The following is a 230,686-nucleotide window of genomic DNA, read 5'->3' on the forward strand; positions in this document are numbered from 1 at the left end:
GGTTGGGAGCGGCAAATGCGTTTGATCAGGAAATGATGCGACGCAAACACAGGATTGTCCGCTCTGGTAACAGACAGATTCTGTTGCAAGACCTTTTCTTGCCTTGCAACAGTCTTCATCAAAAGAAAGATTAATGTTCAGGATTTTCAGTTTTTCCTGTTTAAAAAGCAGTCTCTAATAGTCCAGAGTCTTCTGTTTTATCAGGGTTAGTAAAGTCACTTTCTTCACTGTTCCCAGAATTCTCTAAAAGATTAGAGCTTTCTTCATCGCCAAAACCAGGTAGGCTTTCTACTATGTTATCTAAAAGTCCAGAGCGTCTGCGAACCTCCTCAGGGCGTTGTAGGCTTTCTGCTATGTTATCAAAAAAGGCAATAACCGCGTTCAAGTCATCTTCATCTGCTGTGTCATGCTCATTTGTTTCTGTGTGAGTTGCCGGGACTTCGGGTTCGGATTCAAGTTTCGCTTCGGGTTCGTCTTCGGCTTCGTCTTCAGAGGCAGTCTCAGAGATCATTGGTAATAGAGCTATGGAACCTTTTGGCATGGAGCTCATTAAAGCTACCGTAGTTCCTGAAGCTTGTCCCACTATTTTATTTGTAAGGTGTTGTCTCTCACTTGTTTCTGGTTTTTTCTGTAGGTCGTCCTGACTGTTATCGGAGTTTTTTTCTTCATTCTGTTTTTTTTGTATTTCCTGACCTTTTTTTATAACTCTATTCATATTTTGATATTCATCATAAAAATGTTCAAAATTTATGCATTTAGTTAGGCAGGCTGCTAACGTACAGAGTCCGGTGATGATGATGCCCCCTCCCAGTAAGGCAATTGTTTTTTTTGAATGAACCATATCCCTTACTTCATTGCCTAACTTTGTTATCTGCTCTTTTAGTTCACCAGACTCTTTTGTAAAGCGCTCTATAATTTTTTTTATCTTGTCAGGCAATGATAAATTGCTATTGGATAAATGGTTCGTAATGCTTATTAAGGTTCCATTAGGTAGACTTGTTTTCCATGTTGAAGAGCCTGAGGGCTGAATGGATTTGGTGAATGTCATCTGAAAATTAGTACTTTGAGCATTAAACCCGGATTTGTAGAGATGACTGCTTGCAGGCATGACCCCTTTTGTCTTAGTGACGGAAATAATCGACCTGGTTGACCCGGATGTCATCAGGTAGAGGGTTTTAGACAATATAGGGCTGCTCACCGACTTTAGCCTTTTCAGGTGCAGTGTTGGGGTTGTGGCAATGTTTGTATAAGACTGTAGTTGAATGCTTTTCTCTCCTTTATCAGGTTCTTTTTGTGTGGTGTAAGCATAATGGTTGTCACCAATAACCAATGAACCTGAAGCGGGAGTATACGATGCAGTTATTGTTGCGCTTATCATTGAACTCGCCGGAGATTGAATGGCAGGCGCAGAGTATGACCAGTCAGCTAGTGAACAAAGCGTTGCACTGGTAATAGCAATGACCAGAGGCTTTTTAAATGAATGTGATAATTTATTTATTATTTTTTTTGAAGTGCTGCTTTCGTAACATAAGGCTTTCATAAATAAATCCAAATTCAGATAGCTTGATAAGTTGAGAATTGCTTTATCTTTTTGGCTCTTAATGGCTTCCGAACTGTTGAATTTTCAGAGTTTTTGATATGCCCTGTTGCACAGGCCTCGTGAAAAACTGCTACACACAGTGAGGCAAAGTTCGTGCCGGTCAGGACACGCTCTGGTATGGATTAAGCAACAGTTTGGAACCCCATAAGAACCGATATTTTTTATTTTTAGGAAAGCAAATAAACAGCAATGCAAAGATAGTTTAAACCGATCGTTTTGCTAGTTTTGTTTGCATGTTTTTAGTGCGGTCTGAACCGGTTCAGATGTTTTAAAGGTTTACGGTCTGAGTGTCGTTTTTCAACGAGTAGATATATACAGTCGGTCAAACAGCCAGGCTTCTGAATCCTGGTTGACTTTATACAGGGCGGCAGGCCGGTTGCTGCCCCTTTTCAGTCTTCCCGTATCAATCAGTAAGTCGCCCTGCAGGAAGCGGTTACGAATAGATCGCATAGGGGGAGCCTTGTCCAGCACAGCTGAGAAAACGCCGTGAATGTCTGACAGTGTAAAATGCTCTGGCAGTAGATAAACGGGCAGTGATGAATATTGAATTTTGCTTTTCAATCGATCAAGGGCCTGTTGGACAAGGCGACTATGATCGTAAGCCAGTTGTCCTTTGAGGGCTTCTGCGTCGGATGGCAACCATTGTGCAGAGGGAGCAAGTTGTTCACTGTCGCTGCTGTCAATCAGGGCATAGTACACAATGGTCAGGGACCAGCCTCTTGAATCCCGCTGGCTGTCACCCAGGGTGACAACTTGCTCAATATAGCCGGGCTTTTTGTTTGTCAGAAGTTCAAGCTGGCGATAAGCCGTGTCATCAAGGCTCTGGTCTCTGACCGGGTCGATTTTGCCTGCGGGCAGCATCCATTCAGGCTTGTTACCGTCTGCTTGTATACGCCGGGCGAGTACATTCAGCCTGCCTTTGACAAGTCGGAAAGCCACTATGTCGACTGAAATAAGTGCCGTGTTCAGGCTCATATAAACTCCGTTGATATCAGCAAGTTAATCTTCATATACCTGAGTGTTGCCAGTCATTGTCGGCTTGACAGGATAGTGAACCTAATTCACTATGTTAGTGAACTATATTCATTTTGTCACCCTGAGGTTATCCATGGTTGAAATTGACGCATCTGACATCATTGCCGCCTTCGACGTGGATGCCCAGAACTGCTTTACCCCGCTGTGTCCTGATGAATTGCCAGTGCCAGGTGGGAATACCATTACCGATGCGCTGAATGCACAGGCAGAGCTGGCACACTGGCGGGTTGGGTCGAAAGATGCGCATCCAGTGTCTGCCATCTGGGTAGCCAGTAACGAGAACCCTCAGCTGACGCCTTTAAGCAATCATGCCAACTCAGACACGTACTGGAATCTTCATGCGGTACCGGGTACCTATGGTTTTGAGTTGCTGGAGGGGTTGCCTGCAGTCACGGATTATGATTTTTTTGTCTGGAAAGGTATTGAGCCCGACCTTCACCCTTATGGCGCCTGCTATCACGATCTGGCCGATACCCGAAGTACCGGTGTGATTGAATTTCTGCGTGACCGCAATACCCGTACTGTTCTTGTGGGAGGTCTGGCGCTGGATTTCTGCGTAAAAGTGACGGTTCTCCAACTGCTGCAGGCACAATTCAGGGTGATTGTTAACCTGTCTGCAACCCGAAGTCTCTCCGAAGCGACAGAGCAGCAGGCGATAACGCAGATGCGTGAGGCGGGTGCAGAGTTTATTAATAGTCTGGACGAGCTTGTTTTTCGCTCGCAGCAATTGATGGAAGCCTGAATTTGATGATTGATTGCACAGCCGGTGCTACCAGGCCGGAGCCTGTAAAACCAATAATTACCTCGCTGCTGGATACTGACCTCTACAAGTACACCATGCAGCAGGTGATGTTCAGTTGTTACCCGAATGCCACGGGTAAGATGAGTTTCCGTTGTCGTTCGGGACGGCTTGATCTGGATTTGAAAGAGCTACGTACCCAGATTGATTCACTGGCTGAACTGTCACTGACCGAAGAGGAATTGCTCTGGTTAGGTGAGCTGCCCTTTATAACGCCTGAGTTTGTTAGCTGGCTGCGACGGTTTCGGCTTGACCCGAAAACGGTTCATATTGCTGAGTCCGGCGGACATGTGGATATTACTGTTACCGGCAACTGGGCAGAGATTACGCATTTTGAAATCTTTATTCTGGCTATTGTGAGTGAGCTTCACTGCCGTCGTCATTTTCGTGGTAAACCTGAGCGTTCAGGGGAGCTGCGACTGCAGACGAAGATTCAACAGTTTAAAGCTGACCTGGGCGATCAGGCTGATTTTAATCTGGTGGATTTTGGTACCCGGCGCCGTTTCTCCGGTCAGTGGCATGAGCATGTTGTCAGAACCCTGCAGAAGGCGCTGCCCTCGGCATTTGCGGGTACCAGTAATCTGCACCTTGCCCGAACCCTTGGTCTCAAGCCTTTTGGTACCATGGCTCATGAATGGCTGCAGGCGCATCAGGCGCTGGGGGACAGTTTGTCTGATTTTCAACAGGATGCCCTGTTCACCTGGCTGGATTATTACGGTGGTCAGCTGGGGGTTGCCCTGACCGATACCATCAGCATGAAGGCATTCCTGCAGGACTTTGACCACAGCCTTGCCACCGCTTATGCCGGTATCCGGCATGATTCCGGTGATCCTGTTACATGGGGCGAGCAGGCGCTGGCGCACTATGCCAGCCTGGGTATTGATGCCCGTGACAAGACACTTGTGTTCAGTGACAAGCTGGATTTTGATACGGCAGTGATGCTTTACCGGCATTTTTCAGGTCGGGTGAAAGTCAGCTTTGGTATTGGTACCTACCTGACTAACGATATGGGTCAGCCTGCGCCGAATATTGTTCTCAAGCTGGTGGAGCTGAATGGTCAGCCTGTCGCCAAATTGTCTGACAGTCCGGGCAAAGTCATGTGTGAGGATAATGAGTTTATTGCCAGACTCAGGGCTTCTTTCCTCAGAAAATCAGCATAAGATTATGAAAAATCAGCAGTTTCAATAAAAATAGTTATAACTGATGGTTGACGGGCAGGGGTTAAATGTGGAGAATGCGCAGCATCAAGACGACGGGGCGATTCGCTGAAACGGCAAATCGCAAATCGATCCGTAGCTTGCATTATGGTGGATCCTGTCGGTCCCCCCGCAATGATCAGCTGTGAACTCCGCCAGGCCCGGAAGGGAGCAACGGTAGCAGTGACATCATGTGCCGGGGTGTGGCTGGCAGGGTTTGCCTCCAATCTCGACCTCCAATCTCGAGTTGACCCTCTCTCTGCCTGTCAGGCGCTTTGATTCACGTTAAACTATTTTTTATTGATGCGGTCCGATGGCTGATGCTTCTGTGCATGCATTTACCCTGAATGTTGATCAGTGACTGATAGTGCATTCTTATGGCATCTTCGTTAGCATAGGTTTCACACATTTCTATTACTGGGTATTGACGCTTTTCAATGAGCTATCAGGTTCTTGCTCGCAAGTGGCGACCTCGTTCTTTCAAGGAGCTGGTTGGGCAGACGCATGTTCTGCAGGCTCTGGTGAATGCACTGGATCAGGATCGCCTGCACCACGCTTATCTGTTTACCGGTACCCGAGGGGTAGGTAAAACCACCATTGCCCGAATTCTGGCAAAATGTCTCAACTGTGACGAAGGGGTGAGTTCGACGCCCTGCGGACAGTGCGCCGCCTGTTGTGAAATTGATGACGGACGTTTCGTTGACCTGATTGAGGTGGATGCGGCATCCCGCACCAAGGTGGAAGACACCCGGGAGCTTCTCGATAACGTTCAATATGCCCCGACTCACGGACGCTACAAGGTGTACCTGATTGACGAGGTACACATGCTGTCGGCGCACAGCTTTAATGCGCTGCTGAAAACTCTGGAAGAGCCGCCTCCCCATGTGAAGTTTTTGCTGGCCACCACGGACCCACAGAAGCTGCCCATCACGATTTTGTCCCGTTGTTTGCAGTTCGGCCTGAAGAACATGACGCCGGAGCGCATTGTCGGGCATCTGGAAAATGTTCTCGGCAGTGAACATATCCCCTATGAAACCTCGGCACTCTGGCAGCTGGCGCGTGCGGCTGATGGCAGTATGCGGGATTCCCTGAGTCTGACGGATCAGGCCATTGCCTTTGGTAATGGACGGGTTTCTGAAGGTGAAGTCAGCTCGATGCTGGGTACCATTGACCAGGGGCAGGTCATGAAGATGGTCCGGGCGTTGTCGACTGCAGATGCCGGAAGTGTCCTGAAAGCGGTTGCTGATCTGGCGGAGCATGCGCCGGATTATATGGCGGTACTGAATGATATGCTGTCGGTACTGCACCGGGTGGCTATTGCCCAGGCGGTTCCTGACGCGGTGGATAACAGTCAGGGTGATCGTGAACAGGTGTTACAACTGGCGGGCAATATGCGGGCAGAAGATGTCCAGCTGTACTACCAGATTGGCCTGGTGGGTAAGCGTGACCTGCCGTTAGCGCCAGAGCCAAGAAGCGGCTTTGAGATGGCGCTGCTGCGTATGCTGGCTTTCCGTCCTGAGCCGGTGCGGATTGAATCCGGCGCTGCTAAACGCTCTTCTGTTGATGTCGGCAGCCCAGTTTCTGAGTCCTCTGAAGCGGCGGAACCCGAGCCTGCGCCTGCTTCTGAATCAATAGCTACAGAATCAATAGCTGCAGAAGCAACGGTTGCTGAGCCCATTGCACAAGAGTCTGCTGTTGACGCTGTTGATCCTGTGCAACCTGCAACGGTACCATCGGTTCTGCCGCAGCGGGAAGCTACCCCTACCGCAGAGCCTGTGCCGCCGACCCCGGCCGTGGCAGTGAACCCTCTGCCAGAGGATTTTTCACCTTCGCCCGCTCCGGCGGTCGTTGAGCCGGTTGTGCCAGCAACATCGCAGCCTGTTCCGGAGGTGGGGCAGGAGCCACCTTTTTCTGGGCAGCCGGACTATTTGCAGGAGGTGCCGCCGCTTGATGATGATCAGGCGGGAGACCCGGGTTTTCAGGCTGACTATGTGCCTGCTGTCACATCTGGTGCAGAGCCGGATGACCGGGAAGATGACGATGTGCCTCCGCCGATGTCAACCTATGAAAGTTATGCGGCCAGCATGGATTTGCAGAATCTGTCCATGCCTGAGCCTGCGGCTGTGCCGCAGGTGGTCGATGAGGCTCCGGTACTGCCTGATCCTTCCGAGCGGGTGTGTCTGACCGATCTGGATGCCCTGAGCTGGATTCCGGTTTATCGCAGTCTGCCGCTGGGTGGTGTTACCCGGACGATTGGATCCCATTGTGAATACGTTGCACACAGCAGTGGTCGTATAGACCTGCGTCTGGATGAAGGGCGCAGTACGCTCTACAACGATACCCATCGTGAACGTATTGAAAAGGCACTGTCAGACTATTTTCAGCAACCGGTGCGTCTGCAGGTAGAGGTGGGCGTTGTACAGACTGAAACACCGGCAGCCTGGCGTGAACGAAAAATTGGCGAGCGTTTGCAGCAGGCCCGCGACAGTATATACAGTGATGCCAATGTGCAGTCACTGGTTGATCAATTCACAGCTGTTGTTCTGGACGACAGCGTTCAGCCCGTAGGTAATGTCATAAAGTAGCGGTTGGTAGCTATGACGGGCGATTGTATTTAATCACACGAACCTGAATAAGGAGTCACTATGTTCAAGGGTGGTATGGGCAATCTGATGAAGCAGGCCCAGAAAATGCAGGAAGATATGCAGCGGGTTCAGGAAGAACTGGCCAATGCTGAAGTTCAGGGTGAATCCGGTGCCGGTATGGTAAAGGTCACTATGACAGGACGCCACGATGTTAAGCGTGTCGAAATTGATCCGAGCCTGATGGAAGAAGACAAGGAAATGCTGGAAGACCTGCTGGCGGCGGCAGTAAACGACGCTGTTCGTAAGGTTGAGAGCAATAACAAGGAAAAAATGTCCGGCCTGACAGCAGGCATGAATCTGCCTGATGGCTTCAAGATGCCATTCTAATCGAGAGACAGGTCATTTATGTTCAGTCCTCTTATCAGGGAATTGATGGAAAGCCTGCGCTGTCTGCCCGGGGTTGGTCCCCGTTCTTCCCAGCGGATGGCCCTGCATCTGCTGGAGCGGGACAGGGAAGGCGCCCTGCGGCTGGCCAGGGCCTTGCAGGAAGCTGCTGAAGGTGTTGGTCGCTGTCGTGACTGCCGAACCCTCTGTGAAGATCATCTGTGTGAAATCTGCACTCATGCGGGACGGGAGTCGACAACGCTTTGTGTGGTTGAAAACCCTTCTGATGTCATGGCTTTCGAGCAGGCAGGTGGTTACCGGGGGCGGTACTTCGTGCTGATGGGGCACTTGTCGCCTATTGACGGCATAGGTCCGGATGATATTGGAGTGACTGACCTGATGCAGCTGGTGGAAAAGAATCAGGTAACCGAAGTGATTCTTGCGACAAACCCTACTGTGGAAGGTGAGGCTACGGCTCATTATATTGCTGAACAGCTGAAGCGCAGAGACGTCGAGGCTACCCGTATTGCTCACGGCGTACCACTGGGTGGAGAGCTGGAGTATGTTGATGGTGGCACTCTGGCACATGCGCTGGCAGGTCGCCGTAAGTTGCTGACCTGAGTGGCCGTCTGAAAGGTGATGGCTTTCACTGGTACTCGTGAAAGCCATCACGCCTTTAAAAAATGCTTTCCCAATCCTTTCGTTGCCAATCAAAATCTCGGCGTCTGCAATCTCCTCAAGTGGAATAATATCTCCGGCTTTCAGTTCAAGCATGAGCAGTTTGAGGACTACTTCTGAAAGAAGCTGGTAAAAATGAACGGTTGAGCTAGCTTTACCAGCTTCTCTTTTTACAGGCGGCAGAGGTGACATTGGATAGCTTTGCAGGGTTCAGGCGCAGCGGTTGTGTGGCTTTGTTTTTATGGGTTATTGGTGTCGGGCTGATTATTCCCTGTGCCTGCGCTGACCTTATTGCCACGGTAAGAGAGGATGGCTTGTCACTGTTTCGGTCGTTAAGCCGGCTGGATGTCGGGCTGGGGGATGCCAGCCAGTTATACGAAAGTTTGTTGCGCTCCGCCGGGAACCTGAATGGATCGTTATATATGCATCAATGGCTGAATACTGACGTGGTCGGTAGCCATGCTGATGCCATCCGTAGCCGATTGCTTGCGGGTGGTTCTTTGAGTGGCCCCGACGCGTTTGGTATTCCTGAAGTGGTTTTTTTCTCGCTTAGCCGGTGGCGGCCGGTTCTGGTGATTCGGCTGAATCGTGCTGGTGAGGTCAGTCGTCGCAGTTTTCTGGTGAATCGGTTTGGCGTGTTTCCTATCCATTCCCTGCAAGGTTCAGGCTATCCTGTGCCGACAATGCAGCTGCTTGAGTTTGAAGGCGTGTGGTATCCGATTCTTGCCGGGACTCAGGATCATGGATTTAGCAATATTGATAACTATCTGACGGTGCTGTGTACCCGAATCGAACAACAGTTTGGCAGGGTCTGGGAGTCGCTGGATAGTGAACTGTACGGTCTTATCCGCTGGAGTCGTCGTCTCAGGTTTGCTTTGGCCTCACTTCCCCGGTTTGCCTCTTCGCCGTCTTCGCAGCAGCAGGCTACCATTGGTCGGTGGGTCGACAATTTCCGGTCGGTTGTGAGGAGTATGCAAAACATTGGCTCTGTTGATCCTTTTCTTGAGCTGGTGCAGGGGGCAGGTGTGCCTGACAGGGTGCTTTCGCAAAATCTGTCGCTTGATAATTATGACTTTTTTGGCCGGGTGCTGGCAGGTCAGGCTGATGGCTTTGAAACCTTTAGCAGTCATTCTGAACTGACAATCAGTCAGATGCTGGTTATGCATATGGGGACAACCCAGAACCAGAGGAGTGATTCCGGTCAGGGGTATTCGGAACCGTCAGCCCGGGGTGTGCCGATTGTGTTCAATGGAGAATCGGTCATTATTGACTTTGACGGTACCAGTTATCTGCACCAGCTGTTGCTGGTGCTTCATATGCGATGCCAGCTGCTCCAGTTTACCCGACAGGCTGTGCTTACCTTTCTGACCGGAATGGATGCAGAGCTTCGGCAAGGGTTTATCCAGGAGCAAAGGGTATTAATCGACAGTGTTCATGCCCTGATCCATGCTCTGGGCAAGATTGGCTTTCCCCAGTACTGGGGGAGCAACTATTACAGGACTGTCCTGCTTATGAGTGGTGATGTTGTGTTGTTTAATAGTGATCAGTACGCGCCCCTTTCGGGCTGGAAAGACCAGCCTTCTGGTCAGAAAGGTTCTTAACATTTTGCTCGTTTAAGAACCGGGCGTAATCTTTGCGTGTTTTGTTCTTTCTGTGTTCGGTTGCTTGTTTTTTCTGTGTTTCACTGTTGTCTTTTGCCTGGTTGATGCTTTGCTCCAGTGCGCTGTCGGCGGGAGCGTTATCTTCCAGAAATTGGGAAACCATTACGTTGGCCGGGATCATGCGTCCGAGCTTTGTAAGGTAGTTTTCGAGACTCTCTGTTAATTCCTGTACGAGTTCATGATGGACTTCTCTTTCTGTTTTTCCAGTTTGGTCGATCTGGTTATAAGTGGACGGGCTGTAATGGGTCACGTAAAACTTGGCTACCGCAAAGAGGGGGTTGTAGGTGTATTTTTTTGTCAAGTCGTTCAGTTTTCTTTTTGTGTCATTCATAACTGTATTGCGCAAGTTTTCCAGACATCTTTTGTTGTCATCATCAAGTTGTTCAACCCCGCAGGTGTTAAGGCTTTCGTGCAGTCGCTGAATCTGGGGGTAGTCGCAGGGTGTCGGGTCTCTTAAAAGAAAATCGCTACACAATACCGTTGCCAGCTTTTTTTCAATGTTATGAATCAGTGACGTGTCAACCTGCTTGTCCTTTGCCCAGAGGGTAAGCAGCATAAGATCTTCCGGATCAGAAAAACTATTCAGGCAATCCTGGCAGGCTTTAGCGACTCCGTGATGTGGAATGGTGTCGTCTAATCCCAGCTCGGCAATGCGATGTTCTGCTGTAGCAAATTCCTGTCTGGTTATGGATTCACCACCGTCATGCGCTTTACAACTGTCGGCGAACCTGACTGTGCCGGTGCGGCTGGTCAGTCTTTTAGCAGGCGGAGTTTCCAGTGTGCCGGAAGCCAGTGCGTCAGAGGCACTGCGCTTCAGATTGATTTCGGGTGTGTGCGTGGTGGTGCCGGAGCCGGATGCCTCCTGCCATTCGGGGCTTGTAGCCGCTGTGAGTCCCTGTGGGGTATTTGAAGAGTGTCCTGAGCAACCCTGCATGATCTGATCCTTTCTTTAGGTTTTGTTTGATTCTCAGACCCATGTTTAAAGGCAGGGTTCCCTTTTTGTTGGTGTGGCTGACGGGGTTGTTATGGGAAAGGCTGTTATGCAGTATTTTCTAATCCCAAAATATTCGTTGCGTTTCCCCTTGTTCTTTACGCAACATTTATTGCAACGGCATTCTCCGGAATAAAATAGGCCAGTTCCATCAACAGGCATCAGGTAACAGTCTTTTAAATCTCCACACTTGAACTCAAACGCCTTGAGAAGTTTATTTCGCTGAACCAAAGAGAAAAGTTTTTTGAATGGCTTGCGGAACTCCTCTGGCGCTATTGGATCAAGAATCTCTCTCATATGGGTATCACAAGGTACTTTTCCGTCTTTCACGTGATACATGGTTTCAAGATTATGGCGAATAACAGGATCGCCCTGACCTGACCCCAATTTTACTTTGACCCCAATTTTACTTGCAAAAAATACTCAGCAGATGCAACATTACTAAGCTTCAAGCAAGCAATTCAGACTGTGGCTAAATAGTAGAGTTCATTATATTATGACAAGTGTTGGAATTATCATACCTTATTTTGGAAAATGGCCATTCTGGTTCAATTTGTTTCTAAAATCCTGCGAGCCAAACAAAAACTTCAACTGGATTTTTTACACTGACTGTGGAGTGCCTAAGTGGTATCCGGAGAATGTTACTTTTATTGAAATAACCTTTAATGAATATAAAAAGAAAGTATCTGAATCATTAAATATTAACTTTAATCCTGAAAGAGCATATAAAATTTGTGATCTAAGACCTGCATTTGGGCACATTCATAAAAAAGATATAGAGGAATATGATTTTTATGGATATGGAGATATTGATGTCATTTATGGTGATTTAAATATATTCTTCACAGAAGAAAAATTTAAAAAATTTAATATATTATCATCACACTACAGAAGACTATGTGGTCATTTGTGCTTATTTAAAAATACTGAAGAAGTCAGGAGTATTTATCTACAAATAAAAAATTGGAAAACACAAATGGAGGATAAGCAGCATTTTTCCGTGGATGAAAAAGCTTTTAGCGATCTATTTGTACATCATAAAAATCTACCACCTTTCATACGTAAATTTACAAACAAATTCTATAAACTAGCAAAAACCGTTTCATTTGAAGAAGCATATAGCACACCTAATGCAAAACTGCCTTGGCACGATGGTACTAAAGTCTACCCTGAAGTGTGGCACTATAACAAAGGTCACCTGACTAACTCAAAAGATGGGGCAAGAGAATTCGCATATTTACACTTTATGTCCTGGAAGCAAAATAACTGGGATAAGCTGGAAAATATAGTATCAAACATTAACCCGCTACTTTCTGATAGTTGGCATATAAGTAGTTCGGGATTTCACAAATAACACCTGATGCTGTCATTGGAATTGATAACTAGTGCAGCTAAGCGCTAAAAACCATGCATGAAAAACCTTCGTCATCCCTGCGAAGGCGGGGATCCACTGTTCGTGGTGGATTCCCACCTTCGTGGGAATGACGGAATTACGGAAGTTATTTTGGGACTATGCCTTAAAGCGAACCAGCAGCCTTGATGAGTTGTTACCCTGGCTCTACTTGAAAGGGATCTCCACAGGGGATTTTCAGGAAGCCCTACAGAGTCTTCTGGGTAGTCAGGCTGAGAATCTGTCACCAGGCATCATAAGTCGTTTAAAGACCCGTTGGATTGAAGAGTACAAACAGTGGAACCAGCGAAGGCTGGAAAACAAGCACTACGTGTATGTCTGGACTGACGGCGAAGATGGTGTTCGAGTAGGAAATGACTCTGATCAGGAGGCCGCCTGATCATGCTCTCAAACTCTCAAACACTAGATTTGACTATATCTCGTTTTTTGATCTTACTTGCAGAAAGCCGGTTCACAGAGTATTAACTTCAGAACTGAACAGAGCCTGACCCAATAGCGCAAGCTTGCTTTGCCAGACACGATAAAACAAAGGAGTACATAATGTATCTTGTACTTATCCTAATGGCCGTTGTTGCTTTCGTGGTGATTGCAACCTCGCGCCTCAAACTCCATCCCTTTATAACGTTATTGTTAGCTGCTTTCATAACAGCCCTGGCTGCAGGCATGCCGCCAGGTGAAATTGCACCAACCATTAGTAGTGGTTTTGGTGGCATATTGGGATCCATTGGTATTGTCATTATTTTGGGTACATTGATCGGCACAATTCTTGAGAAAACAGGTGCAACCATAACCATGGCTGATACTTTTATCAGCATGCTTGGTAAAAAGTACCCCAAGCTGACCATGTCAATTATTGGTTACATTGTTTCCGTGCCTGTTTTTTGTGATTCAGGTTACGTTATTTTGAACTCTCTCAAGCGCTCTCTTGGCCAGCGTCTAAATGTGTCTGCCGTTGGCATGAGCGTTGCACTTGCTACAGGGCTTTATGCGACACACATTTTTGTACCTCCTACACCAGGGCCAATTGCCGCAGCAGGAAACCTGGGGCTGATGAATAATCTGGGTTTGGTTATTGGATTGGGTAGTATCGTTGCTGCATTTACTGCCATGGCTGGTTTATTATGGGCTAGCAGGGCAACAACAACGCTGACATGCGAAGAGGATTCGGAAGAAGTAGTCAGTTATGCGGAACTTAAAGCTCAATATGGTGAACTACCATCTCCAACCAGAGCTTTTGCGCCAATTCTGGTTCCAATTCTTTTGATCTGCCTGGCTTCAGTGACTAATTATCCGAGCCACCCTTTTGGTGACGGGACTGCTTTACAGGTTGTTTTGCAGTTCCTCGGCTCACCGCTCAATGCCCTAATGATAGGCCTTGGTTTGGCTGTGAGCTTAATTCGCGGAGAGAAAAGGGTTAGCCAATTCACTGACTTGATCAGCAGTGGAATTCTTGCCTGTGCCCCCATTTTGTTAATAACGGGTGCTGGTGGTGCGTTTGGCCGCGTATTGTCCTCAACTGATATTGGTACATTCCTTGGTGAAGCCCTATCCGGCCTCGGCATCGGAATATTCATGCCGTTTATTGTGGCTGCTGCTCTGAAAACCGCTCAGGGATCTTCAACTGTCGCTTTGGTAACAACATCGGTGTTGGTGGCTCCTATGCTCGGAGATATTGGTCTGGCCAGCGAGATGGGAAGAGTACTTACTGTGTTAGCCATTGGTGCGGGGGCTATGACAGTGTCTCATGCCAATGACAGCTTCTTCTGGGTTGTGTCTCAGTTCAGCAAGATGAGTGTTGGAACTGCCTATCAGGCACAGACTATAGCTACTTTAGTTCAGGGGCTGACGGGGATTGCCGTCGTTTATATCATGAGTCTGGTATTGCTCTAAAGCATTGGACAGGGTGGGCTTATAATCCACCCTGTCAGGTAATTCCCCTAAGCTCAGTATTCATGCAGGTTTTAGAGAGCGTAACTTAATAAGCCTCCGGCTATGCCGGAGGTCAGTTAACTGTAAAAAGTGACAGATTCTGAAGAAAAAGAGGATATTTTCGTACGAAAGGTTGACCCGTTCTATGGCTTAGAACAGAAAAAGCAGCGTAGTTTGCACAAGAAAGTGACTCTAAAGTCATTTTTTCGTACTACATACACTGCTCTTTTATAAAAAGATTCTGGTCGGAGCGAGAGGATTTGAACCTCCGACCCCCACAACCCCATTGTGGTGCGCTACCAGGCTGCGCTACGCTCCGAACCTTTGCTATACAGCATGCAAAACTGCCGTCAGCGGGCTGTATATTACCTTTCCGGCTGTTAATTGCAAGCCTTATGGCTGCATTTGCCTTGGCGCAGTAATCACGTAGGATAAGCACAATCTCTGAACCCTGTAACCAAGGATGCACTATGAGAACATTGCTGAGCCAAAGATTGCTGAGCCAAAGATTGCTGAGCCAAAGATTGCTAAACAAAAGACTGCTGAACCGTATACTGCCGTATTCAATGGCTCTGACCGTGGCTTTTATGGTCAATGGGGTGGCGGCCAGCCCGGTTGAACCGTCGGTGGACAAAAATAAAGATGAGGCTGTACGGGTTCAGATGGAAACCAGTAAAGGGAATATTGTCATCCAGCTGGATGAGAAGCGTGCGCCCGTAACGGTTAAAAACTTTCTGGGCTATGTTGATGATGGCTTTTACGACAATTTGATTTTCCATCGAGTCATCAATGGTTTTATGATTCAGGGCGGAGGCATGGATAAAGCTATGAGCCAGAAGCCAACCAAATCTCCCATATACAATGAATCATCCAATGGCCTTGCTAATAGACGCGGTACCATTGCCATGGCCAGAACATCAGCACCACACAGTGCGACTTCTCAGTTTTTTATCAATCTGGAAGACAATAATAGTTTGAACTACCGTACAGGTCAGCCTGGCTATACCGTTTTTGGTGAAGTGGTTGAAGGGATGGACGCAGTTGATGCCATTGCCAAAGTAAGAACCGGTCGTAAAGCCGGACATGCTGATGTTCCAGTGGAGCCCGTTACTATTGTAAAAGCTCAACGGGTCCAGACAGCGGAAAAGAGTGAACCCCCGGTAAAATAAAGTCTCGGTAAAATAAAGTGTCATGAGCGAGAAATGTACTTTTCTCGCTCTTTTGAATAAGAAAAAACTGTCTTGGAGTCTCGCCCCGAAATTTTTTATACTCCCGCCTGTTTAAAAACAAACGTTCTAACTATGAGAAATTCCATGTTTCGATTTATGAAACATATCGGCTGTTTGTGTCTGTTCATTGCCCTTTCAGGCTGCGATCAGCAGGAAAATGTTCAGATGCCTGTCTTTGATCTCGTCGATCAGCACAAAATGATGGCGCTGGTCAATGAGCATAACTGGACGCTGGTCGATGTGCGCTCCAGTGACTGGTTCAATGGCTGGCCGTCTGATAATACCGGGGTAGGAGGCCACATTCCCGGAGCCCGTAATTTTGATCTTAACTGGTTGCTGAATGAAAGCCATGAGCTGAATAAAGTGACTGAAAGGCTGTTCCAGAGTAAAAGGATGCGCAAAGCGCCGGGGATTGTTATCTATGGCTCTGATCAGTATGAGGCGCAAATTCTGGCAGACTGGCTGGTGGCTGAACAGGGGTTTGAAAACTCAGACATTCGCATTTTCCCTTTTGGTTTTTCAGGGTGGCTCAAATCCGGTGGTGATGTTGAAACCATGCCATCCTATACCCGTCTGGTGCCGCCTGTCTGGCTTGAAAAACAGATGCAGAAGCCTCAGCCACCAGTGATTCTGGATGTTTCTTACGGTTCAGGCATTCGATACCGCCTGACCCATATTCCGCAGGCTGTTCATGTTGATACGTCATGGATTGAATCCAGGCCTCTGTGGAATGTGGTTCCTGAAAATGAACTTCAACAGACGTTAAAGCATCTTGGCATCTCGCAGAATAAGCAAGTCGTCGTTTATGGCCAGGATATGACCGCCGCTGCAAGAATGGTCAGTGTGTTGGATGCCATGGGCGTAAACGATGTACGACTCCTTAACGGAGGTTTAAAAGCCTGGATTGAACAGGACAATGCTGTCCAGTCTGGCTGGGTGACACCTGAGCCAGTCGAAACATTTGGAGCTGCGGAATTCAAAGATGTGTGGGTGGATACAGAAAGAGTGAAAGCAATTCTGAATAATGACTCTGAACATCTGATTAGCGTTCGTTCATGGCGTGAGTTTACGGGGGAAAACAGCGGATACAGCTATATCAACGCTAAAGGGCGTATCCCCGGTGCTGTATGGGGGCATTCGGGAACCGATCCCTACAGTATGCAGGATTATATTAATCCGGATGGCACCTTAAGAGAGATTCGGGACATTGCCGCTTACTGGCAGCAACTATCTCCAACAGAAGAGACTGTTATGGCGTTCTACTGTGGCACAGGCTGGCGAGCCAGTTTGTCCTGGTTTGCAGCCCGTTTGCTGGGGTATGAAAACGCCAGAATATACGATGGTGGCTGGATGGAATGGAGCAGCGACCCCCGTCGTCCAAGGGAAGCAGGTTAAGCGGTGAAGGATTTATTGAAACAGCGGTTAAACCGACTGGCGCAGCAAAACCATCGTGAGCTTATGGTGATCAGCGGTGAACAGGACTGGTGCCTGCGCACCGTTAACGCATTACTGCCATGCCTGCATGAAGAGCAGGGGCTCCGGCTGGGCCTCTGGTTGGGCAAAGGTGCGCCAGATACTGTTCCTGCTATTCAGGCTGGCAAAGCGACCAGCTGGTTAGGTCGGGAACGGCAGTTTGTGGTGTTTAACGCCTGGTCCGGGTTTGATGTTGATGCTTTTGGTGCTATCAGTGGTGTCGTTAAAGGTGGTGGTGTGATGTTTCTGCTGGTTCCTGTTCTGGATCAGTGGAGCCTGCTGGAAGACCCAGAGCATCGTCGTATAACTGTCTATCCGGAAAATGAGAACCGGGTAACAGGAAGATATATCCAGCGCTTGGCCGGACTGTTGGCTAAATCCGAACACTGTAGCCTTATTCAGCAGAATAAAACACCGGTCTGGCAGGCATTACCCAACCCTGATATTGAGACAGAAACCCGGGATAGCTGTGGTTATTGTCAGACACAAGAACAGGCGCTGGCAGTTGAAGCCATTAAAAAGGTGGCAACAGGTCATCGCCGTCGTCCATTGGTGCTGACGGCAGATCGCGGGCGTGGAAAAAGCGCGGCGCTGGGTATTGCGGCGGCGCAGTTACTGAGCCATGGGTTAAACCGGATTGTGGTCACAGGACCTTCGCTGGCATCTACCGAACAGGTGTTTCAACACGCTGATGAATGCCTTGGAAACGACAGTCTTTCCCCAGGTACGTTTTCCAGGGGTACGTTTTCCAGAGGAAGAGTGCAGTGGCAGGACAAGTCGGTTCAGTTTATGGCACCTGACGAAATTGTCGGACACCCCGTTGACTGCGACCTGATGCTGGTGGATGAAGCGGCTGCGTTGCCAGTTCCTTTGCTTGAGTCCCTGCTACGACAACAGTCGCGTATTGTTTTTTCTTCGACGATCCACGGTTATGAAGGTACCGGACGTGGTTTTGCCATACGCTTTCGTAAAAAACTGGATGCTATAGCGCCAAAATGGCGAGCTTTGCATATAAAGCAGGCGATTCGCTGGGCAGACCATGACCCGCTGGAACAACTGGTTTTTTCCAGCCTGTTGCTGAATGCCAGACCAGCCGAAGATCATCAGGTTGAAGGCGCAACGGCTGAACAGTGTGAGTGGGTTCGCTTTGACCGTGACCAGTTAATGCACGATGAGCCGATGGTCGCTCAGGCGTTTGGGCTGCTGGTGCTTGCCCACTATCGTACCCGGCCTTTTGACTTACGACATTTTTTAGATGGTCCGAATATAGAAGTTTATGGTCTTCTGTATCAGGGCTGTCTGACAGGAACGGTTCTGGCAGCAAGAGAGGGAGCGATTAACGCATCGATGCAGGAACCGGTCTGGCTCGGACAACGGCGGGTGCGTGGGCATCTGATTCCCCAGTCATTGAGCAATCATGCCGGGATTCCGGAAGCGATCAGACAAAAAGGGTTACGAATCCTGAGGATTGCTGTTCATCCGGCAGTCCAGAGAAATGGACTGGGAGCCGATATGCTGAACCGTCTGGCACAATCTGCCAGTGACAAGGGGTTTGATTATCTTGGAACCAGTTTTGGTGCCACCTCCGGTCTGCTGAGTTTCTGGCAGAACAGTGGTTACCTGCCGGTACGAACCGGTTTGCAGAGAGAAGCGGCCAGTGGTTGTTATTCGCTGATGATGTTGCAGGCTCTTTCGGAGGCAGGCAGAGAACTGCTGGGGGAAGCCCGTTCCCGCTTTTACGACAACCTCCTGCTGCAGCTTCCCGAAAGCCTTAAAGTGATGGACACTGAACTGGTCAGGCAGTTGTTCAATGGTGCTGGTAACTTCATTTCAGCTGACCTGTCTGAACGAGACTGGCAGGATATTGCTTCATTCAGTCACGGGCAGCGCCTGTTTGAAAGCTGTCTGCCTGCTATTCGGAAATTATTGTTGAATGGGCTGGTTTACCCTGATAGCTGCTCTAATAGCTGCTCTAATAGCTATGAACAGGCTTTGCAGGTATTGACGATGAAAGTGTTGCAACAGCAGAGCTGGAGTAGTCTGGCGCAGCATGAGGGGCTTGCCGGTAAAAAACAGGTTCTGGCCCGTCTCCGAAGTTGTGTTGGAATGCTGGAAACCGCCTTGAAGCACTGATTTATAGCACTGACTTGAAACGCCGATGTCAGCCGCCGTTCTTTTTATCCGAAACCGGACGTTTACTGGCGACTGAAGAGCTACTACTGTCGTATGCCTGATGGATGCGGTAGGTAATGGCACAGACATCATTGGGCAGGGATTTAAGAATGGCGTTTACGCCGCCAGCATTGCGGGTCCAGGTAAAGTCTCCCTGTTCCCGGATAACTTTCCATTCCGGGTTTTGTTCTTTAAAGGCTGAACAGCTGTTTTTAAAAGTGGTGTTGACGACGCTGTACGCCAGACAGCTGCGGCCAAATTTTATAAAGGTGGTGTTTTTCCAGACGCTATCCCGGTCATTACCCCAGGTGGCCATGACATTAAAACTGCGGTCATTAAAATAGCCCGTAGAAGCTACGCCATTGCCGATTCTAGTCATATCACTAAACTCGGTTTCAATGGCTGTATCACAGCGATTGAAACCCGCTTTATGGGCAAGGTCCAGTAAATCCGAGTCTGTGGCAAATAACGGCGTGGCATATAAAGGAAGAGTGGAAAACAGCAAGCCGATCAAACCTGTCCTTGACATCGGTGTGTCCTCTGTCGTTTTCGTCAGCGTATCAAGTCAATAAAAAAGCTTCAATGAAGCGGATAGAAAATTCCTATTGTGACACTGGTGTCAATCATCATATAGTTCGTTCAGAGAATAAGATTCATGTATCAGGAGTTACTCAATGAATCGCTTTACCGTATTTGGTCGCCCTGGCTGTGGTTTCTGTGTTCGTGCTAAACAGTTGCTCGAAGATAAACAGCTGCCCTTCCGTTATATTGACATTCATGCCGAGGGGATCAGCAAGGCTGATCTGGAAAAAACCGTTGGCAAGCCGGTTGAAACCGTTCCGCAGATTTTTCATGGTCAGAAGTATATTGGCGGCTGTACCGATCTGGAAGCGTACCTGAGAGATGAGCTGGTTGATGCCTGAAGGGCGTTAAATCCCTTCGGTCTCAGGCGTAGCGATAAATACGCGACACAGGATTATCACTGATCCGCACCAGTCGCGCATCGCTGCGCTGTAAACGCTCCTGTCGTGTCATCGGGTCAAACGGTTTGATGGGTTTGAAGTCCGGCAGAGGTTGTCCTTTCTCCAGCTGTACAAAGACCGGGATGGGCGTATTGATCTGCCCCGGAAACTGTTTTTTTGACTCAGGGTTCATCTGTCGCTCAGCTTCAATCGTGTCTGGCCACTTCAGGTTTGCCCGCAGGTGAGGTGCCAGCAGTCGTTTAATCACCACAATTTCCGAACCGGGCAACTGCTCCAGTAATGTGATGTCGCGCTCAATGGCAGCGGATGCCATATATTTCTTACGCAGGTGTTCGATGGCTTCTACCGATGTTAAACGAACGGTGCCACTGTGATTAGCAGCCCAGCTGAAACTGATGCGTCTGGGGGGCTGCTGAAACAGTTTCAGTTGCCGGTAACTCTGCACAAAATGAATATGCTGAATTTGCAGTCCTCCCAGCATTCCGTCCCTTAACTGATCAGATGTCTCTTCAATGGCTGCAATATCATCGCCGTAAAGCTTACGGTATTCCCCCATCGCAGCCTTGAACCGGTCTTTTGCCTGGTTCAGTTGTTGCCCCTGAACAAGCGATCTGGCTGAAATACCAATAACGCCGGGAAGACGAGCCGTTTCCTGTTTGTTTTGTTCCGAACTGTAGGTCAGACGGGTAGTGACACTGGCAGCCAGTGTCCGGTCATTCAGAGCGTCAGTGTCGTCTTCCTGCATGACCCAGGCGGGCAGGTCGTGATCATTTAACACGGCTTCACGGAACTGACGATTGATATCAACCAGTTCGATCAGGGTATCTCTGACCGCCATCCGGGCGGCTGTTTTTCTACTCATGGTGCCAGCCTTTCAATGCTCCACCGGGTGTCGTTTGTACGGGTATACTGAAAACGGTCATGCAGGCGATTGGGCCGTCCCTGCCAGAACTCAATCGTTTGCGGCACCACCCGGTAACCGCCCCAGAAGTCAGGCAGAGGTACTTTTCCTTCTTTGAACTTGCGCTTCATTTCATCCAGTTTCAGTTCCAGCATCTTGCGACCCGTAATGACCGAACTCTGATGGGAAACCCAGGCACCCAGCTGACTGCCGTGGGGGCGGCTGGTGAAATACTTCAGGGATTCAGCCGTGGATATTTTTTCTGCTGTTCCCTTAATAATGACCTGACGTTCGAGCGTGACCCAGGGGAACATCAGGGCAACGTGAGGGTTTTCGGAAATCTCCCGGGATTTGTTGCTGGAATAATTGGTAAAGAAAACAAATCCCGATTGATCAAAGTATTTCAACAGAACGGTTCGCAGACTGGGAACACCGTCTGCTGTGGCAGTGGCAATACTCATGGCATTAGGTTCCGGCAACTGTGCTTCCTGCGCCTGCTGAAACCAAAGGGTGAACTGTTCCACCGGATCGGTATTCAGGTCTTCTTTGGTGAGGCCTGCCTGAGTGTAATTCTCTCGAAGGTTACTGATATCCATGTTCGTACTTCTGTGAGGATTTTGAGGGATTGCATTAATGGAATTGTATAACAGGTGCCGGGTACATGAAATGCTCTGTCTGTGACGCGATACGATAGAAAAGACAGCAAGCACTCTACTGAAAAAGACCGATCTGTTGACCTTTGGGAACTCTGAGTGACGAAAAACGATCCTTTTCAAATAACAGAATGATCAGGGACCCTCCGTAAGCGAAATGACCTAACTTATCGCCTTTTTTAACCGGCACCGAAGTTTTGCTACTGATGTCTTTATATTTTTTCTCAAAAACAACCGAACCGACCGTGTTTAAGCCAACTGGCACCATGGCGACATAACCAAAATCCTGTGTTTTGATGACGAAGTAACCGTGAATGAAATGCTCAAAAACGCTGAAGTCGGCGAAATATCCCGCACTGCCTTTGTTAAACAGGGTTGGAGTATCCTCCATGCCAAAATACTGCTGGGAAACCTTCTCTTTTGACTCCTGCACTTCCCCGGATACTGGCGCATGATAATGGTGGTAAGTTGTTGGCAGCAAGATACACGAAACAGCAGTACCACCAACAAAACGGTCGGAAAATTGTGAATGATTCAACAGCTCCATGACGTTAAGTTGCGCATGCCCCTTCAGTGGTATTTTAGCGTCAGTCGTCAAATCGGAATTGATGATATTTAACACACAGTCAGTCGGCGCAACAACGACAGTATCATCATCGATTGCTGCAACAGGCCGAACCCCGGGCTTAAGATTGCGGGTAAAAAATTCATTAAAGGATTGAAAACCACCTTGTGGGACCACAAAGTCTTCCATATGCACAGACGGCTCCTTCAACCATTTCTCTACACCGTGCGCCGAGGCTTTGCTGTCCAGAAATTTGCCGCGTTCAACGACGAAATTTTTTGTCCAGCTCAAACCCGGCTCCTTCCTGACAATGCTCAGGCCATAGGGGTTTTTGTAGTAAAACCAGCGAAAACCTCTGATATACTCAAGGCCGTCGTTTATCCCGGGAAGAAAGTAAAACCAGTCGTTGAAGTAAGTGTACAGATCCTCCATGCTTTTCCCTTGCCAGGGGTTAGGGGTGCCATCCGGTTTCGGCTGCAAATTCCGGAATGCCAGATCCATATTCTCACGAAAAGCTTTGTCTGTATTATACAAATTCTTTAACTGCTTAACGGGCTCTGTGTCGTGCTGATCATCCACTGCGCTGTATACCGACGTCGTTAAAACAAGGCTTGTTAAAACGCCTGAAACTATTCCCCGTCTAAAGGCAGAAGCACAGTGGCTTCTGCCTTTACTGCACTTACCTTTCCCAGTAAGTCTCTTCCAGAGAGTCTTCACGCTCAGGCAAAGCCCGTGACAGGCGTGGAGAACTTTGCGCCAGCACTTCATAGCTGACCCGGTTCGCATATTTGCAGACCTGGGAGAATGATGAATAGGTCAGCCATGGTCGTTCGTGTTTGCCAGAGGTCGGCAGGACTTCACGATGGAAATGGTTGGCTGCAATATCATGAATCACCGCCGACAAAGCACCATCACCAGCACCATTGGTATTCCTGATTTTTTCCGGTCCACCCATATAAGGGCTGATGTGGGAGTAGATTTTCATTGGTTCATCACAATCCACACGACGCAGAGGGCGGCTGAATTCGAAGCGGTTGAAATCACTGATCCCGGCAGAACGGATAGGGTTGTCGGTTTCCCGTGCCAGAGCCGTTTCGGTGTAGCCACAAAGATAAAGCCCTTCAGGGCCGGCAGTCAGCAACGTCATATCGGCAAGTTCCAGAATGGCTTCGCAGGCCAGTAACGGGTCGGTTTGCCCGGTCAGAGCCTGAGCTTCTTCCTCATTCATGGCGACCAGGGTGACATGGTCACGGATAAATTGCTTCAGTGGTTCACGGATATTTTCAACCAGCATATTGGTACCCAGGGTAAGCGCCACAGGAATACCATGGTCGCTGGCAATCTTCGCGGCTTTCAGGGTGGCATGATAAATCGGCAGACTCTCGTCGCCCAGGGTATAGGCACACAGAACCAGAGCCGAACTTCCGGTAATCACCTGTTCCGGAATAAACGTATGACTCAGGTCGTTCATTGAGCCGGGGCTGATGGCAAAGGTGCGCTCTCCGTCTGGCGTAATCAGTGTGTAGCATCGTCCGATGGCGCCTTCTACCGGTTGCAGATAGGCCATATCGACTTTACTGCTGGTATTGCACAAATACCCGTAGGCATAGTCGCCAACCCGGATATTCTGGCTCATGACCCCAAACTGAACGGAACGGTCGTCGGCAAGAATTGAGTAGTTATGCAGAGTGTTGCCAATGGTTCCACCCGCATACTGGTTATCAATGGTGCCAGATTGTTGCAGGAAGCTGTACAGACGGTTGGCAGTATCATTATCAACCCATTGTGAAGCCGCTTTGGTCAGACCAAAGTCAGCAAAAACTGAGTCGTCTACATGAGCATAGATGTCAACCATGTTCTGGTCGATGCCACAGATGTAGGTATTAACGTGTCCGAAAGTGGTACTCTCACGGTCAAAGCGGTTATCGGCGTTGACAGGAAAATAGTGTTTGATTTTGCGACGGCCAGGAAACTTCATAAAGGTGGGATAAAACAACTGTAAAGAAGAGTGCGCGGATTATTCATTAAAAATTGTACAAATTCCAGCCATTCTTACCGAAGTGGGGCAATTTCGGGAAATCTTTGAAGCGGCCGATGATCTGGATCAGGCTATTGAACAGGCTAACCGTTTGCCGTTTGCCGTTTGCCTTTCAGGCGGCAGTGTTCTCTGATCATCAGCCAACGATTCTGCGCGCCTATAAACGACTGGATGCTTCGGCGGTCATGGTGAACCAGCATACTGCCTTTCGCAGCGATGGTATGCCGTTTGCCGGTTTAAAGCAGTCAGGTCTGGGCGTGGGCGGCATTCATCATGCCTTCAGGGAGTTGCAGGTGGAAAAAATGATGGTGATCCATAGCCCGGAACTTTAAGTGGGTTAAGGGCTCGTCAGGGGTTTCATTATTTCAAATAAGCAGCTAGCTTGTTCTGGCAGCGAAGCCTGTGCTGAATTTTCGTCATTACTTTCGATACAGATGCAGGCATAATCAGAATAGGCTTCATAACCTTTTGATCAGGTATGGAAAAAATTTATGACAAGAAAGTACGTGTCTCTGGTATCCGCGCTGGCAGCCGGAACGTTGGCAGCCGTGCTGACAGGTGGATGTACAGTGACCACTGAACGAGATACAGCGGAAGTGACTTCATTAAAAGCGGATACATTAAAAGCGACTACATTAAAAGCGAATATATTAAAACCAGCGAGTGAACAATCAGCAGTCGTTAAAAGCCCGGTCGATAACCGCGATTATCGCTACGTTGTCATGGACAACGGACTCAGGGCGCTGCTGATATCGGATCCTGACACCGACAAGTCTGCCGCTGCGGTCGATGTGAATGTTGGTAGTTATCAGGACCCGGACAACCGGCTGGGGCTGGCGCATTTTCTTGAACACATGCTGTTTATGGGAAATGAGAAATATCCGGAGGTGGATGGCTATTTTGAATTCATCCGCGCCAATGGTGGCAGCGCCAATGCTTACACCGCAGATGTTCGTACCAATTATTACTTTGATATCAATAATGACAACCTGAGATCGGCCCTGGACCAGCTGGCCCAGTTCTTTGTGTCTCCGACCCTTGATCCGGCTTATGTGAACCGGGAGCGAAATGCCGTTGATTCTGAGTACCGCCTGCATGCCAGGGAAGATGGCTGGCGCCTGTTTATGGCACAGAGTGCTACTTCAAACCCGGAACACCCGAAGAGCCGCTTTACCATTGGTGATCTGGATACCCTGAATAACGACGATGGTAAGTCGCTGTGGCAGGATTTGAAGAGCTTTCACGACACTTACTACGTCGCTCCCAGTATGGGGGTAGTGGTTTATGGTCCTGAAACCACCGAACAGCTTGAAACCTGGCTGAAAGAGTCCTTTGCCGATGTACCTGACGGTGGCGGAGTCAAGCCGGACACTCATATCGGCGTGCCGCCTTATGCCGCTGACCAGCTGGGCGTTCGAATCAACCTTGTTCCTCTGAAAGAAACCAGGGTGCTGTCTCTGAGTTTCCCGATGGAAAGTCTGCACCCGTTCTACCACAAAAAGCCTATGGGTTACCTCGCCCGTATTGTTGGCTATGAAGGTGAGGGCAGTCTGCACAGTCTGTTGAAAGAGCAGGGACTGATTGACTCTCTTGCCGCTTACTCCAGTGATGTGCCGGGTGAGTTTGGTGGATTTAATGTTCGTATGGAGCTGACGCCGAAAGGGCTTAAGCAGGTGGATGACATTACAGCGGTGGTGTTTGATTACCTGGACCTGATTCGCCGGGAAGGCATTCAGGAATGGCTGTACGACGAAACCCGTCAGATCTCCGAACTGGGCTTTCGTTATCAGGAAGGCCGAAGCCCACAGCAGACAGCCACCAGTCTGGCGTCACGTATACACTATCTGCCAGCGTCTGACCTGTTGAATTCAACCTATCTTTACGACGACTTTGATCCGGAACTGATTGAGCGCCTGATGGCAAACCTGACTCCGGAAAATGTTCGCCAGACGGTGATTGCCCAGGGGTTGCCAACGGATCAGGTTGAACCTTATTTCGACACCCACTACAGCATCAGGCCGTTGTCGGATAAGCTGCTTAAGCGCCTGAATAAACCAGAGGTTCATAAAGAGCTGACCATTCCGGCTCCGAACCAGTTTATCGCTACTGACCTGGCACTGCGCACCAGCGATAAAGCGGACGAGCCTACACAGATTATCAGTGAGAGAGGGCTGGATGTCTGGAGCATGACCGACAGCAGTTTTCAGGTGCCAAGGGCTTCTGTACGCCTGAAAATTTCTACACCAAAAGCTTCAGATACCGCAAAGGATCAGGTGCTGTTGCAACTGTATCGTACCCTGCTGTCGCGCAGTCTGAATGAATACGGTTATCCTGCCAGGGAAGCGGGTCTGAACTATGGGCTGAGTACCAGCCGTGAAGGCTTGACGGTTGCCTTGTCCGGTTATCAGGACAAACAGGCGTACCTGCTGGAAACCATTTTGAAGGGAATGGATCAGTTCAGTCTGGTGCAGGCGGAATTTGAGCAGGAACGTAATCGATTATTACGTAATCTCAGGAACAAGGCATTTGTCACGCCTTACCGTCAGGGTATGGATCGGGTGAGTCAGCTGTTGTATCCAAACTATCGCAGTGATGAAGAAATGCTGGCCGCTGCTGAAGCAGTAACGTTTGCTGACCTGAAGCAGTATGCCAGTGACTTCTACAACTCCGTGCATATCAGCATGTTGATTTATGGTAATCACTCCCGCAGCGAAGCCATGAAGCTTGGTCAGCTGGTGGAGTCTTATGTCCTGAACGACAGTAACCGTGGTGAACGTTATGATCAGCCGTTTAAAGTCCTGAAAGACGCAAACCTGCGTGAAGCGGCGAACTTTGATCATAATGATGCCCTGTACATTAAATACGTGCAGTTTGATACCACGGAAAATCGTGAGCGGGCGAAATACTCATTGCTGGGTCGTTTGCTGGCAACGCCGTTCTTTAATCAACTGCGGACAGAGCAACAGCTGGGGTACATTGTCACGGCGTCTGCCCGACCAGTAGAGCGTCATCCGGGACTGGTGTTTATTGTGCAGTCCCCCGTGCTGGGACCGGATGGCATTGAACAGCGGGTGGATGAGTTTCTGGCAGGGCAGGTTGAGCGTTTGAACAAACTGAACGATGCCGAGCTGGAAGATTATCGTCAGGGGCTGATCGTAGACCTGACTAAACGTGACACCAACCCGGACGAACGCGCTGGTCGTTTCTGGCAAAGCCTCGACGGTCGTGAAGCGGACTTCAACTATCAGCTGGATATTGCTGAGGCAGTGAAATCCATCAAAGTTGAGGATATCCGGCAGGCGATGACTGAACTGCTGAAACAGCAGGGTCAGATTGTGATTACTTCAAAGGGCAAGCAGAAAGACAGCTGATGTCGTTTTTTGTCTGATCACCAGGCTGGAACTTACCAGCCTGGCTCCCTTTAGGTTATGGAAACGGTTCCTTGTTGGAAAAATTGTTGGCTATTGAGATGCCTTGTCACTGTTTATAAAAATGACAGGGGTTTGCTGTTGTGGCGGATGTTCAGTGCTGGTTTCGTTAGGGCTGTTTTCTTCTGGCTGAGGGTTTGCTGCAATTACTTCGGTTAGTTCTTCTTCAGAAGAGGGAGGTTGTCTTATAAGGTTGGCCGCTATTTGAACAATGAATGCAAAGGCGGTAGTTATTTTATTTACTAAAAAGGTCATTAACTCCATTACGACACCCTCCTGATGTAATGGCGGATGAGTGACGGATACGTAAATAGTCCGTCGCAAGGGATTTATTTCAATGTTACCGGTAGGTGGTATTATACTTTCAATATTTTGAGTGCTGAGCGTTATATGCATTCTGTTCGAAGGAATATAGTGATCCAGCATGAAGTAAATTGTCAGTTGACTGTTATCAGATGAGAAAGAAAAATTAAAGGGGTTCAGAATGAAATGGTGTCTTGTACTAATGAGATTTGATCGTAGTACTTCCATTCCGCTCAACATTTGGCCGAAGGATTCTTCTGTATTCTGAAAGGTATGTGCAATAACAAATCTTTCAAATTTAATATATGTATCTCCTGGTGTTACTTCTCTATAGATACTTCTTGTTAGCGCCTGCTTTTGCGTTGAATTAAGAGCTTCATGGGCTGGCAGGATATAGTTCAGTCCGGCTTCCGGGATTCTTTGTGTGGAATGATTATTTACTGTTGTTACTGAAAAATAGGAAATAGGGTTCCATGGAATCGCCTGAGAAAAGGCATTCATTGTACGGTCAATAGTGTCGGGTGAAAGAGGGGTAATTTGCCCTGCTCCATTGGGGGCGGCTGTGCTTTGAAGTGATGCAGTTAATACAAGGCTGATTATTTGGCTGCCATCCGGAAGCATTGCGCCGAGTTCGGGATGCCAACGGGTGAAGGCTCCGTTATTAACCTGCTGCTCAGCAATTTCGGCAGCACGGGTCATTAAGTTAGAAAGTGTCATGCTTGAGGGGGCGTTGACTCTTATGTTGACCCGAAGGGTATTGCTATTGTTTTCAGCACTTGCACTTGTACTTGCACTTGGAATGTGGTGAAAATTAGGATGACTTAATCTCTGATAGATAAAGTTCAAGTATCGGGATATTGTAGTAGAACCTACATTATTCAATCCGCTAATGTGATAAACCGGTTGTTCTTGTATCTCGGTTACATCGTTGGAAGTTATTTCCTCTACCATAAAGTCGGTATTCTTATTTATTTCTTTGATTAGGAGGTCGAGGGCTATGTTTAAACTGGTGCGCTTAATCTCTATGAAAAAACTGATATCAGATTTAGTAACTTTGTAATGATCAGCATGAATGCTCTTGGAAATTATACAGAGTAAAATAAAGCAGAGTGCTGTAAAGCTATTCATTTTTAAATACCTTATATTATGTGTCATAACTGCTCCAAAAAGAGTGTGAGAATAACTGAAAATATTTTTGAATGATATTTCAGAATAGCTATGTAAGTTTTACTCTTTTTTTAAAAGTGAATTTTTTTGGAAAGTAACTATACAAGAAGTAACTATACAAAAAGCTCATTATAAAAATACAAACGATTATTTGTGCATATATTTAACTTCAGGTATGCCAGATCAAAATAGATAAATTTTTGCTAAAAAGCAAAGAGAGTAAAAGCAAAGAGAGTATCAGCAAAGAGAGTATCAGCAAAGAGAGTATCAGCATCCAGTATGAATTGCAGTATGAATTGAATCTTACGACTTTGGATTCCTATTTTAAGATATTACGATGAGTGGTTTGAAATAGCATTGCCTGTCTCATATAGTGAGTGGATAGTGATAAGACAGTTTGGTTTACCTCAGCAGGGGAAAGAGTCTATGAGCGAGAAGGTTGAGTTTCAGGAGCTTGATACCGTCAGTGGTCATAGGATTGGGGTCGTTACGCTGAATGCCCCAAAAAGCCTGAATGCGCTTGATCAGGAGATGATTAATGAACTGCATCGCCAACTGTTGAGCTGGCATAACGATGAGGGCATTGTCTGTGTCTTTCTACAGGGAACAGGAGACCGGGCTTTTTGTGCCGGTGGTGATGTCAGGGCGGCTCGTGAGTCTGCCCTGATAAATAACAAGGCCTCTGTTCAGGCTTTCTTTGAACAGGAATACCGGCTTGACCACCTGATACATGTTTATAAAAAACCCGTTATCTGTTGGGGGCATGGCTTTGTGATGGGGGGCGGGGTTGGCCTGATGGCTGGTGCGGATTTCCGGGTAGTGACGGATACCACCGTGATGGCTATGCCGGAAATCACCGTTGGTTTGTATCCGGATGTCGGGGGCTCCTGGCTGCTGGGGCGTATGCCAGCAAAAACTGGCCTGTTTGTCGCCCTGACCGCCTGCCAGTTAAATCCGGCAGATGCCATGTATCTCGGTCTGGGTAACCGTTTTGTTGATCACGCGTTTCGTCATAATGTGCTGGCCTCCTTACAACAGGCTGACTGGCAGCAGGATGCGTATCAGGCCACTTATAACGTGGTTCAGGAATACGCTGACCAGAGTGCTGGCTGGCTGCCATACTCCAAGATTCGCGAGCACCGGGACCTGATCAAAAAAATGATGGGCAAACCATCGCTGCCTGGCATAATGGCTGCGCTTGAAGCTCTGGAAACCAGTGATGAATGGCTGAGTAAAGCCCGGAAGACAGCTTTAAATGGCTCTCCTTTATCCATTACCCTGACTTATGAGCAGCTTCAGCGTACACGTCACTTTTCTCTTAAAGAAGCTTTCCAGAGTGAACTCACCCTTTCTGTTAATACCGTCCTTCAGGGTGATTTCTGTGAAGGTGTCCGGGCGCTGCTGGTGGATAAGGACAGGCAACCGAACTGGGAGTACGCCACATTGGCTGACATTTCCAGAGAAACGGTTGATGCCTTCTTTGTTCCCGACTGGGAGACTCACCCTTTAGCGGATTTGTAGTTAGCTAAGTGCTAAAAACCATGCACGCAACACTTTCGTCATCCCCGCGAAGGCGGGGATCCACTGATACGCGGGAATGACTGTTGTATGGATATAAACGCTTGCCAGCACCTGGCTCTCCCAAACCTAACAGATTAGTGCTTCTGAACCACTTCCAGAATTTTCTCCGCCACCTGATGCTCACAGCCAAAATCATTCCAGTCCATAGTGATCAGGGGCGTGTTCATGGACGCACAGATTTGTGGCAGGATGGCTTCGTGATAGTTATGGATATCACGGATGTATTCAAAAGGCGTTCCATCTTCAGCCTCACGAGCGCGGTATTGCAGACGCTCGTAGGCTTTTTCCGGCGTTGTGTGCAGATAGACCACGGCACTGATACGTGGGTACTCTTTCAGGCGCTTCTGAATTTCACAGTAATGCAGCATAAACTCAGTGTCTGGCTGGTCCATGCTCAGAAAGTTAGCCTGGGTAAAGATCAGGTCAGAGTACAGGGAGCGCTCAATCAGATAATTGCGATGAGAGGGCAGACTCTCAACAATTTCTGCCCGGCGCTGGGTAATGTACGACTGAAACCGGATTCGGTTTCCTGAAACTTTTGGGTTTTTGGTGAATTCACCCAGCAGGCGAGAAAACTCCGGGTCTTCAGCCGGCTCCTGAATGGGGTCCCAGTCCAGCGCTTCAGCCAGTTTTGGTAGCAGGGTTGATTTACCGGCTGCGATATTGGCTTCTACTGCAACAAAATGATCGGTCTGTGTCATCCGGGAACCTGGTTTGGTTGTCATATAATCAGGACGCGAACGATAAAAAATTGTCGACAGTGGTTCAATAAGTATTCAGACCAGTCATTAAGGCTGTTTTGACTATTGTACGGACCGTTCAGGTTATATTCCGGGAATGCCGATGGGTCCTGGCAGGTCAGGAACCAGACAGCACCCAGTCAGAGTGAGTACGATGACGGACAGAATCAGGTATTTCATGGCAGGCCTAAAAGGTCAGTGGTTTGATGATAACGTCGGCTGAAGAAAAATTTCCGCCAGCATGCATCCGGCACTGCCCCCTCCATAGGTCTCTATGGTGGGGATATCAAAGACCAGAAACTGATCACTGAAGCTGTTCAGTACTCTGAGTTGTTCGTCATTCAGGGACTGAAACGCCGTTCTGGATAACACGATAATGGCTTTGTCCTGATCATTTTTCAGTTGCAGCAGATTACCGGCAAATTGTCTGGTTTGATCAGCCGTGATATCGATCACTGTTTTGTCAGACAGCGCCTGCCAGACCTGTTGACGATGTTGCTGCTCGCTGATGCATTCACTGCACAGGACGGCAAAACCGTCACCAATACTCAGCATCATACGGGTGTGGTAAACAGGCTGATCGTAAAAAACGGTCCTGAAGGCCAGCAGTTTATAACCCTGCCTGTCTGCAAACTCCTGAAGCAATGTCTGGTTGGTACGGGGAGAAAGCGCAGCAAAAATAATCTTTTTGTCACGGTCCAGAACCATGCTGCTGCCGCCATCCAGCGACTGGTTGGCTGTCATACTTTTCAGAACCTCGTCATTATACTGGCTGGAAATAGCTTGCTGACTTAATGCCTTTTGCAAAGCTGTGATACGAGATTTCTTTTTCCGTTGATTGGCCAGCATGGGAAAGAGAGTAATGAGCGTATTGCCTGTCGAACCACACTGGATGTTCTCAGGGCAGGGCGCTGGTAACGAAACAAACCAGTTGTTGGGAAACACCGAGTCGGGGGTGTCGGGGGCACGATAGGCAGGTAGCTCAATGACGTGTACATGATGGCTGTGCAACTGCTGTTTAACGGCTGTGTATTCCTGAAGGGCTTTTTTTTGCATATTGGTTGATCCTTCCGGTTTTGTTTTACGTATAACCGCAGTCGCGAATGTTTGACTGTCAGCTGCAAAGTGGTTAGGAGGAACCATAACAACATAGGATGTCAATTGATCAGCAGGGTAGCCAGGTTGTAGAAACATGGCGGAGAGGGTAAATAAACCAAAAAGATAGATCTGTTTCATTTTTAATGACTCTGATCATCACGACTATCAGGAGATTACTAGGCAAGATAGACGTAATCATATTAATGGCGTCAGGTTTTTATAGTATTCTCAGTGAGTTATAAGTAACGGGGCGGCTACGTTTCTGTTTCTGCTGTACCTGATAACCTAATTTTTAATTGTAATTATTCTCATTTACGTGTAACCTTGCCGCCACTTTTTTTCTTTCCTCTGGTCACTAATAATTCCACTCATAACAGACCGGAAGGTTCAACTGCTGGCAACTTTGCCAGCTGTTTTGCGGTTGCTTGTTTCTTCTGTCGATGACCGCAGTAGTGGAGATTTAAATGACATCGATCCTTGGTGAGCTTCAGGTTGGTGATTCCGGTCAGGTTACAGCTTTTCGGAACGCGGGAGCTGCGTATCGTCGCAAACTGTTAGCGATGGGCTTAACGCCGGGTGTTCAGTTTACGGTTTGTCGTATTGCCCCTCTTGGGGATCCTATCCAACTTCAGGTTCGTGGCTTTCAGCTGAGCGTTCGCCGTGATGAGGCGGCAGTGGTTGAGGTAAGCCAGATATGAGTGACCATGTTTTTGCCATCGTCGGTAACCCAAACTGTGGTAAAACCACGGTTTATAATGCACTGACAGGTGCCAGCCAGCGGGTTGGTAACTGGCCTGGTGTGACCGTAGAGCGCCGAAGTGGTTATTACCAGCATCAGGGACTGGATATTGAAGTGGTTGACCTGCCCGGCACCTACTGTCTGGACGTGGTTGATGATCAGGTGTCAATGGATGAGCGGATTGCCCGGGACTTTGTTCTGGAGCGCAATGCAGAGCTGGTTCTCAATGCCATTGATGCCTCTAATATTGAACGCAATCTCTATCTGACGACTCAGCTGCTGGATATGGGGCTGCCGGTGGTGGTGGTCCTGAATATGATGGATGTCGCTGCTGACAAGGGTATGGTGATTGACCCGGAAGCATTGTCCAGCACCCTGGGCTGTCCTGTATTGACCATGGTGGCCAGCAGGAGCGAAGGGGTTGCTGATCTTAAAGACCGGTTGAATGAGAATTTCAGGACAACCCTGCCCGCAGCAAAACCACTGTCTCTTGGCAAAGCCATTGAAACGGCAATTAACCAGCTTGAAATCGCTGCCTCTGGGTATCTGAACGATAAAACGGTCTCGCGCTGGTACGCCATAAAACTGCTGGAAGACGAAACCAGTGGATTATCCGGTTTGTCAGAATCAGTGAAACCAGAGTTGTTGAACCAGGGGCGCCGCCTGCGCGACACCCTGGAACAGGAGCAGGGGGCGGAAATTGATATTCTCGTGGCTAATGGGCGTTACGATGCCATTGGCAACTTGATGAAGAAGGTGATCAAGCAGCGCGGAGTCTTGAATCATAAGCTGAGTGAACGCATTGACCGGGTGGTTCTGAACCGGTTCCTGGGGTTGCCGGTCTTCTTCGGCGTGATGTACCTCATGTTCATGTTCTCCGTGAACTTTGGCAGCGCCTTTATTGATTTCTTTGATATTTCTGTTGGTACCATCATGGTCGGTGGTGTCACCCATTTGCTGGAGGGCATGAGTGCGCCGGGGTGGTTGATCGCCGTGCTGGCCCAAGGGGTGGGTGGCGGTATACAGACCGTATCCACCTTTATTCCGGTAATCGCCTCACTGTTCCTGTTTTTATCTGTGCTGGAAGACTCGGGTTACATGGCAAGGGCAGGCTTTGTTATGGACCGGATGATGCGTTTTCTGGGCTTACCCGGGAAAGCCTTTGTTCCCATGCTGATTGGTTTTGGCTGTAATGTCCCGGCCATAATGGCAACACGCACGCTGGATAACCAGAAAGACCGTCTGCTGACCATTGCCATGGCGCCGTTTATGTCCTGTGGCGCCCGGCTGCCGGTTTATGCACTGTTTGCAGCGGCATTTTTCCCGGCAACAGGTCAGAATGTTGTGTTTATCCTCTATCTGGTGGGAATCCTGGCGGCAGTGGTGACGGGGCTGATTCTGAAGGGCAGCCTGCTCGGTGGTGAAACAGCACCCTTTGTACTGGAACTGCCCAACTACCACATGCCATCCCTGAAGCAGGTGCTTCTGCGCACCTGGGATCGCCTGAAAACCTTTATCGTGAATGCGGGTAAGGCGATTGTGATGGTTGTGGTGGTTCTGAATACCCTGAATTCGCTGGGAACGGATGGCAGCTTTGGTCATCAGGATTCAGGTTCGTCCGTACTCAGTTATATTGGTCAGAGCATTACGCCTGCCTTTAAACCCATGGGCGTTGAGGAAGATAACTGGCCAGCCGCAGTAGGCATTTTCACGGGTGTGCTGGCAAAAGAAACACTGGTTGGCACCCTGAATTCGATGTACTCCTCTATCGCTGATGATATGAATGGGGCTGAAGGCGGGGATGAACCCTTTGACCTGATGGCAGGTATCTCACAAGCCTTTGCCTCAATTCCTGAAAACCTGGCCGGTTTGACCGGCTCATTCTCTGATCCTCTGGGCATGAAGGTCGGCGACCTGCACGATCTGGAAAGCGTTGCACAAGAGCAGGAAGTCGACATCAATACGTTCGCGGTCATGCGCACCCTGTTTCCCGGGGAAGCGGCGGTGATTGCCTACCTTTTGTTTATTCTGCTTTACACTCCCTGTGTCGCAGCACTGGGTGCCATTTACCGTGAGGCTGGCACAGGCTGGACGCTGTTTGTTGCAGGCTGGACCTTATTTCTCGGCTACTCTGTTGCCACTCTGTACTATCAGCTCTCATTGCTGGCTGTTCAGCCAATGGTGACATTAGGCTGGGTGGCTGCCCTGGCGACGGTCATGGCTATCTTTTTTGTTGCTATGCGTCGGGCAGGACGTAGATGGAATGATAATCAGCAGGTAACGAAGCAGGGTGTGAGAACTGCAAGGAATGTTCATGCTCATAGCCCTTCGTGATTATCTCAGTGACCAGGGAATAGTTTCCCTGGCTGAACTGAGCCAGCGGTTTAATGTCAGCCCTGATGCCATGCGTGGCATGCTGTCCCACTGGATGCGCAAAGGTAAATTGATACGTGAACAGTCTGGTTGCGCTAAAGGCTGTGTCAGCTGTTCACCTGAGCAGCTGGAGATGTACCGCTGGATGGAGACCGGGGCAGACAGTATTCCTCTGTGTCAGCTGAATTGACCGCTGTCTTCTGATAAACGTCTTTCCTGTATACGAACACGGACGTTCGGTACAAATCATTCGCCTTAATTTCCTTAATGCTTTCCCATCCCGGCAATCTGAAAGTGTGGCTGACGACGGTACAATGTGCAGTCAGTTGACGCTTTAAATAACCATCCATCTGCTTCATGGCTTCTGGAAACAAATAGCAGGTTACCAGCCCGGGGTCTGTTAGCTGAGCGGTAAAAAAATTCTGCTTCAGTACCCTTACGTTGGCTTTATGAACCGTTAATACCCTTGCCACCAGATAAGGGATCGTTGATTGCTCATAGCCTGTGATGGAGTGGTTTGGGTATCGTCTCCCCAGCATCAGCAGAAGTGTTCCCCAGCCACAGCCAAGCTCATAAATTCTTCCGTCCACTGATTCGGGTAACAACGGTTCCATTGTCAACCGGACTTTACGGCTGGTTGGAGTAGGCGTAATGCCCAGCCTTAAAGACCAGAAGACAATCGAGGCGGTTATGGCAAACGCCAGTCCAGCCAGCAGCCAGATGATCCCGTCAATCATTGAGTGTCCAGATAAAACAGTTTGCCCCGGACACTGCGGCGAAAGTCCGAAGGATTCAGTTGATAGTGTTGCTTAAATTGTCGGCTGAAGTAGTCCGGGTCATTAAAGCCGGATTGCAGGGCAATTTCAGTAATCGACAGGTCGGTGGCTTTCAGCAGCTCGGCACAATGGTTCAGGCGCAGCTGTTGCAGATACTGAAAGGGTGACATGCCGGTTGCCTCACGAAAGCGACGGTTCAGGGTGCGTTGGGTCAGGCCGGTGACAGCCAGCATATGCTGGCTGTCAATATCATCATTGAGATGCTGCCGTAGCCAGTCCTGCAGGTTCACAATGATTTCATCCCCGTGGCTGGTGGTGTGATCATCAGCATAATGGGTCTGTTCGAAAGGGCGGCGGATTTCGTGAGAAAACTGCTGGGCCACCCGGTTGGCGATATCCCGCCCCATGGCGAGCTTGATAATATGCACCATCAGGTCTGCCACGGAATTAACGCTGCCTGCGCAGTAAATCCGTCCAGCCCGGGTGATCAGGTGATGGGGTTTAAACAGAACTTCGGGATAGTGCTTGCGCAGCCGGTTGAGATAATACCAGTGAGTCGTTGCAGGCTGGTGATCCAGCAGCCCGCTTTCTGCCATCAGTGCGACCCCGGTACCTGCAACACAGAAGGTAGCGCCATGGCTGTATTGTTCCCTGATCCAGTCAATGGTTTCCCGGGAGCGCCTGACAATTGGCATGGGGTTGCGCCACAGTGCCGGGAGCAGTACCAGGTCAGCCTTTGAGGAAGATGACAGGTCCATCGAAGGTGTCAGTAGAATGTTGCCATGGGACAGCACCGGAGTGCCGTTGTTGCTACATAACTGTACGTCGATAGACGTTTTTTTCTGTTCCATCCGGCTGTACATGGTGGCTGCTGCCAGCATTTCCATAGGCAGACTGATGCTGGTGGTGAGCATGTGTTCCAGCAGAGGAACCCTGACACGGTGTAACCTGAGTGAATCTGAGACCATTGCGGATAAGCTTTACTGGTAGAGTGGCTAAATTGTCGGATTATTTGGCTGATTTGTCCAGATGACATTGTGACAGTACCATTACACTAAAGCGACATAGTGAGAGTACTGTTTTTTGCGTATCTGCCATTCAGGCAGTCAGCCGGAAGCAGGTGTCAGCATTCAAGGTGGCAGGAGTTTTTGAGTGTCCAGATTACCCGTTATCGTTGCCCAGGGTGGCGTCAGTCCGGCAGGACGAAGCTCCGGTTTTCATGGTTATCGACGTCTGGTGGTTGACCGGCTGGGGGCTGTTGAGCGTCAGCAGACCCTGAACGCAATCGCCCGTCTGCGAGGGCTGGACAACACAGTGACCGAGCAGGACATTCTTTCCGGTACCCTGATTCGTCAGCTGGAAGATAACCTGTTTGATGCCGACAACCTCTACCTGCACAATGCCCTGAATGTTCAGGAAGGCTCTGAGCTGATCCTGCCAGTCCGTCGTCTGCCCGCTTTACCCGAAGGCTGGGTGACAGAGCCTCTGGCTGATGGCAAACACGTTCGTGTCCGGGTCACTGCGACGCATAAAATGATGTTGCCGGGCAGCAGGGTTTCACCGGTCAAGGCGGCCGGGCAACTGCCGTCTGGATTTCAGCCGGAAAAACTGTACCAGTCCCGTCACCATCCCCGTTCACTGGCCATGACCGTATTCGGTGCTTCCGATGCGGTGCTGTCCTCAGGACTCGACTGGGCAGGTCTGAAAGGTTTGCTGGCACCGGAAGAGATGGCGGTGTATTCCGGCAGCGCTATGAGTCAGCTGGATTATAACGGCAACGGTGGCATGATGCAGGCGCGCCTGCTGGGCAAACGGGTGACGTCCAAACAGTGTCCGCTGGGCTTTTCAGAAATGTCAGCGGACTTTATCAATGCCTATATTCTTGGTTCTCTGGGAGCCACCGGCACCAGTATGGGCGCCTGTGCCACCATGCTGTATAACCTGCAGCTGGCGGTTAATGATATTCGAAGCGGGCGTCGTCGTCTGGTGGTGGTTGGCAACAGTGAAGCGCCGGTTACACCTGAAATAATGGACGGTTATACCACCATGGGCGCACTGGCAACGGATGCAGACCTCAGGGGGCTGGATCAGCTGATGGACAGCGAAGATCCGGACTGGCGCCGTGCCTGTCGGCCGTTTGCTGATAATGCGGGCTTTACCATTGCAGAGTCTTCCCAGTTTCTGATTTTGATGGATGATGAACTGGCTATGGAAGCAGGCGCAGAAGTACTGGGTGCTGTGGCGGATGTTTTTGTTAATGCCGATGGCTACAAAAAATCCATCTCCGCCCCGGGAGCCGGTAACTATCTGACGGTTGCCAGGGCGGCTGCACTGGGTCGATCCATTCTGGGCGAAGAGGCACTCCGCCAGCGCAGTTATGTTCAGGCACATGGCACTGGTACGCCGCAGAACCGCGTGACCGAATCGCACATTCTCAATGAGACGGCAAAGGTCTTTGGCATTGACCAGTGGGCGGTGTCTGCTGTGAAAAGCTACGTCGGACATTCAATCGGTGTGGCCGGCGGCGACCAGATAATGTCAACCCTTGGGGTATGGGACCAGGGGATTATTCCGGGTATTCGCACCATCAACCATCTCGCGGAAGATGTTCACGCTTCACACCTGAATATTCTTACCGACCACCATGATGCGGGTGTCAACGGTATAGACATGACACTGGTGAACGCTAAAGGTTTCGGTGGGAATAATGCCACCGCCCTGATAATGAGCCCTGACGTGGTCCTGTCGATGATGCAGAAAAAGCATGGTGAAAAAGCGACGACTGCATGGGAACACCGTCAGGAAAACACCCGTGAACGCCAGCAGGAATACGAAGATCAGTATCAGCAGGGAACCATGACGCCGATCTATCAGTTTGGTCAAGGCGTCCTGAATGGCGACGAGCTGGACTATACGGATCAGAAACTGTCGGTACCCGGCTATGGTCGTGCAATGAACCTGAATCTGGAAAACCCATACTGGTAAGCCAGCAAACTCCTCCCCGTTACGAGGCTGTCGCAAAAGGGCTGCGCTTGCCAATACTGCGTTAAAAAATGGCTCAAAATGCTCATTTACTCGGTGTAAACTGCGCTTTTTCGCCATTTTTTGCCTTGTCTTGCCTGCGCTCGCTGCCTTTTGCGACAGCCTCTTACCTGCCTGGCGACGGGGTGCCTCTCTTTTCTTTCTCGACTTGCCTGTTTTTCTAAGCCCTTTGTAAAAGCAAAGGCTTTCAGTTGATTTTATTGGCCACTCAAGCCATTCTCATCGAGTCATTGTTGTATCGTTACATAGATGCTGCACATTCAAGGCGTAGCAGGTGTTTTGGTGGACAGAAAGGAGAATCACATGCTCATGAGTCGTCTGGGAATAGCCCTGGTTTTAGTGGGAGCTGTAGGTATACAGCCGCTGGCTGCCCGGGCTGATGCCGGGCGTGTGGATATCAGCAGCGCCACTCAGTCCAGTCTGACGCTGTATTCTGACAAGGCATTTGTACGTCATTCACTGTCTACCCTGCCTTCTGAACAGGGCAGCCTCACAGTGTCGGGGCTACCTCAGGAATGGGATCATGACAGTCTTGATCTGAGGTATCGGGAGAGCGCCGGCTCAGTGACTCCGGCTCAGCTGGTCTGGCAGCCGGATGGTTTAGACCGGGATGCGATTTACCGGGGAATGGTTGGAAAAACGGTTGAATTGCTGGGTGGAGGCCTGAATGTTCCGGTACAGGGCACAATGCTGTCTTACCATTCTGGTCTGGCACTGGTTCAGGGAACAAATGGACGACAGTATCTTGTAGACTGGAGCGACCCGCAGGGCATACGGGTCGCTGGTCGTGATGCTATGGTCGCTGATAACCGGCTGGTTTCAGGTATTACCGCATCGTTTACACCTGCACAGGTTAAACAGCTGAAGGCTGATAATCTGCAATTGTCGTATGTGACACCGTCATTACGTTTTAGCAGTCATTATCGTATGACAGTGAATGACACCGATAATGCCCGGCTGGAGCTGAGCGCCCTGCTGAATAATTACAGCGACACCAGCTACAACCGGGCGGATATACGACTGGTTTCCGGTGACACCGGCAGGAGCGTTGCCTATGTCCGCAACAGACAGGTGATGATGGAAGCCGCCCCGGCTGCCATGGATTCAACCGGTGAAAGGGTGGGCGAAATGCTGGTGCAGAAACTGCCAAAAGGCACCCGGCTGCCTGCGCGCTCCAGTCAGCAGCTCAGCCTGTTTCATAAGGATGCGCTGAAGGTAGAAAAACTGTATGCACTGGATGTTTACGGACGCTCTTTCAGTGGTCGCAATAAGGTGGCTGAAAGACCTCGTTTGACTTATCGTTTCAAGGCGGAAGCCGATCTGCCTGCTGCACCGATTAAGCTGTTTGAAGAAACCAGTGATGGTGCAGTCATCATCGCCGGTGAAAGCTGGCTGACGCAGACAACATCCGGTGACTATGCCCATTTGACCATGGGAGAAGCCCTGGCTGTCCGGGTTGAGCGTAACTTGAAAAATTCTCAGCAACAGGAAAAAAACCTGAAGAACCAGTGGCAGGCTGTTATTCGCAATGATCAGGATGTCGACGTTAAGCTCACGCTGATGGAGCGTGATTCGGGATTGTTAAAAATCAGTGATGTAACAGGTGCCACCCTCGAAGGTGCGCGCACTCTTACCGTTAAAGTGCCTGCCAAAAGCTCTCGGGAGATCAGTTATCAGGCGACCTACCGACTTTAAGGCGGTTACCTCCGGCACTTCCTGTTATGGGGCATTGCTGTTATGGGGCATTGCTCTTATGAGGTATAGTATTCCGAAACACTGGGGCAGGTGGCTGGGTTCAGCTATTTGCCTTTTTCTGCTTTTAAATCCACTGCCTGTTTTTGCCCAGTTTCAGTACAGGTATTGGCTGAAGATTATCTTTGATACTGAAGATCAAATAACCATTCCTTTCAGGCTCAGTAGGGGTACAGACCGGGGAGCTGACTCTGCTCCTTCTGAGTCAGTAGCAAGCCGCCTCAGCAACCCGCAGCGGCAGTGTCTGGAACATCGTGGTAATGCCTGTGGATGCGTCAGAACAGCCCCCATTGCTCAGCGGCACGAACCCGTGTCTCAGTTAGAAGAGGTGAGAGTTGAAGGCCATTTCACAATGCCTGACGGAGCCTCTCAAACCCTCCAACTCCTTCCGGAGAATAATGCGTTCCACCAGGAGCGGTTGATGACAGGTGATCAGATAAACGCCCTGAATCAACAGATTGCCCTGATGGCACATATCCTGGCCGGGCTGAGAAAGAGAGAGCATAGGCAACTGTTCAGCGCAGAAACCGCGAAGATGTCCTATTGCAGTCCTGCAAAAGCTTTAAAGTCATGGTATTTTCGTTGTGGTTTTGGCTTTTGCACAGCCTTATGGTGGCTTCCGGGTGCCCTTAGTGGGGCTCCGGGTGCTTATGCAGGTTCCTGTATCGGTTCTACCATCACTGGTTACGCCCTTGCCTTTATAGCCGGTTACCAGAAGCTTTCGAATTGGTTTGTGGGTATTACTTTGCATCACGATGGCACCCGGCTATTACAGGAGGATGCTGAGCTACTGCGAAGGGTTATAACACAGCTTGATGGGCGATCGCGGTTGTATTCACTTCGGTTTACCAGTCCGGAAACCGCCGAGTTGCGCTTTCAGGTACTTTTGGCAGATTCTATCAGGTTGAGTGAGCAGGCTCTGGTGTATATGGGTTTATCAGGTCATTATCAGACCGTTTCAGTCAACGCATCTGAAGATGCCCCGCTAACTCCTGTTAATGAAATTATATTTATGGAAACCAGTTTATAAACAGAATGAGCCGGAGATATGTCAAAGTATAAGTCTATTGTCGTTTTAACAGGTGCAGGTATTTCGGCGGAATCCGGTATTCGTACCTTCCGCGCCAGTGACGGCTTGTGGGAAAATCATCCAGTTGAAGAAGTTGCCACGCCTGAGGGTTACTACCGCAATCCGGCACTGGTACAGACTTTCTATAACCAGCGCCGCCAGCAGTTGAGTGAAGTTGACGTTAATCAGGCGCATCTGGCTCTGGCTGATTTTGAGAAAACGTTTGATGGTGAATTTCTTCTGGTGACCCAGAATGTAGACGACCTCCATGAACGCGCGGGCAGTCGTCACCTGATTCATCTGCATGGTGAGCTGTACAAAGTACGGTGTCAGGATACCGAACAGGTTTTTGAGTGGAAACAGGATGTAACGCTGGAAACGGAATGCCCCTGTTGTCACAAACCGGGTAACCTGCGCCCTCATATTGTCTGGTTTGGAGAGATGCCTCTGGAGATGGAACGGATTTACGACGCGCTGTCACGCTGTGACCTGTTTATCTCAATTGGTACTTCCGGCAACGTCTATCCGGCTGCCGGTTTCTGTCAGGAGGCATTGGCAGCTGGCGCTCATACGGTAGAGCTGAACCTTGAGCCCAGTGAAACCCGTGATGCATTTCTGGAAGCGGTGCATGGGCCTGCTACCCGGGTTGTGCCGCAATATCTGTCCCAACTTCGCGGGGATGACGATGGTTCTTCTTAAGAGACGACAGAAGCTGAATACGAACCAGTATTGAATCGTATTCAGCATCCAGTCTACAAAGTTGAAATGATGTCTATGAATCACACAACTCAGGTGGTTTGATTACCAAAGACTGTTTCAAACATCAGACTGCAACCGGAACGCCTGAGTACAGGTCGCTGACAATTTCCTTACAGGTTTTAATTTCTTTAATCAGGCTGACTGCCGCACTAACAGAAATAAACCCTTTGTCCAGTCTTCCTTTAATGAATCCATCCAAAAACGTCTGGGTAATTTTTTCTACAATGGCTTCGTTATCTTTCAGCTCAGCGGTTTGATTTTCCATGTAATCAGTAACTGACTGGGTTGTCAGGCAGCGCTCATGACCGTAAGCCGTTTTTAATGTTACTGTTTCTTCAGATTCGAATTTGATGATTGCGTCTTTGGTGATTTGAGACGCCGGGCTCTCTTCGCTTGTAATAAATGCAGTACCAACAAATACACCTTCTGCACCCAGGGCAAAGGAAGCCTTAACGCCGCGCGAGTCAACAATACCACCGGCTGCTAATACAGGGATATCAACAGAGTCAGCAATAACCGGAACAATGGACATCGTTCCGAGAGTATTCATTGGCGCAGAACCGCCTTCATCAAATCCGGTTGCTACGATCACGTCTGCTCCGGCACGTTCAGCCAGCTGCGCTTGTTCAATGGTTGGGTTCACCGGTCTGGCGATAACCTTCATACCATAGTCTTTTAATTTCTTAACTGCACTTTCAGTTACATAGCCAGCTGCAACAACGTGCATGACTTCTTCTTCAATTGCTACCTGCAGGCAGGCATCACCGAAGAAGTCAATTCCGTCAAATGGCAACACATAGTTAAAAGCAAATGGCTTGTTCGTGAGTTTCTTAATCTTCCTGATTTGAGTACGCATTCTTTCAGCGGTTTCCTCAACTGAGGTGACTTTTGTATCGTAGCCGCCATTAAAACCGTAAGTGCCAAGGCCTCCTGCTTCAGATACCGCCGCAACCATCTCGGCAGATGTCACCCAAAGCATTGGTGCCTGGATAATGGGCTTTTCAATATTAAGAACTTCACAAATCCGGTTTTTCATAGTAGAACCTTAAATTTCTGGTCAGATTAAACACTTTAGTAGTTAGATAATGTCTAACTAACTAGTTAAATAAAAAAATCAATAAGAATTACAAAAAAACTTAATGATCTTTTGTAATTTCTATCAAAAATTCCATAAACTGATTTGCTTCCCTGTCAGTTAAAACGTCACATATCTCAATGGCCAGATCTTCCTGGGCCAGTGACTTATATCTGGCTACCTTTTTGCCCTTATCAGTCAATTCAATGAAGTGTACTCGCCCGTCATTAGGGTCTTTTTTTCTATAGATACAGCCTGCCTTATGCAGCTTATTGATGATTTCGGTTACTGATGGCTTTGTAATGTTCAGTAGTTTTGCAAATTGACTGGTGGTCAGGTCAGGCGTTTTGTCGATTGTCTCCAGGTAAAAAAATTGTTTGGCCGTTAAATCAGCCGCACCCAGATCTTCAATGACCTGAAATGCGCACTTAGCATGTTTTTCCATGAAAATGTGCAATATTTCACTCAGTTTCTTCTGCTGCCTCAAAAATTAACCTCTTTCAATATAGTTAGTTTAGTCCTAACGAATAATATAGCTGATTTTTATGACTGTCAACCGCTAATCTGACAAGTCCATACCACCCTGTTTTCTGACCACCATAACGGGCATAGCAGGCTGGATACCAGAGCAAGGGCGAATGACGTGCAAAAGCGGGCTATTGCGAGGGCTTCAACGGTCAGCTCCTCATGACTCTCTTTTCAGATGGCCTCTTAGAGTTCACTTTTAAAGCGTAAACCGGTCTGCTGTTCTATCCTGATGTCCTTTGTTGGTCTGGGAACCTGGTTCAGGAAGTAGTAGTTTGAGATCGTTGATTACCCGTTTCATGCCTGAGATTGAAGTCTATGGTACCCAGCCTGTACCGGAAAATCTGCGGCAAGCAGGTAGTTATGACCTGTTTGTGATAATGACCAATTTTCTGGTCAATCCTGCCTCTATTTATTCTGCGGCTCTTGGCGTAGCCGGAGGTTTATCGTTTATCGCTGTGGTCATTACCCAGGTGGTCGCTCTGTTTGTTGCCATGGTCGCCCTGCTGGTGATGGCGAGAATGGGGGTGGATTACGGTTTAACGGGACAAATGGCCTGTCGAACAGCCCTTGGTGTCAGGGGAGGGCGCTGGCTGACGTCGCCATTAAGGGCAGTATGTTCGGTTTACTGGTTTGCTTTTCAGACCCTGGTGAGCAGTCTGGCGCTGACTGCCATCTTGTCAGAGTACTTCGATATAATTCTGCCACTGACAACGGTGGCTCTGCTTTTTGCCGTTTTACAGGTGGCGGTGGCGCTGGTGGGCTATCGCTGGTTGCAGGGGGTGTTTAGCAGAGCTTTGCCGCTGAAGATTCTGTGTCTGATAATCATTGTTGCCTTGCTCTGGAAGCAGCCCTCTGCGAGTAATAACTGGTTCCACTTACCGGCAGGCAATGACTGGCTACTGGTAATGCTCTGGTTTAATGCTGTTGTGGGCAGCATGCTCACGAATGTCACAGACTCTGCCGACCTGGTTCGTTATGTAAAGAACCGCCGGTGTCTGTGGGCAGGAGCCATGTCCGGGGCGTTATGTGGCGTAGTATTAGGTGCAGGACTGGGTGCCTGGCTGATGATGGTGGTAGGGGGAAGCGCTGACAATCTTTACCACAATGTTTTGCGCGCTGAGCCCGGTCTGCTGATGGTGGCTGCCATTGTTGTCCTGATCGTAATGGATAACTGGACGATTAATGTCATCAATCTGTATACCGGTGGTTTATCGCTGAGTCATACACTGGAGCCCGTGAGTCGTTTTACCTGTACGCTGCTGATCAGCCTTCCTGCCATCTGGCTGTCTGGCACGCCCGAGGTGATTCATAATTATCTGCAAATTATGGAGAAAGCCGGAGTTTTGTTTTCTGCGATTGCCGGTGTACTGCTGGTGGATTATTCCTGCAGAAAATGGCAGTTGAACGTTGATGCCCTGTATCAGGTTAATGGGGAATACTGGTATCAATACGGTTTTCGGATCAGCGCACTGCTCATTATTGCTCTCGCATCACTGGCAGGGTTTTCGGTGCCGGATAGCTGGCCGCTGCCCCTTATTGTCCTTCTGCTATCAGCAGGCAGTTATCGCTTAATGCTGCATTGTGAAGCACGAAACCATTTGGTAATAAAAAGATAATTGATATTCTATTTAGTTATTATTTAATAATAATATATTCCTTCAACTTATATTTAGCTGCGATATTATTGCCTTATTTTATAAAAGTCATTATCAACGACTATGGGGTAATAAAATGGCTAAGGTTTTCGCAGACAACTCCCTCTCTATAGGCAATACACCGCTGGTTCGATTGAATCGTATTGCGGGTGATCATGAGATTTATGTAAAAATTGAATCACGCAACCCCGCTAACAGCGTTAAGTGTCGTATTGGTGCCAGCATGATATGGGAAGCGGAATCTTCCGGTAAACTGCGCGAAGGCATGGAGCTGGTTGAACCCACCAGTGGTAATACCGGTATTGCCCTGGCCTTTGTTGCGTCTTCCAAAGGCATTCCTTTAACCCTGACTATGCCATCGTCCATGAGTCTGGAGCGTCGGAAAGTGATTAAGGCGCTTGGCGCCAGGATTATTCTGACTGAACCGGCTAAGGGTATGGCTGGTGCCGTGGCAAAGGCTAAGGAAATCGCAGACTCTGACCCTGAAAAATACTTGTTGTTGCAACAGTTTGAAAACCCTGCCAACCCAAAGATCCATGAAGAAACCACCGGCCCGGAAATCTGGAACGATACCGATGGTGAGATTGATATTTTTGTTGCAGGTGTCGGGACTGGCGGCACCATTACCGGGGTGTCGCGTTACATCAAGGAGATTCGGGGTAAGAACATTACTTCAGTAGCCGTAGAGCCAACTGCATCGCCTGTTATCACCCAGACGCTGACTGCTCAGGAGGTGAAACCTGCCCCTCACAAGATTCAGGGTATTGGTGCTGGTTTTATTCCCGGTAATCTGGATCTGTCAATGGTTGATCAGGTTGAACAGGTCAGTAATGAAGAGGCCATAACCATGGCGCTCAGGCTGATGCGTGAAGAAGGTATTCTTGCCGGTATTTCCAGTGGTGCTGCGGTGGCGGCTGCCCTGAAAGTAGCTGAGGAGCCGGTTCACAAAGGTAAGAAGGTGGTTGTGATACTGCCGGATTCCGGAGAGCGCTATTTGTCGACCGCTCTTTTTGAAGGTGAGTTTGACGAGCAGGAACTGGTTCAGTAATGACGGTTTGATGACCGCCCCTGCCCAAGCTTGCTGATCATGGTCAGCAAATTCATTTGTTTCCCACTTTACTTGAATCTGCAACGTGAAGTGGGAACCTTCCCCGACCTGGCTTTTCGCCGCAATACTTCTGCCCATAGCTATTTTATTCTGTTTCATCATTCACTCATTTATTCCTTTTCGCGCTGTGCAGCAGGGCATAGAATACGTTGCTAGTTACTCTTTTAATTAAATGGCCATGAGTGAAACATTGCGCTGACATGATAAAAAGTCAGAAGGAGTTGAGTTATGGGGTTTGAAATCACTGCTATTGCGTTTGTTCTGCTGATTGCGGTACTCATTGCAACTGGCGTCAGGATGGTTCCCCAAGGTTATAACTACACGGTGGAACGGTTTGGAAAGTACACGAAAACGCTCCCGCCAGGCCTGCATGTTATCGTGCCGGTGATTGACAGTGTTGGTAACAAGATGAATATGATGGAGCAGGTTCTCGATATTGCCCCGCAGGAAGTGATTTCATCGGACAATGCCCAGGTGACGACGGATGCTGTGTGCTTCTTTCAGGTACAGGATGCGGTGAAAGCGTCTTATGAGGTTAACGACCTCCCCAAAGCCATGCAAAATCTGGTGATGACGAATATTCGTGCAGTGCTTGGTTCCATGGAGCTGGACGAAATGCTGTCTAACCGGGATCGCATTAACGGGCAGTTGCTGGCTAAAGTCGATGAAGCCACTGACCCCTGGGGGTTGAAAGTAACCCGTATAGAATTACGCGATATAGCCCCCCCAAACGATCTGGTAGAAGCTATGGCCCGGCAGATGAAAGCGGAACGGGACAAGCGCGCACAGATTCTTGACGCTGAAGGTGCCAGAGAAGCGGCTATTAAAGTAGCAGAAGGTCAAAAGCAGGCTCAGATCCTGCAGGCTGAAGGCGAACTGGAAGCGGCCAAGCGTGAAGCTGAAGCCCGGGAGCGGCTGGCCGAAGCCGAAGCCAGGGCAACTGAGGCGGTGTCCCGGGCGATTGCCAGTGGTGATCAGCGGGCGATTAATTACTTTGTTGCACAGAAGTACGTTGAGGCTCTGAAAGAAGTCGGAGCCGCTGATAACAGCAAACTGATCATGATGCCACTTGAGGCCAGTGGTGTGATTGGCTCTCTGGCAGGAATCAGGGAACTGCTCAGTGAAGTATCGGGTAATAAGCCGTCCTGAGCGGTTGGTTTTCAATAACAGATTAACGGCACTATCATGATGGAATTTCTGTCGTCTATACAACCCTGGCACTGGTTGATTGTGGGTTTTCTGTTCCTGGGGCTGGAAGCCCTTGGAACCGGTGGCTTTTTGTTAGGTACCGCGCTGGCCGGGTTATTACTGTCCGGGTTGTTGTGGTTTTTTCCTGACCTGAGCTGGAGCTGGCAACTGGTGTGGTTTGGCTTGGGTAGCCTGATGTTTACCGTGGCGTACTGGAAGCTGTTTCGTCGCGTGAATGAGCGATCTGACAACCAACAGCTTAATAATCGTGCAGCTCAGCTGATCGGAAGGGTGGTGGAAGTCTCTGAACCCCTGACCCATGGTCAGGGCAGGGTACAGATTGGTGATACTCTCTGGAAAGTGAAGGCCAGTGAAACGATTGAAGCCGGTACGCAAGTCGTTGTCATTGGGGCGGATGGTATGACTTTGCTGGTAGAACGTCACGGTCAGTCCTGAAGTCCGGATCATCATAGGCTGTTCAGGTGTACGACTTGCCCGTTTATTAATGACGGGGCAGGCTGTATTTCTTTTGAATTCGCAGGTTAGCAGGCATCGCGCCTTATAGCTTTATTACTGATGATTTTGTATTTGCGCGCAGCGCTTCCAGATAGTCTTTCCACCACTGTGGTGTAACCCGCCAGTGTATTTTCTGTGTTACTTTTTTAGACTTCAGTCTGGCGAAAATCAGGATTCTGGATTGTGAAACGACCAGTAGCCACTGGTCATCTTTATCGAATTCCAGCTGGTCTGGTTTGACCAGAGTTCTCAGCCCATCCTCTTTCCTGAGTGACTGATGGAGTTTCCAGCGTTGCATATCTGACCGGGGCTTCAGTATCGTCAGACGGTCTGCATCTGTTTCAGTGACACCCAGTAAGCTGGAGCGATGAGTGAACTGAACATCGGAAGGTGCAAAGCGGTGGTCATTCTGGATATATTTGTCAATTCTCTGTATTAAATTGCATCCGGTGCTATAGCATTGATGAATTTCTACTGGCTGACCTGATAGATAAGGTGATATGGCAATAAACTGACCATTAGCTGTCATGGCGAGTTTACCGGCAATAATATCTGGTTTGAGCTGGTTAACAGGTATGAGCTGACCTGAGTCTGAGTCGAAATAAAACCGATCCAGCGGGTGTTTTATGGGATGTTGATGGCTGGCGACCACGAAGTCTGCGGCAGATGTTCTGGTCACTGCAATTCCATGGAGAGCCTGAGCATAGTTATTTTGTGTTATGAGGCCCACTTGTGTCTGGCTGGTTGGCTGTTCAAGTTCGCCATTAAGTTGATCGAATTTCCAGGCTGTCAGCCAGGTTGGCATGCTGGAGTCCATTGAAGAAAGAACCTCTTCGGTATCGAATTTGACCAGCTTCCCCCTGGCTCCCAGCGTAAAAAGATGTGTACCTGATGAGCTGAAAGCTGTATTGCAAACTCTGTAGAGTTTGTCACGATGGTCGGAGGTAGATTGTACGGAACTGGAGCTGGGTGAAAGACGGTTCAGTTTTTCAGTGGGAAAAAGCCAGGCATGGTACATATCCACTTTATGGTTAAGTGCATCTCCACCTGCAATCCATTGTTTGTCGGGAGACAGAGCCAGTGCACAGTATCCAGTGAGCATACGTAGGTTGTGACTGCGGTTCCACTCCCAGCTACCTCTCCTGTCGGTCATAAGAATTTTTGTAAGGTTACCCGTTTTAAAACTGACGATGATTTCGGAAGATAAACTGAATGTTGCGCTGGCAATCACTGGTGCTGGCTTGCCTGTAAAATCTTCTGCTTTGGAAAAATCCATGTGCGTGTGATAGTAAAATGTGTCAGGGTCTGGTGGGTATAAAGTTTTCCATTGTGCGGGGCTTAGCCCTGTTCCACTCAGGGTTGTGAGAGTTACCTGTTGGTGATGGCGGTCAAACCCTTTAAGAGCGGTGTTATCATCCGGATCGTCAGGAGGATTACCATAATAGGTGAACTCAGCACCTGAACTTTCCGGAGAAAAAGCCAGCTCAAGATAATGGCAGCGTGATTCAGAAAAACTCAGGGTTGAAGGATGTTTCAGAAAACGAAAACCTTCTGGAGGCGTTTTCAGAAGCAAAGTGTCTTCAGGGTCATCGCTGCAGAGCATTGTCGTTATCACTTTTTCAGCTCCGGCCGGAACATGACCAAAATCGATATGCGGGTCAAAAGAGAACGTTGCCAGCACAGGCGCATTAAAAAAAACGCCGCTTAATACGATCAAAGTGCGAAATCGCCTTTGCATGCTTCAGCCTCTAACCAGTCAGAATGCTAAAAGTAGCAGGGTGTCAGTGGTTGCCTGCAAAAGTCTGCTCAATGGCACCGAACAGAGATTGTCCATCCGGAGTAGTGATTTCAATTCTGACCCTGTCGCCAGGCTTTAAATAGGGAGTTTGAGGCTGACCGTTGGCGATGATTTCCAGCATTCGCTGTTCGACCAGACAGCATGAACCGGTGCTTTTATCTTTGTTAGACACTGTGCCTGAACCAATAATGGTACCTCGTCCAAGTGGACGGGTTTTTGCGGCATGGGCTATCAGTTCGTGAAAGTTGAAGGTCATATCCACTGCGCAGTCAGGGTGTCCAAAAGGCCGGTCATTCAGGTAGACCTGCATGGGCAGGCTGAGTTTGCCCTCTTGCCAGTAATCACCCAGTTCATCCGGGGTAACTGCTACCGGGCCAAAGCTGCTGGGGGGTTTGCTCTGGACAAAACCGAAGCCTTTGCCCAGTTCATCCGGAATCAGGTTGCGCAGTGAAATGTCGTTACAGAGCGTCACCAGCATAATATGCTGGTGTGCTTCCTCCTTACTGCACCCCATAGGCACATCGTCGGTAATGATGGCAAGCTCTGCTTCAAAATCAACGCCCCAGTCCGGATTGGCAGTGATAGGGTCACAGGGGCCTAACAGGTTGTCGGAGCCCCCCTGGTACATAAGTGGGTCAGTCCAGAAACTGTCTGGCATAGGAACGCCACGGGTCTTTCTTGCCAGCTCTACATGGTTGACGTAGGCGCTGCCATCAAGCCATTGAGTCGCTCTGGGTAAAGGTGCGCTGCAACTAGGGGTGTGAAAACGTTTAGCGTTGTCAACCTGTCCAGCGGCATTGATGCGCTGGTGACGCTCTTGCAGGTCGGGCAGGAGCGTTTCCCAGTTATCCAGACATTCCCGTAATGAAGGGGCAATATCCGTGATGCGGAAAGCCCGCTTCAGGTTTCTGGATACTATGTGCAATTGGCCGTCACGACCGGATTTATAGCTGGCAAATTTCATTTATTCGTCCTGTCAGTCTTTATCAGTTGAGGCCGGGCTTTTCCATGAGTCGGCATAGGCTTTGATGTCAACCTGCTCTGCCTGCGTTGACAGTGACAACGGTCGGCGGGTGTCGATCATAACCGCCACTTCGTTAGTGAAGGTTTGCGGGTCTTCCATGCTTTTTTTCAGAGCCTTGGGGTGTGGTCCGTGAGGAAAACCACAGGGGTGAAAAGTCACCATACCGGCATCTATGTGGTCACGGCTGAAGAAATTACCCTGGTGATAAAAAATCACTTCGTCAAAGTCATCATTGTTATGGAAAAAGGGGACTTTGAGAGCATTCGGGTCTGTTTCAATGGGGCGGGGGCAGAAGGTGCAGACAACGAATCCCTGACCGACAAATGTCGTATGCACGGAAGGGGGTAAATGATAGCGGTGACTGGTGAGCGGTCTTATATCCCGCCAGTTCAGCCTGATCACTGTGTTGGTTCCGTGCCAGCCAACGGCGTCAAGAGGGTTAAAAGGGTAAGTGAGGGTAGAAATAGCATCGAGCCGTTTGATGCGAACCTGCCACTCGTTTTCATCCTGCTGAGCCTTGAACTGGTTATTGATTTCGGGATGATCCAGTACGGCAGGGTCGTAAATAGCATTATATCCAGTGATGCCCTTGTCTGGCAGACGATAACAGCCGTCTTTGTTTTCCACCATCAGCATGGCAATGGGTACTGACGTTTCGATACGCCACGCTGTCCCCCTGGGTATAACCAGATAGTCACCTTCTGTAATAGACAGGTGTCCATAATCGCAGAAAAACTCGCCCTGACCTTCGTGAATAAACAGTAGCTCATCGCCATCACTGTTGCGCACCAGGTGTTGCATAGATTGTGACAGGCACCAGAAGCGAATGGTTGTATCCCGGTTATAAAGGAAGGGTGAGACGGACCAGGGGCATTCCTGTGTGCTGTCCAGTTGGGACAAGTCCAGGGCATGGGGGCGTAGCGGGCCTTCAAAATGGCTCCAGGCTGTTGGTGGGTGGCGGTGATGCATCTGTGTAACCGGGCCGTAAAAACCCTCGCGGCCAAGCTCCCGTTCATAAGTCCCTTCAGGAAGATCGCAGTGCGCCTGTCTGGAGCATTGGCCTTCCCGCAGTGGCAGGTGTATCCATGGTTTATGACTCATTGATGCGCTCCGGTTGCTGTCTGTAACGGTGAGAGGTGTATAAGTCTTATTACTGTTATTTTTTATTCCGGGTTCTGATTGTCTCTTGCTGATACTTTTGCAAGATTCTTGCTCAAACACTCAACCGTATGGTTCCATATGGCCGAGTACTTATGAGATATAGACGATAGTGTTATGCTTGTCATGATTTAATAGCTTAAAACGACGGATGAATGTGGTAAAGCTACTTAAGACAACGCTGTTCTATTTGAACCAGCAATTGTTCAGGTTAACCTGGCTTTCCATTGTGGTACTTTTGTGCGCGCTGTATTTTGGCAGCTGGTTTTTAATGGAACTCTCGGGTGAGCAGGGACTGACAGAACCCGGAGTCTGGTTTTATTATTTCGTGACGACAGCGACCACCATTGGTTACGGTGATTTAAGCCCGCAGACCATGGGTGGGCGGATGGTGGCTGCTATTTTCATGATGCCGGGGGCTGTGGTTGTTTTTGCTGCATTTCTGGGCAAAATGTCCACTACGTTTGTCAATCTCTGGAGGAAAGGCATGCAGGGGAAGGGCGACTTTTCCATGTTCGATGACCATATTGTCATACTTGGCTGGCATCCCGAACATACACCACAGATGGTCAACCTGATTTATGGAGACACCCGGAGGGTTGCTCGCAAGGTCGTATTATGCGCAACAGATGAAATGGAAAACCCGTTTCCGGATACCGTTCACTTTGTTCGTGGTGAAAATCTGCATAGCGAAGACCTGCTTAAACGCTCAGGTATCCGGACTGCGTCCCGGATTATTATTTACCGGGGCAATGACGATAAAACCCTGGCGTCCTGCCTGACTGTGGTGGCAACGGGAACGAAAGCCCATATCGTTGCCAGGTTTGACACTCAGGGTATGGCTGACCTCCTTAAATCGCACTGTCCCCAGATTGAGTGTCACTCCGATATCTCTATGGAAATGCTGGTACGTTCCGCACAGGATCCGGGTTCTTCCCGTATTCAGGAGCAGTTGTTATCCACGCTGGAAGGGCCGACCCAGTTTTCTATTTCTGTGCCTGATGGCTTTGGAGCGGTCAGCTTTTCCCGGCTGATGAGCTACTTCAAAACAGAACATGAGGCCATGATTCTGGGCGTTGCTGACAAGGTGACTGGCGATAACCTTAAGTTAAATCCTGAAAGTGATTATCAGGTGAGGGGCCAGCAGGTTCTTTATTATATGGCTGCCGAGCGAATTCATTCCGGTGATGTTAACTGGGGAAATTGTCAATAGTTCTTTATCTGGGGGGCTGAGGTTCGCAGACCCGGTTACACATAGATGACGGATTGAGTTTCAGGTGGTAAACCTGAAACTGTGTGTGTTTGGGTGGCAGCCGCATTACAGTCGTTAGAAAGATCCTTAAGGTGAATTGAATACGCAAATAAAGCCCCCCCTTGCAGAGGTCGGAAACGATGCACAATACGACCATCGAATTCCAGCTCAACAATAGATGGCTCGGAAGCAATAAATTTTTCTACTCCCATGTTTTTTATCGGTTTCCCAGTTTTATGATTTATTTCGAAAAATTCTAATGTAAAACCAGCATTACAAAAGAATAAAACTTTCCGGTAACTTAACTCAGGGTCATCAGCTTCGAAGGAATGATAATGATAGCCATGGGCCGATTCACAACGGAGTAACCATGAACTTCCAAGACTCAAGAGTCTGGAATCACTATTCGATATATTCCGATCAGACCTGACCGAAGTGGACTTAATAAATTCTTCATTTAATATCGAACCCAACAGGCCTTTATTTCTCAATTCGTTGAAGCTTTCGATGAGCGAGGATACTAACACCTTAGACGCGACCGGTGAAACCGGTAATTTAGTCACTCTTGCATATTTTCCTACAGCCAAAGCTTTCTCCTGATAAGACGGTTTTCTCATTCTAGTTCTGAATGAGTTCCTCATGATGGAAACAGGTTAAATCATACTGGATGAGGTTAAGATAGCCGTTGAGTTGGGTGGTTGTAGATTTTTATTTGCGCCCTGAATCCTGATGAATCTACCCTCCTTAAAATATCCAATCATATTCGAGGTTTGCCAAAATGCTCGGAACCTCTCAACCAAATTAGTGGGTAAGAATCCACTAAACGTTCACTGCCGGATTTCTGCGGAACGTAACTGATTGTCTGGAACAGATCATAAGGAGGCGTGTACTATTGATCATTGGAAAATGATAAACGGATAATGACAGTTCAATGAAGTCCAACCTGATTACCCGCGCCGGTAAAGAAGCCCTTCAGAAAGAGCTCGACTGGCTATGGAAAGTCAAGAGACCACAGGTAACCCAGGCTGTTTCCGAAGCTGCGGCACTGGGGGATCGTTCAGAAAATGCGGAATACAAAGAAGGCAAACGCGAACTCAGAAGCATAGATCGTCGGCTTCGTTTCCTGACTAAAAGGCTTGAAACGGTAAAAGTCGTAGACTATTCACCCGAGCAGGAAGGTAAATGCTTTTTTGGTGCCTGGGTTGAAATAGAAAATGAAGACGGCGACATTTTGCAGTGTCGTATTGTTGGCTCGGATGAGATTGATGTCAGTAAAGGTCATATCACCATTGACTCGCCCATGGCAAAAGCACTGATTGGCAGGCAGGTAGATGATGAGGTGGTGGTAAAAACACCGGAGGGGGATAAAATCTGGATTATTCTTAATATCCAGTATCAGGCTTTTGATCGGGGGTGATTGTCTTGTAGAAGATTGTCTTGTAGAAGATTGTCTTGTAGAAAGAAGTTTCTGGCGTTTTGTCGTATAACGATCAGCTGTATTTTTACTTAAACTTACTGATACAGGTATGCCATGAGAGCATAATCGTGTATTGTTTTCCGCCTTTTCTGTCTGGCATTTATTCGGTACTTGGATAGTAGTACCTTGATTTTGGTACTTAGAGCCCGTGAAGCGATACAAGCAAACCATACTGTCTAATTTTTTCGTGGCTATTAATGCAGAAAGCACTGACACCAGTGAAGGTGACTATCATCTGGTGGAAGCGAATCTGGATATTGAGTCCCGGGATGATCGCACTCTGTGTACGGAGGTGCTGCATGGAGAGTATCGCTATGAAGTGTTGACCAACCATCTGCTGGTCGGTGCCTGTCCGATTTGTTCTGCCATTCTCCAGCGTCGCATCAGTAATATGCCTCTCGAACGTAAGGCAGGAACTACCAGTGCGTTTGAAGACATCGAAGAGGAAGTGCCTGAAACCCAGATGGCATTGTTACTTGAGAATAGTGGTGATGACAAAGAAGAAACTGACACTGAATGCAGCAGTGAGAAGACTTCACCACAGTTTGATCTGTTTGGTTAAGTTCGGCAGGAAAAAACCGGAAAGATAATCAACCTTTCCGGTATATTTCTTTACTGAGCGCGCTTACGGGCAGGCAGGATGTCTTTCAACTTGTTATGCATCGCACGCAGAGTGTTTTCTGTTGTTTCCCAGTCGATGCAGGCATCAGTCACAGAAACGCCATACTCCATGTTGTCGCTGATTTTCTGAGCTCCCCAGCCAATATTGCTCTCTACCATCAGGCCAACAATGGACTCATTGCCTTCTATAATCTGGTTGGCGACATTTTCCAGAACCAGAGGTTGCAGACCGGGATCTTTGTTAGAGTTGGCGTGGGAGCAGTCCACCATTATATTGGGTTCGATACCGGCTTTATTCAGTTCCTGTTCACAGATGGCCACACTGACGGAATCATAATTTGGCTTGCCGCCTCCACCACGAAGAACAACGTGACCATATGGATTACCCTTGGTTCGGGTCACTGCTACCTGACCATTGCCGCTTATACCCAGAAAGCGGTGGGGTTTTGATACCGAGTTCAGCGCATTAATGGCGACTTCCAGGCTACCATCGGTACCGTTTTTGAAGCCGACCGCAGAAGAGAGACCGCTGGCCATTTCACGGTGGGTCTGTGATTCCGTTGTACGTGCGCCAATGGCTGACCATGCCACCAGATCCTGAAGGTACTGTGGAGAAATAGGATCCAGAGCTTCCGTCGCGGTTGGCATACCTATCTCGGCAACATCCATCAGGAGTCGCCTGCCAATATGAAGACCATCAGCGATTTTAAATGAGTCATTCAGGTAAGGGTCGTTAATCAGGCCTTTCCAGCCCACGGTGGTTCGTGGCTTTTCAAAATAGACCCGCATTACCAGATACAGTGTATCACCCACTTCTTCACTGAGAGCTTTCAGGCGCTGTGCATAATCCAGCGCCGCATCAACGTCGTGAATTGAACAGGGGCCAATAACAATAAACAGTCGGTGATCTTTACCGTCGATGATATCCCGAATCACCTGGCGACCTTCGGAAACCGTGCGGGCTGCAGCCTCACTCACGGGTATTTCCTGCTTAAGCAGCTCTGGAGTAACCAGTACTTCCTGGGATTCAATATTAAGATTTTCAATGGGTAATGGGGTCATAATGCTCTAGTCCGGGGCTTTTATCTCTTTTACTCCCTTATTAGGGGGGTAAGTACCGACCAGTCAGTGTGTCTGATGACAGTAAAATTGACATAGCTTGATGGACGGTAGCCCGCCACTGTAATTCATGTGGTAGGATGGCTGCAACTTTTTCTGAAAAAGTGAACTGGATTTCACTTTGACATTTTTGTGTCACAGCACTGTAACCGTTAAATCAGGTATCGAATACCAAGAACGAGAAGGATACTGGCAAGAATGATCCTCATTGCCTTATCTGGCAGATGTCGTCCAATGCGGGAGCCCAGATAAACAGCAGGTAGTGACCCGACGAGCAAAACGCCTAGCAGGGCAAAATCAACATTGCCCAGCCAGATATGCCCAATCCCGGCGACCAGTGTTAACGGAACCGCGTGGGCTATATCAGTACCTACGACTTTTACAGAAGACAATTTCGGGTAGAGGATAAGCAATATGGCTGTACCCAGTGCTCCGGCACCCACGGATGAAAGTGTCACGAGAAGGCCCAGAAGTGCGCCCATCATAACGGTCATTTTCAAACGTTGCTGATCAGACCGCTGCACATTATCTCCGAATGATATTGAAAGCAGCCGGTTGCGAAAGAAAAGTACTATAGCTGTCAAAGTAAGCATAAAACCAAGGCAGGTTGTTAAGATCAGGCTATAATGATCGCTCCCGGCAAACATGTATTTCAGGATGATAACGGTCGCGATGGTAGTAGGAATACTACCTGCACACATGGCTTTGACCAGTAACCAGTCCACGCTTTTCTGGCGGTGATGTGTCAGCACTCCACTGCCTTTGGTCAACGCGGCATACATAAGGTCGGTACCGATGGCGATATGCGCCGGGAAACCAAAAACGAGCAGTAGCGGAGTCATCAATGATCCGCCTCCGACACCGGTTAAACCGACTGCAAATCCCACGCTGGCACCTGCTGAAATGTAGAGTAATGCGTCCATGAAATATGGTCTAAAGTTATAAGTAGCTCAGGCGATGTTTGAAATCATGATAATAAATGCATGATTTGCTGGTAACTGTAGCGACCGGCTTGTATTCTTGAAAGTAATTAAATGCTATTCGCTTATGCCGTATAGTACTAAGAATACAAAATAACTTTTTCACGCTATAGGTTTAGTAAGCTTGACCGGAGGCCATAAATGAAGCTGCAACAACTGCGCTATATCTGGGAGGTCGCTCACCATGACCTCAATGTTTCAGCCACAGCGCAGAGCCTTTACACTTCCCAGCCCGGTATCAGTAAACAGATTCGATTACTTGAAGATGAACTCGGTGTTGAAGTGTTTGCCCGAAGCGGCAAGCATTTAACGCGAATCACCCCGGCAGGCGAAAAAATCATTGAAACCGCCGGTGAAATTTTAAGGAAAGTTGAGAGTATCAAACAGGTTGCCCAGGAGTTCAGCGATGAACGCAAGGGCAGTCTTTCAATAGCCACAACGCACACTCAGGCTCGTTACGCCCTGCCTGACATCATTAACCGGTTTATTGCCCAGTACCCCGATGTCTCCCTGCACATGCATCAGGGAACGCCGATTCAAATTGCCGAAATGGCTGCAGATGGCACTGTTGACTTTGCCATTGCAACAGAAGCGCTGGAACTGTTTAACGATCTGGTAATGATGCCGTGCTATCGCTGGAACCGCTGTATTCTTGTTCCAAAGGATCACCCTCTGACACAGGTGTCGGAGCTGACCCTTCAGGATGTTGCCCGCTATCCTCTGGTGACTTACGTCTTTGGCTTTACCGGGCGTTCAAAACTGGATGAAGCCTTTATGAATGAAGGGTTGTCACCAAGAGTTGTGTTTACTGCCACCGATGCGGATGTGATTAAAACCTATGTGCGTTTGAATCTGGGCGTCGGCATAATTGCCGGTATGGCTTATGACCCGGAACTGGATTCTGACCTGGTGCCTCTTAATGCCAGCCACCTGTTTGAACCCAGCGTCACCAAGATTGGCTTCCGCAGAGGAACCTTCCTGCGTGGGTTTATGTACGATTTTATCCAGCAGTTTGCTCCACACCTGACGAAAGAAGTGGTTCAGGACGCTATTTCACGTCACAACAAAGCGGAAGTGGAGGAATTGTTTTCCGGTGTGCAGTTACCGAGCCATTAAGGCCAAGCCATCCGGTTCATTAATCAGGTTCATCAATATGGTGTCAATGTAGTGTCAATATAGTGTCAATTATAGTGTGGTGATATCAGACTCCGGCGGCTTTCAGGCCGCCGTTTTTTCGAGAATATCCTTTACCAGCTTGAAATAAATGGTGTAGACCTCTGTTTCCTTGCCTTCCTTTTCTACGATAAAGAAGGGCGCTTTATCGACCTGGTAGTAATCTGCCAGCAAAGCGCCTTCGCTGCCAGCGTCGTTTTCTACATAATCTGCAAAATGATCAATCTGGTTGATATAGCCGGATTCTTCCAATCGTTCCTGTACATCAATGCATTTCTGGCAGTGGAATCCGTCTGCCATTAATTTTTTTACCATTGTTATACGCATAGCGGTATTTTCCAAAAAAGTAACCCCTTATTCTTCCAAGTCCATTTTAATACCAATTCGACCAATCCGCATTTATGCTAGTCAGTGATGCTTATCAGCATCCGAAAAATTTTCAGATATTAAGAAAACTGGCCAATCGTACAACGGCTGACTAATGACGCTGACTCCGCTCAGGAATCAGCGCCTTCTATCACAAAGCTAATGCTTTCAGGCAATCTCGTGAAACTTCTGTAACACCTCAGACATCAGCTGAATTTTGTGCAGAACAGGTTGCAGCCTTGCGGGCAGCTCTTCATCTCTGGCATCGGCGAGAGCCTGAACGTCTTCGGAGACTTCAATCAGGTAGGGGAGAAAGTGGTCGGCCTGGACGTTAAAACCGGAGTCCTTCTGGAAAATAGCTGAAAATTTGCCCTGGTCGTCCTTTTTGTATTGCTCGATCTGTTCATCAGCACGCAGTGACAGTGTATAGATCTCTTTCAGGGATTCGTTGAGTTTTTCCTGCAGAGCCAGCGCTTTGGTGTTTGGGGTCATGGGATAACCTGATACTTCATCAAACAGGACATTATACCGCCTTGCCTGCTGGATTAAAAAGCGGGCAGAGCCTGCGAAAGTCTGAAACCTGAACTATATAACTATGGGTTTTACTGGATGCGCTGAGGATGAAAATAACTTTTCTGTGTGAATGGGTGCTGTGTTTCTGGGTCTTTGTCCTCAGTTCTGCAAGCGGTTTTGCTGCCCCGTCAAAGACTCTGGTTCGGGGATTGCCAGACCAGCCGAAACAGCTGCACCCCCATTATTTTGGTGGCAGTCCCGGCGCCCAGGTGCTTAAAGACCTTTACGAAGGGTTAATGGTTCAGAATCCTTCTGGCGAACCAGTTCCCGGTATGGCAGCAAACGTTGATATCAGCCCAGACCGAAAAACCTATCGCTTTACCATGAGGGAAGGCATCCGCTGGTCAGACGGCTCAGCTGTGACAGCAGAGGATTTTGTTCGTAGTTTTCGTACTCTGGCTGATCCGGAAGTCAGGGCCACCTATCGCTGGTACCTGAGGACAGGGCAGTTCAGCGGTGCCGATGAAGCCTTGGCGGGGAATATCAAGGCTCTGGGTGTGAAAGCTGAGAATAATCAGTTAGTTCTTCAATTGCAGCAACCGGTTCCATATATTCTCGAACTGCTGACCTTTCCCAGTTTTCTGCCTGTGGCAAAACAGCATCATTCTGATAAACCAGTCAGTAATGGTCCTTACATGCTGATCAGTGAAACGCCCGGAAAAACCATCAGGCTGAGGAAGAACCCACATTACTATGGCAAGGAGCAGGTGGCGATCCAGGAGGTGACTTACCAGATTCAGCCGGATGAATTGAAGATGCTGGAAGCTTTCAGGGAAGGCAGCGTCAATATTACCAGTCACCTGACAACGTCTGCCCAACTCATAGCAAGAACAGAACATCTCATTCGAGCCATGGAAAATGAGTCTCTGGCCACCACCATTCTGGTGCCAAACCAGAAGCACCCTCTGCTGGCGAATGCCGATTTCAGAAGGGCGTTGTCTCTGGCGCTGGATCGTACTGCACTGGTTAACAGTAACTACCCTGACAGTCATGCTCGCCCTGCCTGTAGCTTTACTGCGCCCCTGACTCGCGGGTTCAGTCCGGACAAAAAACATTGCCATTTACTGTTGAGCAGCGCTGACAGACATCATCAGGCCGGAACTCACATGAAGAATACAGGAGTAAACCCTGGTCAGGTCGCGCTGACGGTGACAACCACGAAAAAAAATGGCTCAGACTGGCTGCTCAACCAGATGGTTACCCAGTGGCAGGCAGTACTTGGCATTCAGGTAAAAGTCCGGCTTCTGAACTGGAAGGATTTTACCAGAGCATTGGCTGACAGGGATTATGAGCTGGCATTGTTTAGCTGGCTGGCCGGATATAACGACGCAACCGCATTCCTGCTTCCGCTTCAGAATGAAAAGGGATTCGGACCTTTTGTAAACCCCGATTACCAGAAGCAACTTGAGCTGGCTGCAGATCAGTCCAGGCAATCGGACAGACTGCCTTATTATCAACAGGCTGAAACCATTCTGGCTCAACAGCTACCCGTTATTCCTGTGATACACCCAACGTTTGTGCAACTGGTGAAGCCAGCGGTAGGAGGTTACTACACCTCGAATCCGGAAGGCTGGGTACACACACGTTATCTGCGTCTGTTAAGATGATTTGTGCAGTCGCGCCCATAACAATACGCGCCCATAAAATAATAGGGGAGAACACTTATGCCCTGGCCGGACTACTCCACTGTGACACTATTGCTATTGAAGTCTGCCACGGTCATGGGTGTCAGTCTGATGCTGGCCTGGTTATGCAGTCGGGGATTAAAGAAAGCGGTACAGCATTTTGACAGCACATCCAGTCACTGGGATGACACCTTTGTCAGAGCTGCCAGACCCGTTTTGACTATTGCTGTGTTACTGCTGGGTGTCAGTCTGATGGCTGACTTTCTGCTGGATTATATTCAGCTGGAAGACACCGAGCTGGTGGGGCAGGTGCGTCGTATTGTTCTGATCGTACTGATCTATTCACTGTTAATTCGCTATCTGCGACTGGTGCGCAACAGTTTCTATCAGCCGAACCGTCGTGCGGTCAGAATGGACAAGGCGACGCTGGAATTTATGATCAAGCTGTTGCAGATCGCCCTGACTATGGCGATTGTCCTGACGCTGTTACAAAACCTTGGGGTCAGTATCAGTGGTCTGCTGGCTTTCGGTGGAGTTGGAGGACTGGCTGTTGGTCTGGCAGCAAAGGATATGCTGGCTAACCTGTTTGGCGGACTAACCATTTATATGGACCGACCCTTTGTGGCGGGTGACAAAATCAGCCTGCAGGATCAGAAAATTGAAGGTTTTGTTGAGCATATTGGCTGGCGTCAGACTCGTATCCGGGGTTATGACCGAACTCCGGTGTATGTTCCCAACGCACTGTTTACCAATCTTGCCGTTGTTAACCCGTCCCGAATGCAGAACCGGCGTATTAATGTCACCATCGGTCTTCGTTATGAGGACTTTTCCCGGCTGAACGATATTATTCATGATATTGATGCTTATCTTGCACAACATAAAAATATCGACCAGAGACGCGATGCGCTGGCACGGTTTACGGATTACGGTGCTAGCTCTCTTGATCTGCTGGTTCGATGCTTTACCCTTGATACGGACTGGACAGACTACATGCAGGTTCGACAGGATATTCTGATGGGAGTCGGGGAGATTGTTACTCGTCACGGAGCGGAGTTTGCATTTCCGACCCGCACTCTGGATGTGCCCGAAGGTACGGTCATTTCGAAAAGCTAGTTCGAAAAGCCAGTTCGAATAGTTAGCCTGAAGAATTAGCCTGAAGAGCTTTTATTGTACAGAAAGTGTCTTCTATCTCTGTCATCTGCCTGAGCTTTGATGCAAATCATGCCATAGACCGTCACAACCTCTGTTAATACCTTCTCTCTGTTGTATTATCGCTGCCATTGTAGAGCCTCCTGGCTGGGCTGAATCTGGCAGAGTTAAGGCACTTTTTCTTATTGACCATGATCCATGTCGTCTGCCAGGTCAGGTAGCGGCGTGGTTCGATGTTGGACTCTCAGTTGAACGTTTTTATTAAATTTGCAAAACGCTTTCTTGCAGCCGTTGCTGTGCTGCTTCTTCTTTTACTCACAATATTGACGATTGGGTTTCGTGTCGATTTGAATCCCTGGCGTGACAGTATTGTTGGCATTGCTAACGATGCCCTGCCTTATCATCTGGCTCTTGATGGTGATATGGAAGCCAGGATATCCCTGCAACCCTCAGTCCGGCTTACGGATATTCGCCTTGCTCCGCAAAATGATCCTGAATCGGCAATGGTGAGCATCGGGCTGGTAAGTGCCAAAGTAGGGGTTCTGCCTCTGCTGTTCAATACGGTGGATATTGATCATATTCTGGCTGAAGACGTAGCCATTCGCCTGGAAAGAAACGGGCAGGGCGAGGCAAACTGGGAAATCGCAATCGACGAAGCTGTCAGCGTGCAGGCAGGTACCAATAATTCCAATCAGAACCCCTCTGAAACTTCAGGTCTGCCATCAAACTTTGAGTTAAGGATTGACCAGCAGGTAGCCGTTCAGACATTGTCCTTTGTTTATATCGACCAGCAGGATGACATAGAGTTTGATGGCCGTATGGATAACCTGACTCTGTCGCTGGATGATCAGGACGACCTGATCATGAATGCGGTCGGGGTGATGCAGGGAACTGACTGGTCAGTGAATGCAAAAACCGCGTTCAGTCAGTATCTGAGCGGCAAACCGGGCAGTATTGAAGTGGAAGCAATGCTCGACGATGCCCGCTTTGCTGTTACTGGTCAGTTGAATCCGGCAAAAGGGCAGGACTCTCATTTTGCACTGGAGATCAGTGTTTCCACTGAAGGTGTGCTGGAAACTTTTGCGGGCAGTGAAGTGGCAAGGCTGGCTCCAATATCCGTCGATAGTCGTGTAGCTATAGGCGTAGCGTCTCTGCTTCTCGAAGACATTGATGTACAGCTGGCAGACAGTGATTTGTCCGGTCGTCTGGAAATACGGCGTGGGCAGCCTCCTGAGGTCAGCGGCAATCTATTTATGAACCGGCTTGATTTTACACCCTGGTTAGAAGAAGCAGATAAAGAGGCTTCTTCTGAAAAGGCTTCTTATGAAGAGGCTCCTTTTAAAGAGATTAGCGCTGAAGGCAGTGAAGTCGAAAATGCGACTAATGCTTCGGAACAGCAGGATGATGAGCCTGAAGAAGAGGTTCTGCCACTGAATCAACTGGTCTATAACTGGTTGAACAGTGCAATGGTTAACCTGGACATGGCAATAGGTGAAACGGTTGGCCTGCCGGTATCGGTGTCGAACACTCAGTTCAGGGTAGAGATGGCAGATGGTCGCCTGAAAGCACCGCTGTCTGTTGCTATTGAAGGCATTGAGCTGTCCGGACATTGGGAGACGACAGCCAGTGAACGAAGTATTCGTTCACACGCAGAACTATCGGCGACGAATGCGAATATCGGGCCTCTGATGGCTTTATTGATGGATTCGTCGGCACAGGGGCAGGTGGATGCATTTTCCCTGAATGTTAATTCAAGAGGGCGGTCGATTGCCCGGCTGATCCGGAATGCCCATTTGCAACTGCAGATGAAAAACGGACATTTGCTGGTCAACAATAATGAAGACTGGCGGGTAAGAACTGCCCGGGCCAGCGTGGGATTAGCACAGAACACCGAAGTATTTGTAGATGCTGACCTGCTGGCGGTACCGGTTGAGGTCATGATGCAGGCAGACCCATTGATTGCCATGCGCCGGGGCAAAGACTGGAACCTTGATCTCAAGGTCGACAGCCCCGCCTTTACAGCCAGTGCCAAAGGGTTTGTCTCAGAATCCGGGTTAGATGAAGACAGTCAGTTTGCCATTGAAATGAATGCTCCGAAGCTGGGCGCCCTGTCGAACTGGTTAGGCGTGAAGCCAACTGTTGCCGAACCGATGCGTTTTCGTGGCAACCTTCACAACCAGAAAGCTTCTCTTGGTATTCGTTTAGCTGAACTGGTGATTGGCGATTCGACGGGTAAGCTGGATATTGAATGGATTCGAAAAGAAGACGGTGGACTGGCAAAAATTGTTGCACGACTGCCGAAGCTTGATATTGATCAGCTGTCAGGTTTTATTCCTGAACCGGAAACTGCAGAGGCTGCTGCAGGTAAAGAAAATAACAGCCAGTCTCAGGATGGGTTCAGACTGGATGTACCACTGCTGGCTGACGAGATTTACATTGCCGATGCCGATATTGACTACCGTATGGACCGGTTGCTGGTAGCCGGGCAGACTCTTAGAGACCTGAAGTTTTCCGGTTATATTCGTGGCGGTCGGCTGAACCCCAGCCCGTTGTCGGCTATTTATGCAGGCTCCTACTTCTATGGTGATCTGGCTCTGGATATGCGTAACCAGAGCATTGAGTCCGATTTTAACCTCATGGTCGACCGCCCGGACTTTGGGCGTATGATGACTGAACTGGGCGTTATTGATGATATTGATGTCACTCTGGATAAAGCCAGCTTTAACCTGAAACTGCGTGGTAAAACCATTGCTGAACTGATAAAGACGATTGAGCTGGAAGCGACACTGACAGGTGGCCGCCTGGGGTTGAATGATGCCAGTGGGAATGTGTCCGATGTGTTGTTGAATACAGGTACTGTCTCTGCCAGGCCAAACCTGCGCACAACGCTGAAAATGGATGGTGAGCTGAAAGAGATGCCAGTGACGTTTGAAGTCAGCTTCAATCCTCTGAGTCGTCTGTTAACCAGTCGCAAAAACGTTAATATGCAGCTGTCGACGCATATTAACGAGATGAGCTTTATGTCCTATGCCATGGTTAACCTGCCAATTGAGAGACGAAGAGCCAGGCTGGGACTGATTTTCAGGACGCCATCCCTGACAAGACTCAACCCTCTGCTGGATGTCGACATGCCTCCCTATGGACCCGTCACCGTCAATGGACGTTTTGGCATGACACCAACTGGCTTTGAAATGGCGCAGTCAAAAATCACCGTGGGTGACAGCGAGCTGGAAGGGCAGATGGTGTTGAATACGCAAGGCAAAGCGGAACTGGATATCCAGCTGACGGCACCTTCCATTCAACTGAACGATTTTAAAACCGGAGACTGGACAGCCTGGTCGTCAGAAACAGACGATAACAATGTAAACACTTCAGAAACACCGGAACAGCTGACTCCCGAAGGTGAAGAACCTTCATTACTCAATGCCGAGACCCTGCAACGGCTGAATATGGATTTCCGACTGGATGTTGATGAGGTGTTATCGGGCGAAGATCAGCTGGGTACCGGGAAGTTATATCTGCAGCTTCAGGACGGTGATTTATCTCTGAACCCTCTGTTTATTGCCCTGCCGGGTGGTGAGATCAATGCCAGTGGTCATCTCAGGGCTCAGCCAGAGGGATTTGCTATCGGTTTGAAGGCCAATGTTGATCGTCTGGATTATGGCGTACTGGCAAGGCGCATTGACCCTCATACGAAGATGCAGGGCGATGTCAGCTTCAGGATGGATATAGAAACCGTCGCTGAAACGCCGGAAGATCTGTTCAGTCATGCTCGTGGGGATTTCGGCTTTGCGGTATGGCCAAGAGATTTCGAAGCCGGGATTATTGATCTGTGGGCAGTCGGCCTGGCAACGGCTGTGTTGCCCAGGCTGGGTCCCGGCGATCCGTCACAGTTGAACTGCGCGGTTGGCACTTTCCAGCTTGAGGATGGTCAGATGAAAGACAATGTACTGATGCTGGATACATCTAACATGCAGGTGCTGGGACACTCTGATATTGACTTTACGGATGAGAAAATCAATCTGGTGCTGGTACCAAGAGCAAAAACCGCACAGATATTTGGTTTGTCCCTGCCGGTCATGGTCACTGGCAGTTTTAATGACTTTGGTTTTGGCATACCGTCCGGAGAGCTGATAGTGACGACGACCCGCTTTATTACCAGCCCGGTAATCGCCCCTTTACGCTGGATGCTGGAACAGCCATTGGAAGAGAACGGCAGCAACCTCTGCACCCAGATGTATAACCAGTCTGTGCAACCTCCGAACAAGTAATGCTTTATGCACCCGGGCCTGGAGTTTGGGTGCATTAACTAAGAGGCTGTTTCAAATTTCATTCACATTGTCATCATTAATATCGATATCAAAACTGTACTTTTCCGCTTCAGAGCGAATTATTGCTTTCAGCTCTTTAGCGCCTTGTTTTTCTTCAGGGGTTCCATTTTGTAGTACATTTTCGAGGCACACAGAAGCATCATATAAGACAGCTTCCTTTCCTGAAGGGGTGGTTTTGGTGTAGGACTCTTCCAGGTGCAGCCTGGCTATCTCAAAATTCATGGTTGCCTTCAATTGAGTAGCCTTTTGTTTTTCATCCTGATTGCCATTCCTAATGCTATTTTGCAGGGAAGTTAAAGCATCATGCAAAAGAGCTTTTTGCACAGAAGGCATGGCTTCAATATCGAATTTTTCCCATTTTAGTTCGGCGAATTTCATGTCGAAACTAGCCAGCAGTTGCGTAGCTTCACTTTTTTGATCCGGATTGCCATTTTCTATTAGATGCTGCAGGCAGTCAGAAGCGTCGACTATGAGAGCTTCTCGCTGCCTGATGCCGGTTGTATTATTCCCTTCCTGCCAGTTCAGTTTCGCTAATTCCAGTTCTGCAGATAATTGCAGCTGAGCTGCAACAAATTTTTCAGCGTTGTTGTCACCCCTTAATATAGGACGCAAGTCTTTTAGTACCTGTCTTATCAGCCTTTTGCGTCCGGCAAAGTTGGCTTCAGTTCTGAACATGTCCATGTTTGACCTCGCCGTTTCAAGGGCTGCGCTGCACATGTACGGTGGAGGGGTATTTATTGCATCCATAGTCTGTCCTTTATATTCCATGCCAATTTTTACGATTATCAGGTTTGATCAGGGTGATGTGTATTAAGTTCAGACTTGTTAGATATACTGACTCAAAATGTAACTGCCTCTGACCAGAAGGCGTTGAAAACAACCGGGAAAAATGGGGCTTGTTCATAGTTGAATGAAGGCTGAATGAAGGCTGAATGAAAGTTGAATGAAAAATCCGGTTGATTTATCATTGATTGCGAATGATAATAATTCTCATTATTAGTAAGGAGGTTGTTATGGCACGCTGGCAAGACATCACCCTGCAGGGGAATGAACACTATCGGCTGAGAGACTGGACTTCTGCTGAAGGCACTTATCTTGAGGCTGTAAAAGCCATTGAAGCCGAATGGTTTGTAAAACTGGAAGATATTTCACTATTGATGGGGTGGATTGCCAATATGCACAACCTTGGCTGCCTCTATGAGCAGACCAAAAAAATCCAGCAAGCCAGTCACTACTACCTGATGCCTTATCGCAGAATTTTACTGCTTATGAAAGAGGACTGTTTTTCCATAGAATTTCAACACTCATTGCTCTATGCAATGCGCACTGTCGCGAAGGCTCTCCTGAGTTTTTCCCAGCGTTATCCGGTCTGTAAGTGCTGTGAAGGCAAAATGCTTGAGATCAAAAACTGGCTGGAGCAATACCCTCAGCCAGAGGTGATGTCTGCCTATTATTTATCGATGGAAAGAAGTGATCTGTTTTCAGGTAAAAGCACAAGCTATAACAGCAAACAGTCACTCCACTGACCGGATTCTGAAAGGTTCACTGTGAGTCGCGGTTACGTAACTCTTACGTCTTATGTCGTCATTATCACAAATCAGAAAAGCTATAAGGGGCAATTGAAGAAACATCTGGACGAGATGCCGTGTTTCTTCAATACTGGTATGCGTATCAGGACAATCATTTACCCCGGATAGCTCCGGATGAGCATTGCCGGATGAGCTTTGCCTGATGACAGATAGTCTGGCCAGACAGGCAGTTCCCTTAAGTTAGTCACTGCCGCTTTGAAAGTCGGATTTACTCCATATTTTCTCCACAATAAAAAGCAGGTAAATGAATATGATCTATGAGCGTCCCGGTCACCCTGACTCCCTTGTGACTTTTAAAACCCGTTATGAAAACTACATTGGTGGAGAGTGGGTGCCTTCTGCAAAGGGCAGGTACTTTGAAAACATCACTCCGGTAACAGGAGAGGTGATATGTGAAGTGGTCCGATCGACGGAAGACGACATCAACCTGGCTCTGGATGCCGCTCATGCCGCTAAAGCGGGCTGGGGTAAAACGTCAGCCACTGAACGATCCAATATTTTGTTAAAAATTGCCGATCGCATTGAACAGAATCTGGAAAAGCTGGCGGTGGCAGAAACCTGGGATAATGGCAAAGCCGTCAGGGAAACCCTGGCTGCTGATATGCCCCTGGCTGTGGATCATTTTCGCTACTTCGCTGGCTGCATTCGTGCACAGGAAGGCAGTACAGCAGACATTGACAACACGACAGTGTCTTACCATTTTCATGAACCACTGGGCGTTGTCGGACAAATCATTCCCTGGAACTTTCCGCTGTTGATGGCAGCCTGGAAACTGGCTCCGGCTCTGGCGGCAGGAAACTGTGTCGTCCTTAAACCGGCAGAACAGACACCCGCCTCGATTATGGTTCTAATGGAACTGATTGGTGATCTGCTGCCGCCCGGCGTTGTGAATATTGTTAATGGTTTTGGAGAAGAAGCCGGTCAAGCCCTGGCGACCAGTCAGCGAATTGCCAAAATTGCCTTTACCGGTTCAACGGCAGTGGGTTCGCATATTCTCAAGTGTGCTGCAGAGAATATTATTCCTTCCACGGTCGAGCTGGGTGGTAAGTCGCCCAACCTCTATTTTGAAGACGTTCTCCAACAGGAAGACGAATACCTGAGCAAGTGCATTGAAGGGGCGGTTCTTGGCTTTTTCAACCAGGGTGAAGTCTGTACCTGTCCATCGAGAGTTCTGATTCAGGAGTCCATCTACGACGAATTTATTACGAAAATTGTTGAACGCTCAGGGCATATAAAACGGGGTGACCCCCTGGACACTGAAACCCAGTTAGGTGCCCAGGTTTCTCTTGAACAGTTCGACAGAATCATGAACTACCTGGAAATCGGCCGTAATGAAGGCGTTCAGTTCCTGCTGGGTGGTGACAAAGCGGATATTGGCAAGGGTTATGAAAAAGGTTTTTATATCCAGCCTACCCTGATGAAGGGCAGCAATGATATGCGGGTCTTTCAGGAGGAAATCTTTGGTCCTGTTGTCGGCGTGACCACCTTTAAAGATGAAGCCGAAGCCCTGGCGCTGGCCAATGACACCCAGTATGGGCTGGGTGCCGGTGTCTGGACCCGTGATGTCAATCGTGCTTTCAGAATGGGGCGTGGCATTGAAGCCGGTCGGGTCTGGACCAACTGTTTTCATCTATATCCGGCACATGCCGCCTTTGGTGGCTACAAGAAATCCGGTGTAGGACGGGAGACGCATAAACAGACACTGGAGCATTACCAGCAAACAAAAAACTTGCTGGTGAGTTATGACATCAATCCGCTGGGCTTCTTTTAAACACTGGTTAAAGGTTTTGTCTCATCTTATCAATGATGAGGCATGACCTTTATCGGTTATTTACCGAACCAGCGCCTTTACAGAACCCTGTCGTGATGGTGTTATACCAATAGTCTCGTCAGGAACCTGTAATTTTCGGTATGTCTCCTCTGACAGTATTCTGCCATCGAATCATCACCACTCTCGCTCTGGTGTGGTTGACACTATCGGGTCATGCACTGGCCGCCCCGCTTGAGTTTCATCTGTCGGGTGTTGATGGACGTGAAAAAAAGAATGTTGAACTGCACCTGCAAGCCCTGCCAGAGATGACAGCGGAAGCGTTCCCACTTTATAAACACACCATCAAAGAAACCGTACAGCATGCCCTGGAGCCTTTTGGCTTTTACGGTTCAGTCGTTGACTTATCGAGCCCGTCAGATCATTCAGAGACCGTTGATATCCAGATTGAACCGGGAAAGCCCGTTCTGATAAAAAGCGTCAATGTGTTGCTTGAAGGCGATGCCAGAATGGAAAAAAGCTTTAAAAGGCTGTTAAAAGCATACAAGTTAACGCCGGAACAGGTGTTTGAACATGAAGACTATGAAACCTTAAAGCGAATGCTTATGACACAGGCGCAGCTGATAGGTTTCTTTGATGCCCACTGGGTGGTTGCGATGGTCGATGTCAATCCGGCTGAATACAGTGCCGATGTTCATCTGACACTGGACTCAGGCAGGCGATATCGGTTTGGTGAATTGCAGTATGTCGGTGAAACCAGTGCGACACGCCGACTGGTGGAAGCCATGCTGAATTTCGCGGAAGGCGATGCCTATGATGCCACCAAACTGGTCAAGCTCTATAACGACCTCTCGGCCTCCGGTTATTTCAAACACGTCGATGTACAACCATTACGCGATAAGGCTCAAGCCTGCTCCATACCCGTAAAAATTGATGTATCTCCCAGGCGCAGCCATGAAATGGAGGTCGGCATCGGTTTTTCTACAGACGAAGGCCCAAGGATTTCTCTGGGCTGGAACAAACCCTGGGTAAACGACCGTGGTCATAGTTTCAATGCTGATACCTACCTGTCTGCCAAGCGTACCGAACTGAGTACGAGTTACCAGATTCCCAGGGGCAATCCTCTGCTGGATTTTTATAGTCTGCAAACCGGTTATCAGCATAAGAACCTTGAAGACACTAACAGCAGGCTCTATTCAGCGGCTTTACATCAATGGCATAAAGTGCCTGATGGCTGGAACCGTGACTGGTTTATACGAGTCGAGGCTGAACATTATAACCAGGCCAGCGACAGGGATAACAGCCTGCTGCTGATTCCCGGACTGGCCCTGAGTCGCAGAAACGCCATTGGCAGCCTCAACCCGATAAGGGGGACTGCCCATGACCTTAAAATAGAGCTGTCCCCGGGCATTTCTGGCTCCGGAAGCCGTTTTATAAAAGTCTGGGGACGGACAAAATGGCTGGATACCTTTGCCAGCCGCCACCAATTACTGGCGCGATTTGAACAGGGTGCCACCTGGGTGCGCAGCGTATCGGACCTGCCACCTTCACTGCGCTTTTTTACCGGCGGTGACCAGACGGTGCGGGGTTATGACTATGATACGATTGCTCCAAAGGACAGCGATGGCAAGTTAACCGGTGGTCGTTATCTTTCTGTCGTCAGTCTCGAATACGCTTACAAACTGGTGGACAAGTGGTGGCTGGCTCTGTTTACGGACTCCGGTATCTCGACCAATGATTACGACGATGCCTGGAAAGTCGGTTCCGGCCTGGGTGTAAGATGGATTACTCCACTGGGACCTCTGCGTGTGGACCTTGCTTTTGCGGTCAGTGAACCGGGGTCTCCCTGGCGGCTGCACTTTACGATCGGGCCTGTACTGTGAAGTGGATTATTAGCGGGTTATTTGCAATCATCGTTCTATGCTGTGTAGCGGTTTCGTCGCTGTTACTGACCAGCGTGGGCAACCGCTGGCTCTGGCAACTTGCCTGTGAACAGCTGCCATCGCAGTACGGAAAGCTACAGGGTGAGCTGATGGAAGGGTCTTTACTGCGAGGCTGGCAGTTCAGAACACTGTCATGGCATCGTTCTGACTTGAAGGCTGACCTTAAGATAGATATCCACCAGCTGTCGTTTTCATTGTCGCCTGAACGTTTATTACGTGGTGAACTGTTTATTGAACAGCTTTCCATTGAACGCATTGAAATAGATAATCTTTCAACTGGTCAGGATAAAGAGCAGGAGGCTGGTTTTTCAGGTATTGAAATACCGTCGTTTACCATGCCGCTTCCGGTTGAGATCAAAACACTGAACATTCGTGAGCTGGGCTATGTTCAGCAGGACGATTCTGAGGAAAAGAAAGTCTGGTTGTTCCAGGATATCGGCTTATCCGCCAGAGCAGAAAAGCAGACCTTCAGCATTCAGCAGTTTGAAGTCACTCACGACTCTGCCAGTTTGCATGCCAGCGCCAGCATCACTCTGTCTGCTCCTTATCCTGTCAGCGCACAGTTAGCCTTTTCGCCAGGTGCCTTCTCATCAGGCGTCTTTTCGTCAGGCATCTTTTCATCAAGCGTCCTTTCATCAAGAGCTGTACCCCATGACAAGCTGTTCTTACCTGATGCAAGTGTTTCGGTATCCGGGTACCTGACCGATTACCAGATTGAGTTCATCAGCCAGCCGGGTAAAGAAAAAAACAGTACGCTATTACTTAACGGTGGGCTATCGGGCAGCCTTGAGCAACTTTTTATTCACTCTCTGGACGCTCAATGGCAACAGCAGGCAGTCAGTGTCAGTGGGCAATTAAGCTGGCAACACGGCATTAAGTGGCAGGGAGCATTGACCTTCAGGGATCTGAATCCGGGGCTATGGCTTGCGGATTATCCCGGACAGCTGTCGGGTACTGTGTCCAGCTCTGTGTCAGCTGTAGATCAGGAATGGGAGGTTGAAGCTCAGCAATTACAGGTGTCAGGTTTGTTACGGGGGTTTCCGGTCGCTCTTTCAGGCCATCTCATGGTAAACAGTAAGGAGACTGTCAGGGCTGAATCGTTGCAGCTTAATATAGGGAGCAACCGACTGAAGCTGAATGGTTATATTGATCAGGGCTGGAATTTGAAAGGCGTGATTGACGCACCTGAACTCACGGAACTCTATCCACCATTAAGCGGTAATCTGTCGGGTGATTTCGAACTGACCGGCAGTAGGGATTTGCCCAATGTTGCTTACCGTTTAATGGCAGAACAACTGGCCATTAACAAACTGGTGATAAACGGACTTCGGTCAGAAGGCGAGTTAAAAGATCTCAAGGCTTTGGATAATCAGGCTCATTTGCAGATTGACTCTCTGACTATTGAGCGACAGAGTTTACAGGCTATTGAAATAGCAATTACTGGCAATCCCGAGACACACCAGCTATCTGCAAAAACAGAGGGCAAGGTACTATCCAGCCATTTGCAGCTTGAAGGATCGCTATTGGATAAACAGTGGCACGGGCAGGTTAAGGCATTTGAAACCCTATCGTTGCTGGGGCAGTGGGATTTGCAGAAAGCTTTTACCCTCAGGGCGACACAGCAGGAGATTGAATTCCAGCCATTTTGTCTGATCTCTCCGCCTGCCAGCCTCTGCCTGGGTAAAGGTAAAGCAGGTAACAGACAGGCAAATATTAACTTTGAGCTGAAACAGCTGGACGTTGCGCGGTTTACACCTTTATTGCCTGAAGGCCTGCAATGGCAGTCTGAACTGAATGCTTCGGGTAAAGTCGTGTTGCACGAAGGCAAGCCTTCTATCAACCTGAGTCTCCGCACACCCGGAGGTCAGCTGAGTGTTGCTGCGTTACAGGGCGAGTATGACAAGCTGGTGCTTAATGCGGTGTTGGGTGACGATCAGTTAAATGGCAAACTTGAATTTGAGTCCCCACAGCTGGGAAATGCTGACCTCAGCATAAGGGTAACAGATATTGAAAAATCCCGTTTACTGGACGGACAGCTTACCATTGACCACTTGTTGCTTGAGATATTTCAACCTTTTATACCGGGTACCCATCATCTGAGTGGTGTCGCCAGGGCCGGTTTACAGATGCGAGGTTCTCTCCATAACCCATTACTGAAGGGGGAGGTTGTCATCAGTGAGGTTGCCCTGAACAGTGAGTTCTGTGACATAAGCCGTATAAACAGCAGAATGCAGATTCGGGGAGACAGTGCAGTTGTCAGCAGTCAGTTGCAAGTGGGAGAGGGCCTTGGAGACATTAATGGAACCCTGTCGTGGAAAAGAGGTCAGTTCACCGGGCTTCTGCATCTGACTGGTAATGAGTTGCACTGCTCCATCTCTGGGTTTGGTGATATATGGGCGTCTCCTGACTTAAGCTTCAACCTGACGGATACACCACTTTTAAGTGGTACTCTGGCCGTTCCCAGAGCGCGCATTGAAATCAGAAGTCTTCCGGAACAGGCAATAACAAGATCGGACGACGTAAGAATTGTTGGTCGTACTGAAACCAGTGAAGAGCAGGAGGCTTCGCCCATTGCTTTGAACACCACCATAGAGCTGGGCGACGATGTTCGTATTCTGGCTTATGGTCTGAGTTCAAAGCTTGCAGGCATGCTGACCCTGATACAGTCTGATGGACAACCGTTATCCGGTCAGGGCAGCGTTCAGCTGGTAGGCGGGCGTTATCGCTATCTTGGGCAGGACCTGATTATCAAACAAGGGCTGATTATTTTTCAGGGACCATTGAATACCCCCTTTTTAAACCTTGACGCCATACGTAATCCTGAGGCGACTGAGGATAATGTTATCGTAGGGGTTAAGGTTACTGGTCCAGTCAGAGCGCCAGGCTGGTCCGTCTACTCAACCCCGACAATGCCCCAGCAGGAACAGTTTTCCTATTTGCTGCGGGGGCATGGTATCCATGCTGAGGGTGAGGGTGTGCAATCCATTCTTCTGGGCATGGGACTTGGAGAGTTAAGCCAGACGGCAACAAAGCTCGGAGATCAGCTGGGCATCAAGGATTTCAGTGTTGATACCTCGGGATCAGGGGAAAATACTCAGGTATCTGTCGGAGGCTATATTGCGCCGGGGCTGCGGCTTCAGTATGGCACCGGAGTATTCAACTCGGTGAGTGAAGTCAAGATTCGGTACGAGGTAATCCCCAGAGTGTATCTTCAGGCCGTGAGCGGACTGGCGCAGGCGCTGGATGTGTTTTACCGGTTTGAGTTTTGATTTGCAGGTCTGTTAAGTCTGGGGGATGATGGCCGAAATAATAACCGAAATTATTACCTGGCTTTGCTTATGTATGATCTGCCTCTGAAAATCTGGCTTATCACTTGAAAGCCAGTTTTTTTCGTCTGCCGAAAGGTTAAAGGAATAATCCATGAGTGAAGAAAACCAGCAGAAGACCTTATCTGCCATCATTAATCCGGTGGGTACAATGCAGGTGCTGTCAAATCGTGAGGTACAGAAACTGCAGGATACCAGCCAGAAAGGGTTGCACCGCCTGTTCAGACAATGCTGTCTGGCCGTTCTTAACGGCGAACACGAGAGTGACTGTGCCGAAGAAATGATGGGAATGTATCAGGATTTTGATATCCGCATCATTCAGGAGCAGCGGGGGTTGAAGCTGGAGCTTATCAATGCACCGGCAGAAGCTTTTGTGGCAGGCAAACTGGTTCGCGGAGTACGGGAAAATCTGTTTTCCGTGTTGCGGGATATTCTCTATGTCTCATCCCATATCAGCGATGATCCCCGCTTTGACGGCGATAATGGTACAGATATTACCCACATGGTGTTTGAGATTCTGCGTAACGCCGGGGCGTTTATTACCAAACAGGTGCCGGATACTGTAGTCTGCTGGGGAGGACATTCGATTGGTCGCGAAGAGTATGAGTATGCGAAGAAGGTCGGCTACCATCTGGGGTTGCGCTATCTGAATATCTGTACCGGCTGTGGACCGGGCGCAATGAAGGGGCCAATGAAAGGTGCTTACATTGCTCATGCCAAACAGCGGGTAAAACGCGGTCGTTTTATCGGTCTGACCGAGCCGGGAATTATTGCTGCCGAATCCCCCAACCCTATTGTTAATGAACTGATTATCCTGCCCGATATTGAAAAACGGCTGGAAGCCTTTGTTCGCTTTGGGCATGGCGTTGTTGTATTTCCGGGAGGGCCGGGTACCTGTGAGGAAATTCTCTACCTGCTGGGTATCCTTCTGAATCCCGCTAATAAAAACATGCCTTTCCCATTAGTCTTTACCGGCCCTGCATCGGCAAAAAGCTATTTTGAAGATATTGATGCCTTTATTGGTAAAACCCTTGGGGCAGAAGCTCAGCAGCGCTACCAGATCATTGTCGACGACCCACTGGAAGTAGCTAGAACCATGCGTGACGGGCTGGAAGCTGTCACCCGCTACCGTCGTCAGCACGGTGACGCCTACTACTTTAACTGGTTACTGACGATTGACGAACACTTCCAGAAACCGTTTGACCCTACCCATGACAATATGGCTGCCCTTGAACTAAAACTATCCTTGCCTCCCCACGAGCTGGCTGCCAACCTGCGTCGTGCTATGTCCGGTATTGTTGCGGGCAACATCAAGGAAGAGGGTGTGATCGCCATCCGGGAAAACGGACCGTTCCAGCTCAGTGGCGATCCGGAACTGATGCAGGAAATAGATGCACTGCTGCAGTCGTTTGTTGATAACTATCGCATGAAACTGCCGGGCAGCCACTACGAACCCTGTTATCAAATCGCTCAATAAATCGCTCAATAAATAGACCAGGAACAAGCCCGGCGTTTCTTAAGCACCGGGTTTTGTTTATCCTCCTTACTTTTCCAGCTTGAGAAAGTCTGGCATACCCATATCAGGCTGGTTTTTCGTTTCATCAATATCATGCCCTTTCAAGTCAGTTCCATAAATAGCAATACCCGTCATAATATCTATTGAGGGATTATCAGGCTGGCTTTCTTCATCATTAACATCGTGTTCTTTCATCCCGGTTTTCTGACTGGTAACCATTGCGATAGTATTTTTTCCGGTTCGCATAAATCTGACACTGTCTCTTGTTTTTCTCAGGCGACTGTGCTTGTTTTTAGGACTTTCATCGTAATGCCCCTTATGTATTACAAACGGAGAGGTAAAAGGCTTTTTGTCGTCATCGTCGTCATCACCCGCTCCAGAAGAGCCACCCGTTCCAGAAGAGCCACCCGCCTCACTGATTGGGTATAGCCCTCTATTACCGCTTCCTGATGTGCCATAGCCTCGACGTTGACTCACTGTGTTTTTTTGGGAGGTTTCTGTATTACTGTTTTTGGAGCCAGTACATTTCCTGATGCGGGATACGCCCACTCCAACAGGCTGCTTTAACGATTGCACTTTAACACCACAGCCGATAGTAAGATGATTTAAACTGCCTCCATTAAATGTAATGACAACGTTTTCTTTTTCATTCGCAGCGTCCTGATCTACTTTAATTTCATGAAATTCTGGAAAGGTATGACTGGTTGCTTCGTTTATCTCCCCATCCGGCAAGACAGGATGTCTAAGACAATAAATACTGTTTTTCTGATCACAAAGATGCCACATAGAGGTAACTGCTCAAAATTGACTGGCAAATCAACCTCTACAGGTCAAAGAAAGTTATCCTGATCTTTCGTATATTTCACCGTATGCACCTGCCTGACTCACTATTCTCCAGTACAGACAATGAACAGTTGCGTTCATTCGTCAAAAACCTTCTCGACACGGTCGAGAAGCAATCTGTGCAAATTGAAAGGCAGCGCGTTCAGATCGAACAGCTGGTCGAAGAGAACGAACAGCTTCGAGCAGAAATTCGCCACCTGAAGAAGCACAAGGGCAAGCCTAAAATCAGGCCTAATGTCTCGGACAAGGGCGATGATCAGGAAGACAGCTCTTCTGCGGAAGACACTGATCAGGCTGCCGGGAAAAGTGACACTGATCGTCCGCCGAAAAGTAAACGACCACGATCACAAGAAGCCGGTGAAACCGCTGCACCACCAATGACTGTTGACCGAGAGGAAATCTGTTCAATCGCTGCTCCCGGTGAGAACTGGCGCTTCAAGTGCTATATCGACTTTTTCCATACTGAGCTGGACTTGCGTTTTGTCACTACTCGCTACAGGCGTGAGTATTACACAACTCCGGAAGGCGGGGTGTCAGCCCCGCTACCTGATCATGTGAAAGACCGTTTTGGCGACAACCTGAAAGCCCATCTGCTGGATTTTTATCATTCATGCAGTACGACACAGCCACTACTGCTATCTTGGCTGCACGACCATGGATGCTCAATATCAGAAGGTTCCCTGAGCAACATCCTGACGAAAGGCCATGATATTTTCCACCAGGAAAAAGAAGAATTGCTGGAAGCAGGGCTGACTTGCTCTGATTATCTCCAGGCCGACGACACAGGTGCTCGCCACCAAGGAAAAAACGGCTACTGCCTGTTTATCGGCAACCCTTATTTTTCCTACTTCCATAGCAGCGACAGTAAGAGCAGGATTAATTTCCTGGGCTGTCTGCAAGGGCAGCAGCGGCTTTATCTTCTCAACGACGTTGCCATTGACTACATGGAGAATCAGGTTGATGTGTCGAAGAAGTGGATCACTGCGCTATCCGAATGCGGCGAGAAGCGTTTCTCAACAGAAGAAGAGTGGGAGAGCTTCCTTAACAGCATTGGTTGTGCTGCCCCGCAACAAAGGCGCTGGGCGACAGAGGGTGTTTTAAAGGCCGCATTGATGCTCAATCATCGCCTTGAGAACCTGATTATCCATAGCGATGGAGCCCGGCAGTTTGATACAGCCTTTCAGCATTCGCTGTGTTGGTACCATGCGGGAAGAAACATGGACAAGCTGATACCGGCCAATGACCTGGAACGAGCCGCCCGTGACACCGTGCAGGATCAGTACTGGTGCCTCTACGACGACATTGAGGCCTACCAGAAAAAACCAACGGACAAGGAGAAACAGAAGCTCTACCAGGAGTTTGATCGTTGGGTAACACAGCGGGTTGACTACCCTGCCTTGCAGGCTGAGTTGGGCAAACTGATGGTTGTCAGGGAAGAGCTGTTATTGGTTCTTGAGTATCCGTGGCTGCCACTGCACAACAACCTGAGCGAGAGGCAGATCAGAGAGTATGTGAAACGGCGAAAGGTTAGCGGTGGTACCCGGAGTAAACTTGGGAGGAAATGCCGCGACACCTTTGCCAGTTTGAAAAAGACCTGTAAACAACACGGGGTGTCCTTTGCCAACTATCTCAGGGACAGGCTGACTGGAACCAATCTGATTCCGCAGCTGGGGCATCTCATCCTGAAGGCATCAGGCTATCAGGAAACGGTTCTTGCCAATGGAATATGAGCAGTTACACATAGAGCGATCCACAGGAACTACGTCGATAGGAAGTTCACCTGTATCAACATCATCTTTTTGATGACTTAACCAGGAAAAAACAGTAAATACCGGTTTTAACGACACAACTTTTAACGACGCAACTTTTAACGACGCAAGCCCCTCGGCCAGATTTAATAATTTATGATTCCATTGAAATAATGCTTGTAAATACTGCTTTGCCTGTAAAACATAAATTCCTGTCATGGAACCATCAACCGAGCCTCTCAGGTGATGCCCATTAACAAGAATATCATCTGCAACTTCCTGTGAACCCGATATCAACAGTTGAAAATTATTGCCTAAATTAGAGCTTTCAACTGTATTGATAATGTCTTTTAGATTGTTCCCGGCTGGCAACGGAATAAACTCATTTGATGGTAGAGATGACACCGAACCTGACTGTGCATAAGCTTCACTGATAAAATTTGCCGAACATAAACAGAAAAAAGCAAGCAGAGGCTTGAAAAAAGAAAATCTCATCATTAAATCCATCGACGACCGTTTTGCACACATTTCTGCGTTATCAAGCCAATATAGTCACCAGTTCCTCAGTACTCAATTTTAAAGGGCTGTGAAATTTTTCTTTTAAAGCGTGATAGGATTGATTCAGATAACTGGAGACTGTCGTGAACGAATTCCCCGATATTACTGATGAACTGCTGATCAAGCTGGCAGGTAAAAAAGCATTCGCCCTGGGACAGGTCTGTTTTGAGCAAGGGGCTGTGGCTGCATTGAAAACCCGTGGCAAAAAGACCACAGCGACAGTACCAGCCACTTCAACTAACCAGGGCGGGCAGGTTAATCTGCACTACACCCAGAAAGGTATTGAAGGCAGTTGCGACTGTCCTGAATCTGATGGCATAGATTTTTGCGAACACTGCGTCGCGGTGGCGCTGGCACTGCGAGCCCGGCAGTCAAAGCCGACTCTCAAAAAGAGTGCAAAACCGGACGAGGTTTTAATCCACTATTTTGAACGGCAAAGCAAGGAGGACTTGCTGCAAACCCTCGTGCAGGTCATTAACGGAGACAAGGCACTTCGACAAAAGTGGCTATTGAAGGCGGATAATGCTTTGGGGCGTCTGGATAAAAATGCCCTGCGAAAACGCATAACGTCCGCCATACCGTTCAAACGCAGTATCCAGCGATACCACCGTGTCAGAAAATATTTTGCCGATATGGAAAAGGCATTGGCTACTTTGCAGGAACCTGTTCAGTTGCTGCCTGCTGAGCAACAACTGGAGCTGGTAGACTATGCTATTGAGCGTCTGGACAAGGCAACAGACACCATTGATGATTCCGGAGGTTACCGGTTTCCGACAATGGAGCTGTTGCAAGCTATTTATCGGTCGGCATTCACTAAGGTGTCATGGACAGAGCAGAAAAAAGCTGAGCATCTGGTACAGTTATTAACCATTAATGAGTACGGCTTTTACGGCTCTGTCCCTGACGACTATGTTGGGTCGATAACCCCTGAATGTCTTGATCTGTTCTATGCTGTCGTTCGTAAACAGTGGGATGCCCTGCCACAGTGGCAAGGTGGTGACTGGTGGGAAAAACGACAGTATTCAGTCCTGCAGCGTGTCCTTGAACAAACGCTGGAACACAACAATGACATTGCTGGTCTGATTGAGCTGCGCCAGAAAGTCGCTGAAACCCCTTCGGATAACATCAAACTGGCTGAACTGAACCTGCAATTGCAGGATTATGTCCAGGCTCAGGCGTGGCTCGATAAAGTTCAGGGAAGCCCTCTGGCGGACAGCGCCAGGGCTCAGAAAATACAGCAGGAAATATTGATTGGTACTGGCTAGCCGGAGTTAGCGCTGGAACAGCAGTGGTGTGCTTTCAGAACCCACCAGGGTCTGAAGGAGTATCAGACCCTGAAAGCAATGGCTGTACGGTCTGGTGACCAGAGAAACTGGTATCAAAAGGCTGAAGCCTTGCTTGAGCAAAAAATATCAGCCCTGAATGACGGGTATTTTGACCGCTATCAGAAGCAGGATTTGATTAGCCTGCTGGGCTGGATTTATCTGGAAGAAGAGGACTCTGAAAAATTATGGAACCTGATTAAACAGACTTCCAGTGATTTGGGTATTGATCCGAATTTGCTTCACGTTGCTGGCAGACGCTCAGTGGATTCTCCGCAGAAAGTCCTGTTGTGCTATCGTCGTATAGTCCATTCTAAAGACTGTAACCATAAGACCAGATGACGATAATAACTATGTGCAACACTCACACAACATGAAGACAGCAACGGTAAGGGGCAATCATTTTGTACGACATCATCGGCGACATCCATGGCTACGGCACAGCGCTGTCAGAACTCCTGAAAAAGCTGAACTACACAGAGCAAAATGGTGTTTTCCGACATCCTGAACGAAAAGTGATTTTTGTAGGGGATTTTATTGACCGGGGCCCGGAGCATAAAAAAGCATTAACCATCTGTCGCAACATGGTAGAGCAGGGGTGTGCGCTGGCTGTGATGGGAAACCATGAGTTCAATGCCATTTGTTATGCGACACCTGATCCTGAGAAGACAGGGGTTTTTCTGAGAAATCATTCAGAGTCAAACCGACAGGCACATCAGGCCTTTCTGGATGAATACCCACTGGGTTCAGCGGAATATAAGGATATGATTGACTGGTTCCGCACTTTGCCACTGTTTCTTGATTTAGATGCACTACGTGTAGTGCATGCCGTTTGGCACCAGCCAAGCCTGAAGGTTATACAGCCATGGATTAATGTTGATCACTGTCTGTTGACCGATGCTTATGTTCAGGCATCAAGGCAAGGAAGTGATGTTTATAATGCGGTTGAAAATCTTCTCAAAGGCATCGAGTTCAAACTGCCGGAAGGGTATAGCATTAAAGACCAAAACGGAAAGGCTCGCACCGAAGTACGCCTGAAATGGTGGGACGAGCAGGCAAACCGACTGCCTGAAGCGGCAACCAATGCGGGTAATGTCGATTTACCTGAGATGGATTTGCCCGGAAATATCTACCGCTACAAAGATTCTGTGCCGCTATTCTTTGGGCATTACTGGATGCCGGGAACCCCTGAAACACTCAGTCCTAACATAGCCTGCGTGGACAGTGAAAATGGTAGGCTGGTGGCTTATCGCTGGCAGGGAGAGAAAATACTTAACGACGATCACTTTGTGTGGGTTGATTGGGTGGTGTGATGTCATCAGAAAAAAAAGCACTCGTAATGTCGCTCCATTCATCAGTCACATGTCAAAACACTCAAAGACAGAGATTTTGAACTGCATATGACAATGGATAACAGCCTTTCAGAGAGCTTACTGTCTCGATCAAACTCACTTTAAATAGAGTGCGATATTCAGATACATGGGCTGCTTTTTGATAAATTCCCTCATTTCAGGTGCTATTTTTTTCATACTTTTGCTGATTTGTCCCCGCATAGCTTTGATAACACCATTTTCGTTACTGCCGTCTTTGTTCATTTTGTCTAGCTCTTCGTTTAGCTTTTTTATAGCCCCGACAACAGCCCGATATAAATGGCTTGTAGCGTAGTAGTGTCCTCCATGTCCTTTCTTAAAAGGATTCCAATCAGGATCTTCGCCATCACCGCCTCCAGCGGCTCCCGTGCCATCGCCTGACTGGAATGAGGCGGATTTTTTTTTATGAAGCCTGATTTTTGGTGAAGTGTATTTTTTTTTGCCGGTGCGATATTCGCCGTTGGTCGTCTTGCCGCCTCTTTTCGGACTTTCGACTACCTTGTTAACAGGTATCGAGTTTAATTTTAAACCTGCAAGCCAGGGGGCCACGGTCTCATCGAAACTGGTAAAAGAGGGGTTCAGTACCGAATCCAGAGTAAGTCCGTCAAGGTCAGATGACTTGCAGTTCGGTATACCGGAATCACCAGTGCGAATATTAAACCGGCGATCCGCTAGAAAACCTTCACCAACGGTGACAACGCCAGAAAGCTGGCACCCGTTGATGGTAGAGTTCAGATAGGTGTTATCTATTGAAAAATCGAACGCCAACGCATTATCAGATTTCATGATAAAAAAAGTCTGACCCTGAAAGCCCGGAGCTGCAGACACGGTGGTATACGCTATTTCATCGGAATGATGATCAGGTTGAGGCAGGGAGTCTCCAGAATCAGCAGTTTTAATAATCAGCGGATGCCTGGCATCCATCAGGTTTACGACTCTGTTATGCTCACTGCCCGGAAGAATATAAATAACGCACTTACCAGCTTCTTCTACAGCGAAGGCCCCACCTTTACTTCCTTCGGTGTTTGCATCATTTACTGCCTTTCCGTATGACCTGCACAAGGCCTCACTCTCCCTGAAAGTGATATCGTAGGTAGCTGCAGAACTTTCTGCCGGGAAAATATACTGTAAAAACAGAAGCAACCCTATTTTCTTAGTTTGTAGCTGAGTTCGTGAATATTTTCTGCTCAAAGCGTGCCTCGTAAGTTAAAGCCGGGTTGAAATACTTAACCCTTCACATTAATGATTTGCCGCAGTGTGCGCACGACTTCTACCAGGTCGCCCTGCAAGCTTATAACCTTATCGATGTTTTTGTAGGCTCCGGGAATTTCATCCAGTACCCCTTTGTCTTTGCGGCACTCAATGCCCCGGGTCTGGTCTTCAAGGTCTCGGACAGAGAAAGCTTTTTTAGCGGCAGTTCGCGACATGCTCCGTCCGGCACCGTGGGCGCAACTGCAAAATGCTTCGGGATTGCCTTTGCCACGAATGATGTAGGATTTAGCTCCCATAGATCCGGGAATAATGCCCAGTTCGCTGTTTCTGGCCCGGATAGCTCCTTTACGGGTAACCCAGACCTGCTGCCCATCGTGAAGTTCCTGCTCAACAAAGTTGTGGTGGCAGTTAATGGCCTCATCCATGATCGTAAATGGTTTCAGATGTTTACATAGAACCATCAGAATATTGTTCATCATGTGTTCACGGTTCAGCAGGGCGTAATTTTGCGCCCAGGCCACGGCCTCAACATAGTCATCAAAAAAGTCTGAGCCTTCTTTCAGGTAGCCAAGATCTCTGTCAGGCAGGTGAATCTGTTGCCGTTCCATATCCTTACGAGCCAGCTGAATAAAATATTGGCCAATCTGGTTACCAATGCCCCGGCTTCCGGAGTGCAGCATAACCCAGACGTTGTCGTGTTCATCCAGGCAGAGTTCTATAAAATGATTGCCAGAGCCAAGGCTGCCCATCTGACGTACAAATTTATCCCGGCTGCCTCTCTGGATAATACTCGGGTGTTTTTCCAGAATCCGTTGCAAACCTCTGGCAACCAGTGAATTTCCGGATAGTTGCGCCTCTTTATGTTCTCTGCCAGCTCCAAGGGGAATCACCTTTTCAATACCGTGACGAATCGGCAGAAGGTTATCCGGCAAGTCAGTGGCTTTAAGAGTTAACTGAACCGCATTCATTCCACAGCCAATATCCACCCCGACCGCAGCGGGAATAATCGCGTCAGTGGTGGCAATAACAGAGCCAATTGTTGCCCCTTTGCCCAGATGTATGTCGGGCATCCCCGCGACATGTTTGTAGATAAAGGGCAGGCTGGCGACTTTACGCATTTGCTCAAGTGCCTGAGGGCTGACTTCATCGGTCCATATCTTGACGGGCTTCTGATTATCAGAGCCCTCTAATACAGTCATGACTGGCATAATGTTGCTCCGCTCTGATCATTAAGATAGCCCACGTTTTTGCTCGCAGAACGAAAAGTACGCTGAAAAAACGGATCAAACTGGTCAAGCCCTATAAGTTCAAATTCTACTGCACAATTAGATTTGAGGCTTGATTTGGTGAGAATAAGTACATCAAAGAAATAAGCGGTGAACTTTTATTGTATTTCAAGCTCTAAACACCACACTTACTATGGAATGTTGTAAAATATTATGGATATCGGAAAAATAACGTCTCCCTCTCCATTCGTTAGCCACACCCCTGAACAATCATCTTCTGATGCTGTGGCTTGCACATCATCTACCATTACTGCTCAAGATCAAGCATCCCATGAAATGCCAGAACATAAGAAAACTGGGGAACGAAGAGCCGTAACCGTAAGACCTGAAACGATCCATCTCAGACATTATTCTTTTGCTAAAGGGCTAACGCAGACGGATCCCTCATATAGTGGAACAGGTATTACAGGAGAAGAGAGATTCAGGCGCAGTGGCTATAAAGAAATATGGCTGGATCGAACATATTTTGGAACCGAAAACTATAAAAAAGAGCCCTTACTACCTGGCAATGAATACCATGCGGAAGTAGAACGAAGCAAGCTTTATAATATGGATGAAGATCCGGATGGCATTGTCGCTCAAACAGAAAGAGATGTTCGTGAGGGCAGAACTGAATACGGCTGCCTTGATCGAAATGCAAAAGTAACCTTGATTGAAAAGCGGGTCAAAGATGCTGGCTATCAAGGCTGCCTCGTGCCTTCCCAAAACGCTGCTTTTATCTTTTACAAGGTCGATGTTACGCCGGTTAACGAAAAGCGAATCCACCCTTTCCACTAACAAAAGCAAAGCAGGGATCAAAAAGCAGGGATCAAAAATACAGGAGTAATAAAAATGCAAGGAATTTCTAATACATACAATCCCGCCCTGTTACCCCAAAAACAAGAAGTCGGGAAGAATAACCCTTTCGAAACAATAAATGTTGAACCCCATATCCATGGAGCCGGATCCGGAGACACTGTCACCGAAACTCCCATTAATCTTCGGGTAAGCGAACGACTGCATGATGACAGGGAAAAGCGAATTAACCAGTGTGTAACCGCTCTAAAGGAAGCCTTTCCATTGCCGGAGGTAAAATCTCAGGACGAAGTCCTGCCCAGGTTAGAAGAAACACACTACTGGTACAGCAATGACTACAATCTAATCCCCGACGATTGCGTACCCGATTATAATTTAATGCTACAAGCCATGAAAGAGAAACCGGAGGCTGTATCAGAAAACCCAAGAGTAGCCCTGTTAGTCGGCGAAAGCTCTCTACTCAGCAGCCTTCCGGAGTTAAGCCAGCGCTGCGATATCGTGCTGCTGACAGATTATGACCACCTTCTGTTGCATTCCCAGCTTGAAAGACTGAAATTCATCATGAACTGCAAGTCTGTTTCGGATGAAGACTCTTTTTTTGAAGAACTTCACAGCAATATTGCTAATAAGCTGGGAGTCAAAAAAAGCGAACTTGACAGAGATGGCGACTATTACAAAACCAGACAGGGTGAGTCTTGGGCATTTTCATCCGATGAAAGACTGGCTGAGATGAAAGACGCGGTCAACAAGCTGCAGTTTGTTCCGGTTTGCCTTAATCTTTTTTGTAAAGAATCCTTAAAAAAGCTGGGGGCAGTGTTGCAGGAGAGTGGGGCGCAGGTAAAAACCGTGAACCTGACCAATATATTTGATTATTACCGAGATTACGTCATGCGACAGGATGACCTGGATATCGGGCATAGTAAACCCAGTCAATTGTTAGGAGAGCTGGCCGTTCACCCTGAGGCTTTAGTTCACAGTTCAAGAATATTGATTGGAAACCCTGAATCAAAAATCGAAACACCTGAAAAACACTGGAACTTTTTAGACAAGAGATTTTGCTATGAAGTTCATCGTAAACTCAGGCTCGACGAGGATAGTTCGTTGTCCGAAAGGCTGATGGGCGCGTTACAACCCTCTATTTACAGAAGTAGTCGTATATTTGACTACTACCCTTCTTTGAAAATGCTTATAGCCACTTGTGATCTTTCTGATTTTGATGATTTGGTGGCTAATCAGGAAAAGATTTTCTTTTGTATTGAAGAATGCTGTTCAGATGAAACCATCAAAGTACAGATGAAAGAATATCTCAAAATGGCTATTGATCGCCGGTTAAATGGTACCCAAAAATAAGACAGGGGAGTGTAAGTTCTAGCCGTCGATATGTCTTTTGTCCGGGCAAAAAGAAACCCGTCATTCTGGGGGAAGAAGTGACAGGCTAAGACCATTATTAATGTGCCTGCGAAGAGACAGAAAGAATTTAATCAGTTAATGCTGGAGTTTTACTCTACCGCTGATACCACTGAGATGAATAAATTCCTGAGATCCTGCCTTAACGAGAAAATCATAGAAAACTTCAAATGAAGAAGGTGAAATACTTCTTTTGGGCAAAGCCTGCTTATTGGACAGGTAAACAGGCTTTATCTTCATTCGAAGTTTTACCCCAAAGACACCAGCTCTCGGATCTCCTGATCCGACAGTTCGGTAATCCACTGCTCGCCACTGGCAACGGCTAAGTTCGCCAGTTCTTTTTTGGCTTGGATCATGGTGTCGATCTTTTCCTCAAACGTATTCTCGGTGATCAGGCGATGCACCTGCACATTGCGTTTTTGTCCGATCCGGAAAGCCCGGTCGGTAGCCTGAGCTTCTACCGCCGGATTCCACCATAAATCATAGTGAATGACCTGGCTGGCAGCCGTCAGGTTCAGGCCGGTGCCTCCGGCTTTTAATGACAGAATCATAGCTCTGGTTCGTCCATTGTTCTGGAAGTCTTCCACCATGTCATCGCGTTTTTTGCGGGACAGACCGCCGTGCAGAAAGGGAACGTCCAGCTGCATTTCCTGTTTCAGCGTATTAACCAGAAGCTCGCCCATGGTTGTGTACTGGGTAAAGATCAATACCTTCTCATCGCCGTCTATGGCTTCACGCATTAACTCCATAAACAGGGACAGTTTACCGGACTCATCAGTGGCTGTTTCATTATGGTTAAGGAATTGAGCCGGCGCATTACATATCTGCTTTAAGGCATTGAGCAGTTTGAAAATAATGCCTCTGCGTTCGATGCCTTCTTCAGCGGAGTTCAGGTCTTCCATAATGGTGTTAACGGTATTTTGATAAAGGGAAGCCTGCTGCTTGCTGAGGTTGCAATAACGGTTGCTTTCCACTTTGTCGGGCAGGTCGCTGATAATGCTTTTATCGGTTTTCAGGCGACGCAGGATAAAAGGGCTGGTCAGTTTGCGAAAGCGATCCAGGCAGGATTGATCCCGATCTTTCTCTATAGGTGTTGCCAGTTCTTCCTGAAATTTTTTCTGGGTGCCAAGGTAGCTTTTGTTGGTGAAGTCAAACACACTCCAGTATTCCCGCAACCGGTTTTCTACCGGCGTACCACTCATGCCGATACGAATATCGGACTTGAGCTTTTTAACGGCTTTGGTTTGTTGGCTGCCGGGGTTCTTAATGTTCTGGGCTTCGTCAATCACCAGAGTTCGCCAGCGAGGTTTGCCCAATGTTGCGCTATCCGATCGAATGAGCCCGTAGCTGGTTAATACCACATCATGGTCGTTGTGTTTCAGTTCTCGTTTGCTGCCATGGTAGACCTGCACCCGTAAATCCGGAGCAAAGCGTTCGATTTCCTTGCGCCAGTTGGTCAGCAATGAAGTGGGGGCGACCACCAGGGCTTTCTGTTTATCCAGTTGCCCGTTTTCTTTCTGGTGCAGCAACAGGGTAATGACCTGAAGGGTTTTACCCAGACCCATGTCGTCGGCTAATAACGAACCAAAGCCGATGCGGGCATTTTGTGCCATCCATTCATAGCCCCGTTGCTGATAGGGGCGCAGTTGAGCATTGAGTTGTTCTGGCAACGGCGCAGGTTCACCCTGTAACAGCTGTTCAAACAGTTGTCGGGCGGTGTCGCCTAAATCCACTTTAGCGCCGTCCAGCTCTCCTGATAATCCAGCTTTCAGTAATTCAATACGGGATAAAGAATCGGGTAAATTGTCCAGTTTTTTAAGGAGTTGCTGTAACTTGTTGTCATCCAGCATGACATACTGATCCAGCATTTTTACCAGCCCTTCAGAGCCTTCCAGCAACTGGTTAAACTCACTGACCGGAATACGCTGGTCGCCCAGGGCAATCTGCCAGTTGAATTGCAGCAGCTCATCAAGGTTCATATAACTGACGGCGGCATCACTGCCGCTTTTTGACAGGGAGAGGCTGAGCTGCGGATACACCAGCTTACGCAGCCGTTTTGGCAGCACTAACTGAATGCCGAGCATTTGCAGGGCAGGGAGGGTTTCCCTGAAAATGGGCGTAAAAGCCTGAAGCGTGTACTGTAGCGGACGATGTTTCTTCTGTGTCTGGTATAGCTGCTCAACCGCAGGCAGGTAATCAGCCAGCAGTGCCAGATCGGTCAGCACACTGACTTTGGTATCCGAGAGCGAACCGTCTTTAAACAACTCCGGCAACGTCAGCATGTTTTGCTTCTGCTCTATGCGAATATCCACCGACAGTTGATCAGACACCGGGTCATCAGCTTCCGGCATTTCTACTTCCTCAACCAGCATATGTAACCGATGTTCCCGTTCGCCCAGTGACAGTCGGTTTAGCCAGTTGCGAATGACTTTGGGATAAGCCATGGTTTCAAACTGGTTAAACAGGCAGGGTGATCCGGCAAAAAACAGGCGACAGATATCTTCCTGCCAGTATTTATCCGGTCCGGCTTCCATAGCCTGCTCCATAAAGAAGCTGATGATGGCATTCAGAGCCAGGTGAATCTGGGTTTTGCTGTCAGCATAGTGCAGCTGTGGCTTTTTACGGTTTTTGGGAACCGTTTCCAGCACCACAAAATCCGGTGGGCAGGCTTCATACAAAATAGCCAGTTGGGTTTTGACCGGCTCGCTTAACAGGGCCGGGTGCCACTGTATCAAAGTCCAGTCATCTTTTTGCATAAACACTGCAGGGATACAGGCATGCTGTTGCAACAGCTTGATCGCCAGACGATACAGCCAGTGCCAGAGCAGGGCTTTATGGTAATACTGGCTGCGCTGGGCGCTGTGAATGTTTCTCAGTGAAGCTAACAGGCCAATCCATTCGTCCGGCTCATGGAGTATCTGTCCGTTGCCTGAACATCGTGCAGAATGAAAACGACCATTGCCATCCAGCACCAGATGGGTCAGTGAAAAGTCGGTAATATCGATGGTATTGTCAGCGGTCTGCTGTTTCTCAAACTGGTTCACTACCCGGGCGCTGCGCTTATAGAAGTCTGCGAGCAAGGTTTTGAAATCTTTGTCGTAAAACAACGGTTTGGGAGTAAGAATGCCAAGAATGCGCTCGCCCAGAGGTTCGATGGTGCTGAGGTCGAGAGATTCAGAGACGGGAGACTGAGGTGGCTGCCAGTTTTCAAACACCGGTTCCCGTTGCCAGAAATCCATCACCTGTGGCGGGGTATCGGCTTTGGCCAGCGACATGCCCGTTTGTCGTTCAATGGCTGCCGGTAAATCCATACCATGCAGTTTGAACACCATAAACGGGTCTTTATCAATTTCATTGGCGATCAGGTAAATGACCGCAGCAATATGTTTACAGGGCATCGCCCAGTCCGGGCAGGAACAACTGGCATCCATATCGTCCCAGTCTTTCGGGAATAGTGGAATCTTCTGTTGTTCCATCAGTGACAGCATTTGCACGGGTAATTGGCGGTTCAGCAATTTAGCCAGCAGTGCCGGGCTCTGGCTGATGGCAGACAAAATATTGTCCTGCTGCTTTGCCGTAAACGATGGCAGATGTACTTTGACTTTATAAGGTCTGGAACGCCGTCCCTTAACATCCGCATGGGTTGAGGTTCCCTTCAGAGAGATATCGGAAACCGAGCCATTACCGGCATAGCGTCGCCCTCGGGGCAGGCGGTTGCTGTAATCAATGCCGTTAAAGGCTTCAAGCCACTGTTTGCCCCACCAGGTTTGACCGTATTGCGCTGCCATTGTCTGTTTGTCCTCGATTTACAGTAATGGCGTTACTGTACCGGTTTTGGTGCTATGTTGCATGAGAGGAGTAGAGTATTGAAGAGTGCTGATAATGGTCTCTTCTGTTGATTTCGATAACATGGATATTATGTCTGATGTGAGAGCTTCAAAAATTATACCTTCGGCAAACACAGAAAGCAGCTAATCAAATTCTAACAACCTGATAGCGAGTGCTGCGCCCACCCCCCGGGAGTTTCTCAATACACCCCTTGTTCATTAAATTCGACAAATGCCGTGTTGCCGTTGCTTTACTGACTTTGGCTACCTTTTGATACTGAGAGGCACTGATACCGGATTCAAAGCCTTTTTCACCGCCATCCAGTAACCGGTTGAGAACTTTAACCTGTTCCTCTGACAGGCCAGCATTATGAAACCGCTGCCAGAATCGGGTTTTATGTAACGTGCGGTCAATTTTGTCTAATGATGCCTGGATCGTTGCTTCAAGCATCTGCAAAAACCAGGCAAGCCAGTGTGTGATATCGGTATCATCACGCTGGCTTTGCTCCAGTATGTTGTAATAATCCTTCCGATTTTCCAGAATCACAGTGGATATGGCATAAAGCCGGATACTCTGGGCATCGGCCTGCGCCAGTGCCAGGTCGGTGATAGCCCGGGTTAATCGCCCGTTACCATCATCGAATGGGTGTAGTGTGACAAACCAGAAATGGCTGATAGCGGCACGGATTAACGGATCGCAGGTCGGATCATTTTTACTTTGGTTAAACCAGTCAAAAAAACGGGACAACTCTGGTTCCAGCTGGTTTCTCGGCGGAGCCTCAAAATGTACGGTAGGGCGATCAATACGTCCTGAGACAACCTGCATGGGTTCATCCCCTCGCAGTTGCCCCGCCTGAATGGATTGAAGTGAAAAACCGGTATCAGGAAACAGCCAGTGATGCCATTGGTAAAGACGATCCAGAGTAAGAGGTGACTCCAGGTTGGTAATAGCATCCAGCATCATCTCGGCCAGACCTTCTGTTCGTTCAGAGGTGGGATAAGCAACATCTTCCGAACCGGATAGCTGTAATCGTTTTGCCAGAGAGGAACGTACGGATTGTGCATTAAGACGTTCTCCCTCGATGGCTGAGGAAGTGATGATATTTTCCAGTAATGTATTAAGAGCTGAGTGACTGTCACTAGAATCCCCGTTGGCACTGGCCTTGCCCAGCAATAAGCCCAACTTTAATCTGGTATTTCTAAGCAAAGGCAGAACCACTTCTTCCTGCCAATGGAAATCAGGCCAGTCTTTTTGTTGCCAAATCCATTTTATGGACGAAAAATCATACACTTATAGATTCCTCAAATAGATAATGAGCCAATTAATATCATTATTCGGCTCAAGTTATGAGTTAAATAGTAGTATTAATTGGCTCATCAGACAATCCAAAGAAGCTGTGGGCTTGGGTTTATCACTTTATGACCCATGGATGCCTTACAGTGTGTTGTATTATTTACCCACCAGAGATAACCCTTCTGTAGAGATCAGGTAACTTTGTCTGGGACTGTTTGGTTTGTCAGGATTGGTCATAGTGATCAAACTCTGTTCCAGTGCCGGTTTGAGGTAGTTTTTACGGAAGGTCGGACGATGTTTTAACGCCAGTTTTTGCATCATATCCGGAACCTTCAGAGGTTCTGAAGGGTTGGAAATAAAGAGTCTGAGAAGATTTTTTACTTGGTCGCTTGCTTGGTCGCTTTTGTGGCCCGGCTCACTTTCAAGGGCTTCGTTGAGTGCCTGCTCAGCGGCTTTAAGAATGAATGCAATAAATGGCGTTGAGGCACTGGCATTATCTGATTCCCGAAGAGCCTGATAATAGGCACCCTGTTGATCGCGAATGATAGTCTCTACAGGAAGGTAAGCCATCGGTTCCCGCCACTTCGACAACATCAAGGTTTGTCAAAAGCGCCCCATACGATCATTGCCGTCAGTGAAAGGGTGTATGAATTCGAGCTCGTAATGAAAAATGCAGCTGGCAATCAGAGGGTGAACATCAGTGTCAGATACCCATGCCAGAAGATCAGACATCAGCCTGGCTACCTGTGATGCAGGAGGAGGCATGTGAATCAATTGCTCATCTCTGTAGATCCCGACGCCTGACTCCCGCAAGCTTCCAACCTGACTGGTCAACCCTTTCATAAGTAATGCGTGAACTTGTAGCAAGTCTTTCCAATAGCTTTTTTGAGGTGGACATGGCTGTTCAAGAAGGTTAGTCAGACTCATGGAATTATGGCTCAATACTGAAATATTGCCCCTTGGGGAACACTTTTAATTACACCCAGGGTGCGGCGTGCGTTTGACACGGGTCGTATGATTGATGTTCGGCGGCTGGCTGAGGATAATCGGATGCCGGATCGTTCATGAGGGCTGGCTGTGTGCAGGGCTTTGCTCTGTATGCGTTGTCGTATTTTACCTGCTAAGTTTTGCTCATGCCTGAATATCCATTATAAAAATAACTGCAATTCATGATGTTTTTCAAATTACGTATTGTAAGTCTGGTATAAATACTTAAACTTGCTGCGTTGTTCTGCACTGCCCTTATTGCCACTCTTCATCACTACCTGAACATGAAGAGGCTTGTTATCGAGGTGGTAATGGATATGTGTTGATCCTCATTAACCTGTATGTCTATGCAGATCTTTAGTAAAGGTAGTCTAAGGGTTTAGTCAGACTTAGTGAAATTGTGCGCTGACCGTTAAGGAAAAAGTGTGCTGTTTCTACTGTGGCTGTTTCGGAATGTGCGTGATTCGAGGGGCGGTAGCGTGTCGATTTTAAGTTCGTTGGCTGACGTTGAACACTTGTGATGGAATGACTTGAAAGTCAAAAGCAGTTGCCATTCTCCTTGGTAAGTAATTCAGGTTCTATTTTTTCAATAAAATACTTATCCAAGTGTATTTATTATTTTATCTTTGATGATTATGCCTCATATTGAAACCGAAAAAAGACATGTTTTTGATTGTAATGAGAAAAATATAAATAGATCATTAATAAAAAAGTCAGTTAGAAAAAAAACACATAAACAAAAAGTAGAGCATAAACCCAAGGCTGTTTTTGGTGAGTCCGGACATTTCGTAAGTGTTGAATATTTTTTGGAATCAGAAGAAGTATCTTCTGCAGATGAAGAAAAAGTTTGGACTTATGATAAATACGATTGTTCAGAAGTATTATACATCTATACACCAAAAACAAATATTGCATTACTAAGGCATGTTCTTGAAGAAAATAAAATAAATTATGTCATTAATGATTACTCAATCAAAGATAAGTATTTAAAAAATAAAACTGTTTGTCATTATCGAGCAGGTGAGCTTAAAGTAAGACAAAAAGAATTTATAGTAAAACAAATTAAGTACGGTGTAAAAGTTACTTCATTGATAGAAGCACTTGAAAATAAACTGGGTTACACAGAAGTGAGCCTTCTAAATTCTGATTTTTATTTTGACGACAAATCATTTTCAGTATTAAGACGAAAACACCATAGAATACCAAAAAGGTTTATAGACATAGCCCTTGTATGTCTGCTTGCTCCAATTGCTATTCCTATAGGCTTTATAACTGCTTTTTTTATTAAGATTGAAAGCCCAGGTTCTGTACTTTTTAAACAAAAACGAACTGGTCTTTATAATAGTGAATTTGAAGTTATCAAGTTCAGAAGTATGAGGAAGGATGCTGAAAAAACTGGTGCGAGGTGGGCATCAGAAAATGATAATCGAGTAACCAAGGTCGGTAAATTTATTAGAAAAACTCGAATTGATGAGCTTCCTCAATTGATAAATGTTCTTAAAGGTGAAATGTCGATGGTTGGTCCAAGGCCTGAGAGGGAAGTTTTCATAGAAAAACTTGAAAAAGAAATTCCTTATTACCGATTTAGGCACGCAGTTAGGCCTGGTGTGACTGGACTTGCTCAGGTTGAATACCCTTATGGCGCTTCTGTTCAAGATGCTGTATGGAAACATAAGTATGATATGTATTATATAAAACATCAGAGTTTTTGGCTGGATGTTAAGATACTTGCTAAGACAGTGACAACTGTGTTGTTTGGGAAAGGGCTATAGAGTGAAAACTTCGATATTAATGTCATTGTATGCTAAAGAAAAGCCCGAATATTTAAATGAATGCTTAAAGAGTTTACATAATCAAACACTAAAGGCAGATGAAATTGTCGTTGTTTATGATGGTCCCTTAAGTTATCAGCTGAAAGCAATAGTTGAAGTATGGTCTGTAAAACTGCCAATTAAAGTAGTTGTTTTAGAAAAAAATGTTGGCTTAGGAAACGCATTGCAAATTGGATTGAAACACTGCCACTATAATTTAATAGCAAGAATGGATGCAGATGATATATGTAAACCCTTTAGGCTTGAAAGGCAAGTTGATTGTTTTCTGAAAGATTCTAAATTGACATGCCTTGGTAGCTGGATAAATGAGTTTGATGATAGCGTTGAAAATATTACAAGCGTAAAAAAAGTACCACTTGATTACACAGATATTGTAAGATTTTCGAAATACAGAAATCCTATGAATCATATGACAGTAATGTTCAAAAAAGATGCTGTGTTAAAGAGTGGTGGGTATAAACATCTACATTTCATGGAAGATTATTACCTTTGGCTTAGAATGATAGCTAAAGGATATAAGTTTATGAATCTACAAGAAGTGCTTGTTGATGCAAGAACTGGCAGAGGTATGCTAGAAAGAAGAGGTGGTATTCAATACTTAAAGAGTGAGATTGAATTATCTAGATATAAATTTGAATTGAAAATATCATCAGCTTTAGAGGCATATAGTAGCTTAATGCTTAGGAGTACTTCTCGAGTACTCGGGGTTTCAGGTCGAAGACGAATATATAAATTTATTCGATCTAGATAATAACCGTATTCGATAATTATGATATGTGCTTTCGATGCTAAATATTCTTGTATATATTGAAAATATAGAGCGGCTTAATTTTTTTTGAAGCTTGACTGCCCTGATAGAAAAAATAAATATAACCGACAAGCTGTCTGTTTTTATATCCTTAAAAGTAATTGCTAAAACTGTATATTTAGTTCTACAAGGTAAAGAAAGTAAATTATTTAATGGCTATGAAAAATTGATTGACTACATTAATGGCTTGCAAAATGCACGAGAATGTTCATATTTTTTTCATAGCTATTATAAAAAAGTTAAAAAATTAAATAAACATTATGATTTTAAATCGTATTTTGTATGGAATGGCAATAATACGGCTTCTCTAGCAATAAAAGAAGCATTAGGCATAGAGTTGGGTACTTTTTTCGAGCTTGCAAATTTACCTAACAGGTTGTACGCAGGGAAAAATGGAGTAAATGCCCAGTCAATACTATATAGTAAACCTGAAATTCTTGATTCATTTAATTTGTCTAATTTAGATTATAAATCGTATGAAGAATGGCTGCGTATTCTGGTCAAAATGAACGGTGATTCTGGAAAGCGTGAACGCATTTTCTGGAAATAGGCGAAAATTGTTCACGCTTCGGCAGAATCAGTGTTCACGGAAAACCAGAAAACGTGTTCACGGTTCGCCAGAATGAGCGTTCACGGGAGGCCAGAATATGCAATGGCGTAGCACGTTTATAAGAAACAAGATCAATCATATTAAAGTACTACTTCAATCAAAGATCTTATCGGCTATGTTCCTTTAAATGGTTGAAAGCGGAATATGCTCATGATTTTATTGGCCAGCCGATCAAGTGTTAATGCTTTACCTTCAGTCAAAGCCCGACGCCAACCCAAGTAGCGAGACATATATTTTGTTGCAATACCGTGGAATATCCCGAATATCCACTTCTTCAGGTTACTGTGATAAGAGTTCACATGCTGTAAGTGAAAAACTCCATCAATAACCCTCTGACCAGCAGAACTCGAGTTTAGCGGACTAGCCCGCCCGGCGGGCACACAACCCAGAGTAACTCTTAGCTGCCAACCTCAATTCTTCGTCCTACGATAAGGAAGGAGGCATATCCGAGCCAGAGACCGAACGCACACTGGTGCTCTTGCCCGAAGTTTAGCGTGGTCGGGAGGCTGGCGACCGCATCACTGATGACGCCTGGCGATCTCGTTCAGAAGACTGCATATGATCGACAGCCCCATACCCGGATATGCCTTCGTTCAGTAGTGTAGGAACGCAGTCATGAAACACAACCCAAATCCGGCTAAAGTTCAAAAGCGGATATCTGGCCATCTAAAAACCGTGAACCTCTATGCTGCAGGCATTGATATTGGTTCAGAGTTCCACTTTGTTGCTGTCCCTAAAGAGCTCGATGAACAGTCGGTTCGGTCTTTTGCCTGCTTTACCTCTGATCTCGAAATGATGACTCAATGGCTCGTGAAAATCGGAATTACGACCGTGGTCATGGAGTCTACCGGAATCTATTGGATTCCCGCTTTCGAAATGCTTGAAGAGCACGGCCTTGACGTCAAACTGGTGAATGCTCGTCATGTTAAAAACGTCCCTGGTCGTAAAAGTGATGTGCAGGACTGTCAGTGGTTACAACAACTGCATACTCATGGCCTGCTTGAGGGAGCTTTTCGCCCTGAAGATCAGGTGTGTGCCTTGCGTGCCTATATGCGTCAGCGTGAAACCCTGATCCGTTACCGGGCGTCGCACATACAGCACATGCAGAAAGCTTTACGGCAAATGAACCTGTTGTTGGACAATGTCGTTGCGGATATCACTGGCAAAACGGGGATGGGTATCATTCTCTCCATTCTCGCGGGAGAGCGTGACCCAGAGGTACTGGCCAAACACCGGGACTCTCATTGTAAAAAATCAGAGAAAGTCATTGCTAAGTCACTGCATGGGCATTACCGGGTGGAACACCTATTTGCCTTAAAGCAGTCTGTTGAGCTTTATGATTTTTACGAAAAGCAAATTGAAGCTTGTGACAAGGCATTGGAAGACCAGTTGAACCAGTTTGATGATAAGTCCGAGAGTATCTCTCTGCCTGCAAAACGCAAATCAGCCAGCGCCCCTGCTTTTGATGTAAGAACTCACCTTTACCGGGTGACAGGGGTAGATCTGACATCGATTGAGGGAATAGAGGAAAATACCGCCCTGAAGGTAGTTTCTGAAATTGGTACAGACATGAGTCGCTGGCCGACAGTGAAGCACTTTTGTTCCTGGCTGGGACTGAGCCCGGGAAACAAGATATCAGGAGGCAAAGTGTTGAGCAGCAAGACCAAAAGAATCCCTAACCGGGCCGCTTCTGCTCTGCGTATGGCTGCACTGACTCTGGTGAGTTCGAAAAGTGCGCTGGGAGCCTATTATCGTCGAATGAGAAGTAAGCTGGGGGCACCAAAAGCGATTACAGCGACTGCACATAAACTTGCCCGGCTGATTTACAGCATGCTGAAAAACGGCTCAGAGTACGTAGATAGAGGTCAGGATTACTACGAGGAGCAATACCGTGACCGAGTCATTAAAAACATGAGAAAGCGCGCTGAAGACATGGGTTACAAACTGGTCGAAATTGAAACAGCCTCACCATCTTGACTCTATGCAAATAACTAGTCCCGAAGGAGTTACTCAGAAGAGAATTATAAGTACTAACGTTTCGTATTTTTTGATGCCGAAATAGGTTAAGCAACCGCTTCATCTACCAGGAAAAAGCGGTTGCCATGCTCACTTCAGATCAGAAAGTAATCCTTCGAGAGCTTTCTTTATATACGACATTTCTTGCAAAAGCGCTATCACCACTTGCGGCACCGACGTTCTGTGAGTTACTTCTGGGTGGCATGCTTTCTGGCGAAGGCTTTGTTACACAAGCCCTTCTGACGATCCACTACGAAAATTTCTGGAACAGCTACCATCATTGGGTCTCCCAAGGTAAGTGGCGTTGGCGAAACCTGGCGCATCGTCTGATATTGCTGGTCAGTTCTAAAGTGCCTGACGGTCAGACCATTCCCCTGATTCTTGACGACCTGACACTCGAACGTTGCTCTGACAAAGCACCGGCATGCCGAATACATCACCAACACAGCAAGAAAAAGAGGGGCTTTTACAGGTTGGCTGATGGAAAATGAGGGGTTGCAACAGAAATAGCCTTTCAGGAAAGATTGATTTGAACAGATCAAAATTTCTGAAGGATCAGACATGTGTACAACACCCTCACTACGTCCTATGTTCGCATTTCCCGGCTGGGTAATCGAGCAGATTGATATTGATTGGGAAGTCAAACAAGCTTTTGTCTATCTCCGCAGGGATGGCCGAATTCAGCACGAGAAATGCAGTCAATGTGAAACCCCTATGGGACAAATGAAGACAAAAGATCGGTGTGTCCAGGATTTACCACTGGGAGTTCTACAGGTAAATCTTCTCTTCACAGCTTTTCAGGGCCGCTGCTCACACTGCAACAATATTGAAACCGTTACTATTCCTGGTTTAACTCCCAAGGCTCAGGCAACCGATCGCCTTAAACGACACGTCAGCCATTTATGTCGCTATATGCCCTGCGACAAGGTGCCTGAATTCATTGCTATATCCGGTGGTACTGCCCGTCGTTGGGATAAAGAGATGCTGCTGAGAATGCTTCCAGCTCCAAAGCGTGACGGTATTCGCGCTCTGCTCATTGACGAAAAATCCATTGGCAAAGGCCATCAGTATCTTACCGTTGTTCTTAACGCCGACTCAGGAGAAACCCTCTTCCTTGGTGAAGGCAAGCGAAAAGAGACTCTGGATGAGTTCTTGAGCAGCCTGACTGAAGAGCAAAAAGCGAGCATCGAGTGTGTTGGCATAGACCGTGGTGGCAGCTATCAGGCTTCGGTGAAAGAGCACTTGCCCAATGCGGATATTGTATACGACAAGTTTCACATTATTGCCAATTATAATGATGTGATAGATCAGATAAGGCGCAGGGAGTGGCGTCAGGCTGAAGAAGAGAACAAGCCCTTTATCAAGGGTCAGCGGTTCAACCTGTTCATGAACCCTGAGAACCTGACTCCAAAGCGAGAAAGCAGTCTGAAAGAGCTCTTGAGCATGAACGAGGATCTCAATCAGGCTTACATCCTGAAAGACATGCTCAAACAGCTATGGACGTACACGTACAAAGCGTGTGCCGGCAAGTTTCTGGATAGATGGATAGAGTTAGCAAAAGAAACCGGAATTGCAGAACTTAAGAGGTTTGCTAAGGGCTTGGACAGGGCAAGAGAGGGCTTGCTGTCGTACTGCCATCATCGTATAACCAGCGCGAAGATTGAAGCTTTCAATGGAGTCATCAAACGGATTATCTACAAAGCTTGTGGCTACAATGATCTTGATTACCTCTATCTTAAAATCAGGCAGGAGGCTGTAAAATGATCAGCCAACCTGTAAAAGAGCCGAAAAAGAACCGGTGTACTTATCTTCTTGGTCAATGCTGGGTCTTTCTGGCTATTCCTTTCCAGAGACCATCAGACAAGGTGCATACTGCGGTTCCAGTGATGGCATTTCCATCACCTAAATCAGGCAATATCAGTAAACTTAAAATTGCAAAGGCCATGCTGAAATCTGTACGGCAGACTCTTCAGGGGCGAGCTTTGCGGCTACTCACTGACTGCTGGTTTATGAATCACACCATGATGCAGCCCGCGCTTGAGCTTGGGTATGAGGTCATTGGCCATATACCCAAAAACCGGGCACTTTATGCGCTTCCAGTCGATGCGCTTCCTCCCTCTCCTTTCAAAAGGAAAGGCCGCAAGCGTAAGTATGGTGTCAAAATGACACCTGAGGAAGTAGAGAAATTACCAGAGACCAAGATGACTCTCTGGCTTTACAGAAAGAACCGGACTGTCTCTTTTCGTTCCTGTATTTGCCGGGCTCGTTTTTTGAAAGGCCGTATTGTCCGAATCGTCTGGAGTCGTTTTGAAAACGACAAGGGAGAAACAGAAACCAAACTATTTCTGTCCACCAATCCTGACCTGAAAGCCGATGAAGTGCTATTAGCCTACTCGCTCAGGTGGCCTATAGAGCCTATGTTCCAGCAACTGAAACACGAGTTTGGATGCAAGCATTTATGGCAGCAGAAACTCAGAACGCTGTTACGATGGATGCACATTAAAATGGCAGGGTATGCGCTGTTGCAATTGCTGACCATTTGTCAAAATCCAGCGGCTATTGCCCTGGCCAAAACTGCCTGGAGGCATCCCGATACTGTCACGGCCGGAATGCTTAGGCGCGCGCTGTTTTGGATTATTCCGCAGTTTCGAATTCGTGGCTGCTGGAACCGATATGAGCAAAAATTAGAGCTGAAATTGCCGGATAAAAACGAACGTTCGGATAGTTTTTTGGAAAAAGCGGCATAAATGAACTCAGAACCAATGATTTAAACGGTTCAGGCAGGTTTAAATTGTGTGCCTGACGGGGTTGGCTGCGCCGACGCTAAATATTTTACCGAACGTTCATGTTTTAAGAACTTCTGAGTAACTCCTCCGGTCTCGCCACTTGCACAGAGTCAAGCTGGTGAGGCTGTTTCAACCCTGACCAGCTTGTACCCCATTTCTTCTGCACGCTTTTTCATATTTTTAATCACTCGGTCACGATACTGCTCCTCGTAGTAATCCTGACCTCGCTCAACATATTCTGATCCATTTTTCAGCATGCTATAAATCAGTCGTGCAAGTTTGTGTGCAGTCGCTGTAATCGCTTTGGGTGCACCCAGCTTACTTCTCATCCGGCGATAATAGGCTCCTAGGGCACTTTTTGAATTTACCAGTGTCAGTGCGGCCATCCTCAGAGCTGAAGCAGCCCTGTTTGGAATCCTTTTGGTCTTACTGCTTAACACCTTTCCCCCGGATATTTTGTTTCCGGGACTCAGCCCCAGCCAAGAACAAAAGTGCTTCTCTGTCGGCCAGCGGTTCATGTCCGTCCCGGTCTCAGAAATAACTTTCAGGGCGGTATTTTCTTCTATCCCCTCGATCGCTGTCAGATCGACCCCGGTCATCCTGTAAAGGTGAGCTCTTACATCAAAACCGGGGGCGCTGGCTGATTTTCTCTTTGCAGGCAAGGAGGCGCTTTCGACCTGATCATCGAACTGACTCAGCTGATTCTCAAGCGCCTTATCACAAGCTTCGATTTCCTTTTCGTAAAAATCATAAAGCTCAACGGCCTGCTTCAAAGCAAACAAATGCTCTGCCCGATAGTGTCCATGCAATGATTTAGCAATGACTTGCTCTGATTTCTTGCAATGGGAATCACGGTGGCTCGCCAATACTACAGGATCGCGCTCACCCCTGAGGATGGAACGAATGATGCTCATCCCGGTTTTGCCGGTAACATCCGAAACGACATTATCCAGCAGCAGGTTCATTTGGCGTAAGGCTTTCTGCATGTGCTGTATGTGCGACGCTCGATAGCGGATCAGGGTTTCACGTTGGCGCATGTAAGCACGCAGAGCGCACACCTGATCTTCAGGACGAAAAGCACCTTCAAGCAAGCCATGTGTATGCAGTTGTTGTAACCACTGGCAGTCCTGTACGTCACTTTTACGACCAGGGACGTTTTTAACGTGGCGTGCATTCACCAGCCTGACTTCAAGCCCGTGCTCTTCAAGCATTTCGAAAGCAGGAATCCAGTATATTCCGGTGGACTCCATGACTACGGTGGTAATCCCGATACATACAAGCCACTGGGCCATCATCTCGAGATCAGCAGTGAAGCAGGCAAAAGACCGGACAGGCTTATCATCCAGCTCTTCAGGGACAGCAACAAAGTGGAACTCTGAGCCAATATCAATGCCTGCCGCGTAGAGGTTGACGGTTTTAAGGTGACCAGATATTCGTTTTTGTGCTTTAGTGGGTTTTGGGTTGTGCTTCATGACTGCCTACCTATACTCCAGAGCGAAGGCATATCTGGGTATGGGGCTGTCGATCATATGCAGTCTTCCGAACGAGATCGCCAGGCGTCATCAGTGATGCGGTCGCCAGCCTCCCGACCACGCTAAACTCCGGGCACGGGGCACCAGTGTGCGTTCGGCCTTTGGCCTGGATATGCCTTCCTTCTTATCGTAGAACGAAGGCTCAAGGTTAGCTTAGTAAAAGAGTTACTCTGGGATGTATGCCCGCAGGGTGGGCTAGTCCGCTTCTGAGTAACTCCTCCGGTCTCGCCACTTGCACAGAGTCAAGCTGGTGAGGCTGTTTCAACCCTGACCAGCTTGTACCCCATTTCTTCTGCACGCTTTTTCATATTTTTAATCACTCGGTCACGATACTGCTCCTTCTGAGTAATCCTGACCTCGCTCAACATATTCTGATCCATTTTTCAGCATGCTATAAATCAGTCGTGCAAGTTTGTGTGCAGTCGCTGTAATCGCTTTGGGTGCACCCAGCTTACTTCTCATCCGGCGATAATAGGCTCCTAGGAGCCTGACCGAGAATAGGATTTATCTGATATAATAGCGTTCAAAACGCAGCCCTGATGAAGCCTGATGTCGCCACCACCAAAATTCAAGGATAGCCCTGTTGAGTTCGACCAGCACCTGCTGTTTCCAACCAACATCTTTGATCTTCTTCCCAAAGATCATGACTGCTACATCTATGAGACCATCTTCCAGAACATTGATACCTCGGAAGTTGAAAAGCAGTACCATCACCTTGGACAGCATGCCTACCCACCCAAGCTGATCGTAGGTATCCTGATCTACGCCTACAGTCATGGTGTATTCAGCTCCCGTGAAATAGAAAAACGGTGTCGGCAGGACTTGGCATTCATGTACATCTCTCAGATGAATTGCCCAAACTTTCGGGTCCTGGGGGACTTCCGCAAAAACAACCTGTCGTTTTTTCATGACTGTTTCAAACAGTCCGTCAAGCTGGCGATGGAGCTGAAACTGGCATCGCTTGGGCATATCAGCCTGGATGGTTCGAAATTCAAAGCCAACAGTTCAAAGCATAAGGCCATGAGCTACGGCCGGCTTAAAGCCAAAGAGGCAGAACTCAGCGCTGAGGTTGATGAACTGATCAAAAAAGCCAGCCAGTGCGATCAGGAAGAAGACGACGCCTACAAAGAAACCAATGGCTACAGTATTCCTGAAGACCTCCAGTTTAAAGAAGAACGGCTGAAGAAAATTAAGGCTGCCAAAAAAGCACTGGAAGAGCGTGAGAAAGCCCTCAATCCGGACGAGCCAATAGACGACAAGAAACAGATTAGCTTTGCAGACCATGATGCCCGGGTGATGAGCAAGAAAGGGTACTGCGAATACAGCTACAATGCCCAAATTAATGTAGATGCGGATCACCAGATCATTGTTGGCCAACACATCAGCCAGCGCGCCAACGACGTACAGGAAGTAGAACCTGCTCTTCAGGCTTTGTCAGAATCTACCGATGGCGCAGCTGTGGATAAATGGAGTATGGACAACGGCTATTTTTCAGGGCCAAATCTGCACACCTTGGATAAACACGGAATAGACGGTTATATCGCTACTGATAAGGAAGAAAAACCGGCTGTCACGAACCTTGAAAATACTGATCGAAAATTTGTCAAAGCGGATTTTACATACAATATTGAAGCTGACGTCTTCATCTGTCCGGCTGGGGAAAAATTGGTTACCAATCCAGCCAGTAAAGCTAAGAGGAAAGGCTACCGGGCAAACAAGGAAGTATGCCGAGAGTGCGCTTACCGCTCCAGATGCAGTGGCTCCAAGAAAAGTGCAGGCAAGGTAATTCGCACAGACAAGTTTGAAACTGCACGACAAGCCATGAATAAAAAAATGGAAACAAGCGAAGCGAAAGCGGTATACGAACGTCGCAAAGTAATAGCGGAACCGCCGTTTGGTCAGATAAAAAACTCTGGATTCAGGAGTTTCAGTCTGCGCGGGAAAGAGAAAGTGGAAGCAGAGTTTTCACTGGTATGCACAGTGCATAATTTCAAAAAAATTGTGAAGAAAGCTTTAACGGGGTCACTCCGTCTTGAGGATTTAAAAAAGGTTGAAAAAGCGGCATAAAGGTAAAGAAAAGCTGTAAATTGGCAAAAATGAGCAAATCAACCTCAAAAAGTGGTTGTTTTTTGCTCATTTTGAATTTTGCGAAACCTTTAGGAGGACTGCCTAAGCTATTCTCGGTCAGGCTCCTAGGAGCCTGACCGAGAATAGGATTTATCTGATATAATAGCGTTCAAAACGCAGCCCTGATGAAGCCTGATGTCGCCACCACCAAAATTCAAGGATAGCCCTGTTGAGTTCGACCAGCACCTGCTGTTTCCAACCAACATCTTTGATCTTCTTCCCAAAGATCATGACTGCTACATCTATGAGACCATCTTCCAGAACATTGATACCTCGGAAGTTGAAAAGCAGTACCATCACCTTGGACAGCATGCCTACCCACCCAAGCTGATCGTAGGTATCCTGATCTACGCCTACAGTCATGGTGTATTCAGCTCCCGTGAAATAGAAAAACGGTGTCGGCAGGATCTGGCATTCATGTACATCTCTCAGATGAATTGCCCAAACTTCCGGGTCCTGGGGGACTTCCGCAAAAACAACCTGTCGTTTTTTCATGACTGTTTCAAACAGTCCGTCAAGCTGGCGATGGAGCTGAAACTGGCATCGCTTGGGCATATCAGCCTGGATGGTTCGAAATTCAAAGCCAACAGTTCAAAGCATAAGGCCATGAGCTACGGCCGGCTTAAAGCCAAAGAGGCAGAACTCAGCGCTGAGGTTGATGAACTGATCAAAAAAGCCAGCCAGTGCGATCAGGAAGAAGACGACGCCTACAAAGAAACCAATGGCTACAGTATTCCTGAAGACCTCCTGTTTAAAGAAGAACGGCTGAAGAAAATTAAGGCTGCTAAAAAAGCACTGGAAGAGCGTGAGAAAGCCCTCAATCCGGACGAGCCAATAGACGACAAGAAACAGATTAGCTTTGCAGACCATGATGCCCGGATGATGAGCAAGAAGGGGTACTGCGAATACAGCTACAATGCTCAAATTAATGTAGATGCGGATCACCAGATCATTGTCGGCCAACACATCAGTCAACGCGCCAACGACGTACAGGAAGTAGAGCCTGCTCTTCAGGCTTTGTCAGAATCTACCGATGGCGCGGCTGTGGATAAATGGAGTATGGACAACGGCTATTTTTCAGGGCCAAATCTGCACACCTTGGATAAACATGGAATAGACGGTTATATCGCTACTGACAAGGAAGAAAAACCGGCTGTTACGGACCTTGAAAATACTGATCGAAAATTTGTCAAAGCGGATTTTACATACAATATTGAAGCTGACGTCTTCATCTGTCCGGCTGGGGAAAAATTGGTTACCAATCCAGCCAGTAAAGCTAAGAGGAAAGGCTACCGGGCAAACAAGGAAGTATGCCGAGAGTGCGCTTACCGCTCCAGATGCAGTGGCTCCAAGAAAAGTGCAGGCAAGGTAATTCGCACAGACAAGTTTGAAACTGCACGACAAACCATGAATAAAAAAATGGAAACAAGCGAAGCGAAAGCGGTATACGAACGTCGCAAAGTAATAGCGGAACCGCCGTTTGGTCAGATAAAAAACTCTGGATTCAGGAGTTTCAGTCTGCGCGGGAAAGAGAAAGTGGAAGCAGAGTTTTCACTGGTATGCACAGTGCATAATTTCAAAAAAATTGTGAAGAAAGCTTTAACGGGGTCACTCAGTCTTGAGGATTTAAAAAAGGTTGAAAAAGCGGCATAAAGGTAAAGAAAAGCTGTAAATTGGCAAAAATGAGCAAATCAACCTCAAAAAGTGGTTGTTTTTTGCTCATTTTGAATTTTGCGAAACCTTTAGGAGGACTGCCTAAGCTATTCTCGGTCAGGCTCCTAGCAACCTGGCCATTATTGGTCGTTATATCCTGACTCCGGATATTTTTGATCTGATCACCGACACTCAGCCAGGAAAAGGTGGTGAAATACAGATCACCGATGCCCTGATGGCTCAGGCTGAACGTGGTTGTGTCCTAGCGCTATGTACGGGACAAAAAATTATAAACTCTTGATTTATCGGGTCTGGAGGGTATGAGCTGACCTTTCCATCAGGTAACCTATCCGGTCTCTCAACTCCGTAAAGTTTACCGTTGTCGTACATGGAAGAAGTCAGCTCATTAGCCGAGAAGCTTAAGGCTCATTTACCCCTGCATCAAGCCCGAATCAACTTCATCTCACAATTTGTTCTATCTTTGATACGCGCCCGTTCTACTAATCTCTACCGAGTAGCCGAAGAGTTCCAGTCTGAAGCCGATGCCGAATCCAGTTATCGACGCATCAAACGGTTCTTTGCTGGTTACGAATACAGCTATGAGCAGTTGGGGGAATTTATCCTGAGCTGCCTCGATATGGATCGCTATACGCTATGCATGGACAGAACCAATTGGAAGCATGGCTCTAAGGATGTGAACTATCTGGTGGTCTCTATTTCCTGGCAAGGAAACTCTATACCCATTGTCTGGGAGTGTCTGGACAAACGTGGTGGCAACTCCAATACAGATGAACGCATTGCCTTGATAGAGCGGGTTTTGAAGATTATTCCGGCGGAAAAAATTGACAACCTTCTGGCTGATCGTGAGTTCATAGGTCATGACTGGTTTGAGTGGTTGCGACAGAAGAAAATATTGTGTCGCCTCCGTATAAAAGGTGATGTCGCAGTAGAGCATGACAATCGCAAAACCACAGCGGGGAAGCTTTGCCGTAGTGTGAAGTTTAATCAAACCGTCACTTGGCATACCAGAAAAAAAGTGGCGGGAGTACCGCTTTACATTGCTGCGCACCGCACCTTGAAAGGGTTGCTCATAGTTGTGGCTACTGAAAAGCCGGACGGCATGATCGAGGACTATTACAAACGCTGGGATATAGAAACGCTGTTTGGTTGTTTGAAAAGTCGTGGGTTCGATATGGAGTCTACACATATGACGAAGCACGACCGCATGGACAAACTTATGGGACTCCTCGCCATTGCGTTCGCGTGGTGTCTGCTTGTGGGGCACTGGCATTACGGTGAGGCTAATCAGCTCCCACTGAATAAACATAACAGACCAGCAAAAAGTCTGTTCAGACTGGGGCTTGACATGCTCAGACGAGTACTTAAAAACAAATGCGCAAAAAATGATCAGATTGCATTTCAGGAGCTGTTAAATGTTTTGTCCCGTACATAGGTCCTAGCGTACAAATTCAAGGGGCAGCGTTTCGATTGTGGCAGTATTGAAGGTTTTATAGAGGCCACGAATTACTGTTATGATACGTTCCGCAAGTAACTGATTGTTTGTCGCCAGAGATACTACTGGCTGTCAATAGTATCTGAAAGGCATACAGGAGCCAATTACAGCGCCTGTATGCCTTTTTTATTGTCTGTATTTTCGTTAATAAAAGTTGTAGCGCTTAATCATTATGGATGCTGTTCAAATTACTGTACTCGCCCTGATACAGGGCATTACCGAGTTTCTGCCTATTTCCAGCTCAGGACACCTGATTCTTCCAGCGCAACTGCTGGGTTGGGAGGACCAGGGAATTGCCTTTGATGCTGCGGTGCATATCGGCACACTGGTTGCCGTGATGTTGTATTTTCGCAAGGATATCTGGTTGCTGATCCGAGACTGGACGCTTTCACTGGCAGGCAAAGGAACCACAGAATACAGCCGGATGGCATGGTACGTTGGATTGGCGACATTTCCTGCGGTTATTTTCGGGTTGTTGCTGAAAATGTATGGGATTGACGAAGCCATGCGCTCCACGCATGTCATTATTGCTACAACTCTGATATTTGGCACCCTGATGGGCGTTGCTGATTATTTTGGCAAACGTAAAACCAGTATGTCAGGTATGACTCTGAAATCTGCCATGGCGATTGGTTTTGCCCAAGCCATCGCCCTGATTCCGGGTACTTCACGCTCCGGAATCACCATTACTGCTGCCCTGATGCTCGGTTTTAAACGGGAAACCGCCGCACGATTTTCTTTCCTGCTCTCAATCCCCGTTACACTGGGTGCCAGTTTGCTGGTGATCCTGGATCTGGTGAAATCTACTGAGGTGGTGATCTGGAGTGAACTGATCGCCGGAGCGCTGATTTCCGGTGCCAGTGCTATGCTATGTATTCATTTTTTCCTTGGCATGATCAGTCGGGCAGGATTGATGCCATTTGTCATTTATCGACTGTTACTGGCTCTGATGTTATTAATCATTATTTAATTAAGGCTTTGAACGTGACAGAAGCCCTGAGTACTCTGGGGATGTTGGTCGAATTCTGGGTGTTGTTGGTACCAAAGAAAGTCTCTATCCGGTGATGATTGGTATTGGTATTGGTATTGGTATTATTAATGCCTTTATTGCAATGTTTTTGATGAATATTCTTATCTGAAACAGACAGCTATTGTTAAGACATTTCGGGCAGTACGTTCTGTAAAAGATGTACTGACTTAAAATTAGAAGGTCATTTGCATTATGCACTGGCTTTTTTTGTACCTTTCGTGACCGGACAGATTGCACGAATGTTTCCTCATTGAAATTCAGTCAATCAGTCAATAAGATTGCGGCAGCTATTAAGCTGTTAAGCATTCTACATATTAACCAGCGCAGGATTACATGACCGATTCTTCTGTAAAATTTATTGCCACTGATATGGACGGAACCCTGCTTGATGGACAGGGACAGCTGGACTCAGCCTTTTTTGATCTCCATCAGCAACTTGAACAAAGAGGTATTCTGTTTGCTGCTGCTTCCGGAAGACAATACTACAGTCTGAGAGAAACGTTCAAGCCAATCAAAGATCGGATGATTTTTATTGCTGAAAACGGCACGCTGGTTATGCATAAAGACAAAGAGTTGTATAGCTGCACCATTAATAAGACAGCTACTCACCAAATTATTGATGAGGCCAGGGGCGTTCAGGGAGCCCATCTGGTGCTGTGTGGTAAACGATCGGCTTATGTTGAAACCAGCGATCAACAGGCGATGGCTGAAATTAAGAAGTATCACCATCGTTGCGAACAGGTCGATGATCTGAAAAGGGTTGAAGATGATTTCATCAAAGTAGCGATCTGCCATTTTGATGGTACTGAGGAAAATGTTTACCCTACGCTTAAACAGCGGTTTGGTAATGATCATCAGGTGGTAGTCAGTGGTCAAATCTGGCTGGATCTGATGAATATTGAAGCCTCTAAGGGTAAAGCCATTGAATACCTGCAAAAGTCTCTGGGTTTTACCTATGAGCAAACCATGAGTTTTGGTGATTACTTCAATGACATTGAAATGCTGCAGGCCAGTTACTATTCCTATGCTGTAGAAAACGCTCACAAAGACGTGAAAGCTTTTGCTCGTTTTAATGCTCCAAGTAATGAGCAGTTCGGGGTTATGCAAGTTATCAGGAAGTTACTGGATAATTCTTCATCGCTGTGTATTGCTTGAAAAGCAAAGCGAAGGATCAGCTGTTTATTCAGTTGATCCTTTACTGAAAAGGCATTTATTTTATTCGCTATACAGCTTGTTTTTGGTCAGGATAATAAACTCAGGGACCGAGTTTTCTGAATTATCTGGTTTAGGGAAGATTAATCAGGATAGGTGATCGTTAAGCAGAAGCTTAAATGATCAGCAAGGCAAGTACTCTTTTCTAAAAATTTATTGGTCGGAGCGAGAGGATTTGAACCTCCGACCCCCACAACCCCATTGTGGTGCGCTACCAGGCTGCGCTACGCTCCGACAGGCAGCGTTACTGCTCATGTGCGCCTATAATACCTTGATTTTGTTAGAGTTCAACCATTATCTTTGAACGTCCTGCCTGTCTGTAAGTTCAAGTCAAGCCTGAAAAAAACAGCAAAGACCATAAGACATAAGCGGGTGATCCCTCTAAGTCCAGTTTTTGACGCAGGAAACAGATTTGCTGCCAGATTGACTGAGCGTTGTCAGTTATTAAGCAGAATTTTTTAAAATATTGAGCTTAATTCAAAGCAGGCAGGTTTTCAGGCTTACTTAACTACTATTAAAAAATCACCTGTTGACCATAAAATAAGAAACGCCTATGTCAGGTTTTCCCGAAAACAAATTATCACTGAACCTTCAGACTGCTGGGTTCAAGGCTTCCGATCAAAATGCTGAGCCTGTTGACGGTAGTGGTCTGGGCAGGGACAAAATATCCGCTGTTCCGGAGCCGGTAAAATATCTGTCAAAGCAGCAGTCAGCCAGTACTGGTGGTATACCCAGGCACATGTTGCTCAGGGAGAGAATGACCCGGGTGCTTCCCCCTGAAGCCGTTAAACAGATACTTAATAATCCCAAACCCAGCCAGATTCGTAATGGAAACAGTACCAGCAAGACATCAAAACCATCTACCAAGCCAGCAATTCCTCCCAAGCCAAACCTAAAGTCAAAGGCCAGACATCAAGTTTCCACCAAACCACCCATTCCTCCCAAGCCTGATTTAAAGTCAAAGGCTTCTCAGGCTGAACTTCTGACAGGTCAAACTGAACTGCCCGGGGCCTCTGTTGAAGCAAACCGGGATATACCTCCACTGGTACCCTCCGGCAGAGCCGGTATAAAGGCGTTGCCATTACCCAAGACTGTTGGGCAAATTGTCAAAAACGGACTGGAAGCGAAGGATGTAAAAAGCCTGCAGAAGGCGTTCACGCAATACACTACCAAGGTCATGGACCACGTTAAGGAGCATTACCAGGGCAGCAGTCCGCCAGCAGAACTCCAGGAAGCGTTTTACAGTGGCATGATTGAACTGGTCACTCATGGTAGCTATCTCACATACTCGTCGTTTAATGTTTCAGGTGTAACCCTCTTTAAACCACAGAACAAGAAAAAGCTGGCATTACAGGCTTCTACAATATTGCAGATTCAACAGGCAGGAAAAGCCAAAGACGGGGCGATGGTGGGTAGCTATACCAGCAATTTAATTCAAAAAGGTTCAATGACCCATGAGAAGCAGGAGTTCCTGTTTCGAACCTGTATGGGGCTGGAGCCGGTTTCTGGCATAGCCCTGCGGGAGGACTTAAAAAACACGATAAGGGAAATCGACAAGCTTGAGATACAGCTGACCAGTCCGAAAACAGATGATGATAAGCGTGGGGGGCTGGAAAAAAAACTACAAAACAAACGTTCAGCTGTGACACGACTGCGTAACATGATCCAATCTCAGGATCAGCTTATGAAAGAAGGAGAAAGGCGCTCACTGGATGATGTCTGGGATCAGAATTACGCCCTGCTGGAACAGCGGCTAACGACACGCCTGCATAAAGACCTGCAAACCTACCATGACCTCCCACTGTTTTCCTCGTCCAGAAAAGCCTTTTTAAGCGCTGACAGGATTCTGCGAACCGCTGAGCCCGAGTTGAAAAAAGATGCTGAAGGGACAGCAATGGGTAAGATAAAGCTACTGGAAGAGGAAGGATATACGGTCGAGTCGCTGACCCGCGATATTCTTGCTGAACGAAAAGCGGGCATTAAAAGCATACTGGAAGAAGCCATAAAGGCATACAAGCCCAAGTCATAGGATGATTCAGGATATTTACCTCCCTTCTGGTTTCTACACAGCCCATTGTGATTCCGGCACTGTTATGTATTGGTAAGCTTGTGATACTCTGTCACCGTTGATAACAAGATGTAGAATCCGACTCATGGTTAGAGCGAATCAACTCATTCATACCCTCCGGCAAGTTTGCCTGTCGCCTGTCAGAACCGCATTTCTGCTGACGACCATTATTCCCATGACTGCCACAGCACTCGATCTTCAGCCGTATCCGGCTGCTTCTGTCAGTCTCAGGGTTGATGAACAGCGCAGTAACCACCCGATTGTCAGCAGCCCAATGAAAAAGGTGAACAGTGTCGTACTGGCGGATGAAATGCAGCGTCTGGATGGACACCTGGAAAGACGGGTTTATCAACTGCCATCAGGTCACGAAAGTGACGATGGTTACCAGTTTTTTATACAACAGTTAAAAGCCCGGAATGTTGAGCCCTTGTTCAGTTGTGACAGCTTTGGTTGTGGTGACAGTAATTTCTGGGCCAACAATATTTTTCGTGTATCAACACTCTACGGCATGAGCAGAGAACAGCACTACTTTCTTGGCAGGAAAGTAAGACCAGAGGAAGTCGTTTACTACACCGTGTACTCCGTTAAGCGGGGGAATCGCCGGGTTTATACACTGGTGGATGAATTCACCGTAGAGGCTGGGGCGGAATCAGGCAGTGATGATTCCCCCATGGCTTTTTATATTGACCGGCTGCCAGTCAATGCTGATCAGTTGTCGCGTAATGATACGTATCGCGAAGTACTTTCAGCACTCAAGCGTGATGGTTCACGACAGTTGCTGGTTAATATAGAGTTACCTGTCACCCTGTCTGAGGGTGTTAAAGGTGCAGATGAACAGATAGTCACCCGGCAGCGGCAGCAGGCTATGTTGCAGGAACAGCTGAAGGCTGATGGCATAACGTCTGACCGGTTCAGAGTATTATCATCCTACAGCACATCGTCCAGCCGCCAGGCAGGCATCAGGCTGTTGTTGACCCAGTAAGTCTTTTATACAGGGCTCTTTGATCGATTCCACTGAAAAATAGCCAGTCAGCTTTTTTGGATGATTAGTGAAAGTCCTGTTCCGTGCATATTCAGAGTTCTTTTGAAATCAATTACACTGGGGAAAGTCTTGCCAAGCGAGGGATCCATTGCAGTGCCATCGGGGCGAACCATAATATAATGTAAGTCACCATTTCGGTGTCTGACTACCTTCAGCTCGCGCTGATGCATGGCAAGGGCTGTGTTTAAAATGCCTTTTGGCAGGGTTTTCTTTGATTGCTCTACTAATGCATGCGAGCAACGGAGTTTAGCTAACTCTTCCCTGAACATTGCTTTTAGCACGAAAATGCTGAATGATTTTCGGGCAATGGCAAATGCATTCAGGCCAAGCATTTTGCAGCATTTGATAATCTGAGAAGGCATGCTAAAACCCCAGAGTTCGGGATTGGTACTGAAAGGGTTGTTACTTATTATCTGGTACAGAATTACTTCACAGTCAGGATTCACCTTCAGAGGCTGTGGTCCCGTACTCATGGACTTGTAATCATCGTTTTGCGGAATGGTTCTGATACCCAGTTCAAATGCACCACATAACAAGGCAGCCGAACCGCAGGAGTTGTAATAGGATTGCCTCCAGTTAGCCATCTTGAAATATATCCTGACCGTTACCAGTGATCCTATAAAGGAGCCCTGTCAAATTCTGATATGACTCCACTGCCGCCTTTGCCAGACCACAATAAAAGCCGTAGAGCTGATTAGTCGTTGTAAAATCGTCAGCAACCAGAGTGTCGTTAAACCGGCTCCCACAATTGTTCCCAGTAGCCAGCTGACGGGCAGAAGAAAACCCCACTGAGCCCCGAATCGTATACCCAGCACGGTTTTATTAGCACCCGCTCCGAGCAGGGTCTGGGTCAGTACCAGAGAGGCAGAGTCCAGAATAATGCCGACTCCTGTCAACTGCAGTGGCAGCCTGGCAGTGTTAATCAGTTCCGGCTCATGCAGGAATATTCCCAGTACCCATTCAGGGACAAAAAGCAGTGGCAGACTCAGAATACTGAGCAATATTGTGGCTATCCCGACGGTACTCCAGCCCCAGGTGGTAGCCATTTCCGGCTTCTTTGCGCCAAGCTCCTGACTGACCAGCGTGTTGGCCGCCATACCCAGACCGATACCGGGAAGAATCAGGAACAACGAAATATTCATCAACACATGGGCAATAGCCATCTCCCGGGTACCCAGCTGGGCGATAATGGCAAAAAACAGCATGATGCCCAGGGCAAACAGGGTTTGCTGCAATGAATCGGGAACAGCCAGTTTGATCAGGGTTTTCAGGTTCAGCCAGTCGCTACGACGGAAAGGTTGCAGAAAACCATGATGAGAGACCTGCCGGAACAGTACAGTCAGATTCAGCAACGCGCCAAGATGCATGGCAAGGAAGGTACCCATCGCTGCACCGGCTACACCCATGGCAGGCAGACCGAGTTTGCCGTAAATCAGGATATAGCTGACTACGGCATTGAACAGGTGGGAAATCACCAGAATCCGTAAAAAACCGGATGGCTGCTCTGTACCGTTCCAGTACCCCCGAAAGGACAGGCTCATCGCTGCGGCCATCAGTGCCATAACACGAATGCGGAAATAGGTTTCGGCAGCATTGTGTACCACGCCGCCCTGGCTGAACAGTTGCAGAATCCAGGGGGCCATGATCATCAGCAACAGGCTGGCCGGCAAGGCAAAGAGCAGGGCAATGATAATCCCGTGATTAACAGGTACCGCGCAACTGGCTTTCTGGCCTGCGCCACATCGGCGTGCCACCTGTGCCTGGACACCCGCAGAGAGCCCGGCCACTAAAGCCAGCGCAACAAAGTTGGCATAACTGCCAGCTCCAACCGCTGCCAGCGCCTCTTCACCCAGGGGGCCAACCAGCGCAGCATCCACCAGGTTCAGCAGGCTCTGTGACAGCATGGCAAGAATAATGGGGGTTGCCAGTTTTAGAATGGTCAGACTGCGCTGCTTCAAGGCGGTCTCTGCCTCATGGGAAAAGTAAAAGCCAGGCTTATGGAATTCAGGGGCGATTGTAATGGTTCGGAATCAGGTTGGCGAGGACTGAATAAAGGAAGGCAGCCCTTCTGCGCACAGAAAGGCTGCCTGAAAGCATTATGCCAGGTTAGGTCTGAGCCACTTCTCAGCCTCTTCGACAGAAATGCCTTTGCGGGCGGCGTAGGAAGCCACCTGATCAGGCGTAATTTTGCCGAGTCCAAAGTATTTTGACTCCGGGTGTGAGAAATACCAGCCACTGACACTGGCGGCAGGCATCATCGCGAAATGCTCGGTAAGCGACACCTGTGCATTATGTTCCCCCTTCAGCAGATTGAAGAGTGTGGCTTTTTCAGTGTGGTCAGGGCAGGCGGGATAACCGGGGGCAGGGCGAATGCCGGAGTACTGTTCTTTGATGAGCTGTTCATTACTCAGAGACTCTTGCGGAGCATAGTGCCAGAACTCTTTCCGCACTTTCTCATGCATGCACTCGGCAAAGGCTTCTGCCAGCCGGTCGGCCAGTGCCTTGACCATAATGCTGTTGTAATCGTCACCGGCTTCTTCATAGGTTTTTGCCAGATCCTCCGCGCCAATGCCCGCCGTGGTGATAAAGCCGCCGATGTAATCGTTCAATCCCGTTGCTTTTGGTGCAACAAAGTCTGACAGGGCGTAATTAGGCTTGTCTTCAGGTTTGGGTGTCTGCTGGCGAAGGTGGTGCAGGCGGGTCAACACCTCTGAGCGGGAATCATCGCTGTACAACTCAATATCATCAAAATCTGTTTGTGCAGCTGGCCAGAAACCAATGGCGGCACGAGCCCTGATTTGCTTCTGCTGAATCAGTTCATCCAGCATGGTTCGGGCATCGTTGTACAAACTGGTGGCGGCTTCGCCCACGACCTCGTCGTTCAGAATGGCAGGGAACTTGCCCGCAAGGTTCCAGGTGATAAAGAACGGTGTCCAGTCGATGTAGTCAACCAGCTGTTCCAGAGGGAAGTCCTCAAATACTTTTACACCCGTGAAAGCGGGAGCAGGTGGCTGGTAACCGTTCCAGTCTGGCTGAAAGCGATTATCAATGGCTTCCTGATAGGTCAGCAGTTGACGTTTATTGTTGCGCTTATTATGGCGAACCCTGATTTTGTCGTATTCGGCACGGGTTTCTTCTACCAGTTGGGGCTTCAGTTCCTGACTGATCAGCCGGGTAGCCACCCCGACACTGCGGGAGGCGTCTGTTACATAGACGGCAAGGTCATCATGATATTCCGGTTCGATTTTAACCGCTGTATGGGCTTTAGACGTAGTGGCACCACCAATCATCAGTGGCAGGTTAATGCCCTGACGCTGCATTTCACTGGCGACATGAACCATTTCATCCAGAGAAGGGGTGATCAGCCCGCTCAGGCCGATAATATCGACCTGTTCCTCAACAGCTGTTTGCAGGATTTTCTCACAGGGAACCATAACGCCCAGGTCAATCACTTCAAAGTTATTACAGGCCAGTACCACGCCGACAATATTCTTGCCGATATCGTGGACATCGCCTTTGACCGTTGCCATCAGAATCCTGCCATTAGAGCGAACCTTGTCGCCTTTTTCTTCCTCAATAAACGGCACCAGATGAGCGACAGCCTGTTTCATTACCCGGGCGCTTTTTACCACCTGGGGCAGAAACATTTTACCGGAACCAAACAGGTCGCCCACCACGTTCATGCCGTCCATTAATGGGCCTTCGATGACCTGTATGGGGCGTTCTGCCGCCTGCCGGGCGGCTTCTGTATCTTCGACAATGTAGGTGGTAATGCCTTTAACCAGCGCATGTTCGAGTCGTTTATTAACGGGCAGTTCCCGCCAGCTTAAATCTTCTACCTGTTTTTGTGCTGTCCCGTCACCACGATACTCGTCGGCAATGGTCAGCAGTGCATCGGTACCTTCCGGAGTCCGGTTCAGCACAACGTCTTCTACCCGGTTACGCAGTTCGGCAGGAATATCTTCATAGATCGCCAGCTGTCCCGCGTTGACAATGCCCATGGTCAGCCCATTTTTAATGGCGTGATACAGGAAGACGGCATGGATGGCTTCACGAACCGGGTTATTGCCACGGAATGAGAAGGAGACATTGCTGACGCCACCGGACACCATGGCGTGGGGCAGACTGTCGCGAATAAAGCGGGTAGCGTTGATAAAGTCAACGGCGTAGTTATTGTGTTCTTCAATGCCGGTAGCGACGGCGAAGATATTCGGGTCAAAGATAATATCTTCCGGTGGGAAGCCAATGTCGTTGACCAGAATGTCGTAAGAGCGCTGGCAGATTTCAATCTTGCGGGCTTCGGTGTCTGCCTGACCTGATTCATCAAACGCCATTACCACCACCGCAGCACCGTAATTCCGGCACAGTCTGGCATGGTGACGGAACAGCTCTTCGCCTTCTTTCAGGCTGATGGAGTTAACGATCCCTTTACCCTGAATACACTGCAGGCCGGCTTCAATGATCTCCCATTTGGAAGAGTCCACCATAATCGGCACGCGGGAGATATCTGGCTCAGAAGCGATCAGGTTCAGGAAGGTGACCATGGCCTGACGGGCATCCAGCATGCCTTCGTCCATATTGATGTCAATGACCTGGGCGCCGTTTTCTACCTGCTGACGGGCAACATCCAGCGCTGTGTCATAATCTTCTTCTACAATCAGGCGCTTGAAGCGGGCAGAACCGGTCACATTGCAGCGTTCACCGACGTTTACAAACAACGAATCTTGAGCAATGTTGAACGGCTCCAGCCCACTCAGACGACAGGCTTTGGTGATAACCGGCACTTTCCGTTGCGGAATAGACGACATCTTTTGAGCAATGGCGGCAATATGGTCAGGGGTGCTGCCGCAGCAGCCACCAATGATATTGATCAGCCCGGACTGTGCAAATTCAGCAACAATGTCTGCCATCTGTTCCGGTGTCTGGTCATACTCACCAAAGGCGTTGGGCAAACCGGCGTTGGGGTGGGCGCTGACGAAAGTGTCGGCGATGTTTGACAGGTCTTCCAGATAAGGGCGCAGCTCTTTAGCGCCAAGGGCGCAGTTCAGGCCTACCGACAGCGGGTTGGCATGAGCCACGGAATTCCAGAAGGCTTCTGTTGTTTGACCCGACAGGGTGCGTCCGGACGCATCGGTAATGGTGCCGGAAATCATAATGGGCAGTTCAAAACCCAGTTCATCGAACAGGTCTTTAACAGCATAAATGGCGGCTTTGGCATTAAGAGTATCGAAAATGGTTTCGATCATCAGGATGTCAGCACCGCCTTCGAGCAGGTCGATGGCTGCCTGGCGGTAAGCGGTTGTCAGTGCTTCAAAGCTGACATTACGATAGCCAGGGTTGTTGACGTCCGGTGAAATAGACGCGGTACGGTTGGTGGGGCCCAGGATGCCGGCAACAAATCGGGGTTTGTCAGGATTTTTTGCGGTTTCTGCGTCAGCTACCGCCCTTGCCAGCCTGGCCGCTTCACGATTAATTTCCGGAACCAGACTCTCCATTTCGTAGTCTGCCATGGCAATAGTGGTGGCATTGAAGGTGTTGGTTTCCAGAATATCGGCACCGGCATCCAGATAGGACTGATGTATTTCCTGAATGATGTCCGGTCGGGTCAGGCACAGCAGGTCGTTATTGCCTTTCACATCGCAGGGGTGGCTGGTAAAACGCTCACCCCGGTAGTCGTCCTCTTCCAGCCGGTAACCCTGGATCATGGTACCCATAGCACCGTCCAGAATTAAAATCTGTTGTTGCAGTCGTTCCTGCAGCTGACTGGCACGTTCCTGTGCCTCTTGAATTCGTTGTTCTGATAGTAACAGCATCTGTACAGATTCCAGCCAGTCAATGATTTTATTTCGTTTGACATGTAGGTTGCATTCGCTCTACCCAACCTGCGCAATACGTCAAATGCAATAAAATCGTGTACCAGTTCATTCTTGTTTAAGTGGTCAGAATTGTATTGAGGCTGGAATAGTATCAGAAAGCGGGAGGATAGAAAAAAACGTTCAGCACAGGCTCTTCCTGCACTGAACGTCTGGCGGTTTATGCCGTCTGGGCAGTCAGCTGTTTAGCTGGTTTGCCAGTTCCCATCAGGCATAGGGAAGCAAAGGCTGCAGAGGCCAGTGTTACAGCAGACAGAGTCATGGTACCGGCAACAGGCAGCAGGCCGACAGCACCACTGATCAGAGTCGCCATCAGCATTTCAATGAAGAAGATCAGGCCCGATGCGGTGCCGATATTGCTCTTCATATGTTCAGTAGCACGAGCCTGACACAGCGGGTTGAAAATACCCAGACCCAGCTCGTATATCACAATACCCGCCACATAACCCATGACAGATTCACCACCACTGAACCACGCTGAGGCGATGGAGATCAGGGCGCCAAGCATCAGGGTAGAACCGGACAGCACAGTGACCTGCTCGCGGCTCAGGCGATCGGTAAGCTTTGGTCCCATGGTGGCGCTGACCAGATAAGCGGCAAAAGCAGAAGCAAAGATAAAGCCATAATCTTTCGGGTTGATACCCAGCTGCTCAATCAGAACAAAAGGCGCACCGGCGACAAAGACAAAGGCACCGGCAAAAGCCACACCAGCAGCCACAGAGAAACGCATATAGCGCAGATCAGTCAGAACGGCAGAGTAGCCCTTGAACATACCCGTGGTGGCGTTAACATTGCGCTCGGCTTTTTCCGGCAGCAGGGTCAATGCCAGCATGGCGACAATCGCGAAGGCCGCCATGACCAGAAAACTATACTGCCAGCCAGCGTATTGCTGGATATAACCACCGGCAATCGGTGCTGCCATTGGAGCAATGGTCAGACAGGCGCTGATGTACGCCAGGATTTTTACTTCCATTTTGTCGGAGTAATAATCACGGGCAATGGTTCGCGCAACAGCGGTACCGAAACAGCCGAATATCGCCTGGGCAAAACGGGCAGCAATAAACAGATGAATGCTGCTGGTGGTCAGGGTCGCAATGGTGGCCAGCAGGTACAGGGAGTATCCGCCCAGCAGGGTGTTTTTACGGCCAAAACGATCACTCAGCGGGCCAACAATCAACATGGACAGAGAGAAACCCAGCATAAAAATACCCACGCTCCATTGAGCGGTGGCATGGTCTGTGTTGAAGAACTGTGTGATGGCAGGCAGTGACGGTGTGAATATATCAATGGAGACTGGACCGACAACAGCAAACAGGGTCAGTACGACCAGTACGGCGGTGGTATGTTTATCAGGGTTTAGTTGACGCATGTAATTCTTATCTAACTCTCATGTAAATCGCTGCTGCCGGACACAGCCGGTGATGCCGCCAGCTTCTAAAAAGTAGATGGCTATAGTCGGTGTGTAAATAATGTCGGCATATAAAATAGTGTCGGCATATTAATTGTGCTGACGCATAAAAAGCGGGGCAGGATACAGAGATTTGTGATTCAGATCAATTCGTGGTTTTCACCTGTTTACAGCAGAGTTGCAGCAGAGTTCCTGTTGTCGCTAAAACAAATCATTGCAGTTCAGAATTCCTTCATTCTCGGAAATTTTAAGACGCGTTGATTTCGGAGTCACTTCAACAGCCAGTAATTCGCCACAAGAAACCATGGCATAGAAAGCCATTGGTGAGATATCCGGACCTATCAGGAGCGGGGGCTGTCTATTGTTGCCTCCAGTCGACCCGATTTTTTCTGCCGGAATAAAATTACAAATAGCCTGACTAAGATAATTAATATAATCCTTTAATGGACAGACAATATTGAAAGCCGCATCAACCGCCCAGGGAGGTTCTGACATGGGCAGTAGTTTATCTGTTAAATAGTCAGCTATTCTGTTGGCGGGCATCGCTACGCAGGTTGTATTGCCTGTCACTTCACCAATGATGGCAAACTCATGGAGGATCTTTCTGGAAGGGGTTTGCCCCGGGTTCATGACAATTGCACGATTAACCTGAACCAGATTTGTGCAACTCAGAGCTGAATAAATAACAAGCGCCGCACACTCATGGGCATTGGCAGCTATTCCTTCATCAGCTAAACCAGGTGTCATGCACTGATCATACAATCTGCGCCCCGTTTCATAATCATTGTGATTTTTCGACATAGAGTACGCTCGGGACGTGTATAAAAAATTAGAAGCTCTTTTCAAACGGGGATAAGAGGCATGCTTTTGTATTTTTTCATGCACCTGATCCAGAAAAAAACCTTTCTGACTATAAAGGTTTAATGATGTACCCAATGTGTTGTGTTCGCCTAGCAAATCCTGAACCGTTGTATTTACTGAATTAGCGAGAAAACTGTTTTTCATTCCTGTATTCCCTCAGCGCAAATTCTTAGGATAGACACTCAGCAGATAGCTGCATCACGGTGGGCCAGACTGTGTTGACCAGCGCCTGCAACAGCTTATGGACTATCTGACTGACAGTTTTATTGCCTGAACGGATTCAGGTTTTTATTGATTGATGAAATGCGATTGCATAGATTGGACAGGATTATTGCCTGACAGAAATAAACAGATGACACCATTTTATGCCGTTTTGTTGATCGATCTGTTTTCCGAAAAACAATAACAGGAAGAACAACTATGGTTGCTGCTACGCCCCTGGTGCAAACAGTGACAGAGCCTGAGGGCTATGTCATTGATGTCTGGCCTGAAAACCATCGCCTGCAGGTCATTACGCTCAGTCAGGATACCATTGTCGCCTTTAAGCAGGCGACGGAGCAGTGGAACCTGCAGTCCATTGAATACAAGCCGTTTCTCCGTTTTGCTGTGGCTGACCAGCTGGATAAAGTCTGTAAAGGCTCTTTGAGTCCCGGGCTGAACAGAATTCTGACGAACCGTGAAACCGGTGCCTTTTTGCTGCAATACGACAGTGATGAACCAGAGAGCGATACGGAATTTTACGTCAAACTGTCGACAGCCGTCTCACACCTGATTGGGGTGCCTAATTTTGATGCCATGTGCGGCAAGTATTATGCCCGCTTTGCCGTAGAGAATAAGGACAACAGCGACAGCTATTTAAGACAGGCTCATCGTCGTATGGAACTGCATAATGATGGCACCTATGTCAATGAGCGTACCGACTTTGTCTTAATGATGAAACTGGCAGAACGCAATGTGCAGGGTGGGGAGTCGTTACTGTTGCATGTGGATGACTGGCAGGAACTGGATAAATTCTATCAGCATCCACTCGCCCGGGAACCCATTGAGTGGGCATCGCCGCCCAGCAAGAATATTGATTATAAAGTCAGTCATCCGGTGTTTTTTGAAGAAGATGCGGATGGCAAACCCATGATGCTGTTTATTGACCAGTTTGCCGATCCCCAGAATATTGACCAGGGGCTGTACCTGTATGAAATGGGTGAGTCTTTGGAAAAAGACCAGAACTGTTTCGCTGTTCCTTTGCCTCCGGGTTCGATGCTGGTGATTCAGAACCATATCTGGTTACACGGCAGAGATCGTTTTATGGCGGACCCGGGGCTGTATCGTGAGCTTCTGCGTCAGCGTGGGCATTTTTATAAGTAGCAATACCATTTATAGCAGGGCTGTTGAATCTATGATCTATGACTTTATTGTGCTGGGCGGTGGAATTGTCGGAGTCTCGACTGCCTGGCAGTTACAACAGCGTTATCCGGATAAATCCATTCTGCTGCTGGAAAAAGAGTCTGAGCTGGCTCAGCACCAGACGGGTCATAACAGCGGGGTTATTCATGCCGGGGTGTATTACGCACCGGGCAGCCTGAAAGCGCGTTTCTGCAAAGCTGGTGTTCAGGCGACTATGGACTTCTGTGACCAGCATGGTATTCCTTATAAGCAGTGTGGCAAGTTGCTGGTAGCCACCAGTCACCTTGAATATCAGCGTATGGAAGCGTTGTATAAACGCTGTCAGGAAAACGGCATAGCAGTGGAATGGTTGGATGCAGAAGCGTTAAAAGAACGTGAACCGAACATTACCGGGGTAGGTGCTATCTATGTCAAAGCGACGGGAATTGTCGACTACAGACAGGTGACCAGGGCCATGGGGCGCTGTTTTGAGCAGCTCGGTGGTGAGGTTCGGTTGCGCTCCAACGTCGTCTTTATGGAAGAAGAGCCTCACTGCATCCGTCTGAAAGTACAGACCGACTCCGGACAGCAGTGGTTAATGGCCCGTTATCTGGTGTGTTGCAGTGGCTTAATGGCTGACCGGACGACCCGCATGCTTGGGATCAGGACAGACTTTCAGATTATTCCTTACCGGGGTGAGTATTATCAGCTGGCTTCGCAGCACAACCATATCGTCAACCATCTGATCTATCCGATTCCTGACCCGGATCTGCCATTTCTGGGCGTGCATCTGACCCGTATGATTGATGGTTCTGTGACCGTTGGCCCCAATGCGGTGCAGGGCTGGAAACGGGAGGGGTATGGGCATATCAACCTGAGCCTGAAGGATATGTGGGATATGCTGACGTTTGCCGGATTCTGGCGGGCTGCCCGGAGTCATCTGGTCACAGGGCTGAAAGAGACGATCGATTCCTTCTGGAAACCCGGCTACCTCCGACGGGTGCAGAAATACTGCCCCCGGCTGCAACGTTCGGACCTGAAACCTTACCCGGCAGGTGTTCGGGCTCAGGCCGTGATGAAGGACGGGACAATGGTCCATGACTTTTTGTTTGCAGAAAGCGCCCGCAGCCTGCATGTCTGCAATGCACCATCGCCTGCAGCCACCTCTGCCATTCCTATTGGTGACTATATCTGCCAGCAGGTGAGCCGTCGTCTGCCATCCGCAGAAAACGGTTCAGAAAGTAATCTGAAGAAACAGTCTTTTCCTGAAGTGGCTCATTAGCATAGAATGGGCGAACTGACCGAATGAGGTATTTGAATTGAAGATTACATTTACAGAAGCCGCTCAGAAATATCTGGCAGGTCTGCTGAAACGGCAGAACGTTGAAGGTATTGGCGTTCGCCTGTTCGTGACACAGCCTGGAACACCTTACGCCGAAACCTGTCTGGCTTACTGTAAGCCTGGTGAGGAAAAAGAGGGAGACCTGCTGCTGGAGCTGGAATACTTCAATTGTCATGTTGAAGGGGTCAGCGAACCTTTTCTGGAAGACGCTGAGGTAGACTTCTCTGAAGACAAACTGGGTGGTCAGCTGACCATCAAGGCACCGAATGCCAAGCTGCCTAAAGTGAATGAAGACAGTCCGCTGGACCAGAAGATTAATTACTTCCTGCAGACTGAAATCAACCCGGGGCTGGCTGCCCATGGCGGCATGGTGTCGCTGGTGGAAATTGATGACGGCTTTGCCATATTGCAGTTTGGTGGTGGTTGTCAGGGTTGCAGCGCTGTTGACCTGACTTTGAAAGACGGTGTAGAGAAAACACTGGTTGAACGCATTCCTGAGCTGAAGGGTGTGCGTGATGTGACTGACCACACTGTGACGGACAACGCTTACTTCAAATAATGAGGCGCTAGTGCAGGCAGCTCCTGCTTAAAGGCTGTCAAATCGTTGTTGAGAGCTCCCGGTTGATGATCGTTCCGGGAGTTCTCTGTGTACTAGACAACACCTCCCTTGTGAAAGACAGCCAGCTCCCCGGCTTTCATCCTGTTCCATTGTTCATTGGTAGTCAGCGGCTCTGTGGCAACCACGGTAACAATGTCGGATTGTGTTGTCTCTTTTGCGAAGTCGACAGTCAGTTCTGTATCCTTCAGGCAGGCCTGGTCAAAAGGTGCCTTGCGTGTAATCCAGCTCAGTCTGGTGCTGCAGTAGCAGTACAGATGTCTGGAATCTGTCAGCAGCATATTGAATACCCCCATTGTCCTCAGTTCATCACACTGTTTATGGATAAACCGGTGCAGTGTGCTGGTTCGTTTGGGAGGCTTGGGAAAACGTTCGCGAATGGCATCCATCAGCCAGCAGAACGCATGCTCGCTGTCTGTCGTGCCTATGGGTAAGTAATGGGAAAGCGGTTTCTTTTTGATACCTTTTAACTGACCGTTGTGAGCAAAAGTCCAGTTTCGTCCCCACAGCTCCCGTATAAAAGGGTGCGTATTTTCCAGACAGACCCTTCCGGCATTCGCCTGACGAATGTGGCTGATGACAATCTCACTTTTGATCGGGTAATTTCGCACGAGTTTTGCAATTTCAGAATCGCAGCTGGGGTAGGGGTCGCGAAATTCACGTACCCCGGGACCATCATAAAAAGCAATGCCCCAGCCATCGCGATGAGGTCCGGTTCGCCCGCCTCTCTGCATCAGTCCGGAAAAGCTGAAGCAGATATCTGTCGGGGTGTTGGCACTCATGCCCAGCAGTTCACACATGTTTGAATCTCAGTCACATCGGGTTGTATTTATTATAAAATCCTTCAGGCCACATCCCTGTGATCTGTGATAATGGTTTTCATCGGTACCTGGTTTAAATGGTTGGCTCCTGCCGTTCCTCAGGTTGTCTCTCTGCTTGCTGTTTTGCTTTTTCTGGCGGTTGTTTTTTCTTTTTCGCTTTGTCGGAGACCGGCAGGGAAGCAGCAATAATGGCACAAAGTGCGGTTATCACTACCAGTGGCAAGCCTGCCCGTGCCATTTCCGGAAAGCCGGCAGACAGTCCGTCATAAATCATCACCCATAAAGCAGGTAGCAACAGGTCTGTTTCGGTACCATGCCACCAGGGGGTGACAAGCAGGACGAATGTTCCTGCCCGTAACAATCTGCGTACACGGGGATTAATTGAGCCTGTAATGAGCCACAGAGCCAGGGTGCAGGCCAGGGCTCCAGCCAGATAGACTCCCCAGCCCAGTAAAATCTGTGAACTTGTCATTCATTCTCCAGTTGAATGAAACGATGGTTGATGAAGTGACAACGGTGAAAATAACATTTTGTGCCTTTTTTCTACAAAGCGTACAGCTGTTGTCTATAGTCATCAGATCATCATGGTCGTGATGGTAAAAGTGATGATATAAAGAGTATGGGGCTAATGAAAACTGCGCTTACTCAGCGGCTATGATATGTCAGGTACCGTTACTTGTCATCGGCTCTTGTTATCGAGAGATGTCATCGGTGTCAATGGTAAAGCCACTACACTAAGACTTGAATAATAAATATGACAGGAATCAGCAATGATAGAAGGACTCGGATCGGTTGGTACGGCGCTTGACTGGATAGCCCTGCTTGCACTTGCGGTTCTATGGGCGGGCTATACCGCGTTCGCTTACCACAAGGGTAAGGAAACCCCCTGCCTTGCCAGTGTTCTGGCATTGTACCGGCGCGACTGGATGTACCGGCTGCTGGGACGTGATAACCGTATTGCAGACGCCAGCCTGTTACAGAGTCTCAGGGCCAGCGTCAGTTTCTTTGCTTCCACGAGTATTCTGATTATTGCCGGTCTGGTGACCGGTATTGCTGCTTCGGAAGAAGCGGTGGGTGTGCTGTCAACCATTCCTTTTGTGACAACCAATACCCGTGAGCTCTGGGAGCTAAAGGTACTGGTGTTGCTGGTGATTTTTGTCTATACCTTTTTCGAGTTTACCTGGAGCCTGCGACTGTATAACTTCACCTGTGTACTCTTTGGCAGCGCACCGCTGTGTAAAGATGTTGATGGTCATAAAACCCGGCAGGGCGTTTTTGCTACCCGTTCTGCCCATATCATGACCCTGGCGGCTAGTCACTTTAACTATGGTCTGCGCGCCTATTACTTTTCTATGGCAACGCTGGCGTGGTTTATTCACCCGGGTCTGTTTATCGGGGCTGCAGCACTGGTCGTGATTATTCTGTACCGGCGGGAGTTCCACTCGTCGGTGCTGGATGCCCTGGCGGTCAGCGAGCGGGAAACTCACTTCTGAGCCTGCTGTTTTGAGAGACGAGAAGAAAAAATAAAGAAATTTATCGTTTCTCCCTTGAAAACAAAAACGCCTATCCCTAAATACGAGTTAACGAATTTTAATTGAATGACATCGTATTGAGGATCGTATGACTGTCGAAGCCCAGAAAGAAACGTTAGGTTTTCAGACTGAAGTAAAGCAGCTGCTTCACCTGATGATTCACTCCCTGTACTCCAACCGTGAAATTTTCCTGCGAGAGCTGGTATCCAACGCTTCCGATGCGGCCGACAAGCTGCGCTTCGAAGCACTGCACAATGGTAGCCTGCTGGAATCTGACCCGAATCTGGATATCCGCATCAGTTTCGACAAGGACGCAAAAAAGGTCACTATTGCCGACAACGGCATTGGTATGGATCGTGAGGGTGTGATTTCCCATCTGGGTACGATTGCCAAGTCCGGTACGGCCGATTTCCTGAAAAACCTGACCGGTGACCAGAAGAAAGATTCTCAGCTGATTGGTCAGTTTGGTGTTGGTTTCTACTCCGCCTTTATTGTGGCGGACAAAGTCACTGTTGAAACCCGCAAAGCCGATGTGGCAGCTGACGAAGCAGTACGCTGGGTATCTGATGGTTCCGGTGAGTTTACTGTTGAAACCATCGAAAAAGAGAAGCGCGGCACCAGCATTATCCTGCATCTGAAGCCTGAAGCCGAAGAGTTTGCCGATGGCTGGCGTCTGCGTAATATCGTTCGCAAGTACTCTGACCATATCTCCCTGCCGATCCTGATGCTGAAAGAAGAGGCTACTGCTGCAGCAGAGGGTGAGGAAGAAAAGCAGGAAGACAAAGCACCAGAGTGGGAAACCGTTAACACGGCCAAGGCACTGTGGACTCGCTCCCGCTCCGAGATTTCTGACGAAGAATACAAAGAGTTCTACAAGCACATCAGCCACGACTTCACCGATCCGATGAAGTGGAGCCACAACCGTGTTGAGGGCAAGCTGGAATACAACAGCCTGCTGTTTATCCCGGCCAAGGCACCGTTTGACCTGTATAACCGTGATATGCAGAAAGGACTGAAGCTTTACGTCCAGCGTGTGTACATCATGGATCAGGCGGATGAATTCCTGCCAATGTACCTGCGCTTCATCAAGGGTGTGGTGGATTCTAACGACCTGTCCCTGAACGTATCGCGTGAAATCCTGCAGAAAGACCCGGCGGTTGAAAGCATGAAGACTGCGCTGACTAAGCGTGTTCTCGATATGCTGGAAAAAATGGCTAAGAAAGAGCCTGAACAGTACGCAGAATTCTGGACTGAGTTTGGTCAGGTACTGAAAGAAGGCCCGGCTGAAGACTATGCTAACCGCGAGAAAGTCGCCAAACTGCTACGTTTCGCCACCACTCAGAGTGACAGTGCAACTCAGGACCAGAGCCTGGAAGGCTATGTGTCCCGCATGAAGGAAGGTCAGGACAAGATCTACTACATCACAGCGGATACCCACAATGCAGCGGCCAACAGCCCGCATCTGGAAGTGTTCCGCAAGAAGGGTCTTGAAGTTCTGCTGCTGTCCGACCGTGTAGACGAGTGGCTGATGTCCCATATGCAGGAATTCGACGGCAAGCAGTTTGCTGATATTGCCCGAGGTGACCTGGACCTGGGAACCCTGGACAACGAAGACGAAAAGAAAGCTCTGGAAGAGAGCGCTAAAGAGAAGGAAGACCTGCTCAAGCGTATTAAGGATGCACTGGGCGACAGTGTTGAAGAAGTACGTGTCACTCATCGTCTGACCGATTCTCCAGCTTGTCTGGTGGTTGGTCAGTTCGATATGGGCGCTCAGATGCGTCGTATTATGGAAGCGGCAGGTCAGGCTGTACCAGAAAGTAAGCCAATCTTCGAGATCAACCCTGAGCACCCACTGATTACCCGTCTGGATCAGGAAAGCGACGAAGATCGTTTTGTTGACCTGTCTAAGGTGGTGTTTGATCAGGCGAGCCTGGCGGCTGGTGGACAGCTGGATGATCCGGCTGCTTATGTTCAGCGCCTGAACAAGCTGCTGCTGGAAATGGCCGGGTGAAAGAGTGAAACAGTGACAGGGTGAATGAAAAAGGGGCTCACTATGATGAGTCCCTTTTCATTTTTAATAGCAAGATTACAGATCCGCATATTCTCGGCAGGCATCGTTCTTTATATACGCCTTAAATAGCTCAATGGCTTTTTCAGCTCTATCTGAATTCTTTGAAGAAAGTTGATACCAGCCTATCATTCCGCCTGCCCGATAAGTGTCATGAGTTTTCTGAACGGGCTTAACCCACAATTTTGCCCATAAATACCAGACCCGAGAGTAACAGCCTGCATCAAAGCAGGGTTGGACATCTTGAGGTGCTGCCAGCCAGGCTTCCATGGTAATGATCAGTTGCTCCGAGGCTTTTTCCATCAGTCTTTCAAGAGGGGCATGCAAAGAGGAGCAGAAGCCTTGAGCATCATTTGTGCACTTCTTACGGGTGATCAGCTCTTCACACACTTCATTGTATTGATTTTTGACAATCAGATAACTGATAAAGGTTGCCATCTGGCTGAGTGTTGAGTCTTTTTTATTAAACAGTATTCCGGTATTAAAGAAATAATTTCTCCAGGATTGATAGTTTTCAGGCAATAGTCCCAGCTTTTTGTATAAAAAGCTTGCGGTTGATGCACTGTCTAACTGACTGAGCTTGTTATCGTGTTCACTGTTGTTAATCAGGAGGTTTATTACGGACTGGCTTTTCTGTTCCAGCGTGCTTATGTCAATCAATTCCTGAGAGGGAAACGCAGAGAAGGTCTCTAAGTATTCTGTGTATGTTGAGAGCCCTGCCGGACCTTGTATGAGGTTGAAGGGTTCTCTTACAAATACTGTTCTGGTGTCTTCGAGTGCTCCAATAAAACTATCCCTGAGTTTCAGGGTCAACTTGTTTATGGCTAGCTCTCTGTTAAGTACTGGATGTTTAAGAGTGTCGAGAAGCGTTTGGTTGTTTGATACAAAATATTTTTGTGTGCTACCCATTTTGGTCATCAGATAGTAATACCTGAAATTTTTTTTGAGTTCATCGAAATGGCTAACCTGCAATAAACTCTCAATACTGCTTTGAATTTTTGGCAACCGTTTATGGCATTGCTTGCCATCAAAGTTAATAGTTTCGCTACTGTCTGAGTAAATCGCATAAGCATTGTCATCTGTATTAAAAAAATCGCTACTGGCTGTTGTAGTGATACTCAGAAGAATGACCGGGAGTAGAAGGTAATAAACAGGTAGAGGGTTTTTCATATTTATTCCTTAAAGCTCTTTAATTCTTTATTTAATAATCAGAAGATCAATATAGATCCGGTCAGAACCATTTGCAGTGCAGTTTTTTCAATGTTGTTCTTGGTCTGAGTTATATCATCGTGCAGAATAGAGCGCCTTGACTGATTGACACGATCAGTGAACTCAAGACTGGCAGCCATGCCGCAAGCAGGTAACTGGCCTGTCAGCCGGTCGTTAGCAGTTGTTTGATGGAAAATGAAATGGTATCTGAAATTTTCAACCCGGAATTGTGGGATGAAGTCGAAGGATTTGAGTTTGAGGATATTACCTATCACCGGGCCAGGCATCAGGGGACGGTTCGCATCGCTTTTAATCGTCCTGAGTGCCGCAATGCCTTTCGTCCTAAAACCGTTGATGAGCTGTACCGGGCATTAGAACATGCACGACTGTCCAGCGATGTGGGTGTCGTGATCCTTACCGGCAACGGACCTTCAGCAAAAGATGGCGGCTGGGCTTTCTGTTCCGGTGGTGATCAGCGTATTCGTGGGCGTGATGGCTACAAATATGAGGGCATGCCCGCTGATGAAATTGATCCGGCCAGACTGGGGCGTCTGCACATTCTTGAAGTTCAGCGATTGATACGCTTTATGCCCAAAGTGGTGATGGCGGTTGTGCCTGGCTGGGCGGCAGGTGGAGGTCATAGTCTGCATGTGGTGTGCGATCTGACGATTGCTTCGAAGGAGCATGCCGTGTTTAAGCAGACTGACCTGGATGTTGCCAGCTTTGATTCCGGCTATGGCTCTGCTTATCTGGCGAAAATGGTCGGGCAGAAAAAAGCCCGTGAAATTTTCTTTCTGGGGCTGGATTACTCGGCACAGGATGCAGCGGATATGGGTATGGTCAACAAAGTGGTTCCTCATGCCGAGCTGGAAAATGTGGCACTGGAATGGGCAAAAATCATTGGTGAAAAATCACCAACGGCTTTGCGTATGATGAAATACGGACTGAACCTGACAGACGATGGCATGGTAGGGCAGCAGTTATTTGCCGGTGAGGCAACGCGACTGGCTTATGGCACAGAAGAAGCTCAGGAGGGGCGTGATTCTTTCCTTGAAAAACGGCCTAAGGATTTTTCACGTTTTCCGTATCACTATTGATTTGTTCAACGATTGATGCGCTCAATGGCTGGTCCATTGTTTCAGGCCAGTTATTGCTTCAGGCCAGTCATTGAGCAGAGAAAACCGGCTTTCTGAAATAATGCCTGATCAAATGCCAGGTTCGGTGCCTATGAAGTCATTAAGCATTTTGAGGGCAGGCTGCGGCTTATCCATTGGTAGCAAATGTCCGGCACCGTAAACCACAACTTCTGCAAACCGGGCTTTGCTGAGCGACAAGCCCCTGGGGTAGGTTCGGAATCCTCCCTGGCGAACTGAGTCAATCATCAGATAGTGGGCATTGCGATTCCAGCTGGCTTGACGAGCCTTTACTTCCAGCCCTCCAGTGTCGCTACTCTCCAGTGTCTGCCTGCCACGGGTTAAAGGGTGGGAGGTTGGTGACATAGAAGTAACTCAGGAAGGTCGTTGAAGGCAGTCTGAGGAGTTTCACGGAGAGCTGACCTTGAAAGCTTTCAGTAATCGGCTAGTTTGATTTGAGCTTTTAAATCAAAGTGAGATGAAAAACAAATGCCCCATTCTTTGATTACCTGTTTAATGCTGGTGGTTGCAATGTTGTCCATTGGAAAAGTTGAAGCCATCGACAAAATAGCGCGCTGGGATGAATATTGGTTTTTATCGCTAAACGGTGGTGAATTCAAAGTACTTTTATCTGTTGACTTTAAAAAAAATAAAAGCACAAAAGTTATTCAAATATGGCGATTCAGGTGGTCAACCCTTCCTGGTCACGAGCTTGAGTATTATGACGTGTTGGATAATCAAAATCGTGAAAGGTTAAATCAGCTTGTTTCCAGAGTTTCAGGGAGTTTGTCAACGAAAACCGAAAGTCATTCTGTTTTATTGGAACAACCTGACCCTATAACCTTAAGGCTTCCTGTGGATGAAGCTGGTTCTGATAGCAGGGAAGTCACCATGATCACTCCCGGAAACTATAAGACAGATCGGTCGGAAGCTACATGCTTAAGTTCAGTTGGAAATATCGAAAAATTAAATAAGATACAGATAGAGGACGAAGGAGGAGTTAAGATAACCCTGTATCTGGGGGTTGGTGGCAATGTTGATGGAAAGTTGGTTCGGCTCCGCTTTAAGGAGTTTGATCTCTACTCAACCTACCCATCAAAGAAACAATTTCTTGATGACAATGACCATGATGATTCCCCCGGGGCATCTGGTACCACTGTTTGTTTCTTTCATGCTGCACCTTATCCGACATATCCGGTGTTCCTCCAGAAGGGCAGTGATTTCAAAGCGAAATCAGTAAAGCAGAGTAGCTCGCCATCTTACATGCATGTGTTGAATCTGATTTTAGGCTTTAGTTTCATGCGGAAATAAAGCCATCAAATCCAGCTCCGGGTAGCTGTTTTAACAGGTGGTTTCTGGTAAGGGGTCACAGGAAGCGACCAGAGTTAGTGGCTTAACGGTACGTATGAAGCTTTCGCCATGACACGGGGATGAGGCATCGTAAATACTCCGGTTAAAGCCATTCGTCAGGTTATGCGACGGCACGGAATTAAACCACCTCCCACTGACTTTCTCCGTAAAAACTTTCTCCATTAAAACTTGCCGCAACAGCCATGGCCCCCTCCATTCCCCCGGTATAATTCGGGTTAACATAAAGTTTAAGTTGTTCTGAGTGTTGCGAGAGGTTCGGAGAAGGAAGTTCTTTAATGACTCCTACGATTTTTGATGCAGAAACAGGGTACGTAATGACCACATCAAAAATCTTTTTGGTAATGGGGAATCCATCGAACGCTCGACTGTTAAGGTTCTTGTATTCTGGCGACCATGATGGTGTCTTATGAACAATGCCTCCTAGCTCCCTGATATCTATTAAAAACGTGTGGTTCCTCCAAGAGGGGTAGAGGTAGCGAGCTTGATAATAGCATATATAAGTGTAAAAATTTGGCGTATTTAACAGATTTAAGGGAGTAGATACATCCGTTAACACATGGCCAGACTTTGCGTAAGACTGGTACCTGCGAACAATATATACTCCGGTCTCAAGATTGCACTTTATTGGAAAAATACCATTTTCGAACATAAAAGTAATATCATCTGCATCCACACACCTGTAGACATAACCGAAAAATCGAGGTTCAACTCTCCGGAAACTGGGTGCACAACGCGAGCCCGGTATTCTGGTTGTATCCTGAAAAAACAGGCTTTTGGTCAAAAGCAGCATGTTGCTTTCTTCATAAATATCTTCTGTTTTTACCGGGGGAAAAGGCATCGTAACTACTCCGGTTAAAGCCATTCGTCAGGTTATACGACAGCACTGAATTAATTACGCCCCCAAGGATAGTACATCGTTGCATAGCTGAAACAGGTATAGTCCCTATTGGGTATTTTGGTAGTTTGGGTTCTTGTGAAGAGATTCGGTGGAGCAGGGTGCAGCTGTTGCGCCCTGCTCAATGCCACTTGGCGCAGGAAAATACTTAACCGTTATGAAGGTTTATGCGATTTTGGAAGAGTGCTCTTTCGCGTAAATCGCCAGCCCGCCCTGGGAAGTTTCACGATACTTAGCCTGCAAGTCCAGACCTGTGCGATACATGGTTTCTACACAGCTATCCAGAGATACCGCATGGTTGCCGTCACCGCGCATGGCCAGGCGAGAAGCCGTGATGGCTTTAATGGCCGCCATACCGTTCCGCTCAATGCATGGAATCTGAACCAGCCCGGCAATAGGGTCACAGGTCATGCCAAGGTGATGTTCCATGCCAATTTCTGCGGCGTTTTCAACCTGGTCAATTGTGCCACCCTGAACCGCAACCAGCGCAGCGGCTGCCATGGAGCAGGCTGAACCTACCTCTGCCTGGCAACCGGCTTCGGCACCGGAAATGGTGGCATTCATTTTGATAATGGCACCGATAGCGGCAGCCGTTGCCAGAAATTCCCGGATACCTTTCTGATTGCCACGGGAGATAAAACGGGAGTAATAGGCAATAGTGGCAGGAATAACGCCAGCTGCGCCATTGGTTGGTGCGGTTACCACACGACCACCGCAGGCATTTTCTTCGTTGACCGACATGGCAAACAGAGTCACCCAGTCCATAATGGCAAAGTGGTCACTCAGCATGGCTTCCGGGTTAGCCGTCAGGGTTTTGTGTAAATCAAACGCACGACGTTTAATACCAGACATTGGCAGTCGACCTTCCATACGCAGACCACGGTCGATGCAGTTGCGCATAACATCCCATATAGCATCAATTTTTTCGTTAACGCTATTGATGTCACCGTTGTGGCGGGCTTTTTCGTTTTCGATCACCAGCTCGGCAATGCTCATATCGTTGGCTTTGCACAGTTTGATGAGTTCAGATGCGTTACGGAACGGGTAAGGAACGCTGGCTTCCTGTGCTTCAGACTGGTCATCACTGTCAGAGGCTGCAGCCTTGTTGAGACTATCCGCGCAGACAATGAAACCACCGCCGATGGACAGATAGGTTTTGTAGTAAACGACAATGCCATGTTCATCCGCAGCAAAGATACGCATGGCGTTAGGATGTTCAGGCAGCGTTTCTCCATTGTGGAAAATCAGCTGGGTGTCGTAATCAAAATCAATTTCGTGTTCGCCCGCCAGTTTGATCTTTTTGCTGCTTTTGATGGTTTCGAAGGCCTGATCCGCTTCATCCGGATCAACGGCGTCTGGCTGGTAGCCCGCCAGACCCAACAGGGACGCTTTATCGGTGCTGTGTCCAACCCCTGTTAATGCCAGAGAGCCGTAAAGGCCGACGCTTACGGATGCAATGCTGCCCAGAATGCCTTTTTCCTTCAGTTCATTCAGGAATCGATGTCCGGCCCACATTGGACCTACGGTGTGAGAGCTCGATGGGCCGATTCCGATTTTGAAAATGTCAAAAATACTAAGCATGCCGTCTCTGTTGTGATGTTGGGGTTGTATGGAAATGTAAGGATTTCTTGCGAAAGATTCTACCAGCGAATGTCAGTTAGAAAAATCACGGGGGAAGGTGGTCTTCCCCCGGCTTTCCGTAGCATTGAACGCTGTTTATAAGTGGCAGTGCTGCCGGAGTTTTATTGTCTTACAGGATGAAGTTGGCGGTAATGAAGCCAAGGATTGCAATGATCCCCATGCACAGAGTAAACAGGTTGATTTTGGCATCGTATTTACGCATCGCTGGTACTTTTTTCATGGCGTATACCGGCAGGATGAACAGGATCATCGCCAGGATAGGTGCTACCAGTGCTTCGATCATGCCCATCACGGACACGTTCATGTAAGCCACTGCCCAGACAGACAGGATGATGAAGGCGATGATGCCCATGTCAACTTTTTTCATGTTGACCGCTTTGCCTTCGCGCTTGGCCTTGTTCACGATCATGCCCTGCAAGCCTTCGCGGGTACCCATGTAGTGACCAAAGAAGGAAGAGGAGATAGCAACAATGGCAACGATCTGAGCCATCCAGGCGAACAGCATGTTATCAGTACGTTGTGCGAATACAGACATGATCGGCAGGTTAGCTGCTTTAGCTTCAAGCAGTTCTGCCGGAGACAGGGTCAGTACACAGCTGTAGACAAAGAACATGGTGAAGCCAACCAGCATCATGGTGGTGTGCTTCAGTGTACGGCTGGCGTGAGCTTCGGCGTCGTTACCCAGTTCTTTACGGTACGCCGATGCAAAAGAGGACACCGCAGGCGAGTGGTTGAACGCGAATACCAGTACCGGAATGGTCAGGAATACAGTGGTCATAAAGCCGCTGAAGGTCACTGGTGCATCAAACTGGGACATGTTCCACTGTGGAATCAGGTAAACAGAAGTGCCAAACAGAACCAGGATCAGTGGGTAAACCAGAGCATTGGTCACTTTCAGAACAAATTTCTGACCGGTCACCATAATGCCTACCAGGGCGGCTACCAGCACAAAGCTCAGGATGGCACGGTTTGGCTCAGCCATGCCCAGCTGGTTAACCATCAGGGAGGAAACCGTGTTGGTAATACCAATGCCGTAGATCAGCAGAATAGGGTAGATGGACGCGAAGTAACCCAGGGTAATCAGGGAGCCGGCTTTAGGGCCAAAGTGTTCGGTAACCGTCTGGGTAATGTCGGCATCAGGTTTTTTTGAGGAGAGGCACAGACGGGTCAGACCACGGTGAGCCAGAAAGGTCATTGGGGCAATAATCAGGGTCATCAGGATCAATGGCCAGATACCACCCAGACCGGCATTGATCGGCAGGAACAATACACCGGCACCAATTGCGGTGCCGAACAGTGCCAGCATCCACTCTGTATCACGTTTGCTGGCGGCTTTATCCCCGGTACCAGCCATAGGCTGGGTCATTACTTCTGCGTGTGCCATGTGCTCTTATCTCCTCCGCATAAACAGGAATCAGGAGCGGTTAATAGGTAAATTAATTGCTGCGAACTGTACAGAATTCGTTAGTTGAATGTATTGATGGAGATTAGGGTGATTCGTCTTTGATCTGTGTTATGATCTGCAGCAGTTTAAATCTGTTCTTTTTTTTGCGGAACTTACCTAGTCTGCTGGTTTTTTGTTTCGAGCTCCTGCCTGTTTCTTTCGTGTCGTGGCGTGGTGTTTGCGCTATTGAATGTCTTGATTCAAATATTCCAAATTGGCATTCAAAAAAATTCATCCTTTTTTTGTCAGCTGAACTATAAAAGTTTTGTAAAGATTGAAAGGTGGCGGGCAGTTTTTTAGCCCGAATGTTTCATAAGCGATCAATAAGCTCCGGAAAAACCATTCCATTCTGCCTTCACCCGAAGAAGATAAGACAATACCATCATGCTCTAAAGGCCCTACTGCAAACCCTGAAGTAAAGTTCTCCATAAAGAAATTTGGCCTGATGATCGTGTAATTAAAGCCTTCATCAATCAGTTTTAGCTCTAGCTTTCTTAGTGGGGCTTGTAGCACAGCAGGCTTCTACCGATTTCAGAGCAGAGTCATGACTTGCTTCATTATCGCAATCAAACTCGACATAAGTTACTCCATCGAGTTGATTTACTTTTGATGGAGCTCTGACAGCACCCGTTACGTTATGTTTTTCTGACAACTGTTTTGAGATCTCAGTACCAAGACTTCCACTGGCAGCGGTTACTAGAATATTCATTGACAAACTCTCTTTCAAGTTATTTACCTAACGCACCCACTTGACCTAAATAAGATATCCAGTCTTCTAAATGGTAGGTTTCAGTGACCATGCCTTGCTTATTGAACTTATGAACATCAATGGCTTTAATCGAAAATGTCTTATTTGTTGCGGGTACACCGAGTAACGGTCCAGTATGTTTTGCTGTCATAGTAGAACGAACGACTATCGTATTACCTTCTTCGACCATTTCTTCTATCTTCCAGTCAACATCAGAGATAGCTCCATGTACCAAAGGTATAAACTTTTTGAATCCATCTCTCCCTTGATCCTGACCCGGATTAGGATCATGTGTAACCCAATCCTTAACAATGATATTGTCTAATTTTTCTACTTGCCCTTTACCAAAAGCATCATAAAAATTAAGCAGACGTTCTTTACGCATTTCATCAGCCAAAGCTGACATCGAAGTCAATACTGTTGTAACTAATAAACCTGCAGTTAATAATTTTTTCACTTTGTTACCTATTTGTGTGTGCCAGTCAAATTGTGTATTAATCATACCGTTCGTATAATATCTTGACTATTACCCTTGGTCTTATGTCATTATTAAGCTGTACTTAACAATGATGCGTCTATACCCGTGATCATTGAAGGTGCTTGATTTTTAACAAAAACAGGATCATTCCACGAAACCATGGAAGTAGCGTTATCCCCTAAGAAAAAAGAAGAAGTCGAACAGATGCATGATTCCACCCATGATGGTCGAGTCTTCTCATCCAGGGTAACGCTTATCTCCGCCATCAAAGAATTTCCCGGAGTGACATGGCCAGAAGTTGCAGGCTCGCTGGCATCCAGAGTTACGGATAACTTTCAGTTACTGAAACCTGCATCTTCAAGTTGTACGTGTATATGAAAACATTCTCATTAAATCGACTCAAACAAATTGCGGTGTTTTGTCAAGTAATTGATAACGGCACAATGCGAGCTGCTGCCGAGCATTTAAACATGACTCCCTCGGCTATCAGTCAGCAATTAAACTTATTGGAAAAGGAGTTAGGCATTACACTTATCTATCGCTCAACCAGACGACTTAGCCTATCTGAAGCGGGTGAGCGATATTATCGCCATGGAAAAGAAATGCTTACAGCAGCAGAAGATGCAAATGATGCCATTAGTGAGATAAAAAGCTCACTTGATGGAGAGTTAAGAATATCAGCTCCTGTTGGATTAGCCTCTTTACCTTTAGCTCAGGCTCTTAAAGGGTTACTAATAAAAAACCCGGGACTTAAGTTAACTATTTTGGCAAATGACCATGAAATAAATCTGGTTAGTGAACAAATTGATATTGCTATTCGTATCGGTAAACCATCAGAATCAAGCTTCGTTTTTTATCCAGCAGTTCCCGATGATAACACGTCGATAGTCGTTCAAAATTATTTCATCGTTTCAAAAAATCAACGGCAACCAACACCCTGCACCCTAAGTGCATCACTGAATATACTGTTGCCCCTGAAACCTTGACTACAGCAACATCCTACGAAGTGTTAATTTTAACCCTACCCGGCTTTATACCCTTGTTAATCGCTTCAAATAACTCATCCCACCCTTCAAGAAACCAGGACAGGAAAATACGTGTGATTAACTTCCATAGGTAAGTACGAACACCTTTCGATCGTTCTTTTAAGGCTTTTTGAAACTCCGGGCTGGTCATTTCCTGAATTTGATCAACCATAAATGCCAAAAAGGTCAAATAAGCCAGATTCGTAGCCAGATGGTACTTTCCATGACCATAGTTATGCTCAATGTTGTAGCCTTGGTTTTTCAGGGTATTAAACGTTTGGTTTTCTATATGCCAGCGACACCGTCCTCCTATCATAATTTCTTCAACGGTTTCTTCTGTTAACTCAATATCAGTAACCCAGCACCAAGTATGGCGATTACCTTCTTTATCAGTTTCAACGTAATCAAGAACATTTACATTTTCAGCAAAATCGGATGCATTAAGTGGTACGTTATTGGCGTAGCGGAACCAGTGTTTAGTGCCTTTTTCTTTATTGGTTATCTCATGATAATTGAGGTTACCCTGATCGCACAGCGCATTCATGGCCTCAATAAGCGATTTATGATTCCCGTCTTTGGCAACAATAATGTAATGCCAGCCATAGCTCCTGATCAGCTCAATGGTGGGGTTATCAGCGTAGAGGCCGTCTAGGAGAATCGCTAAATTAAGATGAGGGTGCTCTCGTTTGACGTGTGCCAAATAGCGTTTTATTGCATTTTTTTCACAATCATTTTTGGTGGCACCATCCTGAAGAACGATAGCTTCCGGTGCAAAGGGAATAACTGTTTTTTGCTCTGGGTGAACTATACATCCACCCATTAAGTTGTGGTAATAGGATTCGTTGCGCTTCCCCTTGTTCTTTACACAACATTCATTGCAACGGCATTCTCCGGAATAAAATAGGCCAGTTCCATCAACAGGCATCAGGTAACAGTCTTTTAAATCTCCACACTTGAACTCAAAAGCCTTGAGAAGTTTATTTCGCTGAACCAAAGAGAAGAGTTTTTTGAATGGCTTGCGGAACTCCTCTGGCGCTATTGGATCAAGAATCTCTCTCATATGGGTGTCACAAGGTACTTTTCCGTCTTTCACGTGATACATGGTTTCAAGATTATGGCGAATAACAGGATCGGCCTGATCCGTATCAAACGACAGAAGAGAATCATATTTCTGATGCATCATGGCAAAAGCAGACTTTGCAAAATTAGAAAAAGGAATACCATTGGAACAGTGGTTAGGACGGTAGTCCGGAATGGTATCAAAGCATTTGCAAGCCTGAAGGATAAGGTTTTTGACACAAAGGTGCTTACTGTATTTCTGGAGAGCAGTGGTCATAATTGACTCAACGACGACCGGTACAGGAACTTTTCATTTTAGCCTCTTTAGTCTGCGAAAGCATTTTTTTTGTTCATGCTGCCGGCTTAGTCTTGCAAGGGGCTAAATGATCAGCGGGAATTGCTGTTTTTTATCCTCTTGGTAAAGTCGTTAAACACATTTATGCAAGCCCTGAATATATTCAAAAAGCAGGAAAACCATTAATGCCTGATGATTTAGCTAAACATAGTTGGTTGGGGTTTGTTGGTCATGAAGACTTTTCCACTATTGAACTGATGCATCACATTGAAAATAGTTATTGCTACCAACCACCCTATAGAATGCGTTTCAATGACCTCAACTCTTTAGTTTGCCACGTACAAGAAGGTTTAGGCGTTGCAGTTCTTCCCGATTTGGAAGTTCAACATTTGGTTAAATCAGAGAAATTGATAAAGCTCCTGCCTGAATGGCAATTAAACAGGCTTCCTCTATATGCATTGACAATAGACAGAAAGCAGTCTTATAAGGTACAACGGGTACTGAAAGCACTCAAAGAATTTTTTAGTTAATACCTGAAAAATTATAAAACTTACACGGTTGAGTTGAGGCGACAACTATATTGACCAACACCGTGATGGATGAGCACGTAGCTGTTCTTGTGTAGATTTGGGCATGGCAAGTTCCGGGTTAGAAAAAAGTCCCGGAACGGATTAAACCATCGTTTACAGATATTTCAATTCTTTCCGATCCGGGTGTAACTTCAATCGCAACCACCTTGCCAGAATAAATGAGGTTATACATAACCATGGGTTCCACCTCCTGGCCAAACTGGTACAAGTGCAATAGTTTATTGGCACGCTCGGAACCCATTCGCCTTAATGTTCGGTCGCCAAGGTGATGCACTGTTCCCAAGGGGGGTCTGACCTTCGACAAAACGTCGCCCTCATGGGTTATTCTGGAGATAGCGTCTCCAAGTTGTTGAGGGTAATTTGCCAGCGGACAGGCAAGGTCGAGTGTGGCATCAATCACCCAGGGAGGGTCAGACCGTGGTAGCAGGCTGCTGCTTAAAAAGCTTTCTACATCTTTCAGAAGAAACGATACCGCCCTTTCATCGCCAGTCACCTCACCAATAATGACAAACTCGTGAAGTACTTTCCTGTTCTCCACATTTTCCGGATCAAGAACAATAGCGATATTTACCTGATCCATGTTTTTTGCCCTCAGGGTAAAATAGATAGCGAGTGCGCAGCATTCAGCGGGGTTGCAGGCGCACCCCTGAAAATCAGGGGTCGCAGAAAGAATTGAGAGGTACCGGCCTGTCTCATATTCATTATACTCTTGCTGTCTGCAGAAACTTCGAAATGAGAAGATGAAGTCAGCCGCTTTTTTCACACGGTGATAACCCTCTTGTGCGTGCTTTACTGCGTCGACATTGTCGCTGGCAAAACTCTTCCGACCCGGGCGCTGAATTGAATCCCCCAGTGTTGCATTTTTACTGAGAAAGTTCTGTACGGCCTTATTCATAGCATTGGCAACAAAGCTGTTATTCATTCGAGAAGTCCCCTGAAAAATAAGAGCTTCCAGTACATTCAATATGCCTACTTTTAAAAAAAAGCATATTTCAACTGACATTGGACAATATAGTTGCTGATCGATGGCGTTGCCTGTGCTTAAAACAAGGTACTTGAACGTTGACGTATAAAGCAAAGATGCAAAGGAAAATACTGTACATAACAATCCCCCCCCTATAGCGGTTCTTTGTCAACGATAAAATCAATGGTCAGGAACGGTTCTGTAAATAGCTGATCTGTTGCAGCCATTGTCCGGCGGTACTTTTGTATTGGCTGTTCCGTAACGACTCAAACACGCTACTGGCCATCGAATAGCGCTTTTGTTCATACAGGCTGATGCCCTGAAGCAATCGCCAGTAAGGGTTACCAGGTTCTTTCTCTGCCTGTTGGCCCAACAGCCTGGCCGCTTCCTGCCACTGCCCAAGGCTGTAAGCCAGCTGCCCCTTCAATTTAAGTTCTGAACGCTGTTTGTTTGGCAGCGTGCTGATCAGGTTCAGTGCTTTTTGTCGCTGAAATGAAGTCAGGTACGCCTGAAGCAGGAGTGGTCGCCAGAATTTGCTGGACTCAAGCTGGTCTTGATGACTTTCCAGAATGTGCGCTGCTCGCGCCGGAGCGCCCTGTTGCAGTAAAAGCTGCGCATAGCGTATACGGCCCTGGCTGGATAGCAGGCCTGATTTGTAGGCACTGCCAAGCGTACTGAGTGCCTGCTCCGGTTGCCCCAGTAACTGCCATGTGCTGGCCAGCCTCTCCCAGTAACGAGTTTGTTCCGGATACAGGCTGGTGATCGTTTGCAGCGTTTTGTTTTCTGCTGGCAGGTCTTCTACCTGCTGGTACAGACTCAGTAACAGGAGATACCTTGACTCATTCTGTTCATGAGCAATCGCCTGTTGAGCACTGTCGATAGCCTCCGTGTAGCGTTGCAGCTGATAATAACCGTAGGCTTGCAGGCTCAATGTTTTTGCAAAAGCCGCTGCCGTAATCAGTGTCTGGTTGCTGGTGGCACCATGCTCCGGTTCAGTGACCGGAGCATTATCTTTCAGCAGTGCCTGATTGATGGATGTTGCCAGTGCCAGCCAGGCCCGGGTTTGTTCAGTACTGTAGGCAAAATCCTTCACCTCAAAGGCAATATGCCCACTCAGGCGCAGCAGTTCCAGTCGCTGCTTCTGGTTGAGTGATTGAAAAGACAGTAGCTCTTTCGCCTGCACCAGGGCGCAGCCGGGTTTTGTCAGCTGCATGCAGGCGTCAAGATGAAGGCTTGCGGCCATTATTTTTGCCTGTTCATCATAACGGCGAAGTCGCTGATGAAAGCTTTCGATATCAGGCAGTGTTTCAGCAGGGTGTTCAGCAAGCTGTTTTTGCAGAAACAGGTAATGCTCATACTGTTGTTGCGTTACCGCGAACGCTGCTGAAGATAACCAGTAAAGCAGCAGAGTGGCTGCCAGTTTAATCATCAAGTTCATAGTAAATGGTGATCTTTTGCCATTCGGTCTGGTCGGGTGGGGAAAAGCGCCAGTGCATCACCGCCCGGCGTGCGGACTGGGTAAATACACCCACTGGGTCTTCTGACTGAATTTTGGTCTGTTCAACCAGACCTTCGGTATTGATCGACAGCAGCATGGTTACGTGACCTTCCAGCCCCAGGCTTTTTGCCCTGGCAGGGTAGCGGACTGGTGTCTGGTAAACGGGTTTGGCTGTGACCATATTGACTGCCATGCGACTGCCTGAATACAAACCATCGGGGCTGTAATCCATAGAAAAGGAAGACACCAGTTTATCGGGTTGGTCTGGAGTAAACCTGATGTCTGGCAGAGCAATGTCAGCCACTGCATCCAGTGTTGTAATATTCAGTACACTGGCTGGTGGTGGTGACAGGCTCTGACGTTGCGCTGTCAGCTCCTGAAGCTGCTCTGGCTCGACCTGCTCATCCTGCCGTTCTGGCATTTTATAGGTGACAGACAAATTAATGACCTGATTCGCTTGCCATGAGGTGTCTGATTGCGTCAACAGCTGGATAAACAACAGCAGTCCAAGGTTGATCAGCAGTGCCAGTAATACGGCCAGTGCGGTTTCAGCCCATTTTTTCGGTAGCCACAGCAACATTGTCAATGCCTGCCAGTCGAAGTTTGTCAATAACAGCAATCAAACGACCACTGTCTATTTTCTTGTCGGCCCTGATCAGCGCCGAACTTACTGAAGAACCTGCGGCCTTCTGCTCGGCACGTAGTGCCAGAACCGCAAGGTCGAGATTCTGCCCGTCAATAAAAATCTCACCATTGTGATTGAGAGTAACGATCAGGCTGGACACTGACTGGCTGTCACTGGTGGCGGCCTGAGGTCGTTCAATCTGAATACTTTGCTGAGTCTGAAAGGACGCTGACAGAATAAAAAATATCAACAGAATAAACACCACATCGATCAGTGGCGTCATATCAACTGAAGCCTCCTCCGTCGCAGTGTCCTGATGTTTAAAGCGCATAAGTTTGCTCCTGCAGCTGGTGGAGGTACTGCCGTACCTTCTCTACCCGCCGCTGGCTACGGCGTTGTACATAGTGAGCCAGGTAATAACCGGACAAAGATGTGACCAGTCCGCTCAGGGTGGTTAGCATGGCCGAACTGATACCATTAGACAGTTGTTGCTGGATGCCGACTTCACCACCAAGGTGCTCGAAGCTGATGATGATGCCGTCAACAGTACCCAGCAACCCCAAAAGAGGCAGGATTCTTACCAGCACTTTAATCCAGCTGATGCCCCGGGTCATTCGCTGTTGCAGGCGATGGAGTTCTGACCGACTCAGATACTGCCGGCTCTGTCGTGCATTAACAGACGCTGAAAGTTCGCTGAATGCCGGTTCGAGATGAGCCACTGCCTGTAAGGTATCTTCTCTCTGTCGTAAAAACACGCGCAGAATCAGCCACCACATGAGGGTCGACGTGATTGCGATTGCAACCCCAAAAAAGCCTGTCTTATGGAGAAAGGGCAGGGTTTCATACATGCTCAGGTTTCCGGGAAGTAGCAAGACGGTGCTGTACCAGAAGACCTGCGGCCTGTTGCTCAAGCAGTTCAATCAGTGCGTTGCTTTTGTTTTTCAGGGCGCAGTGCAGCAATAACAAAGGTATGGCAGTCATCAGTCCGAGTTTGGTCGTCAGGAGAGCCTGGGCAATGCCGCCGGACAGCAGCTGACTGTTGGCACTGCCAACCGAGCTGATGACATTAAAGGTTTCGATCATGCCGCCCACCGTACCCAGCAATCCCAGCAAGGGCGGAATGCCTGCCAGCACCGCCAGGGTGCCTAACCCGTAGCGAAGGGGTGGCACTTCTCTCAGAACCGCTTCATCAATGCCGTTCTCCAGGAACTCCGGTTGCATTCGCTGTGCGGCAAGCATGACACGTCCCAGGCTGTTGCCAGCGTGGATTTCAGAAGGGTTCGCTGAGTCCAGAGCCTGTTGCTGTTCCGATACACTGCGCTGCTCTTTATTCAGGGCGATGATTCTAACGAGGGCGATACCAAGACCGATCAGTCCTGTGAGTGCGATTAACAGACCAACCATACCGGCTGGTTTTAGTTTATCCAGCCAGTCCGGCGCATTGGCGTATTGAACAAGCAGGGCACCAAACGACGGGTCTATGATCATGCCCTGTTCTGGTGTGGATAATTCAGGCTGCGGTGTCAGCTCTGCCCAGACTTGCTGTTCTGGCAGAAAGCTGACCCAGACCGGGGTATCGGTATTATCCGGCTGAGCTGAGCTGGTAAAGGGGCCATATCGGGTCACTTGTGCCTGTTGGGGTTTTCCGTGACGGTCGATAATGAGCTCCTGACTTTGATGTATACGACCACTGACAACGATTTGCTGTACCATGGCCTGCCATAGTTGACGGATGTCGTTCAGACCAATGGTTTCTTCACTCAGAGGCTTTGCCCCCGTGGTGTCAAGTGACCAGAGACCATAAGGCCTGACCTGTTCAAATAACACCTGGCTCTGGTCGCTGACATTTTTCAGTAGCTCCTGAAGATCCTGTTTTTCTGCGCCCCACTGTTTCTGCTGCTCTCGCAGTTGTTTTTGCAGGGACAGCAAACGGTCTTCAAGTTCAACGTTTTGATGGTTAATTCGTTCCAGCTCACTTCGGGAAGATTGCAGGCGTTTTTCAGCATTGCCCAGACTGGCATCAAAGTCATCAACCAGTGCCCGGGCCTGAAGAACTTCCTGGTGGCTCCCCTCAAGAACCCGGTTCATTAATGAGTCCAGCGGCGAGTCTGACGCCAAAGCCTGAACGGTTGCGGTCAGCCACAAGAGGGTTGCGACCAGGAGCTTTTGCATAGTTTGTTGGTAAGGCATGATCAGCGGGCTCCTGAGTCAGGTAGAGTCATCAGCGCAGGAATGGATTCCCCTGTGGCAGTGGCAACCGCCTTTTCAAGGCTTTCCGTCCAGTGGCTATCCAGGGCTTGCCAGCCTTTTTCGGGCAGCCAGCGGAATGATTCTCCATCCTGGGTGAGGTAGTAAAAGCCCAGTCGTCCGACTCTCAGAAACGTTACCAGCTGCTGGTTTTCCAGTTGTCCCTGATAACTGCTGACACTGTAGCCATAGCTCAGTTCCACCTGATAGGCATCGAGCAGGCGGGTCATTTTCTCAGCGAGGGAAAGCGTTGGATTCGACAGAGTCACCTTCAGTTGTTGCAGTCGCAAGGCTCGCTCTTCGATGAGGAATGGGGAGTCGGCGTAAATCAGTTGTTCAAGGGTAACAAACATTTCATCCATTAATGGTGCCAGGTGAGTTCGCGTCTGGCGCAGGGTGCCGCGTTGCTTATTGAGAGTGGCAAGAGCCTGCTCCAGCTGGCTGATCTGGCTCTCAAGCTGTTGCTGGTATTTTTTAGCGATACGAGTTTCACGGTTGATTTGCGTATACTCTGCCTGCTTCTGCTGAATCTGCTCATCGATAGCAGCGATGGACATCTGGGCACTTTTGCTGGCGTTTAGTCCTCCCTGATCGGCTTTGTTAATGTCTTTCAGACTGACCGATTGGGCAGCAAAGGGAATGAATAAAAGAAAATAAAGTATAAACACAGGTTTGTGAGTGCGTCTGTTGCAGACAGACATAAAGTGAGTTCGTTTTTTGTAATGTGGTTTCGACATCAGAGAATATGTTGCAAATAATAATGATTCCTATTGGTTTTTAATTCTACGGAACTGGCTACAAAGAACAATTCGGATAACCACTACCGAATGGAGAATGAAGACGCTTCGTGCGGTATTGATAGTCGGTATCAGTCGTATGTGCAGGTCAACTGCTTACATTCATAAGGATATAAGACAGTATTCTTGTAAAAATCGGACGGATTCAAATATATTCAGGCTCCATACTTATAATTAGATGCGACTGCAACCGATCGGATGCCGCAAAGATTTTTTGGGTAAAAGTAAAGGTATTACTAATGCATGAAGAGCAATACATACCACCAAAGATTTGGAAAAACGAAACAGGCAGTGGTAATCAGTGGGCAAACATCAACCAGCCGACTTCAGGCGCAAGGTTTGAAAGAGAGTTACCGGTAGGGGAACATCCTTTTCAGCTTTATTCACTGGCGACCCCTAACGGCCAGAAAGTCACCATTTTATTTGAAGAGTTGCTGGCACTGGGAATCAGAGAAGCCGAGTATGACGCCCACCTGATCCGGATCGGTGAGTCAGATCAGTTTTCATCGGGCTTCGTGGGTGTAAATCCTAATTCAAAAATTCCAGCCCTTATCGACAGGTCAGGGAATAAGCCTGTCAACGTTTTTGAATCCGCTTCAATACTGGTTCACCTGGCCGAGAAGTTCGGTCAGTTCCTGCCTGAAGAGGGCGCTGCAAGAACTCAAACCTTTAACTGGTTGTTCTGGGCTCAGGGATCAGCTCCCTTCCTTGGCGGTGGTTTTGGGCATTTTTATGTTTACGCGGATGAAAAACAAGAATACCCAATCAATCGTTTTGCAATGGAGGCAAAACGTCAGCTGGACGTTTTAGACAGGCAACTGGCTAACAATACCTTTGTGGCGGGTGAAGAATACAGCATTGCTGATATGGCGATCTGGCCCTGGTACGGAAACCTTGTTCTTGGCAGGTTGTACGATGCCGCGGAATTTCTGCAAGTCCACACTTATGAGCATGTTGTACGCTGGGCCAGGCAAATCGAATCCCGTAAGGCAGTCCAGCGTGGGCGAATCGTCAATCGGTCATTTGGTGAAGAATGGGAACAATTACCGGAACGCCATAATGCTGAAGACATTGACAGGGTGTTAGGGGGGACAGAGGTTTAGGATGACCTTTATGGCCTGCAACTGTGTAAACCTCATCGCATTCTACCTCGCCGGCCAGAATTACATCCGGTTGCTTATCACACACGGCTTCTCTGAGTTGACGGGTCACATACTTGTTGTTATCCGTCTTGTGCAAAGGCTCGCTTGAGCAGTTCTAGCACCCATAGGTGCAACGGGTGATAATGAGATCTTGGGTGCCATGCCGCAATGACCTCAAAGTGTGGGGGGCGTACCCGGGTGTTGAGCGGTTTGACTTTGGGGTGGGGTAATAGGCGAGAGGGCAAAAAAGCCACGCAGCCTGTGCTTGCTATTACATCCGGCGCTGCGGCAAAGCTGGGAACGGACATAACGATATTGCGTTTATAGCCCTGCTCGGCAAACCAATCATCTGCCGAGCCTTTAAGATTGGCCCGGGAGGGAGAGATGACCAGTTGTGGTAAAGCGGCGATATCGCTCACACTCAGATTTTGTTGCTGGAGTGGGGAGTCCTTAGCGGCAACGCACACATGGTGCTCTTCAAACAGCAATAAATTGTGGCAGCTTTGCGGTGTGAAGGCAGGAAAGCTGAGCGCCAGGTCTAGCTCGCCTGTGGCCAGCTGGCTGTGCAGGTTATCCCACTCAAAATCCCGCACCAGAATTTTAAGCTCGGGTGCCTGCTCCCGCATGTGCGCGAGCAATGGGGGGAGGACCACTTGTACCGCGTAGTCGTTGGCTGAGATTGTGTATCTTCCCGTGAGCTTTCCCGGTTCAAATTCCTGCGGCGCGATGAGCTCGTCCACTTCTTCGAGGATGTGATTGATTTTACTTTGCAAAGACTCTGCAAATGGGGTGGGTGTCATGCCATTGCTGGTGCGCAAAAACAACCTGTCATTGAATATGTCTCTGAGCTTTCTCACTCTTTCGCTCACCGCTTGCTGCGTCAAACCCATTTGCCCGGCAACGCGAGAAATGTTGCGTTCTTTAAGCAGGGCCTGCATCACTCTGAGTTGTGTCAGGTCCAATCTATCAATACGACTCATATTTGTATCTTTCACAAGCAAGCTTTGTTTTTCATTGTATCAGTATGGGTATAGGTTTAGCGCAAATCTTTTACGTCGCGTTGAAAGCGATAGTACCGACCTATTAACAGGAAAAAACAATGCAACACAGTACTCTATTTAGTCCGCTTAAGCTCGGACCCTACCAGTTAAAAAACCGTATCGCCTTGCCGCCATTGACGCGCTCTCGCAGCAGCCAGCCCGGTGATATCCCCAATGCTTTGATGGCGCACTACTACGCCCAGCGCACTGGCGCTGGCTTTATGGTTACAGAGGGCACCCAAATTGAGCCAAGAGGCCAGGGTTATGCCTGGACACCGGGCATTTACTCCAAAGCGCAAATTCAGGGCTGGAAGAAAGTCACCCAGGCTGTGCATAACAAAGGAGGTATTATCTTTGCCCAGCTGTGGCATGTGGGAAGGGTATCACATACGAGCTTACAGCCAGATAACGGGGCACCCGTAGCGCCTTCGGCTATCGCTGCCGATGCGGTGAAAGTGTTTGTTGAAACTGGACCCGGAGAAGGTGGATTAGCTGAACCTAGTATGCCCAGGGCGCTGAGTACACAAGAAGTCAAGGAGCTGGTGGCGCTTTATGCACAGGCTGCGCGCAATGCGCTGGAGGCTGGATTTGATGGAGTTGAGTTGCACTGTGCTAATGGCTATCTGGTCAATCAGTTTATTTCTGAGCACACCAATCAGCGCGAGGATGAGTACGGCGGTTCACTGGAAAATAGACTGCGTTTTTTAAAAGAAATTGTTACCGCTGTGGCTGAGGTCGTTGGCCCCCAGCGCATGGGCGTGCGCTTTGCCCCTTTATTTGAAAGTACCAATGAAGACAGAGTGTACCTGGGTTTAGTGGAAAGCGACCCTCACCACACCTATCTAGAGGCCATTCGCGTCTTACAACAGGCGGGAATCGCTTACTTATCCCTGGCGGAAGCCGATTGGGAGCAAGCGCCGGATTTACCCCAGGACTTCTATAACGATGTGCGCCAGGCGTTTAGTGGCCGCATCATGTACGCCGGTAAATATACCCCGGAAAAAGCCACAAAACTACTGGCCGAAGGCCATGGTGATATGTTCGGTTTTGGACGTCCTTTTATTGCCAATCCGGATTTGCCTCAGCGCATTGCACAGGCATGGCCGCTCAATGAAGTCGATCCTATGACCATGTATGGTGGCACGGAAAAAGGCTATACGGATTACCCTTGCTATTAGATTGTATTATCAGACAATGATTGGGTCTCTTCCGGGCGACTGCCCACACCAATAGAGCCCGGGTATAAGGGGTGATCTTCAGAGAATACCCCTTTGTCTCCTTGGGTGGCTAAGACCCGGCACCGGCTGGGACTCACCAACTCATAGATGTCCCTGCTGGCTTCGCGTTCACTATGACCTGATAGCAGGGCAAACTTAAGCAGTTGGGAACCCCATCTACCCCTATTTCCTTTTAAATCATCCTGTGTGAGCTTCATAGGCAACAGGTGTTCGACACTGTTGCCTTTGGGTAGCAAATGAACCGCACCCGAAGCCTTCTTGATCATTAGGGGGATCTAACTAACCTCCTGTGACCATCAGCTCTGGATTTTCAATAAATACTTTTAATCGCTTCTTCTCATACTGGCTAAAACCAGATTCTTCCAGCTCAGCTATTAAAAGGGTTTTCTGTAACTTATCAAGACCCGGATCAGACAAAATACGTTCTTTTTTGACCACAAACGCCTGAACACGCTTCTGCCAGTCGGTTTGATTCTTCCAGGCCTTAATCATTCGCCCTGCTATTTCATCACCAAACTCTGCGGCGAGCAGGTTGTACTGATTGCCCTGGGGCAGTTGCCTGATGCTTCGGCTCCGTATTAGGTCAAGACTGGGCTGCAGCCCCTCTTTTTCTGGTTCTGACAGATTGGCAAAGTGCTGCTCCAGACGCTGTTCTTTCTGTTCGCGGGTAAGTTGACTATTCTGTCTGATCGCCAGTCGGTTCAGGGCGGCTTCATCAAATTGCCGTTCATCGGCAAAAAGAAACTGATACTCCGTGCTACCGAACCAACGCCAGCGAAGTTCATCCAGCAATAATAATCTGCGTTGGGCAGCTTCAACTAAAGACCCCTGAGGAATCGGCGTCTCGGCTTCCAACCTGAGTAGATCATGCTTGTATTGAACATAACGTGAAAATAGATCAGCAGCCTGCTTCTGCCCTAAAACCGTTAACTCTGTCTGTAGCAGATAAGTCTTATAAGCTGTCTCAAGCAGAGCTTTATTTTCAGTTTTCTGCAAGGCAATAAAATGATCAAAATGATCTTTGATGCCTTTATAAAGTATGAAGTCTTTACCTGAGTTTAGTTTTAACATCGCTGCTTCGGACTGAGGCTTAGAGTTCTGTTTCAATCGCTGTTCGATTGGTGTTTCTTTCACTTCAGGCTTTGGCTCCAAAGTATTCTTTTCATTTACATGGCCATTCAACAGCACGCAAATACAGACTACTGGTAATATCAGGCTAAAAACTACTGCATAGCGTTTCAACACTTATAACCCCAGCTTTTTTAGACGGTTAGCATGGGTAATAAAGAGATTGACTGGATCAGTTTCAAACAGGTGTGACAAACCAAATAACTGGTTAACCTCATCCAGATGATTCATGCGGTAATTGCTTTTTATGACATAACCAAGGTGCGAGCTGCAGGAAGACACCAGCCCGTCGTTTTCTTCGCCGAAAACCAGACCTGTAGCCACAAGAAAGGGATCAGATACATCAAAGATGTTGGTGGAAGTTGAGCCTCCACTCCAGGAAAAGTAGTAGACCCCATTACCTGCCAGCATGTCACCATCTTTACCGCAATAGGTGCTCGGTATACCTTCTGGATAACGTTGATTGAACTGAATGGTTTTTTCTGTGGTGAGTGCTTCTGTGGCTGCCAGTATATCGGTTGGCAATTTCGACACACCCGAACCAGATAATAGCTCAATAAGGTTGGCAAGGTTGTTCACGGTTGCGGCTGCAAGCCCCTCAAACGCCGTTCCTTTTTTGATGTGTTTACGAATCAGGTCGGCTACAGAACTACCCCAATTAACACCGCCAACCGAAGAAACTGAGGCAACCTTATCCGGCGATACACTGGCTGCATAGCGAATCGTTGGCCCACCATGACTGTGACCAATCAGGTTAACTTTCTCCGCTCCCGAGTGGGCTAGCACTTCATCAATATAATTCAGAAGCTGCTCACCTCGTACTTCAGTTGAATTGGCAGGAGAAACGGTTGCTGTGTAGACTCTGGCTCCATGAGAACTTAGCTTGCTGGGAATTTTATAGAAGTAATCAACCCACAGAAGTTCATCAAAGCCAAACAGGCCATGAACAAGTACAATTGGATATTGGGTTTTTGCGTAAGAGCTGGCACTGGAAGTTGAAACCTGAAGTGCAAACGAAAGTACGCAGAATAACGTCAGGATATTTCTTTTCATAACTTTCTCTTTGTTATTTTTATCGTAGAAATCGGTGTGATGATAACCAAAAGTACTTACATTGGCTATAACTCCTAACCCGGATAATTTACAAGACAAAGGTCAACCAGAAAGGCGACAGTCCCCGCTTATTGGCGTTTAAAGTGGTTGAGTACAAAGACTGAATCAAGCTGCATTTACCTCGCAGTTATCCATTGAAGAGCCATTGAAGGGGCTTTTGCAGCATATAACAGATATCTTTTACAAGGTCGCTGCCTCGACCGGGATAGCCATCTGCACGAACTCCACCAGAGCAACTACAACTGAAAAAGTGTTCAGGCGTTCTGTTGTTATGAAAAATTGACATCCTCTCTCTGCGATCTGGCAGGGAGAGGATGTCAAATGCACAGATATGCCTTTAATCAGAGGCATTTTTCCAGAATGCGCATAAGCTGCTCAAGGTATTGCTGATCAACCTCGTCAAAGTCATTTAGCTGGTTACTGTCGACATCCAGCACCAGTGCGACTTTACCCTCTTTAAAGGCAGGTAGAACAATCTCTGACTTTGAATCGCTACTGCAGGCGATATGACCAGAAAAGGCTTCAACATCGGGTACCAGAATGGTTTCAGCCCGTTCAAAAGCTGCACCACAAACGCCGCGACCCTTCGGAATTCGAGTACAGGCGATCGGGCCCTGGAATGGCCCTAGCACCAGCATGTCCGGTGTACGGGCAATGTAAAAGCCAACCCAGAAAAAGCCCATCGCCTGACGCAGTGCGGCGGCCACATTCGCCAGATTGGCTGTGACATCATCTTCATAGCTGATTAGCGCTTCGATCTGCGGGATCAGCTCTGCATATTTGTCCTGTTTCGGAGCGGCGGGGTCAAAAAATAACTGTTCGGCCATTGCAGTGTCCTAAAGCTGGTAGCAGAGAATAAAAATCAGCGACACAGCATAGTCAGTGTTGTGGGCAGGAGCAAGCCGGAGTCTTCTCCACTCAACTGCATACATTGATCGAAACACTGGCGCAAACCCGCTTCTTTAGAGGCGGGTCTAGCCAGCGCAAGGCGCTAGCCTTGCTGTGACGATCGTTTAGAAGTCTTAACGAATTTTCTGAAAGTGGCACTCCATTTGCGGGCAGGTTTCTGAAAAGATCTCACGAAGTTGATCGGTCATTTCCCTCGTAAATACGTTCCGGCGATGCTTTGCTGAAAATACCAGTGCTGCCTGAATGGTTTTTAGCGCCTGGCTGCACTAGCATAAAAGGCATTCAACATAACAGGCACTGCAATGCTTCAGGGCATCCGATTAAAAGCCAATCCAACAGACCAGCAAAAGCTGATCCTGTCTCAGTGGATGGGTTGCGCCCGGTTTATCTGGAATGCCAAGTGTGACGAACATCGCTATTACAGCGCCTACGCAAGAAAATATTGCCCTGTCGGGACATTTGCGCCGGTTGACACTAAGGCCGCTCAATTTAAAAGCAGAGAGCTTTCTCCCTGGCTCTATAGCTGTCCCAGCCAGATAATCAGAAATTCAGCTACCCACTGGTATCAGACCTTCCAGAAGCACATGAAAGGGTTGTGCGGCAAACCAAAAAGGAAGCCAAAGACAGACAAGGGCAGCATTTACCTCACAAAAGAATTGTTCCGGTTCGATGTCTGTGAAGACGGCGTAACCCGCTTGTTTATAGGCACAAAGACCAACAATATCGGTTATCTGTCGTTCAAGTCCCACGGTGCATTCAACGAGCCAAAGTCTCTTTACATCAGGAAAGAGATTGGTCGGTACTTCGTTTCTTTCTGCTATGACGATGGATCGGAAGAACCCGCAACAGAAAAGGAACACCTGGAGTACCTGAAAGGCGCTTCTAAAGAATGGCTGGAAGAGTATGTCATTGGCGTGGATCGTGGTGTTGCCATACCAGTGCATACCGGCGTGGAGGCTTACAATTTCACGGAGAATCAGAAAAAGAGCATAGATAAGCGCAAGCGGTACGTTGAAAAACTGCAACGTCGTCTGTCTCGCCAAACCACAGGCTCTAACCGCAGGCAAAAGACAAAAAACCGGATAGCCCGTCAACATAAGAAAGTTGCCAATATCCGGCAGGACTTCTGCCACAAAACCAGTCGGAAGATGGTCGATAGCAAGGTTAAGGTCATCATTTTCGAGGACCTGAAAACCTCGAAGATGACTCGCAAGCCAAAGGCTAAGAAAGACAGAAGCGGCAAATTCATATCCAACAAAGCAAAACAGAAAGCCGGTCTGAACAAAGCCATTCTCAACGTAGGCTGGCACTATCTGGAAACCTACACCCGCTACAAAGCGGCGAAGGCAGGTAAGGCAGTATTCAAAGTACCTGCATATTATACGAGTCAAGAGTGTGCGGAATGCGACTACACTCACCCCGACAACCGTAAGACACAGGCATTGTTTTCTTGCGGTAGCTGCGGACACGTTGACAACGCTGACCGAAACGCCAGCATCGTAACTAAGAAACGAGCAATTAATTTACTTTTAGACTCCGGAACAGAGTTGGTTGGCAAGGGTATTCCTGTGCTGACTAAAGGACGTGGAGCCATTTGTAAGACGGGAAAGTGCAAGCACTCTCCCGCATCTGGCAGCGAAACGTCAAAAAAGAAAAGAACAGTTGCTACTGCGGTAGCTGCTTAGTATTGGAAGCTCGCTCCTTCAGGGGCGAGTAGTTCACAGGGATATAAAACAATGTTCTTCTAACCATTGGCGAATTTTAATGCCCGGGGTTATCAGTTTTCCCGGGCATTAGTCAGCTATCTGCTCAGGTTGTCATTCGTCAGTAACGCTTCAAAGCGGTCACTGTTGTTGAGGAACGTCGACAGTGTTTTTTCAACGTTTTTAACGTCCATTGTCTCATATAGCTGCTCCTCCTGTTTCAGAAAGAAGGGGCTGTCCGTTACCCGGTAGCTCAGCGTAACGGCATCCAACCAGCCCTGGCCCGTGTGCAATATTCCCTGATACTGATCCTGTTGCTGCCGCATTTTATTGTTCAGCACTTCGCTGGACAATTCGCGGGCGGCGAGCTGATCCAATACTGTGTAGGTCAGGTCAATCAGTTCATCCACCCGGGCAGGGTCACAACTGAAACCGATTCGGGCTGAGGCATAATCTTCATGGGCATTTTGCCAGAACCAGCTGCTTACACCGTAAACACCGGAAGCCTCCTCTCGCAGCTGCGCCCTCAGTTCATCCTGCACCAGCTCTCCCGCCACAGACAAACGCAGACTGTCGGTAAATGACCAGGGCTGAACGGCAGTAAGGTAGATTTCAACCTCGGCCCGTGGTTCCTGGTTCTGTAACACGGTCAGGCGTGGTTGTTCTGTCGCGGGTAACGACTGTCTCAGGTTCAGGGGCTGGGTGTTCACCGGAACACTGGCCAGATAACGACGAACCAGCGGCAGCAGCATGTTGGGCTCGATATCGCCAGTGATGTAGTAGGTGTAATCGGTTCTCTGTTGCATCAGCTTCTGGTAGGTATCCGCCAGTTGTCGGGCATTCAGTCCGGCCAGGGTCGGACTGTCCAGACTGTAGGCACCTGGCTGCCCCGGAAAGCGTCTGGCTTCAACCTGGCTGGCATAAGAAAACCATGGGTCAGCAGGTTTGTCTGCCAGTTGTCCCTTCATATCACGACGGTACTGGGCGAGTACTTTTTCAGAGACGCTGGCCGATGCCAGCTTGAGCCGGAACAAATGCATCAGCACACCTACGTCACGCTGGTCTGCCCAACCACTGTAGCCCTGCAGGTTCTCGTCAAACAGGGTGGTTAACCCAAGGAGGCGACCATTGATAATTTTTTGAATCACCTTGTAGGAAAGACCTCCAATACCGGTTTCATCTACCAGAGAAGTGGTTATCCGCGCCTGATGGAAATTTTCTGCCGGCACAGACAACAGACCACCGGCAGTTTCAGCCCGGAAATAAACCCGTCCCGCCTTGTCGTCAGAGTAGCGATAAACCAGCTTGCTGCCATTGCTCAATCGATACTCTGTGATTTTCTGTTCGGGCCAGTGGCGTTCTTCCCATAGTTTTCCAGGTTCGCCTTCAAATTCAGGCAGGCTGCCTTCGACAGACGGTTGCTGATAGATGGGCTGCCGGATTGTCATGGCCTCTTGCCACCAACGCTCGACCTCGGCTGAGGTCAGTTCGGGTGCCGGAGAGTCTTCAGCGTGAGTCATCAGCAGCAACCGTGACGGAGGCTGCAAAATAGCACGATAAGCCTGATTGACCTCCTGGTCTGTCAGGCTGTTCAATAGTTGTTCATTGAGGGTAAATTCATCTTCTTTGGCAAACAGCAACTGCCCCGTTGCGGCACTGATCACCAGATCAGAGGCCAGCTCGGGACTGGAATCCTCTTTCTGGCGATTATTTTTTACTACCCTCAGTAACCGGTTCCGCTCAGCCGCAATTTCCTCTGGCAAAAAGCCCTGCTGGTCAATGGCAGCGAGCATGGCAAACAGTGCTTTTGCAGCGACCGGGAAATCCTCGTTGTTCAGTGGCAGCGAGAACAGTGACTGATTGTTTTCCCGCCCCAGGGGGCTGTCAAAGAACCCGGCGCTGGCTATCGATTCATGGTGTTCTTCCCACTCCTGCAAACGCAGATTTAAAAGACGGGTGGCTATCCCGGAAGCCAGATCAGACCGGTAGCGTTCAATGGTGACGTGTTGGTCGGCGCGTCGGACAAACCCCAGCTCCAGTGTTGGTTCCTTAACACCTTCGGCCGTCACTGGTGCCACTCTCCAGCCTTCAGGTGCAGGAATGCTGAAGTCGATCTCCGGCAGTGTTGATGTGGTTTTTTTGAGGTAGTCAAAACGTTGAGCAACCATGGCCTGAAGTTCATCCGGATCAAAATCGCCCGCCACGACTAACGACATATTGTCCGGACGATACCAGCGCTGGTAGAAATCCCTGACCCGACTGACTGAAACATGATTAATGACGTCTACGCTGCCGATGGGGTCGCGCAGAAGATAACGCGACCCAGCCATGTCAACGGCTGACTTGGCATCCCCCAGGCGCAACATGGGGCCAAGACGGCTTCGCCATTCTTCCAGTATGACGCCGCGTTCACCGTCTACATCTTCAGGGCGAATGGTGACACGTCCGGACCAGTCAGCAATGATATCCAGGGCCAGGGCCATCGTTTCTGGCTTATTGTCCGGCAAGTTCAGTTTATAGACCGTATTCTCGAAGTCGGTGTACGCATTAACATCCAGCCCGAACTTCATGCCTGCTTTTTCCAGTTCAGCTATAACGCTGTTGCCGGGGTAGTTCTCGGTGCCATTAAATGCCATGTGCTCAACGAAGTGGGCAACACCTTTCTGGTCGTCATCTTCATGCAGGGAGCCTGCGTCGACGACCAGTCGCATATAAACGGCTTTGTCAGGATTTTTGTTGGGTAGCAGAAAGCTTCTGAAACCATTGTCCAGTGTCGTACGTTGTATCGACGGATTATAACGGATCAGCCCGTCCAGGTTGCGGCTGGTGTTATGGGCGCAGGCCGACAGCAACAGCAGAAGGGCTGCACTTGTCAGGGCCAGAGCCTGCTTTGTTAACCTCTTTCCTATGAGAGGTAGCCGTATGAGGGACAGTCGATGCATCAAATAAATTCCTCTCGCAACGTTTTGTTGTTCGGACAGATAGACAGTATCTGGTTAAACCATGTTTCATTGACTGGCTGATGGCTGATGGCTGATCATGACCACTTTTGTATCAGGCAGGGTTGTGTGCAGTACCTGTTCCAGCCGGTGCCTTGAATCCTCGTCCAGTGCCGACAGTGCTTCATCCAGAAACAGCCAGCGTGGTTTTTGCAATAGCACCCGGGCGATCATCAGCCTTTGGGTTTCGCCACCGGATAGCCGTTGCTGCCAGTTCTGGTTGTTGTTCAGTTCTTCGGTCAGGTGAGGCAGTTCGGCCTGTTTCAGGGCTGAAAGACATTCGTCGTCTGACCAGTCCCCCGACGGGTGCGGATAGCAGAGTATTTCACTCAGCGTGGCATGGGGCAGGTAGGCTTTTTGAGGCACAAACATGCACTGACGGTGATCGGGCAGGTGAACCTGCCCCTCATGGAAGGGCCAGAGACCGGCAAGGCTGCGCATCAGTGTGCTTTTGCCGCTGCCACTGGGGCCGCGAATCAGGGTGTGTCCGGTCAGGAACAGTTCCGGTGCGCTAAACAGCAGCTTCTGCTGAGGGTCTGACAGGGTCAGCGATGACCAGCCGGGCAGGTCGGAGGGTTGTTCCGGTGTCGTATCCTCCAGACCATCAATTTGATCGGAAAAGGAGATCAGGCGATCCGTCACCGCCCACCATTCAGACACCTGTTCATAGGCATCCACAAACCAGCTGAAGGCTTCCTGAACCCGGTAAAAGCCGGTGGCCGTCTGCATCATGTCACCGAGTTGCAGAGCACCACTCATCATCCGTGGTGCTGCCACCAGGTAGGGGAAGATACGTGCCACTTCGTTGTAGCCACTGTTCATGGCACTGAACTGCAACTTGACCCGGGTCAGCCGGTTCCAGTTGTGCCAGATTTTGCCAAACAGGTTAACGGCGCGTTTTTTTTCTGCGGATTCCCCTTGTTGCAGCATCACCGACTCGGCATGCTCACGAACCCGCATCAGATGAAAACGAAAATCCGCTTCCCGGTGCTCCTGTTGGAAGTTCAGCTGCGCCAGCGGGCGAGCCACTTTGTGTGTGATCCAGGTACCAAACACCGAGTAAAGCAGTGCCACCCAGACCATATAACCGGGAATTACCCAGTGACTGTCAGCCCAGTCAAATTCAAGTGACCCCGAGAGGTTCCAGAGAATAATGGTAAAGGAAAACAGGCTGGTGACGGTTCGCAACAGTTGCAGGCTCATGGCCATGGTGCGTTCACAGAATTGATGGATGTCATTGCTGATACGTTGATCAGGGTTATCCGTTGCTTCGGGGTGAAACTGCTGGCGATAGAGTTTCCGGCCACTGAGCCAGCGCTCGAGATAGTCCAGGGTCAGCCAGCGTCGCCAGCGAATATGCAGGGTTCGTCGCAGATAATCTTCAAGCAGGTCAACAGAGGTAAACACCAGCATGATAGCGGCGAACTGCGCCAGCATCATCCAGAAGTCGCCCCACCTTTCTTCATCCATCAGGTTGAAAAAGTCCCGGTTCCAGTTGCTGTACCAGACGGCCAGTTCAACAATCAGGTAATTAAGGGCGACGATGGTTCCTAACAGGAGGCGTGCGCTCCATTTTTCTTCACTGCGCCAGTAAGGCAGGGTCAGGTGCCAGACACGAGCGAGAAAGTCTCGCCATTGTTGCCAGCGTGAGGAGTTTGTAATCATGAATACAGAGCAACGGTACAAAAGAATAAAAGACAGAAAAGCCCTGCAACCGGGCAGGGCATAATCGTGGTAATAGCCGTGTTATAGGTGTCAGGCCATCAGAACTGGTAACCAGCTTCCAGCCAGAACTGGCGACCCGGGGAGTAAATGCTGAACTCCCCCTTATTGCTGTTACCTTGCGTTTCCAGTCTGCGGACTTTGTTGAGAACGTTCAGCACTTCAAATTGCAGATACGCTTTCTGGTTGCGCACCACCGGGATTGTCCAGCGAAGTTTAGTGTCCCATTGGGTATGAGAGCCATAGTCATAGCTTTTGAATGCATCAATTTTATCCTTCACATCACGAGTAATACGGCTGTATCCCTTCACAGGCGCTTTGACATAAACCCGGTTACTCCATTTCACCCGATACTGGGGCAGGTCCATATCAAGATTGAGGCGAACGGTCCACTCTTCACTGTTACTGTTGACTTTTTCTTCCATTTCCCGGCGAGTCATTTTTTTGCCGTCAAGATACCCTACCGAGTCACGGAATTCATTAGCTGCCACGTCAGTTCTGTCGGTGTCCAGGTAGTCGGCTGCCAGAGTACCTTGCCATTGTGTCTGACCTAATACCCAGGGTCTGATATTGCTTATTTGCAATGTGTAAATATCAGCCTTAAACGTTTTGCCATTAATATATTTTTCCGGGTTTTCGGTTTGGTCATATACAAGGCGGTCATGGTATTTACGATTGTTATAGCGGGCAACCAGAAGAAAATTCCCCAGCCTCTGGTTAATGCCAAGCGTTAGCTCGTCAGAAAAGGGGGATTTAAGACCCTCAATTTTTTTGAACCGCCGGCTTTTATCCTTATTCAGGACGGCGACTTTTTCGTTCAGCTTCATAGCGGCAAATGAACGCCCGTAATAGCGGTTAGCTCCGAAGGTTAAGCGGGTATCATCCAGCGCCTGCCAGTTGACTGCAAAGCGGGGAGCAAGGTTGGTACGTTCCAGGTAATCATCTTTTTCCAGGCGAAACCCGGGCCGGAAGCTCCAGTCACCTTTTGTTATCTGGTCTTCAAGATAAATAACAGCTTGGCTGTAGCTTGCATTTGCACTACCAGCACTAGCCTCCAGATTTTCTTCGTCACGGAAAAAAATAACTTTGCCGAAAACATCCTGATCTCGCTCAAAGCGATAACGTGTATAGTTGAATTGCACACCGGAAGTCAGATCATGCTTTGCTCCGGCAAAGTTCAGCGAGTCATGGGAGTAATCCAGTTTTAGCTGTGTTGTCTCTTGATTTATGCGGCTGTCTCCATAGCCACCATTGACATAGGAGTCAAAGGTATCAGGGTCAACAACGGTAACTACTGAACTACTGTTTGAGTCCCGGTCATCATGATAATTGTCATAGGCGACAGTGGCTTTAAGTTGCCCGCTACTCAATCGCTGCTGCCACTGTGTGGTCAGGCCAAACGCACGATGCTGATCAACAAAGTTATTCCCGACCGTATCCCCCCAAAACAGCCGTTCTTCATAAGAGGAATAACGCAAATTGACATCCAGTGTGCTATCAGCGCCTGCCTGCCAGGTGAAGTTCGCCATCACATTGTCGGAACGGCGTTTCTGCTGACGACTGTCAATATCGCCTTCTTTATTAACAATGCGGTTTTGCTTGATATCTGAGTCACGACGGCTGACACCCAGTACGACCCCAAGATTATCTGTCAATCCCTGCTGGGTAATCAGGCTGGAATTGAGAGGTGTATTTCTCGGGCTGAGTCTTTTTAGCACGATCATAGTTTTTATCCACCTTCATTGATGCCCAGGAAGAGCCAGTGGTGCGGTATCGAACCGAGGTGCTGTTAACGCCGCTGTAGCTTAACGGCTCGGCATCAACGACACCGCCGGTAAAGCCACCCAGACTTGCCGGTATATTGGCACCGTAGACGGTAATGCTGCCAAGCATATTGGCATCAAGAAAATAACCCTGTCCGGAACTTTTGCCCGGCATCACACCATTTGAATCAAGGTTCAGAGTATTTGTCGGATCAATATCGTTGTTAACAGACATACCGTTAATCATGAAAGCGGTCTGTTCAGGGTCGGCACCATTGATTGATATATCCGACGGACGAATTTCACCACCCAGAAAGCCATTTTCAGATTTTGAATCAAACCGGACACTGGGGTTTGATTTCAGAAAGTCGGTCAGGTTGCCATTGCCGGAAGGCGTGTTGGCAATGGCTTCACTGTCCAGCGTGGTTTTTGAAGTCAGCTGGTCGTCGGCTTTATCCCTGACGACGACGACCACATCTTTGTTGTTCTGGTTTTGCGACTCTGAATTTGCAGAAGATGTTCCGTCTGCCATGGCAGATTGAGTCACAATGGCACTGACCGCCAGTGCCAGAGTAGTTTTGTGTATTAGCATTGGTTCTACTTTTGAATGTAAACGCTGAGGTTTTTTTTCTAATAGCGGTGTATTGACTGTTTAAAATACAGGGGGTTGACCCTTTCTATTTCTATGAAAATCGATGAACAATGACCTGAGCTTTATTGCGCCTGACCGGCTTCTGGATAAGTAAAAGCGGTGTCACGGGTTGGAACTATACTTAAAAATCGATTAAATGATAACCATTTCCATTTGCGAATTATACGTATTCGAATTAGCTCTTTCTGGCTCAGGTGTTGAATCTCCATCTCATGCTCCTTCTTGTTTCTTCCAATGGCAGGAACAATCATGGGGCAGCCGGAGTAGCTCGGAAGTAGTTGAGGTGTAGCTGGGAAGTAGCTGTCGTATATTTGGAGAAGATCAAAAAAATCCGGTTCATTGGCCGGGATCCAGAAAATCAGGGTTGTACTCTGTATTATGGAGAATAAGCCTGAGTTGATTCAGGTCAATAAGCGAGAGTTCCTGGTTCTTTTTTGATTCGCATTCACTTCATGCTTCGTATAATAACCGTTCATCGTTAATACAGTTTTCATGGTGTAATAAAAATGAAATTAAGTAATTACGCTTTCCTTATGATCGGTGCTGGCTACAACCCGGCACAGCTTTCCATACTTGAGTCAGAGGCATTTTCAACAACGGTTATCTGCGTTGAGGATATTGATATGGCCTGCAGTGAAGCTAAAAAACTGGTCTCCCAAGGGGTTCAGTTGATAGAGCTTTGTGGCGCTTTTAAAGAGGGCATGGTGGATGCTGTTATTGATGCTGTAGGCGGCAAAATACCTGTTGGCAACATGAGCATGAGGGATAGCGAACGCGCGAAATTGATGGAACTCCTCCAGAGCTAACCCCGTGAATAGGCACCTGACCCTGAATCGACTCAGGGTCAGGTGCCCCCTCCCGCAAATAATTACCCACCAACAACAGGTTTATGATCACAATGCCAAGCATCAGGTTGACCAGCTGGTTGCCGGTATAGTGAACAAAAGACAACGTGATTCGGGAGTTTCCGCAGTACCTTGCCACCATCACATGCTTTCCAGACCACGCATCAGGTTTTTAACCTTGGTGACAGACTCCTGATATTCCTGTTCACAGTTTGAATCGGCCACAATGGCACCACCGCCCCAGCAGTGTAGTTGATTGTTCCGGGCCATCAGTGAGCGGATGGTAATACTGGTATCCATCTGCCCATCCGTGCTGATATAGCCAATTGACCCGCAATAAATGTTTCGCGTAGACGCTTCCAGTTCCTGGATGATCTCCATGGAGCGAACTTTGGGAGCGCCGGTAATAGAGCCTCCGGGAAATGCGTGAAATAACACGTCCAGAGCATGACGGTCTTCTGCCAGCTCCCCCGTCACTGTGCTAACCAGATGATGCACGTTGGCATAGCTCTCAAGAGCAAAAAGGCGGGGTACTTTTATGCTGCCTGTTTTACAGATTTTTCCCAGGTCATTGCGCAGCAGATCAACGATCATCAGGTTCTCTGCCCGGTCCTTCTCACATTCCATCAATTCCCGGGCATACTGTCGATCTTCCTGCTCTGTCTCCCCCCTGGGGCGTGTGCCTTTTATGGGGTGGGTCTCTACATGACGGCCTGAGACTTTGATGAAGCGCTCCGGAGAGTGACTGAGAATCTCAAAGTCGGGGTGTGACAGATAGGCAGAATAAGGCGCAGGGCTGACTTTTCGCAATGCCTTATAGGCTGGCCAGCTGTTGCCCTGATAGTGGGCAATAAACTCCTGGGTCAGGTTCACTTCATAACAGTCGCCGGCAAGAATGTAGTCCTGAATTCTGTTAAAGGCTTCTTCATACTCGGTTTTGCTGATGGAAGGGGTAAAGCCACGGGTTATTTTAAACGCTGCTGGCCGGGCTGCTGGCCGGGCTGCTGGCTGGCTGTCGATCAGGGCCATAACCTTTTCTCTTTCCTGTTCCGGGCAATCCGGGTGAAAGACAATCTGTGTCGACTGCTGTTCATGGTCTGAGATCAGCGCCCAGTGGTACAGGCCAACACTCATTAAAGGTGTTTCTATCTCACGCCTGGAAATTCGACCCGGTTCCAGTACCGATGCCAGCTCATAGCCCCAGAAGCCTATTGCGCCGCCGGTAAAGGGCAGGGTATTGTTTACGACAGATGTCATTTGTTCCAGCAGTTCGGACAGACAGTCAAAGGGTGACTGGATGGAATGGTCAGTACTTTCCCCGGTTAAATGATTGGTAACAGTCACTTGCCCGTTATTGTCTACCGCTACAACGGCCCATGGATTGGCGGAGATGATGTCGTAACGACTGTGTGATCCTGAATACTCTGAACCGCAGCTGTCGAGAAAGCAGGGCAGGGTTTCATTCAGAAAATGTTCAAACCAGATACTGGAGTCATCCAGATAGTCCAGATCAACGATGATCAGTTCGTTCATATAGGCCATAAAGTAGCGAGAAAATTAGTAGCGAGAAAAAAGTAACAAGCAAAAAATTGATAGCATTCTACCTGTAGTCAATGTTTACCGCCATGAACAATGTAGACACATTGCCCGATTCTGTATAGAGATCGTTCAGGTCTGATTCAGAGACTGGGTTTGTGTGTGCTGGCACATTAGAATACTGTTTCCTAGAATCCTGTATTGATGTCGCTGATGTTCAAACAATAGCTCAAGCAATAGTTCAAAGGAGTGCGTTAATATGTCACTGACGGATAAAGACAACGCCCTGACTCACCTGATTATGAAGCAGGGCATTGTAACCGCCCCGGGTGTTTATGATGGCCTCTCTGCCCGTCTGGCAGAAGAAGCCGGTTTTTCGGCGCTTTACGGCAGTGGTGGAGCCATTGCCCGCAGCACTGGTGTACCCGATATTGGTCTGTTAACCCTGACGGAAGTGGTTGAGCGGGTTCGGCAGATTTGTGAGTCCACGTCTCTGCCGGTGATTGCTGATGCCGACACGGGTTTTGGTAATGAGGTCAATGTTAAGCGAACGGTTGAGCTGTTCAAAGGTGCCGGAGTGGCTGCCTTTCACCTTGAAGACCAGGAGTTTCCCAAGCGTTGCGGTCATCTGGATGGTAAATCCCTGATCGCTGTTGATGAGATGTGCAGAAAAATTGAGGTGGCCAGCAAATATGCCGGGGAGGTTGTGGTCATAGCCCGTACCGATGCGATTGCTGTCACCGGCTTTGACGATGCCATTGCCCGGGCCAACGCTTATGTTGAGGCTGGTGCCGACATGCTCTTTGTCGAAGCGCCGCAGACGGTTCAGCAGATTGAAGCCATCGCCAGACAGGCACCGGGTCCCAAACTGATCAACATGTTTTATGGCGGAAAAACGCCGTTGGTGCCAGCGACTGACCTGAAAGCCATGGGTTATCAGCTGATTATTATTCCGTCTGATTTACAGCGTGCTGCCATGACGGCTATGAAAGAAGTGCTGGATGTGATCCGGCGTGATGGCGACAGCGGAGCGGTTGCGGATGATATGCTGACTTTTCAGGATCGTGAACGTCTGGTCAGAACAAAAGAGTTTTTAAATCCTTAATAATCAGAAAGATATTACAAATAATTAAAGTAATGTCTTACTTTAATAATAACAACATCCATAACAAGAATGGAGTAACACCATGGCTGAGAAAAAAGTGGGTGGCGCAGGTCTGCGTGGCCAGAGTGCGGGATCAACGGCGCTATGTACCGTAGGCCAGTCTGGTACCGGCCTGACTTACTGTGGTTATGACATTTCCGAACTGGCAGACCACGCTACCTTTGAGGAAGTGGCTTATCTGCTGTTCAATGGCGACCTGCCCAATAGCAGTGAACTGCGGGGTTATAAAGAACGACTGAAAGCCTTCCGGGGGCTGCCTCAGCCATTAAAGGTCTGCCTTGAGCAGATTCCTGCAGATGCTCACCCCATGGATGTATTACGAACCGGTACATCCGTTCTTGGCAATCTCGAAACCGAGAAAAGCTTTACTGAGCAGCAGGATGTAGCGGACCGTCTGCTGGGGGCTCTTCCTTCAATCCTTCTGTACTGGTACCACTTCAGCCACAATGGTGAACGGATTGAGACTGAAGTCGGTGACGATTCCATTGCTGGTCATTTCCTGACCATGCTTCATGGCAAAGAACCCCTGGCTGACCACCGTCGCTGTCTGGATGTTTCGCTGATTCTGTACGCCGAACATGAATTTAATGCATCAACGTTTACAGCCAGGGTCTGCGCCTCCACCCTGTCGGATATGCATTCCTGTGTGACCGGCGCCATTGGTTCCCTGCGTGGACCGCTGCATGGCGGTGCCAATGAAGCCGCCATGGCTATGATCGAACAGTTCAGTTCGGTGGATGAGGCGATGGAAGGTGTCAAAGGCATGCTGGCACGCAAAGACAAGATTATGGGTTTTGGTCATGCCATCTATCGCGAGTCTGATCCGCGCAATGCGATTATCAAGAAGTGGTCAAAGCAACTGGGCGAAGCGGTGGGGGACCAGATACTCTATCCGGTTTCCGAAGCCATTGAACAGCTGATGTGGGATGAAAAGAAACTGTTCTGTAATGCGGATTTCTTCCATGCCTCTGCCTACAACTTCATGGGTATTCCCACCAAACTGTTTACGCCCATTTTTGTTTGTTCAAGGGTTTCTGGCTGGACGGCTCACGTGATGGAGCAGCGGGCAAATAACCGGATCATCCGTCCTTCTGCCGATTATATTGGCTCGGAGCCACGCAGCTGGGTGCCGCTGGCAGACCGTTAACAGCGGGTTGATTCAGTCGCCATCCGGACTCCGGCTGGCTCCTTTCCTTTTGACCCGGTGGATTCATTGTTATGAGTACAGCAGTTATGAACACTGCCTATCGAAAACCCTTACCAGGGACTGATCTGGATTATTATGACACCCGGGCTGCCGTTGATGCGATTCAACCGGGGGCTTACCTTAAGCTGCCATACACTTCCCGGGTACTGGCGGAAAATCTGGTACGTCGTTGTGATCCGGCAATGTTGACGGCTTCTTTGCAGCAGATTATTGATCGCAGGCGGGAGCTGGACTTTCCCTGGTATCCGGCACGAGTCGTCTGCCACGATATCCTTGGGCAGACAGCGCTGGTCGACCTCGCTGGTCTGCGTGATGCCATTGCCGAACAGGGCGGCGACCCGGCACAGATTAACCCGGTGGTGCCAACCCAGCTGATTGTGGATCATTCACTGGCGGTGGAACACGGAGGCTACGACAAAGACGCTTTCGACAAGAACCGCGCCATTGAGGACCGGCGCAATGAAGATCGCTTCCACTTTATTAACTGGACCAGAGACGCCTTTAAAAACGTCGATGTTATTCCACCCGGCAATGGCATTCTGCATCAGATTAACCTGGAAAAAATGTCACCGGTTATCCAGTCCCGTGATGGTGTGGCTTTTCCGGATACACTGGTAGGCACTGACAGCCATACGCCCCATGTGGATGCTCTGGGTGTGATTGCCATTGGTGTTGGCGGACTGGAAGCAGAAAGCGTGATGCTGGGACGGGCTTCCTGGATGCGCCTGCCCGACATTATTGGCGTTGAGATTGTCGGCAGACGCCAGCCTGGCATTACCGCCACGGATATTGTACTGGCAATGACGGAGTTCCTGCGTAATGAAAAGGTCGTGTCGTCTTATCTGGAGTTTTATGGCACAGGGGTTGCTGACCTGACCCTGGGCGACCGCGCCACCATCTCCAATATGACGCCGGAATTTGGTGCCTCTGCGGGACTGTTCTACATTGACCAGCAGACCATTGATTACCTGACGCTAACCGGCAGGGACGATGATCAGGTCAGACTGGTCGAACACTACGCCAAAACCACAGGACTCTGGGCAGACAGTCTGGAACAGGCAGACTATGAACGGGTTCTGACGTTTGACCTGTCAAAGGTGGGGCGCAATATTGCCGGCCCTTCTAACCCACACCGTCGTGTATCTACCTCTGAACTGGCACAGCAGGGCATTTCCGGCAAAGTAGAAAACGAACCCGGTCTGATGCCCGACGGGGCTGTTATTATTGCCGCCATTACCAGCTGTACCAATACCTCTAACCCCAGAAACACGGTTGCAGCCGGGCTGTTAGCCAGAAAAGCCAATGCCCTGGGTCTTACCCGTAAACCCTGGGTAAAAACCTCCTTTGCGCCCGGCTCCAAAGCAGTACAGCTGTACCTTGAATCTGCCGGTCTGCTGCCAGAACTGGAAAGCCTCGGCTTTGGTATTGTCGGCTTTGCCTGTACCACCTGTAACGGCATGAGCGGAGCCCTTGATCCGGTTATTCAGCAGGAAGTGGTTGACCGCGACCTGTATGCAACAGCGGTGCTGTCTGGCAACCGTAACTTTGACGGACGTATCCATCCTTATGCGAAACAGGCCTTCCTTGCCTCACCACCGCTGGTGGTGGCCTATGCCATTGCCGGAACCATTCGTTTTGATATTGAACAGGATGTTCTGGGTACTGACCAGAAAGGTAATCCTGTCACGTTGAAGGATATCTGGCCTGCGGATGAAGAGATTGATGCAATTGTTCAGACTCATGTAAAGCCGGAACAGTTTCGGGAAGTGTATATTCCCATGTTTGATCTGCAGTCTGACCATGAAAATACAACAGACCCTCTTTATCAGTGGCGTCCGCAAAGCACTTATATTCGCCGGCCGCCTTACTGGGAAGGGGCTCTGGCAGGTGAGCGTACCATGACAGGCATGCGCCCTCTGGCGGTGCTTGGCGATAATATAACCACTGACCACCTGTCGCCGTCCAATGCGATTCTGCCTGCCAGTGCTGCCGGAGAATATCTCGCGAAAATGGGACTGCCGGAAGAAGACTTTAACTCCTACGCCACTCATCGTGGTGACCATCTGACGGCTCAGAGAGCCACCTTTGCCAATCCAAAGCTGCTGAACGAAATGGTGACAGACCATGGTGAAGTGGTTCAGGGCTCTCTGGCACGGGTAGAGCCGGAAGGTAAGGTCACGCGCATGTGGGAAGCGATTGAAACTTATATGGAGCGTCAGCAGCCATTGATCATTATTGCCGGGGCTGATTATGGTCAGGGGTCATCCCGTGACTGGGCGGCTAAAGGTGTGCGACTTGCCGGTGTGGAGGTGATTGTTGCTGAAGGGTTTGAACGTATTCACCGAACCAACCTGGTGGGAATGGGGGTGCTGCCACTGGAGTTTAAACCGGGTGTCACCCGAAAGACTCTGGGTATCGACGGTACCGAACTCTTTGATGTTGTGGGTGAGCGAATACCGGGCGCTACGCTGAACCTTCTAATCCATCGCCGTGAGGGTGAAACGGTTGAAGTACCTGTGACCTGTCGCCTTGATACCGCCGAGGAACTGTCCATTTATGAAGCGGGTGGAGTGCTTCAGCGTTTTGCCAGAGATTTTTTGAGTAAAGATGAACGGTTAGCGGGTGTTATGGCGTAAGGGAATATATCGCTGTCCGTCGCCCGTCGCCCGTCGCCCGCAGCCTGTTGTTGGTTGATGGTTGCCACCCTAAGGAGAGAAAAAACATGAGCTTTGTGCCTCAGGTGAAAATTCCCGCCACCTATATGCGTGGCGGAACCAGTAAAGGGGTGTTCTTCAGCCTTGAAGAACTTCCTGAACCGGCTCAGGTGCCAGGTGAAGCCAGAGACAAACTGCTGTTACGAGTGATTGGTAGCCCTGACCCCTATGGCAAACACACCGACGGCATGGGTGGGGCTACTTCCAGTACCAGTAAAACGGTCATTGTTTCCAGAAGTGTTTCAAAGAGTGCTTCCAAAAGTGTTTCAAAGAGTGCTTCCGGGAACAGTCAGCCAGAACACGATGTGGACTATCTGTTTGGTCAGGTCGCCATCGACAGACCGTTCGTAGACTGGAGTGGTAACTGTGGCAATCTGACGGCTGCCGTGGGAGCCTTTGCTATCAGTAAAGGGCTGGTTGATCCGGATCGGATTCCTGACAATGGCATTGCCACGGTACGGATCTGGCAGGTGAACATCCGGAAAACCATTGTTGCCCATATTCCCATAAGTAACGGCGAGGTGCAGGAAACCGGTGATTTTGAGCTGGATGGCGTCACTTTTCCTGCGGCAGAAGTGCAGGTTGAGTTTTTAAGTCCGGTGGATGCCAGTGAAGCCATGTTCCCTACCGGGCAGCTGGTGGATGATTTGGACGTGCCGGGTATTGGTTGTTTAAAAGCCACCATGATTAATGCAGGGATTCCCACCATTTTCCTGAACGCTCAAGATATTGGTTACACGGGAACAGAGCTGCAGGATGTTATTAATGGTGATGAGGGTGCTTTGAATCGACTTGAAAGCATTCGCGCTCATGGTGCGGTACAGATGGGGCTGGTTGAGCATATTGATCAGGCGGCACACAGGCAGCATACCCCAAAGCTCGCCTTTGTTAGCAGGCCCGCTGATTATAAGGCTTCCAGTGGTAAAACGGTGTCAGCGAATGATGTTGATCTGCTGGTCAGGGCAATGTCCATGGGTAAGCTTCATCATGCCATGATGGGAACCGCAGCGGTGGCGATTGGCACTGCGGCTGCTATCCCCGGAACTCTGGTGAACCTTGCCGCCGGTGGGGGAGAGCGGCAGGTGGTTCGCTTTGGTCATCCGTCGGGTACATTAAAAGTGGGTGCCAGTGCCAGTCTTGTTAAAGGGGAGTGGGTTGTTGAAAAGGCAGTGATGAGCCGGAGTGCCAGAGTGTTGATGGAAGGCTGGGTTCGGGTGCCGGGTGATGCGTTCTGATAGTCTGTTCCGCTTCGAATACAGGCTCCTAGTGCAGCTAAGCGCTAAAAACCATGCATGCAAAACCTTTGTCTATGGCTCAGGCAGGGGATAAAGGTTAATTGCAGCATGCCGGCAATGCGCAGGTTGTACTCAATCACCACCAGTTCGTTATTGGGGTCTTGCAAAATGGCAGCAAGCACCTGCTGGTAGCGAGGGTTAACCGGTATTGAGGTATCGTAACGCCCAGAGTGAGGGTCAGGCATCAACATCAACCATCTCCCATTCACTTTCTCCATTGAAACTCGCCGCAACAGCCCTGGCACCCTCCATTCCTCCGGCATACCCCGGGTTAACATAAAGTTTAAGTTTTCGTGAATTTAGCGACCTGTTCGAAAAAGGAAAGGTTTTAATGACGCCTACGATTCTTGATCCAGAAAGAGGGTATGTAATAGCCACATCAAAAATCTTTTGGGTAGAGGGGAATCTAACGAACGTTTGATCATCAATATCATGATGTGGGAAAGCGTGTACATCACTTTCTGGCACAATAGCATCACGAAAGTACCTGACCGGTGGTTTGCTACGAATAATGCCTCCTAAATCCCTGATATCAATTAAACACACTGAGCTGGCAAGGGGATTGCTGCAGCGAGCTTGATAATAGCATATATAAGTGGCAAAGCATTTTATCGTTTCCGGATCTACGGGAGTAGATAAGTTCGTTAACTTGAAGCCAAGCGGTGTGTTACACAGTATCACATCTAATAAGGTGGGATATACCCCGCTCTCAACATTGCACATAGCTGGAGACATACCCTCTTTTAACGTAGCAGGAATATCGTTCTCATCCACACTCATGTAGACATAACCGAAAAGTCGCTTATGTCCTCTCCGGACACTGTCTGCATAACTCGTTTCCGCTATCTTGGTTGTATCCTGAAAAAACAGGCTTTTAGTCAAAAGAAGCATGTTGCTTTCTTTAAAAAAATCTTTTAGCTTTATCAGGGAATCAGGCATCGTAAACACTCCGGTTAAAGCTATTAATTCCGCCCCAAGGTTAGTACATCGTTGTATTGCTGAAACAGACATAATCCCTTGTCTGCACACCACCAATCCAGGTCTGGTCTAAATGAACCTGATCAAGACTCCCCAATGCAGTTTCATTGTCGCTCCCTTTTACAAAGGGACAGTTACAACGGGACAGTTACAACGGGACAGATTACCTCTATTTCAATCGCCTCTCTAACCCGGTCATGGCCATGATCCGCGTAGCAATTTCTTCTACCGAATAATCGGTACTGTTGATGGAAGGGATGTTTTCCTGCCGGTAAATCTGTTCAACGCTGAAAACCTCGTGCTGACATTGCTGGCTGGAAGCGTAACGGCTGTTAGGTTTGCGTTCATGGCGAATGCCTGAGAGACGTCCGGGGTGAATGGTCAGTCCGAACAGTTTCTGGCGATAAGGTTTGAGGGACGCAGGCAGCCGGGGTGTCAGTCCTAAGTCTTCCTCGGTAATCGGGTAGTTGGCAGCGAAAATCCCAAACTGCAGGCCAAGATAAATACAGGTCGGGGTTTTGCCGGAGCGGGATACCCCCAGCAGAATAATATCGGCTCTGTCGTAATTGCGGGTTCGGCAGCCATCATCATTTTCCAGGGCAAACTGTACCGCCTCAATGCGGCGGTGGTAACTGCTGTTGCTGTGGGTCGAGCGTTTTTGACCGGCACGGTAGAGAGCGTGCTGACCAAACTCCTGTTCCAGGCCTGGCAGGAAAGTCTGGAACAGGTCAATCACATAAGCACCACTGGCGTGCATCATGCAGCTGACCTCTTCATTGAGTACGGTCATAAACAGTATGGGCTGGGTACCATCGACGCCCTGAGGCTGGTTAATGGTTTCCAGTGCCTGTGCGGCTTTTTCGACGGTGTCAACATAAGGCAGGGTCACATACCTGAATTTAGGGCCGGTAAACTGTGCCAGCAGGCTCTGCCCAAAGGATTCAGCGGTTATGCCGGTACCATCAGAGATAAAAAATACGTTGCGATGCACAAAAAAATACTCTTTTTAGTCGTTTCAGGGTATTTCATTCGGTAACAAAATCGCACATATTATACCGGCATCAAGATGACGGATACAGATCCTGCTGTCGCAAAAGCTTCCGGCCGGATCTGGAATAAAACAGCAACCCGTGTTTACGGGAGAGACGCGCCAGAGGAAAACGATTGTGGATAGCTTCAATAAGGGCTTCAATAAGGGCTTCAATGATGGTTCCGGTGATAGCCCGGATAACAGTGCGGTCGGTCGTGTGAATAGTTTTGTCGCCAGCCTGGACTCTCTGGGTGCCAGTGATATTGAGCAGGTGGGTGGCAAGAATGCATCCCTGGGTGAAATGATCAGTAACCTCAGTGGTGCCGGGGTTCGGGTGCCGGGAGGTTTTGCCACAACAGCAGAAGCCTACTGCGATTTTCTTGAAAGCAACGGGTTGTACGAGCGTATCCATGAAATGCTGGATGACCTGGACATCAATAATGTGCGTGCGCTGGCAACAGCAGGCGCACAGATCCGGCACTGGATTATGTCGGAACCCTTTCGTCCTGAACTGGAACAGGCCATTATCGATTCATACCGGATGTTGTGCAATGGTCAGGCTGACCTTCCGGTGGCTGTGCGTTCTTCAGCGACGGCAGAAGATTTGCCGGATGCCTCTTTTGCGGGTCAGCAGGAAACCTTCCTGAACATTCGGGGTGCCGACAACGTGCTGTCTGCTGTTCGGGAAGTGTTTGCCTCCCTGTTTAATGACCGCGCCATTGCTTACCGCGTGCATCAGGGATTCGATCATCGTAATGTGGCTTTGTCGGCTGGTATTCAGCGTATGGTTCGCAGCGAGACAGGCGCTTCCGGTGTTATGTTTACTCTGGATACGGAATCCGGCTTTGAAGGAGCCGTGTTTATAACGGCGTCTTTTGGTCTGGGTGAAACCGTGGTTCAGGGTGCTGTGAATCCGGATGAGTTTTATGTCTATAAGGAAGCCTTGAGACAGAACCGTCCCGCGATTCTTCGCCGTAACCTTGGCAGCAAGGCGATCAAGATGATTTATGGACGAACCGGTTCGGCGGGTGCCTCGGTTAATACCGTCGACGTTGATCTGGATGACCGTGGTCGCTTTTCCATTACTGACGACGATGTTCTGGAACTGGCTCGCCAGGCAATGACGATCGAGCAGCATTATGGCTGTCCGATGGATATTGAATGGGCAAAGGATGGTGATGATGGTTTGTTGTATATCGTTCAGGCACGTCCGGAAACGGTACAGAGCCGAAATGGCAACCGGCTGGAAAGCTACCGCCTGCTGGAACAGGCTGAACCGCTGGTGGAAGGCCGCAGTATCGGACAACGCATTGGACAAGGGCGGGCTCGCCTGATTACTGACCTGGAAGATATGGATCAGTTGCACGAAGGTGATGTGTTAGTCACGGATATGACGGATCCGGACTGGGAACCTGTGATGAAGCGCGCATCAGCCATTGTCACTAATCGCGGTGGGCGTACCTGTCATGCAGCCATCATCGCCAGGGAGCTGGGTATTCCAGCAGTTGTGGGCTGTGGTGACGCTACCCGGCTGATTCAGGGCAGCAGGGATATTACGGTGTCCTGTGCCGAGGGAGATAGCGGGTTTATTTATCCGGGGCTGCTGAATTTTGAGCACAATGTCCGTGATCTTAAGAAGATGCCTGATTTGCCTTTCAAGCTGATGATGAACGTGGGGAATCCGGACCGGGCCTTCAGTTTCTCCCGTCTGCCAAACCATGGCGTAGGGTTGGCGCGGCTGGAGTTTATTATCAACAAAATGATCGGGGTTCACCCCAAAGCCCTGTTGAATTTCGATGCATTGCCAGGGAATGTGAAACGGATTGTCTCTGAGCGTATGTCCGGCTACAGCGATCCTGTATCCTTTTATATCGACAAGCTGGTGGAAGGGGTTGCAACCATTGCGGCAGCCTTTGCGCCGGAAAAAGTGATTGTTCGACTGTCTGATTTTAAATCCAATGAGTACGCAAACCTGATTGGTGGTTCGCTTTATGAACCGGATGAAGAAAACCCCATGCTGGGTTTTCGTGGAGCTTCCCGCTATATCTCTGATTCTTTCAGGGACTGTTTTGAACTGGAATGTATCGCCATGAAACGGGTGCGGGAAGAACTGGGCCTTGATAATGTAGAATTGATGATTCCCTTTGTTCGCACGCCGGATGAGGCGAGACAGGTGGTAGAGCTGATGGAAGGTTATGGTCTGAAACGTGGTGATAACGGGCTGCGTGTGATCATGATGTGTGAACTGCCATCCAACGCCCTGATGGCTGACGAGTTTCTGCAGTACTTTGATGGTTTCTCGATTGGTTCCAACGATATGACCCAGCTGACATTGGGCCTTGACCGGGACTCCGGAGTCATTGCCCATTTGTTTGATGAGCGAAACGGGGCGGTTAAACAGTTATTGTCGATGGCGATTAAAGCCTGTCTGGCACAGGGCAAATACATTGGTATCTGTGGCCAGGGGCCCAGTGATCACCCTGACCTGGCTCGCTGGTTGATGGAGCAGGGCATTGAGACGGTTTCACTGAATCCTGACTCAGTGGTCGAAACCTGGCTGTATCTTGCAGAACAGCCGGTCAACTAAAGGCTTTTCAGGAGGGGAACTTCCGGGGTCAATGGTTCCAGACGATGTAATCCCGGCTCCTGAACAGGAGGTACCTGCTCGCTGTCTGTCGCAGTAGCATTGCCGCCGGTACTGGCTGGCTCCGCAGGTCGGGCGACGGGCAGTACCGCCTGCCAGTGGTTGTTGATGTGAAGAAGGGCGATGGTATCCGGTTCGTTGATCGCTGAGTCTCTCTCTTCAGGCGGCACAGGGGTGATTGCATCCCGGCTATACATTGCACTCGTGAGAATAGGGTAACCTTCCGAGAAGTCTACCCCTAACACCAGTATGTTCAGATTCAGTACAGGAGCAATCAGTCGATGCAGGATTTCTGTGGTTCCCCAGGCTTGTCGACCGGGTCCGTCTACATGGAAGGTGGCTGCAATTTGATTTAACTCAGGATCATCCGGCTCATAATTTGCCATCATTTTTGCACGGTGGGCAAGTCTGTAGAATAATTCAAAGCCTTCGTTCGGATTATTAACTGAACTATCACGTTCGGATAAAAGGTTGAGCCAGCGTTCCAGAGCATCGAACATACACCAGTTGTTATAAGGTACATTAAACACTCTATACCCTCTGATTCCTCCTGAGTTCAGAAGCTCGCTCAGTTGACTCTGGCTAAGATCATGGTTTTTCCCGGAGGGAGGTGAAGCTTTTGATGTGTCGGAAGCAGATGCCCCTGAAGCTGATAATTCACTGCGTTGTGTCTTCTTCTCCCAGAGGCGTTTAATCTGAGTGGCCCTTTTTATACCCTCTCTGAACCCGGCTAACACTTTGCTGAGTTGCTGTTGGTAGGAGGCTTCACCTGTTTCTAATCTTTGCAGTTCAGTCTCAATGGAGGTGGACGGTTCTGCCTCAACGGGGTGTTGACTCTGCGCCGGTTGTCCTTTCTTTTTTCCTTTCTTTTTTCCCTTCTCTTTTCCTTTTCCTTTTACAGGTTGACTGGTTACCTTTTCCTGAAGATGAGTGAGTTGCTTCAATAGCTTGTTTTCTTCTTCCCTTTGGGATTGCCTCTGTTCAGGCTTCTTATTATTAATGGCTTGTCGCCTGAGTTCCGAGGCTTCATTCAAGGTTATGACCCCGTCCTTTATCGTGTTGGCCAGGTTGTCCTGATCCTCAGCTTCCAGGATCAGGAGGCTCAAAAGTTCTTCGATCTCGCTGGCATCGTAGTTCGCGTTTTTTTCTTCCGTGATGCCCTGCAACTCGTCAATGGCTTCCACATGCCATCTGTAGGCTTGTCTGACAGATTCGATCAGGTCATCGTCAATGGTCGCTATTATTGTCCGAAGCAGTTTGAAAAAATCGGCCTTATCAAGTTTTGGGTAGTTTCCGGACAGAGCGGCCCACTGTGCATCCTCATAATAATCGTATGCTTTTGCGAGCAGGTCACGGAGTCTGCTGGCGAAATTCCCCCAGAAGAAATAACAGTCAGCAATAGAAGACATGATGCGCGCTCTCTGAAGCGGGTCTGATGTTATGGAGAGTACATCGAGGTAATGTTGCAGAGCATCTTTAAAGCGTTCTTCGGTAAACGCCTGCCTTCCCTGTTCATACAAAGATTGCCCGCTGTTTTGTTTAACGGTGTTTTTTTCAGAGGCTTTATTGGCGGTTGCAGTGGTTATAGCCGGACTCTGAGGTTCAGGTTTTTTGTCATGCTGTTTAGCAGCCTGATGTCTTTTTTCCCTCAGACTTTGGGCTGCTTTCTGATAATCCTGCATTTTCTTGCGAAGCTTGTCTGACTTCCGCTTTTCTTCTTCAGCCCAGGTGTCGGCTTTCTGCTTTATTTTCTCAGACTTCTCGGCCAGAGCGCTTGCTCTGTCCTGCTTTTGCTTTTCAATAGCATTTTCTAGCGGGGAAGTATCCAGCTCCAACAATTTGGCACTTTTAATAAAAGAGGTAAAATTTGTCGATGGCAGATCGAATCGCTGAAGAATCATCATCAGAATGAGCTGGGTTTCGCCAAATAGGCGCCGAATTTCTAAGAAGTGTTCAGGTCCGGCATCTTTTAGCTCTTCTTCAGTCAACTGCATAAGCAGCAGTAGTGTGTCAATGTCTCCCATTTCAGTGGCAACAATGGATAGCTCGTACTTTGTTGACCAGACACCGACGGTGGTCATACCCTTGTCGAAGACATTGTGCTCATTAAGAAATGAGATAATCCTGCGCAGGTCTTGCCAGACATTCGCGACAGCCAGGGTAAATGTGGGTTGCTTTTTTCGGTAGGTGCTGGTCAGCCTCACGAGCAGTTTCAGAACAAACTCGTAAGTCCTGTTTAATAAGGCCTGAACTTCCTTTTCGCTGTATTCAAGAGCATTCAGTTTTGTCTGGTTGGGTTGCAGCCCGTCACAGAGTTCCGCCAGAAGCTGAACTGGAAGAACATCACTGCCTTCTAGTCCGCCACTGGTAACGAGTGATTCGCTCTCCAGACGGTGAAGAAACCAAATAGCGATAACTCGTGAGTAAATCAGAGTTCTGTCGACATTGTTGATCAGTGTTCTATTGGTCATTTTGCCACTGGCTATATAATCCGAATGCAGCTGGATTAAAAGCCGGGTGTAATGGATTAGCTGTTCAATGTCTTTTGGGTTTAACAGTGAAATGTCTTTGGTTTCATCAGTAAAATCAGCCAGCTCTTCATGATAGCCTTGCAGATGGGCCATAGCTTCTGTCATTTGTCTTCTGGCGGTTTTAAGGTTGTTTTTTTTGTCAGGTGCTGAGTTTTGATTCTCTTTTCTCTTTTTTACAGCAGCCAGAACGGCAGAGTGCATTGAAAAAAATGAGAATTTGATTGTCTCTTCTTCCGATGATGTTTCGTTCTCTTCATTGGGGCTATTCAGGTCTGTGGCTTCAGCAGGACCGCTGCGCTGGACAAATATGATATCAGTGTTGGCCTGGTTTGACGGCTGGGTTGCAGAGCCCCCCTGACTGCCTCGTCGAGGGTAAAAATAGACGGCCATGGCGATATCTGCATCAGTTCTTTCATTCGCCTGACTCACTTCAGACTGCCCTGGCTGGGGGACTCTGACAGAAGGGAGTGCTCGGTGCTTAGGAACCGGGACTTCCGGAGTAGGGGATGGAACATAGAAACTTTTGACAGGATTAAGGATCAGTTGTTCGGGTACATGAAAGGTGAACGGCCTATCCAGCTGGCCAATTCTTATTGTCAATCTGTAAGAACCGTTCTGAAGCACCCTCCCTACTACGACACGATCATGAAAAGACTGCGGACTGAGGGTTGTATCTGTATTACTGAAGGTTAGAACTAAAACATCATTTAGCGCAGTGGAGTCTTGTTCACCCCCCCGGGCTGTGGACATTGAAATAGATGGATTGATATAAAGAGAGCCGGGTAATTGTGCTTTGAGCGGGTCATGGCCTTGCTGGTTGTAAGGCTCCGATCTTGTAATACCGTTGTTTGAAAGCAATGTTCCAACGGTACCCAATGGATAATAATCCTGTAAGAAGGGGGTAAAAGAGAGTGCCTCAGCCTGGGTAATGGCATCCGGATTTGCAGCGATTGCAGCTCGTCCGTCAGGGGTCAGAAAAAGAAAATGGGTAACATAATCGGTTGCACTGACACGCAGTCGCCCTGTTAGCCCATTAAGGCGAATTTCTTCCGCAATAATAAAGTTTTCTTCCTCACCAAGAGTGAGCGTTCTACGAGTGACTCCCGCGTAGTTCACAGAAATAGCGTTAAATGACCCGCTGCTTTTTGTGAATATAAACAGATGGTCAGATAAGCCTCCGTTTACCTCGTAGGCAGTCAGCATCAAACAGATTGATAATAAAAAATGACGGCATCTGACAAACTGCTTTTTATTGTTCATAGTTTCTGGCTTTTGTGTTTGCTGAGAACCCTTTGGCCATTGCGCCATTCACAGGTATCCGTAACAGAGAAATATTTTGTGTTCCAAAAATAGCAGTAAATTCGATTTAAAGTGTCTTAGGAGCCTGTCGGACTTAAGAATCAGTCAGTGTGACAGGTATAACGATCTTACCGGAACAATCCTTCCCTATTTGTGTTTGAGTTGTATGTGGGTTACCCAATTTGTCGATGAAGAAGAAGATTTCAAAGAGCATGGTCTGACCTTTAACCGGGGTGCATCTCAGGCCTGTATAATTCGGCAGCAGAGACTTCAGATGAGAAGTACTGACCTCAAATGGAGCTTGATGTTGACCAATAAGTCTGTACAAATTGTCCAGATTGGGAAAAACCATGCTTCTGTAGGTATTTGCCTGCAGAAAATAGTTTTCTGGCTTCAGCCCGGAGCAGGTTCCGTGTTTGCGCCATTCGTGTTTAAAGAGAGGGATGCTCTGCGGATATAAGTCTTTTATTGAAGGATGGTTCATAATCAGGAGCGCCTGCTGGTCATCAATTTCACAGTCCTTGCTGCTTTTACACCCGGGGGAGCTGTAACAGAATGAAGGATGATAGTTAAATAAAGGGTTGAGTGAAGGGTTGAGTAAAGGGTTGAGCCGGGAATTGAGCAAAGAGCTGGCTAAATTGCCTTGAATGGTGTTGTGTGTCACTTCTTCTGGAAGGTTAAAGTAAGGCCATACACCATGAACATAAAAGCGGTTCGCACAATGGTTTTTTCCGTTTTGTAAGCAATAGGTGGGCTGCCATGTCACTGCATAGACATTGAAGTCAAACCGTCCACTGGGTGCATGATTAACTTCTTTTTCCCATGGGTCTGAAGCGTTTACAGAAAAGGTAAACAATAGTGAGAGAATAACGACCAGACTGTTCACGGACACCGCCTTTTTCTGATTCTCAACAGGGCTGAGAAGAGTACCTGAGCCTGTCGGGGATATTATAATTCCACTCAAGATAGTACATATGGCAGTGATCACCATCAGAAAACTCAGGCTGCTCTCTGGCAGAACTTAAAAAACACCTTTAAATCCCACCATGCGTGCCGCTAATTCAGGTAAGTTACTACCTGCAGGGCAGACAGCAATGAAAGGCGTTATTTTTACCGAATTCATGGAAATGGTTGAACAAAAGTTCTCGGTTGACGTTGCAGAAGAGATCATTTCAGCAGCCAACCTTGAGTCTAACGGTGAATACACCTCCCTTGGTACTTATTCTCATGAAGAAGTTCTGAACCTGGTAACACTTCTGAGTGAAAAGAGCGGGCTGGAAGCAGGTGACTTGGCTCTGGCGTTTGGGGAGTATCTGTTTGGTCGTTTTGCCACGATTCATGCTGATTTCTTTCATGGCGTAAGCTCTGGGTTCGACTTTATTGAGAAAGTTGAAGATTACATACATATCGAAGTTCAGAAACTGTATCCCGATGCAAATCCGCCCAAGCTGACATGCACCCGGGAAGCGGATGACAAAATGGCGCTTCACTACCGCTCTCACCGTCCCTTTGCCTCGGTTGCTGAAGGTTTGATTAAGGGTTGTGCTGCTCATTTCAATGAGAACCTGACGATCGACCGGCAGGATCTTCCCGGCGTTGGTCCCGGCACTGAAGCTCGTTTTTTGATGGAAAGAAAATCCTGATTCTCTTCACGGTTCACTCCAGAGGAGCGATCTAAAGTCATGGATGCTGAAGCCTGGAAGAAGCGTTATCAACGTGAAAAGTCTGCCCGTAAGGCGGCTGAACGTATAGCGGAAGAAAAAACCAGAGAGATATTCTTCAGAAACCAGGAGTTGACGAAACTGGCTGCCAGCCTGGAAGAAGCTGTAAAAGAGCGAACCCGGGAGCTGGAAAAGCAAAACTTCAGCCTTGAAGAACATCGGGACAAACTCAAAAATCAGCAACGCATGTTGCAGTCGACTAATCAGGCTCTGGAAGAGAAAGCCATAGAGCTGGAAAAAATCAGCCGTTACAAGTCAGAATTTCTTGCCAATGTTTCTCATGAACTGCGTACTCCGTTAAACAGTACCATTATCCTTGCCAAACTGATTCTGGATAACTCAGAAGGCAACCTCAGTGCAGATGACCTTTATTCCATGTCGGTTATATATAATAATTCCAATGAGTTACTGGAGATTATTGAGGACATACTGGATATGTCTCAGGTTCAGGCTGGCGAGCTGAGTATCCATATGGAAGATGTTTCGATCCATGAGTTATGCCAGGGGCTTGAAGAACAGTTCAGACCCCTGGCTGATGAAAAATCGCTGGCCTTTACCATTGACGTTGACACCGATCTGGGTGAATGGATTAACACAGACCGGAAGCGGTTAAAGCAGATACTCAAAAACCTTCTGTCGAATGCCTGTAAATTTACCCCGGAGAAGGGTCGTGTGGCGCTGCGGATTTTCAGGGATGTCTGGAATCCGGATACGGATTACACTTCGGAATGCCTGAGTTTTGCCGTGTCTGACTCGGGCATTGGTATTCCCGTCGATAAACAGCAGACCATCTTTCAGATGTTCAAACAGGTCGATGGATCGACCAGCCGGCAATATGGCGGCACCGGGCTTGGGCTGGCGATCTGCAGAAAACTGTCAGACCTGATGGATGCGAGACTAACGCTGGTCAGTGAGAAAGATCAGGGTGCCACTTTTACGCTTTCGCTTCCCCCCGGCTCTCTGTTGCCTGATGCGGCAGACCATAACCCGTCCAGCATGAATAACGATTTCTTTCTTAACACCGTCGAGCCTGACAGTGATGAGGTCTTTGAGTTTAACCAACAAACGGTACTCGTTGTTGATGATGACCTGAGGAACAGTTTTGCCCTGTCCCAGCTACTTCAGAAGCATGGCCTGAAGGTGTTGTTGTCTGAAAACGGCAGGCAGGCTCTGGAATTAATGGAAACAGAGCGGCATATCGACCTTGTGGTACTGGACTTAATGATGCCGACAATGGACGGCTTTACCATGCTGGAGAAGTTAAGAAGCGAAGTTGAGTATCGTATGCTGCCGGTTGTTGTGGTGACCGCCAGTGCTTCAGCAGAGGACGAAAAACGCTGTCGCCTGGCGGGTGCCGACGACTACCTTTCCAAACCTGTAGAAGCGCCTGAGCTTCTTAGTTGTCTTCACCGCTGGCTGTAGGCTGCTCTTTATTTGCTTGCCACTATTTGCTCACCACTATTTGCTCACCACTATTTGTTCACCAACTCTGTGAAAAGGGCTTTATCAACATTACCGCCGGTGGCTATCGCTACTACGGTCTGCCCCCTGAACTGAGCCGGGTATTGCATCAGCGCACCCAGCGCGATGGCACCACTCGGTTCCAGTACCAGTTTCAGTTCTTCAAAAGCGATTTGCACCGCTTCAACGACAAAGTGTTCTGATACCCGTAAGCCCTTAACGCTGGTCTGGCGCACCACTTCAAAATTCGCTTTACCGGGACTCCGGGCTAACAGGGCGTCACAGTGGCTCAGGTTTTTCCCCGGCGCCCTGCTGAGATGATTAACCAGCAATGACTGGTTCATGCCAGCATACCCCTCCGGCTCTACGCCAAAGACCTGTGTGCTGGTATGAAACGGGTCAAACAGCAGGCTGCACCCTGCCACCAGGCTCCCGCCACCGACAGGACAGAGCAGGCTCTGGCAGTTAATCTGTTGTTGCTGTAACTGCTGCATCAATTCGACACCAACAGCACTCTGTCCCTTGATGATTTCCGGGTCGTCAAAGGGGTGCAGTAGTATTGAACCATTCTGGTTGGCAATGTCTTCAGAAAGTTTCTGGGCTGCTTCTTCCCTGGATGGCTCCATCTGCTGACAGAGTACGACATTGGCTCCGAGCTTCTTTGCACTGGCGATTTTATTTTCCGGTGCATCCGCAGGCATGACCAGTGTGACTTTTACATTGAGAATCTTGCCCGCAGCGGCAAGACCTCTGGCGAAATTCCCGGATGAGTAAGCCGTGACGCCCTGCTGCTTCTGCTCCGGCGTTAATAACAACAGGCGATAGATAGCTCCCCTGAATTTGAAGGCACCGGTTTTTTGCAGTGACTCTGCTTTAACCAGTACGTCGCCATGGATCAGTTTTGACAGTGACTCAGAAACCAGTAACGGCGTCATCCGGGTGTAGGGCTGTTGCTGCTGGTACACCTCCCTGAGTGTCATGGGGTCGGGCAGGGCTGTTGGTGTAGAGGACATGAGACAACCTTTTCAATAAGATCAGTCAAAGATAGACCCTGATGCAGTAAAGGGTTGCAATATGAATGGAAACAGCGGAGTAGTTTAAATGAATGATTGATCGCAAATGTTAACGAGTGGTATTGTATGTTTGCGTTCAGTCGGTGTTCTTCGGTGGTTTGAGTTGTACATCTGTATAAGATGACTGTGTAATCTATTGATATTAAAAAAGATAATCAGCCTGAATCAGAAGGCAATAAATCAGATTCCACCGGAAGGTATAGAAAACAATGAACTGGTTAACAAACCTGAACAAGGATCATTCGCTGCACAAAGTAGCCGATGAGTGTCTGCAGAGGGTAATGGAAAGTTACTACCTTATTCAGACTGAGCAGAAAGAAGCACGGAATGATAATAAAGACTGATAGCTGTTTGCGTCATAGTCTGTTGTTCCACCAGTATGAAGAGGGCTGCCTGTTGACTCAGGCAGCCTTCTTGTTTTTTTAGAGGGGGGTATTCAGGCTTTCGAAAAAACAGGCTGGTTTCAGATAGCCTTAGCCTGATCCACAGCGTTACCAATATAGGTGGCTGGCGTCATGGCTTTCAGTTCTTCCTTCACCGGGGCTGGCAGCTCCAGTCCATCGATAAAGGTGGCCAGGGTTGTTTTGGTGATACCGTCCTGACCACGAGTCAGAGCCTTCAGTTTCTCGTAAGGCTGTTCAATACCGTAGCGGCGCATAACTGTCTGAATCGGCTCGGCCAGTACTTCCCAGGCATTATCCAGGTCAGCGTTCAGTGTCTCGGCATTTACCTGCAGCTTGCTGATGCCTTTCAGGCTGGAGGCGTAGGCGATCAGGCTGTAGCCCAGACCGGCACCCAGGTTACGCAGAACGGTAGAGTCGGTCAGGTCGCGCTGCCAGCGGGACACTGGCAGTTTGGCGGCCAGGTGCTGCATGACTGCATTGGCGATGCCCAGGTTGCCTTCGGAGTTTTCGAAGTCAATCGGGTTGACCTTGTGCGGCATGGTGGAGGAGCCCACTTCACCGGCAATGGTCTTCTGCTTGAAGTAACCCAGAGAGATATAGCCCCAGACATCACGATCGAAATCGATCAGGATGGTGTTAAAACGGCAGATGGCATCGTACAGTTCGGCGATGTAATCATGTGGTTCAATCTGGGTGGTGTATGGGTTAAAGGTCAGTCCCAGGCTGGTGACAAACTCTTCTGCATGTTCCTGCCAGTTTACCTCAGGGTAGGCAGACAGGTGAGCATTGTAGTTTCCTACAGCGCCATTGACTTTGCCCAGCGGGGAGATCGCCTTGATCTGCCGGATCTGACGGCGCAGACGATAAGCGACGTTGGCCATCTCTTTGCCCAGTGTCGTTGGAGACGCGGTCTGGCCGTGGGTACGGGACAGCATTGGCTGGCAGGCGTGATCTTGCGCCAGTTTTTCAATATCAGCTATCAACTCTTCCATGACCGGCAGGACGGCTTCTTGCATCCCCGTTTTCAGCATCAGGCCGTGAGACAGGTTGTTGATGTCTTCAGAGGTGCAGGCGAAGTGAACAAATTCGCTGATGGCAGCCAGTTCGGCGTTGTCCTGTACCTTTTCCTTGATCAGGTACTCAACGGCTTTTACATCGTGGTTGGTGGTGCGTTCGATGTCTTTGACACGCCCGGCGTCAGACAGGGAAAAATCGTCGATCAGCTGGTTCAGCGCAGCATCTGCTTCTTCAGACAGAACCGGAACTTCGGTGATTTGAGGGTGAGCAGCCAGAGCCTGCAACCACTTTACCTCAACAGTAACGCGGAAGCGGATCAGGCCATACTCGCTGAAAATGGTTCTGAGACTTTCGGTTTTAGACCCATAACGACCGTCGATAGGGGATACGGCAGTCAGTGCAGTCAGCTCCATGTTTAAACGCCTTATGATCGCAGAAAGGGCGCATCATACCGGAAAAACATCGGTCTTTCAGGTGTGATGAATGAAAAAAGATGGCAAGGAGTATGTTATCGAGTTTAAGGATGCCACCATTGACGGCAAACCAGTAGCCAGCCAGTACGGCAGCAAAAAAACTTAGAAGGCAGTGGCTGTATGAAGCGAGGTAAAGGCGTGCTCCAGCCGTTGTTGGAGCTACTGGTGGAGCAGCCTTTCAAAACCGGTTAAGAACCATTTAATTCGGGACTATCGCTTACTGCCGTCAAGACCTGATGCGCCGTGGGGGTAGAGGCTGTAGGGAGGAGGCGGAACGTTTCCCAGCTGATTGGGGTCAGGCAGTCCAGGCCCACGCCAAAGTCCTGGTTCTGGTCTATCCTGTTCCGAGGGTGGAGCACTTGGTTCTGGATGCTGCTGCATTAATGCTGAAAGACTTTCATCCTCCCCGTTCCTGTTTTCGCCGCCTTCGCTTATTTCTCTGCTCCGGGCTCCGTATTCCTCCTGCAGAAAGGCTACAGCCTGTGACCGTTCTGCAGCAGGCGGTTGCTGAGTTTGAACATATTCAGCTTCAGTTGTACGGTTTAAACTAAGCACCAGGTTCGGCCCATCAAAGGTCAGTTGTTCAATTGCGTAAAAAGAATGACCTGATTCTGATTCTGATTCTGATTCTGACTCTTGCTCTGATACTACCATAGTGATGCGCTCGAGATCATGGTTCCCAAAAACCCCCAGAGTGATAGTGAAGCTGGAATGATCCTGATGGGACTCGGTTACCTGCACTACTACTCGGGTAGAAGTGTGCAAAAAACCCGGGAAAGCAACTCTGATCATAGTATGAAACCCACCTGCAATGGCGTGATGCAACCATGCCTGTGTGTTTCTGTCACTTCCTCCCAGATGTATCGCGTGGGTTGTGAGAGGCATAGACCAATATGAAGTGCTGTTTGAAGCACCTTCGTTACCATTAACCGACATATGGGTTAATCGCACTCTCTCTCCTAGATCATATCGAGTTGAGTCGGTTAAATCGCTCCGTCTGTCACCGCCTTGCCGGGACTGGCTCTGGTAAAATCTGTAGCAGTAATGGGGTAAAGCGAAAAAAGGTAAAGTGGCACAATAGGTCAAACAACACATCCACTTGTGACAGTCATTATCCCAATTGCACTCTTCAAACAGGTCTTCTGAGTAACTCCTTCGGGACTAGTTATTTGCATAGAGTCAAGATGGTGAGGCTGTTTCAATTTCGACCAGTTTGTAACCCATGTCTTCAGCGCGCTTTCTCATGTTTTTAATGACTCGGTCACGGTATTGCTCCTCGTAGTAATCCTGACCTCTATCTACGTACTCTGAGCCGTTTTTCAGCATGCTGTAAATCAGCCGGGCAAGTTTATGTGCAGTCGCTGTAATCGCTTTTGGTGCCCCCAGCTTACTTCTCATTCGACGATAATAGGCTCCCAGCGCACTTTTCGAACTCACCAGAGTCAGTGCAGCCATACGCAGAGCAGAAGCGGCCCGGTTAGGGATTCTTTTGGTCTTGCTGCTCAACACTTTGCCTCCTGATATCTTGTTTCCCGGGCTCAGTCCCAGCCAGGAACAAAAGTGCTTCACTGTCGGCCAGCGACTCATGTCTGTACCAATTTCAGAAACTACCTTCAGGGCGGTATTTTCCTCTATTCCCTCAATCGATGTCAGATCTACCCCTGTCACCCGGTAAAGGTGAGTTCTTACATCAAAAGCAGGGGCGCTGGCTGATTTGCGTTTTGCAGGCAGAGAGATACTCTCGGACTTATCATCAAACTGGTTCAACTGGTCTTCCAATGCCTTGTCACAAGCTTCAATTTGCTTTTCGTAAAAATCATAAAGCTCAACAGACTGCTTTAAGGCAAATAGGTGTTCCACCCGGTAATGCCCATGCAGTGACTTAGCAATGACTTTCTCTGATTTTTTACAATGAGAGTCCCGGTGTTTGGCCAGTACCTCTGGGTCACGCTCTCCCGCGAGAATGGAGAGAATGATACCCATCCCCGTTTTGCCAGTGATATCCGCAACGACATTGTCCAACAACAGGTTCATTTGCCGTAAAGCTTTCTGCATGTGCTGTATGTGCGACGCCCGGTAACGGATCAGGGTTTCACGCTGACGCATATAGGCACGCAAGGCACACACCTGATCTTCAGGGCGAAAAGCTCCCTCAAGCAGGCCATGAGTATGCAGTTGTTGTAACCACTGACAGTCCTGCACATCACTTTTACGACCAGGGACGTTTTTAACATGACGAGCATTCACCAGTTTGACGTCAAGGCCGTGCTCTTCAAGCATTTCGAAAGCGGGAATCCAATAGATTCCGGTAGACTCCATGACCACGGTCGTAATTCCGATTTTCACGAGCCATTGAGTCATCATTTCGAGATCAGAGGTAAAGCAGGCAAAAGACCGAACCGACTGTTCATCGAGCTCTTTAGGGACAGCAACAAAGTGGAACTCTGAACCAATATCAATGCCTGCAGCATAGAGGTTCACGGTTTTTAGATGGCCAGATATCCGCTTTTGAACTTTAGCCGGATTTGGGTTGTGTTTCATGACTGCGTTCCTACACTACTGAACGAAGGCATATCCGGGTATGGGGCTGTCGATCATATGCAGTCTTCTGAACGAGATCGCCAGGCGTCATCAGTGATGCGGTCGCCAGCCTCCCGACCACGCTAAACTTCGGGCAAGAGCACCAGTGTGCGTTCGGTCTCTGGCTCGGATATGCCTCCTTCCTTATCGTAGGACGAAGAATTGAGGTTGGCAGCTAAGAGTTACTCTGGGTTGTGTGCCCGCCGGGCGGGCTAGTCCGCTAAACTGTGGCAAAGGCTGTAACTGCAGCTATAACAGTCATAGGTATTCACCCTCAGGGTATGTCTTGTAGTGGTGAGGAAAAGTCCACCTGACCGGCCAGGTTGGGAAAACAGCCAAAAAGGCGTAGTATCGGGGGACGGAAAATCAGCATTAGCTGACTGTAGGTCCATTGTTGAGTTTGTTTGAACCGACTGGTATTCGCAGGGGCAAAAACTATGACCACAAAAGCGACAAAAGGCAAGGTTGACATTGGCGCAAAGCCCGCCTGCATCGGGACCGGAATGATTAAGAATACCTGAGTGAGAGTCTGCCATGGTATTTCGGATAGAGCCGCTGAATACCTTCGATTCGCTGCCTTTAAGTTTTAGCGTCCAGGAAAAAAACGCCTCATTGTCTGAATAGCTGCTGTTTGACAGGAAGGTTAGCACCAATAGCATCAGTAATAGCTTTAAACGGACGACATTTGCTTTCGGCACTTGTAAGACCTCTTATGAACTCTGGCCACTTTGTTAAAACTAAATTCAGGTCGGTAAATATAGCTTAAGTTTACTGATATGCTTCGAAGTTTGGTTACAGATTAAAAAATGCAGAAAAAGCTCTCAACCGGCCTCTGAAAAAGGTCGGGGGCAACACCACAAGATATTTCCGAAACTACGGACTGCCAAACTCTTAATTTGCTGAGAGACCGTACGATTGAGCTTGAGTATGTCGAGTCCATTTCGCGAAGCAAGGGTTAAAAAGATGTATGAAAAAAAGACCAGGAGCCTGTCGGACTTAAGCGTCCGTTGTGAGGATTGCAACCGCACGACGGCATGGATGCCGGAGCTAGGGCAACGCAGGAGCAGTTGCCGGTAGGACAGCCTTGAGTCCGACAGGCTCCTGGGAAACAGTCGATTTTCAGAGTTGCTTCAGACCGGCCAGCAATTTTTTGCGGTTCAGCAGCAGGTGCCAGCGGCTACCGCCGGTCTGTCGCCACAGAATGGCGGAACGAATACCCGCCAGAAGCAGCGCCCTGATTTTTTCGGCATTGCTTTTGATTTGCAGGTGGCGTAGATCACCAGAAACCTGTACACGGGTTCTGAATGTGCTGATGGTATCCAGATAGATGCCTGCAAGGCCGGCGATTACATTTTCATGCAGCAGTCCGAAGTGGGAGACCTGATCTCCGGCGCGGGAGAGGCGCTGGCTGATTTCCTGCAGCATATTGCCGTTACGACTGAGTTTACGCTCAAGGTGGATCAGGGTGAGGGCATAGCGAACGGTATCCCCCTGAATCGCATCACTTTGGCGCTCCAGTACGCTTTTAAGGGTTTGTCGTCCCAGTGCCAGTGAGCCATAGCCCTGATAGATGTCTTCTACTGAATCCGGGTTGGTCACAAATACGCTGTGGATAGAGGGAGTCATGTCCTCATCCGTCAGCTGACCTGTCCGTGCCAGGCGTTCTACTAACGCGGCTGCCTGAAAAATGCCGGCCAGCGCCGCGGCCTGTTCCTTTGCTGTGTATTGCACCAGTAATTCTCTGTTCCGTTCAGCGGGTCTGCAGGGTGGATTATTTCAGTTCGGGAGGCTGCAGACCCATGACCTTATGCGGCTTTGGCGTCAGCAGCAGTCTTGTGGCGTCCGTCAATAACGCCACCACCCAAACAGATATCACCGTTGTAGAATACCACGGACTGACCCGGTGTGACTGCTCTTTGTGCCTTATCAAACACCACCAGATAGCGGCCATCTTCCATTTTAGAGAGTGTGCAGGCCTGATCCTGCTGGCGGTAACGCACCTTGGCGGTCAGCCTGGAAGGCATTTCGGGTGCCTGCCCGGCAATCCAGAATATATCACTGGCGGTCAGAGCTTCGGAAAACAGCAGTGGGTTGTCATTCCCCTGGCCGACGATCAGTACATTTCTGTCGAGATCTTTTTCAACCACATACCACGGTGATTCACCAGCCCCTTTCAGACCGCCAATGCCCAGACCCTGACGCTGGCCAATGGTGTGGTACATCAGTCCGGAATGCTGACCAATGGTGTCGCCTGCTTCGGTGATAATATCGCCTGGTTGTGCGGGCAGGTACTGCTTCAGGAAGTCCCGGAAGCGGCGCTCGCCAATAAAGCAGATGCCGGTGCTGTCTTTTTTGTTGTGGGTGATCAGGCCGTGTTCTTCAGCGAGACGACGTACTTCCGGCTTTTCCAGTTCACCCACCGGGAACAGCGTGCGTGCCAGTTGTTCAGAGCCAACCTGATGCAGGAAGTAACTCTGGTCCTTGTTGTTGTCGAGACCTTTTTTCAGAACCGCCCGGCCATCGACGATGCCACCCCGGGCGTAATGTCCCATGGCGATAAAATCGGCATCCAGATGCCGGGCGTAATCCAGGAACGCCTTGAACTTGATTTCCTTGTTGCACAGAATGTCCGGGTTAGGAGTGCGGCCATTGCGGTACTCGTTGAGGAAGTGTTCGAATACGTTATCCCAGTACTCTGCTGCAAAGTTTGCTTTGTGCAACTTGATGCCCAGCTTGTCGCAAACGGCCTGTGCGTCCGCCAGGTCTTCCATGGCGGTACAGTATTCCGTACCGTCATCTTCTTCCCAGTTTTTCATAAACAGACCCTCTACCTGGTAGCCCTGCTGTTTAAGCAGAAGCGCTGAGACAGAAGAATCTACACCGCCGGACATGCCGACAATGACTTTGGTATCGGAAGGTTGTTTCATAGAATCATGTAGTTTGAAATAACAGGCAGCTATTCTACCCACCAAAGCTTGTCACTTCTATAGGACTTATGCATAGACGGTATGTCCTGAAACTTACTCAGTGAAATGGTGTTTTGTCTGAAAAGAATGTTAATGCCCGCCTTTGCCGCATTCCTTATCTGGATTGTTTATTCCGGGTGTAAAAGTGAATAGTCCCACCCCCAAATGCCTCTAACAGTTTTAATACACCATTAACCGCGTCCTGAATACGACTATTCTCTATGGTCATAATAAACTCAAAGTGTATTTGTATGTTGGAGCCCGGTGCCTGGCTAAGAGTGCCTGTCATGAGGGGGAAGTCAGCGGGGCCAGTAATGATGACCTCGACAGCCTGACCGCTACGAAGGGTTATATTTAAAACGTCGCTGTTGACTCTACTAAGCTCATCGTGGTGTGGCAGAGAAATAAAATGATTAAAACCATTAATTCTATAACGCCCCTGTATTAATCGGGTATTTCTAATTTTTTCCAGTAATTCCCTTTGCTTTTGAAATTTATTGAGATGGTCATCCATTGAATCCGGGTTGGCATCTTTTGCCCCACTGCCCTTGAGTGATTGCTGTATATTTTCATACAGAACATCCAGAGCATTGGTTTCATCAGTACGGGGAGTTATTCCGGGAGGAGTCGTAACGACTGTTAATGGCACGTTTAATGGCACGTTGCAAGGGTTTTGTTCTATGAGATTTATTAATCTTGATGCTCTTTCTCCCCGACCCAGCAGCCTGTTGATGTTATTCCTGAGGCGTTCAGGAGTATTTAGTGCCTGTCAGAAAACCTATGAAAATTGAGTCACTGACATTCATCAAACAGTAGAACTGCTCCGCAAGCATTATCAGAGTCTCGCTTATAGGGCACTTCTTGATCAAAGTGCTTGCAAAATAGCCAAAACTGCCATTTTACGAACGTGCAGAACCCTCATGCACCCATGATCAAATTTCGGACGGCAAAAGACTGCTGTCAGTAGGGCTAAAAATCCCGTTCTTGTAAAATCCTGCCCAAGCGCTTCAGGTTGCCACCCACAACCGCAAGGGCAACATAGCGCTTGAAGGCATCAATGCCCTTGTCCGGACATTTATCGAGGCCATTGGCTTCCAGAGCATTAATGTCAGACTCTACGGCGGAATGCTTTCTTTTTGCCCGGGTAAACTCAAGGTGGTGCTCTCGTTTTTTGTCTTCTGCGGAAAGCCTGCCTTTCTTCGGCAGAATGGTTCGTTCCAGAAAGCCATCAAGTTCCTCAAGGTTGGCGGGGCTCCAGAACCCTTTGTCATAACTGACCTGGCTCAGCATGGGAAAGCGTTGTTTTGCTCCTTTTGCGATAGGCACTGCAACCTGATCGTCTGTCTGCTTTTGCATCACATGGTGATTCAGCGTGAAGCCAAACTGGTCTTGCAGTACGCATACCCGCAACCCCAACTCTACAGGAACTCCGGCTTTACCCTTGCTGATCCATTCTGTGTGGGGTTCAAAAATCGAGAACACCTTGTCGCTGTGAGGAATCTGCTGATGCTCGATCACCCGACGATAAATCAGATTAATCTGGTGACGACTGTGGGCAATGTAGTATTTGAGATTCTCCAGCGCAGACTCATCGGGGGCGCTTTTTTCTACCAGGGCAGCTGTGCTTTCTGCCTTGCGGATAATGTCGAGACTGTACTTAATGTATTCAAGGTGTGCCGTTTCAATATCGTGCTGACGTGACCGCTGTTTAAACTCGCAGGCAGCAACGGAATGTTTCAGATTCCGCACCTTGTGATAGCGCTTTCGATGCTGTTTTTTCAGGTATTCCCGCTGACGCCACGCTGGTAACTGGTACTGGCCAGCCAGGGTGGACGCAAACTCAATAGCCTTACGACAGGCATCGTTTAACAGGCTGATGTCTGTGGGAAAATGAACATCGGTCTTGACTACAAACGAATCGGCACGGCCATATAGCGGCTCATCTTTTTTTTAACCAGTTGATGGCCTGCTGCCACGACAATCTGGTTTACCTGGTCCAGTATTTCGGGCGTGAACAGGCTGATATTATCCTGCAATGTCTGGATATGATAAGAGTGCGTGCAGTAAGGACCGTGCCCAAGCATTTTCCGTAGCGTGCCGTGTTCATTGGCCAGCTCCTGAAGACGGTCATAATCACAGTTAGTGACCAGCCGCAGGGTGCCAAACACCAGTATGTTCCAGAGATCCATACCGGGACGACCATTATTACTGCTGGCAGGAATCATACTTTCAAGAACTTGAAAGACCTGCTCTCTCAGATCAGGTGTAACCCATATGTGCTGCAAGCCCCGCAAAAGCCGGGGAATATCATCTCTGGACTTGGGGTTGAATGTGATGGCGGAGATATCAACCTCGCCCAACTGCATTTGTGGATTAATGGTTTGACGCATAAACTCGAAAACAGCCTGTCTGGGAAAATCTTCGAGTATTATATTTGGCCTCAGGCTGTGTTTTTCAAGGGCTTGAGGGTTTTCGGACAGGCACTATTTAATAGCAGGGATTCAAGATGTTCCCTGTCTTGCTGATCTTGATTCACTGATAATGGAAGTGGATCTTGTTCTGTTGGGGCAGAATGTGAATGCTGTACACAGTCAGGACACCAATACCAGTTGGATATTCTAGCTGTTGGTTTACCGCAGAGAGTACAATTTTCACCTGCAAAACTGGTTGAGGCTAAAGTCAGTATCAGAAAAAGTCTTATGTTGTGTTTAAAGATATAAGCTTCGAAGTGCATAGTGATTTAACCTGAAAATAAAATTGGATTTTGATAATAGGTCAGCATTCAAACTAAGCAAATCAACCGGGTAATGATCTTATAATCGGATTTATGCATAGACGGTACGTCCTGAAACTTACTCAGTGAAATGGTGTTTTGTCTGAAAAGAATGTTGAGGTGGAGTACTCTGATTCCATTCATGCAGTAAACGCCCTACACTCTCTCTGTCTTTGCGATAGGTCATCCCCAGCCACTGGTCTTCAGAGTGGTAAACCCGCACCACCTTCTCCCTGGTGGAAATTGCTGTTTGCACAACATCAGGCAAAAGAAATTCTTCCTTGTCTGCACCGGTCAGATTTTGCTTTTGTCGCGTTAAAAATGCCACAAATTCTTCTTCTATCAGTGCAAAAACATCAGGTTGAAAACCCCAGACATTCATGGAAACAGGTTGCTCATCAGAAAAGGCGACTGCTGGCTGATCTTTAGAATTCCCTTCTATCCCTCTGCTTTGCTGCCTTTGCAAGTTGTAATGCTCTTTCACCTCCACAAGCTGTTGACCTTCATTGATGTGGCAGATACCACGGCTGACACCTCCATGTCCAGAAAGGGTTCTATGCAGTGGGTAGGCAACCATTGCCCAACTTCTACCTGCTGGCAACCCCTGAATCATTTCAGTAAACACATTCGAACCATAATAATCATCAGCATTCAGTAGAACAAATGAACCGTTTACAACCTTTCTGGCAGCCCATACCGCATGTGCTGTTCCCCAGGGTTTGTTCCGCTCTGGTAACTCATCTAACTGAAAGCCGGCAGGAAGGTCATCCAGTTTCTGAAAGACGATCTGAACTTCAATACCTTCTGGCAGTCTGGAAATAATATTGTCCTGTACTTGCTGTTTCAGGTCTTCCCGGATAATCAGCACTACTTTTTTAATGCCCGCCTTTGCCGCATTCCTTATAGTGACCTCTGGTAGTGTCATGTTGATATAGGGCAGAATATCCAACTGTTTGGGAGATCCGTATCTGGATCCATTCCCGGCCGCCATTATAACCAGCGTCGGAGGTGGCAGGAGGGGAGCCCCCTGATCAGCAATATTTGTCCTTTCATTCTGAGGGTCTTTCAAGTCTCTGGAACTGGCATCGTTTTTCAGTGAAGCGTCTGATTGTTGTTTTGCTCCACTGGTTAACTGAGAGCCTTCCTGTGAACTTGTGTCAGAAGATGCATCAGTCGAAACCTGTTTTTCGCTTGTTTTATCGGGAAAACTGATTATCCCTGGTATCTGGTTCTTGTAAGCTTGAAAAAGCTGAGTCATCAAAAGCTGCTGCATTAATACCGCTGGTGCAGGAATACCTGCGTACTTCCCTTCTAAATCGAGAAGCAATCGATGCAGCCATAAATACACATGATTCAGCGCCAGATAGTAGCTGCTTCTGATAATATGCTGATCCGTGTGTCGCAGCCATAGAGTATTACGGACCCGTTGCAGTAGCAGCTCGTGGTACTGTGGATTTTGCAGTAGCGCTTCCACCCATTCAATATCCTCAGGGCTTAATACAACCTGTGTGCCATTAACCCTGACAACGATAGCCCTTTCAGAATCCTGACCGGGAGGTATTGCAAACATCAGCAGATTATCGCCCAAGAAGAGTGGGCTCCCCCTCATGTTTCCTTTTTTTGGTTTGTCGGGAAAATCAAGCGGATCACAGTTGTCGCAATACTGATTAAACCGTTCAGGGTCGTTGCCTGAGTCAATCCCTGGCCATTCCAGCACCATGGGAATGAGTCCGGGCCCTTGCTCAGGTAGCTGGCCAGTCAGCAACTTTTTTGAGTCCAGTTTAAGGGGAGATTGGAGAACACCTTTATCAGAAAGCGCATTCAGGCAGGTCTTTTTTATAGTGCTGGGAACTTCGAAAATTGCGCTCCCCCGACGGATGCCCAACGCCAGACGCTGCCCGTCAGGCAATGTTCGCCATAACAGTTGACCTGTTTGCTTTAACAGTCTCACTTCCGGGTGTGAACATTGACAGAATCGCTGTCCTTCGGACCAGCTGACATAAACTAATTTTTTATTCAGATCATTTGTTAACACCTGATGTCTGAAGAAGTTCCCTGCCTTTTGAATAGAAGTCGGAGGTTGTATCTCGTCTGCCCGGGAATATGGCAGGCAAGACAGGAGAAGAATAAGACAACCCGCCAGAAGCCTGACTACGAACTTACCCGAAGCAGCAAGGGGAACGATAGTTTTATAACTTGCAGAATAGTATTGAGCATTCATGTTATGCAGCCAGCATGGAATATTCAAACCATCAAGCTTAGTTAAAATACTATTTGGTGAAGCCGTTTGGTGCCTTTTGCAGTAGTTTACTTCGGTACAAAGCTACGGTTGCTTACAAAATTCAGTAAAAATACGGTGCTGTCGCATTTATTCCCTGCCCATGTTGGTATATCTTAGTAACGCCTTTATACGGGGAATGGGTTTTCACTGGTTGCCCAGTGACCATAAGTAATAATAACGCCAAATGATTATCTGCTCTATTCTCGGTCAGGTTCACGGGTTGACAGCCTGAGGATATGACTTTAGTGCCGTTTGGAGTCAGGAATAAACTATGACAACAGCCAAGATTATTTATACCGAAACCGATGAAGCTCCAGCCCTTGCCACCTATTCACTCCTTCCTATTGTTCAGGCCTTTGCCTCTGTTGCTGATGTCACTGTTGAAACCCGCGACATTTCTCTGGCCGGACGTATTATTGCCAACTTCCCTGACCATCTGACCGATGACCAGAAGATGGGAGATGCCCTGGCAGAGCTGGGCGAACTGGCAAAAACGCCGGAAGCTAATATTATCAAGCTGCCCAATATCAGTGCTTCGATTCCCCAGCTGAATGCCGCCATCAGGGAGCTGCAGGCGCATGGTTACGATGTGCCGGACTATCCCGAAGAGCCGCAGAACCCTGCTGAAGAAGCAATAAAAGCCCGTTATGCCAAAGTGCTGGGCAGTGCCGTTAACCCGGTTCTGCGTGAAGGCAACTCAGATCGTCGTGTGGCTGGCCCTGTTAAGGAGTATGCCAGAAAGAACCCTCATTCCATGGGGGAGTGGAGTTCTGAATCTAAATCCTGTGTAGCGCATATGGCGGACGGGGACTTCTACAGCAGCGAACAGTCTGTGGTTATGGCGGAAGCCGGTGATGTGTCCATTCAACTAACAGATGAAAAAGGTAAGGTAACTGTCTTAAAAGACAGGCTTTCTCTGCAGGCCAGTGAAGTGATTGATTCGGCTGTGATGAGCAGTTCTGCCCTGTCAGCGTTTTATGAGGCTCAGATAGAAGAAGCCCGTCAGCAGGATGTGCTGCTGTCACTGCACCTCAAAGCCACCATGATGAAAGTGTCTGACCCGATCATGTTTGGTCTGGCGGTTGAGGCTTACTATAAAGATGTGTTCATCAAACATGCAGCACTGTTTGAAAAACTTGGCGTTGATGCCAGCAATGGCATCGGCGATGTGTACGCCAAAATAGAAGGGTTGCCTGCTGAACAGAAAGCCGAAGTGGAAGCTGACCTGATGAAGGTCTACGACAGCCGACCATCGCTTGCGATGGTGGATTCAGATCGCGGTATCACCAACCTGCATGTCCCCAGCGATATTATTATCGATGCATCCATGCCAGCGGCGATCCGCTCCTCCGGTAAAATGTGGGGGCCTGACGGCAAGCTTCATGACACCAGGGCGATGATTCCTGATCGCTGCTATGCAGGCGTTTACCAGGAAGTTATCCGGTTCTGCAAGGATCATGGTGCCTTTGATGTCACCACCATGGGTAATGTCTCCAATGTCGGCCTGATGGCGCAGAAAGCGGAAGAGTATGGCTCCCACGATAAGACCTTCAAGATTCCGCTGACTGGCGTTGTCAGCGTGGTGGATACTGCTGGCAAGGTATTAATGGAGCATAAAGTAGAGAAGGGCGATATCTGGAGAATGTGCCAGACCCGGGATGAGCCAATCCGTGACTGGGTTAAGCTGGGCGTTAACCGCGCCAGGGCAACTGGCTCGACGGCTATCTTCTGGCTGGATCAACAGCGCGCCCACGACGCCAGCCTGATTGGCAAAGTGAACGCCTATCTTAAAGACCATGACACTGATGGTCTGGATATTCGTATTCAGCCGCCGGTTGAAGCGGTTAAGACCAGTCTGGAGCGAATTAAGGCGGGTAAGGATACAATCTCTGTTACCGGTAATGTTCTACGCGACTATCTGACTGACCTGTTCCCGATTCTGGAGCTGGGAACCAGCGCCAAGATGCTGTCTATTGTGCCTTTGCTGGCCGGTGGCGGTCTTTATGAGACCGGTGCTGGTGGTTCCGCGCCCAAGCATGTTCAGCAGTTTGTAAAAGAAAACCATCTTCGCTGGGACTCGCTGGGTGAATTTCTGGCATTGGCCGTTTCGCTGGAAGACCTTGCCAGTAAAACAGGTAATGTCAGGACAAAAGTACTGGCAGCGGCTCTGAACAAGGCTAATGGTCAGTTCCTCGAAGCCAATAAGTCGCCATCAAGAAAAGTCAACGAGCTGGATAACCGTGGCAGTCACTTCTATCTGGCAATGTACTGGGCTGAAGCTCTGGCCGGGCAGGAAGAGGACGCTGACTTGAGAGAGCGTTTTAAAGCGCTGGCCTCCGTGCTGAAGGATAATGAAGCCGCCATTATTGAAGAACTGAACTCTGTTCAGGGTGTTGCCATGGATATGGGAGGGTACTATCACCCCGACCCGGAACGATTGGCAAAAGCCATGCGCCCATCAACCCTGTTTAACAATGCACTGAGTGCTTTGTAAAACTGAGATGTGAACAGATTGTATCGTTAACTCCTGAGAGGCCGATACGTCATAGTGTCGGCCTTTTTTTCATGTGTTGCCTGACAGTACAGACGGTAGCCCTGTCTGGAACTGATTCACAGGTGGCTGTGTTTTACGACCCGTATACAAGAATTCCTGCCAACTCTCCATTGTTCTTTTTCTCAACTTATTTAGAATGGAATTGTGGCGTTGTGCTTTTGACATACCGGTTTAGTATGTATTTGTCGTTTAATGCCTGTGCCGGATGATACCGGGTTTATGAAATACGCTGTAATACACGTGGAAAACAGTGCTATGCAGCATACAGCAGTCCATCAATCTATGAGTAAATTTGAGCAGTTTCGTCTAAGCTTAGAGAAGGAAGGCAGAGAGCTGGAGGGTGATCAGGATGTCGCTTTGCTCCCTGAGAAAGTACAGCTGAAGCCGCCTTCAATGTATCAGGTAATCATCCTGAATGACGATTTTACACCAATGGATTTTGTAGTTGAGGTTCTGGAGATTTTTTTCAATATGTCCGCCGAACAGGCGACACAGGTCATGTTGAAAGTTCATACGCAGGGAAAAGCAATCTGTGGTACGTTCAGCAAAGATGTAGCTGAAACCAAAGCTTCACAGGTTAATGAATACTCCAGAGAATTCCAGCATCCCCTGTTGTGCAAAACAGTTAAAGCCAATTAGCGTTCTCAGGGTAATTTTTTATGCTCAATAAAGACCTCGAACTCACACTGAATAGTGCTTTCAGAGATGCCAGAAGCAAGCGTCATGAATTTATGACGGTTGAACACTTGCTGCTGGCGCTTCTTGATAATGAATCCGCTTCCAGGGTCCTCGTTGCCTGTGGTGTTGACCTGGAGCGGCTGCAACGGGAATTGAGTGAGTTTGTCGATTCTACCACTCCCTTGATTGCTGCAGATGACACCGAGCGGGAAACCCAGCCAACCCTGGGATTCCAGCGTGTGTTGCAGCGGGCTGTTTTCCATGTCCAGAGTTCCGGCAAGAAGGAGGTCACCGGAGCCAATGTTCTGGTGGCTATCTTCAGTGAACAGGAAAGTCAGGCGGTTTTCTTCCTGAAGCAGCAGGATGTGGCCAGAATTGATGTCGTCAATTACATCGCTCATGGGATCGCCAAGATGCCCGGGCAGGAACTGGAAGAAATCAGCAACGAGCTGGTGGAAGAAGGTGAATCCGAATCTTCTGGCAAAGACCCGTTAAAAACCTACGCTGCCAATCTGAATGACCTGGCTCGACAGGGCAAGATTGATCCTCTGGTGGGACGGGCTGAAGAAGTAGAACGTGTCTGCCAGATACTTACCCGTCGTCGTAAGAATAATCCCTTACTGGTTGGTGAGGCAGGCGTTGGTAAAACAGCTGTTGCAGAAGGCCTTGCCAAGCGGATCGTTGATGGCGAAGTCCCCGAAGTGCTGTCAAAGGCGATTGTCTATTCACTGGATCTGGGTTCTCTGCTGGCTGGCACCAAATATCGGGGTGATTTTGAGAAGCGTTTCAAGAAGTTACTGAGTGAACTTAAACGCCTTGATAATGCCATTCTGTTTATTGATGAGATCCATACCATCATTGGTGCCGGTGCTGCCTCCGGAGGCGTTATGGACGCTTCCAACCTGCTGAAACCCTTGCTGACTTCCGGTGAACTTCGCTGCATCGGCTCAACCACTTTTCAGGAATTCCGAGGTATTTTCGAGAAAGACCGGGCTCTGGCCCGTCGCTTTCAGAAGGTTGATATTATTGAGCCCAATGTTGAGGACACCATTGAGATTCTCCGGGGTTTGAAGCAGCGCTTTGAGGAACATCATGCCATTAAGTATGAAGATGACTCTCTGCGTGCTGCTGCCGAGCTGGCTGATCGTTATATTAATGACCGCCACATGCCTGACAAGGCAATTGATGTGATTGATGAGGCCGGAGCTTATCAGCAGTTACAATCTGAAGAAGACAGAAAAGAAGTGATTGAAGTGGTTGACGTTGAAACCATTGTTGCCAAGATGTCGCGTATACCACCCAAGTCTGTTTCTTCCTCAGATAAGGAACTTCTGTCCAAGCTGGAACGTAACCTCAAAATGGTGGTGTTCGGGCAGGATGGTGCCATTACATCGCTGTCTACAGCAATTAAGCTGTCTCGGGCAGGTTTGAAAGCGCCAGAGAAGCCAGTTGGCTCCTTCCTGTTCTCTGGTCCGACTGGGGTGGGTAAAACCGAGGTTTGTCGGCAACTGGCGAAATCCCTTGGCATTGAGCTGGTGCGCTTCGATATGTCTGAATATATGGAAGCCCACACCGTTTCCCGGCTGATTGGTGCGCCTCCGGGCTATGTCGGTTATGATCAGGGTGGCTTGCTGACTGAGGCTATAAATAAGACGCCTCACTGTGTGTTACTGCTGGATGAGATTGAAAAAGGCCATCCCGACGTCTTTAACCTGCTGTTGCAGGTGATGGATCACGGTACTCTGACGGATAACAATGGCCGAAAGGCTGATTTTCGCAATGTTATTCTGATTATGACCACCAATGCCGGTGCCGAATCCATGACTCGCAGCTCCATTGGTTTCACTGAGCAGGATCATACCAGCGATGGTATGAGCGTGATCAAAAAGACCTTCACCCCGGAATTCCGCAATCGTCTGGATTCAATTATTCCCTTTGAGGCACTTAACGAAGACACCATTAAATTTGTGGTTGATAAGTTTCTTACTGAGTTGCAGGCGCAGCTGGATGAGAAAAGAGTGCAGCTGGATGTGGATGATAAGGCCAGAGAGTGGCTGGCTCATAAAGGCTATGACCGCCAGATGGGGGCAAGGCCAATGGGCAGAACCATTCAGGAGTACCTGAAAAAACCAATGGCTGAACAGATTCTGTTTGGCAAGCTGTCTGAAAACGGTGGTTTTGTACGTGTCACCGTGAAAAAGGACGAATTACACCTCAAGTTTGAAGCCACAAAAAGCAAGACGTCCGGGCTTGAGATTATCGATGGGAAATGATCAGACAGGGGCGTCTGCCCCTGTTTCAGACAAACCTTGCAGTGTTTAAAATCTTTCAGATCAGTCTACAGGGGCGCGCTTCGCACTTAGCGGGAGCGGTAGGTGATGCGACCCTTGGTCAGGTCGTAAGGTGTCAGTTCAACTTTAACCTTATCACCAGTCAGAATGCGGATGTAGTTCTTGCGCATCTTGCCAGAAATGTGGGCGGTAACCACGTGACCGTTTTCCAGCTCTACACGGAACATAGTGTTAGGCAGGGTGTCGATCACCACGCCTTCCATTTCAAGGCTTTCTTCTTTCGCCATTAAGTATTGACCTCAGGGCAAACGATGTTGGAGGAATAGAAATTTGGCTGGCATTCTGCCCTAAATCCAGCGCCAAAGCAAAGATAACTGCCTGTTATCAAGCCAATTCTGATAACAATTTGCAGATATTCACTTATTTCAGGGTCACCCACCGATTGTTGAGGTAAATCTCCAGAGGACGATACTGAATCTTGTAATTCATCTTCTGACAATCCTTGATCCAGTAACCCAGATGTAGATAGTCAAAACCCATCTTACGGGTTTGTTCGATTTGCCAGAGAATACAGTAACGCCCCAGGCTGCGCCTCGGGTAGTCGGGGTGATAAAAGGTATAGATGGCAGAGAGCCCGTGTTTCAGGCGGTCGGTAACAGCGACTGCCAGCAGTTCATCTCCAAGGCGAAATTTATAAAAAGTACAGAAGTCCGGACACTGAACCAGAAATGACTCAAACTGTTCTTCAGTGGCAGGGTACATATCGCCATCTTTATGCTGGGTATTAATGTAGGACTGGTAGAGCCGGTAGGTTTCTTCATCGTTCACCGCTTTATGGGCGGTGACCACCAGGTCCTGATTTTTATTCCAGTTTTTTTTCTGTGTACGCCGGCGAGTGAACTGCTTAACTGCAACCCGGGCCGGAATGCAGGCGTTGCAGCCATTGCATCGGGGGCGGTAAATATGTCTGCCGCTGCGTCTGAAGCCAATATCGGAAAGATGGCTGTAGAGACCCGAATCCAGTTCTGTAGAAGGGTCCATAAACAGGGTGATGGCCTGTCGCTCAGGCAGGTAACTGCATGTATGAGGCTGGGTTGCGTAGAATTTTAGATCTTTCAGAACACTCATAGCGTCTGGCCATCCATTGCCACTCTTAATTCCAGTTTGCAACGGAATGAGCAGTACGGCAATATTTTTTCAAATATTTCATAAAGAGCTGTCTTGGCATACAAACCCCGCCAAGAGACTCTAGATGGGGGTTTGGAACCTGGCAGTCCAGTAGTCTGATTCCCTGGTCAGCCAGGAAGCGACATAGGTAAATAATGGCGAGCTTCGACGTATTGCTTTTCTTACTGAACATCGATTCACCGAAAAACATCTGGTCCATTGCCAGGCCATAGATGCCGCCAACCAGCTCCCTGCCTTCCCAGACTTCAACGGAGTGCGCATAACCTTCCGCGTGCAGCTGGTTATAGGCTTGTTCCATATTATCAGTAATCCAGGTGCCTTCCGCTTTTTCCCTGAGTATTCGGCACTGATGCATCACCCCGGCGAAATCCTGATCGACAGTCATTTGATAGGAATGCCTGTGAAGCTCTTTTTTCATGGATCGGGAAATGTGAATGGCTTCGGGGCGGATCACCATTCTGGGGTCCGGACTCCACCAGAGAACGGGCTCTCCGGCGTTGAACCAGGGGAAAATACCCTGCCGATAGGCTGCAAGAAGAGTGGTGGTATCAAGTTTTCCGCCAAATGCCAGTAAGCCATTGGGCTGGTCAAGCGCTTCGCTGACGGGAGGAAAGTCAGGCTTATCAGAGTTCAAACGATGTAAAAAAATATCCATACTCAGATTTACACTACAAAATGGCTGATAAACAGCGGCTTACTCTTTAAATAGAAAAAACAGGGCAGGATGTATTGTATATCGGAACCCCTGTTGATAATAAAACATACAGTTATTTTCTTCTTATAACGGTATTCGATGACATGGTTCAAAAAAAATTGGCAATGCATCAGCTAATGATGTAAATTTACCTTTTCTTCAGGGGGATGCTGTATTACGATGCGACCCCGTCTACCGTCAGTCTGCTTCTACCAGTCGTTGAATGAAGAACAATTCAGTTCATAACTCAAAACTTCGATCTCATTGTTGCTCTACGATGTGTCGCTTCACTGTATCTGGCGTCACTATATCTAGCACCAAAATGCGGGCGGAAGCTGCTTCGTTTAATCCTATCATTACCTTTTTCAGAGGCTAGTATATCTATGGGTACCCTTAACGTGGGAGGCCATTTCGCTAATACCGAAGAGATGGACATTATCGAGCAACAGCGTCTTGCTGCTCTGATTGAAATCACCGAACAGCACAACAAGGAAGTGACTCAGTTGAAGTCCCGCCTTGAAGCTGCTGAGCAAAAAGCCGAGAAACTCGACAAGCTGGTTAAGAGTTCTGAAAACGAGCTGAAAAACCTGCGAGCCAGCAATCCTGACCGTCTGAAGAAGCAGGTTAAACGTCTGCAGGAACAGAATCGCGGTCTGACCGGTGAGAACAACACCCTGAAATCCAAGCAGAAGCAACTGACTCAGCAGCTGAACAGCAGTAAGCAGGAAGTTGAGCAGCTGCAGGCAGAGCTGAAAGACAAAGAAGACAAGGGCAGCGAAGACTAAAACGCTTTCGCCTTGGCTTTTTCCTTCTGGCAGGCGTTCTTGCTCTGTAGGCATAGGGCTGTGCAGCACAGCGTATTGATCGCTTTGATTGCGCCTTTGGTGCAGCATACTGTATGGCCACTGCCGATCTCTTTTGCAATATTTCAACCGAATTATCTTCAGCAAACATCCTGAGGGAGATTTCTGACGACACCATTTGATCTATTGCTGTCTGACTCAATTTCAGCTATACCAGTTTACGTTGTTATCGTTATTTTTCTACACTGCCTCTGTCTCACTGGCTGGGATGGTTTTTTTACAGGAGATAACCATGAGCGACTGGAATGTCTGTGTATACGACGGTATTGAGCATCTCGAAAAATCTTTTCCGTTTAAAAAATATTCCAGGTCACTGGCGTTTTTCAATGCCGTGGCAGGTCTTGCCGAAACCTATATTCATCATCCCCGCATGGTGCTGGAGTGGGGCAGTCTGACCATTGCCTGGGGGACTCATGAGTCGGACCAGGGCTCTGGTATTCTTGCGGTCGACCGTGAACTGGCAGAAAAATGTGATCAGCTCTACGAACTATTAAAAAAACAGAGTTAGGAGCTTACCGCCATTACCTGCCTGTTCTGGCTATGAACAGGCGTTATTAATTAAACCAGCATTTCTGGCAATGCTAAATCTCAGCCCGATATGAAATTCACAACCTGTCGGGGGAAGTACCATTCTGTTTTCAGGGCGACTATGGGTCTTAAAAACTATGTTTCTTAAAAACTATGGGTCTTAAAAAAAGAAAGGATAAGAGAATGACGAACAGAATTTACTTATTCCCCCAGCTGTAGAAGTGTTTCAGCCGCCTCTTGATCTCCCTGCCCCTCCAGCTGAAGAAGTGTTTCGGCTGCCTCTTGTTCTCCCTGCCCAGCCAGCCGCAGAAGTGCTATGGCCGCCTCTTGTCTGCTTTCGAAATGACTGATGGTTTCCCCGTGTTGCGTTACAGTGGTTGTGACTACCGGACCGCTTGCCTGAGTAACGACCTGAGCCTCTCCAATGTTTGAGCTGACATTACTGACGGTAGTTTGTGTTTGGGAGGTGCTGAATGACTGGGTTATTGATCTGATTGTTCCGACAGCTCCTCCTCCTTCCCGGACTTGTACGGAAACCGTGGCAGTCGGCTTTTCATGGACTTTCTTTATATGTCTCCTGACATGCTCTTGTCGGGTAAAAAATTTTCCACAGATTGGGCAGGGAAAGGAGGTTCTTATGTCTTCATGGGTTTTCATGTGCCTTGTCAAGCTTCTTGTTAAGCCAAATTTCTTCCCACAGGTCTGGCAAATCTTGATCTTTTGACTGGAATGGGCTTTCATGTGTTGGTTGAAATTACCACGATGTCTAAACTGTCTATTGCACACATCGCATCTATACTCTGGCATGATAAAACCTGCTTAAATGTCACCAATAGGATTTAACTGTTCAACGATGGGATATCAGTATTATTGTTCAAGGTTGCTGGTTCTTCTGTATTGTTTTCTGACCATTCATCAGGCGGTCGCAGATGACATTGCCCCATTCACCAGTGATGGCTAGAGCAGGATTTACTTATTCCCCCAGCTGCAGAAGTGTTTCAGCCGCCTCTTGATCTCCCTGTCCCTCCAACTGAAGAAGTGCTTCGGCTGCCGCTTGTTCTCCCTGCCCAGCCAGCCGCAGAAGTGCTACGGCCGCCTCTTGTCTGCTTTCGAAATGACTGATGGTTTCTCCTTGTTGCGTTACAGTGGTTGTGACTACCGAACCGCTTGCCTGAGTAACGACCTGAGCCTCTCCAATGTTTGAGCTGACATGACTGACGGTAGTTTGTGTTTGGGAGGTGCTGAATGCCTGGGTTGTTGATCTGATTGTTCCGACAGCTCCTCCTCCTTCCCGGACTTGTACGGAAACAGTGGCAGTCGACATTTTATGGACTTCCTTTATATGTCTCGTGACATGCTCTCCCCGGGTAAAAAATTTTCCACAGATTGGGCAGGGAAAGGAGGTTCTTATGTCTTCATGGGTTTTCATGTGCCTGGTCAAGTTGTGTTTCAAGCCAAATTTCTTCCCACAGGTCGGGCAAGCATCCGTTTTTTGATCGGAATGGGCTTTCATGTGTTTGTTGAAAGCAGCACCATATACAAATTGTCTATTGCACACATTGCATCTATAGTCTGGCATGATAAAACCTGCTTAAATGTCACCAATAGGATTTAACTGTTACTTATTCCCCCAGCTGCAGAAGTGTTTCAGCCGCCTCTTGATCTCCCTGCCCCTCCAACTGAAGAAGTGCTTCGGCTGCCGCTTGTTCTCCCTGCCCAGCCAGCCGCAGAAGTGCTACGGCCGCCTCTTGTCTGCTTTCGAAATGACTGATGGTTTCTCCTTGTTGCGTTACAGTGGTTGTGACTACCGAACTGCTTGCCTGAGTAACGATCTGAGCCTCTCCAATGTTTGAGCTGACATTACTGATGGTAGTTTGTGTCTGGGAGGTGCTGAATGTTTGGGTTGTTGATCTGATTGTTCCGACAGCTCCTCCTCTTTCCAGGACTTGTACGGAAACCGTGGCAGCCGGCTTTTGATGGCGAGCCTTTATATGTCTCGTGACATGCTCTCCCCGGGTAAAAAATATTCCACAGACCGGGCAGGGAAACTTTCTTATGTCTTCATGGGTTTTCATGTGCCTGGTCAAGTTGCCTTTAACGCCAAATTTCTTCCCACAGGTCTGGCAAACCTCGGTCTTTTCACCGGAATGGGTTTTCATGTGTTTATGGAAATCACCACCATGTGAAAACTGTCTATTGCACAACACGCATCTATAGTCTGGCATGATATAACCTGCTTAAATGTCACCAATAGGATTTAACTGTTCAACGATGGGATATAGGTATTATTGCCCAGGGTTGCTGGTTCTTCTGTATTGTTCTCTGACCATCCATCAGGCGGTCGCAGATGACATTGCCCCATTCACCAGTGATGGCTGGCCTTATCCCCGGGACTATCGCGCATTGACTGAAGAGGAGCTGGAGCAGGTGAACAGACAGACTGAAGGGCGCTACCCGAATCGCTCCGGGCAGCAAGTGGAATGATATTCCCGGTCAGCCTTCCAGGTTCAGGCCCGGCAGCAGTCCAAGTACCGGCTCAGGCTGTCTGGAAGATTCGATATCAGGCAGCAGCGGAACCTCCGGAACGTCGTAAGGTGTGAGTTTGATCAGTACACCCAGTACCGGACTGTCAAGATACTGAATTTGTCGTGTATTTCGAATCCGGCGGCTTTCCCGCAACTGGAAGTTGCGGGTTATTTTCATAGGTGTACCCGATGGGTCCATCACCAATTGCAGGTCACGGCGAATGTCGGGTTTAGCTTTTCCATTCTTCACTGTCTGTGGGTTTTCACTGTCTATATCGTTTGTAACATTCAGTAGCTGGTCCGAGAGGGCTTCCCTGCTCAGCTCGCTGTACCACAGGTTGACATCCGCATGCAGAAAGCGGCTGGAACTGATGCTGACCGAACCCTCCAGCAGACTGGGCTTGCCGGTGTTGCTGTAAGCCCGGATTTTGATGGGCTTGCTTCTGGAATCATCTTCCAGTGGCATAATCCACGCCATCCGGCTGATCACCTTGTAATCATTGGCTGTATCAATCGTATTTCCCTGTTTAAGCAGTACATGAGCCTCCCTTGGCAGGGACACAAAGGCTTCCCGTTCCAGATCGGGCAGGGCTTTCTCCCGATCCTGTTTGTGCAGGCGCAACAGGTCGTTGATGCCCGGTGCAGAGTTAAGTGCATCCGGACTACGCAGTTTGATGGCATTGGCCGGAATAGTATAAGGGCTGATTTTGGGCCACTGCTCAGCACCATTCATACTGTTCAGGTTGACAAAGACTACCATGTCCGCCTGAAACCATCGCTGTGGCTCGGCATCGCGGGCATGGCTGATGGCTGGCAGTGCTGCCAGCAACAGTAAAGGTTTCAGGATAATTTTGAACATTCGTATCATTAACGGGGTTTCCGAGAGTTACAGCTGACAGGTATTATCCTGTCAGCCTCTGCAGCAGGCTTTCAACCGTAGCGAAGCGCTGCTCAGGTTGTTCCATGGCTCCATTTATAGCGCCACTGTACTTGAAGACACTGCTACCTTCCAGTTTGTAGAGATGAGGATCAGCCTGGATCATCTGAATAATTGCCAGCGGATCCACTTTAGGCTGATCTTCAAACTCGATCCGGATACTGTTTTCTCCAGCGTCCAGCTTGATAATCCCCAGTTTCTCAGCAGTCAGACGGATACGGGTCTGTCGGAACAGGTTTTTGGCCTGCTCTGGCAGGAGGCCAAAGCGGTCAATCAACTCCACCTGAAGGCTTTTCAAGTCATTGTCTGAACCGGCAGCAGCAATGCGTTTGTAGAGAATCAGGCGGTTGTGAACATCGTGAATATAATCTTCCGGCAACAGGGCAGGGAGACGCAGATTCACCTCGGTTCCCTGTTGCAGAGGTTTATCGAGGTTAGGGGTTTCACCCAGGCGAATAGCATTAACCGCTTTTTCCAGCATTTCGGTATACAGGGTAAAGCCGACGCTCTGAATCTGACCACTCTGGTCTTCACCCAGTAACTCACCGGCACCACGAATTTCCAGATCGTTAGATGCCAGCATAAATCCGGCTCCCAGGTCCTGGGCATCGGAAATGGCATCGAGCCGCTTGATAGCATCTCTGGTCATGGATTTCGGTGATGGCGTCATCAGGTAGGCATACGCCTGGTGGTGGGAACGACCGACCCGGCCTCTTAACTGGTGCAACTGTGCCAGTCCAAATTTATCTGCGCGATGGATGATAATGGTGTTGGCGCTGGGGACATCAATACCGGTTTCAATAATGGTGGTACACACCAGAATATTGAAACGTTTGTGGTAAAAATCGGACATCACCTGTTCCAGCTCCCGCTCGCGCATCTGACCGTGACCAATGCCGATACGCGCTTCCGGTATCAATGCCTGCAAATCTTCAGCGGCTTTTTCAATGCTGGAAACTTCGTTGTGAAGGCAGTACACCTGACCGCCACGGAGCAGCTCACGCAGAACGGCTTCTTTTATCAACTGGTTATCGTGCTGACGCACAAAGGTTTTTACTGACAGGCGTTTGGCGGGAGGGGTGGCAATAATCGACAGATCCCGGATGCCGGACATAGCCATATTCAGGGTTCTGGGTATTGGCGTAGCAGTCAGTGTGAGAATGTCCACTTCGGAACGCAGAGACTTCAGCTTTTCTTTGTGGCGTACACCAAAACGGTGTTCTTCATCAATAATCAGTAACCCAAGGTTTTTGAAATGCAGGTCGCCCTGCAAAATCTTATGGGTACCGATAATGATGTCGATCTTCCCTTCCTGCAGTTTTTCTTTCAGCCCCTGCACCTGTTTTGCTGAACGGAACCGGGAGATCACATCCATTTCCACCGGCCAGTCAGCAAAACGATCCCGGAAACTTTCATAATGTTGTTGTGCCAACAGTGTGGTGGGTACCAGAATCGCCACCTGTTTGCCGCTCTGAACCGCCATAAAGGCAGCCCGCATTGCCACTTCGGTTTTACCAAAGCCCACATCACCACAGACCAGTCTGTCCATGGGCTGGATGGCCGTCATGTCTTTAATCACCGATTCGATAGCCTGTTGCTGATCTGGTGTTTCCTCGAACGGGAAACCAGCGCTGAAGGCATGGTATTGCTGATCCGGGGAGTCAAAGGCAAACCCCTGCCGGGCTTCCCGGCGGGCATAAATGTCGAGCAGTTCAGCGGCGGCGTCCCGGGCTTTTTCGGCGGCTTTACGACGGGCTTTGGTCCACTGTTCGCTGCCTAAACGATGCAGGGGGGCTAGCTCATCGTCTGTACCGGTATAACGGGCAATCAGGTGCAGAGATGCGACGGGGACGTAGAGTTTTGCCTCGCTGGCGTACTCCAGAGTTACAAATTCCGCTTCCTGAGCATCAACGGACAGCGTCTGCAAACCTCGATAGCGTCCCACGCCGTGATCAATATGTACAACAGGCGCACCTTCGCGCAGTTCGGTCAGGTTTCGAATCACCTGATCGGTCTGGTAATCACTGTCACCACGACGGCGTCTTTTCTGCATAACCCGCTGCCCCAGCAGCAGAGCTTCAGGGATCAGTGCGACATCCGGTTCTGACAGATGCAGCCCTGCTTCCAGAGAGCCGAGAGTGATTCCCAGTGTTTCGCTATGGCCGAGGAACGTTGACCAGTTGGCAAACTCCACTGGTTTAATCTGGTTCTGGGCCAGCATTTCCAGTAGCACTTCACGACGACCGGCGCTTTCTGCCACCAGAAGGATACGCGGGCCGGAGGCGATAAAGGTTTCCAACGGTGCCAGAGGATTATCAGTTCTGGCATTCAGTGTCAGCTCAGGCAGTGGTAAATGACTGAGGTTATAGCGCCCCTGTTGTTCTTTAACGCGGTCTGTATCGAGTCGGGCTCGACCGTAATCCATCAGTTTTGCATTCAACTCTTCCGGCGGCATCAATACCCGGTGCGGAGGCAGTAAGGGGCGCAGTGGGTCAACCTTACGGTTTTCATAACGCTCATTAACATCTTTCCAGAAATGCTGCAGAGCCTCCTGAACCCCCTGACACTGAACGACGATGGTCTGTTCCGGGATATGGTCAAGCAGGGTTGCTGTCTGTTCAAAGAATAGTGGCAGGTAATATTCCATGCCCGGACTTGCCATGCCCTGGCCAATATCCTGATAGAGCGGGCATTCCCGGTAATCCACGTCAAATGTGTCCCGGAAGCGGCTGCGAAACTGGTCCCGGGCGGCTTTATCCATGGGAAATTCATGGCCGGGCAGTAGCTCGATACTGTCGACTTGTTCGGTTGAGCGCTGGCTTTCAGGGTCAAAGGCGCGCAGGGTATCGATCTCATCATCAAACAGGTCGATACGGAATGGCTGGTCAGCCCCCATCGGGAAAATATCCATCAGGGCGCCACGGATAGCAAATTCTCCATGCTCATAGACCGTGTCGACACAACGGTAGCCCGCCTGCTCCAGTTGTTGGCGACGCTGTTCCAGCAGGAAGTTATCGCCCCGGCTGATCACCAGACAATTCGCTTCCAGGTAGCTTCTAGGGCTCATGCGGTGCAGCAATGTCGTGATGGAAATAATCAGGATGCAGTGCTGATAGCCAGGCAGGCGGTAAAGGGTTTCAAGACGCTGGGAGACAATGTCCTGGTGGGGTGAAAAGGCGTCGTAAGGCAGAATTTCCCAGTCGGGGAAATGCATGATTTTAATGGATTCGTTCCCATTGAGAAAAAACGTCAGCTCCTCTTCAAGGCTGTTGGCCCGGTTTGAGTCAGGCGTGATGACCAGCAGGGGCTTGCTGCTTTCTCTGGCAGCGCTGGCAATGGCCCAGGCACTGGCGGTCTGGTCGAGGTTGGCCCAGATGATTTTGTCACCCGTGTGGGTGGGCAGAGGAAGGCTTGCCTGTGACATGAATCTACGGTACGTCCTGATTGATATAAGTGCATCGGTGAATGCGCATTGTAGCTATTCAGCTGCTTTTATCACAGCCTGAAGTATTGAAATTAAAAACAGATGATCAGATCTGTGAAACGGTGATATCCGGATGTTGCCAATTGTCATTATGGTCAGGATAATAACCACGAGAAGCCTCGCGGCATAACGATAAGAATTATAAACAGCAGGGTCGACACCGTGGTAGATAAATATTTTCAGGACTGGAAGGAGCGAGAGGCACTGGCGGAATCTATGATTCCGCTGATCGGGCGGTTGTATCGGGATAAAAATGTGGTAACAACGGTCTATGGCCGTTCTATTATTAACCGCTCTGTTATAGAAATTCTGAAATCCCATAAATTTATACGACAGGTAAACGATAGTGAATTAACGGTCAGGGATACATTTCCTGTTCTTCAGGCGCTCAACGGGATGGACCTGGCTTCCTGTCGTATTGATATAGGCAAACTGGCGAACGGCTATATGACGTCAGGCAGCCAACAGTCCGTTTCTGATTACATAAAGCAGGAACTGGGTGAGCTGGCTACCAGTGGGCAATCCGCCAAGGCTACTGGTCAGGATGTTGTGCTTTATGGCTTTGGGCGTATTGGGCGGCTGATGGCACGAATTCTGATTGAACGGGCGGGTGGCGGAGCCGGGCTTAATCTTAAAGCGATCGTTGTTCGCAAGGGCAAGGCTGACAATGATCTGCATAAGCGTGCTAACCTGTTACGGCGGGATTCAGTGCATGGCTCTTTCCGTGGCACGATCAGTGTTGATGATGATAACGAAATCATCTACGCCAATGGTGTGGCAATTCAGGTGATCTATGCCAGTTCTCCCGACAGCATTGACTACACCCGTTATGGTATCAAGAACGCCATTGTGGTGGACAACACCGGCGTATGGCGAGATGAAGCCGGGCTCAGCCAGCACCTTGAATGTCAGGGCGTCAGCAAAGTCCTGTTAACTGCGCCGGGTAAGGGTGACCTGAAAAATATTGTCTATGGCGTTAATAACCGGGATATTGATCCGGAAGATAGAATTATCTCGGCAGCGTCCTGTACCACCAACGCCATTACTCCGGTGCTGAAGGCTATTCACGATCAATACGGCGTTGTCAGTGGGCATGTGGAAACCGTTCACTCCTATACCAATGACCAGAACCTGATTGATAACTACCATAAAGGCTCCCGTCGCGGGCGCAGCGCTGCCCTTAATATGGTCATCACCGAAACCGGTGCCGCCAAAGCGGTGGCCAAAGCCCTGCCGGAACTTAAGGGAAAACTGACGGGCAGTGCCATACGGGTGCCTACGCCTAATGTTTCTCTGGCAATTCTGAACCTGAACCTGGGGCAGACAACGACGCTTGCTGAACTGAATACGTATCTGCGGGACACATCCCTGTATTCATCGCTGCAAAAACAGGTTGATTTTGTTAACTCCAGTGAAGTGGTGTCCAGTGACTTTGTGGGGAATCACAAGGCGGGCATTGTTGATAGCAAGGCGACTATTGTGGAAGGTGACCGCTGTGTACTCTACGTCTGGTACGATAATGAGTACGGTTACAGTTGTCAGGTGAACCGGATTTTGCGGCAGATTTCGGGTGTTAATTATCCGATTGTTCCTGCATAGCTATAGACCATTGCCATCCCCGCGCAGGCGGGGATCCACTCTGAATACTTAAAATATTTTATGCGTTGTTCCGGTATTCTTTAACTATACTGACATCCACGTTGAAAAAGCCTGTAAAAATAATACTTATATTAGGATGGATTTACTTCATTAATCATCATTTAAAGTAAGATTCATACCATGCTAAAAAAAAACGCATCTGTTTAACCCCTGATATCTTAAGCAGCAATCTGTTACTTTCGACAAGCTTCGCAGTCTCTCTTTCTGTTGGGTCAAATTATGCTCAGCCTCCCATGGAGGATCCATCCGATGCTGGTTTCAATCCAATGTTTCGCGGCACGGCACCCACGCTGCCAGCAGATCCGGCAAACCTGAATGATATGCTTTCACATGGGTCAACTGTTGAAATACCTGAGCTACCAGATATGGAAAATCCGGGTTCAGACACAGAAGACGTCGCAGCAGCTTCGGATACTGACGACGGAGCGTCAGGCGGGCAGGATGAGATGGCTGACACTTTATACCACTCATTTCAAGTAGAATATGATCAAATAATTTCGAAAATTTCTTTTGTCAATCAGGAACTGGAACACGTCAATGGCGTGGTGGTTACTGGACCAGGAATAAGAAGACGCAGCCTGAGCATAAATCAAAGACTGCAATATATAATAGATACGCCAGACGATTACACGCTGGTCGATGTTTATTATTTGTTGTCGCGATTAGCAGAAGAGGCCAGGGAAAGAGAGCTGGAGACAGTTTCCTATCATATTGCGACATTGATTCAATACCACTCTAACTTTGGCATAACAGGCTTTAACTCGCTGAGAAATATTCAGGAAGGCAGAGAAAATTTACTGGCATTATTAAGGGAGTTACGGGACACACCAAGACCTTATTCTGCAGGCGACAATGGCACTACCAATGGCACTACCAATACCCCCATACGTACACTTCATTCGTTATTCGGTAGTCTGTACAGCAACCTTATCTCTATCGCAGAGGCTGAATTCAGGCAGGCGCAGCACTATGTAAACAGTCATTCTGAGCCAGACATCCGGCCTTATAGCTTCCTGTATGACCTCTCCGTTATTGCATCATACGATAGCCCTATAGTTAGGGAAGTGCGACACCCTGAAGAAAACAGACAAGAGTACAGATACCTTGAAGAAAGTCGCCTGGGTTATGCCGTTAGCAGGGTCTTGTCTTTTCGCCTGCCTGGTAATCAAAACAATCTTGGAGAAAGCCACACATCCTATGTCGTATTTTCTGCTCTCGTTGCCGTTTATCTGGCATTCCTTGGAGAAAGCAACGAGGCAACCAGAAGACTAGACCAGCTGGCTGCCACTGAGCCTGCTTTTAACTCCGAAGAGCAAAATATTTCTATTGTCGACAGGGTGATTAACAGCGTTTTCCGTATGCTTGATATGCATGAACAAACGCTCGTGAAACAATATTTTATAGAGGCATTATCCTTGATGGTATGCTTACCTCACCATCATCGCGCTCCTCGCAACATGCTGTTAGCGAGCAATCTGGATGTGCTTCGCGCAGTACGTAATCGATTAAATTTGATCTACCGGGAAAACCCCGGTTCACTCTCCTTACCTTTCAATTTACCTTTCAATCAAATGGAAAACATCATCACCGACGAAGAAAAATTTAAACAACAGGTGCTTCAACCACATGAACAAAAAAAGGAAAAAGCACAAAATCCGGACAGCCCTGACGAAGCATCAGACAACTCTGACGAAGCATCAGGCAACCTTGGCGAAGCATCAGACAACCCTGGCGAAGCATCAGATACCCCTGACGAAGCATCAGGCTTACTGGAGGTTTATCACCAATCAAACCGTAGTCTTTATACATCCATAATGTATGGGATTCATTTTTACAATTACCATGGCACACTGTATCTTTCCGTTACTCACTCAATCAGATTGACAGATGTTTATCAAGCATTAGAACTCATAATAAATAAACCAGACGATTATACGCTGGTCGATGTTTATTTTGTGTTGTCGCAATTAGCAGCACAGGCTGGGGAAAACCAGCTGTCAACAGTTTCCAGTAATATTGCGACATTGATTCAATACCACGCTTTCTTTCGCAGCATAAACTTTAATTCGCTGAGAAATGTTCAGGAAGGCAGAGAAAATTTACTGGCATCATTAAGGGAATTACTGGACACACAAAGACCTGATTCTGCTGGTGCTAATGGTGCTAATGGTGCTAATGGTGCTACCAATACACGCACACTTCTTTCGTTATTCGGTAATGTGTACAGCAATCTTATCGCTATCGCAGAGGCTGAGTTCAGGCAGGCACAACAGAATGTAAGCAGTTCTTCTGAGCGAGTCAACATGAATTATAACTATCATGAATTCCTGCATGAAATCGCTATTTTTACATCATACTACGGAGAAAGGTGCAGATACCTTGAAGAAAGTCGTCTGGGTTATGCCATGAGCAGGGTCTTGTCTTTTTTTAATCGTTTAGAATGTCAAAACAGCCCTGAAGAAAATCACACATCGTATGTCTTATTTTCTTCTCTCGTTGCAGTTTATCTGGCATTCCTTGGAGAAAACGAAGAGGCAAACAGAAGGCTAAACGAGCTGGCTGTCATTGAGCCTGATTTTAACTCCGAAGGGCAAAATATTTCTATTGTCAGCAGGGTGATTAACAGTATTTTCAGTATGCTTGATAAGTATGAAGTAAAGTTCTTGAAAGAAGATTTTATCTCCAGATTATCCCAATTGATATGCTTTCCTCACGACATTAACCCTCCTCGCAATATGCTATTGGCGAGCAATCCGGGTGTACTTCGTGCAGCACGTGAACAATTAGATTCGATCTACCAGGAAGCACCCACCGAATCCTTCTTTCTACATATATCTGAAACGAAAGGCTTCATCATCAATGCAGAAAGTTTTGAGCAACAGGTGCTTCAACCACTTGAAGAAAAAATCGAAAGAGAAAAAAAGAGAGAGGAAGATGATGAAAAAGATACAAGCAAAGATACTAAGTAGTGCCTGTCCGAAAACCCTCAAACACTTGAAAACAGCAGCCTGCAGCCCCATATAGTTCTCGAAGATTTTACAAAACAGGCTGTTTTCACATTTATGCGCCAAACCATCAACCCACAAATGCAGTTGGGCGAGGTTGATATCTCTGCCATCACCTTTGACGCTAAGTCAAGAGACGACATCCCCCGTCTGCTGAAAGCTTTGCAGCACATATGGACAAACCTTGAGCTGCGTAATCAGGTTTTTCAAGTACTCGACACCATGACTTCCACAGACAAAAACAATGGCCGTCCTGGTATGGAGTTCTGGAAAATACTGGTGTTTGGCACACTTCGCCTGGTCACTAACTGCGACTACGACCGCCTGAAAGAACTGGCTAATGAGCATGGCACTCTCAGGAAAATGCTGGGTCACGGCCCTTACTGCACGCACTCTTACCATACTCAGACACTGCAGGATAATATCAGCTGCTTCACGCCGGAAATACTGGATCAGGTAAACCAGATTATAGTGGCAGCAGGTCATCAGCTCGTAAAAAAAAAGATGAACCGCTACATGGCCGTGCCGATTCGTTCGTAGTTAAAACCGATGTCCACTTTCCTACGGATATCGGCTTATTGAGCGACGCTTGTCGTAAGAGTATCGAGTTTGCGTCAGCTCTATCTGACCAGTATCGACTGCCGGGCTGGCGTCAGCGTGAATACCTGAAGGATCAGCACCGCAAGCGTTATAACAAAGCACGAAACCTGAAGCATTCCAGCGCTACCTGTGAATTGAAACAGCGCTTGCGGCAGCACGAAGTTGAAATGGCTCATCTTGAGTACATCAAGTACAGCACCTCAATTATCCGCAAAGCTGAATTGACCTTGTCTTTGCTGACCAAACAACAACCGGATGAGCCAAGGCTGGAGAACCTTAAATACCACATTGCCCATAGCCACCATCAGATAGACCTGATTTACCGGCGGGTTATTGAGTACGAGCAGATTCCTCATAATGAGAAGGTGTTCTCAATTTTTGAACCTCACACCGAGTGGATCAGCAAGGGGAAAGCCGGAACCCCGGTGGAGTTGGGATTACGGGTTTGCGTGTTGCAGGATCAGTTTGGTTTTACCCTGCATCACCAGGTCATGCAAAAGCAGACAGACGACCAGGTTACAGTGCCTATGGCAGAGGGTGCCAAAAAACGGTTTTCAGCATTAAGCCAGGTGAGCTACGACAAAGGTTTCTGGAGTCCGGGTAATCTTGAAAAGCTCGAAGTGCTGCTGGAACGTGCAGTTTTGCCCAAAAAAGGCAGGCTGTCAGCCATTGACAAAAAGCGGGAATCTCACCCGGAATTTATTCGGGCAAAAAGAAAACACTCAGCCGTTGAATCTGATATCAATGCACTGGAGGCGAACGGTCTCGACAAATGCCCGGATAAAGGCATTGAGGGTTTTAAGCGCTACGTTGCACTGGCGGTTGTTGCCGGTAATTTGAAGCGGCTGGGTAAAATTCTTCTGACCAGAGATCGTCAGTAACCTTCGAGCCAGATACCCGCTCCTTTGCTTTTGATCATGCCATGCGTGAGGGTTTACTATGCTCGGAAATAGGTGATTTTGATTAAATTTTGAGCAGCATAGTATAAAAACTGCTCTTGCACTGTGTTGGCAGTGAAATCTGATCACTATCAATTCCTGCCCGCCAGAATCAGAAGAGGTTTTTCAGGGGTTTTCTGACAGGCACTAAGTAGTGTCTGTCCGAAAACCCATAATAAGAACGTTTGTTCTGCGAGTAATGATAGCACTTTTAAAAGACAAAATGTCGTATATAAAGAAAACTCTCAGTAGATTAGTTTCTGTTCTGAAGTGAGCATCGCAACCGCTTTTTGGTGGTGAATGAAGCGGTTGCGTAACCTGTTTCGGCTTCAAAAATAAGAAACTTTATTAATCATCTTTTATACTTTAGAAGCATATAATTAACAAGCATACAAGCGCCTATTCCTGTTGCTATTAAACGGATTCCCTTAAAAAATGGGCCTCGTATTTTTGGATCTCCTGCAATAGCCCCCAGACCCGCCAACCCCCCTACCAATGTACTTCCTATGAGATCACTTTTTCCTACACCACCGTTTGTGGAAAATGAATATTCTTCAATGTGATAGAAAGTGATGTTACCTATCAAACCAGAGTTTATACTGACATGACTTTCTGTGATCCCATTGTTCGCCAGGTCGATAGTTTTAAGCACTTCTTGCATCTTTTTCATTAAGTAAAATATTATGATTATGATTAGGTAAAGGGTCTTTATCTATATCAGCCCCATAATAAACAACCATGGTCTTTTCTTTATTACATTGCACGTTATTACAACATAAATAGACTTTTTCTTGTTGGTCGGATGCATGTGCGCTGATGATGAAAAAACCTATCAGGCATAATTTTCTAAGAATCATAATTCTACACTTTTTTGAAAAGGCTAATTATAGGTCAATGGCACTGACTTAAGGGAAGCAGCACTTTAGAATATACCAGTGCTTCGTCATTCCCGCGAAAGAGGCTGTTGCAAAAGGTGAAAAAATGCGAAATAAACTCTGAACCGTCATTCTCGCCTTCGATGGGGTATTTTTATCTTCTACTTCCCTTATTGCGGTAAAGGATTACGGGGATCAGACTCTGCCTGGGGCTGAATAGTTGTAATAACTTTTCCATCATGTTGTGTGACCATGATTGTCTCTGCTAACGGAGTTGAATTAGTAACCACTCTAACCGGTGGTCTTTCTTCATCAGTTGAGCTGATATAGCTTACGCTGATTGTTGTGGGGGAGCTTGAGCCAGAGTTAAAAGAGCGTGTTGTTGTGACTACTCCGGTGGACGCCTGAGTGAATGCGGTTGTATCAGGCGTATTCGGGGCTGGGTGACGCTTTTGTATGTGCTTATTGAGTCTATCTCGTCGTGTATAACCAGCTTTACAGACTGGGCAAACAAACTTTTGTCCTGTATGGGTTTGCATGTGTCTGGCTAAATCACCCGGTTGGTTAAAACCTTTTTCACAGAACTCACAGCTATATGGCTTTTCGCCTGTATGGACTCGCATGTGTCTGATTAAATTAGTCGACTGGCTAAAATTTTTTCCACAGACCTCACAGCTATATGGCTTTTCACCTGTATGGACTCGCTTGTGTTTGGTTAAATTAGAGGTATTGGCAAAACTTTCTCCACAGACATCACAGCTATATGGCTTATCGCCTGTATGAGTTCGCATGTGTTTGGTGAGTCCATAATGGGTCGTACAGTTCCTGCCACATTTTGAACATCTAAAACCTGGCATACCAGAACCTCTTTTACTGCCATTAATGTTCCGGTTTCAAATCATAAGTCTGTTTCTGGAAATTACTGACATAGGAAAAGCATGGTAAATTATAGTACTTTCTGTGCTGTCTCGCGCATTGCGGTAGCGGCTAATCGTCGTATTATTGCAAGCGTTCACTGGAAGTCCCGAACTGTTTAATTTCAGCGCTGATTTATGCTCATATCGGTTCCCGCAGCCACGAATTCGAAACTGCGGAATAATCCAAAACAGCGCGTGCTTAAGCATTCCGGCTGTAAGCATTGGAGCTATTATCTGCCAGCTGCGTTTCAAAAGCAGCCGCCAGCAGCTCCCGGGTGTAAGGCTGCTGAGGGTTGTGAAAGATATCGCCGGTATCACCCTGCTCAACGACCTGTCCTTCCTTCATCACCATAATCCGGTGGCTCATGGCTTTCACCACGGCGAGGTCATGGCTGATAAAGATATAGCTCAGGTTGTATTTCATTTGCAGGTTACGCAACAGTTCGATGACCTGTGACTGAACCGTCCGGTCCAGTGCAGAGGTCGGTTCGTCGAGAATGATCAGCTTTGGCTTCAGGATCAATGCCCTGGCAATGGCAATCCGCTGGCGCTGGCCACCGGAGAACTCATGTGGATACCGGTGCCTGAAGTCAGAATCAAGACCCACATCAGCCATGGCACGAATGACTTCCTGCTCACGTTCTTCTCTGCTGCTGACACCATGGATATCCAGACCTTCGGCAATAATGTCAGCAATGGTCATGCGCGGGCTCAGGCTGCCATAAGGGTCCTGGAACACCACCTGCTTTTCCCGGCGGAAGGGCTGACAGGCTTTCTGGCTCAGGCCATGGAGCCCTTTTTCCATAAAATAGATTTCACCTTCACTGGACTGCAATCGCATCAGAGCCATGCCCAGCGTGGTTTTTCCCGAGCCTGATTCACCGACAATACCCAGAGTCTCCCCCTGTTGCAGTGACATACTGAGGTTCGTCACGGCTTTGACATGGTCGACGGTTTTACGGAAAAATCCCTGTTTGATGGGAAACCAGACTTTAAGGTTTTTACATTCAATCAGGGTTTTATCCGGATTTGGTAAAGACTCTGGCGCACCACCGGGTTCGGCATTCAGCAAGTCAATGGTGTAGGGGTGCTGTGGACGGGTGAACAGGGTTTCAGTCGCTTCCTGTTCAACCATACAGCCGTCTTTCATCACACAGATGCGGTCAGATACATGACGGATCAGGTTCAGGTCGTGGCTGATAAACAGAATGGCCATTCCCAGTTTTTCCTGTAATTCCGCCAGCAGTTTAAGGATCTGTCGCTGCACTGTAACATCCAGAGCGGTTGTCGGCTCATCGGCTATCAGCAGCTTCGGCTCACAGGCCAGAGCCATGGCAATCATCACCCGCTGACGCTGGCCTCCGGACAGCTCATGCGGATAAGCATTAATTTTGCTGGTGGGTTGAGGAATACCAACCAGTTTCAGCAATTCCAGCGCTCTGGTTCTGGCTTCACCATTGTTCAGTCCAAGGTGCAGTGCCAGCACTTCAGCAATCTGTTTGCCAATGGTGTGCAAAGGGTTCAGTGCGGTCATGGGTTCCTGGAAGATCATGCTGATCTGGTGACCGCGAATCTGGCGAATCTTGTTGGAGTCGGCATGAGTCAGGTTTTCACCGTTGAACAAAATTTCACCCTGGTAACGGGCATTATCCGGCAGCAGTTTTAAAATACTCAATGCCGACACGGATTTGCCGGAACCGGATTCGCCGACCAGTCCCAGGGTTTCACCAGGGCGAATATCAAAACTGATCCGGTTGACGGCATTAAATGCCTGTTCACCCTGCAGAAACTCAACCTGCAGGTCTTTGACACTCAGAAGCGGTTTTTGCGCGGCAGTTTGGTAGTCGCTCATCGCTTACACTCCTGTATGGTACTTGCGTGGGTCCAGTGCATCACGTGAGGCTTCTCCAATAAAGACCAGCAGGGTCAGCATCACCGACATCACCATAAAGGCGGTAATCCCCAGCCAGGGTGCCTGCAAATTGTTCTTGCCCTGGGCAATCAGCTCACCCAGTGAAGGCGACCCGGCAGGCAGGCCAAAGCCGAGAAAATCCAGTGAGGTCAGGGTGGTAATGGCACCGGTGAGAATAAAGGGCATAAAGGTGACGGTGGCAATCATGGCATTAGGCAGAATATGCCGGTACATCAGGCGACTGTCGCTCATTCCAAGGGCTCTTGCCGCCCGGACATATTCAAGGTTTCTGCCACGCAGGAATTCAGCCCGAACCACATCGACAAGCGTCATCCACTGGAACAGCAGCATAATTCCCAGCAGCCACCAGAAACCGGGTTCGACAAAACTCGACAGAATAATAAGCAGGTAGAGGCTGGGCATACCTGACCAGATTTCAATAAAGCGCTGCCCGAAGAGGTCGATCCTGCCGCCATAAAAACCCTGTATGGCACCGACACCGACACCGATAATGGTGCTGAAAAAGGTCAGGGCAAGGCCAAACAGAACCGATATCCGGAAACCATAAATAACCCGGGCCAGTACATCCCGACCCTGGTCATCCGTACCCAGAAGGTTGTCCAGAGAGGGAGGTGCAGGGGCGATCCTGGCATAATTGATGGTGTCGTAACTGTAACGAATGGGGGGCCACAACATCCAGCCATGAGGTTCAATCAACTCTTTTGCATAGTCCTGCCGGTAGTCAATTTCCAGTTCGAATTCGCCACCAAAGGTGGTTTCAGGGTAGGTATGAAACACCGGAGTGTAGTAATCACCCTGAAAACGGATCAGCAGGGGTTTGTCATTGGCAATAAATTCGGCAACCAGGGTGGTGAAAAACAGGATGCCGAACAACCAAAGGGAGATGTAGCCTCTGCGGTTTCGTTTAAAGTTTTTCCAGCGTCGTTGGTTGAGAGGGGTCATTTTCAGTGCCATCGTGTGCTAACCCCGCGCTTCGAAATCGATTCGTGGGTCCACCATGACGTAAGTCAGATCGCCAACCAGTTTAATCACCATGCCAATCAGGGTAAAGATAAAGAGTGAGCCAAACACCACTGGATAGTCGCGGTTAATGGCGGCTTCATAGCCCAGCAGTCCCAGGCCGTCGAGGGAGAATATAATTTCAATCAGCAGAGAGTTGGTAAACAGAATGCCGATCAGGGCGGCAGGGAAACCGGAAATCACTAACAGCATGGCATTTCGGAAAATGTGTCCGTACAGAACCCGGCCTTCGTCCAGTCCTTTTGCCCTTGCGGTCTGCACATACTGACGGTGGATTTCATCAAGGAATGAGTTCTTGGTCAGCATGGTCAGCGTGGCAAAGCCGCCAATCACCATACAGAAGACTGGCAACACCATGTGCCAGGCATAATCCATTATCTGGCCCATTGTGGTCAGTTCATCAAAGTTGTCCGAGGTCAGCCCCCGCAGTGGGAAAATATTCCAGTAGCTACCACCGGCAAACAGGACAATCAGCAGGATAGCCAGCAAAAAGCTGGGAATGGCGTAACCGGTGGTAATGACGGCACTGGTCCAGATATCAAACCTTGAGCCGTGACGAACCGCCTTGCGAATGCCCATAGGAATAGAGATCAGATAGATAATCAGCGTACTCCACAAGCCCAGGGAAATGGAGACAGGCAGCTTTTCTATGATCAGGTCGACGACTTTAGCGTCGCGGAAAAACGAGTCGCCAAAGTCGAAACGCATATAGTTGCCCACCATCTGAAAAAATCGTTCAGGGGCAGGCTTGTCAAAACCATAGAGTTTCTCAATATCCTTGATCAGCTCGGGATCAAGTCCCCGTCGCCCACGGTATTCACCGGATTCGTCCAGGGAAAACTGTTGCACTTCCGCACTGCTTGAACCACCAATACGGCTAATGGCGTTGGTATCAAAACCTTCCAGCTTGGCAATCATCTGTTCTACAGGGCCGCCGGGAGCGGCCTGTATAATGACAAAGTTGAGCAGCATGATGCCGAACAGGGTTGGGATCATCAGCGCCAGTCGGCGCAGTATGTAACTGTACATAAAAGCAACTCTTGTTAAGCGTTATTCCTGCTACGTCTTCTGTTCAAAAATCTTACCAGCAGTCCCAGAACAACCAGCAGTGCTACCCACAAGGCGGTTTTGCCGGACAGTTCGTTCTCTGATGGTGCCTCAGAGGTATCGGTTGCCGCTACGACGGAAGTGGGTTCTGTACCCATCCACCAACTGTCGAGGTCAAAGTTATACAGCTGTGGAGCCTCTGAACCATCCAGAGTGGGTTTGAAAGGGTGTTCCAGTGGTTGCCAGTACGCGACCCGGACATTGGGGTAATAGTATTGTGGAATCATGTATTCACCCCACAGCAATACCCGGTCCAGAGCTTTAACCGCTGTTTCCAGGTCTTCCCGGGAGTCGGCATGGATCAGATGATCGACCAGCTGGTCGACGACAGGATTTTTAATGCCCATATAGTTACGGGAACCGGGTACGTCGGCAGCAGCACTGCCCCAGAAATCCCGTTGCTCATTGCCCGGTGAGCTGGACTGACCATAGCGGTAAACAATCATGTCGTAATCAAATTTACGCAGGCGATTAATGTACTGAGAGGCGTCCACAACACGAATGGTGGCATCGACACCTAACTGTTCAAGGTTCTTTTTAAAGGCCAGTGCAACCCGCTCCATGGAGGACTGGATTAACAGGATCTCAAATTTGAATGGCTCGCCTTTGTCATTTCTCAGGACGCCGTTCTCAAGCTTCCAGCCAGCTTCTGACAATAGACTGAGGGAGTTGCGTATCTGGCTTCGTATCTGGCCGGAGCCATCATAAACAGGCAGCGTGTAGGGTTCTGTGAACAGTTCTTTGGGCAGCTGGTCACTAAAAGGCTTCAGCAGTGCCAGCTCTTTACCTTCAGGGATGCCGGTAGCGCTCATGGTGGAGTTGGCAAAGTAGCTGTTGGTACGGTAATAGGAATTGAAAAACAGATTTTTGTTCAACCACTCAAAATCAAACGCAGCCATCAGCGCCTTTCTTACCTTCGGGTTCTGAAACAGCTCCCGGCGGGTGTTGTAGGCGAAACCCTGCATGCCCTGTGGCGACAGGGTTTTGATGCTTTCCAGTATCAGCTCACCGTTCCGGGTGGCGGGGATGTCGTAAGCGGTGGCCCAGTTCAGTGCCGAGTACTCGAAGCGTACATTGTATTTGCCTGCCTTCGTTGCCTGCAGGGCGACGTTTTCATCACGGAAATAATCTAACTGGATGGTATCGAAGTTATAACGACCCACGTTGACCGGCAGGTCTTTTCCCCAGTAGTCCTCGACTCTCTGGTACTCAATACTGCGGCCGGAGTCGACTGATTTGATCTTATAGGGGCCGCTGCCAAGGGGAATGCTCATGTTGGCGGCCTGAAAGTCATTCTCTTCTTTTTCCCAGAAGTGTTTGGGCAGAACTGTCATCTGGCTGATAATCAGCGGCAGCTCCCTATTCTGGTTGTGTTTGAAAACAAAGCGAACACTGTATCGGGACAGTGCTTCGGCTTTTTCAATATCGCCATAATAGGCACGATAAAACGGTGTGCCTTTTTCCAGCAGGGTATTCAGTGAAAAGACAACGTCTTCAGCAGTCACCGGGTGACCATCGTGAAAACGTGCTTTGGGATTAAGATGAAAGGTGATGCTGCTGTTATCCGGAGCCATTTCTACATACTGCGCCAGCAGCGGGTACATGGTGAAAGGCTCGTCGTAACTGGCTGCCATCAGAGTGTCGTACATATAGGCGGTAGCAGCGACTGAGGTGCCTTTTTCAATAAACGGATTGAGGCTATCGAAAGTACCCATCGCGGTCATACGCAATGCGCCGCCTTTTGGCGCTTCAGGATTGACATAATCGTAATGCCGGAATCCTTCAGGGTATTTGGGGGCACCATGCATCGTCATGCTGGTCTGGCTGCCTTCGGGGCGTTGCAATGTCTGAGCAGCGTCTGCGGTCAGGGCAGTAAGGCCCAGAGCCAGGGTCAGGCAAGTCTGCAAAAGGGCATTTTTGACGGGCAGGAACCGGATTGGAAAACTGTACCGATGAGTCATAAGGGTCCTGAATATATGGTCAGAGAAGTTTTGTCTTTATATAGAGGCCGGGTTGCGACTGAACGCTCTGGTCTGATCGTTACAGCCGGTTGACCTCACTGAGGTTCGTGAACAGAGTAGCTCTTAGAATGCTTTAGAATGCGTAATGGTGCAAGCTGTACCCGTATTTTCTATAAGGCAGGCAGGTGCGAGCCCTTATCTATTCGGAGAGACTCCTGTTCCAATTAGCGCAGCCGCAGGCACCTGTACAATTGCAGGTGTCAGTAGCTGCAATGGTATTAACGGTATCGTTGCTATCAGAGGTCGGGTTGTTATCTATAAGGTAGTCATGGGCGTTCCTGTTTATATTGACCCACGGGGGAAAGTAGTCCAGCAAGCCCTGTAATTCATTGACGTCAAATTCGTTGCGTCTGAACCCTCCTTCCCTCAGTACGCTGAGTGCCATCAACATGGCACCAATGGTGTCCTGGTCATGAGTAAACTGCTTCACAAGTTGCAGTAACTCCTGCTGAGATTCGGTATCGGTGAAGAAAAAATGTAAGACAGCCGCTGCTGAACTGGGGCCCCAGAGACCGACTAGAATTCTGGTTTGCTCATTATGAGAACTTCCTACCCTGGCGCTCGTAGGAAGGAGGCTGTTTAATTCTGACATTACTTCAACATGTGAAGAGCTACCAATGTGCCTTTCGACAATCTTCAGGCATTTCAGAAAAGTGTTATCAGTAGCGTATTGGCGAATGCGCCTCAGTGTGGCAAAAGCAAAATCACGATGTGAAGGCCTTGATGCTGGATCGCTTGTCCGGTACTCAATGCTGCTTCTGGCTGCCAGGGCAATGGCGACTGCGGCAGATATGGCGTGGGGGTGATTGTGACTGACCTCAACGGTCTGCCTGACCAGATGGACAAACCGCTCATCGCTGATGTAGGGATTAGTATCAATAATACCGACAATTGGGGCGATTCCCATACAACCTCCATTACCCCAGGAGCCGGTTTTTCCTCCAACACTTTTGCTAGAAAGAGTAAGCACGTCCGCCGGGCTCATTTTGTCCCCACTATCGAATTTCTTATAAAACTTTTTCAGCAGTGTCGCATGACCAGGGCCATAGCCGCGCAGGTTGACGTCGGGGTGACCAGCCATATCCAGACCAAAGCGCTGTTTTTTAGGGAATTCTGAAAAACACTGGATACGTGCCATCCTTACCCTGTCAACGCCCTTGCTCTTTTTTGTATAACACCCTGATAAACTCCCTGAAAAATAAGCAAAGATAGCGGCTGCTTTTTGAGTGTCATCAGTGCATAAACACTCCTCGGGCTTCATATGACGAGGTTCTTTATGGTAATTACGCTCACCACGACTGTCACCTATTCCCGTACCCGCCAAGGCGAGCTCTGCGTTAGTGGGGGGCGCTGCGAAAACAGGCATTGAGGTTATTAACAGGGAGGCAATGAAAAATGTTGATGCGTTGAGCATTGAAGAAACCCTTACACTCTTTGTGTTCATGGACAAGAATGTATAGCAGAAAACAACGGTTGAACTTTTTTTTATTCTGCCAATCTATGAACTTACTTAGTGCCTGTCAGAAAACCTATGAAAATTGAGTCACTGACATTCATCAAACAGTAGAACTGCTCCGCAAGCATTATCAGAGTCTCGCTTATAGGGCACTTCTTGATCAAAGTGCTTGCAAAATAGCCAAAACTGCCATTTTACGAACGTGCAGAACCCTCATGCACCCATGATCAAATTTCGGACGGCAAAAGACTGCTGTCAGTAGGGCTAAAAATCCCGTTCTTGTAAAATCCTGCCCAAGCGCTTCAGGTTGCCACCCACAACCGCAAGGGCAACATAGCGCTTGAAGGCATCAATGCCCTTGTCCGGACATTTATCGAGGCCATTGGCTTCCAGAGCATTAATGTCAGACTCTACGGCGGAATGCTTTCTTTTTGCCCGGGTAAACTCAAGGTGGTGCTCTCGTTTTTTGTCTTCTGCGGAAAGCCTGCCTTTCTTCGGCAGAATGGTTCGTTCCAGAAAGCCATCAAGTTCCTCAAGGTTGGCGGGGCTCCAGAACCCTTTGTCATAACTGACCTGGCTCAGCATGGGAAAGCGTTGTTTTGCTCCTTTTGCGATAGGCACTGCAACCTGATCGTCTGTCTGCTTTTGCATCACATGGTGATTCAGCGTGAAGCCAAACTGGTCTTGCAGTACGCATACCCGCAACCCCAACTCTACAGGAACTCCGGCTTTACCCTTGCTGATCCATTCTGTGTGGGGTTCAAAAATCGAGAACACCTTGTCGCTGTGAGGAATCTGCTGATGCTCGATCACCCGACGATAAATCAGATTAATCTGGTGACGACTGTGGGCAATGTAGTATTTGAGATTCTCCAGCGCAGACTCATCGGGGGCGCTTTTTTCTACCAGGGCAGCTGTGCTTTCTGCCTTGCGGATAATGTCGAGACTGTACTTAATGTATTCAAGGTGTGCCGTTTCAATATCGTGCTGACGTGACCGCTGTTTAAACTCGCAGGCAGCAACGGAATGTTTCAGATTCCGCACCTTGTGATAGCGCTTTCGATGCTGTTTTTTCAGGTATTCCCGCTGACGCCACGCTGGTAACTGGTACTGGCCAGCCAGGGTGGACGCAAACTCAATAGCCTTACGACAGGCATCGTTTAACAGGCTGATGTCTGTGGGAAAATGAACATCGGTCTTGACTACAAACGAATCGGCACGGCCATATAGCGGCTCATCTTTTTT

Annotated in this window: 186 protein-coding genes, 2 tRNA genes, 1 other RNA gene and 6 pseudogenes (1 of these 195 only partly in view); 93 read left to right on the forward strand and 102 right to left on the reverse strand. The window is 48.4% G+C overall.

All coding sequences use genetic code 11. The features are described 5' to 3' along the window. Positions 1–160 precede the first annotated feature (160 nt). Both NX722_RS06680 and NX722_RS06685 read right to left on the reverse strand, forming a co-directional pair. Positions 161–1,540, reverse strand: coding sequence for a hypothetical protein (locus NX722_RS06680; protein ID WP_262567304.1), 1,380 nt, complete (start codon positions 1,538–1,540; stop codon positions 161–163). 357 nt (positions 1,541–1,897) lie between these two features. Next, positions 1,898–2,575: an NUDIX hydrolase gene (locus NX722_RS06685; RefSeq protein ID WP_262567305.1), complete on the reverse strand. Its 678-nt coding sequence runs from the start codon at positions 2,573–2,575 to the stop codon at positions 1,898–1,900. Between the two features lie 133 nt (positions 2,576–2,708). On the opposite strand from NX722_RS06685, the gene NX722_RS06690 reads away from it, so the two are divergent. The 7 genes from NX722_RS06690 to NX722_RS06720 all read left to right on the forward strand — a co-directional run bounded on the left by NX722_RS06690 (position 2,709) and on the right by NX722_RS06720 (position 9,878). After that, the gene (locus NX722_RS06690) at positions 2,709–3,377 is read left to right on the forward strand and encodes an isochorismatase family protein (RefSeq protein ID WP_262567306.1); all 669 of its coding nucleotides are present in this window, start codon (positions 2,709–2,711) and stop codon (positions 3,375–3,377) included. Between the two features lie 5 nt (positions 3,378–3,382). Continuing rightward, on the forward strand, positions 3,383–4,594 hold the full coding sequence (gene pncB, locus NX722_RS06695; protein ID WP_262567307.1) for a nicotinate phosphoribosyltransferase: 1,212 nt from the start codon (positions 3,383–3,385) through the stop codon (positions 4,592–4,594). Between the two features lie 155 nt (positions 4,595–4,749). Next, positions 4,750–4,846, forward strand: an RNA gene (gene ffs, locus NX722_RS06700) — signal recognition particle sRNA small type. Positions 4,847–5,067: 221 nt separating this feature from the next. After that, a complete protein-coding gene (dnaX, locus tag NX722_RS06705; protein ID WP_262567308.1) occupies positions 5,068–7,215 on the forward strand; it encodes a DNA polymerase III subunit gamma/tau in 2,148 nt (715 codons plus the stop codon). Between the two features lie 60 nt (positions 7,216–7,275). Further along, positions 7,276–7,602: a YbaB/EbfC family nucleoid-associated protein gene (locus NX722_RS06710; protein ID WP_262567309.1), complete on the forward strand. Its 327-nt coding sequence runs from the start codon at positions 7,276–7,278 to the stop codon at positions 7,600–7,602. 18 nt (positions 7,603–7,620) lie between these two features. After that, positions 7,621–8,220, forward strand: a complete 600-nt coding sequence (gene recR, locus NX722_RS06715; RefSeq protein WP_262567310.1) for a recombination mediator RecR — start codon at positions 7,621–7,623, stop codon at positions 8,218–8,220. Between the two features lie 284 nt (positions 8,221–8,504). Then, positions 8,505–9,878, forward strand: coding sequence for a hypothetical protein (locus tag NX722_RS06720; protein ID WP_262567311.1), 1,374 nt, complete (start codon positions 8,505–8,507; stop codon positions 9,876–9,878). On the opposite strand, the gene NX722_RS06725 is transcribed toward NX722_RS06720, so the two are convergent. Further along, complete coding sequence (locus NX722_RS06725) at positions 9,811–10,872, reverse strand: hypothetical protein (RefSeq protein ID WP_262567312.1); 1,062 nt, start codon at positions 10,870–10,872, stop codon at positions 9,811–9,813. The genes NX722_RS06720 and NX722_RS06725 overlap by 68 nt on opposite strands. Before the next feature lie 553 nt (positions 10,873–11,425). Between NX722_RS06725 and NX722_RS06730 the strand changes: the two genes are divergently transcribed. From NX722_RS06730 to NX722_RS06740, 3 genes and pseudogenes are all read left to right on the forward strand, one after another. Then, positions 11,426–12,283: a DUF6625 family protein gene (locus NX722_RS06730; protein ID WP_262567313.1), complete on the forward strand. Its 858-nt coding sequence runs from the start codon at positions 11,426–11,428 to the stop codon at positions 12,281–12,283. 163 nt (positions 12,284–12,446) lie between these two features. Next, positions 12,447–12,671: pseudogene (locus NX722_RS06735) on the forward strand (transposase); the annotation flags it as partial. A gap of 209 nt (positions 12,672–12,880) precedes the next feature. Then, on the forward strand, positions 12,881–14,230 hold the full coding sequence (locus NX722_RS06740) for a GntP family permease (RefSeq protein ID WP_262567314.1): 1,350 nt from the start codon (positions 12,881–12,883) through the stop codon (positions 14,228–14,230). Positions 14,231–14,511: 281 nt separating this feature from the next. On the opposite strand, the gene NX722_RS06745 is transcribed toward NX722_RS06740, so the two are convergent. Beyond that, positions 14,512–14,588: transfer RNA gene (locus tag NX722_RS06745), tRNA-Pro, on the reverse strand. Between the two features lie 247 nt (positions 14,589–14,835). On the opposite strand from NX722_RS06745, the gene NX722_RS06750 reads away from it, so the two are divergent. The 3 genes from NX722_RS06750 to NX722_RS06760 all read left to right on the forward strand — a co-directional run bounded on the left by NX722_RS06750 (position 14,836) and on the right by NX722_RS06760 (position 19,104). After that, positions 14,836–15,438 carry a peptidylprolyl isomerase gene (locus tag NX722_RS06750; protein ID WP_262567316.1) on the forward strand — a complete coding sequence of 201 codons (603 nt, stop codon included), beginning with the start codon at positions 14,836–14,838 and terminating at the stop codon, positions 15,436–15,438. 156 nt (positions 15,439–15,594) lie between these two features. Then, entirely contained in the window at positions 15,595–16,893 is a 1,299-nt protein-coding gene (locus NX722_RS06755; protein ID WP_262567317.1) for a rhodanese-like domain-containing protein, read from the forward strand. 3 nt (positions 16,894–16,896) lie between these two features. After that, on the forward strand, positions 16,897–19,104 hold the full coding sequence (locus tag NX722_RS06760) for a tRNA(Met) cytidine acetyltransferase TmcA (RefSeq protein WP_262567318.1): 2,208 nt from the start codon (positions 16,897–16,899) through the stop codon (positions 19,102–19,104). Positions 19,105–19,132: 28 nt separating this feature from the next. On the opposite strand, the gene NX722_RS06765 is transcribed toward NX722_RS06760, so the two are convergent. Beyond that, the gene (locus NX722_RS06765; RefSeq protein ID WP_262567319.1) at positions 19,133–19,672 is read right to left on the reverse strand and encodes a hypothetical protein; all 540 of its coding nucleotides are present in this window, start codon (positions 19,670–19,672) and stop codon (positions 19,133–19,135) included. A 145-nt stretch (positions 19,673–19,817) separates the two neighbouring features. On the opposite strand from NX722_RS06765, the gene NX722_RS06770 reads away from it, so the two are divergent. Then, on the forward strand, positions 19,818–20,066 hold the full coding sequence (locus NX722_RS06770) for a GrxA family glutaredoxin (protein ID WP_262567320.1): 249 nt from the start codon (positions 19,818–19,820) through the stop codon (positions 20,064–20,066). Between the two features lie 22 nt (positions 20,067–20,088). Here the strand turns inward: NX722_RS06770 and NX722_RS06775 are convergent, their stop codons facing one another. The 4 genes from NX722_RS06775 to NX722_RS06790 all read right to left on the reverse strand — a co-directional run bounded on the left by NX722_RS06775 (position 20,089) and on the right by NX722_RS06790 (position 24,223). Then, complete coding sequence (locus NX722_RS06775; protein WP_262567321.1) at positions 20,089–20,988, reverse strand: DNA replication terminus site-binding protein; 900 nt, start codon at positions 20,986–20,988, stop codon at positions 20,089–20,091. Next, positions 20,985–21,623: a pyridoxamine 5'-phosphate oxidase gene (gene pdxH / locus NX722_RS06780; RefSeq protein ID WP_262567322.1), complete on the reverse strand. Its 639-nt coding sequence runs from the start codon at positions 21,621–21,623 to the stop codon at positions 20,985–20,987. The genes NX722_RS06775 and pdxH overlap by 4 nt, the downstream gene beginning before the upstream one ends. 115 nt (positions 21,624–21,738) lie before the next feature. Then, entirely contained in the window at positions 21,739–22,536 is a 798-nt protein-coding gene (locus NX722_RS06785) for a phosphatidylserine decarboxylase (RefSeq protein ID WP_262567323.1), read from the reverse strand. A 388-nt stretch (positions 22,537–22,924) separates the two neighbouring features. After that, positions 22,925–24,223, reverse strand: coding sequence for an inosine/guanosine kinase (locus tag NX722_RS06790; protein WP_262567324.1), 1,299 nt, complete (start codon positions 24,221–24,223; stop codon positions 22,925–22,927). A 134-nt stretch (positions 24,224–24,357) separates the two neighbouring features. On the opposite strand from NX722_RS06790, the gene NX722_RS06795 reads away from it, so the two are divergent. Both NX722_RS06795 and NX722_RS06800 read left to right on the forward strand, forming a co-directional pair. Beyond that, positions 24,358–24,615, forward strand: coding sequence for an aldehyde dehydrogenase family protein (locus tag NX722_RS06795; RefSeq protein ID WP_262567325.1), 258 nt, complete (start codon positions 24,358–24,360; stop codon positions 24,613–24,615). Between the two features lie 159 nt (positions 24,616–24,774). Continuing rightward, positions 24,775–27,654, forward strand: coding sequence for an insulinase family protein (locus NX722_RS06800; RefSeq protein WP_262567326.1), 2,880 nt, complete (start codon positions 24,775–24,777; stop codon positions 27,652–27,654). A gap of 90 nt (positions 27,655–27,744) precedes the next feature. Here NX722_RS06800 and NX722_RS06805 read toward each other — a convergent pair whose 3' ends face one another. Next, on the reverse strand, positions 27,745–29,142 hold the full coding sequence (locus NX722_RS06805) for a hypothetical protein (RefSeq protein WP_262567327.1): 1,398 nt from the start codon (positions 29,140–29,142) through the stop codon (positions 27,745–27,747). A 465-nt stretch (positions 29,143–29,607) separates the two neighbouring features. On the opposite strand from NX722_RS06805, the gene NX722_RS06810 reads away from it, so the two are divergent. Continuing rightward, positions 29,608–30,702, forward strand: a complete 1,095-nt coding sequence (locus NX722_RS06810; protein WP_262567328.1) for an enoyl-CoA hydratase/isomerase family protein — start codon at positions 29,608–29,610, stop codon at positions 30,700–30,702. A gap of 134 nt (positions 30,703–30,836) precedes the next feature. Here NX722_RS06810 and NX722_RS06815 read toward each other — a convergent pair whose 3' ends face one another. Both NX722_RS06815 and NX722_RS06820 read right to left on the reverse strand, forming a co-directional pair. Continuing rightward, a complete protein-coding gene (locus NX722_RS06815) occupies positions 30,837–31,463 on the reverse strand; it encodes a deoxynucleoside kinase (RefSeq protein WP_262567329.1) in 627 nt (208 codons plus the stop codon). Between the two features lie 234 nt (positions 31,464–31,697). After that, positions 31,698–32,738 (reverse strand): arginine deiminase-related protein, encoded by a 1,041-nt coding sequence (locus NX722_RS06820; protein ID WP_322740916.1) that lies wholly within the window; start codon positions 32,736–32,738, stop codon positions 31,698–31,700. 326 nt (positions 32,739–33,064) lie between these two features. On the opposite strand from NX722_RS06820, the gene NX722_RS06825 reads away from it, so the two are divergent. From NX722_RS06825 to NX722_RS06835, 3 genes are read left to right on the forward strand one after another with little or no spacing between them, the layout of a single operon-like run. Beyond that, positions 33,065–33,298, forward strand: a complete 234-nt coding sequence (locus tag NX722_RS06825) for a FeoA family protein (RefSeq protein ID WP_262567330.1) — start codon at positions 33,065–33,067, stop codon at positions 33,296–33,298. Next, positions 33,295–35,673, forward strand: coding sequence for a Fe(2+) transporter permease subunit FeoB (feoB, locus tag NX722_RS06830; RefSeq protein WP_262567331.1), 2,379 nt, complete (start codon positions 33,295–33,297; stop codon positions 35,671–35,673). Before NX722_RS06825 ends, feoB begins: the two co-directional genes overlap by 4 nt. Further along, positions 35,654–35,902, forward strand: a complete 249-nt coding sequence (locus NX722_RS06835; protein ID WP_262567332.1) for a FeoC-like transcriptional regulator — start codon at positions 35,654–35,656, stop codon at positions 35,900–35,902. The genes feoB and NX722_RS06835 overlap by 20 nt, the downstream gene beginning before the upstream one ends. Here the strand turns inward: NX722_RS06835 and NX722_RS06840 are convergent. Beyond that, positions 35,820–36,449 carry a class I SAM-dependent methyltransferase gene (locus NX722_RS06840; protein ID WP_262567333.1) on the reverse strand — a complete coding sequence of 210 codons (630 nt, stop codon included), beginning with the start codon at positions 36,447–36,449 and terminating at the stop codon, positions 35,820–35,822. The genes NX722_RS06835 and NX722_RS06840 overlap by 83 nt on opposite strands. Then, positions 36,446–37,456 carry a GlxA family transcriptional regulator gene (locus NX722_RS06845; RefSeq protein WP_262567334.1) on the reverse strand — a complete coding sequence of 337 codons (1,011 nt, stop codon included), beginning with the start codon at positions 37,454–37,456 and terminating at the stop codon, positions 36,446–36,448. The genes NX722_RS06840 and NX722_RS06845 overlap by 4 nt, the downstream gene beginning before the upstream one ends. Positions 37,457–37,640: 184 nt before the next feature. On the opposite strand from NX722_RS06845, the gene NX722_RS06850 reads away from it, so the two are divergent. The 4 genes from NX722_RS06850 (at position 37,641) to cobB (ending at position 43,050) form a co-directional block, all read left to right on the forward strand. Beyond that, a complete protein-coding gene (locus tag NX722_RS06850) occupies positions 37,641–39,473 on the forward strand; it encodes a beta-ketoacyl synthase (protein ID WP_262567335.1) in 1,833 nt (610 codons plus the stop codon). 360 nt (positions 39,474–39,833) lie between these two features. Then, positions 39,834–41,225 carry a hypothetical protein gene (locus NX722_RS06855; protein ID WP_262567336.1) on the forward strand — a complete coding sequence of 464 codons (1,392 nt, stop codon included), beginning with the start codon at positions 39,834–39,836 and terminating at the stop codon, positions 41,223–41,225. Between the two features lie 58 nt (positions 41,226–41,283). Next, entirely contained in the window at positions 41,284–42,312 is a 1,029-nt protein-coding gene (locus NX722_RS06860) for a hypothetical protein (protein ID WP_262567337.1), read from the forward strand. 18 nt (positions 42,313–42,330) lie between these two features. Continuing rightward, positions 42,331–43,050 carry a Sir2 family NAD+-dependent deacetylase gene (cobB, locus tag NX722_RS06865; protein WP_262567338.1) on the forward strand — a complete coding sequence of 240 codons (720 nt, stop codon included), beginning with the start codon at positions 42,331–42,333 and terminating at the stop codon, positions 43,048–43,050. 124 nt (positions 43,051–43,174) lie between these two features. Here the strand turns inward: cobB and NX722_RS06870 are convergent, their stop codons facing one another. Both NX722_RS06870 and NX722_RS06875 read right to left on the reverse strand, forming a co-directional pair. Further along, positions 43,175–44,146 carry an NAD(P)H-dependent flavin oxidoreductase gene (locus tag NX722_RS06870; protein ID WP_262567339.1) on the reverse strand — a complete coding sequence of 324 codons (972 nt, stop codon included), beginning with the start codon at positions 44,144–44,146 and terminating at the stop codon, positions 43,175–43,177. Between the two features lie 100 nt (positions 44,147–44,246). Beyond that, the gene (locus NX722_RS06875; RefSeq protein ID WP_262567340.1) at positions 44,247–44,630 is read right to left on the reverse strand and encodes a MarR family winged helix-turn-helix transcriptional regulator; all 384 of its coding nucleotides are present in this window, start codon (positions 44,628–44,630) and stop codon (positions 44,247–44,249) included. 355 nt (positions 44,631–44,985) lie between these two features. On the opposite strand from NX722_RS06875, the gene NX722_RS06880 reads away from it, so the two are divergent. The 4 genes from NX722_RS06880 to NX722_RS06895 all read left to right on the forward strand — a co-directional run bounded on the left by NX722_RS06880 (position 44,986) and on the right by NX722_RS06895 (position 49,120). Next, complete coding sequence (locus NX722_RS06880; RefSeq protein ID WP_262567341.1) at positions 44,986–46,329, forward strand: purine-cytosine permease family protein; 1,344 nt, start codon at positions 44,986–44,988, stop codon at positions 46,327–46,329. A 115-nt stretch (positions 46,330–46,444) separates the two neighbouring features. Next, positions 46,445–47,416 (forward strand): cysteine synthase A, encoded by a 972-nt coding sequence (gene cysK / locus NX722_RS06885; protein ID WP_262567342.1) that lies wholly within the window; start codon positions 46,445–46,447, stop codon positions 47,414–47,416. Positions 47,417–47,704: 288 nt separating this feature from the next. Next, on the forward strand, positions 47,705–48,625 hold the full coding sequence (locus NX722_RS06890; RefSeq protein WP_262567343.1) for an SPFH domain-containing protein: 921 nt from the start codon (positions 47,705–47,707) through the stop codon (positions 48,623–48,625). A gap of 36 nt (positions 48,626–48,661) precedes the next feature. Further along, positions 48,662–49,120, forward strand: a complete 459-nt coding sequence (locus tag NX722_RS06895; protein ID WP_262567344.1) for an NfeD family protein — start codon at positions 48,662–48,664, stop codon at positions 49,118–49,120. Between the two features lie 103 nt (positions 49,121–49,223). On the opposite strand, the gene NX722_RS06900 is transcribed toward NX722_RS06895, so the two are convergent. From NX722_RS06900 to NX722_RS06910, 3 genes are read right to left on the reverse strand one after another with little or no spacing between them, the layout of a single operon-like run. Next, positions 49,224–50,918, reverse strand: a complete 1,695-nt coding sequence (locus NX722_RS06900; protein WP_262567345.1) for a hypothetical protein — start codon at positions 50,916–50,918, stop codon at positions 49,224–49,226. A 43-nt stretch (positions 50,919–50,961) separates the two neighbouring features. After that, entirely contained in the window at positions 50,962–51,942 is a 981-nt protein-coding gene (locus tag NX722_RS06905; RefSeq protein ID WP_262567346.1) for a fumarylacetoacetate hydrolase family protein, read from the reverse strand. 12 nt (positions 51,943–51,954) lie between these two features. Continuing rightward, positions 51,955–53,103: a homogentisate 1,2-dioxygenase gene (locus tag NX722_RS06910; protein WP_262567347.1), complete on the reverse strand. Its 1,149-nt coding sequence runs from the start codon at positions 53,101–53,103 to the stop codon at positions 51,955–51,957. 208 nt (positions 53,104–53,311) lie between these two features. Here NX722_RS06910 and NX722_RS06915 point away from each other — a divergent pair, with 208 nt between their 5' ends. Next, positions 53,312–54,373, forward strand: coding sequence for a potassium channel family protein (locus NX722_RS06915; protein ID WP_407647964.1), 1,062 nt, complete (start codon positions 53,312–53,314; stop codon positions 54,371–54,373). Positions 54,374–54,408: 35 nt separating this feature from the next. Here NX722_RS06915 and NX722_RS06920 read toward each other — a convergent pair whose 3' ends face one another. Then, positions 54,409–54,999 (reverse strand): hypothetical protein, encoded by a 591-nt coding sequence (locus tag NX722_RS06920; protein WP_262567349.1) that lies wholly within the window; start codon positions 54,997–54,999, stop codon positions 54,409–54,411. Positions 55,000–55,343: 344 nt separating this feature from the next. Between NX722_RS06920 and greB the strand changes: the two genes are divergently transcribed. Together greB and NX722_RS06930 are read left to right on the forward strand one after the other, a co-directional pair. After that, positions 55,344–55,829 (forward strand): transcription elongation factor GreB, encoded by a 486-nt coding sequence (gene greB / locus NX722_RS06925; protein WP_262567350.1) that lies wholly within the window; start codon positions 55,344–55,346, stop codon positions 55,827–55,829. Between the two features lie 208 nt (positions 55,830–56,037). Then, entirely contained in the window at positions 56,038–56,451 is a 414-nt protein-coding gene (locus NX722_RS06930; protein ID WP_262567351.1) for a hypothetical protein, read from the forward strand. A 50-nt stretch (positions 56,452–56,501) separates the two neighbouring features. On the opposite strand, the gene NX722_RS06935 is transcribed toward NX722_RS06930, so the two are convergent. Both NX722_RS06935 and NX722_RS06940 read right to left on the reverse strand, forming a co-directional pair. Further along, positions 56,502–57,572: a 3-deoxy-7-phosphoheptulonate synthase gene (locus tag NX722_RS06935; RefSeq protein ID WP_262567352.1), complete on the reverse strand. Its 1,071-nt coding sequence runs from the start codon at positions 57,570–57,572 to the stop codon at positions 56,502–56,504. 209 nt (positions 57,573–57,781) lie between these two features. Then, positions 57,782–58,552 (reverse strand): sulfite exporter TauE/SafE family protein, encoded by a 771-nt coding sequence (locus NX722_RS06940; protein WP_262567353.1) that lies wholly within the window; start codon positions 58,550–58,552, stop codon positions 57,782–57,784. Between the two features lie 198 nt (positions 58,553–58,750). Here NX722_RS06940 and cysB point away from each other — a divergent pair, with 198 nt between their 5' ends. Continuing rightward, complete coding sequence (gene cysB, locus NX722_RS06945; RefSeq protein WP_262567354.1) at positions 58,751–59,725, forward strand: HTH-type transcriptional regulator CysB; 975 nt, start codon at positions 58,751–58,753, stop codon at positions 59,723–59,725. A gap of 102 nt (positions 59,726–59,827) precedes the next feature. Here the strand turns inward: cysB and NX722_RS06950 are convergent, their stop codons facing one another. Further along, positions 59,828–60,124: a hypothetical protein gene (locus tag NX722_RS06950; RefSeq protein ID WP_262567355.1), complete on the reverse strand. Its 297-nt coding sequence runs from the start codon at positions 60,122–60,124 to the stop codon at positions 59,828–59,830. Positions 60,125–60,316: 192 nt separating this feature from the next. After that, a complete protein-coding gene (locus tag NX722_RS06955) occupies positions 60,317–60,640 on the reverse strand; it encodes a hypothetical protein (protein WP_262567356.1) in 324 nt (107 codons plus the stop codon). Between the two features lie 128 nt (positions 60,641–60,768). Here NX722_RS06955 and NX722_RS06960 point away from each other — a divergent pair, with 128 nt between their 5' ends. From NX722_RS06960 to NX722_RS06970, 3 genes are all read left to right on the forward strand, one after another. Further along, on the forward strand, positions 60,769–62,328 hold the full coding sequence (locus NX722_RS06960; protein WP_262567357.1) for a peptide ABC transporter substrate-binding protein: 1,560 nt from the start codon (positions 60,769–60,771) through the stop codon (positions 62,326–62,328). 57 nt (positions 62,329–62,385) lie between these two features. Further along, positions 62,386–63,459, forward strand: a complete 1,074-nt coding sequence (locus NX722_RS06965; protein ID WP_262567358.1) for a mechanosensitive ion channel family protein — start codon at positions 62,386–62,388, stop codon at positions 63,457–63,459. A 269-nt stretch (positions 63,460–63,728) separates the two neighbouring features. Next, entirely contained in the window at positions 63,729–67,766 is a 4,038-nt protein-coding gene (locus NX722_RS06970) for an AsmA family protein (protein WP_262567359.1), read from the forward strand. A 51-nt stretch (positions 67,767–67,817) separates the two neighbouring features. Here the strand turns inward: NX722_RS06970 and NX722_RS06975 are convergent, their stop codons facing one another. Beyond that, the gene (locus NX722_RS06975) at positions 67,818–68,573 is read right to left on the reverse strand and encodes a hypothetical protein (RefSeq protein ID WP_262567360.1); all 756 of its coding nucleotides are present in this window, start codon (positions 68,571–68,573) and stop codon (positions 67,818–67,820) included. 266 nt (positions 68,574–68,839) lie between these two features. Between NX722_RS06975 and NX722_RS06980 the strand changes: the two genes are divergently transcribed. The 5 genes from NX722_RS06980 (at position 68,840) to ppnN (ending at position 77,929) form a co-directional block, all read left to right on the forward strand. Then, a complete protein-coding gene (locus tag NX722_RS06980; protein WP_262567361.1) occupies positions 68,840–69,352 on the forward strand; it encodes a hypothetical protein in 513 nt (170 codons plus the stop codon). A 313-nt stretch (positions 69,353–69,665) separates the two neighbouring features. Continuing rightward, positions 69,666–71,186: an acetaldehyde dehydrogenase ExaC gene (gene exaC, locus NX722_RS06985; protein ID WP_262568624.1), complete on the forward strand. Its 1,521-nt coding sequence runs from the start codon at positions 69,666–69,668 to the stop codon at positions 71,184–71,186. Between the two features lie 140 nt (positions 71,187–71,326). After that, complete coding sequence (locus tag NX722_RS06990; RefSeq protein WP_262567362.1) at positions 71,327–73,066, forward strand: autotransporter assembly complex protein TamA; 1,740 nt, start codon at positions 71,327–71,329, stop codon at positions 73,064–73,066. After that, the gene (locus tag NX722_RS06995; protein WP_262567363.1) at positions 73,063–76,395 is read left to right on the forward strand and encodes a translocation/assembly module TamB domain-containing protein; all 3,333 of its coding nucleotides are present in this window, start codon (positions 73,063–73,065) and stop codon (positions 76,393–76,395) included. Before NX722_RS06990 ends, NX722_RS06995 begins: the two co-directional genes overlap by 4 nt. A 151-nt stretch (positions 76,396–76,546) precedes the next feature. Continuing rightward, a complete protein-coding gene (gene ppnN / locus NX722_RS07000) occupies positions 76,547–77,929 on the forward strand; it encodes a nucleotide 5'-monophosphate nucleosidase PpnN (RefSeq protein WP_262567364.1) in 1,383 nt (460 codons plus the stop codon). 66 nt (positions 77,930–77,995) lie between these two features. On the opposite strand, the gene NX722_RS07005 is transcribed toward ppnN, so the two are convergent. After that, complete coding sequence (locus tag NX722_RS07005) at positions 77,996–78,754, reverse strand: hypothetical protein (RefSeq protein ID WP_262567365.1); 759 nt, start codon at positions 78,752–78,754, stop codon at positions 77,996–77,998. A gap of 83 nt (positions 78,755–78,837) precedes the next feature. On the opposite strand from NX722_RS07005, the gene NX722_RS07010 reads away from it, so the two are divergent. Continuing rightward, on the forward strand, positions 78,838–80,541 hold the full coding sequence (locus NX722_RS07010; protein WP_262563696.1) for an IS66 family transposase: 1,704 nt from the start codon (positions 78,838–78,840) through the stop codon (positions 80,539–80,541). Here NX722_RS07010 and NX722_RS07015 read toward each other — a convergent pair. Next, positions 80,503–81,066, reverse strand: a complete 564-nt coding sequence (locus NX722_RS07015) for a hypothetical protein (RefSeq protein ID WP_262567366.1) — start codon at positions 81,064–81,066, stop codon at positions 80,503–80,505. The genes NX722_RS07010 and NX722_RS07015 overlap by 39 nt on opposite strands. 134 nt (positions 81,067–81,200) lie before the next feature. On the opposite strand from NX722_RS07015, the gene NX722_RS07020 reads away from it, so the two are divergent. The 3 genes from NX722_RS07020 (at position 81,201) to NX722_RS07030 (ending at position 83,752) form a co-directional block, all read left to right on the forward strand. Beyond that, positions 81,201–82,382: an SWIM zinc finger family protein gene (locus tag NX722_RS07020; RefSeq protein ID WP_262567367.1), complete on the forward strand. Its 1,182-nt coding sequence runs from the start codon at positions 81,201–81,203 to the stop codon at positions 82,380–82,382. Positions 82,383–82,460: 78 nt separating this feature from the next. Then, positions 82,461–82,781, forward strand: a complete 321-nt coding sequence (locus NX722_RS07025; protein WP_262567368.1) for a hypothetical protein — start codon at positions 82,461–82,463, stop codon at positions 82,779–82,781. A gap of 62 nt (positions 82,782–82,843) precedes the next feature. Beyond that, positions 82,844–83,752: a metallophosphoesterase gene (locus NX722_RS07030; RefSeq protein ID WP_262567369.1), complete on the forward strand. Its 909-nt coding sequence runs from the start codon at positions 82,844–82,846 to the stop codon at positions 83,750–83,752. Positions 83,753–83,887: 135 nt separating this feature from the next. Here NX722_RS07030 and NX722_RS07035 read toward each other — a convergent pair whose 3' ends face one another. Both NX722_RS07035 and NX722_RS07040 read right to left on the reverse strand, forming a co-directional pair. Next, positions 83,888–84,871 (reverse strand): hypothetical protein, encoded by a 984-nt coding sequence (locus NX722_RS07035; protein WP_262567370.1) that lies wholly within the window; start codon positions 84,869–84,871, stop codon positions 83,888–83,890. A 164-nt stretch (positions 84,872–85,035) separates the two neighbouring features. Continuing rightward, positions 85,036–86,229, reverse strand: a complete 1,194-nt coding sequence (locus NX722_RS07040) for an RtcB family protein (protein WP_322740917.1) — start codon at positions 86,227–86,229, stop codon at positions 85,036–85,038. A gap of 231 nt (positions 86,230–86,460) precedes the next feature. Here NX722_RS07040 and NX722_RS07045 point away from each other — a divergent pair, with 231 nt between their 5' ends. After that, positions 86,461–87,084, forward strand: a complete 624-nt coding sequence (locus NX722_RS07045; protein WP_262567371.1) for a hypothetical protein — start codon at positions 86,461–86,463, stop codon at positions 87,082–87,084. Positions 87,085–87,138: 54 nt separating this feature from the next. Next, positions 87,139–88,452 (forward strand): hypothetical protein, encoded by a 1,314-nt coding sequence (locus tag NX722_RS07050; RefSeq protein ID WP_262567372.1) that lies wholly within the window; start codon positions 87,139–87,141, stop codon positions 88,450–88,452. 305 nt (positions 88,453–88,757) lie between these two features. Here NX722_RS07050 and NX722_RS07055 read toward each other — a convergent pair whose 3' ends face one another. The 4 genes from NX722_RS07055 to NX722_RS07070 all read right to left on the reverse strand — a co-directional run bounded on the left by NX722_RS07055 (position 88,758) and on the right by NX722_RS07070 (position 94,557). Then, positions 88,758–92,297 (reverse strand): DEAD/DEAH box helicase, encoded by a 3,540-nt coding sequence (locus NX722_RS07055; RefSeq protein ID WP_262567373.1) that lies wholly within the window; start codon positions 92,295–92,297, stop codon positions 88,758–88,760. Positions 92,298–92,484: 187 nt separating this feature from the next. Next, a complete protein-coding gene (locus NX722_RS07060; RefSeq protein WP_262567374.1) occupies positions 92,485–93,627 on the reverse strand; it encodes a Fic family protein in 1,143 nt (380 codons plus the stop codon). 159 nt (positions 93,628–93,786) lie between these two features. Continuing rightward, a complete protein-coding gene (locus NX722_RS07065; RefSeq protein ID WP_262567375.1) occupies positions 93,787–94,200 on the reverse strand; it encodes a Fic family protein in 414 nt (137 codons plus the stop codon). A gap of 33 nt (positions 94,201–94,233) precedes the next feature. Continuing rightward, a complete protein-coding gene (locus NX722_RS07070) occupies positions 94,234–94,557 on the reverse strand; it encodes a Fic family protein (protein ID WP_262567376.1) in 324 nt (107 codons plus the stop codon). 695 nt (positions 94,558–95,252) lie between these two features. On the opposite strand from NX722_RS07070, the gene NX722_RS07075 reads away from it, so the two are divergent. From NX722_RS07075 to NX722_RS07085, 3 genes are all read left to right on the forward strand, one after another. Beyond that, positions 95,253–96,389 carry a sugar transferase gene (locus NX722_RS07075; protein WP_262567377.1) on the forward strand — a complete coding sequence of 379 codons (1,137 nt, stop codon included), beginning with the start codon at positions 95,253–95,255 and terminating at the stop codon, positions 96,387–96,389. A gap of 1 nt (position 96,390) precedes the next feature. Continuing rightward, positions 96,391–97,200 (forward strand): glycosyltransferase, encoded by an 810-nt coding sequence (locus NX722_RS07080; protein ID WP_262567378.1) that lies wholly within the window; start codon positions 96,391–96,393, stop codon positions 97,198–97,200. Positions 97,201–97,291: 91 nt separating this feature from the next. Next, the gene (locus NX722_RS07085; RefSeq protein WP_262567379.1) at positions 97,292–97,807 is read left to right on the forward strand and encodes a hypothetical protein; all 516 of its coding nucleotides are present in this window, start codon (positions 97,292–97,294) and stop codon (positions 97,805–97,807) included. Between the two features lie 173 nt (positions 97,808–97,980). Here the strand turns inward: NX722_RS07085 and NX722_RS07090 are convergent. Further along, positions 97,981–98,214 (reverse strand): annotated as a pseudogene (locus NX722_RS07090) (transposase); the annotation flags it as partial. 268 nt (positions 98,215–98,482) lie between these two features. Here NX722_RS07090 and NX722_RS07095 point away from each other — a divergent pair. The 4 genes from NX722_RS07095 (at position 98,483) to NX722_RS07110 (ending at position 102,630) form a co-directional block, all read left to right on the forward strand. Further along, entirely contained in the window at positions 98,483–99,844 is a 1,362-nt protein-coding gene (locus NX722_RS07095; RefSeq protein WP_262563664.1) for an IS110 family RNA-guided transposase, read from the forward strand. Between the two features lie 125 nt (positions 99,845–99,969). After that, entirely contained in the window at positions 99,970–100,374 is a 405-nt protein-coding gene (locus NX722_RS07100) for a transposase (RefSeq protein WP_262567380.1), read from the forward strand. Between the two features lie 70 nt (positions 100,375–100,444). Then, positions 100,445–101,647 carry an ISL3 family transposase gene (locus NX722_RS07105; protein ID WP_262563714.1) on the forward strand — a complete coding sequence of 401 codons (1,203 nt, stop codon included), beginning with the start codon at positions 100,445–100,447 and terminating at the stop codon, positions 101,645–101,647. Then, complete coding sequence (locus tag NX722_RS07110; protein WP_262567381.1) at positions 101,644–102,630, forward strand: IS701 family transposase; 987 nt, start codon at positions 101,644–101,646, stop codon at positions 102,628–102,630. The genes NX722_RS07105 and NX722_RS07110 overlap by 4 nt, the downstream gene beginning before the upstream one ends. Positions 102,631–102,779: 149 nt before the next feature. Here the strand turns inward: NX722_RS07110 and NX722_RS07115 are convergent, their stop codons facing one another. Both NX722_RS07115 and NX722_RS07120 read right to left on the reverse strand, forming a co-directional pair. Beyond that, entirely contained in the window at positions 102,780–104,141 is a 1,362-nt protein-coding gene (locus tag NX722_RS07115) for an IS110 family RNA-guided transposase (protein ID WP_262567382.1), read from the reverse strand. 302 nt (positions 104,142–104,443) lie between these two features. Beyond that, positions 104,444–104,684, reverse strand: a pseudogene (locus NX722_RS07120) (IS110 family transposase); the annotation flags it as partial. Between the two features lie 66 nt (positions 104,685–104,750). Between NX722_RS07120 and NX722_RS07125 the strand changes: the two are divergent. The 7 genes and pseudogenes from NX722_RS07125 (at position 104,751) to NX722_RS07155 (ending at position 111,679) form a co-directional block, all read left to right on the forward strand. Beyond that, entirely contained in the window at positions 104,751–106,268 is a 1,518-nt protein-coding gene (locus NX722_RS07125; protein WP_262563606.1) for an IS1182 family transposase, read from the forward strand. Positions 106,269–106,463: 195 nt separating this feature from the next. After that, on the forward strand, positions 106,464–107,981 hold the full coding sequence (locus NX722_RS07130) for an IS1182 family transposase (protein WP_262567383.1): 1,518 nt from the start codon (positions 106,464–106,466) through the stop codon (positions 107,979–107,981). A 121-nt stretch (positions 107,982–108,102) separates the two neighbouring features. Then, positions 108,103–108,249: pseudogene (locus tag NX722_RS07135) on the forward strand (UTP--glucose-1-phosphate uridylyltransferase); the annotation flags it as partial. Positions 108,250–108,369: 120 nt separating this feature from the next. Then, positions 108,370–109,434 carry an IS4 family transposase gene (locus NX722_RS07140; RefSeq protein WP_262566701.1) on the forward strand — a complete coding sequence of 355 codons (1,065 nt, stop codon included), beginning with the start codon at positions 108,370–108,372 and terminating at the stop codon, positions 109,432–109,434. Next, positions 109,435–109,533: pseudogene (locus NX722_RS07145) on the forward strand (UTP--glucose-1-phosphate uridylyltransferase); the annotation flags it as partial. Between the two features lie 133 nt (positions 109,534–109,666). After that, complete coding sequence (locus NX722_RS07150) at positions 109,667–110,464, forward strand: undecaprenyl-diphosphate phosphatase (protein WP_262567384.1); 798 nt, start codon at positions 109,667–109,669, stop codon at positions 110,462–110,464. Positions 110,465–110,857: 393 nt separating this feature from the next. Then, the gene (locus NX722_RS07155; RefSeq protein WP_262567385.1) at positions 110,858–111,679 is read left to right on the forward strand and encodes a Cof-type HAD-IIB family hydrolase; all 822 of its coding nucleotides are present in this window, start codon (positions 110,858–110,860) and stop codon (positions 111,677–111,679) included. A gap of 214 nt (positions 111,680–111,893) precedes the next feature. Here NX722_RS07155 and NX722_RS07160 read toward each other — a convergent pair. Further along, positions 111,894–111,970 (reverse strand) — tRNA-Pro (locus tag NX722_RS07160). A 319-nt stretch (positions 111,971–112,289) separates the two neighbouring features. On the opposite strand from NX722_RS07160, the gene NX722_RS07165 reads away from it, so the two are divergent. Both NX722_RS07165 and NX722_RS07170 read left to right on the forward strand, forming a co-directional pair. Then, positions 112,290–113,765, forward strand: a complete 1,476-nt coding sequence (locus NX722_RS07165) for a hypothetical protein (RefSeq protein ID WP_262567386.1) — start codon at positions 112,290–112,292, stop codon at positions 113,763–113,765. 124 nt (positions 113,766–113,889) lie between these two features. Next, positions 113,890–114,786, forward strand: coding sequence for a DUF4892 domain-containing protein (locus tag NX722_RS07170; RefSeq protein WP_262567387.1), 897 nt, complete (start codon positions 113,890–113,892; stop codon positions 114,784–114,786). Between the two features lie 47 nt (positions 114,787–114,833). On the opposite strand, the gene NX722_RS07175 is transcribed toward NX722_RS07170, so the two are convergent. The 5 genes from NX722_RS07175 to NX722_RS07195 all read right to left on the reverse strand — a co-directional run bounded on the left by NX722_RS07175 (position 114,834) and on the right by NX722_RS07195 (position 122,874). Then, complete coding sequence (locus tag NX722_RS07175) at positions 114,834–115,208, reverse strand: hypothetical protein (protein ID WP_262567388.1); 375 nt, start codon at positions 115,206–115,208, stop codon at positions 114,834–114,836. Between the two features lie 270 nt (positions 115,209–115,478). Beyond that, positions 115,479–116,804 carry an MATE family efflux transporter gene (locus tag NX722_RS07180; protein WP_262567389.1) on the reverse strand — a complete coding sequence of 442 codons (1,326 nt, stop codon included), beginning with the start codon at positions 116,802–116,804 and terminating at the stop codon, positions 115,479–115,481. Positions 116,805–116,942: 138 nt separating this feature from the next. After that, the gene (gene metH / locus NX722_RS07185; protein WP_262567391.1) at positions 116,943–120,659 is read right to left on the reverse strand and encodes a methionine synthase; all 3,717 of its coding nucleotides are present in this window, start codon (positions 120,657–120,659) and stop codon (positions 116,943–116,945) included. A gap of 220 nt (positions 120,660–120,879) precedes the next feature. Then, positions 120,880–122,088, reverse strand: a complete 1,209-nt coding sequence (locus NX722_RS07190) for a multidrug effflux MFS transporter (RefSeq protein ID WP_262567392.1) — start codon at positions 122,086–122,088, stop codon at positions 120,880–120,882. A 240-nt stretch (positions 122,089–122,328) separates the two neighbouring features. Next, positions 122,329–122,874 carry a hypothetical protein gene (locus tag NX722_RS07195; RefSeq protein ID WP_262567393.1) on the reverse strand — a complete coding sequence of 182 codons (546 nt, stop codon included), beginning with the start codon at positions 122,872–122,874 and terminating at the stop codon, positions 122,329–122,331. A 534-nt stretch (positions 122,875–123,408) separates the two neighbouring features. On the opposite strand from NX722_RS07195, the gene glaH reads away from it, so the two are divergent. Genes glaH through nfuA form a run of 3 tightly spaced genes read left to right on the forward strand, consistent with a single transcriptional unit; the run spans position 123,409 to position 126,269 of the window. Beyond that, on the forward strand, positions 123,409–124,350 hold the full coding sequence (gene glaH, locus NX722_RS07200; protein WP_262567394.1) for a glutarate dioxygenase GlaH: 942 nt from the start codon (positions 123,409–123,411) through the stop codon (positions 124,348–124,350). 31 nt (positions 124,351–124,381) lie between these two features. Next, the gene (gene lhgO / locus NX722_RS07205) at positions 124,382–125,650 is read left to right on the forward strand and encodes an L-2-hydroxyglutarate oxidase (protein WP_262567395.1); all 1,269 of its coding nucleotides are present in this window, start codon (positions 124,382–124,384) and stop codon (positions 125,648–125,650) included. A gap of 37 nt (positions 125,651–125,687) precedes the next feature. After that, positions 125,688–126,269: a Fe-S biogenesis protein NfuA gene (gene nfuA / locus NX722_RS07210; RefSeq protein ID WP_262567396.1), complete on the forward strand. Its 582-nt coding sequence runs from the start codon at positions 125,688–125,690 to the stop codon at positions 126,267–126,269. Positions 126,270–126,361: 92 nt separating this feature from the next. On the opposite strand, the gene NX722_RS07215 is transcribed toward nfuA, so the two are convergent. Both NX722_RS07215 and NX722_RS07220 read right to left on the reverse strand, forming a co-directional pair. After that, the gene (locus NX722_RS07215; RefSeq protein WP_262567397.1) at positions 126,362–127,126 is read right to left on the reverse strand and encodes a class II glutamine amidotransferase; all 765 of its coding nucleotides are present in this window, start codon (positions 127,124–127,126) and stop codon (positions 126,362–126,364) included. Positions 127,127–127,220: 94 nt separating this feature from the next. Next, complete coding sequence (locus NX722_RS07220; protein ID WP_262567398.1) at positions 127,221–127,619, reverse strand: hypothetical protein; 399 nt, start codon at positions 127,617–127,619, stop codon at positions 127,221–127,223. A 298-nt stretch (positions 127,620–127,917) separates the two neighbouring features. Here NX722_RS07220 and NX722_RS07225 point away from each other — a divergent pair, with 298 nt between their 5' ends. Together NX722_RS07225 and htpG are read left to right on the forward strand one after the other, a co-directional pair. Then, on the forward strand, positions 127,918–128,640 hold the full coding sequence (locus NX722_RS07225) for a DUF599 domain-containing protein (RefSeq protein WP_262567399.1): 723 nt from the start codon (positions 127,918–127,920) through the stop codon (positions 128,638–128,640). Positions 128,641–128,767: 127 nt separating this feature from the next. Beyond that, positions 128,768–130,690 carry a molecular chaperone HtpG gene (gene htpG / locus NX722_RS07230; RefSeq protein WP_262567400.1) on the forward strand — a complete coding sequence of 641 codons (1,923 nt, stop codon included), beginning with the start codon at positions 128,768–128,770 and terminating at the stop codon, positions 130,688–130,690. Between the two features lie 75 nt (positions 130,691–130,765). On the opposite strand, the gene NX722_RS07235 is transcribed toward htpG, so the two are convergent. Then, positions 130,766–131,917, reverse strand: coding sequence for a hypothetical protein (locus tag NX722_RS07235; protein WP_262567401.1), 1,152 nt, complete (start codon positions 131,915–131,917; stop codon positions 130,766–130,768). 239 nt (positions 131,918–132,156) lie between these two features. Here NX722_RS07235 and NX722_RS07240 point away from each other — a divergent pair, with 239 nt between their 5' ends. Then, on the forward strand, positions 132,157–133,053 hold the full coding sequence (locus NX722_RS07240) for a 1,4-dihydroxy-2-naphthoyl-CoA synthase (RefSeq protein ID WP_262567402.1): 897 nt from the start codon (positions 132,157–132,159) through the stop codon (positions 133,051–133,053). A gap of 108 nt (positions 133,054–133,161) precedes the next feature. Here the strand turns inward: NX722_RS07240 and NX722_RS07245 are convergent, their stop codons facing one another. Next, the gene (locus NX722_RS07245; RefSeq protein ID WP_262567403.1) at positions 133,162–133,455 is read right to left on the reverse strand and encodes a S10 family serine carboxypeptidase-like protein; all 294 of its coding nucleotides are present in this window, start codon (positions 133,453–133,455) and stop codon (positions 133,162–133,164) included. A gap of 123 nt (positions 133,456–133,578) precedes the next feature. Between NX722_RS07245 and NX722_RS07250 the strand changes: the two genes are divergently transcribed. Then, positions 133,579–134,400: a hypothetical protein gene (locus tag NX722_RS07250; RefSeq protein ID WP_262567404.1), complete on the forward strand. Its 822-nt coding sequence runs from the start codon at positions 133,579–133,581 to the stop codon at positions 134,398–134,400. 178 nt (positions 134,401–134,578) lie between these two features. Here the strand turns inward: NX722_RS07250 and NX722_RS07255 are convergent, their stop codons facing one another. From NX722_RS07255 to NX722_RS07280, 6 genes are all read right to left on the reverse strand, one after another. Further along, positions 134,579–135,298 carry a hypothetical protein gene (locus NX722_RS07255; protein ID WP_262567405.1) on the reverse strand — a complete coding sequence of 240 codons (720 nt, stop codon included), beginning with the start codon at positions 135,296–135,298 and terminating at the stop codon, positions 134,579–134,581. A gap of 222 nt (positions 135,299–135,520) precedes the next feature. Further along, positions 135,521–136,936, reverse strand: coding sequence for an L-serine ammonia-lyase (locus NX722_RS07260; RefSeq protein WP_262567406.1), 1,416 nt, complete (start codon positions 136,934–136,936; stop codon positions 135,521–135,523). A 169-nt stretch (positions 136,937–137,105) separates the two neighbouring features. Next, a complete protein-coding gene (locus NX722_RS07265; protein WP_262567407.1) occupies positions 137,106–138,380 on the reverse strand; it encodes an SLC5/6 family protein in 1,275 nt (424 codons plus the stop codon). A 291-nt stretch (positions 138,381–138,671) separates the two neighbouring features. Further along, positions 138,672–138,869 (reverse strand): hypothetical protein, encoded by a 198-nt coding sequence (locus NX722_RS07270; RefSeq protein WP_262567408.1) that lies wholly within the window; start codon positions 138,867–138,869, stop codon positions 138,672–138,674. A gap of 40 nt (positions 138,870–138,909) precedes the next feature. Beyond that, positions 138,910–139,149 carry an NAD(P)H-binding protein gene (locus NX722_RS07275; RefSeq protein WP_262567409.1) on the reverse strand — a complete coding sequence of 80 codons (240 nt, stop codon included), beginning with the start codon at positions 139,147–139,149 and terminating at the stop codon, positions 138,910–138,912. Between the two features lie 19 nt (positions 139,150–139,168). After that, positions 139,169–139,690, reverse strand: coding sequence for an ester cyclase (locus tag NX722_RS07280; RefSeq protein ID WP_262567410.1), 522 nt, complete (start codon positions 139,688–139,690; stop codon positions 139,169–139,171). Between the two features lie 135 nt (positions 139,691–139,825). On the opposite strand from NX722_RS07280, the gene NX722_RS07285 reads away from it, so the two are divergent. Together NX722_RS07285 and NX722_RS07290 are read left to right on the forward strand one after the other, a co-directional pair. Next, positions 139,826–140,044, forward strand: a complete 219-nt coding sequence (locus NX722_RS07285; RefSeq protein ID WP_262568760.1) for a hypothetical protein — start codon at positions 139,826–139,828, stop codon at positions 140,042–140,044. Then, positions 140,041–140,652, forward strand: coding sequence for a LysR family transcriptional regulator (locus tag NX722_RS07290; RefSeq protein ID WP_262567411.1), 612 nt, complete (start codon positions 140,041–140,043; stop codon positions 140,650–140,652). Before NX722_RS07285 ends, NX722_RS07290 begins: the two co-directional genes overlap by 4 nt. A gap of 13 nt (positions 140,653–140,665) precedes the next feature. On the opposite strand, the gene NX722_RS07295 is transcribed toward NX722_RS07290, so the two are convergent. Continuing rightward, positions 140,666–142,027, reverse strand: coding sequence for a transposase (locus NX722_RS07295; protein WP_262567286.1), 1,362 nt, complete (start codon positions 142,025–142,027; stop codon positions 140,666–140,668). A gap of 119 nt (positions 142,028–142,146) precedes the next feature. Here NX722_RS07295 and NX722_RS07300 point away from each other — a divergent pair, with 119 nt between their 5' ends. Next, positions 142,147–142,575 (forward strand): LysR substrate-binding domain-containing protein, encoded by a 429-nt coding sequence (locus NX722_RS07300; protein WP_407648059.1) that lies wholly within the window; start codon positions 142,147–142,149, stop codon positions 142,573–142,575. Positions 142,576–142,693: 118 nt separating this feature from the next. Here the strand turns inward: NX722_RS07300 and NX722_RS07305 are convergent, their stop codons facing one another. The 7 genes from NX722_RS07305 to NX722_RS07335 all read right to left on the reverse strand — a co-directional run bounded on the left by NX722_RS07305 (position 142,694) and on the right by NX722_RS07335 (position 148,706). Next, positions 142,694–143,557, reverse strand: a complete 864-nt coding sequence (locus tag NX722_RS07305; protein ID WP_262567412.1) for a hypothetical protein — start codon at positions 143,555–143,557, stop codon at positions 142,694–142,696. Positions 143,558–143,786: 229 nt separating this feature from the next. After that, a complete protein-coding gene (locus tag NX722_RS07310; RefSeq protein ID WP_262567413.1) occupies positions 143,787–145,037 on the reverse strand; it encodes a tetratricopeptide repeat protein in 1,251 nt (416 codons plus the stop codon). After that, positions 145,021–145,677 carry an energy transducer TonB gene (locus NX722_RS07315; protein WP_262567414.1) on the reverse strand — a complete coding sequence of 219 codons (657 nt, stop codon included), beginning with the start codon at positions 145,675–145,677 and terminating at the stop codon, positions 145,021–145,023. The genes NX722_RS07310 and NX722_RS07315 overlap by 17 nt, the downstream gene beginning before the upstream one ends. Next, entirely contained in the window at positions 145,646–146,053 is a 408-nt protein-coding gene (locus tag NX722_RS07320; RefSeq protein ID WP_262567415.1) for an ExbD/TolR family protein, read from the reverse strand. Before NX722_RS07320 ends, NX722_RS07315 begins: the two co-directional genes overlap by 32 nt. Then, positions 146,043–146,570 carry a MotA/TolQ/ExbB proton channel family protein gene (locus NX722_RS07325; RefSeq protein WP_262567416.1) on the reverse strand — a complete coding sequence of 176 codons (528 nt, stop codon included), beginning with the start codon at positions 146,568–146,570 and terminating at the stop codon, positions 146,043–146,045. The genes NX722_RS07320 and NX722_RS07325 overlap by 11 nt, the downstream gene beginning before the upstream one ends. Further along, positions 146,563–147,912 carry a MotA/TolQ/ExbB proton channel family protein gene (locus NX722_RS07330; protein WP_262567417.1) on the reverse strand — a complete coding sequence of 450 codons (1,350 nt, stop codon included), beginning with the start codon at positions 147,910–147,912 and terminating at the stop codon, positions 146,563–146,565. The genes NX722_RS07325 and NX722_RS07330 overlap by 8 nt, the downstream gene beginning before the upstream one ends. A gap of 2 nt (positions 147,913–147,914) precedes the next feature. Next, positions 147,915–148,706: a DUF3450 domain-containing protein gene (locus NX722_RS07335; protein WP_262567418.1), complete on the reverse strand. Its 792-nt coding sequence runs from the start codon at positions 148,704–148,706 to the stop codon at positions 147,915–147,917. 299 nt (positions 148,707–149,005) lie between these two features. Here NX722_RS07335 and yghU point away from each other — a divergent pair, with 299 nt between their 5' ends. Further along, positions 149,006–149,869, forward strand: coding sequence for a glutathione-dependent disulfide-bond oxidoreductase (gene yghU, locus NX722_RS07340; protein ID WP_262567419.1), 864 nt, complete (start codon positions 149,006–149,008; stop codon positions 149,867–149,869). Positions 149,870–149,988: 119 nt separating this feature from the next. Here yghU and NX722_RS07345 read toward each other — a convergent pair whose 3' ends face one another. Next, positions 149,989–150,888: a LysR family transcriptional regulator gene (locus NX722_RS07345; RefSeq protein ID WP_262567420.1), complete on the reverse strand. Its 900-nt coding sequence runs from the start codon at positions 150,886–150,888 to the stop codon at positions 149,989–149,991. Positions 150,889–151,007: 119 nt separating this feature from the next. Here NX722_RS07345 and NX722_RS07350 point away from each other — a divergent pair, with 119 nt between their 5' ends. After that, a complete protein-coding gene (locus NX722_RS07350; RefSeq protein ID WP_262567421.1) occupies positions 151,008–152,126 on the forward strand; it encodes an alkene reductase in 1,119 nt (372 codons plus the stop codon). Here NX722_RS07350 and NX722_RS07355 read toward each other — a convergent pair. From NX722_RS07355 to NX722_RS28800, 5 genes are all read right to left on the reverse strand, one after another. Further along, positions 152,123–152,452 carry a hypothetical protein gene (locus NX722_RS07355; protein ID WP_262567422.1) on the reverse strand — a complete coding sequence of 110 codons (330 nt, stop codon included), beginning with the start codon at positions 152,450–152,452 and terminating at the stop codon, positions 152,123–152,125. The genes NX722_RS07350 and NX722_RS07355 overlap by 4 nt on opposite strands. 13 nt (positions 152,453–152,465) lie before the next feature. Further along, the gene (locus tag NX722_RS07360; protein WP_262567423.1) at positions 152,466–153,257 is read right to left on the reverse strand and encodes a lipase chaperone; all 792 of its coding nucleotides are present in this window, start codon (positions 153,255–153,257) and stop codon (positions 152,466–152,468) included. A 174-nt stretch (positions 153,258–153,431) separates the two neighbouring features. Then, positions 153,432–154,367, reverse strand: a complete 936-nt coding sequence (locus NX722_RS07365) for a lipase family alpha/beta hydrolase (RefSeq protein WP_262567424.1) — start codon at positions 154,365–154,367, stop codon at positions 153,432–153,434. A 401-nt stretch (positions 154,368–154,768) separates the two neighbouring features. Beyond that, on the reverse strand, positions 154,769–155,254 hold the full coding sequence (locus NX722_RS07370; protein ID WP_262567425.1) for a GAF domain-containing protein: 486 nt from the start codon (positions 155,252–155,254) through the stop codon (positions 154,769–154,771). Between the two features lie 195 nt (positions 155,255–155,449). After that, positions 155,450–155,581 carry a transposase gene (locus NX722_RS28800; protein WP_407648060.1) on the reverse strand — a complete coding sequence of 44 codons (132 nt, stop codon included), beginning with the start codon at positions 155,579–155,581 and terminating at the stop codon, positions 155,450–155,452. 57 nt (positions 155,582–155,638) lie between these two features. Here NX722_RS28800 and NX722_RS07375 point away from each other — a divergent pair, with 57 nt between their 5' ends. Beyond that, positions 155,639–157,021 carry an RNA-guided endonuclease InsQ/TnpB family protein gene (locus NX722_RS07375; protein WP_262567426.1) on the forward strand — a complete coding sequence of 461 codons (1,383 nt, stop codon included), beginning with the start codon at positions 155,639–155,641 and terminating at the stop codon, positions 157,019–157,021. A 116-nt stretch (positions 157,022–157,137) separates the two neighbouring features. Here the strand turns inward: NX722_RS07375 and NX722_RS07380 are convergent, their stop codons facing one another. The 4 genes from NX722_RS07380 to NX722_RS07395 all read right to left on the reverse strand — a co-directional run bounded on the left by NX722_RS07380 (position 157,138) and on the right by NX722_RS07395 (position 164,115). Then, positions 157,138–159,981: a M16 family metallopeptidase gene (locus tag NX722_RS07380; RefSeq protein ID WP_262567427.1), complete on the reverse strand. Its 2,844-nt coding sequence runs from the start codon at positions 159,979–159,981 to the stop codon at positions 157,138–157,140. A 66-nt stretch (positions 159,982–160,047) separates the two neighbouring features. Then, the gene (locus NX722_RS07385; protein ID WP_262567428.1) at positions 160,048–161,703 is read right to left on the reverse strand and encodes an ABC transporter ATP-binding protein/permease; all 1,656 of its coding nucleotides are present in this window, start codon (positions 161,701–161,703) and stop codon (positions 160,048–160,050) included. A 98-nt stretch (positions 161,704–161,801) separates the two neighbouring features. Beyond that, complete coding sequence (locus tag NX722_RS07390; RefSeq protein ID WP_262567429.1) at positions 161,802–163,484, reverse strand: TonB-dependent receptor plug domain-containing protein; 1,683 nt, start codon at positions 163,482–163,484, stop codon at positions 161,802–161,804. After that, positions 163,405–164,115 (reverse strand): Plug domain-containing protein, encoded by a 711-nt coding sequence (locus NX722_RS07395; RefSeq protein WP_262567430.1) that lies wholly within the window; start codon positions 164,113–164,115, stop codon positions 163,405–163,407. Before NX722_RS07395 ends, NX722_RS07390 begins: the two co-directional genes overlap by 80 nt. 566 nt (positions 164,116–164,681) lie before the next feature. Here NX722_RS07395 and NX722_RS07400 point away from each other — a divergent pair. Continuing rightward, the gene (locus tag NX722_RS07400; protein WP_262567431.1) at positions 164,682–164,981 is read left to right on the forward strand and encodes a DUF6506 family protein; all 300 of its coding nucleotides are present in this window, start codon (positions 164,682–164,684) and stop codon (positions 164,979–164,981) included. 180 nt (positions 164,982–165,161) lie between these two features. Here the strand turns inward: NX722_RS07400 and pabB are convergent, their stop codons facing one another. Beyond that, on the reverse strand, positions 165,162–166,553 hold the full coding sequence (gene pabB / locus NX722_RS07405) for an aminodeoxychorismate synthase component I (protein ID WP_262567432.1): 1,392 nt from the start codon (positions 166,551–166,553) through the stop codon (positions 165,162–165,164). A 262-nt stretch (positions 166,554–166,815) separates the two neighbouring features. Between pabB and NX722_RS07410 the strand changes: the two genes are divergently transcribed. The 4 genes from NX722_RS07410 to prpF all read left to right on the forward strand — a co-directional run bounded on the left by NX722_RS07410 (position 166,816) and on the right by prpF (position 172,877). Next, positions 166,816–167,661 (forward strand): isocitrate lyase/PEP mutase family protein, encoded by an 846-nt coding sequence (locus tag NX722_RS07410; RefSeq protein ID WP_262567433.1) that lies wholly within the window; start codon positions 166,816–166,818, stop codon positions 167,659–167,661. 82 nt (positions 167,662–167,743) lie between these two features. Next, complete coding sequence (gene prpC, locus NX722_RS07415; protein ID WP_262567434.1) at positions 167,744–168,868, forward strand: bifunctional 2-methylcitrate synthase/citrate synthase; 1,125 nt, start codon at positions 167,744–167,746, stop codon at positions 168,866–168,868. A gap of 86 nt (positions 168,869–168,954) precedes the next feature. Further along, positions 168,955–171,564 (forward strand): Fe/S-dependent 2-methylisocitrate dehydratase AcnD, encoded by a 2,610-nt coding sequence (acnD, locus tag NX722_RS07420; RefSeq protein WP_262568627.1) that lies wholly within the window; start codon positions 168,955–168,957, stop codon positions 171,562–171,564. An 86-nt stretch (positions 171,565–171,650) separates the two neighbouring features. Beyond that, a complete protein-coding gene (prpF, locus tag NX722_RS07425) occupies positions 171,651–172,877 on the forward strand; it encodes a 2-methylaconitate cis-trans isomerase PrpF (protein WP_262567436.1) in 1,227 nt (408 codons plus the stop codon). Between the two features lie 44 nt (positions 172,878–172,921). On the opposite strand, the gene NX722_RS07430 is transcribed toward prpF, so the two are convergent. The 3 genes from NX722_RS07430 to ppsR form a co-directional block, all read right to left on the reverse strand. Further along, positions 172,922–173,122 carry a hypothetical protein gene (locus tag NX722_RS07430; protein WP_262567437.1) on the reverse strand — a complete coding sequence of 67 codons (201 nt, stop codon included), beginning with the start codon at positions 173,120–173,122 and terminating at the stop codon, positions 172,922–172,924. Beyond that, positions 173,115–173,876, reverse strand: coding sequence for a hypothetical protein (locus tag NX722_RS07435; RefSeq protein WP_262567438.1), 762 nt, complete (start codon positions 173,874–173,876; stop codon positions 173,115–173,117). Before NX722_RS07435 ends, NX722_RS07430 begins: the two co-directional genes overlap by 8 nt. Positions 173,877–174,084: 208 nt before the next feature. Beyond that, entirely contained in the window at positions 174,085–174,906 is an 822-nt protein-coding gene (gene ppsR / locus NX722_RS07440; protein ID WP_262567439.1) for a posphoenolpyruvate synthetase regulatory kinase/phosphorylase PpsR, read from the reverse strand. 256 nt (positions 174,907–175,162) lie between these two features. Here ppsR and ppsA point away from each other — a divergent pair, with 256 nt between their 5' ends. Then, a complete protein-coding gene (ppsA, locus tag NX722_RS07445; RefSeq protein WP_262568628.1) occupies positions 175,163–177,532 on the forward strand; it encodes a phosphoenolpyruvate synthase in 2,370 nt (789 codons plus the stop codon). Here the strand turns inward: ppsA and NX722_RS07450 are convergent. Further along, positions 177,529–181,380, reverse strand: a complete 3,852-nt coding sequence (locus tag NX722_RS07450; RefSeq protein WP_262567440.1) for a hypothetical protein — start codon at positions 181,378–181,380, stop codon at positions 177,529–177,531. The two genes, ppsA and NX722_RS07450, sit on opposite strands and share 4 nt — an antisense overlap. Before the next feature lie 133 nt (positions 181,381–181,513). Next, positions 181,514–182,383 (reverse strand): ribonuclease T2 family protein, encoded by an 870-nt coding sequence (locus tag NX722_RS07455; protein ID WP_262567441.1) that lies wholly within the window; start codon positions 182,381–182,383, stop codon positions 181,514–181,516. Positions 182,384–182,513: 130 nt separating this feature from the next. Here NX722_RS07455 and NX722_RS07460 point away from each other — a divergent pair, with 130 nt between their 5' ends. Both NX722_RS07460 and NX722_RS07465 read left to right on the forward strand, forming a co-directional pair. Beyond that, entirely contained in the window at positions 182,514–183,062 is a 549-nt protein-coding gene (locus NX722_RS07460; RefSeq protein ID WP_262567442.1) for a heme NO-binding domain-containing protein, read from the forward strand. Between the two features lie 39 nt (positions 183,063–183,101). Further along, positions 183,102–184,562 carry an ATP-binding protein gene (locus tag NX722_RS07465; RefSeq protein WP_262567443.1) on the forward strand — a complete coding sequence of 487 codons (1,461 nt, stop codon included), beginning with the start codon at positions 183,102–183,104 and terminating at the stop codon, positions 184,560–184,562. 50 nt (positions 184,563–184,612) lie between these two features. On the opposite strand, the gene NX722_RS07470 is transcribed toward NX722_RS07465, so the two are convergent. Further along, on the reverse strand, positions 184,613–185,614 hold the full coding sequence (locus NX722_RS07470) for a threonine ammonia-lyase (RefSeq protein WP_262567444.1): 1,002 nt from the start codon (positions 185,612–185,614) through the stop codon (positions 184,613–184,615). Between the two features lie 269 nt (positions 185,615–185,883). On the opposite strand from NX722_RS07470, the gene NX722_RS07475 reads away from it, so the two are divergent. Beyond that, positions 185,884–186,018 carry a hypothetical protein gene (locus NX722_RS07475; RefSeq protein WP_262567445.1) on the forward strand — a complete coding sequence of 45 codons (135 nt, stop codon included), beginning with the start codon at positions 185,884–185,886 and terminating at the stop codon, positions 186,016–186,018. A gap of 119 nt (positions 186,019–186,137) precedes the next feature. On the opposite strand, the gene purB is transcribed toward NX722_RS07475, so the two are convergent. The 8 genes from purB to NX722_RS07515 form a co-directional block, all read right to left on the reverse strand. After that, positions 186,138–187,508, reverse strand: a complete 1,371-nt coding sequence (purB, locus tag NX722_RS07480; RefSeq protein WP_262567446.1) for an adenylosuccinate lyase — start codon at positions 187,506–187,508, stop codon at positions 186,138–186,140. A 270-nt stretch (positions 187,509–187,778) separates the two neighbouring features. After that, entirely contained in the window at positions 187,779–188,360 is a 582-nt protein-coding gene (locus NX722_RS07485) for a hypothetical protein (protein ID WP_262567447.1), read from the reverse strand. Between the two features lie 387 nt (positions 188,361–188,747). Continuing rightward, positions 188,748–190,109, reverse strand: a complete 1,362-nt coding sequence (locus NX722_RS07490; protein WP_262563664.1) for an IS110 family RNA-guided transposase — start codon at positions 190,107–190,109, stop codon at positions 188,748–188,750. 1,158 nt (positions 190,110–191,267) lie between these two features. Continuing rightward, positions 191,268–191,879, reverse strand: a complete 612-nt coding sequence (gene hflD / locus NX722_RS07495) for a high frequency lysogenization protein HflD (protein ID WP_262567448.1) — start codon at positions 191,877–191,879, stop codon at positions 191,268–191,270. 74 nt (positions 191,880–191,953) lie between these two features. Continuing rightward, a complete protein-coding gene (gene mnmA / locus NX722_RS07500) occupies positions 191,954–193,075 on the reverse strand; it encodes a tRNA 2-thiouridine(34) synthase MnmA (RefSeq protein WP_262567449.1) in 1,122 nt (373 codons plus the stop codon). Between the two features lie 154 nt (positions 193,076–193,229). Next, positions 193,230–193,763 (reverse strand): hypothetical protein, encoded by a 534-nt coding sequence (locus NX722_RS07505; protein ID WP_262567450.1) that lies wholly within the window; start codon positions 193,761–193,763, stop codon positions 193,230–193,232. Positions 193,764–194,083: 320 nt separating this feature from the next. Beyond that, positions 194,084–195,504 (reverse strand): ISNCY family transposase gene (locus NX722_RS07510; protein WP_262563791.1). Its coding sequence is split into 2 segments (ribosomal slippage): positions 194,084–195,060 and positions 195,060–195,504, totalling 1,422 coding nucleotides; the frame shifts between segments, so codons are not numbered across the junction. Positions 195,505–195,966: 462 nt separating this feature from the next. After that, positions 195,967–197,838 (reverse strand): nucleotidyltransferase family protein, encoded by a 1,872-nt coding sequence (locus NX722_RS07515; RefSeq protein ID WP_265442341.1) that lies wholly within the window; start codon positions 197,836–197,838, stop codon positions 195,967–195,969. Positions 197,839–198,439: 601 nt separating this feature from the next. On the opposite strand from NX722_RS07515, the gene NX722_RS07520 reads away from it, so the two are divergent. The 3 genes from NX722_RS07520 to clpA all read left to right on the forward strand — a co-directional run bounded on the left by NX722_RS07520 (position 198,440) and on the right by clpA (position 203,673). Further along, on the forward strand, positions 198,440–200,662 hold the full coding sequence (locus tag NX722_RS07520; RefSeq protein WP_262567452.1) for an NADP-dependent isocitrate dehydrogenase: 2,223 nt from the start codon (positions 198,440–198,442) through the stop codon (positions 200,660–200,662). 342 nt (positions 200,663–201,004) lie between these two features. Beyond that, on the forward strand, positions 201,005–201,361 hold the full coding sequence (clpS, locus tag NX722_RS07525) for an ATP-dependent Clp protease adapter ClpS (protein ID WP_262567453.1): 357 nt from the start codon (positions 201,005–201,007) through the stop codon (positions 201,359–201,361). A gap of 20 nt (positions 201,362–201,381) precedes the next feature. After that, positions 201,382–203,673 carry an ATP-dependent Clp protease ATP-binding subunit ClpA gene (gene clpA, locus NX722_RS07530; protein ID WP_262567454.1) on the forward strand — a complete coding sequence of 764 codons (2,292 nt, stop codon included), beginning with the start codon at positions 201,382–201,384 and terminating at the stop codon, positions 203,671–203,673. An 86-nt stretch (positions 203,674–203,759) separates the two neighbouring features. On the opposite strand, the gene infA is transcribed toward clpA, so the two are convergent. The 3 genes from infA to aat all read right to left on the reverse strand — a co-directional run bounded on the left by infA (position 203,760) and on the right by aat (position 205,534). Next, positions 203,760–203,978 carry a translation initiation factor IF-1 gene (gene infA / locus NX722_RS07535; RefSeq protein ID WP_034842760.1) on the reverse strand — a complete coding sequence of 73 codons (219 nt, stop codon included), beginning with the start codon at positions 203,976–203,978 and terminating at the stop codon, positions 203,760–203,762. 133 nt (positions 203,979–204,111) lie between these two features. Further along, positions 204,112–204,819 (reverse strand): arginyltransferase, encoded by a 708-nt coding sequence (locus NX722_RS07540; protein ID WP_262567455.1) that lies wholly within the window; start codon positions 204,817–204,819, stop codon positions 204,112–204,114. 25 nt (positions 204,820–204,844) lie between these two features. Continuing rightward, positions 204,845–205,534 (reverse strand): leucyl/phenylalanyl-tRNA--protein transferase, encoded by a 690-nt coding sequence (aat, locus tag NX722_RS07545; RefSeq protein ID WP_262567456.1) that lies wholly within the window; start codon positions 205,532–205,534, stop codon positions 204,845–204,847. Between the two features lie 422 nt (positions 205,535–205,956). Between aat and NX722_RS07550 the strand changes: the two genes are divergently transcribed. Together NX722_RS07550 and NX722_RS07555 are read left to right on the forward strand one after the other, a co-directional pair. Continuing rightward, on the forward strand, positions 205,957–206,358 hold the full coding sequence (locus NX722_RS07550) for a hypothetical protein (RefSeq protein ID WP_262567457.1): 402 nt from the start codon (positions 205,957–205,959) through the stop codon (positions 206,356–206,358). Between the two features lie 310 nt (positions 206,359–206,668). Next, positions 206,669–206,944, forward strand: a complete 276-nt coding sequence (locus NX722_RS07555) for a 4a-hydroxytetrahydrobiopterin dehydratase (RefSeq protein ID WP_262567458.1) — start codon at positions 206,669–206,671, stop codon at positions 206,942–206,944. Positions 206,945–207,165: 221 nt separating this feature from the next. Here NX722_RS07555 and NX722_RS07560 read toward each other — a convergent pair whose 3' ends face one another. The 4 genes and pseudogenes from NX722_RS07560 to NX722_RS07575 form a co-directional block, all read right to left on the reverse strand. After that, positions 207,166–207,771, reverse strand: a complete 606-nt coding sequence (locus NX722_RS07560) for a C2H2-type zinc finger protein (protein WP_322740918.1) — start codon at positions 207,769–207,771, stop codon at positions 207,166–207,168. A 166-nt stretch (positions 207,772–207,937) separates the two neighbouring features. Further along, a complete protein-coding gene (locus NX722_RS07565) occupies positions 207,938–208,288 on the reverse strand; it encodes a hypothetical protein (RefSeq protein ID WP_262567459.1) in 351 nt (116 codons plus the stop codon). A 36-nt stretch (positions 208,289–208,324) separates the two neighbouring features. Next, positions 208,325–208,543, reverse strand: a pseudogene (locus NX722_RS28805) (C2H2-type zinc finger protein); the annotation flags it as partial. 43 nt (positions 208,544–208,586) lie between these two features. Next, positions 208,587–209,189 carry a C2H2-type zinc finger protein gene (locus tag NX722_RS07575; protein ID WP_262567461.1) on the reverse strand — a complete coding sequence of 201 codons (603 nt, stop codon included), beginning with the start codon at positions 209,187–209,189 and terminating at the stop codon, positions 208,587–208,589. Between the two features lie 46 nt (positions 209,190–209,235). Between NX722_RS07575 and NX722_RS07580 the strand changes: the two genes are divergently transcribed. Continuing rightward, on the forward strand, positions 209,236–209,448 hold the full coding sequence (locus NX722_RS07580; protein WP_262567462.1) for a hypothetical protein: 213 nt from the start codon (positions 209,236–209,238) through the stop codon (positions 209,446–209,448). Positions 209,449–209,457: 9 nt separating this feature from the next. Here the strand turns inward: NX722_RS07580 and NX722_RS07585 are convergent, their stop codons facing one another. Both NX722_RS07585 and mfd read right to left on the reverse strand, forming a co-directional pair. Next, positions 209,458–210,348, reverse strand: coding sequence for a peptidoglycan binding protein CsiV (locus NX722_RS07585; protein ID WP_262567463.1), 891 nt, complete (start codon positions 210,346–210,348; stop codon positions 209,458–209,460). 43 nt (positions 210,349–210,391) lie between these two features. Further along, positions 210,392–213,850 carry a transcription-repair coupling factor gene (gene mfd / locus NX722_RS07590; protein ID WP_262567464.1) on the reverse strand — a complete coding sequence of 1,153 codons (3,459 nt, stop codon included), beginning with the start codon at positions 213,848–213,850 and terminating at the stop codon, positions 210,392–210,394. 276 nt (positions 213,851–214,126) lie between these two features. Between mfd and NX722_RS07595 the strand changes: the two genes are divergently transcribed. The 3 genes from NX722_RS07595 (at position 214,127) to NX722_RS07605 (ending at position 220,055) form a co-directional block, all read left to right on the forward strand. Continuing rightward, positions 214,127–215,509: a glyceraldehyde-3-phosphate dehydrogenase gene (locus tag NX722_RS07595; protein WP_407648062.1), complete on the forward strand. Its 1,383-nt coding sequence runs from the start codon at positions 214,127–214,129 to the stop codon at positions 215,507–215,509. Between the two features lie 293 nt (positions 215,510–215,802). Continuing rightward, complete coding sequence (locus tag NX722_RS07600) at positions 215,803–218,538, forward strand: hypothetical protein (RefSeq protein WP_262567466.1); 2,736 nt, start codon at positions 215,803–215,805, stop codon at positions 218,536–218,538. A 93-nt stretch (positions 218,539–218,631) separates the two neighbouring features. After that, positions 218,632–220,055, forward strand: a protein-coding gene (locus NX722_RS07605) for an ISNCY family transposase (protein WP_262567467.1) whose coding sequence is annotated in 2 segments (ribosomal slippage) — positions 218,632–219,076 and positions 219,076–220,055 — 1,425 coding nt in all. Because the reading frame shifts where the segments join, the coding sequence is not laid out codon by codon here. A 409-nt stretch (positions 220,056–220,464) separates the two neighbouring features. On the opposite strand, the gene NX722_RS07610 is transcribed toward NX722_RS07605, so the two are convergent. The 8 genes from NX722_RS07610 to NX722_RS07640 all read right to left on the reverse strand — a co-directional run. Further along, positions 220,465–220,782: a hypothetical protein gene (locus NX722_RS07610; RefSeq protein WP_262567468.1), complete on the reverse strand. Its 318-nt coding sequence runs from the start codon at positions 220,780–220,782 to the stop codon at positions 220,465–220,467. A gap of 375 nt (positions 220,783–221,157) precedes the next feature. Next, a complete protein-coding gene (locus NX722_RS28810; protein ID WP_407647967.1) occupies positions 221,158–221,844 on the reverse strand; it encodes a C2H2-type zinc finger protein in 687 nt (228 codons plus the stop codon). 259 nt (positions 221,845–222,103) lie between these two features. Further along, positions 222,104–223,756, reverse strand: a complete 1,653-nt coding sequence (locus tag NX722_RS07615; RefSeq protein ID WP_262567469.1) for an ABC transporter ATP-binding protein — start codon at positions 223,754–223,756, stop codon at positions 222,104–222,106. A 3-nt stretch (positions 223,757–223,759) separates the two neighbouring features. After that, a complete protein-coding gene (locus NX722_RS07620; RefSeq protein WP_262567470.1) occupies positions 223,760–224,779 on the reverse strand; it encodes an ABC transporter permease in 1,020 nt (339 codons plus the stop codon). An 18-nt stretch (positions 224,780–224,797) separates the two neighbouring features. Continuing rightward, the gene (locus NX722_RS07625) at positions 224,798–225,886 is read right to left on the reverse strand and encodes a microcin C ABC transporter permease YejB (RefSeq protein WP_262567471.1); all 1,089 of its coding nucleotides are present in this window, start codon (positions 225,884–225,886) and stop codon (positions 224,798–224,800) included. Positions 225,887–225,900: 14 nt separating this feature from the next. Next, positions 225,901–227,925, reverse strand: coding sequence for an extracellular solute-binding protein (locus NX722_RS07630; RefSeq protein WP_262567472.1), 2,025 nt, complete (start codon positions 227,923–227,925; stop codon positions 225,901–225,903). 199 nt (positions 227,926–228,124) lie between these two features. Further along, a complete protein-coding gene (locus tag NX722_RS07635; RefSeq protein ID WP_262567473.1) occupies positions 228,125–229,399 on the reverse strand; it encodes an ADP-ribosylglycohydrolase family protein in 1,275 nt (424 codons plus the stop codon). Between the two features lie 306 nt (positions 229,400–229,705). Next, a protein-coding gene (locus NX722_RS07640; protein ID WP_262563791.1) for an ISNCY family transposase occupies positions 229,706–230,686 on the reverse strand; the annotation gives its coding sequence in 2 pieces (ribosomal slippage) (positions 229,706–230,682 and positions 230,682–230,686; 1,422 coding nt in all); it runs 440 nt beyond the window's last position.

This window comes from Endozoicomonas gorgoniicola (assembly GCF_025562715.2).
Classification (GTDB): Bacteria; Pseudomonadota; Gammaproteobacteria; order Pseudomonadales; family Endozoicomonadaceae; genus Endozoicomonas_A; species Endozoicomonas_A gorgoniicola.

Coding starts and splice junctions, on each gene's coding strand:
- NX722_RS06680 (WP_262567304.1), bottom strand. CDS start 1,540: ATGAAAGCCTTATGTTACGAAAGCAGCACTTCAAAAAAAATAATAAAT.
- NX722_RS06685 (WP_262567305.1), bottom strand. CDS start 2,575: ATGAGCCTGAACACGGCACTTATTTCAGTCGACATAGTGGCTTTCCGA.
- NX722_RS06690 (WP_262567306.1), top strand. CDS start 2,709: ATGGTTGAAATTGACGCATCTGACATCATTGCCGCCTTCGACGTGGAT.
- pncB (WP_262567307.1), top strand. CDS start 3,383: ATGATTGATTGCACAGCCGGTGCTACCAGGCCGGAGCCTGTAAAACCA.
- dnaX (WP_262567308.1), top strand. CDS start 5,068: ATGAGCTATCAGGTTCTTGCTCGCAAGTGGCGACCTCGTTCTTTCAAG.
- NX722_RS06710 (WP_262567309.1), top strand. CDS start 7,276: ATGTTCAAGGGTGGTATGGGCAATCTGATGAAGCAGGCCCAGAAAATG.
- recR (WP_262567310.1), top strand. CDS start 7,621: ATGTTCAGTCCTCTTATCAGGGAATTGATGGAAAGCCTGCGCTGTCTG.
- NX722_RS06725 (WP_262567312.1), bottom strand. CDS start 10,872: ATGCAGGGTTGCTCAGGACACTCTTCAAATACCCCACAGGGACTCACA.
- NX722_RS06730 (WP_262567313.1), top strand. CDS start 11,426: ATGACAAGTGTTGGAATTATCATACCTTATTTTGGAAAATGGCCATTC.
- NX722_RS06740 (WP_262567314.1), top strand. CDS start 12,881: ATGTATCTTGTACTTATCCTAATGGCCGTTGTTGCTTTCGTGGTGATT.
- NX722_RS06750 (WP_262567316.1), top strand. CDS start 14,836: ATGGCTCTGACCGTGGCTTTTATGGTCAATGGGGTGGCGGCCAGCCCG.
- NX722_RS06755 (WP_262567317.1), top strand. CDS start 15,595: ATGAAACATATCGGCTGTTTGTGTCTGTTCATTGCCCTTTCAGGCTGC.
- NX722_RS06765 (WP_262567319.1), bottom strand. CDS start 19,672: ATGTCAAGGACAGGTTTGATCGGCTTGCTGTTTTCCACTCTTCCTTTA.
- NX722_RS06770 (WP_262567320.1), top strand. CDS start 19,818: ATGAATCGCTTTACCGTATTTGGTCGCCCTGGCTGTGGTTTCTGTGTT.
- NX722_RS06775 (WP_262567321.1), bottom strand. CDS start 20,988: ATGAGTAGAAAAACAGCCGCCCGGATGGCGGTCAGAGATACCCTGATC.
- pdxH (WP_262567322.1), bottom strand. CDS start 21,623: ATGGATATCAGTAACCTTCGAGAGAATTACACTCAGGCAGGCCTCACC.
- NX722_RS06790 (WP_262567324.1), bottom strand. CDS start 24,223: ATGAAGTTTCCTGGCCGTCGCAAAATCAAACACTATTTTCCTGTCAAC.
- NX722_RS06800 (WP_262567326.1), top strand. CDS start 24,775: ATGACAAGAAAGTACGTGTCTCTGGTATCCGCGCTGGCAGCCGGAACG.
- NX722_RS06805 (WP_262567327.1), bottom strand. CDS start 29,142: ATGAATAGCTTTACAGCACTCTGCTTTATTTTACTCTGTATAATTTCC.
- NX722_RS06810 (WP_262567328.1), top strand. CDS start 29,608: ATGAGCGAGAAGGTTGAGTTTCAGGAGCTTGATACCGTCAGTGGTCAT.
- NX722_RS06815 (WP_262567329.1), bottom strand. CDS start 31,463: ATGACACAGACCGATCATTTTGTTGCAGTAGAAGCCAATATCGCAGCC.
- NX722_RS06820 (WP_322740916.1), bottom strand. CDS start 32,738: ATGAAACAGATCTATCTTTTTGGTTTATTTACCCTCTCCGCCATGTTT.
- NX722_RS06825 (WP_262567330.1), top strand. CDS start 33,065: ATGACATCGATCCTTGGTGAGCTTCAGGTTGGTGATTCCGGTCAGGTT.
- feoB (WP_262567331.1), top strand. CDS start 33,295: ATGAGTGACCATGTTTTTGCCATCGTCGGTAACCCAAACTGTGGTAAA.
- NX722_RS06835 (WP_262567332.1), top strand. CDS start 35,654: ATGCTCATAGCCCTTCGTGATTATCTCAGTGACCAGGGAATAGTTTCC.
- NX722_RS06840 (WP_262567333.1), bottom strand. CDS start 36,449: ATGATTGACGGGATCATCTGGCTGCTGGCTGGACTGGCGTTTGCCATA.
- NX722_RS06845 (WP_262567334.1), bottom strand. CDS start 37,456: ATGGTCTCAGATTCACTCAGGTTACACCGTGTCAGGGTTCCTCTGCTG.
- NX722_RS06855 (WP_262567336.1), top strand. CDS start 39,834: ATGCTCATGAGTCGTCTGGGAATAGCCCTGGTTTTAGTGGGAGCTGTA.
- NX722_RS06860 (WP_262567337.1), top strand. CDS start 41,284: ATGAGGTATAGTATTCCGAAACACTGGGGCAGGTGGCTGGGTTCAGCT.
- cobB (WP_262567338.1), top strand. CDS start 42,331: ATGTCAAAGTATAAGTCTATTGTCGTTTTAACAGGTGCAGGTATTTCG.
- NX722_RS06870 (WP_262567339.1), bottom strand. CDS start 44,146: ATGAAAAACCGGATTTGTGAAGTTCTTAATATTGAAAAGCCCATTATC.
- NX722_RS06875 (WP_262567340.1), bottom strand. CDS start 44,630: ATGGAAAAACATGCTAAGTGCGCATTTCAGGTCATTGAAGATCTGGGT.
- cysK (WP_262567342.1), top strand. CDS start 46,445: ATGGCTAAGGTTTTCGCAGACAACTCCCTCTCTATAGGCAATACACCG.
- NX722_RS06890 (WP_262567343.1), top strand. CDS start 47,705: ATGGGGTTTGAAATCACTGCTATTGCGTTTGTTCTGCTGATTGCGGTA.
- NX722_RS06895 (WP_262567344.1), top strand. CDS start 48,662: ATGATGGAATTTCTGTCGTCTATACAACCCTGGCACTGGTTGATTGTG.
- NX722_RS06900 (WP_262567345.1), bottom strand. CDS start 50,918: ATGCAAAGGCGATTTCGCACTTTGATCGTATTAAGCGGCGTTTTTTTT.
- NX722_RS06905 (WP_262567346.1), bottom strand. CDS start 51,942: ATGAAATTTGCCAGCTATAAATCCGGTCGTGACGGCCAATTGCACATA.
- NX722_RS06910 (WP_262567347.1), bottom strand. CDS start 53,103: ATGAGTCATAAACCATGGATACACCTGCCACTGCGGGAAGGCCAATGC.
- NX722_RS06915 (WP_407647964.1), top strand. CDS start 53,312: ATGAATGTGGTAAAGCTACTTAAGACAACGCTGTTCTATTTGAACCAG.
- greB (WP_262567350.1), top strand. CDS start 55,344: ATGAAGTCCAACCTGATTACCCGCGCCGGTAAAGAAGCCCTTCAGAAA.
- NX722_RS06935 (WP_262567352.1), bottom strand. CDS start 57,572: ATGACCCCATTACCCATTGAAAATCTTAATATTGAATCCCAGGAAGTA.
- NX722_RS06940 (WP_262567353.1), bottom strand. CDS start 58,552: ATGGACGCATTACTCTACATTTCAGCAGGTGCCAGCGTGGGATTTGCA.
- cysB (WP_262567354.1), top strand. CDS start 58,751: ATGAAGCTGCAACAACTGCGCTATATCTGGGAGGTCGCTCACCATGAC.
- NX722_RS06955 (WP_262567356.1), bottom strand. CDS start 60,640: ATGACCCCAAACACCAAAGCGCTGGCTCTGCAGGAAAAACTCAACGAA.
- NX722_RS06960 (WP_262567357.1), top strand. CDS start 60,769: ATGAAAATAACTTTTCTGTGTGAATGGGTGCTGTGTTTCTGGGTCTTT.
- NX722_RS06965 (WP_262567358.1), top strand. CDS start 62,386: ATGCCCTGGCCGGACTACTCCACTGTGACACTATTGCTATTGAAGTCT.
- NX722_RS06970 (WP_262567359.1), top strand. CDS start 63,729: ATGTTGGACTCTCAGTTGAACGTTTTTATTAAATTTGCAAAACGCTTT.
- NX722_RS06975 (WP_262567360.1), bottom strand. CDS start 68,573: ATGGATGCAATAAATACCCCTCCACCGTACATGTGCAGCGCAGCCCTT.
- NX722_RS06980 (WP_262567361.1), top strand. CDS start 68,840: ATGGCACGCTGGCAAGACATCACCCTGCAGGGGAATGAACACTATCGG.
- exaC (WP_262568624.1), top strand. CDS start 69,666: ATGATCTATGAGCGTCCCGGTCACCCTGACTCCCTTGTGACTTTTAAA.
- NX722_RS06990 (WP_262567362.1), top strand. CDS start 71,327: ATGTCTCCTCTGACAGTATTCTGCCATCGAATCATCACCACTCTCGCT.
- ppnN (WP_262567364.1), top strand. CDS start 76,547: ATGAGTGAAGAAAACCAGCAGAAGACCTTATCTGCCATCATTAATCCG.
- NX722_RS07005 (WP_262567365.1), bottom strand. CDS start 78,754: ATGTGGCATCTTTGTGATCAGAAAAACAGTATTTATTGTCTTAGACAT.
- NX722_RS07010 (WP_262563696.1), top strand. CDS start 78,838: ATGCACCTGCCTGACTCACTATTCTCCAGTACAGACAATGAACAGTTG.
- NX722_RS07015 (WP_262567366.1), bottom strand. CDS start 81,066: ATGGATTTAATGATGAGATTTTCTTTTTTCAAGCCTCTGCTTGCTTTT.
- NX722_RS07025 (WP_262567368.1), top strand. CDS start 82,461: ATGGCTGTACGGTCTGGTGACCAGAGAAACTGGTATCAAAAGGCTGAA.
- NX722_RS07040 (WP_322740917.1), bottom strand. CDS start 86,229: ATGCCAGTCATGACTGTATTAGAGGGCTCTGATAATCAGAAGCCCGTC.
- NX722_RS07045 (WP_262567371.1), top strand. CDS start 86,461: ATGGATATCGGAAAAATAACGTCTCCCTCTCCATTCGTTAGCCACACC.
- NX722_RS07050 (WP_262567372.1), top strand. CDS start 87,139: ATGCAAGGAATTTCTAATACATACAATCCCGCCCTGTTACCCCAAAAA.
- NX722_RS07055 (WP_262567373.1), bottom strand. CDS start 92,297: ATGGCAGCGCAATACGGTCAAACCTGGTGGGGCAAACAGTGGCTTGAA.
- NX722_RS07065 (WP_262567375.1), bottom strand. CDS start 94,200: ATGGCTTACCTTCCTGTAGAGACTATCATTCGCGATCAACAGGGTGCC.
- NX722_RS07070 (WP_262567376.1), bottom strand. CDS start 94,557: ATGAGTCTGACTAACCTTCTTGAACAGCCATGTCCACCTCAAAAAAGC.
- NX722_RS07075 (WP_262567377.1), top strand. CDS start 95,253: ATGCCTCATATTGAAACCGAAAAAAGACATGTTTTTGATTGTAATGAG.
- NX722_RS07095 (WP_262563664.1), top strand. CDS start 98,483: ATGAAACACAACCCAAATCCGGCTAAAGTTCAAAAGCGGATATCTGGC.
- NX722_RS07100 (WP_262567380.1), top strand. CDS start 99,970: ATGCTCACTTCAGATCAGAAAGTAATCCTTCGAGAGCTTTCTTTATAT.
- NX722_RS07105 (WP_262563714.1), top strand. CDS start 100,445: ATGTGTACAACACCCTCACTACGTCCTATGTTCGCATTTCCCGGCTGG.
- NX722_RS07110 (WP_262567381.1), top strand. CDS start 101,644: ATGATCAGCCAACCTGTAAAAGAGCCGAAAAAGAACCGGTGTACTTAT.
- NX722_RS07115 (WP_262567382.1), bottom strand. CDS start 104,141: ATGAAGCACAACCCAAAACCCACTAAAGCACAAAAACGAATATCTGGT.
- NX722_RS07125 (WP_262563606.1), top strand. CDS start 104,751: ATGTCGCCACCACCAAAATTCAAGGATAGCCCTGTTGAGTTCGACCAG.
- NX722_RS07130 (WP_262567383.1), top strand. CDS start 106,464: ATGTCGCCACCACCAAAATTCAAGGATAGCCCTGTTGAGTTCGACCAG.
- NX722_RS07140 (WP_262566701.1), top strand. CDS start 108,370: ATGGAAGAAGTCAGCTCATTAGCCGAGAAGCTTAAGGCTCATTTACCC.
- NX722_RS07150 (WP_262567384.1), top strand. CDS start 109,667: ATGGATGCTGTTCAAATTACTGTACTCGCCCTGATACAGGGCATTACC.
- NX722_RS07155 (WP_262567385.1), top strand. CDS start 110,858: ATGACCGATTCTTCTGTAAAATTTATTGCCACTGATATGGACGGAACC.
- NX722_RS07165 (WP_262567386.1), top strand. CDS start 112,290: ATGTCAGGTTTTCCCGAAAACAAATTATCACTGAACCTTCAGACTGCT.
- NX722_RS07170 (WP_262567387.1), top strand. CDS start 113,890: ATGGTTAGAGCGAATCAACTCATTCATACCCTCCGGCAAGTTTGCCTG.
- NX722_RS07175 (WP_262567388.1), bottom strand. CDS start 115,208: ATGCCTTCTCAGATTATCAAATGCTGCAAAATGCTTGGCCTGAATGCA.
- metH (WP_262567391.1), bottom strand. CDS start 120,659: ATGCTGTTACTATCAGAACAACGAATTCAAGAGGCACAGGAACGTGCC.
- NX722_RS07190 (WP_262567392.1), bottom strand. CDS start 122,088: ATGCGTCAACTAAACCCTGATAAACATACCACCGCCGTACTGGTCGTA.
- NX722_RS07195 (WP_262567393.1), bottom strand. CDS start 122,874: ATGACACCTGGTTTAGCTGATGAAGGAATAGCTGCCAATGCCCATGAG.
- glaH (WP_262567394.1), top strand. CDS start 123,409: ATGGTTGCTGCTACGCCCCTGGTGCAAACAGTGACAGAGCCTGAGGGC.
- lhgO (WP_262567395.1), top strand. CDS start 124,382: ATGATCTATGACTTTATTGTGCTGGGCGGTGGAATTGTCGGAGTCTCG.
- NX722_RS07215 (WP_262567397.1), bottom strand. CDS start 127,126: ATGTGTGAACTGCTGGGCATGAGTGCCAACACCCCGACAGATATCTGC.
- NX722_RS07220 (WP_262567398.1), bottom strand. CDS start 127,619: ATGACAAGTTCACAGATTTTACTGGGCTGGGGAGTCTATCTGGCTGGA.
- NX722_RS07225 (WP_262567399.1), top strand. CDS start 127,918: ATGATAGAAGGACTCGGATCGGTTGGTACGGCGCTTGACTGGATAGCC.
- htpG (WP_262567400.1), top strand. CDS start 128,768: ATGACTGTCGAAGCCCAGAAAGAAACGTTAGGTTTTCAGACTGAAGTA.
- NX722_RS07235 (WP_262567401.1), bottom strand. CDS start 131,917: ATGAAAAACCCTCTACCTGTTTATTACCTTCTACTCCCGGTCATTCTT.
- NX722_RS07240 (WP_262567402.1), top strand. CDS start 132,157: ATGGTATCTGAAATTTTCAACCCGGAATTGTGGGATGAAGTCGAAGGA.
- NX722_RS07245 (WP_262567403.1), bottom strand. CDS start 133,455: ATGTCACCAACCTCCCACCCTTTAACCCGTGGCAGGCAGACACTGGAG.
- NX722_RS07250 (WP_262567404.1), top strand. CDS start 133,579: ATGCCCCATTCTTTGATTACCTGTTTAATGCTGGTGGTTGCAATGTTG.
- NX722_RS07255 (WP_262567405.1), bottom strand. CDS start 135,298: ATGCCTTTTCCCCCGGTAAAAACAGAAGATATTTATGAAGAAAGCAAC.
- NX722_RS07260 (WP_262567406.1), bottom strand. CDS start 136,936: ATGCTTAGTATTTTTGACATTTTCAAAATCGGAATCGGCCCATCGAGC.
- NX722_RS07265 (WP_262567407.1), bottom strand. CDS start 138,380: ATGGCACACGCAGAAGTAATGACCCAGCCTATGGCTGGTACCGGGGAT.
- NX722_RS07270 (WP_262567408.1), bottom strand. CDS start 138,869: ATGGAGAACTTTACTTCAGGGTTTGCAGTAGGGCCTTTAGAGCATGAT.
- NX722_RS07275 (WP_262567409.1), bottom strand. CDS start 139,149: ATGAATATTCTAGTAACCGCTGCCAGTGGAAGTCTTGGTACTGAGATC.
- NX722_RS07280 (WP_262567410.1), bottom strand. CDS start 139,690: ATGATTAATACACAATTTGACTGGCACACACAAATAGGTAACAAAGTG.
- NX722_RS07285 (WP_262568760.1), top strand. CDS start 139,826: ATGGAAGTAGCGTTATCCCCTAAGAAAAAAGAAGAAGTCGAACAGATG.
- NX722_RS07290 (WP_262567411.1), top strand. CDS start 140,041: ATGAAAACATTCTCATTAAATCGACTCAAACAAATTGCGGTGTTTTGT.
- NX722_RS07295 (WP_262567286.1), bottom strand. CDS start 142,027: ATGACCACTGCTCTCCAGAAATACAGTAAGCACCTTTGTGTCAAAAAC.
- NX722_RS07305 (WP_262567412.1), bottom strand. CDS start 143,557: ATGAATAACAGCTTTGTTGCCAATGCTATGAATAAGGCCGTACAGAAC.
- NX722_RS07310 (WP_262567413.1), bottom strand. CDS start 145,037: ATGAACTTGATGATTAAACTGGCAGCCACTCTGCTGCTTTACTGGTTA.
- NX722_RS07315 (WP_262567414.1), bottom strand. CDS start 145,677: ATGTTGCTGTGGCTACCGAAAAAATGGGCTGAAACCGCACTGGCCGTA.
- NX722_RS07320 (WP_262567415.1), bottom strand. CDS start 146,053: ATGCGCTTTAAACATCAGGACACTGCGACGGAGGAGGCTTCAGTTGAT.
- NX722_RS07325 (WP_262567416.1), bottom strand. CDS start 146,570: ATGTATGAAACCCTGCCCTTTCTCCATAAGACAGGCTTTTTTGGGGTT.
- NX722_RS07330 (WP_262567417.1), bottom strand. CDS start 147,912: ATGCCTTACCAACAAACTATGCAAAAGCTCCTGGTCGCAACCCTCTTG.
- NX722_RS07335 (WP_262567418.1), bottom strand. CDS start 148,706: ATGTCGAAACCACATTACAAAAAACGAACTCACTTTATGTCTGTCTGC.
- yghU (WP_262567419.1), top strand. CDS start 149,006: ATGCATGAAGAGCAATACATACCACCAAAGATTTGGAAAAACGAAACA.
- NX722_RS07345 (WP_262567420.1), bottom strand. CDS start 150,888: ATGAGTCGTATTGATAGATTGGACCTGACACAACTCAGAGTGATGCAG.
- NX722_RS07350 (WP_262567421.1), top strand. CDS start 151,008: ATGCAACACAGTACTCTATTTAGTCCGCTTAAGCTCGGACCCTACCAG.
- NX722_RS07355 (WP_262567422.1), bottom strand. CDS start 152,452: ATGATCAAGAAGGCTTCGGGTGCGGTTCATTTGCTACCCAAAGGCAAC.
- NX722_RS07360 (WP_262567423.1), bottom strand. CDS start 153,257: ATGTTAAAACTAAACTCAGGTAAAGACTTCATACTTTATAAAGGCATC.
- NX722_RS07365 (WP_262567424.1), bottom strand. CDS start 154,367: ATGAAAAGAAATATCCTGACGTTATTCTGCGTACTTTCGTTTGCACTT.
- NX722_RS07370 (WP_262567425.1), bottom strand. CDS start 155,254: ATGGCCGAACAGTTATTTTTTGACCCCGCCGCTCCGAAACAGGACAAA.
- NX722_RS07375 (WP_262567426.1), top strand. CDS start 155,639: ATGCTTCAGGGCATCCGATTAAAAGCCAATCCAACAGACCAGCAAAAG.
- NX722_RS07380 (WP_262567427.1), bottom strand. CDS start 159,981: ATGCATCGACTGTCCCTCATACGGCTACCTCTCATAGGAAAGAGGTTA.
- NX722_RS07385 (WP_262567428.1), bottom strand. CDS start 161,703: ATGATTACAAACTCCTCACGCTGGCAACAATGGCGAGACTTTCTCGCT.
- NX722_RS07390 (WP_262567429.1), bottom strand. CDS start 163,484: ATGATCGTGCTAAAAAGACTCAGCCCGAGAAATACACCTCTCAATTCC.
- NX722_RS07395 (WP_262567430.1), bottom strand. CDS start 164,115: ATGCTAATACACAAAACTACTCTGGCACTGGCGGTCAGTGCCATTGTG.
- NX722_RS07400 (WP_262567431.1), top strand. CDS start 164,682: ATGAAATTAAGTAATTACGCTTTCCTTATGATCGGTGCTGGCTACAAC.
- pabB (WP_262567432.1), bottom strand. CDS start 166,553: ATGAACGAACTGATCATCGTTGATCTGGACTATCTGGATGACTCCAGT.
- NX722_RS07410 (WP_262567433.1), top strand. CDS start 166,816: ATGTCACTGACGGATAAAGACAACGCCCTGACTCACCTGATTATGAAG.
- prpC (WP_262567434.1), top strand. CDS start 167,744: ATGGCTGAGAAAAAAGTGGGTGGCGCAGGTCTGCGTGGCCAGAGTGCG.
- acnD (WP_262568627.1), top strand. CDS start 168,955: ATGAACACTGCCTATCGAAAACCCTTACCAGGGACTGATCTGGATTAT.
- prpF (WP_262567436.1), top strand. CDS start 171,651: ATGAGCTTTGTGCCTCAGGTGAAAATTCCCGCCACCTATATGCGTGGC.
- NX722_RS07430 (WP_262567437.1), bottom strand. CDS start 173,122: ATGCCTGACCCTCACTCTGGGCGTTACGATACCTCAATACCGGTTAAC.
- NX722_RS07435 (WP_262567438.1), bottom strand. CDS start 173,876: ATGCCTGATTCCCTGATAAAGCTAAAAGATTTTTTTAAAGAAAGCAAC.
- NX722_RS07450 (WP_262567440.1), bottom strand. CDS start 181,380: ATGAACAATAAAAAGCAGTTTGTCAGATGCCGTCATTTTTTATTATCA.
- NX722_RS07460 (WP_262567442.1), top strand. CDS start 182,514: ATGAAAGGCGTTATTTTTACCGAATTCATGGAAATGGTTGAACAAAAG.
- NX722_RS07465 (WP_262567443.1), top strand. CDS start 183,102: ATGGATGCTGAAGCCTGGAAGAAGCGTTATCAACGTGAAAAGTCTGCC.
- NX722_RS07470 (WP_262567444.1), bottom strand. CDS start 185,614: ATGTCCTCTACACCAACAGCCCTGCCCGACCCCATGACACTCAGGGAG.
- NX722_RS07475 (WP_262567445.1), top strand. CDS start 185,884: ATGAACTGGTTAACAAACCTGAACAAGGATCATTCGCTGCACAAAGTA.
- purB (WP_262567446.1), bottom strand. CDS start 187,508: ATGGAGCTGACTGCACTGACTGCCGTATCCCCTATCGACGGTCGTTAT.
- NX722_RS07485 (WP_262567447.1), bottom strand. CDS start 188,360: ATGATCAGAGTTGCTTTCCCGGGTTTTTTGCACACTTCTACCCGAGTA.
- NX722_RS07490 (WP_262563664.1), bottom strand. CDS start 190,109: ATGAAACACAACCCAAATCCGGCTAAAGTTCAAAAGCGGATATCTGGC.
- mnmA (WP_262567449.1), bottom strand. CDS start 193,075: ATGAAACAACCTTCCGATACCAAAGTCATTGTCGGCATGTCCGGCGGT.
- NX722_RS07520 (WP_262567452.1), top strand. CDS start 198,440: ATGACAACAGCCAAGATTATTTATACCGAAACCGATGAAGCTCCAGCC.
- clpS (WP_262567453.1), top strand. CDS start 201,005: ATGAGTAAATTTGAGCAGTTTCGTCTAAGCTTAGAGAAGGAAGGCAGA.
- clpA (WP_262567454.1), top strand. CDS start 201,382: ATGCTCAATAAAGACCTCGAACTCACACTGAATAGTGCTTTCAGAGAT.
- infA (WP_034842760.1), bottom strand. CDS start 203,978: ATGGCGAAAGAAGAAAGCCTTGAAATGGAAGGCGTGGTGATCGACACC.
- NX722_RS07540 (WP_262567455.1), bottom strand. CDS start 204,819: ATGAGTGTTCTGAAAGATCTAAAATTCTACGCAACCCAGCCTCATACA.
- aat (WP_262567456.1), bottom strand. CDS start 205,534: ATGGATATTTTTTTACATCGTTTGAACTCTGATAAGCCTGACTTTCCT.
- NX722_RS07550 (WP_262567457.1), top strand. CDS start 205,957: ATGGGTACCCTTAACGTGGGAGGCCATTTCGCTAATACCGAAGAGATG.
- NX722_RS07555 (WP_262567458.1), top strand. CDS start 206,669: ATGAGCGACTGGAATGTCTGTGTATACGACGGTATTGAGCATCTCGAA.
- NX722_RS07560 (WP_322740918.1), bottom strand. CDS start 207,771: ATGCCAGAGTATAGATGCGATGTGTGCAATAGACAGTTTAGACATCGT.
- NX722_RS07565 (WP_262567459.1), bottom strand. CDS start 208,288: ATGTCGACTGCCACTGTTTCCGTACAAGTCCGGGAAGGAGGAGGAGCT.
- NX722_RS07575 (WP_262567461.1), bottom strand. CDS start 209,189: ATGCCAGACTATAGATGCGTGTTGTGCAATAGACAGTTTTCACATGGT.
- NX722_RS07580 (WP_262567462.1), top strand. CDS start 209,236: ATGGGATATAGGTATTATTGCCCAGGGTTGCTGGTTCTTCTGTATTGT.
- NX722_RS07585 (WP_262567463.1), bottom strand. CDS start 210,348: ATGTTCAAAATTATCCTGAAACCTTTACTGTTGCTGGCAGCACTGCCA.
- mfd (WP_262567464.1), bottom strand. CDS start 213,850: ATGTCACAGGCAAGCCTTCCTCTGCCCACCCACACGGGTGACAAAATC.
- NX722_RS07595 (WP_407648062.1), top strand. CDS start 214,127: ATGATTCCGCTGATCGGGCGGTTGTATCGGGATAAAAATGTGGTAACA.
- NX722_RS07600 (WP_262567466.1), top strand. CDS start 215,803: ATGGAGGATCCATCCGATGCTGGTTTCAATCCAATGTTTCGCGGCACG.
- NX722_RS07610 (WP_262567468.1), bottom strand. CDS start 220,782: ATGAAAAAGATGCAAGAAGTGCTTAAAACTATCGACCTGGCGAACAAT.
- NX722_RS28810 (WP_407647967.1), bottom strand. CDS start 221,844: ATGCCAGGTTTTAGATGTTCAAAATGTGGCAGGAACTGTACGACCCAT.
- NX722_RS07615 (WP_262567469.1), bottom strand. CDS start 223,756: ATGAGCGACTACCAAACTGCCGCGCAAAAACCGCTTCTGAGTGTCAAA.
- NX722_RS07620 (WP_262567470.1), bottom strand. CDS start 224,779: ATGACCCCTCTCAACCAACGACGCTGGAAAAACTTTAAACGAAACCGC.
- NX722_RS07625 (WP_262567471.1), bottom strand. CDS start 225,886: ATGTACAGTTACATACTGCGCCGACTGGCGCTGATGATCCCAACCCTG.
- NX722_RS07630 (WP_262567472.1), bottom strand. CDS start 227,925: ATGACTCATCGGTACAGTTTTCCAATCCGGTTCCTGCCCGTCAAAAAT.
- NX722_RS07635 (WP_262567473.1), bottom strand. CDS start 229,399: ATGCTCAACGCATCAACATTTTTCATTGCCTCCCTGTTAATAACCTCA.